This window comes from Myroides albus (genome assembly GCF_009711045.1).
Classification (GTDB): domain Bacteria; phylum Bacteroidota; class Bacteroidia; order Flavobacteriales; family Flavobacteriaceae; genus Flavobacterium; species Flavobacterium album_A.
Map to the genome: position 1 here is coordinate 1 of NZ_WMJX01000002.1, position 228243 is coordinate 228243.

The window sequence follows — 228243 nt, forward strand, 5'->3', positions numbered from 1 at the left end:
AATTTAAGCTTCCATCATCAAATCAGGTAATTGATCATTCAATTTCACATTAATAAATAATTTTAATTAAAAACACAGAAAGCATTGTAAAATTAACCTAAATAAATATATTAATACATAAAAAATACACTTAAATAACAAATATTAAAAAACTTAGAAAGGAAGTTCAGATTAACATCTTTGTTCTATGAAGGAATACAATAAGTTTTAAAGAATAATGCTATCAGAATACTTAGCAGAGCATTCAAATAGATTAATCTCACTATCCCTATGCTCTTTGCTAATATTAACTTCAACTAAGTTAGCAAGTCCACTATTTGATAGTATAACAAAAGAGTAAAGTCAATCTTTCTGCTATCATATTCTTCACTTTTATTAATCGTATCTACTTATTACACTAATAATACACATAAAAAACACTCAATAACTAACTATTAATCAACACCTAAAGAAATAATGTGTTTTTTCATCAAAAAAACATCATTTAAAAGTTGTGTGCTAAAATATTACATTCTATATTTGCACTCGCAATACAGAACAACTATTGTAGTCTACATCAAGACGCTCGGGTGGTGGAAGTGGTAGACACGCTGGACTTAAAATCCAGTGGGTAGTAATGCCCGTGCGGGTTCAAGTCCCGCTCCGAGTACTAAAGACCTAAACGACGAATCGTTTAGGTCTTTTTTTTTACCTTAAAAGATAAGCACAGAGTATCCCTAATAAAAAAAAATGATCACTAAGCTACAAACGACTAACCAGTGTAGTTTGATATAAGTACTTACATTTGCCTGATCATTTCCTTCTCTATTATCCCTAAGTTTTTGTAATTGACTCATAGATTCTAAATTCTTCAGCACCTCCATGTCTCTTTCTTGTATACAAAGCACAAAAGATTCTATTTCTTCCCTCTCCTGATTTAGAAATTGCTGTAATGGTCTAATAGGAAACTCATATAATACAGCTACTAAATCAACAATGACAATACCAGGCCTTTTCGTTTTTCCAAGTATAAAGTTCTGAACTGGCTTCAACTTGGATAAGTCAAAACTATCAAATTGTCGATCTATTGATCTTGATTCTTCTAAACCAAAGAAAGTACTTATAATTTTCTGATCTAATCTAACATTACTTCCCTTATAAACTCTCTTTGAAAGTTCTTTAATCCGCTTTGGTGAGGGCGAAAGATAATAATCTTCCTTTCCTTCTTTAATCTTTGTCTGTATATAAAATTGTACTGCTTCAATATAAGCCTGTGAAGTATTCTCTTTCATTTATGTGGAATTATTAGAATTATCGGAATAATTGGAATGACACTTCTCTACTTCTGTATTACTAAGGGTTCTTTGTTGCGAAACATGAGCAATGCAGTATGTGAAAACCATAAATGAAATAAGAAAGGGCTTATTCATTTATCCTTCTCATACTTCCCTTCATTTCTCAGAGTACTAATAAAAACACTTTAATACACATTAGAATATGGTACGCAAAACATATCGAATTTTAATACTGCTAAACCTCAGCTTACTAACATTAGTAAGTTGCGAGAAAAGCGAAATAGAGGAAGGTATTCCAACACAAAATCTAAACAAACAAAATAACTCAGAAAATTCCGATGAGCCTTACGGGTTTCCTCCTCAAAGTCAAAAATCACCTTTGGGAATTGATATCGATACAGACGAAGCTCCTGAGAAAGATTGGGGATTACCGCCGATTAAACCACCAACAAGACCTAAGTCAATTGGAACCGATATCGATACAGAAGAAGCTCCTGAGAAAGATTGGGGATTACCGCCGATTAAACCACCAACAAGACCTAAGTCAATTGGAACCGATATCGATACAGAAGAAGCTCCTGAGAAAGATTGGGGATTACCGCCGATTAAACCACCAACAAGACCAAAATCAATTGGAACCGATATCGATACGGAAGAAGCTCCCGAGAAAGATTGGGGATTACCGCCGATTAAACCACCGACAAGACCTACAAAATAGACATTGTAAGTCACACTAGTTTTGAGCTTTTATCAATGCTAATTTATCTGTAAATTCGAAGAATGAAATTAAAGCGCTACTTTTCATCTTCGAATTTACTCTTATATGCTATATTGTGTATAGCATTATGCCTTAGTTGCTCGAAAAAAGACAATCCAAATCTGGAAGAATCTAATCTCTTAGGCCGACAATATACAGCACAAGCTGACAGTCTCTTTGATTTGGGTGCCTTGGAAAAAGCATTTGAGTTATATCTTCTATCCAATCAAGAACTCAGGGAGATAAATGATCATGAAATGATTACTTACAACAATCTCAAGATTGCCACTATCTATCTAACAATTGGAGATGCTAATAGCGCACAAGAAACCATTGCGAAGGAACTTTACTATATCAAAGAAGATGACACAAGCTTACAGATATACTCCAATTTAGTTCTGTCTTTGAGTTATACGGAACTCCTTGATTTTGAAAATGCCATTGAATATGCAAAAAAATCACTTGCGATAAGTAATGATAAAGAACATCAGATCATCACCAAAAACAATATAGGCTATTTACTCATCGAGAATAAACAATATAAAGAAGCTGAAGAAATCCTTTCCCAAGTTTTACAGGAATATAAAGACAGTATTAACCCTACTGATTTAGCCAAAATATACAATAACTTAGGGAAGGCAAAGTACAGAATTAACAAAGCAAGTGGTAGAGATGAATTGTCCTACGCGCTTAAACTAAGAGAAAAAGAAAATGACAAATACGAACTTGTAAGTAGTTATATCGCTCTGAGTGAGTACTACAGCGACAAAGATGCCAATAACGCATTAAACTACGCTAAAATGGCTTATGAACATATAGAAGACATAAGTAGCAAGAAAGAAAAACTAACTATTCTCGAGATCCTCATAAACAATAGCGCTATAAATCACCCTATATACAAAAAAAGTGTAACCGATTATATCGCACTCTCTAATCAATTTCACGTTGAAACACAGTTATCGAAAAATCAATTTGCAAAAATTAGATACGACTACGACAAACACGCCAAAGAAAACAGCAAGCTGAAATACAATTTACAAGTCAAAAACACAACCATAACCAAGCAACACAATACAGTATTAGTACTTGTCTGCGTACTCTTGCTAATCCTCCTTGTTGTAACCATTGTCTATTCTAAAATAAAAAAGAAACACATAGTAGAAAAAGGTAAACAAGTTTATAAAACAGAGAGTAGGATTGCCAAAAAAGTCCACGATGAATTAGCTAATGATATTTTCAACACGTTGATTTACACACAAAACTTTAATCTACAAGACCCTGAAAAAAAAGAACACCTAATTAAAGATTTAGACGCGATTTACAAAAAGTCGAGAAACATAGCTACTCAATTGAACTCTATCGATACCGAAGTCAACTTCACTCAGACGCTGACAAACTTATTCAATGAATACACAAGTGAAAAGACTAAAATCATCATCACAGGGATAGACAATATTGACTTCAGTATGCTGGTAAAAATTCAAAAAATCACCATTTACAGAATCTTACAGGAACTTCTTGTCAATATGACAAAACACAGCATGGCTACACTTGTTGTATTCAAGTTTACAAAAGAAGCAAATGGAATCTCAATATACTATAAAGATAACGGCATAGGACTTATCTACGAAGATATTAAAAAGAAGAATGGAATTTCCAATATGGAATCCCGCATAGAAAATATAAAAGGATATATTATTTTTGACAGAGAAAATGAGATTGGCACAAAACTTTCAATCTACATACCCTATAGATATGTTTAAAAAGATATTAGTAGTAGAAGATTATGACAGTATAAATGTAGGTATTGTTACAGCACTTTCTGAGAAGTACAGTGCCGAAATATACAATACCAAATATTGTGATGACGCTTGGTTGAAAATTCAAAATGCGCACTTAAATTCATCTCCCTTTGATTTGATCATTACTGACTTGTCCTTTGAACAAGATTATCGCGAACAAAAATTAGAAGGAGGTATTGACTTAATTGAGGTAATCAAGGCCAATTATCCTGATACCAAAATAATTGTTTATTCAATAGAGAACAGATACATAGAGATAAACACTTTAATAGAAAAGTTAAAGATTGACGCTTATATCAGCAAAGGTCGCAACAGTATCAATGAACTCCATCACGCTATTGAACACATACAATCAACCCCAAACTGTTATCTATCACCAGATATAGAGGACATAACTACTACTTCAACTGCTTTGATACTTTCTGACGAAGATCTGGAGATTATCAGTTTACTATCCAAGGGCTATACACAGCAAGAAATCAGTGCAGTTTTTAAATCCAAATCAAAAACGATCAGTAGTACAAGTAGTATAGAAAAGAGAATTGGAAAATTAAAACTCTCTTTTGAGGCGAAAAACACAATACACCTTGTCAGTATTGCAAAAGACTTAGGACTCATTTAATTCTAATTTAACAAGAAAAAAACATCCCAATTATGGTTTTCCGTACCATAGTTAATTTGAGTTGTCATAATTTAGCATTGAAAACAAATAGCTTTATTTAAAATATGTTCAAATTGAGACAAGTTGTTATTGTATGTTTAATTCTAATCTTTAGTATGCTGTGTGTCAAAATAACTTGGAATTTTATCGATGAAAAAAAACAGCAAAGAACAACAGCTGATCAAGAAATAAGCCTACTTCTATCAGAATACGAGAACAACATACACAACTACGTCAAAGTGTACAAAAAAGCTCTGAATGGCGATAGAACAAGCCTTAAGAAGTATTCTTCATTCATGTTGAAAAATGCTGAAATAGAGCAAAGGTTAAATCACTTATTCCTTCAAACAGAGAATGGCGATTACCACAAGAATCAATTTAAAAAACTTCAAAACAAGTTTTTGAATCCTAACTAATATTATATTACCAAAAAAGCGATAGATTAATCTATCGCTTTTTACATTTTATCCTTATACAGAAGCTTGAAGTTTCTGTAGTAAATTCTTATTTAATGCTTGTTCAGTATACTCTCGATCAACATGTAGTTCTTCAACGTGATCCTGACTTGGCAATTCATACATAGCATCTGTCAAAATAGCTTCACATAAAGACCTAAGACCACGAGCCCCTAATTTATATTCCAATGCTTTATCCACAATGTAATCCAAGGCATCCTCTGAAATTGAAAATTTAATATGATCCATTTCAAACAACTTCTCATATTGCTTTATCAGTGCATTCTTAGGTTCAGTCAAGATTGATCTCAAAGTTTCTCTATCCAAAGGATCCATATAAGTCAATACAGGTAATCGTCCGATAATCTCCGGAATCAAACCGTAATCTTTAATATCTTTTGGTACTATGTATTGCATTAGGTTTGTCTTATCTACCTTTTCATTCTCTTTCGTAGCGTTATATCCAACAGCTTGGAAATTTAAACGTTTAGAAATAATGCGTTCAATACCGTCAAAAGCACCACCAGCAACAAACAGAATATTCTTTGTATTAACTTCAATAAACTTTTGGTTAGGGTGTTTACGACCACCTTCTGGCGGAACATTCACAACACTTCCCTCTAAGAGTTTAAGCAAAGCTTGTTGCACTCCTTCTCCTGATACATCACGTGTAATAGAAGGGTTATCACTCTTACGAGCAATCTTATCGATCTCATCAATAAAAATAATCCCTCTTTCAGCGCGATCAACATCATAATCTGCTGCCTGCAACAACTTAGTCAAGATACCTTCTACATCCTCTCCTACGTATCCTGCCTCAGTTAGAACTGTTGCATCAACAATAGCCAAAGGAACATTCAACATACGAGCGATTGTCTTTGCCACTAACGTTTTACCAGTACCAGTTTGCCCTACCATTAAGACATTACTCTTCTCGATTTCAACATCACCTTCTTCACTATTCGCTTCTTGCAAAAGGCGTTTATAGTGATTATAGACTGCAACGGACATTACTTTTTTAGTTTGATCTTGTCCAATCACATATTCATCTAAAAAAGCTCGAATCTCTTTTGGTTTTTTTAGTAATAAATCTTTAGCTAAACTTTCCAGCTCCTTCGCTTCTCCATCCTCCTCAACAATTCCGAATGCCTGCTCAACACATCTATCACAGATATGAGCATCTATACCAGCAATAAGAATATTCGTTTCTGACTCAGGGCGCCCACAGAAAGAACATCTCATTTCTTCTTTCGCCATATATAATTTATTCTCTAATTAATACCTCATCAATCATTCCATACTCTTTTGCCTCTTGAGCGATCATCCAATAGTCTCTATCACTATCGTGGTGAACTTTCTCCATAGACTGTCCAGAATGTTTTGAAATGATTTGATACAGTTCATCTTTTAACTTCATAATCTCTCTTGCTGTAATCTCGATATCAGATGCCTGACCTTGAGCTCCACCTAATGGTTGGTGAATCATCACACGAGAATGTGGTAAAGCAGAACGCTTACCTGCAGCTCCAGCACATAACAATACTGCTCCCATTGATGCAGCCATTCCTGTACAGATAGTTGCTACATCTGGTTTAATGAATTGCATAGTATCATAGATACCTAAACCTGCATACACTCCTCCTCCAGGAGAGTTTACATAAATACTAATATCTTTCTCATTATCCACACTCTCCAAGAACAATAATTGCGCTTGAATAATATTTGCTACATAATCGTCAATAGCTGTACCTAAAAAGATAACTCTATCCATCATTAAACGAGAGAATACATCCATTGAAGCTACATTCATTTGACGCTCTTCAATAATGTATGGAGTCATACTACTAACGATTTTGTCATAGTACATACTATTTATACCGTGATGCTTAGTTGCATACTTTTGAAACTCTTTTCCGTAATCCATTTTTATTTACTTTTTTAGTATTAAAAAATAAGCGTCTCTCCTTTCGGGAAGACGCTCAAATATACTTATTTTTTTTCGGAAATTATTCTCCGTACATTTCCTTTACGAAATCTTTATAAGAAACTTCTTTTTCTTTAGCATTTACTTTTTCAGTAAACAATGCTAACATTTTATCGTTCATTACTTGCTCAGAAATACGTCTTACTTCTTCTTGGTTAGACATAACTCTTGCTACGATATCTTCAACTGTTTTATCATCTGGTTCAGCTTGTCCAAATTGAGCTAACTGATCTTTGATTAACTTAACAGTGAAAGCTTTAATTTCTTCGAAGTCTAATTGTAAATCATATTGTGACATCACTTTTCCTTCGATCAATTGGTAACGTAAACCTTTTTCAGATTTAGCATACTCCTCAGCTGCTTGTTCTGCAGTCATTGGAGTTTCACCAGCTGATTGTAACCACTTAGTTAAAAACGCTGCTGGTAAATCAAATGAAGTACTTTCTAATAAGTGCTCATAAACATCATTTACAAACTTTTGGTCAGCTTGTCCTGCAAATTGTTTCTCAGCATCTTCTTTGATTTTTTCTTTCAATTGCTCAACTGAAGTTACAACTCCTTCACCGAATAATTTATCAAATAATTCTTGATTTAATTCAGCTAATTCAGTTTCGTTGATTTCTTTAATTGTAAATACAACATCTACTTCTAAACCGTGAACTTTATCGTGGTCAACTGCTAAGTACTCCATAAGTTTGTGATCGTCATCGAACAATCCTTTTGTACTAACAGTTACTTGGTCACCTACTTTCTTGTTTAAGAATTTCTTTTGGTTTGTTTTAGTTCTAAAAGCAGAAACTGCAATCTTAACTTCATTGTTGATTCCCTCCTCCTCATTTGTGAAAGTACCAACCATTTCTGAAGTTTCCTCTACTGTCTCTTTAGAAATTAGTTTACCGTATTGTTTTTGAATATATTCAACTTGCTCATCTAACATAGCGTCATCAGCAACAACTTTGAATTTATTAATTTTGTTTTTTCCTTCTAAATCTACAGTGAATTCAGGAGTTAATCCTAATTCAAAATCAAATTTTAATACATCTGCATCCCAGTCAAAAGTTTCATCTGCCACTGGAAGTGGGTTTCCTAAAATATCGATTTTCTCTTCTACAAGATAATTATTCAATTTGTCTTGCAAAATTTTGTTTACTTCTTCAAACATTACCGCTTTACCGTATTGTTTAACGATTAAACTCATTGGCACTGCTCCTTTTCTAAATCCAGGAATACTAGCGTTCTTTTTGTAGTTAGATAAAACCTTATCTACATTACCTTGATAATCTTCTTTTGCAAGCTCAATAGTTACGATTGCATTAAGAGCATCTACATTATTTCTTGTAATATTCATTTTTTGATGTATTTACATAATAAATTTGGGTTGCAAAAATAAATTATTTTTACAACCCATCCAAGTTTTTAAGTAATTGTATTTCAATCAATAATTTTTTTACTGCCTTTGTAGGCGATCATCTTGCTGTTTACCATTAACTATGGATTGGCAAAATGTCAACACGATACTAAATAATAAGGCGTACCAAAAATTGTCAACAGTAAATTCCTTGACAAAGTATGCTGTTAATTGAATTATTACTGCATTGATCACAAGTAGGAATAATCCCAGTGTCACAATCGTTGCTGGCAGTGTCATGAAAACTAATATGGGTTTTAAAAATGCATTTAACAACCCCATTGCAACAGCTACCCATAGGGCAGTTGTCCATCCATCAACACTTACTCCTGGTAATAACCAACATAAAAACATGACTAAAGCCGTCGTAATTAATAATCTAATGATAAAATTCATACCTTTTTTCTTGTAAAAGTAATAAATTATTAATTATTAGGCAATAAAGTAGGTCCAGGATAAACTGCAGGATTCACCAAAGGAATCTTTGCATCGTAATGTCTGTTAATCACTCTCAAAATTTCGGCTGCTATGAAAGCATATCCTCTTTGATTTAAGTGGACACCGTCAAGTGAAAACATCACCGTATTCAAATTCCCCATACCTTTAAAGTAATCTGCCGTGTAGATTTGGCCATCTTCTACTCTCAATCCCGATACTGCTTTATTCAATATATCGTTCATATCTGCCACAGCTAACCCCTTCTCTGCTGCAATTTGCTTAATAATTAAGTTAAACTGTGTGGTAGCGTTTTTCACTTTTTCTTGTTCAACAGAATTTAACACGAACTCATCTCCAATTGGGAAAGTAACCCCTTTTTTCAACATCGCATCAATTGTTGCGTTTCCAGTAGATTGAGCTAATGAAGCTCCAATCTCTGCTTTACTTGTCAACAACATCAAATCTTTAGCCGTAGCGTGTCTTGCTTGACCAAAAGAAACAGCTATTAACTTAATCTGAGCCGGTTCTAATTTGATAGGAAAAAGTCCTGCATCTACTGCTTGTTTAATTCCCATTTCTAACAAAGCGGACATATCAGCTAAGCTTTTATCTTGAATCAACAATGGATTAGCTGCTTCTTTTGAAATCATCTGTAATCTATCTCCTTGTCCTCCTTTTGCCAGTATTTGTTTCAACATGCCTATTAGACCATTCAATTGATCTATTTTATCAACTCCAATTAACTCAGGTGTTAAAGGATTATAAGGAACTGTAGTGAAATAAGGTATCGCTGTTACATCTGGAATAGTAGCTACCACCCCTTTTGCTCCATTAGCTGTAAGAGCATTGGTAATTTTACCATACACATCTTGGAACACGCCCACATGTGTAATATCATTTGCTCCATAATCACCAGGATTTAAACCACCTTTCTCATTCTGATCCACTCCTTCACCTCCCGAAGTTGCATATGAAAGTACGTCATTTGCTCCAATCCAATTACTAAAGAACGTAGGACTTAAAGACAGTGCATCTTCCAATACAGTAACATTTTCTGATGTTGCTGTTCTAACAAAATAAGGATTTGCTTTTCCTAAAGCTAAATTAGCTGGATTACCATACCCTGCAGAAAGTAAGTGGAATGTTTTAGCTCCCGGAACACCTGCATTGTGATATGCTTTCTTCTGTTGTTCTGTTGCCTCTAAAGTCGATTGTCCTTTAATGTTTTCAGGTCCTCCTGTAGACATATTAATGATCATCTTGGTCTTAAACCCAGGGTTAACCGCACCTCCAAATAACAAGCCTCCTACATCGTTAATGTCTTTGTCAAAAGAAGGTTGTGTAAACTGCCCTCCTCCAACAACTTCAAACTGTCTCGCTAAAATAGAAGGAAACGAATTGGCCTGTCCTGAACGGTAAACCGTACCATCCATAAAACCGGCAGTCAATGAATTCCCAACTGCTACATAAGTAGAGAAATCTGCATTACCTGGATAGTATGTACCTGAATCTATTTTATCGCTAATCTCTGGTTTACAACTCGCTAATAAAGCTAAAGCTGGCAACACTAATAAATATCTTTTTTTCATGATTGTCTTCTTTTAAAGTTAAAAACTATAGCTTACACCGATACCTCCACTTGTCACAGCACTTCTATATGTTCCTCCAAACGAAACATTTTGTCCATCTTCTTGGAAATAGTCATAAGAATTATTAGTATCACTAAAGTGTAAATAACTAAACACTAAGTCTATTCCTAAACCATTTTTAAACTTATAAGTTAAACCTCCAGTATATGCACGTGAATCGTTACGCGGTGTTTCTGGTGCAAAGTATCCATCTTGAACAGGGCTTTCATCGTAGTACCATCCTGCTCTTAAAGACAACTGATCATTTACAGTATACTGTGCTCCTAAACGGTATGTACTTGAATCCTTATAATTACGAGGGTTAACTGATGTTCCCAATGGGCTATTTACGAAATCAATTACTAATGCATCGTAAATTTTCCAGAATGTACGGTTGTAATCAAATGCAAACAACCACTTATTCCACTCATAAGATACCCCAACACTAAACTCTGCTGGTAATGGCATTTGCGCTTTAATTCTTCCATTTTGGAACATACCTTCACCAAATCCAGGTACATCGTAGAACTTAGCTTTACCATCACTCTCTTTCATAATGATTTTTGAGCGGTAGTTCATCCCCACTCTTAAATGGTCGTCAAAGTTGAACATATATCCTGCAGTCCATCCCCAAGCTGTAACATTCTTAGCTTCAATAGTTACATCCGTTTTGTTGCCATGCTCGTCAACCATACTTCTCGAGATATTCTTATTGAAAGTTACCCCTCCATTTACAAAGATAGGTCCCCCTCCAAAACTAAAGCGATCACTTACTTTAATTGCTACAGTAGGTTGAAAGTAAAAAGCCTTTAAATCAATATTGTTTACCAAATGAGCTCCTTGCCAATCTCTATCCCAATCAACAGCACTTCCATAAGGCGAATAGATTGCCAATCCTACTGTTAACCAATCGGTAGCCTTATAAGTACCATAAGCATAGATAGGAGTTCCTACATTTCGAGTTTCATTCTCCCAACCGTATGTTTCATTTTGGAATTTTGTATCTGCTACCAATACATTCATTCCAGCCGAAAAATTCCATTTATCTTTTAAGTAAACTGTTGCAGCAGGGTTAAAAAACACTGACTCTGCACCGTTTACCACAGCTACTCCTGTATGTCCCATCGCAAGCTGTTTGTTACCTTGCATTGCTACTCTATAACCTCCAGCAAATGCTGAATAAGATATTAAAGATAACAGGGATAATGATATAAACTTTTTAACCATAATCTAATATTGTTTACAATTCGTCTAATTTCAAATATAGATAGATATTATAATTTTACAAATTTTTAAGCCTTATTTTAACATTAGTAAAAAATAAAATAAATTTTATTCAAATAAAACCAACAACACATAACTATAATTACTATTAATTTAACATATAGTAGAAATAATAATAAAACATAACGTTATAATTAATTCTAAAAAAACAATACTTCTTTGCTGTAAATTAAGTTTTAACCTCTCTGGATTTACATATAATAAGTATATATACTTCTAAGATCAGCATTTGGGGAGTTCTCAAATGCTCCAAACGCAAAAAACAACTTCATTTTACCCCAATTTTCTAAACCAACGTTTCCCTTAGCTATTCGCTCTAAAAACACCTCCGTTTATGTGAGAAGCGACAACTAACTTGACCTTCAGAAGTACGTGCCATACATTGATACAAATATGATTACATATTGATCGCATAGTGGTCGCATATTATTCTGCAGAAAGTATGCGACCACTATGCGATCATATACCGACCACAAGCCGACCACCCCCTATTTAGCCCCTGTCGTCCTAATATAACTGTACAGTTATTGTTTATCATCCTATCAATAATCACCCCCTGCTTCTCCTTCATCCGATTGCAAGATTATAAACCATTTCTACACATTACTTATACTTTAGTACTTGTACGAAGCAATTGTACTTCCTGAACACTGACTCAAAAAGTGCCTAAGTAGAAAAAGAAATAACAAGAGAATCCGAAACACACAAAAAAAAGTAGAACTATCCCAAAGAACAGTTCTACTTAAATTCCAACAAACAGATTAATTATTTCCACTTAGCCAAAGGGGTGATGCCACTTTGAACACAATCCCCTAACTTGACGTTAACTATGGTATCAATGGGTAACAGGAGATCCACTCGAGAACCAAACTTAATAAATCCTAACTCTTCACTTTGTGTAGCTACTCCGCCCACATGGAGATAGTTAACAATACGCTTAGCTAAAGCACCTGCAATTTGCTTGGCTAAAACTTCCTGCCCATTCTTGTGCTTTAACACAACAGTATGCCTTTCATTCAAAAGGGAAGATTTAGGATGCCACGCCACAAGGTGTTTCCCTGGGTGATATTGACTATACACAACTTCACCAGTTATTGGATTTCTATTGACATGTACGTTCAATACACTCATAAAAACAGAAATCTGCAAGCGCTTTTCCGTAAAGTACTCGTCTGGCTCTACTTCTTCTATGACGACCACCTTTCCATCACAAGGAGCCAAAATCAAATTGTCATCTTCTGCTAATACCCTTGAAGGGATTCTAAAAAAGTAAACCACTAAAGACATGGCCACCAAGGTCATCAAAAGAATTGCGTATTGCAATATCCACCAACTACTGGGTAGACATAAGAACAATAGTGAATTAACAGCTATAAATATGCATACCGAAAGCGATATAGATCCCGTTCCCTCTTTGTGTATTCTCATTTTTGTCAAACTTTTAAAAAATGTTAAACCCTTTGCCAAAACGGCAAATCGATACTTGGTACCCCTAATTCACATTAGAAAAAACATCAATTATGAAGTAACTAAAACAGAAGTCATTTCTAAATCCCTAAAGATCACTTTGTGCCATGCGCAATGAATCGCACAGAGAATTGAGGTTCTGACTGGATTCGAACCAATCTACTGATTATTGCGTAATCAGGCCTAACCACTCAGCCACAGAACCTTTTTGTACACTGCAAACATATAGCCTTATTCTACGACTATCATGGTACAGTTTTTCTATTTCATACTAGTCCAACAAACCCTCACAAAAGCAAAGGAGGCTAATTCTATGCATAGAATTAGCCTCCTTATATACTGAACAGTTTTTACTACTGTAAAAACTTACTTACAATCTCGTAAAACATATCCGGATTCTCAGCATGTAACCAATGTCCAACTCCAGGAATAGTTTCGATAACAGCTTGTGGAAAATACGTCTGAATATCTTCGAAATCCCTTTCTTGAATATACTTAGAATTTCCCCCTCTTATAAAAAGAGTTTTACCTTCATAGACACCTTCTCCTGTTAATCCTTCACCCACCACTTCAGGCTTCTCAGCGAAAACATTCAAATTAAATCGAAAATCCAATTGCCCAGGTTCTTTCCAATACAAACCTTTCATTAAAAACATACGAGTACCTACATCTTTAATGCGTTCTGAAATTATCGCATCGACATCTTGTCGACTTGGTTTAACGCTAAAATCTACTGCTTGCAACGCTTCGATGATGTCTTGATGATGCGGAGGATAAGCGCGGGGAGCAATATCTGCAACAATCAATTTTTCAACACGGGAAGGGTACTTCATAGCAAACTTCATCGCTAATTTACCGCCCATTGAGTGGCCTAACACAATTGCATCACACATATTATAATGATCCATATAACGAGTAATATCCTCTATCATATAGTCATAAGACCAATCCGCAGAGTGAAAACTTCTACCGTGATTGCGCAAATCCAATAGGTGAACTTCATATCCTTGTTCAACCATTTGCTTTCCAAATGTCTTCCAATTATCAGAAGTCCCAAAATATCCGTGGATAACTAACAAAGGGATTCCACCTTCTCCTTCAATATTTGAATATAAAATATCCGTCATTACTGTAATTTTCTAATATACATATTTACTACATTCTCCAATCCCAAATATAGTGATTCAGAAATTAAGGCATGTCCAATAGATACTTCTAACAAATTAGGTATATTATTTTTAAAGAACTCGATATTGTCTAAACTCAAGTCATGACCTGCATTTATCCCCAGTCCTAATTCACTTGCCAATTCTGCTGCTTTAGTATAAGGAATAATCGCTTTTTCATTTCCCAGACCATATTGCGTAGCAAATTCTTCAGTATAAAGCTCGATGCGATCTGTTCCTACTACTTTTGCCCCTTCAATCATTTCTAATACAGGGTCGACAAAAATAGAAGTGCGGATTCCTTGTAATCTACATTCAGTTATCACATCCTGTAAAAAACTCTTATGCTTAACAGTATCCCAACCTGCGTTAGAGGTAAGAGCGTCAACTGCATCGGGAACTAAAGTTACTTGAGTAGGCTTGCACTCGAAAACTAACTTCATGAAGTTATCCATAGGATTACCTTCAATATTAAATTCAGTATAAACCACATTCACTAAATCGCGAGCATCCTGATATCTAATATGTCGCTCATCGGGACGTGGGTGAATAGTCACCCCTTCCGCTCCAAACTTTTGAACGTCTTTAGCTACTTGTAATAAATTAGGTACATCGCCTCCACGCGAATTACGCAAAGTCGCTATTTTATTAATATTTACAGATAATTTAGTCATACTTATAAAATTAAAACGCAAAAATACAAAGTATAATCTACGCCTATTGATTAAATTTGATTATTTTGCACTGAATAATTCAAGTCACCCTATATGTTTTCACTACAAAGAGAAATAGTAACTGCTATCCCTTACTTCACTTCGTCGTCGACGGTAAGTGAATGTCTATTGTATTTAGAAAACAAAGGATATTCGCATCTTCCTATTGTAGATGAAAATCACTTCTTTTTAGGCAACCTCTTGACAGAGGACCTTGAAAACACAGATGAAGCTACTGCTCTTAGGGAAATGCTATATGACTTAGAACACTTTTATTTAACAGACCAACCTACGCCTTCTATCTTTGAGGCACTAAATTTGCTTAGTCTAAACGATGCAAATATCATTCCCTATCTAACAGAAGAAGGTCAGTTACTTGGCATTATTTGCAAAGAACCTTTATCTGCCGTTTGGAATGATTCCATTTTCTTACAAGAACACGGAGAGCATATTGTTGTGTCTAAAGCAACGAATACATTTAGCTTATCAGCAGTAAGTCAAATCGTAGAAAGTAACAATGCTAAACTTTTTGGCGTAATTTTGCTGAACAGCAATGACAGCAATACTAACATCCTAATAAAGACTAACAATATCAATACAAATGCGATATTGGATGACTTTAGAAGACATGGATACGAAATTGAAAGTAACCACAATGATGATTTGTATCGCAATGAGCTAAGAGATCGATCTGACTATTTTAATAAATACATGAATATATAATGAAGTTTGCAATTTATGGACAAACTAGTAAACCTATAGTACAAAACATCATACTAAGGTTATTAAAAGTTTTTCAAGATTATGAGCATGAAATCATATTTGAAGAACAATTTTACAATTTGCTAAAACACAATAATATTTTGTCAAAAGAGTATGATGTGTTTGGCAAAAATGCAGAACTGTCGACCGACGTGAATTTTTTCATTAGTATCGGTGGAGATGGTACAATGCTGAGAGCCGCAAACTTTATTAAAGACAAAAATATTCCGGTTGTAGGGATAAATGCGGGGAGACTTGGTTTCTTGGCCAATGTGCAACAGGATGACATAGAAGAATTGCTGCCTAATGTCTTTACGAATAACTTCAAACTTTCAAAGCGATCGTTGGTTAGTTTTAGATGCAACCCACCAAAGAATAACGATTTTGAAATCCAGTATGCTTTAAACGAAATTACGGTATCGAGAAAGAATACCACTTCGATGATTACAGTAGATACCTACTTAGACGATGAGTTTTTAGCCTCTTATTGGGCTGACGGTTTGATTATTGCGACACCTTCAGGCTCGACAGGTTACTCACTTAGCTGTGGAGGGCCAATCATTGAACCCGAAACAAATTGTTTTGTTATTACCCCTCTTGCGCCACACAACCTAAACGTAAGACCATTAGTTATTAGAGACAATTTAGAGATAAAGCTAAAAGTAAGCAGTCGTGAGAAGAAGTTTTTACTTTCGCTTGATACTACGACAAAAACAGTGACCAACGAAACAGAAGTAATCATCTCAAAAGCGCCTTTTACAATGGATTTAGTAGAATTCCCTTCACAGAGTTTTATTAAAACACTCCGCAATAAATTACTTTGGGGAGAAGATAAAAGGAATTAGAGTATAATTTTTTACAACATTGAACGTTTACAAATGAATAGTTCAGTTTTAATTAAAGCATAATATCACAAAAAAGGTTTAATTAAAACTCTATATTACTATATTTGTAGCTTATTTTAACAAAATGAATAGACTTTTAATTTCCTTATTATTGCTATTGACTGCGAACATTGCCAGTGCACAGATACACGAAGTCGGTGTAGGTATTGGAGGAGCCAATTATGTAGGAGATGTAGGTTCTACTCAAATTATAAATCCCACAGACTTTTCGTTTCATGCCTATTACAGATGGAATCGCAGCCCAAGACATTCGTATAGAGTAAGTTTTTTACAGACGAAGATCAGCGGTAACGATGCCAAGTCGGACATGGGAAATAGAAAGCAAAGGGGTTATAGTTTTAAAAATGACATACAGCAACTATCAGTAGGAATCGAATTCAACTTTTTTGAATTTGATTTACACGAGGAAAAATTTGCTCTTACCCCTTTTCTTTATTTAGGAGTTTCAGGTATTCGATATGACGACTTGTATTACAAGGCTTTTGAACAACCTATAGAAGAAGACATTAGATTAGATAAGGTAGATTTAGTAAGAGGCAAGAAGAAAAACTCGTTTGCAATTCCTTTTGGTGGAGGTATTAAAATAAGAGCTACACCTCAGCTAAATATTACAGCTGAAGTACTGGCTAATTACACAAATACAGATAATCTGGATGGAAGTCATCCTAAAGGTGATCGTAGAGAGTATTATAGTTTTGGTAAAAATGGAAACGATTGGTTTTTTTACAGCGGTATATCGATAAGTTATACATTTGGAAAGAACCCATGTTATTGCGCAGATTAAATAGATGAATTGGAAAGAACAAATTGACGTAAACAAGCTACCTCAGCATTTAGCAATCATCATGGATGGAAATGGGCGTTGGGCAAAGCAAAAAGGTTTTTTAAGAACAATAGGGCATGAAAATGGCATAAAGTCTGTGCGAACAACTATTACTGCTTGTGCAGAACTTGGAATAAAAAACCTAACCTTATACGCTTTTTCAACTGAAAATTGGAATAGACCTAAATTTGAAGTTGATAAATTAATGGAAATATTGGTAAAGTCTCTAAAAAAAGAACTACCTACCTTCATGAGTAATGGTATAGCACTAAATGCTATTGGCAACTTGGAATTACTTCCAGATAAAGTACAAAAAAATTTAAAAGAGGTAATCGACCAGACAAGAGAAAATAACAAAATGACCTTGACCTTAGCCTTGAGTTACGGTTCAAGAGCAGAATTAGTTGAGGCTATTAAAAAAATTTCTTTTAAAGTTAAAAATAACTTAATTTCGGAGGCTGATATAGATGAAACAATTATAAATGAGCATCTTTACACGAACGATTTACCTGATGTAGACCTTCTAATTAGGACGAGTGGCGAGCAGAGAATCAGTAATTTTTTACTTTGGCAAATAGCTTATGCTGAATTGTATTTTACTGATGTACTATGGCCTGACTTCTCTGAAGAAGAATTATCAAAAGCCCTTCTGACTTTTCAAAAAAGAGAAAGAAGATTTGGAAAAACTAGTGAACAAATTAAATAAAAAACGAATATAATGTTTCAAAAAGGAACCTCTCTTTTTGCACTGTTTATTGCTGGACTTCTATATGCAAACGCACAAGCACAAGACGGTATAAACATTCCTACTTACGACGCTCCCAAAAATTACACTTTAGGAGATATAAAAGTTACTGGAAAATACAATTATAACCCACAAACAGTTATAACTTTTACTGGACTGAGTAAAGGACAAAAAATAACAGTACCTGGAGAAGAAATATCTGACGCTTTAAAAAAGCTATGGAACTTAGGTTTCTTTACAGATATCAACATTTATGAAACATCTGTCGTAAATGATACTATTAATTTGGAATTAAGTTTAAACGAGTTACCTCGTTTGAATAGCGTAAAGATTAAAGGCTATAAAAAGTCGAAATCTGAAGCCCTTATTAAAGAAGCCAAACTAACGAAAGGTAAAATTGTTAATGAAAACTTTTTGTCTACAACAAAATACTTCTTATTGAATAAATACAAGAAGGATGGTTTTTACAACACGAAAGTTACCCTTAATACAATACCAACAGACTCTACTAATAGAAGAGTTGATCTTGTTATTGGTGTAGATAAAGGAAAGAAAGTTCGTATCTCAGCTATCAACTTTGAAGGGAATGAGAAATTAACAGACAAAAAGCTTAAAAAAGCAATGAAGGACACAAAACAACGTAGTCCTTTTAACCCATTGCGAATATTTAAGCCTTCAAAATTCATCGCTGCTAAATATGAAGATGACTTAGGTAAATTAGTAGATAAATATAAAGAAAGTGGTTACCGTGATGCACGTGTGATTATGGATTCTACAAACTATGACCCTAAGACGAATAGAATTGCTATTGACATTAAAGTTGAAGAAGGGAACAAATATTACTTCGGTGATATTCGATTCCTTGGTAATACTGTTTATAAAAGTTCTGACTTAAGAAATTTATTAGGTATCGATAAAGGAGATGTGTACAACGGTGTCTTATTAGATAAGCGTGTTGCTGATAAAACAAATCCTGATGCGAATGACTTAACTAACTTATATCAAAATACCGGTTATTTATTCTCTCAAATTACTCCAGTAGAAGTAAAAACAGCGAATGATACTATTGATTTTGAATTGAGAATTATGGAAGGTCCGATTGCTAAGTTCAACAACATAACAATGTCAGGAAACCACAATACTCATGATCACGTAATCCAACGTGATTTGCGTACTCGCCCAGGAGAAACTTGGAGCAAAGCTTTAGTGATGGAAACGATCCGTAAGCTGGCTTCATTACAAATATTTGACCCGCAAGCAATCGTACCAGATATTCAAAATGCAGATCCTAATGCAGGAACAGTTGATGTAAACTGGGTTGTTGCAGAAAAAGGATCAAGTCAAGTTGAGCTTCAAGGAGGATATGGTGGTGGAGGTTTCATCGGAACCTTAGGTCTTTCGTTTAATAACTTCTCATTGAGAAATATCTTTAAGAAAGAAGCATATAAACCATTCCCAATGGGAGATGGTCAGTCACTTGCCTTGCGTTTACAAGGAAGTAGCTACTATCAAACCTATAGTTTGAGCTTTACAGAGCCTTGGTTTGGAGGAAGAAAACCAGTGAGTTTCTTCGGTACTGTAGCTTATAGTACACAAAACCTATATGACTACTACAACCGTCGTACAGACCGCAGTAGAGGATTCAATATTACAACATTGTCATTTGGGGTTGCAAAACAGCTAAATGTACCTGATGATTATTTTGTATTATCTCATACTTTGAGTTTCCAATACTATGATATGAATAACTATAACACTGGGTTATTTACATTTGGTGATGGTTCTTCGCGAAACTTGTCTTACCAAATTGAATTAAGACGTGATAACCGTGGTATGGACCCTATTTTCCCAACTTTTGGTTCTTTATTCAGCATTAGTGGTAAATTTACTCCACCTTATTCGCTATTCAATAAAGTAGACTATACGAAGTTGAAAGATCAACAAGACTACAAACTTAAAACAAAAGCTGGAGCAATCGACCCTTCAACAGGTATGCCTATGCCAGAAGGAACTTATATCAACAGTAGTGGTCAACCAGTGTACGACTGGAGAGATGCTGCTGCAGATCAAAGTAAAGTTGACCAAAAACGCTTTAACTGGTTAGAGTATTATAAAATCAAATTCAAAGGAGATTGGTACACAACTGTCTACGACAAGTTAGTATTGAGAACTGTAGGAGAATTTGGTTATATGGGAGCTTATAACGACAATAGAGGAATTGTTCCATTTGAGCGTTTCTACGTTGGAGGTGATGGATTGGCAAACTTCTCTTTAGATGGTAGAGAGGTAATTCAATTAAGAGGTTACCAAAATCAAACACTTACGCCATTAAATGAAAGAGGAGAACAAATTGGAGGTACTATTTACAACAAATTCACGTTAGAATTAAGATACCCAATTACATTAAAACCGAGTGCATCGGTATATGTATTGTCATTTGCTGAAGCAGGTAACTCTTATGATACATTCAAAAATTATAAGCCATTTGAGTTAAAACGTTCAGCTGGATTAGGTGTTCGCGTTTTCATGCCGATGTTTGGTCTATTGGGAATCGACTTCGGATATGGATTTGATCCAGTACCTGGACAAACACAAAAAAGTGGATGGCAAACACACTTTATCCTTGGACAATCATTTTAATGTAGTTCAAAATAAAATTGAATTGACATGAGACTTGTATTAGCTTCTATAATTTGTATATTTACATCTATATCTATTTTTGCTCAGGGAGGAAGTGCCCGTATAGCTTACATAGATATGGAGTATATCTTGGGACAAACACCAGAATATATAGATGCTACTTCTGCCTTGGATGAAAGAGCAGCACAGTGGAAAAGTGAAGCCGATAAAAAACAGGCAGAAATACAAACGCTAAAAGATAATCTTGCGACAGAACGCATACTTTTAACAAGGGAATTAATTGAAGAAAAAGAGGAGGAAATCTCAATTCTTGAACAAGAATTATACGAGTACCAACAAAAGAGATTTGGAACTAAAGGAGATTTGATAACACAGAAAGTAATGTTATCTAAACCAATTCAAGATCAAGTTTTTGCCATAGTTGAAGATATTACTGAAGCGAGAAAATTTGACTACGTTCTTGACAAAAATACGGAATCGACAATGGTACTTGCTACCAAAAGACACGACATTAGTGATTTAGTCCTAAAGCGAATGGCTACTGCAAGGCGCAAACAAAATATGACTAAAAAACAAGTCAAAGAAGTCGAAAAAGAAGAAAAGCTCGAAGACGAAATGGCTTTGCGTCAAACAAGACGCGAAGAACAACAACGAAGAAAAGCGGAGGCAGACAGACTACTTAGACAAGAGGAGAAAAAGAAAAAACAGGAAGAACAAAACGATCCTAACTTCTTAAGAAAAGAAGCTATTCGTCGCCAACAAGAAGAAAGAGAGAAAGAAAGACAAGCTAAACTTGAACAAAAACAACAAGAAAAGCTTGAACGCATTGAAGCACAAAAAGCAATCATCGCACAAAAGCAACTCGAAATGGAGAAACAACGCGAAGAAGCTCAAATTGCTAAAGAAAAAGCTCTCGAAGAACGCAAAAAACAAATTGAAGAACAAAAAGCTGAACTTCAACGTCAAAAAGAAGAACGAGATGAGCTAATCAAAATGGAACAACAAAGTCGAAGAGAAGCTGCACAAGAAAACAGCAAATCGAAAGAAACTGTTGATATTCAAAAACTCCGAGAGGAAAGACGATTAGAACAAGAGCGAAAAATAGAAGAAGCAAGACAGAAAAAAGAAGAACAGAGAAAAAAACGCCAAGCTGAAATAGAAGAAATTAAAAAACAGCAGGAAGAAAATAGACAACGAAGAATAAAAGAACAAGAAGAAAAAAGGCTTCAAATTCAACAAGAAATTGAAAATAAAAAACAAGAAGCCAAAAAATAAGAACATTAATTATAGAAAATAAATCAAAAAAATCGAGTAACATGAGAAAAATGAAATCTTTATTAATTGCAGCAGCAATGTTTTTTGGAGTAAGTTCAACTGCTGTAATGGCTCAATCTAAAGTAGCTCATATCGACGTTCAAGCTTTAATGAGTGAATTACCAGCAATGAAAAGTGCAGATGCTGAATTGAAAAAAATGGGAGAAGGATTTGAAGCTAATTTCAAATCATTGATTACTGAATACCAAACTAAAGTTCAAAAATATCAAGCTGAAGCTGCAACTGCAGGAGAAATTGAAAATGAAAAAAGAGCTAAAGAAGTTGGTGAGATGGAGCAAAAAATCCAAGAATTTCAAAATTCTGCTTCTCAACAATTAGAGCAAAAGAGAATGCAACTATTACAACCTATCATGGAGAAAGCACAAGCTGCAATCAAAAAAGTAGCTAAAGCTAAAGGATTTGACTACGTAATGGACGCAACTGTTGGTGGAGGATTATTAGTAGCTGATGGACCAAGTTTATTAGATGACGTTAAAAAAGAATTAGGAGTTAAATAATTTATTCCTTTCAAAACTTATATTAAACCACTCTTTTTTTAGAGTGGTTTTTTTATTTTTGTATATGCAAAAGAATAACCCAATAGGCTTATTTGATTCCGGAATTGGCGGAACAACAATTTGGCGTGAAGTAAAACAACTTATGCCATATGAAGATACTATATTCATAGGTGATCAACTCAATGCTCCTTATGGAATAAAGAGCAAAGATGAAATAGTTCAACTTTCCTTAAAAAATGTCGAATACTTGATCAATCAAAATTGCAAGTTGATCATTGTGGCTTGTAATACTGCAACCACTAATGCAGTTGCAGAAATTAGATCAATGTTTACTATTCCAATTATAGGCATTGAACCAGCTATAAAGCCGGCCACTTCTTTAACAAAAACATCTACAATAGGTATTTTAGCAACGAAAGGGACGATTACAAGCGATTTCTTTGCTTCTAAAATAAAACTATACCCTAATATAAAAATAATAGAGCAAATAGGCTATAATCTCGTTAACCTAATTGAGTCGGGGAAAACGAATACGGAGGAAATGAGAATGTTATTAAAAGAGTACTTATATCCAATGGTGGAGCAAGGAATGGATACCTTGGTTTTGGGATGTACACATTATCCTTATTTAAAACCTCTTATTCAAGATATAATAGGGGAAGATATATTGATCATAGATTCTGGTAAAGCAGTTGCTAAACACACGCAGAAGGTGCTTGAACAGCATAATCTATTAACTGACAAAACAACAGATGGATATAGTAAGTTCTATACTAATATCGAGCCAACTATATTACAGTCTTTCTTAGCGGATCCGCACATAGCCGAATACAAAGATTTCTAAAAGCTAAGAACAATAGTCAAGTAGTTTACTTAGCTCAACCCAAAATACGCGATAGACAATAAACGAAAGATAATTATACAAAGTAGGTCTGAACAAGTGATACAAGCATACAATAGTATGATATTAGAGCTACTAAAAGAGCTATAATGTAGAGTTACTTTACAATATTTGGGCTAACGCGGATTTTGGACTCAACTATACATACCTATTCTTCTTCCTTATACCAACTTGAATACATAACATAGTTATTAGCAATGCGCTCTACTTCACCAGCGAAATCTGACGCACTAATATCTTTTACTTTCTTTGCTGGTACACCAGCGTATATTGCACCAGATTCCACAACCGTATTCTGAGTTACAACAGCTCCTGCAGCAATAATCGTATTGCTATGGACTACGCAATTATCCATTACTATTGCGCCCATACCTACCAATACGTTATCGTGTATAACACAACCGTGCACCATGGCATTGTGTCCTACAGAGACATTGTTGCCAATAACCGTTGGGTGCTTTTGAAAAGTACAGTGAACAATCGCGCCATCTTGTATGTTGACCTTGTTCCCTATCGTAATAGAGTTAACATCTCCGCGAATCACCGCATTAAACCAAACACTACACTGAGTGCCAAAGGTAACATCTCCCACAATAGTAGCATTCTCAGCAACAAAACAATCCTCTGGAATGCGAGGAGCTTTTCCGCGTACAGCTTTTATAATCATAATTATACCAAATAAAAAATCCCGATAAATATCGGGATTTTTTATTTAATCTTTCACTGTAGGACAGTTACAATCTAAACTAACTCTTTTTGGAAATAAGTTAATCCCAATTGTAAACTGGTGAAACCCACTATTTGTAAACTTAACATCGCCTGTTGGTTGTGAGTAAGCGTATGAAAAAGATAGATTCTTATAATTTCCCCCAATTAATGGAGTAAAATACTGAAGTCTTTGCGTTTTGATTTGTCCCTGTTTTTCATAATCAGCCCCATTAAAATTCGTACGGTAAGAAACTCCAGCCCAAATACGACCAAACTCAAATTGTCTGTACACTTTCATATTGATGTCCATCGCTATCTCTTCTAACTCCTCCGTATATTGAATCAAGGTAGAAGGTTCGTATATCCAACCTTCTCCATACTTCGTATTTCCAAAAGCATAGCCTGCTCCTAATAAATACTTGCGCAAATTATTACTCTCTGCATCTGAATACAGATTTGACTTGCTCGTAATGGCATTTTTCACGGTCAGCATTGAGAAGAAATTCTTATAGTGATAAGCTGCTCCCACATCCATTGTAAAGTAAGAGTCTTTAATACTTGAGGTTCCATCAATATTAGGATCAAAACCACCAAACTCACTTTCATCTAAAGATGTTCTCGCAAACCCCGCACTTAAACCAAAAGATAATTGGTGTAAATCATAACGCGACTCACTAAAAGTAATATGGTAAGCATAAGTCCCCTTGAATCCTGTTTGAGAATGATAACCATTCTTATCATTAAAAAATACAGCTCCAATAGCAGATTGATCATTAAGACGAGTACTTGCATTCAATGTCATTAATTTAGGAGCATCGTCTACTCCACTCCATTGTTGTCTTGTAGACATTCTCACCTGTAGGCTATTTTTGATTCCTGCCATTGCAGGGTGTAAAAGATAATAGTTATCAGCCAAATATTCTGAATAAACTGACATACCTTCTTGTGCAGAACCTAATTGAGATACTAATAATATAATAACCAGGTAACTTTTTCTAAATATCTTCTTCATAACAAATTATCTTTTTAAAGAGAAATGCCCTTTATAACTAACTTTTTGACCATCTCCATCTTTGCCTGGAGTATCATTTGTAAATTCAACTGTAAACCAATAATCTGTTGAAGGCATAGGTTTACCATTAAATGTACCATCCCAACCTTCACCTTGAGCACTCATTTGTTTTAGTAATTTTCCATAACGATCAAAAATAGCAATCCTTGCTTCAGGGTGTCCTTTTAAACCAGGAATATTCCAAACATCATTATATCCATCTCCATTAGGAGTAAAATACTTTGGATAACCAAAAACAGAAAAATCTACAAAAGCCATACAACCAGAAGCAACATCGCTAACCCAAGCTGTATGATTGCCAATAGGCACATTCATAAATCTGTTGTTCATTTGGAATCCTCCTCTATCAATTGCATACTCATAATTTCCAGAAAGTCCTCCTTTTGATCCGATCACGACATCAGCATTTCCAAACTCATCAATATCCAATGAGTTTACCATACCAGTAGCATCAGCATTCTCAACAAATACCTCTATCAAATCCTTAATAATCCACGATCTACCAACCGTACAAGATTCAGTGTTTGGATAAGGCTCGTTCTTGAAACTAACACTAACAGTATACTCTCCTGCTTCTACAGCCTCGTAAGTTAATTTCTCACCAACTTGAAGCGTTTTCCAAGAAGCGTTATTATTTGAGTCATACACTTTTTTCATCCATACTAAAGACAAAGGTCTTCCTTTTAAATCTTTTGAAGTAACACCCAATACAATAGGCGTAATAGTGCCTGTTTGAGAATCAGCACATAATTGTAGTGTTGCATCCTCTGGATAATACTCTACCACAGGCGTAGTTCCCAAACTAGCATAAAAAGAACTGTAATTCTCAGCCAATGGACAGTCAAATTCTTTCTGCATTGCTACTCGAGCATAAATAAGATCAGATTTTTCTCCCATACCTATAGGGTAGTTGCGAACTAAACTCTCATCCATGCGAATATCGTTCTTAGCATCTTCTTCTGTCTTATAATAGTACACTGTCAACTTTGCTCCTTCAGGATTTAAACTTGGACCAAACTGATCTGTTCTTAATTTACCGATATAGAAACTATCGTTATTTCTAAGATCTACGGTATACGAATTTGTTGTTCCCGTATCAATCTGACAATATCTTGCTGTTCTGTCTGTACTGTGTTCCGTTTTTAATTTACTATATCCAATAGAAGCATAGAAAGAAGCAGTGTTAAAACTTTGGGTTGTTAAATCTGTAATTCTTGTCCATATCTGTCTTGCTTCATTAATTTTAACTTCCAATTCAACACCTACAATCTTATTCTGATTGTTCTCTGCATCTTCTTTAGAATTAAAAAAGTCTATAGTAAATTTATCCGTTGGATCAAAACCTTCTTCGTTAGCCTCTTCCTCTGTTACTATCGTTCTTCCATCAGCAATAATAATAGTTTGCTCTGTTAGAGATAAACGAAAAGAAGTGACATTGTTATCACAATAAGACACATTATCTAATGCAGGTATATAAGGTTTCTCCGTTACTTTAAGCGTTACTTTCTTACCTGATACAACACAGTTTTTTCTCGTTAATTTACTTTCTACACGAGTGTAAACAACACTGCCATCAGCAGCTTCAAATTCTTCGGGCTTTGGTATAGAATTTACTCCACCTTTTGCATCAGATTCTGTTAGGTGAAAGCTTATAGAATAGAAGTCAACCTCATCGTTCTCTGGAATGATTTGAGACTTAGCCGAGTTCAAATCAAAAATACCAAAGCGCTTCCCATCCTTATCTTCTTTACTTTGGTTCGCAGTTAAACTTGCATCATTGGGATTCAATGCAAAAGACTCAGCAAAAAGTGTAAAAGTTCTCGACGCAACGTCATTTGTTCCAAATAATTTAATTTGAGCAGTAACAACAGTCTTATCAGCTGCTTCATAATTATTCAATGGACCTACTAATTTAGAACCATTAACAGAAAGCTCAACCTCTTTTTGACCATAATACAAATCGTTACTTGCATTTGAAAGATCAAAAGTTCCTTTACCATCAACAGCACAAGTGTACATATCAGGTAACTTTACTAAACGGTGTTCTAAATTACATCCTTGATCTTTGATAGACAAAATAAATTCTTCCACATGAGCATCTCCTTCACCTGTTACAGGAAAAACACGCAAATACAATGTCTTGTCATGAGCTGCAGGATTCGCTATCTCTAATTTATCATTTGCAATAGCACCTGTTCCACTCTCAGCAGAATCACGTGTTTCGTGAAAGCTATATTTGTACCCACGAGGAACTATAGCATTTCCAGTAGCATCAACTTCGCTACCTGTGGCTTTATCTTTTAGTGCCTCACCTAAATAGATAACCATTTTATTAGAAACAATCTTATTGTTTGCATCTAACCCAGGCACGCACTGTTCTATATTAAATGGTTTCCCAAACTTAACTTCAGGATTTGGTTGCTCTTGCTCATCTGCAAGGGTAGCAATACTTTCTTTACTTACATAATCAATAGAATTTGTTCTTCCTTGTACACTCTCTGTAGTGATGAAAACGGAAAGAACAAAAAATAAAAGCCAGAACCTTTTGCTCATTTTACTGCTATATTAAAATTATTACTGCTTACTTATTTGTTAATTATATGTTTAAATAATCTATATTCGTGACACTTAGTAATATTCTTTGTTAATTTTGAAAAAACTAAAATAATATGTCAAAAATACAAATTCAAAATACGTCAAACCCTACAATTATAAAATTTGTTTTACCAGATTTCATTACGAAGGGCGAAAACTTCGAATTCAAGAACATAGATGAGACTGCAAATTCTCCTCTTGCACGCGAATTATTCTATCTTCCTTTTGTTAAAACGGTTTATATCTCAAATAATTTTATCGCTATTGAAAAATTTTCAATAGTTGAATGGGATGATGTGAAAGAAACCGTGGCTGATCAAATAGACTTATTCCTTGCTAAAGGTAAGAAAATACTAATTGAATCTAAAAAAGAAATAAAAAAGCAACCAATTACAATATATGCTGAATCAACACCAAATCCTTCAGTAATTAAGTTCGTTGCCAATAAATTATTAACAAAAAAACACGTTGAATATAAAAATATAGATGAAGCAACATCTTCACCGCTTGCAAAAGAATTATTTAAACAATCTTTTGTAAAAGAAGTATTCATCGATGAGAACTATATTTCAATCTCTAAATTCGATGCTTATGATTGGAATGAGTTCATCAATCCGACAAGAGGATTCATAAAAGAGTTCTTAGAAAACGGCAACTTAGCTGTTGAAGAAGCTCTTTTAAATGATGTTAAAGCACTCGAAGCTGAAGCTGATAAACACTTTGATTCCCTGGATGAAAAATCACAGCGCATTGTAAATATTTTAGAGGAGAATGTTAAGCCTGCAGTACAAGCTGATGGAGGTAATATTGCTTTTCAAAAATACGATCAAGAAACCAATACAGTACACGTTGTATTACAAGGTGCTTGTAGTGGTTGTCCTTCTTCTACTTTTACACTTAAAAATGGAATTGAAGGAATGCTAAGACATATGCTTAATGACGAAGCTATTATAGTGGAAGCTTATAATGGTTAATGATAAATAAAGTAAATATGGAAAGGGATTATGTAAAACATAATCCCTTTTTTTATCCTCAAAATTAAACCCTGATTAGGCAATAGACATATAAACGAAAAGGAATTATACTAAATAACTCTGATTTAGTAAATTAAACTTACCATAGTATGGTTTTAGAACTAATGAAAGAAAGATCAAGTAGAACTGCTTTGTAGTATTTGACTATTGTGGAGACAGGATTATACATAAAAAAAAGAGGTTGTTTAAACAACCTCCCTTTCACTTTAATTAATATAAAGATTAACTCATTCTAATGAATGATTTCCTCTTAACATCCACATCAAAATTCTTAAACAATTCTAATAATCCAATCGTAGCTTTAATTAAATCATCTGATTCAAATAAAATCGAAAAATACAATTTACTGTTTTTAGCACTTGTTTCCGTTGTACGAATACGAATGATTTGTTTTTGAATTAACTTATCTACTGACGAGATTAACTCTTCTTTATCATTAAGTATATCTTCAATTTCAGAAAATCTCTCTTCAGTGAATAGCACAATTATTTTGTCAAATAATACCTGTAATTTTTGATCAATCAGTTTTAAATCTCTAATCTGATTAAACTTCAATTTCTTGTGATTATTATCTACGTGTGTGTAGCTATTTTGTGCAATAAAGCTAACTGCTTTTATCATTTCTTGTAAATAACCTAAAGTCACTACGTAAAACTTACTTGCTCCAACCGAAGTATCATCTAAGTTCTTAATAAAGAAATAAACATTACCTCTCAGATTATCTACTTCCTTCTCTAATTTCTTTAATTTCTTTTTACTCTTCTTTAATTCAGTAATATCTTGTAGAGCGATTGAATCAATAACAGTTGTATAAAGTTCATTTACACGAGTTAATACATTTGCAATTTGAGTAGAACTCTCTGATGCAACACCTTGAATATTTACGATATCTACTCTATTCAATTGAGAGTTTTGCAACTCTTTTTCTTTCTCTTTTTTCTGGTGAATTTTATTACTTCTATAAAGTAATATACCAACTAAAATTAACATTCCTACTAAAGCATATATCTCTCCTATACGCAAAATATAAGCTGTAATAAAAGCTGCAACAAAAGCTACAATAGCCGTTACAAACCATCCACCAATTACATTAAACACTCCAGCTACTCTATATACAGCCGAATCTCTATCCCAAGCTCTATCGGCAAAAGATGTACCCATCGCAACCATAAAAGTAACATACGTTGTTGAAAGTGGTAACTTCATAGAAGTACCTATAGAAATCAATATACTCGCAACCATCAAATTCACAGAAGCACGGACCATATCAAATGCAGGCTCATCCTTTGCTGCTCGCTTAACTATAACTGAAGGCTTTTCAAATCGCTTATCTAACTTTAATTGAAGTGATTTTGGAAGCACATAGTCAATAGCTGCTCCTATCAAAACCGTTCCTCTAACAATTGTTCTAGACAATATATTAGAATCAAACTTTTCTTCAGATGTACCTGTATCTTGTCTTGCCAAGTTCATCTCTGTTTCAATCACAGCTTTAGCTTTTTTAGATGTCCAAAGTGTTATAACCATAATTGCACCTGCAATTAACAAAAAGTAGAATGGAGCGACTACACTTTCTTCTGCTAAAACTCCCATCATAAATGATTCAGGAGCTTGTCCTGATGCCTGGAAAAAGCCAAATGATTGAAATGCTGCAATAGGCACACCGATAAAGTTTACTAAGTCATTACCCGCGAATGCTAAGGCTAAAGCAAAAGTTCCAATAACGATAATCACTCTAAGTATATGTACCTTGAATACACTTACAAGTAATTGAGAAATAAAAGTCCAAACGACAAAACTAATTAAGACAATTGTCATCTGATTCTCGTTAATCCAAGTGCTTGTTTCTTTTGTTAAGAAACTTGCCCCTTTTAATCCCTTAATTAAAATAAAGAAAGTAATCGCAGTAATTGCAATACCACCAAATATTCCTCCATACGTCTTTAATTTCTTGTCAATATCAAAAGTAAAAACTAAACGAGAAAGATACTGCACAACCGTACCTATGGTAAAAGAAAGTATTACAGACATTAGAATACCTACGACAATTTCGGTAGCCTTTGCCGTATTAATATACTCAGGAAGTGTATCCCATCCATCTCCGCTGTTTACGATCTTAATTACACCTAAACACACCGCAGCTCCTAATAATTCAAAAACAATCGAAACTGTTGTAGAAGTAGGAAGACCTAATGAGTTAAAAACATCCAATAACAAAACATCCGTAATCATTACGGCGAGGAAGATGATCATGACATCATTAAAAGAAAACATCTTGGGTACAAAGATTCCACTACGGGCTATCTCCATCATCCCACTTGAAAATAGTGCTCCTACTAAAATACCTAAGGAAGCAACTATCATAATCGTTTTAAAAGTAACAGCTTTAGAACCAATAGCTGAGTTCAAAAAATTCACAGCATCGTTACTAACCCCTACAGTAATATCAATAATAGCTAAAACTGCTAAAGCAATAAGCATTACAATAAAAATCTGTTCCATTAATCTTAATATTTAATTATAGTGAGTCGCAAAGGTTTATATAAATCTGAAAACCTATGTTAAGTCAATGTTATGATTTATTGTAAAATTGAAACAATTACTTATATTTTATATTGATTTCAAACATACTAACGCCTTTAAAAACAAGAATAAGAAGGTAATCAACTCATATATGCTCTTAAAAAGATTACTTTTCTCATATAGGATATTGTCACGTGAGAAAATCATTATGCTCAATTCTAAATAATAACCTTAATTTTACTTAATCAATACAATATAAAAATGAACAAACTCTACCTTGAATCAAGCCCATACTTACTACAACATGCTACTAATCCCGTTTATTGGCTACCTTACAATCACGATAGCCTACAAAAGGCTAAAGATGAAAATAAACTCGTTATAATAAGTATTGGGTATTCTACCTGTCACTGGTGTCATGTCATGGAGCACGAGAGTTTTGAGAATGAAGATGTTGCTACCATCATGAATGATCACTATATTTCCATAAAAATTGATAGAGAAGAATTGCCTGACATTGATGCTTTTTATATGAAAGCTGTGCAATTGATGACGCAACAAGGAGGATGGCCACTGAATGTGGTTTGTTTGCCTGATGGAAGACCTATTTGGGGAGGTACATACTTCACAAAAGAAAAATGGTCTGATTCACTTTTACAATTAAATGATCTCTACAGAGACAAACCTCAAACAGTATTGGAATATGCTGAACAGTTGCATACGGGAATTTCTCTTTTGAGCTCTGCCCCCACCTTTGATAATCAATCAAGATTTAATTTCGATGGTTTACTACACAATTGGAAAAAGAGTTTTGACTTAGAATTTGGAGGGTATAATCGAGCTCCTAAGTTCATGATGCCAACAAACTTACTTTTTCTTCAAAAATATGGAATACTAAAACAAGACAAGGATCTAATTGACTATATCGACTTAACCTTAACTAAAATAGCTTGGGGTGGAATATTCGATGTTGTGGAGGGTGGTTTTTCGAGATACTCTGTTGATTATAAATGGCATATCCCACACTTTGAAAAAATGCTTTATGACAATGCACAATTATTACAAGTTTATGCAGATGCCTATAAGAGAACTCATAATGTATTATACAAAGAAACAATACAGAAAACGATATCTTTCATAGAAAACAATTGGAGAGATAGCCAAGGAGGGTATTATTCTGCCTACGATGCAGATAGCCTTGACCAAGAAGGAAAGCTACAAGAGGGAGCGTACTATGTTTGGACTAAAGAAGAATTGCAAACAATTATCACTGAACGCTTCGATGTATTTTCTACTATTTACAATATTAATAATTTTGGCTATTGGGAAAACAACAATTATGTCTTCATCCAAACTCAGCACTTATCAGATATAGCAAATGAGTTCAAGCTTTCTCTTGACGAAATACAAGCCCTAAAAACGAAATGGGAATCAGACTTATTATCAGCAAGAAACAAAAGAGAACTACCTCGTATTGATAACAAAATTCTTATTGCTTGGAACGCGATGTATATCGTGGGGTTATTAGACTGTTATACAGCGTTGAATGAGGATTCATACTTAACTGAAGCAATTGGCATTTTCAATTATATTCAAAGCAATTTAATTAATCAAGAAACAGAACGACTATACCATTCCTCTATTAATGGTCAAAAGTCAATTGAAGCCTATGTAGATGATTATGCATTTTTCATTCAAGCTTGCCTTAATTTATTCGAGAATACGGCTAACCAAGAATATTTACGCATAGCAAAGAACAGTTTAGACTATTGCTTAGATACTTTCTATGATCAAGCAAATGGCTTTTTCTTCTTGAATAATGAAAGACAGGAATTTATTACACCTATTTTTGAAACTGAAGACAATGTCATTCCTTCATCTAATGCAATCATGTGTATGAACCTACTAAAACTTGGTGTTTTATTTGAAAACATGCACTATACTACAATTGCAAAGAGAATGAATCAAGTAATGCTATCACAGATTGACTATCCTTCAGCCTATTCTCATTGGTTGCTTTCTAACTTGTATATTGAAAACCCACAAGAACTCACTATTGTTTCTGAACAAGCTTTAGACTTAACCAAACAATTAAATCAAAAGCCAATTGCGAAAACCTTTATATTTCCAATTAATTCAACCACTACTATTCCCTATTTAAACAAAGGCAATAATCAAAAAGCACATTCTTTATATTATTTTTGTACAGGGTTAACGTGTTTAGCTCCAGAAGAAGATAATCGTTTCTTAGATAAATACACATTATAGTCATGGATAAACTTGATACTTTACTGAGTACCTATATAGAGAAAATATTTGTTTTTGTACCAGAAGTTGTCACCTCTCTTATTATACTTGCAATAGGTATGTTTGCAATTAAATCACTAAAAAAAATTGCAAATAAATTATTTCTCGAAAAAAGAATTGACCCAACCTTTGCCAGTTTTTTAATTGATGTTCTCATTTGGAGTTTGCGCATTCTTTTGTTTGTAATCATAGCTTCCAAACTTGGTATACAGACAAGTTCTTTTGTAGCTATTGTAGGTGCTATGAGTTTGGCTATTGGATTGAGCTTACAAGGATCTTTAAGCAACTTTGCAGGAGGTGTACTCATTATTCTGTTCAAGCCTTTTAGAATTGGCGACATAATTGAAGCTCAAGGGGAAACAGGAAAGGTATTGACAATCCATATTTTCTCTACGCAAATCCAAACTTACCAAAACAACATTGTGTACATACCCAATGGAGTTTTATCTAATGGGAAAATTAAGAATATATCTCAAAATAATTTGAGAAGATTAGAAGTTCCTGTGCAAACTTCTTTAGTAAAGAATACCGTTGAATTTATGTCATTACTACAAGCAAAATTAGAGCAGAATGACTCAATACTCAATCAACCTAAACCGAGAATACTAATTAAAGAGCTACTAGATACTAAGATTACTTATACAGTACAAGCTTGGGTTGAACACGATAATTACAACCAGGTATTTTCTTATATCTTACTTGAATCAAAAAAAATAAGTGATGCTTTATAAGCATCACTTATTTTTTTTTGTTGCCATTACAAAATCTTTCAAATAGAAAGGTTCAAAGTAGGCTACATCAACAAAATCTTTATTTACATACTTTTGATAACTAACCTCTACCATTTCTCTTGCTGAAGGGTAAATTATATCATCTAAAAACACGAAGTTATCTTTCGTTAAAACGGATTTGCACTTCGAAGCTCCATCTCCTATAAAATACACTTTGTCGTACTGATACAGGCTCTCAAAAGAATTTTCATCTACTACTACCGCCTCAATAGGGGTTAATTGATTGTACTCTTTATCGAATACACAAGAAAAGACTTCCATTCTCCTTGCATCAATCATAGGGACAATAACTCCCGATTCTTTTACTACACTTCTCGCTAAAACCTCTAAGGTATCAATGGCAATCATCGGAATACTCAACCCATAACAAAGGCCCTTTACGGATGAAACACCTATTCGCAAGCCCGTATAAGAACCTGGCCCTTGACTAATCGCAATTGCTGCAAGGTCCTTCAAACTCTTATTGCATTGCTTTAATACTCCTTCAATAAAAACGTGAAGTTTCTCTGCATGTGAAAAGTTTTCTTCCGCAATTTCAACTAACTTTTCTATTTTTCCATCAACTGATAAAGAAACTGAACAATTCTTAGTTGCAGTTTCAATATTTAAAATTGTAATCATTCTACTCAACTTTAATCTTATCTCCATGTTGTAACGTACGGCTTACCAAAGAATAGGGTCCAGTGATAACTTCATCCCCTTTCTCAAGCCCTGCTACAATCTCTATATTTTTATCATCTTGAATGCCTGTTTTTACAAATCTAAGTTTTGCAACTCCCTTCTGATTTACAAATACCGCTTCTTTCATTAATTCCTTATCATAAACCTTTTTACTGGTTTCTGAGTTCCTCACAGTATCTGTTGGGCTACGCATTATAACAGCACTGATAGGAACACCATAAATACCGTTTTTAACATTGGTAATAATATCAACAGCAGCAGTCATTCCAGGTCTAAAAGGGGAATAATTTTCAATTCTCGAATCTATCAGATCCTTATAAGACTCCTCCAAAATCTGAATCTTCACTTTGAAAGTAGTGACTTGATCTGCTGATAAAGTTTGATTTGATGCAGAATTAGAGATACTCGTTACAATTCCCCTAAACTCTTTCTTCAAATACGCATCAACATTAATTCTTGTTTCATCTCCCTCCTTTATCTTGACGATATCATTTTCATTAATATTAACTTCAACTTCCATTCTGCTTAAATTTGCCACACGCATTAGTTCTGTACCAGCCATTTGTTGGGTTCCCAAAACTCGTTCACCTAATTCTACATCTATGCGCGATATCGTACCATAAGTAGGTGAATAAATACTTGTTCGCAAAAGATTTCTCTGTGCTTCAGTCACAGCAGCTTTTGCACTTTCCACATTGTAAAAAGCTGAATTTTGTGTTGCTTTAGCTACTTCATAAGTTGACACAACCTTATCCCATTCAGAACCTGAAATCACCCCTTTCTTATAAAGTGTTTTATAGCGATTATAACTTGCTTGAGCTTCAGTTAACTGAGCTTCAGCTTGTGATAAACCCGCCACGCTGGTAGCCAATATAGCCTTATTTCTATCTACAATAGATTCATATAAATCAGGGTTAATCTCAACAAGTAAATCACCTTTCTTGACAACTTGCCCTTCTTTAACGGGCAAATTTATGATTTCTCCCGATACTTCTGAAGAAAGTTTAATCTCAATTTCTGGCTGGATCTTTCCTGTACCAGAAACTGTTTCTACAATATCTGTTTTATCAAGCTCTATAGTGGTTACAATACTTTCACTTTCCTTCTGTCCAAATACTCCTGAAGCGAAGCCAATTATAACTAAGGCTACTACTGCGATAATAATTAATAAGTACTTCTTTTTCATAAACTCTTAATTTGAAAATAGTGGAATGCCAAAATAATACTCTAATATTCTGGTTTTAAAAATATAGTCATACTTTGACTTTAACATATTGGACTGAGCCGTAACAAACAAAGTTTGATTTTGATTTAATTCAAAAATATTAATTAGACCTACTGAATATCTTTCTTTGGCATACTCAAGTGACTTCTCACGTGATTCAAGTGTCAATACACTCGCCTCATAATTCTTTAATGCATTCTTAGTATCAGTATAAGCTCGAAAAACTTGTTGTTCTAATTCCAAAATAGCCACCTCTTTTTCATTTTCTACTTGCTCTTTTGCTAATCTACTTAATCGAAGGTTATTTCTGACTTTAAATCCATTAAAAACAGGTATACTGATAGAAACACCGAATACAGAATTTTTATTATTAGACAGTTGATCAAAAAAAGCTTCAGGTCCGCCAATCACAGATTGATATTTGGGACTTGAAACGGCCTGATTTGTTTGATTTACAAATCCTATAGGTGTTGATTCTCCTGTTGCTCTTTGTCCTATTACTCTATCAGCATAAGTCGCACTTGAATTAAAATTATAAAAACCAGAAATTGTAGGATGATAGGCGGATCTTGCAATTTTCACATTTCTATCAGCAATATCCAAATTGGCTTCTGCAATTTTTATATTCATTAAAGCATCAAACGCCCTTTCAATTATTTCATCTGGAGTATAAGCTAATATCTCATCGTTCTCAACTTCGTAATTACTATCACTTACCTCAAAAGTTGAATAAGATTCCAATTGCAAAAGCTGTGCTAAACTAAGCTTAGCCATCACCAATTCATTCTCTGACAAAATTAACCTCTGTGTTGAAGTTGCTACTGTCGCCTTTGCTTCTAATAGATCTCCAGCAGGCACAACACCAGCATCTACCAAATCTTTTGTACGCTCCTCTTGACTAAAATCGTATTCAAGTTGATTTGAATTTGTCTTGACCAATTCTTTATTGAAAATAATTTGCAAATAAGAATTAATAACTTGTAAGGCTATATTCTCTTTCATCTGTTGAGATTTATACTCAGAAGCTAAAAAATCTATCCTAGCCTTAACCATTTTATGATGATTAGCTAACCCCTTGTAAATATCCACGTTTACATTCAGCCCCAATGAAGTTGATTGAAGTGTCTGAGAGCTAAGGTTATTGGTGATTAAATCAGGTTGATCTGCAATTGTCCATCGATGTTGTCCGGAAACATCTAATGCGGGTAAAAAATCCCCCAAAGCCAATTGCCTTCTCAAGTAAGCAGCTTCCTTCTCTAATTCATACTGCTTCACTTGTATATTATTCTTTATAGCATAATCTATACATTCCTCAAGCGTCCAAGTCTTTTCCTGACTATACACCAATAAAGAACTCATAAAAAAAGTAACGAAGACCAGAAAATTACAATAATAATTCTTCATTCGCGATATATAATAAAATTAATGCTTTGTTATATTGTTAACATAAAGAAATAAAAAAAACCGCTAATAACAGCGGCTTTCTAAACTTATTTTGTAGATTTTTTACTTTTATATACGCGATAACTTAAATAAAGAGCTAATGGAACTAATAAGTATGGGAATATCATAAGATACACAATACCATCATTAACAGCCTCAGCTTTTACTCCTCCATCTTCTGTTTCTAATACAGCACGACACATTGCACATTGAGCTACCGAGTCATGAATACTTAGTATAAAAAACAAAAAAAATAAAACTAATCTTTTCATATAAACCACTTTTGCTTTACTAATTAACATAATACGGAGAAATCATTAAGTAAACAATTACACCTGTTACTGCTACATATAACCACATAGGATATGTTATACGCGCCAATTTTTTATGTCTTTCATAAGCACCAGCAATTCCACGAACAAAAGTTACCAATACAAATGGGATAATAATAATAGATAATAAAATATGCGTGATCAAAATAAAGAAGTATACATAGCGTATAAAACCTTCTCCTCCATAACTAGTTTCAATCGAAGTCATGTGATAAGCTACATACATTGCTAAAAAAGCAACACTACAACAAATACACAACTTAATTAAGCGCTCGTGTAATTTGACATTCTTCTTTTTCTTAATAGCATATACTGCTATTACTAATAAAACTGCTGTTATACCATTTATCGTAGCATATATAGGTGGCAAAAAGCTCAAAGGCTTTACATCATAACCTAACTTTTGTAAGTTAACACCAAATAAAATAGCGACAACAACAGGAATTGCAATTGATAAAATCCATATCCACTTATTGTACTTTTGCTCTATACTATTTTTACTTCCTTCCATTACTCATCTAATAATAACTTAATATCTTCTTTTAACCATTCTACAGCTTCATCGTCTGTTCCATCATAATATAAAATAGGATTACCATGCTCATCTTTACGACAACGGATATTGCCCTCTTTATCAATTAATGCAAACAAACCAGAATGTTCAAAACCACCAGCTGCCTCTGGATTAACTCCAGTATATAAATTGAACTTCTTAGCTAAATCGTAAATATACTTACCATCTCCAGTCATCATGTACCAGTAAGGGTTCTTTACACCTAACTCCGTTGCATGACGTTTTAGAGCTTCTGGAGTATCATTTACAGGATCAATGCTTATTGAGGCAATACCAAAATTCATATTCCCATAAAAAGCATTCTGCAATTTGACCATATTCATATTCATAATAGGACAAATAGTCGGACAATTAGCAAAGAAAAACTCCACGACATAAACTTTCCCTTTATAATTGTCACTCGTGATAGTCTTACCATCTTGGTTAGTCAATTCAAAATGGGGCGCAGTACCCATATACATTAAGTCTGCTTTCTCAAACTTCTTAATTACTTTTGGCACTACCCAGATACCAAAAATTAAGACAATAAAAGAAATCCAGATATAAGATTTATCTCTCATGTTAGTCGGCTTTATTTATACGTTTATATTGTTTTAATGCTAAGCGATATTCAGCTAAAAGAACTTTTACATCATCCATCATATCATTGTGCAGTTCTGCAGCACTAATTGTAGAATATCCTTCTTTATACTCAAACTTCCCTCCCTTACTCTTTCCTTTACGACCACGTAAATTCCTATCTTTATCAATTAGGTAAACATTTGTACTTGCTAAATCATCATCCAGTTTCCCCACTGTTCCTAAAGAATTAAAAAAAGTTTTCAAGTCCTCTGGTTCTACAAACAAATAGTTCCAGTTAGACATATCTGAAATGGGACTCAATTCGTCAACGACTTGTTGTGCTTGTTCCTCACTTCCAATAGGCAATACCATCACCAATTGAAAATCGTCAAACTCACGATATTTATTGTATATCTTTTGATTCAAATTAAAAGCATCGCCTCTATCCTTAAAAAGGTGCGCACCAGGAAACCCTAACACAGTAATTTTCCCTTCCAATGTAGGTTGGCCCCCTAAAAAGCTTTCACCTTTTGGAAATTCATTTACGCCTTCACTTATTACAGGTAAGCGCTCAAATTGATTTACACCTGTAGCAAAAAATAAATATGCACAAATTGGCATAACAAACAGTAAAACAAGTATTATGTATTTTTTCATCTCTATAGGTTAATTACACTATGTAACGTACAAAAATAGAAAAAGGCGGTTAATAAACCGCCTTTTCAAAATATAATATGTTATTAAAAAATCCACTTGTATTGTGAGTTATGAAAAACGTCATATACATAGTTTCCTTCAATTAATACCAAAGTAATTAAATATACACATAAAAATCCTAGAACTCCTGCTACTGACCATCTAAATGATGATTTCTCTTGTTCTAAGTGCATAAATGACCACATAATATAGTAAGCTTTCCAAATTGTTAAAATAATAAAGATATAATTTAACAAGCTTAATCCAAAGATGTGTACGTGGTGTAATGAATCTGGTTTAAAAATACCTAAAACTACCTCTACAATTGTAATTAGTGATAAGATAAAAAATACTTTCCAGATCTTTTTTGTATTTGATTGATGTGCTCCTTCTGCTGCCATAATGAAATGTTTTTAAAAAAATTAAACTAAGTAGAAGAATGTAAATACGAATACCCATACTAAGTCAACAAAGTGCCAGTATAGACCACCTTTTTCTACCATCTCGTAAGAACCTCTTCTTTGATATGTTCCTAATAAAACATTAAAGAAGATAACAACGTTAATTAAAATCCCTGTAAAAACGTGGAATCCGTGGAAACCAGTAATAAAGAAAAAGAAATCTCCGAATGTCTTATGACCATACTCATTGCGAATTAGGTTTGCACCTTCCACCACAATAGTAGCATCGTTAATTCTTTCAACAGACTGCTCTCTTGTAAGAACCTCTTTGTATCTACGACCTGTCTCAGCATTCTCAAGTGTTTTTTGAGTTCTGATCTTAATGTCAGGATTCGCTAATAAACCTGCTTTAATCTCCTCGATTGAGTAAGTTGGCGCACTTGGTCCTTTTAAAAACCACGTTCCTTTACCTCTAGTCAAAGTAGCTTCATCTCTATTTGCATCAACAATAGCAAAATCAGATAGAGCGATTTGTTTAGCTTCCTCTCCTTCTCCTTTTACAAAGTGAAGAATAGAACCTCCTCTTGTTTCAACAGCTCCATAAGTCCCTGTAATGAAGTTTTTCCACTCCCAAGCTTGAGATCCTAAGAAAACCAATCCTCCTAGAATAGTTAAAAACATATACGTTGCAACTTTCCCTTTCTTCATTTGATGTCCTGCATCTACTGCTAACACCATAGTAACTGAAGAGAAAATTAAAATAAATGTCATCAATGCAACATAGTACATTGGCGCATGAACTCCATGTAAAAAAGGAAAGTGATTAAATACCTCGTCAGCAATTGGCCAAGTATCCATGAACTTGTAGCGAGTAAATCCATATCCTACAAGGAATCCACAAAATGTTAATGAATCTGATAATATGAAATACCACATCATCATTTTACCGTAGCTTACTTTTAGAGGCTCATTTCCTCCGCCCCATGTGTTTTCTTTAGTAGCTGCTGTAGTAACTGTCGCTCCCATAAAAAGTTGTTAGTTATAAAGTTCTCAAATTTAATTTAATTTTTTTATTTATAGAATGTAAAAAACAAAAACAAATAAATCCATAGCACATCTAAAAAGTGCCAGAACCACGCACACAACTCTATTCCTATGTGTTGCTGTGCATTATACTTTTGTTTAAAATGATTATAAATTACCACCAATAAGGATAAAATACCTCCTATCAAATGGACAATGTGCACAATTACGATCACATATAAAAACGACGTTGTAATTGTACTCTCACTTCCTGTAAAGAAATAACCATTATCTATAACCTGCCCAAACCCTTTGAACTGCAAAAAAACGAATAACAAACCTAATATCAAAGTAATAAGCAAATAACTTGTTGCTTTACTTCTTTGTTCTGATTTTACAGCTCTATATGCTAAGTGAAATGTTATACTACTAATCAATATAACTATTGTACTATATAGAAATGAATCTGGCAAAACAAAATCTGTTAACCAGTCTGGTCTTGTTTCACTTACCACATAAGCACTTGTTAGTCCTGCAAAAACCATTGCAATACTTCCTAACCCAAACAGCATCATAACCTTTAATGCTTTACCTTTTCTTTCGTAGTGTTCTTGAGAAGTCATTTCCATTGTTATCTTAAAATTTTATCTAGTACATAAATAATTTGAATCAATGATATGTAAGTCACACTTACTAACATCAATGATCTTGCAGCCTTATCCGTTTTTTGTCTATACAATCTAATGGCTGCACTTAACATCCATAATCCCGCTATTAAAACAAGCCCCGCTGATATTGGAGACAAATACAATCTACCTGTCATTCCTGTTACAGGGAAAATAGATGCAATTATCAACCATACAGTATACAAGATTGTCTGCATTGCTGTCTTAGAGTCCCTTTTACCTGTAGGTAGCATAGAGAATCCACCCTTTTGATAATCATCATACAAAAACCAACCGATAGCCCAAAAATGAGGAAATTGCCAAAAAAACTGAATCATAAATAATGTTCCAGCTTCAATGCCAAAGTTATTGGTTGCAGCAACCCATCCAAGCATAAAAGGTATTGCACCTGGAAAAGCTCCTACAAATACAGATAAAGGAGTAATAGTTTTTAAAGGGGTATATACACTTGTATATAAAAAAATTGAGATTGCACCAAACATAGCAGTTTTAGGGTTAATTGCATATAAAATACCAATTCCCAAAAGTGTTAAGACACTTGCTAAGATAAATGCTGCTGTTGGTTTTACTCGTCCTGAAGCAATTGGACGATTCATAGTGCGTTTCATTTTGGCATCTAATTCACGCTCAATAATTTGATTGTAAACATTAGATGCACCTACCATACAATAGCCACCAATGGCTAAAGCTAAAAGCACCCAAAGATCAATACTTTTTAAATTCGGAACTGCTATCAAATAACCTGCTAATGTAGAAAACACTACACTTAAAGCAAGTCCCATTTTTGTCATTTCTTTAAATTCCTTAAGTACTGAAATTGATGTACTCTTTTCAGAAGTTATATTCAAAGCTGTTTTCATTTGTTTTTAATGAGTTGCAAATATAAATCAATTTTTATAACAAACCCTAAAAACAACCATTTCAGCTTTGAATATAACCATTCTTTAAGAAATTAGTAGCTATCTACTTTTCCACTTCCATCAACAATTGTTTTTGCTGCTGAAGTTCCCAGACGCGTAATTCCTAAATTTATCATTTCAATTGCAGATTCTCTATCGCGGATTCCTCCTGAAGCTTTTACTGCAAGTGGTCCGGCATTTTCAACCATTAACACAAGTGCTGGCATAGTAGCTCCATTTGGTTTACCTCCTTCAGTTTTATAGAACCCTGTAGAAGATTTTACAAATACTCTTCCGTAATCTTTCTCGTCAAATTTGCTCATTACAACATTTTTAATCAATGTAGTAAGTTGCACAATTTCTGAATCTTTTAATGCTGCAGTTTCAAGAATCCATTTTACAGTTCTAGCTGCTTTTAGCCCATAAGCAGTACACTCTTCAACTTCTTTCTTTACTTGCTCTACATTTCCTTTTTGGAAAGCAGTATAATCAACAACATAATCCAACTCATCAACTCCATCAGCAACAGCTTGTTTAGCCTCTTTCAATTTAGCTTCCAAACCTCTGTTTCCTTCAGGAAAGTCAATTACTGTTCCAATCAAAACTTTTGATTTAGCATCATCAACCATTTTACGACCAACTTTCACTTGCTCTGGACGTATCATAGCTAACTTGAACTTTTCATCAATAGCCTCTTGGATCAAATCCACTACGATTTTGTTATTTTCGGCTTCACTTACTCCAGCTTGAGCAGCTGTTTTCAAATAAGTAGAATCCATGAATTCTCTTAAATCTCTCATAATATAATTATTTAAAATTAAAAAAGCCCCTATAAAGGGGCTTTCAATATTTTACTATTTCTTAATTGTTGTGTTGCAAAGTATCAAACCAGTAATACTTCCTAAACAATTTGCAAAAAAATCAGCCCATTCAGCACTGCGACTTTTAGTACAATACAATTGTAATAATTCTACTGTTCCTCCTATCACAATAACTAATGTAAAGATAACAAATGTTAAAGAAATTCGCGAGATCTTTAACCAACTTTTTGCAAAATAATTATACCATAATACTGAAAATACCAAATAAAATACAAAATGTGCAATTTTGTCCTTAAAGGGTATATCTAATACTGATACTTTGGGAATTGAACTTCCTTCACTTAGGCAAGCTATTAAAACTAATACTGTCCAAATAACTCCTAACCAGAAAAAAAATTTACGCCCCAATTAATTCTTTGTATGCTTCTGCTGAAAGTAAATCAGCTAATTCAGACTCATTCGTGAATTGAACTTTTATCATCCATCCTGCTCCATAAGGATCAGTATTTACTAACTCAGGTTCTGTTTCTAAACCTTCATTAAATTCAATAATCTCACCTGTCAATGGCAAAAACAAATCTGAAACCGTTTTTACTGCTTCTACAGTTCCAAACACTTCTTCTCTATCTAAGGTTTGGTCAACTGTTTCTACTTCAACGTAAACGATATCTCCTAATTCCTTTTGTGCGAAATCAGTAATTCCAATTGTAGCAACGTTTCCTTCGATAGCTACCCACTCGTGATCTTTTGTGTACTTTAAATTAGCTGGTATGTTCATTTTAATTTAGTTTTTAGCAAATGTATAATATTATTACTATAAAGCCATCCTCACACAAGAAATTTTCAATCTTCTTTCCTTGTTGTTACTATATATGCACGAATATAACCTTTTTTGTTAATACAGCAAATCACAATAAAACCTTCATTCTTATTCATTGCACTTTCTCTATTTACTCCATTGTGTTTTCACACCAATTTCACTGCAAAGAATACGCTATCTCTCAAATATAATTTTTAGCTACCCTAAAGCGAATAAGAACTTATCATAAGCGCTTAATTTCCAAAATTGTATCGCATTGTAAAACCTGCTCTAATATTAGTAATTGGATACATAGTAGACATGATCGCTTTAGAGAAAGAATGATCATAAAAGAAAATAGCAGTTAAGTTTTTACTCAACATATAATCCGCAGTAATTCTCAATGACCACATATCCTGTCCTCCTCCCACTTGTTCACTGTCAAAATCTAAATAACGAACCAAGGTTTCACGCTTACTCAACGTTAGATCTGCCTTAATATTGATGTCACTTGAAATTCTTCCTCCCATACCATTGTTGGCATACATCGAATTAAAGCCGACATCTTTTATGCGATAACCAAGACCTAATACAAAGTCATTTCCATTGGTTTCAGTCAACGAATTATTATCTAAACTCAGTGAAAGCATTCGGTCTTTTCGCACTTCTGCAAGAATGCGTATATATGATTTTGTCTCCATATCAAATCTCACCAGTGGATTGAATTGTTCATACAAAGTTGCATTACTTACAACGTACTTAGAAGGTATATTCGCTCCTTCAAATTCACTTGGATTATTTTGATATTTGTAATAGTCAAAATTAGATGTATATGACCCCAATGTATATGCTGCTCGATACCCGTGATGAACAGAGAACTTCCTGAAGTGATTCTTTATAAAACCTAACTTCATAAACCCAGTATAGCGCAGTGTCCAGTTCGGCAATGGAATATCCTTAAAAATACTCGTTGATGAACTACTTGCACTCTTACCTGTATAGGCTGCATAAAATGATGGAATTAACACAGCTTGGCTGTTTGAGCTATATCCCTTTGGAAAACCTTTTTCATCCAAATTCGCTATATTACTAATATCAATACCATTCGCAACAGCTAACTTATTAGCAACTATAATTCGATTGTTTCTCATTTGCTCAAAACTATCAGCATTTGAAAATGCCGTACCAATCATCATCGTGGAAATTGTAAAATTCCCATAACTATAAGGTGCTTGCTGCATATAATTTCCATCTTCGACTGCAAATTGCTCTGTGTAATTATCAGATTTCATTCTATTGGCAGTTATATCAATAACTAAATCTGAAATAGGTCGAAGTGAAGCTGTTATATTTAATGTCTTATTACTTACCTGACTAAAAGGTTGATTCATATTTGGAAATTCACTCAAATAACCATTCTTTGCAGCCTCATAACGAACATCTGCTTGACTTCCAAAAACAAATCCTAAAGTTGGTTTAGAAGAACCAAAGAATCCAACTCCTGGCATAAATCCAGGTAAAGTTGTTCCACTGTTCTCTGCATAGTTAACTTGTATATTCTTAACTGATGTCAAAATATCAGTAAACACACTAACTGTTTTACCAAATACCCCAGCACCCTTTTCTTCCTTATTGACTTGTTGTACCACTTTTTGGCCAGGTACGATAGCTGCTTTCTTAGCTTTAGTTGCATTCTTACTCTTACCTGATTTACCTCCTATACCCAAATAACTATAAAGCGTTTCCATGCTAAGAGTAGTATTCAAAGCCTGCGTACGCGCATTCTGTATTGTATTACCAAGACTATATGTTACTCCTTCAAGCTCCACTTCTGAAAAAGCTTCTGAAGCACGTTGCCAGTTATAACTACCAGTATAAGTATAACTTGATCTAATAAACGACAAGAATGGAATCTTATTTAAAGGCAATTCGTAAGTTAAATTGATCTGTTGTGTAAATTGATTTGGCTCGCCAACATTAAAGTAATCATCCCAAATTGTGTTGCTATTGTCAACTATTCCTGTAGTACTATCATAGTAATTGCGAACCACATTATTACTTCCTCCTATATAAGTCAACCTTAAAGAGCGAGTTAAATCAAAATTAAATCCATAATTATAATTAAAGAAATAATTTCTTCTATACAATGGATCAAGTCCTATCCCTTCAACATCCAACAATCTAAACTGCTGACGATTATACTGACGAAGTACATTTGTACTAAAAGAGATATTAGAAGGTATCAAGTTAAAATTGAAATCTTTAATAATCTGCAAGTAAGTATTGTTTAAGAAACCAACATTCTTAAAAGGTTCTATCGATTTAGGTTGAAATGAATAAGCATAATCTACAGAAGTTCTAACTTGTTGTTCTAAACTTGATTCAATTTCATAATCGTGATGCTTAACCTCATTATATGAGTGTGAGAACGTAAGGTTTTCTACATCGTATATACGGGATTTTTTCTCAGGATTTCGCATCTTACTAACCCCAATAAAGTTTATACTCTTTCTCTTCGTATAATCCATTGCCCTTTTTTCAATTTCTTCAGCTTCGGCAGAAGATTTTGCATTTGACTTAACCAAACTAAGCTTTAAGTCTAAGTTATTAGGATCGTACTCTGGAGTTATAAATTCCTCACTAATAGCATAGTTAAAAGGCAAAACAATCCCCCATTTTTTTGGAAACAAATGTCCGAGATTAACATTTGTCACAATACTATATGACTTGTAATCTTCCTTACTTCTCTGTTGTGGACCTTGTTCGATACCTCCAAAACCAATAGTTGATCTCATACCAGTAGCTGATACGGTTGCAAAATCTGCAAAATTAGCATCTACAGTTGCAGTTGCCGCCCATCCACCTTTATTGTCCATATCTGATAAACGAAGCTCATCAAACCAAAATTCACCTTGAATAGAACTATGTGCTCCTTTATTTCTTACCCCTATCATCATCATACGTACCTTAGCAAAATTGGGATTTCCTTTAATACCAATCAAAACATCATCTCTTTCACCCCCTAATTCAGCTTCAGTTTTATATACGAAAGCAGAATTTAACTGATTGTTTTGACGTGAATCAGTCATCTTTAGCACTTTAATTTTTGTCAATAAATCAAGTGCTAAATCCAATTCATTCTCTTTTGGCCATATTTGATCAGGTAGTGTTTCTCCAAAATTAGTCACCTTTAGTGGGATTTCAATTTGGTAATAGTTGTCAACTAAATCATTACCAATTCGCACGAATGCAACAGCCTCATCATCTTTCAAAACAGCAGTTCCTCCATTTTCAATTCCCTCTGCGTGTATAAACATTTTTAATCGCTTGTACTGACGCATGTCAACATTGAAGTTTTTATACACAGCCCTTGCATCACCAGGTGCCAAACCAGCAGTATTACTTTGCAAGTCTTTCGAGTAGATTTTCATTGCTAAAGACTGCTCATTTTGATTAATCAATGTATTGTTCATATACATCTGCTCTTGGCGAACCCCAGGAGGAATAACGTAAGGAATTGGCTTACGTGAATAATTGTCTTGAATATTTACTGAAGTTACATCAAAAGCAGCCTTTGTACTTTCCTTTTCTTCTTCATATTCACTTCCTTCTTTATTAAAGTCAGAATAATCTCTATCCGATTTTCTCCAATCAGAACGAATTAAATCTAAACTTCCAAAACGCAAAGTTATCTGATCTCTGAAGCCAGTAACGAACATACGCATAAAGCGTATTGAACGCATATCTATTTCGAAAGGTGTACTTTGCTCTGAATCCTTATTCTTTTGTCCTTTACTTTTCTTATTGATACCATCTATATTCTCACCATTGTTATCAATTGGCACCTTAAATTGAATCCAGCGCACTGGTGCTACTGACCCATCTGCCAACTGCGTAGTAGTTTCCCTAACATCTACAACATATTTATCTTTAACTGTCATATTAGGCTTAATCTCAATTCCATATTGAAAGTAAGCATCAATAGTATTCATTGTATTATCCCCATCAACATCCTCTGCATCTGGTTGATTATTTCCCGCACGACTTCCACCTGCTGGACTATTTCCTTCCACTCCATTATAATCTCTATACCTTTCCAAGATTCCACCTTCTGCATCTAAATAGTGAACAAAATTATCTGCTGCTGGATCAGCTAAATGGGCAAAATCAGGGAACCATATTTTTTCCTCCTCATCACTTAATCCATCCAAACCAACGTCTTGCATCCTTCTATTATCAGCATTCGTATCAAATGCATAAATCAAAGAAGGTGCTGCTGGTACTTTCCCCCATGCAGTATTGATTATACTATTTTCACTCAGACTTGAAGTTGGCAATCCATTTTCATATTGCTTATATCCATCTCTAAGAATATCTTCTGAAATCAATCCAAAGTTTAACTTCAATTCACCAATATTTCCTTGATTTGCTACGCCATTTGCTCCTCCTACATAAGGATCCATTAACCAAAATTCCAATGCTTCAATATTAGCCTGCTCAAAATTCGAAGTACTTAAACTTCTCATAATCCCCGCCCAATTCTTCTCTGGTGTATTTGACAAACGAGAAGCTTTAAAGTCTGGATTGAAGTTATATATCCCTCTCTCTTTTGGATAATAAGTTAAATCTAGTGTAGTGATAACCCTACTTTCTCCATAAGCAATATCTTTGTTGGGAAACAACTCCTCACTGTATACACGACGTGTAACATTTGAAGACAAATCATACTCAGTCACACCATTGGGTCTTGATCCAACATAAAAAGCTGGATCAATCGTATACCATGATAATTTTGCTCTTCTATAACCATCTTCTAAACGTCCTACTCTTCCCTTGCTATTATTGCCTTCTAAATAGCTTGGTATCCTATTGTCATCGCTATCTTTAAAATAAAAACCTTTTGGTACACTTGCTAACTTCCACGCATGAGGACTTTTGACGTCAATTGTAGATTGAGTTCCCTCAAAATCATCAACATAAGAAGTAGCTTCACCATTCATTTGATCCAATTTAGAAGAACCTGGTTGCAAATAAGCAAATTCACCTCTAAATGAAATTCGAGATTCTGCGTCTGTATCTATATTGGGAAGTTTATTGACTAAACGAGTAAAGAAAGGTACTTCAGTAGAATATTGAGCGTTAAAACCCCATATTGTATTATTCACAGCTTCTTCTCCATAACTTGATTTATGAGTCATAGGTCGTTCAGACAGACGCAAATAAGTACCTCCTACGATGAAGTCTTTACTAAATTTGTGTTCAACGTTAAATCCGAAAAATCGCTTTGTCTGTTGACCAAACATAGTGTTATTTTCAACAGAAACATCAATAGGAGTATTAGAGGCTAATAGAGCTTGATCTAAAATCATCACTCGTCCTCTATTGTAATCAACAGTATAATCAGCACCTTCAATTAAAACTCGTCCACCTGCTTTCACTACAACGGATCCTGGTGCAACGTTAAATGCTCCAATAGGAATTCCCTCTCCCATTGTACTTGAATACTTACCTTTTAATTGAAACTTATTCTTCTGACTTTGACTGCGGATAGCTGAGGCTTTTGTCCCTGTATATAATTCTCTAAAGACATACTTCTCTTGATTCTTATTATAAGAAGTCTTGACATCATAATCCGAATTATCAAGAGGTCCACTCTTTAGTTGATTAAATAAATGTTCTCCAAAAGGCTCTACTGTTGTAAAAATAATACGCCCATTTACAGCATCGATTGTTATACCATCAAATGTATTTCGACCATACTGATTGTAATTACTATTGCCATAGCCACCGCTATTTCCATAACCTCCATTATTGCCGAAACCACCGTTATTACCAAAGCCACCGTTATTACCAAAGCCTCCATTATTACCAAAACCATTGTTATTACCATAACCACCGTTTCCTTGGTTATTGTAACTATTATTTCCCATATTAGCATTGGGATTATTGGGGTCATAGACATTTTGCATACTTCCATTAGCAAGAAAGTCAAAGAATCCATCTCCTCCTGCTTGTGGGTCATTCGTATAATTCAATCTATCAAGATTAAAAACCTTCAGTAAAGGTGTTTTTTCAACTCCTTCTGGTAAAGGTTTTCCATCGACAGAACTAATATAATTTAATGGACTTGGGTCTGTATATAAAATATTAAATCTAAATCTATCTTGGGTAATATATGAAGCATTAGGTATTTGATAGATATTCTTCATCATCAAACGCCAAAGTGGAACATTAGTCAGAGTAATACTACTCTTCAACATCTTAACGACTAAATTCTGAGAAAGAGGTACATTGTCTGTTTCCTCACCAGTATTAGGTGTATTAGGTTGATTAATGTTATTTGAATTACTTTGGTTTCCTGAATCCGTTCCAAACTCACCCACCTGGTACACTTTGTCCCCAACTGTATACTGAAAAGCAACAGCTAATACTTCATCATTTGACAAACGCTGATTCAAAGAAATATATCCAAGTTGTGGGTGATATGTATACTCAGAGCTGTTTAATTTCCTTGCACTTTCCACTTTGACAAAATCACGTCCTTCTTGCACTTGTGTATTAATACCCGAACTACCTGATGATCCAAAGCGAATACTACTATCTAAATAATAATTGGATTGACCAATTTTCTTAGGGTCATATAAGTTGTTTGCATTATCTGGATAAGCATTTGCTGCTGAATTAACAAAGAAATTAGCATCTTGAGAAGACACATATCGATTATCGCCAAACTTACTCTTACCTTCTCCCAAATCCTGAATTGCGACAAGATTTCTTGCATTGTTATTAGTTTGTCCTAATCTACTATAACGATTCGTTACCCAAACCTCTACACGAGTAATGCGTATTCTACTGTTGATATAAGGATACTTACTCAAAGCTTGGTCGTAATTATCTCTAAAGTATTGAGATAAAAAGAAGTGTCTATCCTCATCATAATCAATTGCAAACAACTCAAAATCTTCTAACGTTCCTCCTCCATCAGCACGGACAGAAGTTGTCTGCGACTTTTGCTCAGAAAAAACTCCAGTAATTGTCGTGCGACCGAATTGCAATTCAGTTTTAACACCAAAAAGACTTTGAGCTCCCCTGATAAGAGAACCTGTGATTGGCATACTAACATTACCTACTTCTACTTTTCGAACAATATCATCTTCATCAGGTTCAAATGACAATTTCATTAAATTCTGAAAGTCAAAAGTAGCTTGTGTATCGTAATTGGCATTAACACTTAATCTTGTACCTACTTTACCTTGCAATCCCATACTAATACGTTGATCAAAATCAAACATCATGTTTTTTCGATTGCGAGCAGACATCACGGGGTTGTCTTGCTTAGTAAACCTCACCCCCATATCAAACTCAACAGAACCTGAAGGTCTAACATCTATAGTATTGGAACCGAAAATACCGACAAACAGTTTTGAATTCACATAATAACGCGGCAACATATCACGCTGTTCTTCTTCATTCTCTAATCGTCCGTGCATAGCGTTAAACTTCTGCTGAAAATACTTTCTAATTTCACTTTTCAACACAAGGTCTTCATACTCTTTTCGAGTCAATATAAGAGGTAGATTAACATTAAATTCCCCAACAGTTCGCGTAAAATAGTAGCGGTCGTTACTTGGATTATAAGAATACGATTCTCTTATAATATTGGGATCAGGAATAATAAAATTACCAAAATCATACTTAGGTTGCAAAGAGTCTACCTCTTGTTCCAACCAACTTAGATCTTCAGTTTCTTCAGGCAATAGTTCTTCTTGTCCAAAACCTGTAACAGTTCCAGATACAAATATTAAAAACATTAAAATAATATGTTTTACTAAAAGACTATTCCCCCTCAAGACCTATAAATTTTTTAAAGCTTGTTTTATTATCACTTCAACTGTAGCATCAGGATTGGCTTTTACAATCTTGTCTACTACTTTTTCTGCTGATTTGCGAACAAAGCCTAATACCTCTAAAGCAGATAACGCTTCATCTGCATTTGTATTGTTAATTATAGGCAAAACTTCATCAATATTATATAGTTTTACAACTTTCTCTTGTAAATCTAAAATAACTCTTTGTGCTGTTTTAGTACCAATACCTTTTACTGATTGTATAGTTTTAGAATCTCCTGAAGCTATCGCTTGTAGTAATTCTTTAGGAGAAATTGAAGATAAGATATTTCTTGCAGTATTCCCACCAATACCAGATACCGAAATCAAAAGCTTAAATAATTCGCGTTCAATTTTATCGATAAAACCGAATAAAGTATGGGCATCTTCCTTAATTTGTAGAAAGGTATATAAACGAAGTTTTTCAGATGATCCTATCTGAGAAAAAGTTTGCAGGGAAATATGGATTAAATATCCTACTCCCCCGCAATCTATTACTACCTCTGTAGGTGTTTTTTCAACCAATCTTCCTTCAATATGTGCTATCATTTTTCTTAGTTATTTTAACTTCAAAAATAGTAATTAAATAAGCTAATTACTAATAGAAAAAATGATAGAAATTCAGAAGATTAATTTATTATTTCTTTTTTCTATTTTCTCTTACTTGCGCATCCACAACTGCCACAGCAGTCATGTTCACCATTTCATCAACGCTTGCACCAAGTTGGAAAACGTGAACAGCTTTATCTAATCCCAAAATTATTGGTCCTATTGATGTAGCTTTGTTCAATTCTTTCAACATTTTATACGTGATATTCGCTGAATCCAAATTAGGGAATATTAGTGTATTTACTTTCTTATCAACAAGTTTTGAAAAAGGAAACTTCTTTTTCAACATCTCGTCATTCAAAGCAAAGTCAATCTGTATTTCACCATCTACTACCATATCTGGATATTGCTCATGTAACATGGCAACAGCCTCCTTCATTTTACTCGGAGATTCTTGTTCTGCAGAACCAAAGTTAGCATAAGATAACATTGCAATAACAGGATCCATTCCAAACATTCTCACTGTCTTTTCAGTCATCACAGCAATTTTTGCAATATCTGCTGCAGAAGGATTTGGATTAATAGCAGTATCAGCCAAGAACATAGGGCCTCTCTTAGTCAACATCAGATTTGTTGTTGCAACTTTAGATACGCCTTGTGCTTTAGGGATTAACTCTAGAATAGGTTTCACTACAGATGGATAACTTCGAGAATATCCAGTTAACATAGCATCAGCCTCTCCCTCATTAACCATCATAGAAGCAAAGTAATTTCTCTCACGCATTAATTTCTCTGCGTCATAAAGAGTAATTCCCTTTCTTTTTCTTGTCGCCCAATAAGCTTCAGCAAACTGTAATCTTCTGTCTTTTTGATCATCCGATTTTGGATCAATAATCTCAACGTCAGCATGAAATTCTATCTCCTTCTTCAGCTCCAAAATGATTTCCTTATCTCCTAATAAAATTGGATTAGTCATCCCTTCTTCATAAGCGATTTGAGCTGCCTTCAACACGTCCAAGTGATCAGCTTCAGCATAAACAACACTTTTCGGTTCCGTTTTTGCACGATTAATAAGCATTCGAACTAACTTATTATCGTTCCCCATACGCATTTGAAGTTCTTGACAATACTTCTCCCAATCCACTTCTTGTTGTGGAGCTACGCCACTTTCTATTGCTGCCTTAGCTACTGCTGGTGGCACAACTGAAATCAAACGTGGATCAAAAGGCTTAGGAATAATATACTCACGACCAAAGCTTAGTTTAGTTTCTCCATAAGCTATATTTACTTGCTCTGGAACAGGTTCTTTTGCAAGTTTAGCTAAAGCTACTACAGCAGCCATCTTCATCTCCTCATTAATCTTAGTGGCTCTAACGTCTAATGCTCCTCTAAAAATATAAGGGAACCCTAAAACGTTATTAACTTGATTAGGATAATCAGATCTTCCTGTAGCCATGATGACATCTTTGCGTGTATCAACCGCTAAATTGTAATCAATTTCTGGTTTTGGATTAGCCATTGCAAAAACAATAGGGTTCTCAGACATTGACAACAACATCTCTGGCTTAAGAACATCTGCTGTTGATAAACCGATGAATACATCAGTTCCCTTCATTGCATCTGCTAAAGAAATATCTGTATCAACAGCAAACTCTCTCTGTAAATCAGAAATTCGTGTATCGTCTTTCTTCAATACTCCTTTACTGTTAAACATCTTGATATTCTCCTGTTTAACACCAAATGCTACATATAATTTTGCACAAGCTATAGCTGCAGATCCAGCACCCGAAACAACCATTGTAACATCTTCCATCTTTTTACCTGCTAACTCAACAGCATTTAGTAATGCAGCAGCTGAAATAATTGCTGTACCATGCTGATCATCGTGCATAACAGGAATATTCAACTCCTCTTTCAATCGTCTCTCAATTTCGAATGATTCAGGAGCCTTAATATCTTCAAGGTTAATCCCTCCAAAAGTTGGTGCAATATTTTTTACTGTTTCGATAAATTTCTCAACATCCGTTGTATCAACTTCAATGTCAAACACGTCAATATCTGAAAAAATCTTGAATAACAGACCTTTACCTTCCATTACAGGTTTAGATGCTTCTGGACCAATGTCACCTAAGCCTAATACTGCTGTCCCGTTTGAGATAACAGCAACCAAATTACCTTTGGCTGTATATTTGTAAACATTGTTTACATCTTTTGCAATTTCTAAACATGGTTCTGCTACTCCAGGAGAGTAAGCTAAAGATAAATCTCTTTGAGAAGAGTATTTTTTGGTAGGAACAACTTGTATCTTTCCTGGCACTGGCTCAGCGTGATACTTCAATGCTTCCCTACGTAAACTATCTTTGTTCATAAATTTCGTTTTAGGTTCTGAGCAAAGGTAGTCTTTTTGTAGTATAATTAAAATATAAGGAAATCAATCCCCTAAAAAATCAATATTTCGCAACAAACCAGCATATTTAGTTCTTTTTATTGCAGATTTCTTAAATATTTCATTAAATGTTTCCTCAGTCAATTCTTTCCATTCTTGTTTTGAATAGCTAATTAACTTTCTATTAGCAATGAAACGCTCCTCTTTATGAGGTATAGCAAACCGATTCCAAGGACAAACGTCTTGACAAACATCACATCCAAACATCCAATTATCAAGTTTACCACTAAATTCATCCGGTATACTATCTTTTAACTCTATCGTTAAATACGAAATACACTTACTTCCATTAACAATATGAGCGCTTTCTATAGCCCCTGTAGGACAAGCGTCTATACACTTAGTACAATGGCCACAATGATCGGTTGTGATACCGTCTACTTCTAAATCTAAATCAATAATCAATTCTGCAATAAAGAAAAAAGAACCAGACTTTTTAGTAATCAAATTATTATTCTTACCAACCCAACCTAAGCCACTTTTGGCTGCCCAGGCTTTATCTAACACAGGCGCAGAATCGACAAAAACTCTACCACCTACATCACCAATCTCAGTTTGAATGAAATATAGAAGTTCTTTGAGCTTATCTTTTATTACATAATGGTAGTCTTCTCCGTAAGCATATTTTGAAATCTTAAAAGTAGATGATGCTTGTCTTTCTTCAGGATAGTAATTAAGAGTTAAAGAGACTACACTCTTAGCACCTTCAACTAACAACCTTGGATCAAGTCGCTTGTCAAAGTTATTCTCCATGTAATACATGCTACCATGCATTTGCTGATTCAACCAATTTTCAAGTCGTGGAGCCTCCTCCTCTAAAAAATCAGCTTTTGATATACCACAAGAAGAAAAACCCAATCTTAACGCTTCAGTTTTAATCAAATTGGCATACTTAGCCTTATTATCAATCATAGTACCTATTCAAATAAACCACCTTGTTTAAATTGACGTGTGCGATTCAAGTGTTCGTAAGCTTTATCTGTAGCTTCACGACCACGAGGAGTTCTAATTATAAACCCTTCTTGAATCAAATAAGGTTCATAAACCTCCTCTATCGTTTCTCCATTCTCTGATACAGCAGTTGCAAGTGTAGATAAGCCCACAGGCCCTCCTTTGAATTTATCGATAATCGTCAGTAGGATTTTATTATCCATCTCATCTAAACCAAAAGAATCTACATTCAAAGCATTCAAGGCATACTGAGCGATAGCTAAATCTATACTACCATTTCCCTTGATCTGTGCAAAATCACGAACTCTGCGAAGTAAGGCATTAGCGATACGAGGTGTTCCTCGACTGCGTCCAGCAATTTCTATAGCTGCTTCTAAATCTATAGGTACTCCTAAAATTTCAGCACTGCGTACAATAATAGTGGAAAGCAATTCCTTGTTATAATACTGAAGCCTACATTGTATCCCAAATCGAGCACGCATAGGAGAAGTTAACAGACCCGAACGAGTTGTAGCTCCTACAAGTGTAAAAGGATTCAAATTAATTTGAACCGTACGGGCATTTGGCCCAGATTCAATCATAATATCAATCTTGAAATCCTCCATAGCTGAATACAGATATTCCTCCACAATAGGACTTAAACGGTGAATTTCATCGATAAATAGTACATCGCGTTCTTCCAAATTAGTTAGAAGCCCAGCTAAATCTCCAGGTTTATCCAAAACGGGTCCAGACGTAATCTTAATACCCACATCAAGTTCATTAGCCAAAATATTAGCTAATGTAGTTTTTCCCAATCCTGGAGGACCATGAAAGAGAGTGTGATCTAAAGCCTCATCGCGAAGATTTGCTGCCTTCACGAAGATCTTTAAATTCTCCAAAACCTGTTCTTGACCAGCAAAATCATCAAAAGAAAGTGGACGTAACTTTCTTTCGATATCATTTTCATCAGAAGAATAATTCCTATTTGTAGGATCTAAATTTGCATTCATAAAGCAAAGATAATTTAAAAAAAATCATTCAAAAAAATAACAATTACAAAAAGAGAAACAACGTAGATTACCCAATAAAAAAAGAAAGGGCACCTATTCAGGTACCCTTTCTTCATATATAGAAAAATTCTATTAGTGATTTAATTGTTCCTCACCTTCCATATAAGGCATGTTTTGAGGAGCGTAATCTTCTGGTAATCCAGGTTTACTATAGTCATAAGGCCATCTGTAAACTACTGGTAACTCACCTGGCCAGTTTCCGTGAATATGTTCAACTGGAGTAGTCCATTCAAGTGTATTACCTCTCCATGGGTTTTGAGTTGCTTTCTTACCGTAGAAAATACTAACGAAGAAGTTCCATAAAAACACCAATTGGAAAGCTGAACCTACTAATGCAAATACCGTAATTAAAACGTTAACATCATAGAACTCATCAAACAATGGGAACGCAGTGTTAGAATAATAACGACGTGGTAAACCAGCTAAACCGATAAAGTGCATTGGGAAGAATACTCCGTAAGCACATACTGCTGTAACCCAGAAGTGAATATAACCAAGGTTTTTATTCATCATTCTACCGAACATTTTAGGGAACCAGTGGTAGATACCTGCAAACATTCCGTAAAGAGCAGAAATACCCATTACTAAGTGGAAGTGAGCAATTACGAAATAAGTATCGTGAACGTTGATATCTAATGTAGAGTCTCCTAAGATAATTCCTGTTAAACCTCCTGTAATAAATGTAGAAACGAAACCAATACAGAACAACATAGAAGGGTTCATTTGAATGTTACCACTCCAAATTGTCGTAATATAGTTAAATGCTTTTACAGCAGAAGGAATTGCAATTAATAAGGTTGTAAAAGTAAATACAGAACCTAAGAAAGGATTCATTCCCGACACGAACATATGGTGTCCCCATACAATCGTAGAAAGAAACGCAATACCTAAAATAGAAGCAATCATCGCACGGTATCCGAAGATAGGTTTACGAGCATTACAAGCAATTACTTCAGAAGTAATACCCATTGCAGGTAAAATAACGATGTAAACTTCAGGGTGTCCTAAGAACCAGAACAAGTGTTCGTATAATACAGGAGACCCACCTTGGTAATGTAATACCTCACCAGCTAAATAAATGTCTGATAAGAAGAAAGAAGTACCAAAACTTCTATCGAATAACAACAATAATGCTGCTGATAATAACACAGGGAAAGATACAATACCAATAATTGCAGTAACAAATAATGCCCATACAGTCAAAGGTAATCTTGTCATACTCATACCTTTTGTTCTTAAGTTAATTACTGTAGCTACATAATTTAAAGATCCCATTAAAGAAGAAGCAATAAAAATAGCCATAGAAACTAACCATAATGTCATCCCCATTCCAGAACCTGGAATAGCTTGTGGTAAAGCACTTAAAGGAGGATAAACTGTCCATCCTGAAGATGCTGGTCCTCCTTCTACAAATAAAGATATAACCATCAATACTGCAGAAATGAAGAATAACCAATAAGATAACATATTTAAAAATCCTGAAGCCATATCTCTAGCTCCAATCTGCAATGGAATAAGTAAGTTTGAGAATGTACCACTTAAACCTGCAGTTAAAACGAAGAATACCATAATAGTACCGTGCATTGTAACAAGCGCTAAGTATGCATCGTTTTTCATAACTCCATCAGGAGCCATTTTGTCACCTAATAACCATTTGAATAATGTAAAAGATTCTTCTGGCCATGCAATCTGCATTCTAAATAAAAGTGACATCGCAATACCAATGATTCCCATAACAATACCTGTAATCAGGTATTGTTTGGCAATCATCTTGTGATCTAAACTAAATACATATTTAGTAAAGAAGTTTCCTTTATCGTGATGATCGTGTGAGTGATCAAGATTTATTTCGTGTCCTACTGCTGACATAGTATAAATTAGTTTTAATACGTGAGTTTTACCTTACAACTGAGCAACAGCTTCAGATGCTTCTTCAACCTTCTCTTCTACTACTGGCACATTAGTCCCCTTTTCAGCGGCAACTTGCTCTTTTAAAGTAGGAAGTTCACTTAACCAAGATTCAAATTCTTCAGGAGTTTCAACTACAACTTTCATTTGCATGTTATAGTGAGATGCTCCACAGATTTTGTTACATAATAACAAATAGTCGAATGTATAAGGATCCAAAGCCTCATGACCGTTTGCAATTAATTCTTGACTTCTATCCGCTCTGATATTATTGATGTTGTTAACTTTCTTTATCATAGCATCACGCGATCTCATATCTTCTGTAGTGATAGTAGGAGTAAATGCAAACTGAGTAACCATACCTGGCACACAGTTCATTTGTGCTCTAAAGTGAGGGAAATAAGCAGAGTGTAAAACGTCTTGTGAACGGAATTTCATAACTACTTTCTTTCCTAATGGCAAGTGTAATTCTTTTGCCATTTTATCATCTGCAGCATTTGGATCTGACATATCTACTCCAACAACGTTGATACCTTCAATAAAGCGAACATTGGCTTTACCTAAAGTATTGTCTGTTCCAGAGTAACGAACATCCCAACCAAATTGCTTAGCGTAAACTTCTACGACTAAAACGTCTTCTTTTTCATCCACGAACATGATGTCGTTCCAAGCAAATAATCCGTACAAAATCAACCCTGATAAAGTAATTACTGGGATGATAGTCCATATTGCTTCTAACTTATCATTATCTGAAAAGTAAAGTGCTTTTCTTCCTTTTACACCTCTACCTTTAAATGCAAAGTAGTGAAGTAAAAATTGAGTAAAAATCTGTACGACAAAAATAAGTCCCATAGAAATCCACATCAAGAAATCCACCTTCTCTCCATGCTCTGATGCAGCATCGCTCATCAAAGGAAAACTACCATATTCTACTAAGCAAAAGATAGTAAAAACGTAAATAAATCCTAAGAAAGCGAAAGTCAAATAACCATTAACGTTATTATCCTTGTCATTTGCGATTTCTGAACTTATATCGTTAGGTTTAGATCCAACTTGCGTTAAATCGAATATCTTAGTCAATTGCCAAATAGCAATCCCTAACAATACAATTACAGCTATTATTAATAAACTTGTCATTTGTTTATTTTTAAATATTAATAATGGAAATGTTTACTTTCTTCAATTAATGGATTATTCTTAGCTAATAAAGGAGCTTTAGCAATCTCACTAAATCCAACAAGGATAAACAATCCAATGAAGAATAATAGTGATCCAATTTCTGCTGCACCAATAAACCAAGAACCTCCAACTGTACCAGGAGCTATCATTAAATAGAAGTCAATATAGTGACCAATAATAATACATACTCCTGCCATTACCACAATCCATGTTAAACGTTTGAAATCTGTATTGATTAACAATAATAATGGCAATACAAAATTCAATACTAACATACCAAAGAATGGCAAGTTAAACTCTTGTATTCTAAAGATGAAGTAAGTTACCTCCTCTGGAATATTTGAGTACCATTGTAACATAAATTGAGAGAACCAAAGATAAGTCCAGAAAATACTTAATCCAAACATAAATTTAGCTAAATCGTGGATATGGCTAGTATTAACAAAATCCATATATCCTTTACTCTTAAGGTATAAAGTTACAAAAGCGATAGTTGTAATTGCTGTTACAAAGAAACTTGCAAAAACATACCATCCAAATAAAGTACTATACCAGTGAGTATCAATAGACATAATCCAATCCCATGAAGCCATAGATTCCGTTACAATAAAGAAAGCTAAGAAACCAGCAGACGCTTTAAACATCTTTTTGTGGTAAACTAAGTCTCCTGATGCATCTAAAGCTAAAGACTGCTTACGCATATAAATGCGGTATAAGTTCCAACCTCCTAAAAAGATTATCGCTCTAATAATAAAAAATGGTGCATTTAAATAACCTTCTTTACCTTTGATAATAGCATCCGCTTCTACTACATCTTTATCAGCCCAAATAAATAAGTGATTACCACCTATTCCGTAAACCGAAAGTAACAATAGTATGAAAAAGATAATTGATCCAGGCAAAATATAAGCTGACAGTCCTTCCATCACTCTAAAAAGTACTGGCGACCATCCTGCAGATGCAGCGTAATTAATTCCATGGAAAACCAAGATACCCACAGAAACAAGCATTACGAAAATACATCCTACATATAATGCAGTCCAAGGTTTGTTTTTAAGCTGACCATAAACGTGCTCAGCATGATGATCAAAATGTGCATCAGACACAGCGTGATCAGCAGCAGATACATGGTGCTCACCATGACCGTCGTGAGCTTGCTCAATTAGATTCGCTTTTACTTCAGCAAGATCTTTTGGTGCTTTAATGAAGCCATATATAATCCCTGCTACTCCAATAAGCATTAGCACGAATGCAAAAGTCTTCAATTTTTTTGAAAATGTGTACATATCTAAACTTTCAAATAAGTTTTACAATTTATTATTCTGATTTCAATTTTAAAACGTAATCTGTAACTAACCAACGCTCTTGTTGAGATAATTGATTAGAGTGAGATCCCATAGAATTCAAACCATAAGTAATTACGTGATAAATTCCTCCTTCTGTAAGCTCACGATCTTTGTAGTTCGGAACTCCTAAGAATTTTTCCTTTTTCACCAAATTACCATTTCCATCTCCTTTTGCACCATGACAAACAGAGCAGTAAATTGTATATAATTCTTTACCTTTCTCTAAGTTCTTATCAGCCTCCGCTAAAGGAGACTTCAAATTAACTTTTGCCAAACTCAACCCTTCTGGTGTATCTGGGTAAGCTTCCGGTTCATATCCTCTTGGGATTGAACCTTCAGCAGGTAATTGTCCTTCTTTACCATTTTTGAATACCGTAGTAGGTACCTCTGAATATGTCTCATATGCTACTGATTCGTACATATTTGGCATAAACTGATAATTAGGACGCTCTTTATTAAAACAAGAAGTAGTCAATACTGATACTCCTACTAAAGCTACTATTTTATATATCGTATTCATTCTACAATTACTTTTCAATTACTTTAACTTCAACTGCTCCAGTTTTTTTGAAGAACTCAATAGCAGAATCTTCATCTCCTTTTAAAGCAACTTCCATTAAAAAGTGATCATCCGTTGTTCTTACATCTGGATTTTCAGCCTCTTTAAAAGGCCATAATTTACTTCTCATAAAGAAAGTAAGTACCATTAAGTGAGCTGAAAATAATACAGTCATCTCAAACATAATTGGAACGAAAGCTGGCATATTTTGAATAAAACTCATACTCGGTTTTCCTCCAATATCTTGTGGCCAATCAATAATCATAATGTAATACATCATAAATGTACCGAAAGCTAAACCAACTAATCCGTACAAGAAAGCACAAATAGCAATTCTCGTTGGCTTTAACCCCATTGCTTTGTCAAGACCATGCACTGGGAAAGGAGTGTATATTTCTTCGATATGATGTTCAGCTGCTTTTGTTTCTTTTACTGCATCTAACAATACATCATCATCATTGTATATTGCGTAAATTACTTTATTACTCATAGCGAATTAATGATTTAAAGATTGATGATTTTCTTTGCTGTCTCTCTCCTTTTTGTAGTACTCTCCTGAAGATTTCAAGATAGTCTTCACCTCTGCCTGTGCAATTACAGGGAAACTTCTTGAATACAACAAGAACAATACAAAGAAGAAACCAATAGTTCCAATATAAATACCTGCATCAACAAAAGTTGGCTGGAACATTGTCCAAGATGAAGGTAAATAATCTCTGTGTAATGAAGTAACGATAATTACGAAACGCTCAAACCACATCCCAACGTTTACAACTAAAGAGATAATAAACGAAGCCATAATGTTAGTTCTAATTTTCTTAAACCACATTACCTGTGGTGAAACAACGTTACAAGTCATCATTAAGAAATATGACCACCAGTAAGGTCCTGTTGCACGGTTTAAGAATGCGTATTGCTCATATTCTACTCCAGAATACCATGCTACCCATAACTCAGTGATATAAGCAACCCCTACAATAGATCCTGTGATCATTACAATAATGTTCATCAACTCTATATGTTGAATTGTAATATACGCTTCTAAGTTAGATACTTTTCTCATAATGATCAACAAGGTAGTAACCATCGCGAATCCAGAGAAAATTGCACCAGCAACGAAGTATGGAGGTAGAATAGTCGTATGCCATCCAGGAATAACTGAAGTAGCAAAGTCAAAAGATACAATCGTGTGTACAGAAAGTACAAGAGGAGTAGCTAAACCAGCTAAAACTAATGATACTTCCTCAAAACGCTGCCAGTCTTTTGCACGACCTGACCAACCAAATGATAAAATTGAATATACTCTTTTTGTAAATGGCGTTATAGCTCTATCACGTAACATTGCAAAGTCAGGTAGTAAACCAGTCCACCAGAAAACTAATGATACTGATAAATACGTAGAGATCGCAAATACGTCCCATAATAATGGCGAGTTAAAGTTAACCCATAATGATCCGAACTGGTTTGGTAAAGGTAAAACCCAGTATCCTAACCAAGGACGTCCCATGTGAATAATAGGGAAAAGACCAGCCTGAACTACAGAGAAAATTGTCATTGCCTCTGCAGAACGGTTAATTGCCATTCTCCATTTTTGTCTAAATAATAATAATACGGCTGAAATAAGGGTACCAGCGTGACCGATACCTACCCACCAAACGAAATTGGTAATATCCCAAGCCCATCCAACTGTTTTATTTAATCCCCAAGTACCAATACCTGTACCTATTGTATAAGCCATTGATCCTACTCCCCATAGAAACGCTAACAAAGCGATAGTGAATACTCTCCACCATAGTTTATTAGCTCTCCCTTCTACAGGTCTAGCCACATCCACAGTTATATCATGGTAAGTTTTCTCACCAATAACTAAAGGTTTTCTAATGGGTGCTTCGTAATGTGACGACATAATCCTTTATATGTTTCTTTAATTAATAATTCAAGTTAATTACACGTTTCTAACTTTCACGTGATACACAACATTTGGTTTCGTACCAATGTGCTCTAATAAGTGGTATGAACGATCTGATTCTACTAATTCTACAATATCAGAATCCTTATCATTGACATCTCCAAATACCATAGCTCCGCTTGAACAAGCAGCCGAACATGCAGTCTCAAATTCATTTGGACGTACTGCTCTACCTTCGTTCTTAGCTTTTAAGATTGTAGCTTGAGTCATTTGAATACACAATGAACATTTCTCCATTACCCCTCTTGAACGAACTACTACGTCTGGATTCAATACCATACGACCTAAATCGTCATTCATATTGAAATCAAACTCATTATTCTGAGAATATAAGAACCAGTTGAAACGTCTTACTTTATAAGGACAGTTGTTTGCACAATATCTTGTACCTACACAACGGTTATAAGCCATGTGGTTTTGTCCTTGACGACCATGAGATGTTGCTGCTACTGGACACACAGTCTCACATGGAGCGTGATTACAGTGTTGACACATCACAGGTTGGAATGCTACTTGTGGGTTATCTGCTGGATTTTCTAAATCATAGAAAGCACTGCGATACTCACTTAATCCTTTAGCATCTTTTTTCTTTTGAACATCTCCATCAAATGTATCTTCTGATGAATAGTATCTATCAATACGCAACCAGTGCATATCTCTACTTCTTCTAACTTCAGATTTACCTACTACTGGTACGTTATTCTCTGCGTGACATGCAATAACACAAGCCCCACATCCTGTACAAGCGTTTAAGTCAATAGATAAATTAAAATGATGTCCTACTGTACGGTCAAACGATTCCCAAATATCAATAGTACGCGCTTTCACATTTTGGTGATCGTAGCTTACCATTGGGAATACATTCCACTCTTCTGTATTTGCATTGAAAACATCAGCAGTAGTTTCTTTAATGATGTCATTTCTACTCATTAAAGTATTGTGTAACTGAACACAAGCAAATTCATGCATTCCATTACCTTTAGCTACGCTTACTGTCTGTACTTTATTAGCATTGAAATACAATTTGTATGCATTCACCCCAACTTGCATATCTTTCTTAAGAGCCTCTTTTCTTCCATATCCGAAAGCAAGACCAATAGTTCCAGGAGCTTGACCAGGTTGAATTAATGCAGGTACGTTTTCTAATGTAACACCATTTACAGTTAACGTAATATAGCTACCATCTAAACCACCATTAGCAACATGTTTATTCACGATTCCTAACGCTTCTGCATCTACACGAGCTACAGTTGCATAGTTATCCCAAGAAGCACGGCTAATTGGATCTGGGAACTCTTGTAACCAAGGGTTATTTGCTTGTTGCCCATCTCCCATACCTGTTTTAGTATAGAATACTAATTCAAAGTCACCTTCTTTCTTAGCTTTAGCAACTGCATTAGCAGCAGAAGTAAAGTCAGCGTTAGCAGATACTTTGTTTAAATCTCCGAAAGTAGCAAATCCATCGTGAACAATTTTATTCCAAGTTTTGTTTGAAATAGTAGCTTGTCCAACAGATTTTACGTAATCGTAATAAGGAGTATTATTATTTGTCCACAACAATAATGCGTCTTGGAATTGACGAGTATCGAATAAAGGACGGATAGTTGGCTGAGTAACTGAGTAGTGACCTTTTTTGATCACAACATCACCCCAAGACTCTAAGTAATGTGGAGCAGCTGCAGCAATAGTTGAAACTAATGCAGTTTCGTCTTCTTTCATAGAGAAATCTACAGACAAATCAACATTTTTCAAAGCCTCAGCAAATGCCTCTCCATTAGCTAAAGAATAAACAGGGTTAACGTTAGACATAATTAAAGTATGAACTTTACCAGCAGTCATGTCTTTTATCAACTGAGCTACTGCTGCGTCATTACCTTGTCTAACAAATTTAGTTTGCTCTGGTAAGAAAGCCTTAGATCCTAAAGCTTCATTAATAGCAAACACAAGTAGTTGTGCATTTACATCGTCGATTCCACTTACAAGAACACCATTACTTCCAGCAGCTTTCAATTGTTGAGCAGCTTTCTTAATAGCTTCATCATAAGCAGTACCGTTAGTACTTACATTAGCACCTACTACTATATTGTAAATTTTAACCAAAGCAGCCTTTAAGTCTGCAGAGTTTAAAGGAAGTCTAACGTCAGCGTTAGCTCCACTTAAAGACATATTAGATTCAAGTTGAATGTGCTTAGACATTACTTTTCTCTCATCTGTATTTCTCTTTGGAATACGTTTTTGCGCATAAGCAGAATCATACCCTCCACCTTGCCAGTCACCTAAGAAATCAGCATCTACCGAAACAATCACATCAGCTTGACTAAAGTCATAATCAGCTAACCCTCTCGTTCCATAAGCTTTCTCGTAAGCGTCTAAAGCAGAAGATGAAGATACTGCATCGTATACAACATGCTTAGCAGTTGGATAAGCCGCAACAAACTCTCCTATTAATTTATCAGTAGAAGGACTTGCCATTGTATTAGTCAACAACACAATATTCCCTCCTTTTGATTTAGCATCTTCTAAACTAGCTTTAACTTTTACATCTACATCATCCCAAGTAGTATCTTTTCCAGACACTTTAGGTTGTTTAAGACGTAAACTATCATACATCGTTAATACAGATGCATTCACACGAGCATTAGCTCCTGAATATGCACCAGCTAATTTATTGTTATCAATCTTGATTGGACGACCTTCACGAGTTTTAACTAAAACGTTCACGAAATCAAATCCATCAGCAACCGTAGTAGCATAGTAATCAGCCACACCAGGAACAATCTCATCCGGCTGTACAACGTACGGAATAGATTTTACTACAGGCCCTTCACAAGCAGCTAAAGTAGCAGCCGCAGTAGAGAAACCTACATATTTCAAAAAGTCTCGACGAGTTGTAGAAGACGAAGACAATTTGTCTTTATCACCAAGGAATTCATCTGTAGGAATCTCCTCAACAAACTCATTATCTCTTAGCGTCTCAACAATAGAACTATTTTCGTTCAGCTCTTCAACACTTTTCCAGTATTTTTTGTTTGATGCCATTGTATATATATATTAGCTTCTTTATTCTTTATTAATAATTAATAGTGACATTTACCACATTCTAATCCACCCATATCAGCAACAGTCAACTTCTCTTTGTTGTACTTACCTGCTAACTCTTTGTGAATTTTAGCGTAATACTCATTATTCTCTAACTTAACATCTGTTTTTCTATGACAATCAATACACCATCCCATAGTTAATGGAGAGTGTTGTCTCATGATTTCCATTTCTTCAACTGGACCGTGACAAGTTTGACACTCTAATCCAGCAACATTTACGTGTTGAGAGTGATTGTAATAAGCAAAGTCAGGAAGGTTGTGAATACGTACCCATTTAACTGGCTTCTCTTTTCCAGTGTATTTTTGAGCATCAGCATCCCATCCTACAGCGTCATATAATTTTTGAATCTCTCCTGTATAAAACTCTGGAGTGTATTTTCCATAGTCTTTTCCAGCTTCACCTGTAAACTCAGAAATATTCTTATGACAGTTCATACAAACATTCAATGAAGGAATACCTGAAGTCTTACTTGAACGCGCAGCTGAGTGACAGTATTTACAATCAATACCATTATCTCCTGCGTGTATTTTGTGAGAGAAGTGAATTGGCTGAACAGGTTCATACCCTTTATCAACACCAATTTGCATCATATATCCAAAAGCAAAATAAGAACCAACTAAAACCATTACAATAACTGAAACGATTACTAAAAATTGATTTTTTACAAATGCTTTCCATATAGAAGTGCGTTGTATAATTTCATGCTCAAATCCATTAGTTTCAATTACTTTCTTAAGTACCTTACGTACAGAGAAAAGCATTGTTACTAACATCAATAAAACAACAACAAGCGCTCCTAATACTACAATATTAGAAACAGCATCAGCTTTACTCGCCCCACCTTGTGATGAAGCTCCGCTATCTGTTACTACTGGAGCCGCTGCCTTTTCCTCTGAAGTATAGGCAAGAATATTATCAATGTCTTCATCTGATAACTCAGGGAAGTCATTCATAGGCACGCTATTCCACTCCTCAAATAATTTAACAGCTGTAGCGTCCCCTGATTTAATCAAAGACGAACTACTTTTAATCCATTTATGTAGCCACTCTACATCTCCGTCGTGACGTTCCACTACTCCACGAAGAGCTGGTCCAGTAGATTTTGCATCTAACTTGTGACATGCAGCACACTTAGAATTGAACAATTCCTTACCTTTTGCTGCATCCTGAGCAAATGAAATTGTCGTAAACGATAGCATTAACGCTAAACAAAAGAATAAAATCTTTGAAAACGAATTATGGTTACCCACTTTTTTCATAGTTATAAAATGATTTTCAACTAAATTTGGTCTTTTTTAACAGCCAATTAGACCGCTATCTTATACACCTTATTTACAAACTCCGACAAAAATACAATTTATGAATTACTCTAAAAACCTTTACAGCCCTTTAAACATAATTTATACGCGTTCTAAATAGAGTATATCAAACAACTTTTGCAGATTAATTGTATTTTTGTACCAAATACATTTCATTATGAGAATTTTAAGAGTTTTTTTTGCAATTGGTATTACAGTTTTAAGCATTTCTGAAATTGGTGCTCAAAACAAAAATGTTGTAGTAAACGAACCCACTAAAGTCACAGAGTTAGTGGAATACAAGAAAAAACACAACAATAACATTTCTACCAATGACAAGTTCAGATTGCAAATATTTTATGGCAAAGGTTCTGAGGCTAAACAAGCACTTGCTTCCTTTAGAAGTTTGCATCCAGAGATCGATGCTACTATCACTTATAGCACTCCTTCTTATAAAGTAATGGCAGGTAATTTTAAAACGAGAATTGAAGCTGAAAGAAATCTAAAAATTGTCAAGAAAAGTTTTCCAAACACTTTGCTTATTAGACCAGGAAGATAAAAAAAAACGAGCATTTAAAAATGCTCGTTTTTTATTTTATCATTACCCAACAAGATTGATAATCTTTCCAGGGACTATAATTACTTTTTTAGGCTCTCTACCTTGAAGTTGAGCTTGAGTACGTTCATCAGACATCACAATTTCCTTGATTTGATCTTCATTCAGATCTAATGGCAACTCAATTTTAAATCTCATCTTACCATTAAAAGAAACAGGATACTCTTTAGAACTTTCTACTAAATACTCTTGCTTAAACTCTGGAAAATCAGCTAAAGCAACTGAAGTGCTATTTCCTAACATTGACCATAACTCCTCAGCAATATGAGGTGCATAAGGAGAAATCACAATTGCCAAAGGCTCTAAAATCGCTCTATGATGACACTTCTGTTGAGATAATTCATTTACGCAAATCATAAATTGAGACACCGAAGTATTGAAAGAGAAATTCTCAATATCCTCAATAACTTTCTTTATCGTCTTGTGAAGAGATTTATACATTTCCGCTGTAGGCTCTTGATCTGTAATAACAACACCATTGTCATCCGCATACAATCTCCACAGTTTTTTCAAGAATCCAGCCACTCCAGAAATACCAGCAGTATTCCAAGGCTTCGCTTGCTCCAATGGTCCTAAAAACATCTCATACAAACGCAGAGTATCAGCTCCATATTCTTCACAAATATCATCCGGATTCACAACGTTGAAATAGGATTTAGACATTTTCTCAACCTCATGCCCAACAATATACTTACCATTGCCATTCAACACAAACTCAGCATTAGCATAATCAGGTCTCCAAGCTTTAAAAGCCTCCGTATCCAATTCGGACGAAGCATTAACTAAGCCTACGTATGCATACAACTTTTGTACTTTCTCACCTTGAATCATATCCTTAGAAACAAATGTATTTGTTCCCTCAATGCGGTAAACAAAGGCAGATGTTCCCAAAATCATACCTTGATTAATCAATTTTTGAAAAGGTTCTTCTGTAGGAGCATAATTCAAGTCTTTCAAAAACTTATTCCAAAAACGACTGTATAACAAGTGTCCCGTTGCATGTTCACTTCCTCCTATATATAAATCGACATTTTGCCAATAATCCAATGCCTCTTTTGATGCAAAAACTTCTTCATTTGTCGGATCCATATAACGCATCCAATACCAAGAAGAACCAGCCCATCCAGGCATAGTGTTTAACTCTAAAGCAAAAACAGTTTTTTCGTCAATCAAGCTATTGTCAACAATCACATTATTAACAGTATCCCAAGCCCAAACAGATGCATTCCCCAAAGGCGGTTGCCCATCTTCTGTCGGCAAATACTTCTCTACCTCAGGCAAGACAATTGGAAAATATTTGCTATCGATCATCTTCGGTAGTCCATTTACATAATAAACAGGAAATGGTTCTCCCCAATATCTTTGACGAGAAAAGACAGCATCTCTCAATCTATAATTCGTTTTTCCGTATCCCTGACCTAAAGCTTCTAAACGCTCAATTACTTTAGCAGTAGCAGCTTTATAGTCTAATCCATTTAAAAAATCTGAATTTTCTAATACGAAACCATCCTTCTCAGCAAACGCTTCTTCACTGATATCTTTATCAAAAATATTCTTAATCTCTATTCCAAAGTGTTTTGCAAATGCATAATCACGAGTGTCTCCAGCGGGAACAGCCATTACAGCACCTGTTCCATATCCTGCTAACACATAATCCCCAATCCATATTTCGATTGGTTCTTTCGTAAAAGGATGCTGAGCATAAGCCCCAGTAAACACTCCCGAAATCGTCTTAACATCCGCCATACGATCGCGTTCACTTCGCTTCGAAGTAGCTTCAATATACGCCTCAACAGCAGCTTTTTGCTCTGGGGTCGTAATTTTCAGAACCAAATCATGTTCTGGAGCTAATGTCATAAAACTAACACCAAAAATTGTATCAGGACGAGTAGTAAAAACTTCAATAGTGTGATCTGCATCTTTAACATTAAAAGTAACTGATGCACCAACAGACTTACCAATCCAATTTCTTTGACTTTCTTTTAAGCTTTCTGTCCAATCAATCTGATCAAGCCCCTCTAATAAACGCTCTGCATAAGCAGAAATACGCATACTCCACTGCTTCATTTTCTTGCGAACAACCGGATGCCCTCCTCTTTCAGAAAGACCATCTTTAATCTCGTCATTAGCCAAAACTGTACCTAAAGCTGGACACCAGTTTACTTCTGTCTCAGCAAGATAAGTCATTCTATATTTTAGCAACATTGCCTCTTGTTCTTCACTTGAAAAAGAACTCCATTCTGCTGCAGTAAAAAACGGAATATGATCATCGCAAACTGCTTTAACAGTCTTATTCCCCTCTTTCTCAAACATAGCGATTAAAGTATCTATTGACTCCGCTTTATTTGATTCACAGTTATACCACGAATTAAAAAGTTGCACAAAAATCCATTGTGTATGTTTATAAAAGTCAGGATTAGAAGTGCGAACTTCACGACTCCAGTCAAAAGAAAAACCAATGCGATCTAATTGCTCTCTATATCTTGAAATATTCTCTTCTGTAGTAATTGAAGGGTGTTGCCCTGTCTGAATAGCATATTGCTCTGCAGGTAAACCAAAACTATCATATCCCTGTGGGTGGAGGACATTAAACCCTCTTTGGCGTTTGTAACGCGCAAAAATATCAGATGCAATATATCCCAGGGGATGCCCTACGTGTAATCCAGCCCCAGAAGGGTAAGGAAACATATCTAATACGTAATACTTGGGTTTATCCGATTTATTATCGGTTTTAAATGTTTGGTTCTCTTTCCAAAATTTTTGCCATTTAGCTTCAATTTCGTTCGGATTATACTTCATACTATTCAGTTAATAAGTAAGTTTTACAATGGTGCTTAGTCCAACAATCGACATAATCAAGCACATATTAGGCAAAAATAAACTATATTTATAACAATTAGAAAACTTTAATCGTTATTATCTAATAAAAACGTTTTTGTTTGTTATTTTTACCCCCTTAAAGAAAAGATTATGACTAACCATTATGAAAAATACCAAAAGAGGAAACTTATTTCGTCTTATTTTTCAGTTATATTCAGCATTGCCCTTGTCCTATTCTTATTAGGAACACTGAGTTTGTTTGTAATAAACTCGCGAAAAATCTCTGATAATTTTAGAGAGACAATACCGATGACTGTCTTTTTCCACAAAGACGCAAATGAATATAACACCGATACCTTCAGTAAGAAACTGAGTAAAGCACCTTATGTCAAAGACTTTGTATTTGTTTCCAAAGCAGATGCAGCGAAACAACATCAGGAAGAACTTGGTGAAAACTTTATCGAATTTCTTGGTTTTAATCCATTGCAAGATTCTTTTGACCTACATCTAAAAGGAGAATATGTCATTAATGATAGTATTGCCAAAATCGAAAAAGAACTAATGCAGAGTAAGGGAGTAAAAGAAATTGCTTATGACAAACAATTGGTAGATATGGTAAATGACAATTTGGACCGCATTACCAAATGGGTACTTGTTATCACTGCAGTGCTTACCTTGATATCAATGCTGTTAATCAACAGTTCATTGCGCTTATTAATCTTTTCAAGTCGCTTTACGATTAAAACAATGCAAATGGTAGGTGCAACAAAAAGCTTCATCAGAAGACCCTTTATATTTCACAGTATCCGATTGGGAATTATCGGTAGTGTCATTGCAATCATAGCAATTACTGCTCTGACTTTCTATGCCGATTCAAAATTTCCAGATGTAGGCATTGATCCTACTAAAAACTATTTACCTTTAGTAGTAGTTTCGCTTGGTTTACTTTTACTTGGATTGATTATTACAAGTATCAGTACTTTCTTTGCAACTCAGCGTTATTTAAATTTAAAATCAGATGAACTATATTAAGCAATAATATATGAACACAAAAGATAGTCCTTCAAACAAAAAGTTTTTATTTGCGAAAAGCAATTATGTCTATATGCTAATAAGCTTAGCTATTATCGCGCTCAGTTTTATTCTAATGGCTGGAGCTACAAATGATGATCCTAATCAATTCAACGAAGCTATCTATAGTTTTCGAAGAATACACTTAGCTCCTACCGTATTTTTCGTTGGAATAGGAGTAGCGATATACTCTATTTTTAAACGCTAATAAATAAACAAATAACATAATTAATGGATTTAATACAAGCTATCCTTCTTGCAATCGTAGAAGGACTAACCGAATATTTACCAGTTTCTTCAACAGCTCACATGATATTTGTAAGCTCTTATTACGGAATACAAGAAGATGATTTTGTAAAACTATTTCAAACTGCTATCCAGTTTGGTGCCATATTAGCAGTAGTAGCCTTATATTGGAGAAAGTTCTTTGACTTTACAAAGTTAAATTTTTACAAAAAATTAGTATTGGCTGTAATTCCCGCTTTAATCTTAGGAAAGCTATTCGACGAAGCAATTGACAAAGTGTTAGGTGCTACAATATACATTGCCATCATGTTAATTGTCGGTGGAGTAGTATTGATTTTTATTGATAAATACTTCAAAAATCCAAAAACGCTAAAGGAAGAAGATATTACAGTAAAACAAGCTATAACAATCGGTTTTTGGCAATGTCTTGCGATGATGCCTGGAACCAGCCGATCAGCTGCCTCAATCATTGGTGGAATGCAACAAGGACTATCTCGTCAAGTAGCAGCTGAATTTTCATTTTTTCTTGCCGTTCCAACGATGGCTGCTGTAACAGTTTATTCTATTGTACTGAAGAAATATGAATCTGGGAAAATCGGATACGAAATCCTTTTAGAAAATCCAGACAACATGAAACTTTTTTTAATAGGTAATGTAATAGCTTTTTTTGTATCTATTATAGCTATTAAATTCTTTATTGGAATAATAAAAAAATACGGTTTCAAACCTTGGGGATACTATAGAATTATAGCGGGAGCTATATTATTATTATACTTTGGATACTTTAAATAATTATGATAAACTATTCGGCTGAGGCCTTTCAACAAGGTCAGATTCTCTTGATAGACAAACCTCTTCATTGGTCGTCATTTCAAGCAGTCAACAAAATAAAATGGCTCTTAAAAAAAGAGCTTGGACTAAAAAAGATTAAAGTAGGACACGCTGGAACTTTAGATCCATTAGCCTCTGGACTTCTAATCATCTGCACAGGTAAATCCACAAAACAAATCAGTGAGTTACAAGGACAAATCAAAGAATACACAGGTACTATCCAAGTTGGAGCGACCACACCATCCTATGATTTGGAAACAGAAATTGATCAGACTTATCCTATAGAACATATCACTGAAAATCTATTGGAAGAAGTAAGATTACAATTTATAGGTAATTTAGAGCAACGTCCTCCAATCTTCTCTGCAATCAAAAAAGACGGTAAACGATTGTATGAACACGCTCGAAAAGGAGAAGAAGTAGAAATCAATACAAGGCCTATTACAATATATGGGTGTGAGTTTACTCAGGTATCCCTACCTAACATCGATTTTAAAGTAACTTGTTCCAAGGGAACCTATATTCGATCATTAGCTTATGACATAGGATTAGCCCTAAAATCTGGAGGTCACTTAACTTCACTACGCAGAACTAAAATAGGTGACTATACAATAGAGAATGCGTTATCCTTAGAAGAATTTGAAACGAACATAAAAGCACAAGCTTCGACAGAAGAAGCCTAAAATTTAAATACCACCCATCCCTTCAGATGTGGTGGTATTTTTTTACTTGTTATCGATTAGCCAAAGACATTAAACAACAATGATTAAAAAGGCATTTATATCCACTAATGGCTAATAATAAAACCAAAATGAAAATCTCACCTATTACATTGAAATAGAATCTCAATAGTATTAATGGAAAAGAGTGAAAATTCACACTCTTTACCTATGTAGAAAGAAACATTTACAAAAAAGCTATCAGGGGCTTACAAAAACAAATGATGCTTACCTAAACCCAAAGTAGCAAGACCATGAATGAGAGAGCCATCTTCAAAACAAATAAGGTTTAATACTATAATAACCACAGTAAATGCAATTGCAAACCATGTAAGGAACATAACCATAACTTCGGACAATTGCGCTGCTTTAAATACTCTCTCATATAACCTTTTCACTACATCGTAAGTTTATATATAACTAATTGATAGATCTTTTCTACATTCAAAGCTGGTAAAGGCCATAAAAAGACAATAGCACAATAGCTAAAAGAAAGAATACCAAACATAAGCGAAAGTACTTAACTCAACTATCCAAACTACATAGTGGTAAATTTCGTTTCGTACTGAATGCTTTTGTATTGGTTATACACAACTAAATCAGTACTAATTTGCAGGTACTTTCTTCGGGGTTTCTTGCGGTATGTTAGGGGTTTTCTTCGGAAAACACGTCTTTTTGCGAGCAAAACCCCTAACATACCGCAAGAAACCCCCAAGGAACTCCTAACAAATCCCCTATTATATTAAATATTCAATAGACTCATATGTAGTTCAAAATTTTCACAACCAATAAAAAGGGTATTACTCCTTTGCTTAATCCTCCAAAAGAACAAATAAGAGCGTTCGCTGCCGAATACAATTAGACAGTTAGATACACTACAAAAAAACAAGAAATAGCAATAGATAAAACATTTATTGATTTAAGGATAGTGAAAAATCATCACTATACCTCGTTACTACCGTTCTAAAGGCTTTAAAAATTTACCTCCAGTAAATCACCCAATATTTAAGACATACAAGTAGATCCACTGTTATAGAACCAATAAACAATAAAAAAGATAAGATATAAAAGTGTTAGGAAACAAGAAAGCATACCTTTCTAAGATAGTATTAGCTACAAGCTTATTCTCCAATTTTAGATAGCAATTACTATTCATAAGAAACACTGATGCAATTTAAAGTTTATCTCAAACTGATTTTCTGATATGCAGGTTAGCGCATTAATAATAAGAAATATTTGTTTCCATTAATATCAATAGCCTCAAATCCACCATCAATAGATTCTTTAACATCTACAAAAATCTTCTCCTCAGAATTGACATAAATATAACCTGCAGCATTCTCCCCCCTAAATACAATCTCCCCTTTGTACTTTTCTCCCTTTTTTCCAAATGCTTCCACTTTGACAAGCTTTTCACTTTCATTGCTTTCACTGTCAGTTTTTAAATCTATATGGTAATTTTGCTCCTTTGCTTCCAAAGCACCAATTTTGTTTGGGCTTTTCTCTTTACAAGATACAACTCCATAACAAAATCCAGTCATTATAGACATCCACAATGCTATGCGATACCTGTTTAAACTAAACATTGATTCCATTTTTCATTCTAAGTTTTTTATAAATGTACAATGAGTCAAATAAAAACGATAAGAATAAATAGTTAAGCAAGCTATTTTGTGAGTAAACGCAAAGCGAACACTGCTATTTTAATATTTAATTAAGAAACGATACGTTAAAATACGAATGGTTTAAAAAGGAAATTGAATAAAAATTCTCAGAAAACTATAACACCCCTAATCGTTAAACACCTCAAGTGCTATAAACGCACACGCTTCTGCATCAGCCAAAGCATTGTGGTGATTTTTCAAGTTATATCCAACGTAAGAAGAAACCGTATTCAATTTGTGATTAGGCAATTCAGGGAACATCTTCTTTGCTTTTCTATATGTACAATAAAACGGGTTGTTAGGTATGGGTAAATTATAGGCTGCTAAAACAGCTTTAAAACACCCCTCGTCAAAAACACTATTATGTGCAACTAAAGGCAGGTCGCCAATAATAGCATTCATCTCTTGCCAAATGTCAGGAAAAAAAAGAGCAGATGCTGTATCTTCAGAGGTCAATCCGTGAACCTGCGTATTCCAATAACTATAAAAATCAGGAATAGGTTTTATCAGACTATAATAACTATCTGTAATGACGTGATTCTCTACAACTACTAATCCTACGCTACAAACACTACTTCTATGTTGGTTAGCAGTTTCAAAATCAATGGCTACAAAACTTTCCATATCTCAACTTTTCGATTGGCTAAATTAATGATAATCTCTCAATCTGTTTCACTTAAGAACAAATAACTCAAACAAATCCTAATCTGCTTAGAACAGAAAAAACTTGAAAAGACTACTGAAACTATTTCACCTAAATGCTACTATTTTTACATACTAACACCCCACTCTCCCCATGTTCTCTCTCTACAACTACAAAATAGACTCTTCGTACTTTTCTATATCTAAACACGCTCTACTCAACCAAAATACAGAAAAGAAGAAACTTAAATTGATTTTAAAAAATTGTTCAAACTAACAGATAATTGTACTTTAGCACAACTACTATTTTTTGATAAAATGAAGAAACTATTTTTACTATTTACATTAGTGCCTTTTTTGAGTTTTGCACAGAAAACAGAATTAAAAGAAGGAGATCTAATCTTTCAAAACCTAAATTGTGGACCATTATGCGATGCAATAAACGAAGTAACTTTTGGGTATAATGACAACAATTTCAACCATATTGGAATGGTTATTAATCACGAAGGCAAACTACAAGTTATTGAAGCTACTCATCCAGAGGTATGTATCACCCCATTAGATGAGTTCCTGGATAAGTCACCCAATCCAAGTCATTTAGGTAGAATAAACAAGAAATACCGCAAACTAATAGAAAAAGCGAAGGAGTTTTCTCTACAACAAGTAGGAGTTCCATATGATGAGAATTACTTACTCGATAACGGAAAATATTATTGTTCCGAATTATTGTACGATGCCTTTAAATATGCTAATAATGGCAAATCATTCTTTTATTTATTTGCCATGACTTATAAGTCAAAACACACAGAAGAATTCTTTCCAGTATGGGTTGAGTATTTCGAAAATCTGAATCAACCGATACCAGAAGGTTTACCTGGGCTAAATCCTGCAGGTATGTCATACTTTCAACATTTAACAATGCTGGGAGCAATAGAAAGGTAAATCGAACATCACTTTTCAAATATCACTAACTCCGTTAGACAAAAATAAATCTCGTCCTATTTTGATTGAATAATCAAAATAGGACGAGAACATTTTTATACAATTCGTACTGTCTCTAATAAAATTCAAAAAGAAACGAACTCCATTGATCTACTTCGGTCATGAGCGTTAAACTGAATATCTCCATCCCTCTTTCAATCCACTCAAACAGGAGGTCTTTACACATAAAGTCAATTTATCTTTAGAATAAGGCAATATCACGAAGCTAATACCTTACTACAAGATACCTATTTGCTAACTACTGCTTTGCTTTTCTTTCAATCAATAAAACTAAAGTAAATACAGCTCAGAAACACAAAAACAACATTCGAAATCACGAGATAAAATGAGGAGAGACAAAAGGAGTACTCGAGCATATAAACACTGATATTATCAAGACAACCAAGAGACAGAGACTTCTAAAAGAACGAATACTTAAGTAGATAAAACACATTAAAAAAAGCTCCTTCGTTAGTAAGAAAGAGCTTTATTATATTCTCAGGAATTAGATAGATTTCATCAGTGCTATAATTTCACTTTCAACCTCTTTACCTTTATCTTTTGTGTACCATTTTTGCAGTTCGATTTTTCCTTGTTCATCAACTGTCCCGTGAGCCGCTTTGTAGTCTTCTACAAGTTTTTGAGCTAAAACAGGACGTGGTCCCCAATCAGCTACAACTTGCATCGTTTCCTTATCAACAATAATCAATTTTGGAATAGCTCTACCTCCATTAGTTAAAAACTGATCCATCAAATCAAGGTTCTTGTCGCGGAACACAAGCTTTAGATCAATGCGGTCAGATGATTCAGCCATTTTATTAATCATGGGTACGATTTGCGCTGCATCACCACACCAAGATTCAGAGATAACCAACCACAAGTAATCTTTTTTCAATTGTTGCAAATAAGCAGCAGCTTCTTCTCCGACTTTTAAAGTTTTATCTAATCTATTCAAGCGCGTTTCATTCAATTGAGCATAGCTCAAATAACTCTCATCAATCTCTAAAGCAGCAATATTATTTGCCAAAGCTTCGCTAACGAAAGTTCTAAATTCACTGTAAGTAAAACTTTTATCAAGCGTTTTCAGGTCTATCTGTATCATTTTGTGTAAATTTATTCTTTGTTATTTCAAAGATACATCTTTTTTAAGCAAAACACTTTAACAATACAAAGGACTATGAGTAAGAAAACTATAGGATTAGTTTTATCTGGAGGCGGCTACAAAGGACTCGCTCATGCAGGAGCATTAGAGTTTTTAGAGGAACAGAACATAAAGCCTACATCACTTGCAGGCACAAGTGCAGGATCAATAGTTTCCTGTTTGTATTCGTATGGAATGCCACCAAGAGAAATATTAGATTTTTTTAAGTCTGTCAATTTATTCAATTGGCAACATTTCACCTTAAAAAAAGCAGGCTTGATCGATGTAAACGCATTTGATAAATATCTAAACAAAGTCTTTAGTGATAAAACTTTGGGGGAACTAACTATTCCAGTGTATATTACAGCAACAGATATTTCAAAAGGCACTTTACATATTTTTGATAATAATACAAAAGTAGCTGATGCTATTTTAGCTTCAAGTGCCTTCCCCGGAATATTCTCTCCCTACGAAATAGGGGATAAAATATATAGTGATGGTGGTATTGTAAACAATTTCCCTATCAATATAATGAAACAAGTAACCGATTTTGTTATAGGTATAAATGTTACACCAATCCAAGAAGTTCCACAAGACCAATTGAGTTCTATACGCGCTGTCACCCTTCGTGCCTATGAATTAATGACAGCTATGAGCAATATTCATCAGAGTAAGAAGTGCGACTGGTTGATTGAACCTCAAGAGTTAATAAACTATTCTACTTTTGAACGAAATCGTCAAAAAATGGATAAAATATACAACATTGGGTATGAAGCCGCTAAGGAATCCTATCAAAGGAATCAAGATAAATTACAAAAAGCTATTTTATAGAAGTATATAATCTTTATATTTGCAAAACTTTAAAAATAATCTTTCGATGAAATACAAAAGAATTCTACTAAAATTAAGTGGAGAAGCTCTAATGGGAGATCAACAATATGGTATTGATCCAAAAAAATTAGCAGAATATGCTGCTGAAATTAAAAAAGTTCACGACTTAGGTGTTGAAATCGCGATTGTTATAGGCGGAGGAAATATTTTTAGAGGAGTTGCTGGAGCAAATGTTGGAATGGACCGTGTACAAGGTGACTACATGGGAATGCTTGCGACAATAATCAACGGACTTGCTTTACAAGGAGCATTAGAAGCTGCTGGTATGTTAACAAGATTGCAAACTGCCTTAAAAATCGAAGCTGTAGCTGAGCCTTATATCAAAAGAAGAGCAGTGAGACACTTGGAAAAAGGAAGAATTATCATCTTCGGAGCTGGAACTGGTAACCCTTATTTCACAACTGACACTGCTGCAGTACTTAGAGGGGTGGAAATTAACGCTGACGTAATCTTAAAGGGTACAAGAGTAGACGGAGTTTACACGGCAGATCCGGAAAAAGACCCTTCAGCTATTAAATTTGAAAAAATCACTTTCAGTGATGTACTGACAAAAGGATTAAACGTAATGGATACAACGGCATTTACACTAAGTAGAGAAAATGAGTTGCCAATCGTTGTATTCGACATGAATAAAGAAGATAATTTATTAAAAGTTTGTCAAGGGAACGATACAGTTGGAACAACTGTGTCTGTGAACATAAATTAACCTATAATTATGACAGAAGAAATCAACTTAATAATTGACTCTGCAAAAGAGTCTATGGAGAACACTGTAGCTCACTTAGAGAAATCATTATTAAATATTCGTGCTGGAAAAGCTTCTCCTCAAATGTTAGGAGCTGTGTTTGTAGATTACTACGGTTCTCAAACTCCGCTATCACAGGTGGCAAATATCAATGCTCCTGATGCGCGTACATTAACTGTTACTCCTTGGGAAAAAAACATGTTACAACCTATTGAAAAAGCAATTATGATTGCAAACTTAGGATTGAATCCAATGAATAATGGAGATAACATCATTATTAACATCCCTGCGTTAACAGAAGAAAGACGTAAAGACTTAGCGAAACAAGCTAAATCTGAAGCTGATGATGCTAAAATAGGTATCAGAAATGCTCGTAAAGATGCTAATAATGACATCAAGAAAGAAGAAAAAAACGGAACTTCAGAAGATATGTGTAAAGACGCTGAAGAAAGAGTTCAAAAATTAACTGACGCATTCGTTAAAAAAATAGATGATATATTGGCTGTTAAAGAAGCTGAAATCATGAAAGTTTAAAAAAAATCCGCAGGTTTGCGGATTTTTTTATTTCTACTTCTTCGATAAGTTGTAGAGTATAAACTTCTAAAGAATTATTCTTATAATCAATTTTTAAAAAATCCACAGCACTGTGGATTTTTTTTATACTCATCGCTAAAACATAATATTTATCATACGCTAATTCAATATGTTTCACTAACTTACAAGAATTAAATCACAAAAAACAGTAAGTATTATGACTACAAGAACCTTTACACCAGAAGAATTACAAAAATCTAATCCCGTATTTGGTCAGTTTTCCTTTGACAATCACGAACAAATTGTTTTTTGCCACGACAAAGATTCAGGACTAAAAGCTATTATCGGTATCCACAATACCAATTTAGGACCTGCCTTAGGTGGAACGAGAATATGGAACTATCAATCAGAATGGGAAGCTTTAAACGACGTACTTCGTTTATCCAGGGGAATGACCTATAAATCGGCAATATCAGGTTTAGATTTAGGAGGTGGTAAAGCAGTAATCATAGGAGATTCGAAAAAAGATAAGACTCCAGAGATGATTAAGGCTTTTGCTAAATATGTAGATTCACTAAGTGGTCGATATATAACAGCAGAAGATGTAGGTTCTACTACAGCTGACATGGATTTAATACACTCAATTACCCCACACGTAACGGGAATTTCAAAAGAGCTTGGTGGATCTGGTAACCCTTCACCTGTCACTGCCTATGGAGTCTTCATGGGGTTAAAGGCTGCGGCAAATTTCAAATGGGGTACCGATGACCTTAACGGCAAGAAAGTATTTGTACAAGGTATAGGTAATGTAGGCGAAACACTTGTAAAACACCTTACTGAAAATGGAGCTATCGTAACGATAACAGACATAAATAAAGAACGCGTAGAATACGTTTCTCAAAAATACAACACAAAGGTTTTCACAGGAGCTGATTTGTTTCTTGAAGATATGGATATATATTCACCTTGTGCTTTAGGAGCGACAATAAATGATGATTCTATTCACAAACTAAAAGCTCAAGTAATTGCTGGAGCAGCTAATAATCAATTGGCAGTAGAGCAAGTTCACGGCAAAATACTACAAGACAAAGGAATCGTATATGCACCAGACTTCTTAATCAACGCTGGAGGAATAATAAATGTTTTTGGGGAAATAGTTCACTATGGACAAGATGAAGCGTTAAAACGCACCGAAAACATCTACAACACAACGTTAGAAGTATTAAACGATGCTAAAAATAAAAAAATAACAACCCTTCAGGCAGCAATGCAAAAAGCAGAAGAACGCATTTACAAAAAAAGATAACACAGTGTACTCACTAAGTCAAATGAAAAGTCAGCAGGTAATAGAGCTGACTTTTTTTGTGAGGATAGAACTTTTAACTGAATCTAATCGAAAACAAAAAAAAGCGATACAATTTAATATGGGTATATGACAATTATCTTCTATTATAGATAGAAAATTACTAAATTTGCGAGTATTTTGTTTTTTAAAAACAGACATACAGATTATTAAAATTATATTTCATCATGAAACATACGAAAATCGTCGATCTTCTAACAGGTAAAAACCTACTGCATGAAGTTAAAGCTAAGGGATGGGTAAAAACCTTTAGAAACAATCAGTTTATTGCATTAAATGATGGTTCTACAATCAACAACATTCAATGTGTAGTAGATTTAGACAAATTTCCAGCAGAGTTACTTAAAAAAGTAAATACAGGTGCTGCTATTTCTGTTACTGGTACATTAATCGAAAGCAAAGGAGCTGGACAGAACGTGGAAATTCAAGTAAATAAATTAAAAGTTTACGGCGAGGCGAATCCAGAAGAATACCCTATTCAACCTAAAAAACACTCTTTAGAGTTCTTACGTGAAAATGCGCATTTGAGAATCAGAACAAATATGTTCGGAGCAATTATGCGTGTTCGAAGTACTTTATCTTATGCAGTACACAAATACTTTCAAGATAATGGTTTCTTTTATTTCAATGCGCCAATCATTACAGGTTCGGATGCAGAGGGAGCTGGAGAAATGTTCAGAGTTACTTCTTTAGATTTTGACAACGTACCGAGAACTGAAGAAGGAAAAGTGAACTTCAAAGAAGACTTCTTCGGGAAATCAACTAACCTAACTGTATCTGGTCAATTAGAAGCAGAAACTTATGCTATGGCTTTAGGTTCTGTGTACACATTTGGTCCTACATTTAGAGCTGAAAATTCAAATACTTCTCGTCACTTGGCAGAGTTCTGGATGATCGAGCCTGAAGTAGCTTTTAATGACTTAGACGACAATATGGATCTTGCAGAAGATTTCATTAAATACGTTGTGAGATATACCTTAGAAAAATGTCATGATGATTTAGTATTCTTAGATAAGCGTTTACAAGACGAAGAAAAGAACAAACCACAGGCAGAGAGAAGTGATATGTCTTTATTAGAGAAGCTAAACTTTGTATTGGAAAACAATTTCAAACGCGTTAGCTATACAGAGGCAGTAGATATATTGAGAAACTCTAAGCCTAATAAAAATAAAAAATTCAAATACATCATCGATGGTTGGGGAGCTGACTTGCAAAGTGAACACGAGCGTTACTTAGTAGAAAAGCACTTCAAATGTCCTGTAATTTTGTTTGATTATCCAGCTGAAATCAAAGCATTCTACATGAGAATGAATGAGGATGGTAAAACAGTAAGAGCAATGGATATTTTATTCCCGGGAATTGGTGAGATTGTAGGAGGTTCACAAAGAGAGGAAAGATATGATGTGCTTGTTGATAAAATAAAATCAATGGGTATTGATGAAGAAGAATTATGGTGGTACTTAGATACTCGCAAATTCGGAACAGCTCCTCACAGTGGATTTGGTCTTGGTTTTGAAAGACTTGTGCTTTTTGTGACAGGTATGACCAATATTAGAGACGTAATTCCATTCCCAAGAACTCCACAAAGCGCAGAGTTTTAAGGGTCTTGATACTTATTAATAATGTTTACTTTATCACATTTTTTTATTATTTTTGATAAATAATTATTTGTAATAAAGTAAACATTTTTTTATTCGCACAATTATTAAACAAAATGCTTAAACAAAGTCTTCAATTAAAGTTATCGCAAAAATTATCACCTCAACAAATACAGTTGATGAAGCTAATTCAATTGCCTACTTTGGCCTTCGAACAAAGGTTGAAAGAAGAGTTAATTGAAAATCCAGCCCTCGAAAGTGGTAAAGAAAACGAATCTACGCATGAAGAAGATAACTATGCGGATGAATATGATGATTTTGACAATGACAGAATAGAGACTGAGGATATTAATATTGACGAGTATTTAAGTGATGATGAGACACCTGAATACAAATTACAAGCTAACAACTACAGTAAAGATGATGAAGACTATGAAGCACCTATCATTGCTTTTGACAGTTTTCACCAAGATTTATTAAACCAATTGAACACTTTCATCTTAACAGATGAAAACAGAGCTATTGCTGAATTTCTTGTAGGTAGTATCGACGATATGGGATATATACGCAGAGAAATACAGGATGTAGTCGATGACTTAGCTTTTACTCAAGGTATCTATACAGATGAAGCAACAGTTGAGAAAATCTTAACTATTGTACATGAATTAGAGCCATCTGGTGTAGGTGCCAGAAATTTACAAGAATGTCTACTGCTTCAGCTAAGACATAAAACACCTACAGATGCAATAGAATTAGCAAAAGACATCATAGAAAATCAATTCGACTCTTTTACTAAAAAACATTACGATAAGCTACTTCAAAAATACGGAGTGACCAAAGATCAACTTCGAAATGCCATAGACGAAATTGAAAAGTTAAATCCAAAACCAGGAAGTGCCTATGTTGGAAATAGCCGCATAGTAGAGCACATCACCCCTGACTTTACCATTAAAATAGTGGATGGAGAATTAGAACTATCTCTCAATGGTCGTAATGCACCTGAATTACACGTTTCTAAGGATTACCAAGAGATGTTGCAATCTTACAAAGAGTCTTCTAAAAACAACAACGCTCAAAAAGATGCGGTTCAGTTTATCAAACAAAAGTTAGATGGAGCTAAATGGTTTATTGATGCTATTAAACAGCGTCAAGAAACACTTTATGTAACCATGCGCGCTATTGTGGACTACCAGGAAGAATATTTTATGACTGGTGATGAGACTAAGTTAAAACCAATGATCCTTAAAGATATTGCTGATGTAATTGGCTTAGACATATCTACTGTATCAAGAGTGGCAAATAGCAAATATGTGGATACGCCTTACGGTACGCATTTAATCAAAAACTTTTTTTCGGAAGCTATGGTTAATGATCAAGGAGAAGAAGTATCTACTATTGAAATCAAAAAAATACTCCAAAACATCATTAATGATGAGGAAAAGAGCAAACCTTATCCTGATGATAAATTAGCTGAATTATTAAAAGAAAAGGGCTATCCTATTGCAAGGAGAACAGTTGCTAAATATAGAGAGCAATTAGATATTCCTGTGGCGAGAATGCGCAAACGCATTTAATTTTTCTATTTAGTGAAGCTACACTTTGTTTTAAGGTAATAACAATATGGAAAAAACTCTTAAAATATTATCTTATCTATTTCACCCTATAGTAATTCCCCTATTTACGGTATTGCTTTATTTTTACTTTACAAGTGACTTTTTTAATAGTACAGAAATACTCATTATATCCATTCAAGTGGGTATTATCACTATACTCTTACCTATTACAATTTACCTGTTGTTACATTCCCTAAAGCTGATTAGTTCAACAGTTATGCTGAATAACCCAAGAGAGAGACTTCTTCCTTTCTTTGTCAATATCATCTTGTTAATCAGCCTAAAAGATTACATCTTAATGGAGAATAGTGCGTACGAACTTAAGCTTTACTTTTGGGGATTGATATGCACCTATACTCTTTTACTTCTCTTTCTTTTTGTCAAACAGAAATGCAGTACTCATATGGCGTTATTCTCATCGATGATTACCTTTACTGTTTACTTATTAGTTCAATATCAAATACAAGGGCATATACTACTTATAGCAATGGTAATGCTATTAGGAGGAATTGGAAGTGCGAGATTATACCTAAAAGCACACACTTCGTTAGAGGTTATTTTAGGAACAATAATTGGAATACTACCTCAATTTTTCTTTATATACAACGCTAAGATATTTACTTTATAAAATGTAAAACATTAGCCCTACATTCAACATCTTCAAACGTTGAGAGTCATTAGCAATCATATCTTTTTTATAGATATTGTTCAATCCGTAGTACACGTAGAAATTCCACGTATTAAATCCAAGTGAAGCATAAACACCATAGAGCCATTTATTCAAATTATCGTCATTTCGATAATACCTTGTATATTCACTCGTCTTAGTTTTAAAGCGGTCACTGAAACGATAACTGGCTTTGAATCCTAAATACACACGCCAAAACTTATGGCTATCAGGAGTTGAATTTCTCCAGCGAAATTCTATAGGAAAATCAATAGAGTGAATTGATAAAGCACTTTGTTTATAACTGTCCAAGATGACATAATCTAAATTCTCATTTAAACCAAAACTACTTCTCAAGTTTAAATAAGAGTAACCTATCCCAGGAGCAATTGCTACAGTGCGACTTTTATTAATTGGAAAATCGCGCAAAAATCCACCATTTACACCAATAGAAAATGAATAAGGTGAATAACCTGCGGGTTTATCTTGCATCAAAGTATGAGTCACACCAAAATAAAACTGATCTTCTCTGTACTTATAATCAACTTCCTTAATCACTGAAGTCAAACTGTCCGTCGCTACGAATTCTTCTCCTTCTATCTGACCGAATGAAATAGAAATGATATGAAAGAACAATACAGTAAAAAAGATTTTTTTATTCATAGCTACTATTTTAGAATGTGTATACTAAACCTACACCAAGGGTTTGTTTAAACTGTGCCTTAGGTCCTTCTGTCACCTGCTCTCCGTTGCGTTCCACTTTTGTTTTTACGTTATCGTCATAAATTAAATAGGTACCAACATTGGCACGTACGTAATCATTTACTTTGAGGTCTAATTTTAACTCCCAAGAAACATAGATATTACCAAAGTTATTCAAATAATCGCTATACAGTGTAAGCTTGTGATCTAAAAGTATGTTCTTAAACACTTCTTTCTTCCATTCATTACTCAATAAAAAACCCAATTCGGCATTATACTTTTTTCCTTTTCTCAAAATATTACCCAAGTCATCTTTTTCTGCTTTAGTTACCCCAAAAGCTCCTTGGTTAGCTAAAGTCTGATCGGCTACAAAAGTAGCTTTATAAGTCAATGGCGAAATATAGAACTTCATTCTGCTTTTCGGCAATACATATTCACCCCCAACCCCTACAAACAAATAAGCTGGTGCAAACCAACGTGAGATTGGATCATCTGTATTAGGATAATTAAAACCATCCGTAAACTGTGTTTTAAAGTTTAATTTAGCAACGTAATACCAATCCGATATATTTGATTTTCTATAACCAAAAGAAGAATTGATATCCAAAACGTCGTCTGTCTTGCGAAGTTCGCGTTCAGACTGTTTATTGACACCATATCTTACACTTAAAGTATTATCCCAAACTAATCGTCCTTTTATATACTTGCGTTGAAAATCTCCTTTTAGAATCCCTGAAATAGAATTATCCCCACCCGAACTCCAATTCACAAAGGCAATTTGGTTCAGGTCTAATCCAAGCTTATTGCTCTTTTCCCAATAACCGATTATCTCATCGTTAATAGGCAAAACGTGTAAATCGATTTTTGGATTATAGTTCAATTGAATTTCAGAAAACTTGGGTTTACTCGCTTTCACATAGACTTCTGGTTTAAAAAAAGGCAAGTTATAATTACCGCTTCCTCGTGTATAATTGATACTGTTGTAACTGTAATCTTTAGGAGGTATATATCCCATGAGAGGGTTAAAAGGATTTTCTTGAACTATAACTGTATCTCGTTGAACATCTTCCACCTTGGCAACCTGCGCCACTGGTCTATCAGTACCAATCAAATTACCTTGTGCATATCCCCCAACAGAAATGCTAAAGAAAAAACAAATACTACCTAAAACTTTTGTAAACCTTTTCAAAACTTATTCCTTTATAATTCTAATTATCGATTCTATATCTATACCGCATTCTTCATATTGCTGCTGAACAGTAGCATGCTCGACAAACTGATCGTGAACACCTAAACTTTCAACAGACACACATGAATAATTCTTACTTACAAATTGACTTATCAAACTTCCAAACCCTCCAGAGACAGAAGCATCTTCGATAGTGACAATTCGCTCATACTGCTGACATATTCTATGCAATTCCACCTCGTTCAATGGTTTGACAAAGGTAAAATGACAATGACCCCATGCACTATTCTGCACCTGGTTAAATGCACTAATCACGTGATTACCGATTGTACCAGTAGACAGAATGACAAATTTATTTCCTTTTTGCAATTCACGAACATTTCCAATGCTTATTTTTGAAAAAGATTGTCTCCAATCTTCCCTTAGTACTCCTCTACCGCGAGGATAGCGTATAGCCCAAGGTAACTCAGTTTCCAATTGAGCAGTATACAACAAATTGCGCAATTCAACTTCATTCAAAGGAGCAGCAATAATCAGATTGGGAATACATGATAAATAAGCTAAATCAAATACTCCCTGATGAGTAGCTCCATCCTCCCCCACTAAACCAGCTCTGTCAATACAAAAAACAACTGGCAACTTCTGTAGAGCAACATCGTGAATAATCTGATCATAAGCTCTCTGCAAAAAGGTAGAATAAATAGCGCAAAAAGGCAGTAAACCTTGAGTAGCCATTCCCGCAGCTAATGTTACGGCATGTTGTTCGGCTATTCCTACATCGAAAGCACGTTCTGGAAAGGCATCCATCAAAAAGCCCATTGAGCTTCCTGTAGGCATAGCAGGCGTAATACCAACAATATTTGGATTTGCCTTAGCCAACTCTACTAAAGTATGCCCAAAGACATCCTGATACTTAGCTGGAAATTGCTCTGTCTTTTCTTTTAGTAATTCACCTGTCTGACTATTAAACTTACCAGGAGCATGGTACTTCACTTGGTTTTCCTCTGCTTGTTTAAGTCCTTTTCCCTTTGTTGTAATCAAATGCAGAAACTTAGGTCCCTTTCTCTTTTTAAGTTGTTCTAATTTTTTAATCAGATCCTGCAAATTATGTCCATCTAAAGGTCCGTCATACTTAAAGTGAAGAGATTTGATCATATTGTTAACACGGGGATTCTTCCCTTGCTTAACTGAGGCTAAATAATCCTTTAAAGCGCCAACACTTGGGTCAATACCAATGGCATTGTCATTGAGAATAACAAGCATATTTGTATCGGAAACTCCGGCGTGATTTAGTCCTTCGAAAGCCATACCAGCCGCTATCGATGCATCGCCAATAACAGCGATATGTTGCTTCTTAGTATTACCCTGCAACTTAGAAGCAATTGCCATCCCAAGAATAGCTGATATAGAAGTTGATGAGTGACCAACACCAAAAGCATCATAAACACTCTCATCTCTCTTTGGAAAACCACTTATTCCACCTTTCTGTCTATTGGAATAAAAGTCTTTAAACCTTCCAGTAAGCAGCTTATGTCCGTAAGCCTGATGTCCCACATCCCATACAAGTTGATCACTTGGAGTATCAAAAACATAGTGCAATGCTATGGACAGTTCCACCATACCCAGACTTGCACCTAAATGCCCTTCTTTGGTAGCCACAACTTCAATTATAAAACGTCGAAGTTCACGAGCTAATTCTTCTAACTCACCAATAGTAAGTTTCTTGAGGTCCTTTGGGTTTTGTATCTGATTTAGTATAGTGTAAGACATTCTTTTTAACAAATAAAAAACAAAATTACAATTTTGTTTTTACTTTTGATTCTTTAATATGTTAAGACCACAATGACTGATATACTTTCTGATGAATACTTCATGCAAATTGCAATCAATGAAGCAAAAGAAGCTGCTCTAAAAGGCGAAATACCTGTTGGGGCAATCATAGTAGCCAATAATCAAATTATTGCAAAGAGCCACAATCTGACAGAATTACTACACGATGTCACTGCCCATGCAGAAATACAAGCTATTTCATCAGCAGCTAATTTTTTAAACGCTAAGTACCTAAAGAACTGTACTTTATTCGTAACTTTAGAACCTTGCCAAATGTGTGCAGGAGCTCTTTATTGGAGTCAAATTTCTAAAATTGTATGTGGCGCGGAAGATGAGAAACGAGGCTATCGAGCAATGGGCGGTAAAATACACCCTAAAACGACTATTAAATTTGGTGTACTACAAAAAGAATGTAGTAACTTAATGATTGAATTTTTTAATAAAAAAAGAACATAATAAAATTGCTTAATATGAAAATGAAAAAACTACTCATACTCATGTTTAGTTTCTGTTTTATCTTTTTACAATCTTGTAAAAAAGACGTAAACAGTGATTTGACATTGTCAAATCCTAAACTATTCACAGAGTATATCGCGTCTTTCACGACTGGTGTTGTATCTACCAAGGCACCTATTGACATAGGTCTTACTAAAAATATAGGTGACTGGGAGGCAAATCAAGAAGTAGATTCAAAACTCTTTACGATCACTCCAGCAGTGAAGGGTAAACTTATCTATTTGCCAACAAATGTATTGCGATTTGAACCAACTGAACGATTAAAACAGGATCAAAAATACGCAGTGAGTTTAAAATTGGGAGAAATAGTAAAATTGGAAGATAAACTTTCTGAATTTAATTTCCAATTTAACACCATACCTTTAACATTCAACGTAGAATTCAATGATTTACAATCAGTTGACACGGATAATTTTATCGTTAACGGTGTTCTTTCTTCAAGCGACTGGGTGACTACTGAACAAGCAAAAAAGGTTATTACAGCGAAGCTTAAAAACAACGAGAAAGTAGAACTACAATTAACAAGTGAAGCTAAAAGTGAAGCTAAAGAATTTCCCTTTATCGCAAAGAAAATTACCGCTCAAGATCAAAGCACTGAATTAGTATTAAGTATAAACGGAAAATCACTGAATACAAATCAAAATACTGATTTTACTTTTAGTATCCCACCAAATCATGCTTTTTACCCTTTTTTCATTAAAACATTTCCAAACGATGATCAATCAGTTTGGATTAATTTCTCTAAACCTTTAAGGAAAAATCAGTCTTTTGAGGGTTTAATTTCACTTTCGGATAACAATAGTAAATTGACATATACCACTGACGGTAATGTTTTGAAAGTATATGTAGACAAACCTATAAAAAATGAAGTTACTTTAACTGTACATCGTGGAATTAGAGGATTAGACGGAACGTCAAACATCACATCAGATTTAGAACATTACTTCACTGTAAATTTTGGTATACTTAGTCCCCAAATCGAATTATTGAGTAACGGTACTATACTTCCAAGTTCACAGAATTTAAAGATAAATTTCCAAGCTACAACACTGAATGCTGTGGATGTAAAGGTATATCGAATCTTCGAAAACAATATCTTGCAATTCTTACAAGACAATAGCTTAAATGGTTCTTATAATTTACACAATGTTGCTTCACCTATAGCTGAAACAACAATAAAACTGACCAATGCTAATCCAAAAGCATTACTCAATTGGAATACTTATGCACTTGACTTAGCCTCTATCATTACTCCAGAGCCTGGAGCTATCTACAGAGTTGAACTTAGTATGAAGAAAGTGTATTCTTTATATACCTGTGGAGAGGAATCAACCGAGGATAATAGCGATAGTAATGAACAATATGCAACAGACTATAGTGACGAATATGACGAATATGATGATTATGAATACTATTATTACAATTGGTCTGAAAGAGATAATCCATGTGATCCAGCTTACTACTATTATCAAGGAAAAAAAGCAATTAACGTACTTGCAAGTGATTTAGGAGTAATTATCAAAGGGGGAACTAATAATGTATATTCAGCAATAGTAACTGATTTAATATCAACAGAACCTATCGGTGCTGCAACAGTTGAGTTTTACACCTACCAACAACAGCTAATAGCATCATCTAAGACGGATTCTTATGGTCTATTAAGCATTAACTTAGAAAAACAAAAACCTTCATTTGCTATTGTACGTCACGAAAAAAACACTACGTACGTAAAAATTGAAGAAAACAATGCATTAGCTATTAGCAACTTTGATGTTGATGGTACAAAGCTAAATAACGGAATCAATGGTTATCTATACACAGAAAGAGGAGTATGGAGACCTGGTGACGACATCTTTATCAGCTTTATATTAGATGATACAGCAAATCCGTTGCCATCACAACATCCTATCAAATTAACTTTTAGTGATCCTTATGGAAAGCTTGTAGATCAAATAATTCGCAAGAAAAACAATACTAATCACTATGTATTCCAATTAAAAACCTCAGCTGAAGCACCTACAGGAAATTGGTCAGCTAACCTGAGTGTTGGTGGTGTGAAGTTCTATAAAAGAATCAAGATTGAAACAATTAAGCCAAACCGCTTAAAAATAAAAAACAATGTAGAAGGTAAAGTGTTGTCAAGTACAACAAGTAAACGCGTTGATTTCAATGTTCAATGGCTGCAAGGTACTACTGCTAAAAACCTAAAAGCAAATGTTACAATGAAGTTGATCAAGCAGCCTACTGCCTTCAAGAAATTCAAAAATTACACTTTTGAAAACAATCTCTATTCTGACTATTCACAAGATAACACAGTTTTTAATGGAAGTACAGACTATGATGGTAATTTCTCCTTCTACCTCGATTCAGATTATTCTTTCAAAAATGCAGGTTTACTAAAAGCAATATTCGTAACTAAAGTATTTGAGAACGGAGGAGATATGTCTACTGACGTTTCTACTGCTACGTATTCACCATTTTCTTCTTATGTTGGTATTCTTTCACCAGATCCAAATAAATATGGATACTATGAAACAGATCAGAAGTTAAAATTTAGCTTCGTTAAGTTAAACGATCAAGAAGAAACACTACAAGGAAGAATTAAAATAGATATCTACAAAAACAGTGGATCTTGGTGGTGGAGCAGAGGTAATAATGGATATTCAGATTACAGTACATCAAGTTATTATTCACTTTACCTATCAGAAACAATTGAAACGAATAGCAATGGTCTTGGTGAATACACTCTAACGATTCCAGAGCAAGATTGGGGTACTTATGAAGTAGTTGCAACAGACCTTTCTAGTGGGCATATTTCTGCAACCACTATTTATGTAGATTGGCCATACTACTCTACAAGAGCTAAAGGTAGTCAGGCTAAAGAAGCAACTATGTTATCTATTGCTACGGATAAGAAAGAGTATTCTGTTGGTGAGAAAGTAAAACTATCTTTCCCTTCAAGTGAAAACGGTAGAGCTTTAGTATCGATTGAAAATGGAACAAATGTCGTTGAAACACATTGGGTAAAAACAACTAAGGGCGAAACAAACTTTGAGTTTACTGCTACAGCTAATATGGCTCCTAATATTTATATAAATATATCGTCAATTCAGCCACACGCTAACACCCTTAACAATTCACCTATTCGCTTATATGGTATTGTCCCTATAGACGTTTACGATAAAAAGACAAAGCTTGAGCCAATCATCACTATGCCTGATAGATTGCAGCCAGAAGCGGATTTCAGCATTCAAGTAAAAGAAAAGTCTGGACAAAAAATGACTTATACTATCGCTGTGGTAGAAGAAGGATTATTAGATTTAACGAGATTTAAAACTCCTAACCCATGGGATAACTTCTACTCAAAAACAGCTTTAGGAGTGCGTACATGGGACATCTACAATGATGTAATTGGAGCCTATGGTGGATCAATTAATCAAATTTTCAGTATAGGAGGGGATGAAGATCTGGGTGCAGGAGAAGTGAAAAAAGCGAATAGGTTCAAACCTGTCGTGATACACGAAGGTCCTTTTATACTTGAAGCTGGAAAAACGGCTAACCACAAACTAAAAATGCCTAAATATATCGGTTCTGTTAGGACTATGATAGTAGCTGCCAATGCAAATACAAAAGCTTATGGTAATGTTGAAAAAACAGTAAAAGTGAATAACCCTCTTATGATTTTGGGTTCTTTACCTCGAAGAGCTGTACCTGGTGAAAAAGTAACTTTACCTGTTACCGTATTTGCAATGGAAAAACAGATTAAAGATGTGAAAGTAACTGTTAAAACAGACGACAAGTTTAAATTGTTAACAGAAAGCTCTCAAAATATAACATTCAGCAGTCCTGGTGATCAAATTGTATATTTTGATTTAGAAGTATTGCAAAAAACAGGTGTATCTAAAATTCTTATAGAAGCTACTTCTGGAAAAGAAAAGGCTAACTACGAAGTAGAATTAGATGTTCTAAATCCAAATCCAATTGCAACACAAAACCATACCATTACAATTCATCCAAACCAAACAGAGAAAATAAACTGGGAAAATTTTGGTGTAAGCGGAACTAATACTGCAGTTTTAGAACTGTCAAATTTCCCTGGCATCAACTTAACATCTCGATTGAAATTCCTTATTAACTACCCTCACGGATGTAGTGAACAGATTACTTCAGGTGTATTCCCGCAGTTGTTCTTAGAAGACTTTACGGAGTTAAACGACTCTAAAAAGAAATCGATTCAAAACAACGTTAATGCAGGTATTGTAAAATTAGCTGAACGCCAAATGTCCAATGGAGGATTCCGCTATTGGAGTTCTTCAACATACGCAGATGATTGGGCTACTTCTTATGTTGGTCACTTCTTCTTAGAAGCTGAAAAAAGAGGATATGTCTTACCTGTCGGAAGTAAAGCGAACTGGATTTCATATCAACAAAATGAAGCGAGAAATTGGAGACATCAACCAAACTACAACAACGATGTTGCTCAATCATATCGCCTTTATACTTTAGCATTAGCTGGAGCTCCAGAATTAGCATCCATGAACAGGTTAAGAGAAACTGCTAATATTTCACAAATTGCTAAACTACGATTAGCAGCAGCCTATGCTTTAGTAGGGCAAAAAGAAATTGCTACAAAACTCGCTACAGAAGGCAGCTTAGATAATAGAGATAACAATTACTTTTACTATGGGTCTTATGAAAGAAATATGGCTATGGCCTTGGAAACGCTAATCTTGACAAACTCCGATGCTACAAGGACATATGAACTTGCTACAGAATTGGCACACAAACTTGGTTCAGATACTTGGATGAGTACGCAAACCACTGCCTATGGATTAAATGCTATTTCACAATACACAAAAAAATTAGCTAAATCTAATGGTATAAAAGCTACATACTCACTAAATGGACAATCTGCTACTGTTAACGACAAGAATAACTTCTTTAATAAAGACCTAACTTCATTAAAAACAAATAATGAATTGTCGCTAACAAACACAAGCAATGGCGTTTTATATGTAAAAGTTGCTACAAGTGGTATACTTCCTATTGGAAAAGAATTGGTAGATGAGAGTAAGTTAAGTATCAAAACTACATTCACTGATACAAAAGGTATGACAATAGATCCAACCACACTAAATCAAGGAACTGAGTTTATAGCTTATATAACGATTACAAACAACGACATAAAATCAGTGGATAATATAGCACTTACACACATTGTACCTTCTGGATGGGAAATTGTCAATCTACGTTACACTGAAGCAGGTGATTCCGACAATCAAGTAAGTCATACAGATATAAGAGATGATAGATCTATGTTCTATTTCTACCTCAGCGGAAAGAGTAGTAAAGTTCTAAAAGTCAATCTGAATGCCTCTTATTTAGGTAAATACTATATGCCAGGTGTGCATGCAAATGCAATGTACGATAACTCATATCGTTCTCGCACAGCTGGTAAATGGATAGAAGTAGTTAAATAATTATTCTAATATTTTTATACTTTATACAGGGAGCTTATACTCCCTGTATTTATTTGTGTTTATATGAGCAAAAACAAATTCTATAAAATATCTACGTGGAGTACTAAGAAAAAAGTAAAAGTTTCCATTGTTCTGCTTTTGCTAATAATCTATTATTTCAGTTTGCCCAGACAGTTGTTTGACAAGCCCTACTCGACTGTTATTGAAAGTCAAGAAGGAAAGTTAATAGGAGCCCAAATAGCCACTGATGGACAGTGGAGATTCCCAGAAACTGATACTATTCCGTACAAGTTTAAAATGTGTATTACGCACTATGAAGATGAGTACTTCAATTATCATTGGGGTATCAACCCTGTATCAACAGTAAAAGCACTTATAACAAACTTGAAAGCAAAACGCGTCATAAGAGGAGGAAGTACTTTAACTCAGCAAACAATCAGACTTGCACGAGATGGACAAAAGAGAAGTTATGCCGAAAAGTTAATTGAAGCCATACAAGCCACGCGATTGGAGTTTAGATACAGCAAGGACAAAATTCTTGCTCTCTACGCATCTCATGCCCCTTTTGGAGGGAATGTGGTAGGATTAGATGTTGCTGCTTGGAGGTACTTTGGAAACACACCAGACCAACTTTCTTGGGCAGAATCAGCGACTTTAGCAGTTTTGCCGAATGCTCCGAGATTAATTTACCCAGGCAAGAATCAAGATATACTATTGCGAAAAAGAAATGCTTTACTTAAAAAAATCTATGACAATAAAATCATAGACAAGACCACCTATGAGCTGGCCTTAATAGAACAACTACCTCAAAAGCCTCATGATCTACCACAAATTGCACCGCATCTTTTGCAATTAGTTACTAAAACTAAGAAAGAAAAACTGACTAAAACAACGATCAACTACGACATTCAAGTAAGGGCTAATGAAATTATTGCGAGCTATTATCACAATTATAAACAATCTGAAATACACAATATCGCAGCAATCATTATTGATGTAGACACACGTCAAATAGTCTCCTATATTGGTAATTCTCCTACTACCTTTCAAAACAAGAAAGACGTAGATATCATTAGAGCACAAAGAAGTACAGGAAGTATACTTAAGCCTTTCTTATCAGGAGCAATGTTAGATGAAGCTGAAATATTACCCAAAATGCTCATCCAAGATATCCCAATCGTCATATCAGGTTATAAGCCAAAAAATTATAGCAACACATACGAAGGAGGTGTACCTGCCGATCAAGCATTATTCAGATCATTGAATATTCCCTTTGTGCTAATGTTACAGAAATACAGCGTTTACAAATTTCACGACCAATTGCAGTCTTTCGGTTTCAAAAGTATAAACAAACACCCTAATCACTATGGGCTATCTCTCATACTTGGAGGTGCAGAAAGCAGTCTTTGGGAAATAACCCGAGCATACGCGGGTATGGCCTCAACATTAAACTACTTCAACAGTCACCAGGGTAAATATAGAGAAAATGAGATTCAAGAACTTCAATGGGATAAAGACGAAATGAAACTCGACTTTGGAAAAGAAAGAAAAGAATCAGCTACAATAGGCGCAGGAGCTATTTACAGCACTTTTAAAGCATTAACTCTCGTTAATAGACCCGAAGGTGATGAAGCGTGGAAACATTACGACTCTGCCGTTAAAGTTGCTTGGAAAACCGGAACAAGTTTTGGAGGAAGAGATGCTTGGGCAGTGGGTCTGAATAAAAAATACATCGTAGGTGTATGGGTTGGTAATGCTACAGGGGAAGGAAGGCCATCTATCAGTGGAGTGAGAATGGCAGGGCCCATTCTTTTCGACCTATTCAAGTTACTTCCTAAGGCGACTTGGTTTGACACACCTCTGGATGATTTAGAAGAAGAAGATGTCTGTGAGATTTCCGGTTATACAGCAGGTCCAAATTGCAAGGCTATAAAACAACTCATTCCCTATCGAGAGAAGAAGGTAGAAATATGCCCGTACCACACATTGCTACACCTTGATGTTACAGAGCAATATCAAGTGAATAGCCAATGTGAACTAATCACAAATATCGTGAGTAAACCGTGGTTTGTATTACCGCCAATTATGTCATATTATTATAAGAATTACCATAGTGATTACAAAGACCCTCCTCCTTTTAGAGAGGACTGTGATCAAAGCGGTGAAAAGAACACAATTGAATTTATTTATCCAAAACACGGAGATGTAATTTATCTAACAAAGAACTTCCTATCAGAGTTACAGCCTCTAATAGCTAAAGCTGCTGTAAACACAACTGACAGAAATATCTATTGGTACTTAAATGAAGAATACATAGGTTCAACAACAATCTTTCACGAGATGCCTATCCAAACCACTCCAGGAAAACATTACTTGACTATAGTCAATTCTTTAGGGGCGAGCAAGACTATTGAAATTGAAATAGCTCTTAGCTCTGATAACTAAATTCACAATAGACTTCAACAGTTTAACAGAATAAAAAAAACCTGCTAACTCATTAGCAGGTTTTTATTTATTCTGATAGATTGTTACCTTTATCATCAAAGAAATGGTATTCTAAATACGTGTAAGCGTCGCGTGGGACAATCTTTACCCACTTTTTCATTTCCATCCACCACTTAAAGCGAATAGATGGAAAACCATTTTTCAAATACGCAGCCACGAATGGATGAGTATTCAAGATAATCTTAGTTGATTTATCTCTTAAAACAATGCTTTCCAAGTCAGCCTTGATTTTATCGATAACAAGGATAGGAGCTTCAATTTCCCCATGTTCATTAGGGTCTTCTTCTCTTGTTTCGATACTTACTTCAGGTCTAACCCTTTGCCTTGTAATCTGAATTAAACCAAATTTACTCGGCGGCAAGATTTTGTGTTTGGCCTTGTCATCACTCATTTCCTCTTTTAAGAAATCATATAATGTCTTTCTATTCTCTGGGTTCCCCATATCAATAAAATCCACTACGATAATTCCACCCATATCTCGTAATCTCAATTGTCTTGCAATTTCTGCAGCGGCAATCAAATTCACTTCAAGAGCAGTATCTTCTTGAGATTGAGCTTTGTTAGACCTATTTCCACTATTGACATCAATCACGTGAAGTGCCTCAGTATGCTCTATAATTAAGTAAGCTCCCTTACTCATAGAAACAGTCTTACCAAAAGAAGTTTTGATTTGACGTTCAATACTGTATTTTTCAAAAATAGGTACCTCTCTTGACTGATAGTGTTTCACTATGGAAACTTTAGAAGGAGCAATCTCTTGCAAATAGTCCTTCGTGTGAAAGTACATATCCTCATCATCTGTAATAATACCCGTAAAAGTATCATTAAATACATCTCTCAGTATAGAAGATGCTTTATTCACTTCTCCTAACACTTTAGAAGGATGATGAGCTGTAGTTAACTTTTTGCACATGGCATTCCACTTGTCCATTAAATTTTCTAAATCTCTTTCGATATCAGAAACGGACATACCTTCAGCAACTGTGCGTACTATAACTCCAAAGCCTTTTGGCTTTATTGTAAGTACCATTTTCTTTAATCGTTCCTTTTCTTCCTTAGATTCGATCTTTTGAGAGATCGACACTCTATTAGAAAAGGGAACCAGAACAACATATCGCCCTGCGATTGACAACTCAGAACTAATGCGTGGTCCTTTTGTCGAGATAGGTTCTTTAACAATCTGAACCAACAAAGATTGATTAGCACTTAACACATCAGTGATAACACCGTCCTTATCAATCTCCTCTTCAAAAGGAATATTCTTTAAAGAAAATTCTTTTAATTTACCTCCGCTTACAAGTTTAGTAAATTTCAACAGAGTCTTGAGATTTGGTCCCAAATCGTGGTAATGCAAAAACGCATCTTTCTCAAATCCCACATGAACAAAAGCGGCATTTAATCCAGCCACTGGTTTTCTGATCTTAGCAATAAAAATATCGCCAACTTGAAATCCAGTATCTTCTGTTTGTTCACGTTCTCTGTGTAATTCTATAAGTTTTCCATCTTTTAATAAGGCAAAATCTACTGTATCAGAATTCGACCTAATAATTAGCTCTTTATTCATACTGTACATTTATATCCATACTCATTCATTAACAGTTTATTCAAACCAAAAGGAGTTTGTATAGATGGATTAAACAACAATAGTAGGTATATAACCCGAAAGACCTACCCCTCCAAGAGATAAGTCTTTTTTGTTTTTTCTTTCAGTAAAAGAAAAAAGTAGTTTTAAACTACTTTTTCTTTTTGTGACGGTTAGCTCTCGCTCTTTTTTTACGTTTGTGAGTCGCTACCTTATGTCTTTTTCTTTTTTTACCACTTGGCATAATGTGTGTAATTTAGAGATTAATAAATTATTTTACTTTAACTTCTGTGTTTGACTTAACGCCTTCTACAAACACCTTAGCAGGTTTGAACGCTGGGATGTTATGAGCAGGAATTCTAATTGTAGTGTTTTTAGAAATGTTTCTTCCTGTTTTCTCAGCTCTTGTTTTGATGATAAAACTTCCAAAACCTCTTAGATACACGTTTTCACCTGTCTCTAACGACGCCTTTACTTCATCCATAAAAGATTCAACTGTCGCCTGTACGTCACCTTTCTCAAGCCCTAATTTCTCTGAAATTTTAGCTACAATGTCTGCTTTCGTCATTTTTAGATATAAATTATTTTGTTGTTGTCCGAAATTTTTAGAGTGTGCAAATATATTAATTTATAATCCAATAATTCAACCTTAATCGATTAAAATTTAATTATATAAAGTTTTAAGTTTGCATTTAAGACTTTTTAAAATGCTTTTCCATAACAAACTCATTACTTGGTATTTACAAAATAAACGCCATTTACCATGGCGAGAAACAAAGAACCCTTACGCAATTTGGCTATCAGAAATTATTCTTCAACAAACACGAGTTGCTCAAGGATTACCCTATTTTGAGGCTTTTTTGACCAACTATCCAACGGTACAAGATCTTGCCAACGCCCATGAAGACGAAGTTATGAGATTATGGCAAGGTTTAGGTTACTATAGCCGTGCTCGAAATCTTCATTTTACAGCAAAAACAATAACACATGAACTCAATGGCGTATTCCCAAACAACTACAAAGACCTACTCAAGCTTAAAGGAGTCGGTGAATACACCGCTGCAGCTATTGCGTCTATTGCATACGGAGAAATCGTACCTGTAGTCGACGGGAATGTCTTTCGAGTACTATCGCGAATTTATGGTATAACCTCAGATATATCGACGGCTACAACCAAAAAAGAGTTTCAAGCCAAAGCACAAGAACTAATCTCTCATGAACAACCTGCGACCTTTAATCAAGCCATCATGGATTTTGGTGCCATACAATGTACACCTAAATCACCTCAATGCCCACAATGCCCTTTTATTCAAGATTGCGTTGCCTACAATACCAATCAAGTTGACAAATTACCTGTAAAACTTGCAAAGACAAAAGTAAAGAAAAGATACTTAGATTTCTTAATATTCGTTGATAATGACCAGAATACATATATCCAACAGAGGACAAAAAAAGATATATGGCAAAAACTGTATCAGTTTCCATTAATCGATCGCTTTGAACAAAATGATATCAACGTACAACAAATACTCACAGAAGACTTCAAAAATCAGCCTGTCAAAGACATTGTACAACTAAATACTGATTATGTTATTCACATTCTGTCACACCAAAAACTACACATACACTTTTGGATGATAAAATGTGAAAAATTAGCACGAAACGAAAATTATGAAATAGTATCATGGAACCAATTAAATAAATTTGGTTTTCCAATCGTAATTCATAACTTCATTAACTCTATAAACACAAAGTAAAATAGCCATAATATGAACGGTACATTAAACAAAGTTATTTTAATTGGCCACCTTGGAGACGATGTAAAAATACATTATTTCGAAAATGGCAATTGTATAGGTAGATTCCCTTTGGCTACAAATGAGGTTTACATCAATAAAACAACAAATGAGAAGATCACTTCAACAGAATGGCACAATATTGTAGTTCGAAATAAAGCTGCAGAAGTATGCGAAAAATACCTATCAAAAGGAGATCGAATCTATATAGAAGGTCGCATTAGAACAAGGCAGTGGACTTCAGATGATGGAACATCTAAACAAACAGTAGAGATTATGGCTACTGAATTTACTTTTTTAGATGTAAAGAGAAATGCAGATCACAAAGACAATCAATCTGCGTTTGATCAACAGAAAAAAGAAGACGTCAATAACTTCGTTATACCTAAAGAAAATAATGATGACGATTTGCCGTTCTAAATACAAAATGATTTATTAATGCAAAAGATACGAACCTTACTATTTACAATACTCTTATTTACAAGTGGTTTACTCCTTTCTTGTAAAAATGAATCATTACCTAAACCAAAAGCATTCTTAGCCTTAGAATATCCAGTACAAGAGTACTCGACATTTGAGAGTCAAACCAAATCATTCTCGTTTGACAAAAACAAGATTGCCTCCGTCAAAGAAGTAAAAGCAGATGCTATTGAGATTCACTATCCGCAAATGAAAGCTACGATTTACTTAAATTACAAGAGGATAGACAAGAATTTAGACAAGCTATTTAAAGATGCTCAAAAACTTACTTATGAGCACTTTATCAAAGCGGATGACATCATTGAACAACCCTATATCAATCCTAATGACAAAGTATACGGGATGTTCTATTCACTTCAAGGTGATGCCGCTACTAATGTACAATTCTATGTAACAGATAGCGTTAAAAACTTTCTGACAGCATCTCTTTATTTTTACGCAACTCCAAACTATGACTCTATCTATCCAGCTAAAGAGTATATAAGAAGTGATATGCAACACATTATAGAAACGCTAAAGTGGAGAAAAGATGAAATCACAGACTTTACAATCAAATGTGGTCCTAACGAAATAAATATGTAAAACAAAGGAATGATTAAGATACAATCATTCCTTTGTCTTTTTCTACTATAACTCACCTAATCAATAATACAGCCTATATTCAATCTTCTACACACTCCTGCTCAATTATACTATACCCTGCACGTTAGAGCCCCTAATACCGCCAAAAGCACCTTTACGGCATCACCCTTCTCTGATAACACTTCTACTTACTCCACTATCCTTTTACTGTCGAACTACACTTTCGCTCATACTTCTTTGGCAGTATTAAGAACTGAAATCAGCAAACAATCTATCCATAGCTCAAAGCCAAACAACAACAAAACCGACATATCTGCATAATTACCTGTATATCAAAAGGGTTAAACAACGGCTCATAACTATTTTTGTGTACAAACAATTCACAACATACAAGACAAGATCAATGATCGAAGGACAACCAATTCTTCCCTTACCACATAATCAACTCCACGATTCTCCTACTCCACCCAATCTAAGGTTGAAAATGAGTTAAACAAGTTCGCTACTATACAACAAACAAATCAAAGTGTAATACAGCAAAATGACAATTGCAACAATGAGATTGGACGAGCTTAAAAGAAGATAACAGTGTGAATAATGAGTGCTCAAAAAAATTCCTTAGTAAAGCAAACAAGGTGACTTCATACAAGAAGTGAAAATAGATAATAACCTTATGTGATCAATTGATCAGCATTCGTCCATTCTAAAAGACTGTCCCATTCCTGTCTATGAACGAAATCACCAAAATGAAAGATAAAGTTGACGAATTTTAAAAAGCGAATTAACAAGTTTTATACGAGGGGTTAGCTTGCACTTTCTTGGGGTTTGGTAGCACTTTTCTATGGGTTTCCTTGCCCAGAGCGTGCTTTTGTCGAAGAAAGGTGCAAGAAACCCCCAAGCAATGCCCTTGCATCTCACTACAAAGCGGTAGGTAAATCACTAATAGGTAAGTGGAAATCGCAAGCTGCTGGCTGCAATCGAATCCAGATCAAATAGGATTAACTCAAGAATGACTTCCAACTCAAATAACTTCAATCTCAAAAGTAAAACACAATTAGACCCAATCTGTAAATTTATTGCTGACCGTTTTATATCAATTCAAGACCACATAAAACAAAAAAAAACGAAAGCACCTTGTACCTTCGTTTTTACCCATTATGAATAAAATACACAACTTAGTCGTGTAAATCTATACGCTAATTATTTTATGCTACCTACATTCATATTCTCAACTTTGTAGATACCGTTTGCTATCTTCTCAACAGTAGCTATCAAAGATTCAACATTCTGTTTTGCATCGTCAAACTCAACCGTAGCTGTTTTAGTCTCAAAATCAACTTTTGCTACTTTAACACCATTTAATCCAGCTAATTTTCCTTCAATTAATTTAGCACATCCAATCTCACAAGTCATTCCTTCAACTTGAAAAGTAGCTGTTTCAACAGTACCTGTAACTTCTTTAGCATCATTTGAAATTGTTTCTATCTCTGCTTTATTCTCAACTCCCTTGTCTGCTTTTTTGTCATTACAACTCATAAAAACAAATCCTCCAATCAAAGCAATTACTGCTAACTTATAAAATCTCATACCGTAATTATTCTTTATATTAATCTAAACACAAAGGTACAAAAAAAGCAACCATAAAATGATTGCTTTTTTATTCTAATGATGTAGATAATCAATTATTTGAAATCCGCATCAGATACTCCTTCGTTAACTTTCAATTCCGTAACCTTCACTTCCATTTCCATTCCTACATTGATAACTTGAGTGAATGGAAATTTAACTCCTTTCACTTCCTTGTAGTCTTTGTAAGTAGTAATTTCTTGCATAGATTGCTCTCCAAAAGATTTTGTTGCTATGGTTGACACCTTTAATCCTGAAGCTAAATCGTAATAATACACCGTGTCGCCATCCTGAACACCTATAGCATCTTTCCCATCAATACTCTCTACTCCTACCAATGAAACAGACTTCCCTTTCTTCCACTCTAACTCAGGAAAAAGAACAGCCTCATCTCTCAATTTCTTCAACTCTTCACCTTCCATTTCCATCTTTTGTCCTTGTGCAATTACATACCCCCCTTTAGGAGTTAAAATCTGTTTGCCTACAACAGGTCCACCACTGATCTTTTGTTCACTGTACAAATAACCATCCTTTAACTTAAGAGTAACTTCCAAGTTCATACCTTGAACAGCTGCACTACTCTTCATCAAGATAGATTTCACTGCATTGACTTGCTTTTCACCACCAATAGCTGCAATATATTTATCTACAGTTGACTCCACAGTAACTCCTGCAGGAATAGCTTTTTCAAAAACAGGTTTATCAATTAAATCACCAAACGTATTGTAATAATTAACTGGCAGTCCTAAGTTCTCTAATCCCTTAGCTACATCTGCACCTTTCCCTACAATAACAATTCTTTGATTGTCTTTCAAGAAATACTTCTTTGCTACGCGCTGTACATCTTCAGCTGTCACAGCATTTACATTCTTAATATAGTTTTCGTAGAAATCCTTCGGCAGCTTGTGCAATTCTTTATTAAGAGCAAACCTTGCAACTGTCTCTGGTTTTTGAATACTCATGACAAAACTACCTACATATTTAGCTTTAGCATTCTTTAATTCCTCCGGCTTAACTAATGTGGTGCGCATTAAATCAATTTCTTTGATAAACTCAGTTACAGCACTATCCGTCACAACATTTCGAACAGATGCAGTTGCTTTAAATTTACCAGGGTACTTACGACTTGTCGATACCATAGAATAAGCTCCGTATGTCCATCCATGTGCTTCACGCAAGTTTAAGAAAAGACGTCCTTCTCCCCCTCCTCCAAGTATTTGACTTGCAATCAGAGCAGCAAAAAAGTCTTTGTCATTCATCTTTAATTCAACCTCATTTACCAAAGCAATCTCAGATTGAACAGCATTAGGCATATCGATAAAGTCAATTTGTGTTTTAGCTACATTACCCTTCACAGTATTACTTTGATAAGTAGCATTCGACTTTTTCCATTTGCCAAACAATTTGGTTACTAACTTTTCAGTCGATTTGTAATCCACATCACCAACAACAACTAAATAAGCATTATTAGGATTGAAGTGTTTCACATAATATTCTTGTACATCCTTTAATGTCACAGATTCAATTGTCTGTAAAGTTTCAAACTCCCCTGCTGCATTATCCTTTCCATATAGCAAAGCATCTTCTAATTTTGCAGCAACTTCAGTCACACTTTTTTCATTGATCTTAAGAGCTTCGATTGCTTGAGCTTTAGTTTTGTCAAACTCCTCTTGGGTAAAAACGGAATTCAAAGCTCCTTCAGCCATAAGTTCTAATACTTCAGCATTATACTTGGATAAACCACTTGCATAAGCCCCGCTACTGCTAAAGCGTATAGATGCACCTAAAAAATCAATTTCTTCATTGAAAACATCTTTCTTTTTATTCTTTGTTTCTGTCCCCATCATCCCAGACACTAACGAAGAAACCCCTGCTTTATCCCCTTCGAAAACCAAAGGGTTATCAATTGTCAAAGTATAAGAAACTTGAGGTAATTTATTGTTCTTTACAATCAAAACCTTAAGCCCATTCTTTAACACAAAAGAAGTTGGTTCGCTAATATTTATTGTTGGAGCTGGTCCAGGAGCAGGTTGTTTTCTATCTTGTGCAACTCCCTGAACTACTGTTAAAGCAAGAGCAAGAGAAGCTGCATATATATATACTTTTTTCATTAGAATCTATTATTTAGTTGTTAGCATTTTTTTCAGGAATATAATCTAAAATAAGGCGTTGATTTGTGTTCAAATACTTCTTAGCAACCTCTCTTATTTCCTCTCTCGTAATACTGCGATAAATATCGATATTAGTATTGATCAAGTTTACATCTCCATAAAGTTTATAATATGTCGCAAGATTATCAGCTAAATCTTCAATATCAGAATTTGAATCAACATATCTCTTTTCAAAGATGTTTTGTAGTTTTTGATAATCTTTTTCTGAAATCAACTCAGTCTGCAACTTCACAATCTCCTCATCGATTTCCTTTACAAGATCTTGAAGTGTAAAGCCTTGCATTGGCAATCCATAAATAAAATAAATACCATAATCCTCTTGACTAAAACTAAAAGAAGCTAACTCCAAAGCCATTTTCTTTTCATCAACAATTTTTTTGTATAATCGAGAGCTCTTTCCTCCAGATAGAACAGCCGAAATCATATCCAAAACTCTTGCATCGCGAGTTTTCATTGAAGGTGTACGATACGCTTGAACTAACATTGGTATCTGAATATTCGGATCTTGATACTCCGCTCTAATTTCAGTAGTGATTGGATCTTCCTTCTCAAAATTCCTAACAACCTCTTTTCCTCTTGGTATCACACCAAAATACTGTTGTATCCAAGCCTTAGCTTGATCAATCTCAATGTCACCAGCAACAACTAATACAGCATTATTAGGCACATAATACTTATGGTTAAAATCTAAAAACTCATCTAAAGTAGCCGCATCCAGGTGCTCCATAGATCCAATAGTCTCCCAGCGATAAGGGTGCTTTTTAAACAAGTTTTTCTTTACCTGACCGAACAATTGCCCGTAAGGTTGATTATCCATACGCAATCTTTTTTCTTCCTTCACAACTTCATTTTGCGTATTCACCCCTACTTGGTTAATTACAGGGTGTAACAAACGCTCTGACTCCATCCATAGTCCTAATTCTAAGTTATTTGAAGGGAAAACTTCGTAATAATATGTCTTATCATCAGAAGTATAAGCGTTATTTTGTCCTCCGTTAGCTGTAACAATCTTGAACCAATCACCACGTTCAATATTTTTTGTCCCTTCAAAAAGCAAATGCTCAAAAAAGTGAGCAAAACCAGTTCTTTCAGGATTCTCATCTTTTGCTCCAACGTGATACAATACAGAAGTAACAACGACTGGTGCAGATTTGTCTTGATGTAGAATAACGTGTAGTCCATTGTCTAAAGTGTACTCTTCAAACTCAACTTTTTGAGCAGAAGCATTAACTCCTAATAGCAATGCACTAAAAATCAATAAGGATTTTTTCATTATATAATATTTTTGAAATTAGGTTATCTAATAAGATATGTCGTCATCTTGCAAAGAATGTTACAACTAAAATGAAATTTATTTATAGGAATACTCTTTTTACTCTATTGTTAAGAGTGTAATAAACAAGGACATAGATCATGTCAACCTACCATCACACTTGAAGTTACTAACGTGTACTACAAATGACAATGCTATTTACTGCTATCTTTTCCTACACTGTCTACAATCGCTATTATTCTAAAACAGCACTACAGCTTAGTTTTCAAAACAAAGTAGAAAGCAAGCAGAAACTTATATAAACTCAATAAAAAACATAACAATCTCACAACCATTGAAATATAATTTCACAATAAAGGTAAATATCTATAAAATATACTTTTATAAATAAAAAATTAGATTTATATTTGCACCCTTAATAAACATCTTAATTTTATTGTTATGTACGCAATCGTAGAGATAGCAGGGCAACAATTCAAAGTGAGCAAAGACCAAAAAGTGTACGTTCACCGTTTAGCATCTGAAGAAGGAACAACTGTTACTTTTGACAAAGTTCTTTTAATTGATGATAACAACAACATCACTTTAGGCGCCCCAGCTATAGAAGGTGCTTCTGTTGAAGCTAAAGTTTTACAACACCTTAAAGGTGACAAAGTAATCGTTTTCAAAAAGAAAAGAAGAAAAGGTTACAAAAAGAAAAACGGTCACAGACAAGCTTTAACTCAAATTGTAATTGAGGGAATCAATGCAAGTGGAGCTAAAAAGAAAGCAACAAAAAAAACAGCTGAAGCAGCTGAGTAATTAACAAACAAAATTTAAAACGTCATGGCACACAAAAAAGGTGTAGGTAGTTCTAAGAACGGTAGAGAATCAGAATCGAAACGTTTAGGCGTTAAGATTTACGGTGGTCAAGCAGCTATCGCTGGAAACATCATCGTTAGACAAAGAGGTTCTAAGCACAATGCTGGTGAAAACGTTTACATGGGTAAAGATCACACTTTACACGCGAAAATTGACGGTGTTGTTAAATTCCAAAAGAAAAAAGACAACAAGTCATACGTTTCAGTACTTCCATTTGAAGCTTAAGAATCAGAGATCTGTTTAACAGATAACAAAATAAAAAAAGGCACTTAATTAAGTGCCTTTTTTTTATGCCTTTCCTCACCAACTCAGCTCCATCAATTGAATGAGTATTAAATATTTAAGGCTAAATCAATCCTTTCGACATTATTTCGACATTACTCAAACTAAGTCAAAGATTCTACTTTACATTATCCAGCCAGATCTACCATATTTATAGCTAACAAAATCACTTATTTAGAAATATTAAAAATAAGTTTGTGTATTAAATAATATTATTTATTTTTGGTCTAAATAATATTAAGCAATAATTATAAAATGAAACTTACCAAACTATTCTCTGGAGTCGCTATACTGGCGTTCCTATTTACAAGCTGTTCAAGTGATGACAATAATGAACCTATCAGACCTGACAACAAAGATCAAATTGCTTTAGGTAGCATTTTACCTATCGAGGGGACTTACGTTTTTCCACACACTCCAACAATGCCATTGCCTTTTAAATTTGAATCAAATAAGATAACTATCATATTTGAAGATAAATCAAATCAGACAACTGCAGAGGATGTTTACGACGTACTATCAGTATATAAAAACACAAGTAAAGACGAAATCATTAAAGCAGTGACTAAGTCAAAATCTACGCAAGAATACAAGACCTTCTTCTTTAAAGATCAAAAAGAAGAAAGTGTTCTGATACATATGGACTACAGTTTCCCAACACAAGATGAAGCAATCAAATCTGCATATCCAACGGAAACTAAAACAACCACTAAAACTATTACAGCAGATAATCCGCATGGTAATATGAAATTTGGTTGGTTAAAGTTAGAAAAAGAAGAAGATAAAGTTCAGAATATGGATAAACTAAAAGGAGTTTATGGTTCTGAAATTATCATGAAAGGAGGAAATCCAACCGCTCAATATGTTTTTAAAATAAATAGTGATGAAGACGCTTTCCTTTTCAGAGCTAATATGGGCAAAGGTTTTGGTGATTCTGCATCTTTTATTCTAAAAAAAGTAGCAACAGATGAAGCTAAAGGCCAATTGATATATGAAGTAACAGGCTCAACAGGTTATTACGAAGGAAGAACTGGACAGTATCTAACAATCTACGTTAAAGACATATCAGCAGATGGAGCAAAAGCAACATTTGCCATTGCTACTAAAGACGGAAGTAATTCTGTAGCTAGTAGCAAAGGTGATGTCATAGGTAAGACTATAGAAGAAGCTAAAGCTATCAAAGCTCCTGAAGCCAGTCAAGTTTGGGAAAATGATATGATGAACTACGCTCACAAGTGGATGCCTACAACAAGAGAATAATTACATTCTAAATAGATATTTTAAGCAATAAAAAAGGAGTTATAGTATAATGCATACTATAACTCCTTTTTTTATTCCAAGAGATTACTCAACTTTTAATGAATGATACAATTCTAAAGCTTTTCCATCAGTCAACATCGAAACAAAATGGCATACACTCATTAATCGTTCGTATAAACTATCAGTTTCTAAATGATACTTCTCAGGTAGTAACTTCAGCACTAAAGTATCGTAATGCGTTTCATCATGGTGGTAATGATTATTAACAGCTGTGGTAAAACTATCCAATAAGCTATGTATTACCTTATAGCCAATTATTTCCTTTTCAACAACTTCCTTACTTTGATAAACATTATTAACACTAATATTAATGATATCTTTCATTTGAGCAATGTAGGCACATTTATCAGTTAAAGCGTGAGGAAACTCCCCTTTTAAGATACTCTCTTCATTCTCAATAAATACCCTTGTTACATCCTGAATCAAACTTCCAATAGCCAAAGCGCGTAAATAACTAACGCGATCTTCCTTAGAAGTTAACTGTGAATAAGTATCACGGTTAATGCTCCTCTCGACTATTTTAATCAAAAACTCTAAAGCGTGTTCTTCAGGAATCCAACCTAAATTAATTCCGTCTTCGAAGTCTATTATAGTGTAACAAATATCATCTGCAGCTTCCACTAAATAAGCCAGAGGGTGTCTATGATATCTCAATGACTTTTTATCTTTAGAGATAAGTCCTAACTCATCCACAACATCAATAAAAGCAGCTTTATCACCTTGAAAGAAGCCATATTTTTTATCCGATATATCAAGAGTCGGTTTCTTTGGCAAACTCTCCTTAGGATACTTCATAAAGGCCCCAAGAGTAGCATAAGATATACGCAATCCTCCAACAACACCAGGTCGTGATTTAGTCAATACAGTAAAACCATTAGCATTTCCTTCAAAATCCACAAAATCTTGCCATTCTAAAGCTGACAAATGCTTTTTGAACTGCTGTCCTTTACCATTAACAAAAAAGTCGCCAATAGCTTTTTCGCCTGAATGACCAAAAGGTGGATTACCTATATCGTGTGCTAAAGCCGCTGCTGCAACTATAGCTCCGAAATCATTTACTGTGTAACCATACTCTTGAGCCAAATAAGAATACTTGCTCAATAGCTTTTCTCCAACATTTCGACCTAATGAACGCCCAACGACAGATACTTCAAGGCTATGGGTCAAGCGCGTATGTACGAAGTCAGTTTTTGAAAGAGGAATTACTTGAGTCTTATCCTGTAAACTGCGAAATGCAGAAGAAAAAATAATGCGATCGTAATCAACCTCAAAGCCAATACGAGTTTCACTCTCATCTAAGCGGTGTCTAACAAATGTATCTCCGTGCTTTTTTAGAGATAACAGTTTTTCCCATTTCATCATATGCAATGATTAAAATTATATTTCTATAGCTCTAAAGCTAATTGACTATTAATAATATTGTCTTTTACAGTTCTAAAGATATGGTTCTTCGCTTCTGCATAAGAAATGTCATAGATTCTTTCAATTTTAGCGTATTCTTCTGGATAAACAGCCAACATCTTATCGTAATAAGCATCTAATGCATCCTTGTTAGGAGAGGTATATTCCAATTGAAGCTCAAATCGACGTCTTAAAGCCTCATCTATCATGTGTATTTGATTTGTTGCAGCCATAAGAATAGACTTAGCAGGAAGGTTGTCTATTAATTGCAAAATAGCATTAACCACGCGTTTCATCTCGCTGTTATCTTTGTTGTCGTAATCTCTAATCTGACCGAGAGAATCAAACTCATCAAAGAAAAGTACCGAACTTTCATATTGTACTTCTTTAAACAAGCTCTCTATATTCTTTGCCGTTTCACCAAGTTTAGAAGAAACAATAGTCGCTAAATTAACAATAATAAGTTTCTTATCTAAATGTTTAGCAATAGCTTTTGCAGTCATGGTCTTACCACACCCCGTCTTTCCGTATAATAATATTTTATTACTGACAGGTAGATTATACTTCATAAGTATTTCTCGGTATTTATACTCTTTCAAAAACTGCTCTAACTCAATCTTCACGTTATCATTGAACATGACGTCATCCAAAGAAATTTTGCTGCGATCTAAATAATATAAAGAACTCATATACTAAAAAAATTGTGTGTTGTTAATGAACAAATATACCCTTAATAATAATCAGATTCCCCAACCAGAATATAAAAAAAGTAAACTATTCCAACAAATTTATAACACAATGACACTATACAAAGAAGAATCAAATCACAACAAAAAGATCACATTAGCATATAGAAAAAAAAGAGGGTACAGTTTACACTGTACCCTCGTAATTATATTGCGTCTTGATACGCTTTCTTATTTCTCATCACCTACAAGAAAAAACTTCATTGATTTCATAGGGTAAGCTGTTCTACTTTTACCACTTGGGTTAGCAATTACAGTCTTGATACTTACTAAATCTCCTATTTTAAAGCTAGCCTCTGTATACTGATAATCTAACAAATATGGCCCACAAAAATAATTTCCTTCTGAATCTTTCTCAATAACACCTTGGTAAATACCTTTTTTAGTTTCTTTAGACATAATAAAATCAATTAAAGCAACAAAGGTACAATACTTATCAAGACATTAGTATATTCCCTTAAAACTATTTACTGTCCTATCAGATCACCTCAAATAGTCGAAACTATGATCAACTACGAACCACACATTTCACAATCATCTTCGTTGTTCGAAGCCATTCTTGCTTTGTGAATCATTTCTTGATACTCCTCAATGGAAATTTGTTCCACATCTTGAGCTGTATTTGGAGTTGTTTTCTTCTCGTTATTCAAAGTAAACTTAATTGCATCTACCGCAGACTTGGTACGCAAGTAATACATACCAGTCTTTAACCCGGCTTTCCAAGCGTAAAAATGCATAGAAGTCAACTTCGCGTAATTAGCTCCTTCCATAAATAGGTTCAATGATTGGGATTGATCAATGAAATACCCTCTATCTCTTGACATATCGATAATGTCCTTCATACTCATTTCCCATACAGTTTTATAAAGGTCCCTAATGTCTTTTGGAATAAACTCTATATGCTGAATTGATCCATTAGCACGCATTATTTCTTGTTTCAAATCTTCATTCCACAAACCAAGGTCTACAAGGTCTTTTAATAAATGTTTATTCACAACAATAAACTCCCCTGACAAAACACGTCTTGTGTAGATATTAGAAGTATAAGGTTCAAATGCTTCATTATTCCCCAATATCTGAGAAGTAGAAGCGGTAGGCATTGGCGCTAATAACAAAGAGTTTCTAACTCCATGTTCCATGACTTGCTTTCTCAAACTTGACCAATCCCATCTTCCACTCAATTGACTATCATCTATACCCCATAAATTAAACTGAAACTCACCTTGTGATATAGGCGATCCTTCAAATGTAGAATAGGCACCTTCTTCTTTTGCCAATTCCATAGATGCAGTAACAGCTGCAAAGTAAATAGTTTCAAAGATCTCTTGATTCAATTGCTTCGCTTCCTGACAAGTAAAAGGAAGTCGCAATAAAATAAAGGCATCTGCAAGCCCCTGAACACCAAGACCTACAGGTCTATGTCGCATATTCGAGTTTCTCGCTTCTTCAACTGGGTAGTAATTGCGATCAATTACTCTATTTAGATTTCGAGTAATTCGCTTCGTTACATCAAATAAGAATTGGTGGTTAAACTGTCCCTTTTCAACAAACATTGGCAAAGCAATAGATGCTAAATTACATACAGCCACTTCATCAGGAGAAGTATACTCCATGATCTCAGTACACAAATTAGATGATCTAATTACCCCTAAATTCTTTTGGTTTGATTTTTTATTTGCCGCGTCTTTATACAAGATATACGGAGTTCCTGTTTCTATTTGTGCTTCAAGAATAGCTTCCCATAATTCGCGCGCTTTGATTCGACGACGACCTTTACCCTGATTCTCGTACTTAGTATACAACTCATCAAACTCATCGCCATATACATCGTAAAGTCCAGGACATTCATTAGGACACATCAGAGTCCAATGCCCATCTGTCTCAACGCGCTTCATAAATAAGTCATTCATCCACAAAGCCAAAAATAAATCACGAGCACGCATTTCTTCTTTACCGTGATTTTTTCTCAATTCGATAAAATCAAAAACATCAGCATGCCATGGTTCTATATAAATAGCAAAACTACCTTTTCGCTTACCTCCTCCTTGATCTACATATCTTGCAGTATCGTTAAATACTCTTAGCATTGGTACAATTCCATTAGATGTACCATTAGTACCGCGTATATAAGATCCAGTTGCTCTAATATTGTGAATTGACAATCCTATACCACCAGCAGATTGAGAAATCTTAGCAGTTTGTTTTAATGTATCATAAATCCCTTCAATGCTGTCATCCTTCATAGTCAACAAAAAACAAGAAGACATTTGTGGCTTAGGAGTTCCTGAATTAAAAAGCGTTGGAGTAGCATGCGTAAAAAACTTCTTCGACATCAATTCATAAGTTTCTATTGCCGCATCTAAGTCATTCAAGTGAATACCTACAGCAACACGCATAAGCATATGTTGTGGACGTTCCACTATCTTGCCATCTAATTTTAATAAATAAGAGCGCTCAAGTGTTTTGAATCCAAAATAATCGTAATTAAAATCTCTTTGGTAAATAATAGCTGAATCCAATCTATCAGCATTCGCTTTGATCACTGCATATACATCATCAGCAATTAAAGGAGCCTCTAAATTAGTTCTCGGGTTCACATAGGTGTACAAATCATCTACAACTTCAGAAAACACCTTCTTAGTGTTTTTATGCAGATTTGAAACTGCGATTCTTGCTGCTAACAAAGCATAATCAGGATGCGAAACGGTCATAGATGCAGCTGTCTCAGCAGCCAGATTATCTAATTCTGATGTATTTACACCTTCGTACAACCCCTCTATCACGCGCATAGCGACCTTAACAGGGTCGACTAATTCACTTAACTCATAGCACAAGATTCTAATTCTGTCAGTAATCTTGTCAAAACTAACAGGCTCTTTTCTGCCATCTCTTTTTATAACGTACATAAACTTCTTACTTACTAATTAAAAATCTGCATCAAAACTAATTGTATTTCCACCTTCTTCTTTCGAAATAACACCTGCTTTTTGATATTCCGAAACCCTCTTTTCAAAGAAGTTTGTTTTGCCTTGTAGAGAAATCATATCCATGAAATCAAAGGGATTGCTTACATTGTACTCTTTTGAACAACCAAGCTCTACAAGTAACCTATCAGTAACGAACTCAAGATACTGTGTCATTAAAACAGCATTCATACCAATTAAACTAACTGGTAAAGATTCCGTAATAAACTCTCTTTCTATATTAAGAGCGTCAACTAAAATCTCTCTAATTCTCTCCTTAGGTACTTTATTAATTAAATGATGATTATGTAAATGCACAGCGAAATCACAATGAACTCCCTCATCTCTCGAGATTAGTTCATTCGAAAACGTTAGTCCAGGCATTAACCCGCGTTTCTTCAACCAGAAGATTGAGCAAAAAGCTCCAGAAAAGAATATCCCTTCAACTGCTGCAAAAGCAATTAAACGCTCTGCGAAAGAATCAGATTCAATCCATTTTAAAGCCCATTCGGCTTTTTTCATAATTGCAGGAAAAACTTCTATAGCTCTAAAAAGCTTATCTTTTTCTTCCTCATTTTTCACATAAGTATCAATTAACAAAGAATAAGTTTCACTGTGAATATTCTCCATCATAATCTGAAAGCCGTAAAAAAACTTAGCTTCCGGATACTGTACTTCATTGACAAAATTCTCTGCTAAGTTCTCATTAACAATACCATCAGAGGCAGCAAAGAAAGCAAGAATGTGCTTTATAAAATAGCGTTCATCTTCATTTAACTTATTATTCCAATCTGCCAAATCTTGCTGAAGGTCAATCTCCTCCGCAGTCCAAAAACTGGCTTCCATTTTCTTATACCAGTCCCAAATGTCATGGTGTTTTATTGGAAAAATAACAAATCTATTCTTATTTTCTGTTAAAATTGGTTCTTGAATTGCCATAGTAAATTGATTAATTTATTTGTTTATTAAACTAAAAAGAGAATGCCATATCTACAAAGATTAGAATTTTTAACTCTAATAGAAAGAGAAATTCCCCCCAACTTATTCACAAATCAAAGAAGTTATTAACAAACACTAAGAATCAACAACTTACATAAAACACTAATTTACAAAGAGATATACGGTATACCAAACTATAAAAACAGTGTTAAAAGACACAGAGCTACCATACTAAGCTCGTGTCAGTCCCAGCCATTAACTGAAGTCAATCCTATATCGCGCAACTCAATTTAGTCCATAAAAAAAGCGACAATCGTTAACCGATTGTCGCTCTATATAATTACCTATAAGATACTATAATTCTAAAGCTTTCTTAGGATTGTTATCCATTAACAATTCAACAGGATTTTCTAAAGCCTCTTTAATTGCAACTAAGAAACCAACAGACTCACGTCCATCAATAATTCTATGGTCATAAGAAAGAGCCACAAACATCATTGGGTGAATCTCAACTCTACCTTCAACAGCGATTGGACGCTCAATAATATTGTGCATTCCTAAAATAGCCGATTGAGGAGGGTTAATAATTGGAGTTGATAACATTGATCCGAATACACCACCATTAGTAATAGTGAATGTTCCTCCTGTCATCTCATCCACTGTGATTTGTCCATCACGAGCTCTTAAAGCTAAACGCTTAATTTCAGATTCAATTCCGCGGAAAGACAATAATTCAGCATTTCTAACTACTGGTACCATTAATCCTTTTGGTCCTGATACAGCAATTGAAATATCAGCAAAATCAAATTTAATTTGATCTTGACCATCAATCATAGAATTTACATCAGGATACATTTCTAAAGCACGTGTAACCGCTTTAGTGAAGAACGACATAAAACCAAGACCTACACCGTGTTTAGCTTTGAAAGCGTCTTTGTATTCGCTTCTTAACTTGTTCACGTTAGTCAAATTAACCTCGTTGAATGTAGTTAACATAGCAGTCGTATTCTTAGCCTCTACTAAACGCTCAGCAACTTTACGACGCAACATAGACATTTTCTTACGCTCTTCACCTCTTGGTCCACCTGTAGGAGTACCCATAGAAGCTTTTGCGTTTAAAGCGTCCTCTTTTGTTATTCTACCATCTTTACCAGTACCTGATACAGTTGTAGGGTTGATGTTTTTTTCCTCTAAAATTTTCTTAGCCGCAGGAGAAGCACTTCCTGTTGCATAAGTAGCAGCTGCCGCTACTGGAGCTGGCTCTGCTTTTGGTGCCTCTGCTTTTGGAGCTTCAGCTACAGGTTTTGCCTCTGTAGAAGCGCCTCCTGCAGGTTTTGCAGCACTCATATCAATTAGACAAACTACTTGTCCTACAGCAACAGCTTCACCTTCTTCAGCTTTCAAAGTGATGATACCACTTTCTTCTGCAGGTAACTCTAAAGTTGCTTTATCTGAATCTACTTCAGCAATAGCTTGGTCCTTTTCAACGTAATCTCCATCTTTTACTAACCAAGTAGCGATCTCAACTTCTGTAATTGATTCACCTGGCGAAGGAACTTTCATTTCTAAGATGCTCATCTGTATGTTTTTTATTTAATATTGTTATGTAAAAATACTGTTTTATTATAAATTTTTATCAAAAACCTTTGCTATGGCATAAGCATATCGTTTTTTAGAACGAACAGAGCTTCCAGATGCTGGAGCACTATATGCTTTAGTACCTGCGTAACGTAAAGGTTTTTCGTGGAAATGCATTAACATATGACTGTATGCTCCCATGTTCTTAGGCTCCTCTTGTGCCCAAACATAATCCTCTACATTAGTATACTTAGCAAGAATCTCTTTGATTTGCTCAATTGGCAATGGGAACAATTGTTCGATACGAACAAATGCAATATCATCTCTACCTAATTCTTCGCGTTTTGCTACTAAATCATAGTAGAATTTACCACTACAAAATACCAATGATTTAACTTTAGAAACATCAGCTTTTGGATCATCAATAACGTATTGGAATTTACCTTCAGTAAAATCTTTGATCGACGATACAGCCTCTGGATGTCTTAATAAACTCTTTGGCGACATGACAATTAATGGTTTTCTAAAATTAGTAACCATTTGTCTTCTCATTAAGTGGAAAAAGTTTGCAGGAGTAGTAACGTTAGCTACAAACATATTATCCTCAGCACACAACTGTAAATAACGTTCTAAACGAGCTGATGAGTGTTCTGCACCTTGGTTCTCATAACCATGCGGCAACAACATAACCAAACCATTCTGATTAGTCCATTTATCTTCTGCAGCAGATATATATTGATCCATCATAATTTGACCACCATTCGAAAAGTCTCCAAATTGAGCTTCCCAAATAGTCAAAGTATTAGGATTAGTCAAAGCATAACCATATTCGAATCCAAGAACAGCATATTCAGACAACAATGAGTTAAAGATTCTCATTTCTCCTTTTTGCTCTTTCAAATGATTCAACAAAATGATAGATTCCTCTGTATCTTCTGTTTTAACAACTGCGTGACGGTGTGAGAAAGTTCCTCTTTCAACGTCTTGTCCAGACATACGCACATCATAACCTTGAGTCAATAAAGAACCATAAGCTAATAGTTCACCCATAGCCCAATCTAATTGATCCTTCTCAAAGAACATCGCCTTTCTATCTCCGATAAGACGCTTCACTTTGTTGATAAACTTCTTATCCTCAGGCAATTCAGTGATAACTTCTGCAATCTGAGTTAAAACTTCCTTAGAAACCTTCGTATCGTAATCTGCCAACATCTTATCAACTTCAGCAATCTCAAAACCTTTCCAGTTTTCGTGCATGAACGTTCTGATCTTAGCATACTCATCTTTACGTGAAGTTTCTAAATCAACCTCAAGAGCATCTTTATATTGTTGCTCTAAAGACTTAACGAAAGTTTCATCAACAATCTTATCTTCTAATAATCTTGCGTTATAAATATTTCTTGCATTTGGGTGCTTAGAAATTAATTTATATAAAATAGGCTGTGTAAACTTAGGCTCATCACCTTCGTTATGTCCATATTTTCTATAACCAACTAAATCAATGAACACGTCAGTTCCAAAAGTCATACGATAATCTAAAGCAAATAAGAAAGCTCTTACTGCAGCTTCAGTATCATCAGCATTTACGTGGAGAACTGGACTTGCAGTTACTTTAGCAATATCTGTAGAATAAGTTGACGAACGACCATCTGTATAATTTGTTGTAAAACCAACTTGGTTATTCAAAACTACGTGAATTGTACCTTCTGTTTTATAACCTCTAAGTTTGGCCATTTGTACAATTTCGTAAACAATACCTTGTCCAGAAATAGCAGCATCACCGTGAAGTGCGATAGGTAATACTTTTGAAGGACTATCAGTATAAACAGTATCTTGTTTTGCTCTTGCAATACCCTCGATAACAGCTCCAACAGTTTCTAAGTGTGAAGGGTTAGGAGTTAAGTTTATCAACAAGTCTTTTCCAGATCTTGTTTTTCTCGCAGAGCTAAGACCTAAGTGGTACTTAACGTCTCCGTCAAAACCTTCAACAGTATCGTAATCTTTACCGTCAAACTCAGAGAAAATTTCTTGAGCAGGTTTCTTAAAAACGTTAGCTAACACATTCAGACGTCCTCTGTGAGCCATCCCTACAACAACTTCTTCTACTCCTCTATTTGCAGCAGAGTCAAGTAAGAAATCCATTGCTGGTATCGCTGCCTCAAGTCCCTCTAAAGAGAAACGTTTTTGACCAACGTATTTAGTATTCAAGAAGTTCTCAAAAGAAACAGCTTCAATCAATTTGTGAAGTATCTCTTTTTTCTCTTCGCTATTAAATTTAGCTTCTGGTGCTTCATAGTGATTTTGAATCCAAGACACTATCTTTTCGTCAGTGATATACTTGTATTCAATACCTAAAGTTGAACAGTAAACTTTTTCTAATTGAGCAATAATCTGCCCCAATGTCGAAGTTGGAAGTTGTATTGTTTTAGCAGCCTCAAAACTAATATTCAAATCTGCTTGAGAAAGACCAAACTTCTCTAAACTTAAATCTGGATGCTCTACTTTTCTGTCTCTTAATGGGTTTGTCTTAGTCATTAAGTGCCCATAAGTTCTGTAAGCGTCAATTAAACGCAATACAGCAAACTCTTTTTGAAGTTGCTCTATTTGTCCAGAGTTGCCCACATTAGCAGTATTACTTGTCGCTGTCGAAGTATACGCTTGTGACAATTGTTCTACTGGCCCGTCACTATACTCGTTTGCAAAGTCAAATCCTTGAAAGAAAGCTCTCCAACTTGGCTCAATACCATCTGGGTTTTCTAAATATTGATCATACAACTCTGCAAAAAATGCAGTGTGAGCCGCATTTAAAAAGGAATATCTATCCATAATTTCGTCTAAAGACCTTTTGTTTAAATATTATAAATACAAAAATACAACTCTTTATGACAATTGTATAAACTTTTACTTATTTTTATACTATTATATAGTAACTAGTACCAATATGAAAAGATTTAACATCAGAATATTGTCGTTTTTTTTGACGATATCATTTTTTTTAACTTGCAGTTTTTCCATTCTTGCACAAGAAAAGAGAAATGATACGAAAAATTATGATTTTACTAAAAATTGGAAATTCGGTGGAGGTCTTGGTTTAGGCTTCGGAAGCGGATATACAGACATCATGATTGCACCAAGTGCAATCTATCAATTCACACCTTATGTAAGTGCAGGTATTGGATTGCAAGGTAGTTACATTAAAAGTAAAGATAGAGGATACTACTACAATGCCATTAAAGAATACGACTCTTGGATATATGGTGGTAGTTTAATTGTATTGTCTAACCCTATACCTCAACTACAACTTTCTGCAGAATTAGAGCAGTTAAGAGTTAACAATTCATATACATATAAAGATTTAACGAAGCGCGATGACAACTTTTGGAACACTGCTCTTTTCCTTGGTATTGGTTATGTCAATGGCCCAGTTACAATAGGAATTAGATATAATGTCTTATACAGAGAGAAAGACATGGTTTACGGAAGTGGATTTATGCCTTTTGTGAGAATGTATTTTTAATAGAAAAGCCTATCGAGAAAAAGTTTAATCTCCATAGGCTTATTTTTTATTTGCTTTAGCTAAAGCTCAACTATTCTTGAAAGCTTTTTCTAATATAGACTTTTTGAAACTCTCTCTTAATAATAAGATAAGCGACGCGTTCAATGTATTCATCAATGTCCACGTTTTTAATTGCTTTAATATCTCTTTCAGAAACGTCTATTCGATATAATAGACTCGAAAATCGAGAAACATTCGTCGAATGAATGATGCGATGTAATTGCCCGATAACTTGACTAACTAACTCGGACGGTGTCTCTACAGAAAAGACAATATCAGTATTCACAGTTGTTTGGAAGTCTTTCTGAATTTGCAATACTAAATCTTTTAAAAAACTCTGTTGAACTAAATGTTCGTCAAGATACTTTACTGAATCCCACATTTCTATATATTAAAAATAGCAGTCTTTGCGCCTCTGACTTTAAACTCTTCTATTCATTAACTCATTGCTAAACACTCGTAACTGTTCTTTTTTACTTTCTGGAATATCCATTTGCTCTAACAATTGTAGTGCAACTTCAGTGTATTCTTCAATTAGCTTTTGCGAATCAGTCGCAGAATTAGTCTCTACAAAAAGTTCCTTTACTCGATTGATTTTAGCTTGCTTATCACTGCAGTTAGTAGTTGAGAAGAATGACATCAACTCCTTCTGTTGTTCAGCATTTCCGTTGATCAAAGCTTTTAAATAAAGGTATGTTTTCTTATTTTCTAAGATATCTCCCCCTATTGTTTTACCAAAGGTAGCTTCATCACCAAAAGCGTCTAAATAATCATCTTGTAATTGGAATGCTATTCCGAGGTTCAAACCAAAGTCGTAAATTTTATTGGCATTCTCCTCCGAAGTTTCCGCAACAATCGCTCCCATCTTTAAAGCAGCCCCTACTAATACAGCTGTCTTAAATTTGATCATTTGTATGTACTCCGGAATGGCAACATCATTTCTATTCTCAAAACAAATATCCCATTGTTGTCCTTCACATACTTCAATAGCTGTTTTGCTAAACAATTTGGCTAAATCGCGAAAAATCACAGGTTCGTAATTCTCAAAGTACTGATAAGCAAGGATCAACATTGCATCACCTGATAAAATAGCTGTATTGACATTCCACTTCTCGTGCACTGTTTGATGTCCTCTTCTCAAAGAAGCATCATCCATAATATCGTCATGCATCAACGAAAAGTTGTGAAAAAGCTCAATCGCTGTTGCTGCGTGAATAGCCTTTTTGGGATCAATACCAAAAACATCAGCAGCCATAAGAGTTAGAACTGGGCGAATCTGCTTTCCACCTAATGATAAAATATATGAAATAGGTTCGTATAATTCTTTTGGAGTACCTGACAATGAAATTGAATCAATAAACTCTGAAATTTGCTCTTTGTACTTTACTATTGATTGCATTTTTTTAAATTTTTCGTAAAAATACGTGTTTTTTTTAAAGTTGATCAAATCCCTTACCCTTTTTAAAAACATCATTCACACAGCAGATTTTCAATTAAGTATTTGCAAATAGCAAAAAGTACATAATTGCTAACTCTACTGACATTTATTTACCTACTTACCACCTATTGCAGTAAAAAAAACAGAAAAAGCAAATTCAATCTTAAGCAACAAATGACAGCAATACTTTATCAATTCAAAACCTTTGTGAAGGTGAGCTGTTCTTCTTTTTTATTAAATACAATAGTCTTAATCATCACACCTGCGATTGGTTCGCTAAAAACGAGATTATCTATCCTTCTTTGTTCAAGTATATGCCCTGTTTCATTCATTACTTCTTCTCTGATAGACATTGTATTAATTGATACATTAGAAACAATATGCCCGTCTTCGGCAACACCCTCTACCTCAATCTCGAAATTCGCTGAATAAGGATAATTAATAACAGCCGTCTTATCGTCAATTGCCACTAAGCGAATATCCCCAACTTCAGTATTTACCTTCGTTCTATCTTCAACTAAAATATAGGTTTTATAATCTTTCAGCTTAAAGCGAAAAGAAAGTGATACTGAACTCAAAAGCCTTCTATCCATCACTCCAAAGACAAAATAACCCTTTTTCTGTTTATGGAACACCTCTTTTTCTATTCCCCGCAAAGGCAATCTTCCCAAGTCTTCTACTCTAACAACATTATACTTATCACGCAACGAATTTACAGTAATCACCTTGCTATTACTATCCAATGTTGTACCATCAATAAACGCAACACTATTTATCAAAAATTGAGGATCAAAAATTTCCGTTTGACTCAAGGATTCATCGAGGCTAACTAAACTAAACTGCCCAGTAAAATCACACTCGACCGCCATCGTAGTACACTCATTCAGAACATCACTAATACGATCACTCAAGTTATCACCTGAAGACATACTTTCAACAACAGCATCGTTGAGCTCTTTATAAATGGCTTTTTGTCCAAAACAACTTACTCCAATAAAAAAGAAAACAAACCCCTTAATAAACCTTTTTGCCATAGCATTTATCGAATTAACTCCGTTTACAATTCTACACTAAGCGATATCAAACAACTTTCAACTCCACATAGCACACAACATTTCTTCCTCTCATCAATACATCACCAACTAAATCAACTAATAAGAAACAAGTTATTGCAATCGCAAGAATCTTCCTTACAACTATCCTACCTATAATTCCAGATGTTAACAACCATACTCAACAACGCTTAAAAAGCCAATAACGAATAACTAAAAAACACCTTAAATTATAATATATAAATATAATTATATTATTTTAACAATTAAGCATCACGCAAGACAATAGATTAAGATATTAATACTACCTGTTTTGGTATTCATTACCCTACCGAGAAAACCTCCTTCACTCACAACAAATGACCTATTCAATACCCACTGGCTATTGGCTCTACACCACTTCATACACTACTTGAAAATAAATGGTACAATCAAGTATACAGAAATTCTATTCTGAATGGCATAGCCCTGAGCTCTAAGTCATTCCCTACTAAAAAAGCCATCGCCCTACAATCGCTTAACAGACCAACCTCATCTCTACTTACTTTACTATCCACAAAAGCGAAGTATTTACTCCTCTACCCTATAAGTATAACCGCAGTGCTTTCATCTTGATCGTAGTTTGATCCCATAGTGGTCGCATAATTTTACCTATAAAGTATGCGACCACTATGCGATCACTATGCGACCACAAGCCGACCACCCCCTAAAATCTCAAAGCGAAAACATTGATTTCTAAGCCATTATAACAATTCATTTACTACACATCAACATCCTATTTACAATCCACCTAAAGCACTCCCTGCTTTACCCTTAAAAACTTTACAAACAAAAAAGTTTCCTGTAAAAAAATCACGCATCCCTTTAAAAACAAAGGATTACAAAAAACAAGAAACGAACAAACAAGTTAAAGTTTCCTTAAATAGATAGGAAACTTTTTTTACACAAAAGTTTCCTACTTATCTTTGACTACTCAAAAAATTAAAAGTAATGGAACAACAAATATTAGAAAAAGCAACACAAATGTTTTTGACACAAGGATTCAAAACTGTGACAATGGATGATATAGCAACTGAGTTGGGAATATCAAAAAAAACGATCTATCAACACTATTCATCCAAACCTGAACTAATAGAAAAAAGCCTAACGAACATTAACCACAAGTTTCTGCAACAACTTGAGTCAACACTAAAATTGGATCAAGAAGCTATACCTGAAATTGTAGCCGCACACAAAGACATCAATGATATTTTTTTAGTTGATTCATCAGGTTGTTTTTATCAATTAACGAAGTACTATCCAAAACTTGCACAGAAGCAGAAAGTCTTTCACGAAAAGAAATACGTTAAATTGATAGAGAAAAACTTAGAAAAAGGTATCAAAGAAGGAGTTTACCGCTCAGACATTGACATTGATTTTGTAGCGAGATTCCACATTGCTTCTTTAGTGGCAATCGAAGACTTAGACTATTTCCCGGAATCCGAATACACCCATTCAGAAGTACATGCACTGCACTTAGAATACCACATAAAAAGTATTGCTACTGAAAAAGGGCTAAAAATATTCAACAAACTATTTAAAGAACTCTAATATCACACCAATAATATGTATAGATACATACTTACTCTACTCCTATCGAGCTTAACTATTCCTCTTTGTGCACAGACAAAAGAGTTAAGTTTAAAAAATGCTATACAATACGCCTTAGAACATAAAGCAGAGTCAAAGATAGCTTCATTGGAAATTGAAAACAGTCAATATCAAATCGAAGAAGTTAGAGCGAATGCACTACCACACCTCAATGTAGAGGCCAATGTAGCAAATAACCCTTTAATACAAGAAATGCCATTGTCCTTAGGTGGTCAAACACAAATGATTCCCTTTAATTTAAAATGGAATTCACAAGCATCTGCCACTGTGACACAAGTCTTGTTTAACCAAGCAGTATTCATGGGATTAAAAGCGGCTCGTACAGCAAAGGAATTTTACATTATCAATAGAGAGTTATCTGATGAAGATATAATCGAAAAAGTTGCAACAACTTATTATCAAGTATTTCAATCAAAAGAACTTCAATCTACATTAGAAACAACAATTGCAAGTACTACAAGAATTAAAGACATCATTGAAGATCTACATAAAAATGGCCTCGCAACTAAAATAGACTTAGATCGAACTAAAGTTGCTCTTAGCAACCTAAAATCACAAAGACAGCAAGTAGTCAATGCGATCGAACTACAACAAAATGCACTTAAGTTCTTTATGGGCATGGAATTGAGCTCACCGATTAGCTTAGCAGAGGATACTTTTCAGATTGATGAATCAGTCCTTCTTGTAGAGCCAAATGTCGAAAAGAGAACTGAACTTCAACTATTAGAAAAGCAAAAAGACTTGCTTCATTATAAAAAGAAAGCAACAATAGCAGATTATTATCCGTCCTTAGCTGCATTTGGTACAATGAGTTATCAAGGTTTGGGGGACAAATTTGTTTGGGGAGGAAAGCCGACAGACGGGGTTTACTGGACAAGTAATGCAGTCATAGGAATAAGCCTAAAAATCCCAGTGTTTAATGGATTTGAGACACGCTCTAAAGTAAGACAAGTAGAGGTTGAACTGAAAAAAATAGACGTTCAATTAGAAGATACAAGACAAGCGTTAGATCTCTCTTTTAAGAATGCGCAAAAATCAATGGAAAACGCTTTGATAACCATTAATATTCAAAAAGACAATGTCTCTTTAGCCAAAAGTATATTAGACAATATCCAAAATAATTACAAACAAGGATTAGCATCCCTTACTGACCTTCTAAATGCCGAAAATGCATTCACAGAAGCTGAGAACAATTATACAAATTCCCTATTAGAATATAAACTTGCAGAAGTACAGTTAATTAAAGCAAAAGGAGAATTAAAAAGTCTGATCGATTAAAAACTACAACGTAACATTCAAATGAAAAAAATAATAATATCCTTAGTCACTATCACCATCATTGGAGGTATTGTATATATATTGAACACAAATAAAACTAAAAACGATCAAGAGACAGCAATCGTTTCACAAAAGAGTGCTACTATATCCGTTCGAGCAGAAAAAGCACAGACAAAGAAGATTGATGCAAACTACAAGGCTAATGGAAACTTTGTCCCTGAACAGGAAGTCATGGTTTCGGCAGAAACTCCAGGTCGCATCATGAAAATATTAGTAGAAGAAGGAAGTAGAGTAAAAAAAGGTCAAACATTAGCGATAGTCAATGCTGATCAAATAAATATCCAATTGCAAAATGCTGAGTCTGCATATGCCACAGCAAAAGCAGATGCTGCGAGATTCGAGAGTGCATTTACAACAGGAGGAGTGACACAGCAGCAATTAGATCAAATACGACTTGTATTAAAAAATGCAGAAGCTAACTTAAACTCTGCAAAAATAACAGCTAATGACGCTAATGTAAAGGCTCCCATAGATGGCATTATAAATAAGAAACACATTGAACAAGGTACTTTTGTAGGTCCAGGTGCTCCGCTATTTGAGCTGGTAAACGTAAACAAACTAAAATTGCGTGTAAATGTTGATGAGAGCCATGTAGCAAATCTAACGGAAGGCGATAATATCAAAGTCAAAGCAAGTGTATTGCCAAATGATACCTTTTATGGTAAAATTAGTTTCATTGCGCCTAAAGCAGATGCTGCCTTGAACTTCCCAGTTGACTTAATTATAGAAAACAATAAAAACGCCAAACTTAGAGCTGGTATGTATGGTTCTGCTTACTTTCAAGCAGACCAAGACACCAATACCCCTATTTTATTGGTACCGAGAAACGCTTTTGTAGGAAGTGTGAGTTCAAACCTAATCTACGTAGTACAAGACGAGAAAGCTGTAGGTAAAAAAGTTGTTTCGGGTAGAAACTTCGGAGACTTCGTTGAAGTATTAGAAGGAATACAAGAAGGTGATCTTGTGATAACGTCAGGTCAAATCAACTTAGTAGATAACAGTCCTGTATCAATCATTAATTAACATCCTAAAAAGAGGATAAAGTATGAAATTAGCAGAAATATCGATAAAACGCCCCAGCATAATAATAGTAATGTTTATTGCTCTATTATTAGGAGGTATATTCAGTTATAAGAACCTAAGTTATGAGTTAATTCCCAAATTCGAGGTTAATGTCATTACAGTTGCAACAGTTTACCCTGGTGCATCACCTTCTGAAATTGAAAATACAGTAACGAAAAAAATAGAAGATGCGGTAGCCTCATTAGAGAACGTAAAAAAAGTTGAGGCAATGTCTTTTGAGAGTTTATCCACGATAATGATCTACTTAAATGCTGAAGCCAATGTAGACTTATCTCTAAACGATGCGCAGCGAAAAATAAACGCAATCTTAAAAGATCTACCCAAAGATGTAGATCCGCCTTCACTACAGAAGTACTCTTTAAGTGATTTACCCATTATGGCATTAAGTGTAACGAGTAAATTAAACGAAAAAGAATTATACGATTTATTAGATAAAAAGATCCAACCTATCTTTTCACGTATCAATGGTGTAGCCAAAGTTGAACTAATAGGAGGAGAAGAAAGACAAATACAAGTACTTTTGGACCCCAAGAAGATTGAAGGTTATGGGTTAAGTGTACCAGCAGTACAACAGATGGTATTAGGGTCTAACCTTGACTTCCCTACTGGAAATGTCAAATCCCAAGATAAACAAACGCTAATTCGCTTGGCTGGAAAATACAAAGATGTCCAAGAAATGCGAAACTTAGTGATAGCTTCACAAGGAGGAATAGATATTAGACTTCAAGACGTTGCGGATGTACAGGATGGTGTAAAAGAGATCGAAAAAATAGCTCGATTCAACCAACAGTCCACTATCCTAATGCAAATCATCAAGCAGTCGGACGCTAATGCAGTAACTATCAGTGAGCTAACAAGAGAGACAATCGATGAAGTTCAAAAGAACTATAGCGACCAGGATCTAAAATTTAAAGTCGCAAATGATACTTCCGAATTTACTTTAGAAGCAGCAGATGGAGTGATGTTTGATTTATTCCTTGCCATTGTTTTAGTAGCTTTTGTAATGCTATTCTTCTTGCACAGTTTACGAAATGCTGTCATAGTAATGATTGCTATTCCCCTTTCGTTAATTGCGACCTTCATCGGATTGTATTTATTCGGATATTCCCTCAACCTACTGAGTTTATTAGCACTGTCCTTGGTAGTAGGAATATTAGTTGACGATGCAATTGTGGTAATTGAAAATATCCACCGCCATATGGAAATGGGTAAAAACAAAGTAAGAGCATCTTATGACGGAGCTAAGGAGATTGGATTTACGGTCACTGCCATAACACTTGTTATTGTAGTTGTATTCTTACCTATTGCCATGTCTTCAGGTCTTGTACCAAACATTATTAAGCAGTTCTGTGTAACAGTAATTATAGCGACAATGCTATCCTTATTGGTTTCGTTTACAATTGTTCCATGGCTATTCTCAAGATATGGTAAAATCGAAATCATCAAGCCAACAACAATATTTGGTAAGGTAATTCACTATTTCGAGAAGGGATTAAACTCCTTTACACATGCGATATCAGATTTATTAGTTTGGTCGCTAAAATCATTCAAGAATACAATAATAGTGATGATTGTCGTAGGAATTTCTTTCTTTACAGCGATCGCCCTAATTCCAATGGGATATATTGGATTCGAATTTTTGCCAAAAACAGATAAAGGAGAATTCCTTGTACAGTTAGAATTAGACAAAGATGCTTCGGTACAACAAACAAATAAGGTTACACAAGAAGTAGAGGAATACTTGCGCACCAAGCCAGAGATAGTAGATATGATCACCACTGTAGGGCAATCGTCTGAAGGATACGGTGGTATTCAAGCGACAAAGTATAAATCCGAAATTCAAGTTATCCTTACAGATAAAAAACTCCGTAAAGAAAACTCATTTATATATGCTGCCAAGCTTAAAAACGAACTTGTACCCTTGGTTGTAAATGCAAAAGTGAAAACAGTACCTATTGGAATTATTGGTGCCGAAGAAGCTCCAATCTCCTTAACCGTAACTGGCCCAACGCTGAATGAAGCAATGGACTTTGCGATTCAAGCAAAAGAACTCTTGGAAACAGTACCTGGAGCTATGGAGGTAAAATTAACTGCTGAAACAGGTAGTCCTGAAATCAACGTACAAGTAGACAGAGATAAAATGGCAGCCTTAGGTTTAGATATGTATACTGTTGGTATGACTATGCAAACGGCATTTAATGGAAATACAGACGGTAAGTTTAGAGCTGGAGAATACGAATATGACATAAATATCAGATTTCAAGACTATGCAAGAACAACAATTGATGACGTAAAGGAGATTTCATTTACGAATCAAATGGGTCAACATATTAAACTCAGCCAATTTGCAGACATTAATTATAGTTCGGGGCCGTCTGTGTTAGAGCGCAGGGATAAAACACCTTCTGTGACAATTAAATCACAAACGATCGGTCGTGATCCAGGCCAAATTGCAGATGAATGGACGGCTCAATTTGACCAATTAGAGAAGAAAGCAGGAGTAAATTATCAATGGTCAGGTACAATGGAAGATCAACAAGAAGGTTTCGGAACATTGGGAATTGCCTTATTGGCAGCCATCATCTTAGTTTACTTGGTAATGGTCGCTTTATATGATAGCTTTTCTAAGCCCTTTATAGTAATCTTCTCTGTTCCATTATCTTTTATTGGCGCTTTATTAGCGATGGCTCTTACTAATATTTCATTGAATATATTTACCATATTGGGAATTATTATGTTGATTGGACTTGTATGTAAAAATGCGATTCTATTAGTAGACTTTGCAAACCAAAAGGTAAAAGCTGGTGACAGTGTACACGATGCCTTGATAGCAGCAAACCACGCGCGTTTAAGACCTATTTTAATGACGACAATTGCCATGGTTATAGGTATGATTCCAATTGCTATGGCAAAAGGAGCGGGTGCCGAAATGAACAACGGTTTAGCTGTAGTAATTATAGGAGGATTACTATCATCACTTTTATTAACACTTGTGATTGTACCCATAGTTTACTCCCTATTTGATAAGATTAGTAATTTCTTTGGTAAAAAAGAAATTGTTGACTACAACTCTTTAATGACAGAAGACTTTGAATTCAATGAAGACTTCGTTGATGAATTTGCTTCGAAAAACAAATAATCAGTTTACCTTGATGGTTAAAGTGAAGACATACCTAAAAAGTATGTCTTCACTTCTTTATTAATCTATGTTAACTACTATTCATTAGAGAACTCATAAATTTACCATCCATTAAACAAAAGTCACCGTGCCAAGATCTCATATACAAGTATACTCACATAAAGATATCATTAAACGCTACGAGAATGTTTTAACCGATAAACGTTTAGCTGTCTTAGACATTGGGCCAAAATACAAACAGTACTTTATTGTAAACAAACCATATCAATTCAATACATTCGGCCTTATTTTAGTTACCGCTGGTCAATGTGAAATTACCATTAATTTGGAGCCCCGTGTCATCAAAAAAGACGACCTATTAGTAGTTCTCTCCAATCAGTTTTTTGAAATTAAAGAATTTTCTAAAGAATTTGCGGTAAAAACAACCTTCATAGATTCAGATCTATTTTTAGAAGCAGGTTTTCACCTTAAAGCTGATACATTGGTCCAATTTCTCTCTTCTGAGTATCCTAAAGTTATCTCACTTGATCGAGCTTGCTTAAGAGAAGTTAACTACCACCTACACAAACTAAAGAAACTGGGGTACCTTAGTGATAACTTATTTGCAAAAAATCTTGTACTACATCACTTTTCAATACTGATGTATGAAATTGGAAATTTTTATGGCAAATCGATACTTGAAAGAAATAAACCAAAACCCATACGAAAAGAAGAAATAACAAAGCAATTCATCTACTTAGTCGCAACACATTTCAAAAAAGAACGCAGTGTACAATTTTATGCAGATCAATTGTATATCAGTAGAAAACACCTAACAAAGGTAATTGTAGAAGTTTTAAATAAAACGCCTAAACAATTCATATCTGATACCATTATTTTGGAAGCAAAAGTACTCTTAAGAAATCCCAAAACAACAATCACTGAAATCGTATCAGAGTTGAATTTTACAGATGTTGCGATGTTCAGTAAATTCTTTAAAACGCATACGAAGATAGCCCCTTCTAAATTCAAAAATTTATCATAATTTTATAGAAGCACTTGGTATAAAAACGTCTTTTTTACAAATTTAAACGTTTAATTATCTACTTAAAAAACAGAAAAAAGATAGACCTTTGAGGAGAAAAAGTCAACCCAAATTTGACTTCTTTTTATTGTTATTTGAAATAAAGATGCTATAAAAATGAACAACAATATTACTCACAAACACACATATGCTTCTATCACGGCAATTGGAGGTTATGTTCCTACAAACAAACGCACCAATGCTGATTTAGAAAAAATATCCGATACAACGGATGAATGGATTACCAAAAGAACAGGAATAAAAGAAAGAAGAATATTAGATCAAGGTTTAGCTACTTCTGATATGGCAGTAAAAGCCATCGAAGATCTCTTGACAAACTACAAAAAGGATAAGAGTAAAATAGACGCACTAATTGTTGCCACCTCAACACCAGATATGCCAATGCCTTCAACAGCTAATATTATTTGTGGAAAACTTGGCATTGAGAACGTTTGGGCCTTCGATATGAATGCTGCTTGCTCAGGTTTCTTATTTGCTTTAGACATGGGAGCATCTCTTATCGAAACTGGAAGGTACAAAAACGTCTTAGTTGTAGGAGCCGATAAAATAAGTGCCTATGTAGACATAAAAGACAGAAACACCAATATTTTATTTGGCGATGGAGCTGGCGTGGTATGGTTAGAACCTAATTCGACTTCAGGAATCCAAGATGCTTTATTGTTAAGTAATGGACTTGGAAAAGAATACTTAAACATCGAAGGTGGAGGATCTCTCTATCCATTTAATATAGATGGATTTGACACTAACAAAACCTATCTAAAACAAGATGGTAAAGTTGTATTCAAAAATGCAGTAAAAGGAATGTCTGAGGTTTGTATGGATTTACTTCATCGAAACAATCTATCAGTAGATAATATTTCATGGTTAGTTCCACATCAGGCTAATAAAAGAATTATAGATGCTGTTGGAAAAGAGATTAACCTCGAAGAATACAAAGCCTTACACAATATTGCTTATTACGGAAATACAATCGCAGCAACAATTCCACTTTGTATCTGGGAAAACAGAGATAAAATACAAAAAGGAGATACTCTGTTACTAACTGCATTTGGAGCAGGCTTCTCTTGGGGAGCGAGCTTACTAACATGGACTATATAAAAAAGAGGGTGATATCACCCTCTTTTTTATTCCCTATTTACTGTTTTACATATATTCTTTTGGAATATCAATACCTTTTTCTACAAGATAACTTACTAAATCACTGTGTTTTCTCTCTAAATCCCTTGTACAGTCACAAGAAATAGGACACACCGAATATGGGGAAATCTCCAGAATTACGGCAATTTCATTTAACACTTCTGTCTTTAGCTTAGTCTTTCCACTTTCTATGTCAGAATATGCTTTTTGTGAAATACCCAATTTCATAGCAACATACTCTTGAGAGAAACCTAAACTCTTTCTTCTACTCTTAATTTTGTCTGTTTCCATACTTCCTTAAACTAAAAAATACTAATTTTTCCTATTACTTTTACTTCTACAAAAATAAGACATTTCTCCCAACATTCAATACCAAAAAATAAATATATTACAACATTTAAACGCACTATTTATCAAAATAGCACAAAGCTTCTTAATAGTTCTTTTAATAATTACTAAAAAAGGTTAGTAAACACAATATTTTCAACTTAAAAAAACAAATATGAATAAGGAAAGTACAAAATTCATTCTACTGACATAGTTTAACCTTCATTCATAGATTACTTCCACTAAAAATAAAATAACCCTACGTCTACAATTCCACTTAACCGCATCCCAAAGCACAATCACCGCAGCTTATAATAAACTTCTCTCATTCATTGCAATAATTGTGACCATTCTGCAAAGAAATGCATATAAACAATCACATAAAGATAACCCTATACTGATGCTATTCTAAAATAGAATACCCTACTAAAACAGCACACGACAGTCGTGAATTATAATAAATAAACTACCTAATAAGTTGGAAGTAAAAAAGTTATTCAAAATAATTAAGTTCATTTAAATACCTTTTTGTGTAACAACGGATCAAGGTGAATTTTTCTCTCAAACGATAACTGCTTAGCTAAACTCACTGTATAAGCATGTCCATTTCCGCAAAAAAACTGTTCGAAAATGAACAAAACACAAAACAAACAAAAACATAAAACACTATAATCCAATTAATTAACAAACAAATAAAAAGCGGCATACTAATCGTATAGACTAACTGTATTAAACGAATAGACAAATATGAAATCTACACTACTATTGGCCACTGCTTTATTTTTCACAGCAAATATAAATGCTCAAAACTCAATTAAGGGAAACCTACAAACAAAGAGTAACAAAGCGATTGACTTTGCAGAAATATATCTATTAGATTCAAATGGAGCCTTAATCAACCAAACCTATACAACTGAAAATGGCCTTTTTAGCATTGAAGATGTAAAAGATCGAACTTACACTATTCAGATTTACAGCAATGGCTTAAAACAGTATGAAAACACTTTGGAAGTAGATCATTCGATCGACTTAGGTACTATAGTCATCGAGAATGACACCCAATTAGAGGAAATTGTCATAAAATCTCCTACGAGGATTTACGAAAAAAAACTTGACCGAACAGTATTCAATATTGAAAATTCAGTGCACGCCACTAACAATGATGCTGTCGATTTACTAAAAATAACACCTGGTCTTAAAGTAGACACTCAATCCATAAGTCTAATAGGAAAGAGCAGTGTACGTGTCATGATAAATGATAAGCTTGTACAGCTTACAGGTGAAGAATTAATGCAATACTTAAAAAGTATCCCCTCTGACAACATCAAAAAAATAGAAGTAATCACAACACCACCCGCAAAATATGATGCAGAAGGAAACAGTGGATTAATCAATATTGTGCTAAAAGAAAATCAACCCAATGCGTGGAACAATCAAATAAGTACTGGGGTATTTACTGGTCATAAAGCAACGTATAGATTCAGTGACGTATTTAGCTATAATCAAGGAAAAATCTCCTTTAAAGCCAATATTAGTGGCTCAAAAGGAATGTCACAAGTCATAGAAAACTCAACAGTGTTTTATGCGAACGAAACTTGGAACGGAAAGTCAAGACGCTTTAACAACAACGATAGATTATCGGGTAACTTCCAATTTGATTATCAGATCAGTGAAAAGACATCAATAGGAGTTCAATATATGGGGAGCATTGGCAATCCTAAGTTTGATGATAATGGTCAAATTATTGTTGATAACCATGTGCATAACTATATTCAAAACATCTATACAAACGCTAAAAACACAGGAGATATCAACAATCAATCTGCAAATCTACACCTAATACACAACATTGATACTGTGGGTACTAAACTAACTATGGATGTAGATTACTTCAACTACAACAATTATAAAAACAGGGTTTTCAACACAAAAACACAGGGTGTTAATAACTCTCCTGATAATATGTTCATAGCTTCGACAAGTGGAGATCAAATCATTGACAACTTCAGCGCAAAGATAGATATGGAACAACCGCTAAAATGGTTTAAACTATCATATGGAGTAAAAGCGAGCTTTGTAACCACAAGAAACAAATCCGATTTCTTTGACCTTTCTTCAGGCATAGCTATTGAAGATCACAATCAAAAAGACAATTTCAAATATCAAGAAAATACACAAGCCGCATACTTCAGTGCTTCTAAAGAATTTAATGACAAGCTATCTATGCAAGTAGGTATGCGAGTAGAAAACACACAAACTACAGGTACTTCAAAAGTGTACAATACAGAGAATAAAAAAGATTACACGAAACTATTTCCAACCCTTTACCTTACTTATAACTTAAATGACAATAACTCATTCTCTATTAACTACAATAGACGTATATACCGACCTGCATTCTGGGAATTAAACCCATTCAAATGGTATATCACTCAATATAGCGTTGCTGGAGGGAACCCAAAAATAACTCCCGCTTTCACAGATAATATTGAGTTAAGTCATATCTATAAAGGAAAGCTAACAACATCGATATCATATAGCAAAACAAAAGATAGATTCTCACAATACCCTATGGTAGAAGAATCGACAAATATGCAGATATACATAAGAGAAAATATAATCGACTCTGAAGGATTTAATGCGAATATCAATTACTCTTTTAATACAATCCCATGGTTACAATCTCAAATAGGGGGATACTTCTTCTATTCGACATCTAAGCTACTAAAGGATGTAAACTTAGATGTAAGAGATGGTGGTGGAATGTATTTTACAGCTAATAATACAGTATATCTAAATTCAGATAAAACTCTTAATGCTCAAGTGGATTATTGGTATCAACCTAAAATCAGAGAAAATATGTGGGCAATCAACCCTTCTCACGCCTTGAGTTTAGGCCTAAAATATGCCATGATGAACAAAAAACTTAATCTATCTATATATGCCAACGACATTTTTAATACGAGTACGCAAAAAGTTTCGACTAAAACAAATGGGATCAATCAGTCTTATAAGAACAACTATGATAATAGATACGTCAATATAGGTATTAGTTATTCCTTTGGAAATAGTAAAATCAAAGTTACAGATCACCAAGGGGGAAATACTGATGAGAAAAGTAGAAAATAGAAAGTAAAGTGTAATAAAAACTTTTGCTTAATGATGTCAATAACTTTGTAGATAACTAAGGATATAACAAGCATAAAAACACTCATAACAGACAATAACCACCTTATTTATCAACAATTAAAAAAATAAAATAATTCAATATAAACCAATTAATCACTAACTTATCATTATAAAAAACATACTTAACACACCTATTTCGAATTAACCATTAAGTTATAAACAAATAAAATAAGTACTGTTGATAAGTTTAATAATAACTGTTGATAAGTATAAAATAATATAAACAAAGAATACTAAATAGCCGATTCCTTTACAAACACCTTTATAGCGATCACCAAAAAAATAAACTATGAAAAAATTAATAATAATTTTCCTTTCCTTGTTCTGCTACACCTCAATATGGGCACAAAATTCAATTAAAGGTAGAGTCTTACAACAAGATCATACTCCACTTGACTATGCGGAGGTACAACTAATTCAGAATGATGATAAGCTAATAAAACAGTCTTTTTCATCCGAAACAGGAACCTTTTCTTTAGAAAATATCGCAAAAGGAAAATACATCCTGAAAGTACTCTATTTAGGTGAAGTACTCAATAGTCAACCAATTGATTTAAACCAAGACCTTGTGTTGAAAGACATTCTTATTGAAAGCAATAAACAATTAGAGGAGATTGTACTGAAGTCAGAGAAAAAATTAATAGAACGCAAAGTTGATCGATTGGTTTTCAATACAGCAAATAGTATCTCTTCTCAAGGGATGGACGCAATAGAAACCTTAGCAAATACTCCAATGATAAAAGTGCAAAATGACAAAATATCTATTGTAGGTAAAAGCAGTGTTACCATAATGATAAATGAAAAGATTGTTCATTTAAGCGGAGAGGCCTTAGCTAATTACTTAAAGACATTGCGATCAGATGATATAGAAAAAATAGAAGTAATAACTACTCCTCCAGCCAAATATGAGGCCTCAGGAAATAGTGGACTAATTAATATTGTTTTAAAGAAAAACAGACGACAAGGTCTATATGGGTCAATAGGCAGTAGTTTTTCCTATAACAACAAGAGAAATATTGGAGCGAATGGAAATATTAACTATCAAAAAAACAAGTGGAACTTATCGTTAAAAGCCAACAATTACGATGGGCGAAATAAAAATAAAAATGGCTATAGTTATACAGGTGTTACTAATGGATTAGAAAACAATGGAGAGTTAACGGGCAAGTACAAACAAAAAAGCGTTGACTTTACAGTAAACTATCAAGTTACAGACTTAGCATTAATAGGTGCATCGTATAATTATACCTCATCGAAAAATGATTATACTAAGTACTCACAAATAGAATACTTCACTGTACCCCGAGTAATGAATGACTCAGTGTTAACTTCGTTAAATTACACAGATAACCCAACCTCATATCATACTCTAAATGTATTCTATGACCAAAAACTGGATACACTCGGAAACAAATTAGCTTTCGGAGTGAACTACTTTAACAACTCACCTGATAATACAAATTACATTAATGATTACAATGCTACCAACGCCATACTAAATCAACTGATAAACCAAAGCGCACTAAACTACAATGTTTGGAGTGCTAATATAGATTTAAACTATGACCTCAAATGGATCAATCTCGAAACTGGTGCTAAATACACAAACTTTGACAACAAATCAAAAGTGTATTTCTATACCTTCGAAAATGAACAAAAGGTTTATGACCCTACAAAAAGTAATAAATTCAATTATAGTGAAGATAACTATGCCGCATATCTAAGTTTAAGCAAGAAACTGAGTGATAAGTGGGAAGTAAAAGCTGGAATGAGATTTGAACAAACTAAAATTGAAGGCAAACTACAAAATGACAATAGCCAGTTTACCAAATCTTATAACAAATGGTTTCCTACCGCTTACCTAACGTACACACCAAGTGATGACCATGCCTTGAGTTTTAACTACTCTAAGCGAATCAATAGACCCAATTCAAGTATCTTAAACCCATTTAAATACTATGGAAATACCTATTCTTATACAACAGGTAACCCGAATTTGGCCCCCTCATTTACAGACAACTATGAACTAAGCTATATCTTCAATGGTGCTCTATCATTAACTTTAAACTACTATCATGTATCTAACTCCTTTGATGTATTAAGCGTATTTGAAAATGGATACTTTACAGAGTCATGGTACAATATGTTAAATAGTGACAACTATGGATTTGATATTTCTTACAGCAATAAAATACTACCGTGGTGGGAAACTAACACAGGGGCTGACTATTATTTTTCTTCTCCATATTATTCTAAAGATTCAACACTAAAAGGAATGCAGGGTTCAACATTTGCCTACTACTCCCAAAACACATTCAATATAAACGAGGCAAAAACAGTCAAAGTATTTCTAAACTGGTATCATATGCTACCAAACAAAGAAGACAATTCAAGATATAATGCTTATAAAACTTTGTCTACGGGAATGAAACTAAACCTATTAGATAAAAAACTAAACCTTAATCTAACTCTATCGGATATATTCAATACAGGTAAGAGCTCTGGAACAATGTATTATACAGATAACACACAAACCTTTTACAATGAGTGGAGTTCACGTAGAGTTTCCATTAGTGCAACTTATAACTTTGGAAACAATAAGAATAAAAAGGTAATTCAAGAAGCAAACTTCGAAGATAAAAGTAGAAGTCAATAGTGCATCTATAAAATTAGTTAGTAAAAATAGGGGAAGCTCTTTTGAGTATTCCCCTATCTTTTATACCCATATATTTTCATCTACTAAAGGCTCATTATCTAATTTATTAGATAAGCTATTAACCCTTGCAGACAACAACTTACTTCTTCCCATAACAGTTCGGGTAAAAATTATTCTATTCTCCCCTACAAGTTCTGACCACTTTTGCGAAAAGTAAGATACCATCTCTTTTCTTACACCTAAACAAGTAGGAACAGCGTGATAATCCCTAAAATTCCCCTTTAAAGCTAGAAACGTTCTTCGCTCTATCACATAGCGGGGATTCTCAATAGGGCTAAATAATTCCTGTATACAGTCACTAAACAAATTCCCTTCTAAAACGGTACCTCCTTCTAAACTGCAAGAAACCCCTCCATTACTACTCTTCTTAACTACTATATCTAACTCTGAAAAAGGAGTTAGAATCAACTTATATCGCTCCAATGTTAAAGTTACTGCTTTAGCAATGGCAGCAATATCATCACCAATATCTACATACTTCCTTGCTAACGAACTATAGCGTTTTCTCTTTTCTCTAATTTTTAGGAAATAAGCAAACACAATGACTTCTAAAGCGAAGTACAACAAATGATACAAGGAAAGTTGAAATAAATAATACTGAAGTGCAAAAGCAATACAATTGACTAATGTACCTAATATTAAAACCCGATAAGAATACTTTAGATGAGCTAATGTTTTATTAGTATAAAAAACTCGAGCATCCTCACTATTTTCAAATACTACTGAATTTACTTGCAATGAACTATTGTACACAGCAAAGGGTATTCCTATAGCATGAACCAATCTTTGTCCTTTTTGAGTAGCGGAGAGCCAACGATTCATTAGATTACTCCTATCTGATGCTACCGTATAGGTAAAGCTATTCTGCTCCTTAATATCGTCTTCTGTAAGTAAGGAGTGAGATAGACCTAATCGAGCTGTTCCGTTTGAAATAAAAACATCGTCAATACATTCGTGGTTAGATACCCCTACAAAACTCTTAAATCGTCTAATTAGCGTTTTCCTATCACTCCCGCCGTCTTCAAGGTCAGCATTGAAAGTAACTAAATGCCAAATATTTGCTGTCTTTAAAGGATTATCTCTCTGCGCTCTAATTGCACGCCCTCTCATTTGATTTGAGGAAACATAAGAACCTACAAAACTTGCCAAGATCAAACTATTTATAGCTGGGGCATCCCACCCTTCGCCTAAAAGAGACTTAGTTCCAATTAAAACTTCAATCTCTCCTTCTTCAAAAAGACGGGTAATAATACTAATGATATCGTTTTTTATACGATCTACAAGACTTACTTCTACATAACTACCATCATACATCAATGGTTTGAGCATTACCTCATCTACCTTGCGAATATGAAGTAGTTCTGTAAACCTGTTTTTAGCAGATAATGGCATGATAATCAAAGATCCAGTAAGTACACCAAGGCGATTTGTAGAAGAAACTCTTCGTCTAATTTGTTCAAAAATTGGAACAACCCCTAATTTCTGATGTACCACATCGTTTACTTCACTACTCACATGATATTCTTTTCGAATAAAATCACTTAAGATAACCATGCGTAAATCTGCCCCCAAGCAATCTTTCTCAAACTCAACGATATCAACAATGCTATTGAGCTTATTTACACTTGAACTCAACAGTGTATTCTCCTTTAAACTATTGGTGAAACGGATTAACTTATTACTCATTGCACCATAACGTCTAAGTCGATTTAGCATATGCTCTACTTTTTCCTCATATTCCTCCACTGTATATCGCTCATCTTCCACAAAAAAAGGCTTTGATTTAAAGCAGTAAAATTCCAATAACTTCTGCATCCAATCATAATTCAAAGTAGGTACTTTAGCCGTTCTATTACCTAAGACCAACAAATGTTCATCATTTATCTCACTGCGAAACTGATGCACATAGATAACGCAGGCCATATAAAACTCTAAATTATCATATATCCAATACAAGTACTCCTTGGGGCTCTGCATAAATGACAAACCCTCTATATCCTCTAATAAAGTAATATCACTCTTTAGCTTTTCATATATCTCATTTATCCTTGCTCGATTATCTAATATCGTTTTACTTTCTTCTCTTTTGGGAATATTAAAATAAATAAAATCTTGATGAGGACATAAATCACCAGCTAAAACAAGTTCTGGAACAAATATCTCTTCATCAATAGGTCCATTGAGTTCACAATATCTGGACCATTCACTTATTGTTACATCATAAGGCGGGGTAGCTGTTAAACCGACAACAGTTGGTTTTATCTCCTGGACGACATAATTAAGTGCTTTCCACCATTCATTCTTTAAATGGTGTGCTTCATCTACTATTAACGTCTTTACTTCCAATTGCTTTAAAAGTGCAACAATTCTTGATGCATCGCGTTTGCTAACTTTAACTTCTTCAATATTGTCTATAGCTAAGTCTTCTGAACTTTCTTCCATTCTACTAAAGGAGGCAAACAGTCCTTGATAGGTAGATACAGTAACAAATTTAGGATCGAATAAACTATACGAAATCCAATCTGGTACTTGATCTGTATTTAAAAACAACTCACAGAATCTATCAACCCATTGATTTCGAATAGCAACTGTCGGAGCTAATATTAATGTTGGACGATTCAATCGAAGCATCACCTCTAACCCTAATACTGTTTTTCCAGAGCCAGGAGGTGCTACCACATGAAGTTTATTATCAGTTAAGTGTTTTTGTAAATTATCCAATACTCTTTGTTGATAACTACGCCAAGGGTACTTAAACTGAATTTCTGCAGGAAACCTTTTCAAAATATATCTTATCTAATTAAGCCGTAAGCCTTAATTTATTCTTCAAACTAAAGTAATAAAAAAAGCAAATTGAAATAATAACAATTATTCCAATTTGCTTCAACAAAAAACTATGATAGTTTTACTACCTTTTATAATTCAGCATTTCGCCCTTCAATTTTATTTGTAGCTTGTAGTTGTTTTAAATTGTCTAAAGTTACATAGGCGATTTGAGTTAGTGCTTCGTCTGTAAAGAATGCTTGGTGAGCTGTTACCAATACATTTGGAAAAGAAGTTAACAATTGCAATCTCTCATCTTCAAGGATTGTTCCTGATAAATCTCTAAAGAATACATTTTCTTCTTGCTCGTAAACATCGATACCCAATGCTCCAATCTTTTTAGCTCGCAACCCTTGAATAGTTGCTCGCGTATCAATTAACTTACCTCTACTTGTATTAATCAATATAACTCCCTCTTTCATTTTCTCAATAGACTCTGGATTAATAACGTGCATTGTTTCAGGAGTCAAAGGACAGTGAAGTGAAATAATATCAGACTTAGCAAATATTTCATCTAACTCAACATATCTAATTCCCTCTGCTTTTAATTTATCATTAGGATACAAATCATATGCAAGTACTTCTGTTCCCAGCGCTTTCATCATTCGACAGAACACTGCACCAATATTACCAGTACCGATAACACCTACAGTCTTCTTGTAAATATTAGTACCTAAAAGTCCATTTAAAGAAAAGTTTTGCTCACGTACACGGTTATAAGCCTTGTGAATTTTTCTATTCAATGTAAACAACATTGCTAATGTATGCTCAGCTACTGCTTCTGGTGAATATGCAGGAACTCTACATACCTTAATACCAAATTTATGTGCTGTTTCTAAATCCACATTATTAAAACCCGCACAACGCAAAGCAATATACTTTACCTTTTTCTCGCTAAGTTTTTCTATTACTGCGGCATCTACCTTGTCATTTACAAAAACACAAACAGTGTCAACATCCTCAGTTATTAAATTCACAGTTTGATCATCTAATCCGATATCAAAATACTCCAATTCAAAATTAAAGTCTTTATTACATTTGTTGAAAAAAGTAATGTCATAAGGTTGTGAAGAAAAAAATGCAATTTTCATAGCCTAATCCTTTAAGTATTAATATTTATAAATTAAATCAATAATACACCAAACATAAAAATTCATATTCAGTGCTCCCTTTTTATTGCTTCATAAAGTTACTTAATATAATTCACATAATACTTTGATATTTTTATATTTTTCACATTAATTATACTCAAATACTCTATCTATGCAAATTTATGCCCCTCTTATAAAACATTTGTTAACTAAAAGGACATTTGTCTTAAAACAAAAGCAATTTCACCTTTTTAAAGCTGGATAATTTCAGAAATTCCACATACTCTTTTCACAAATAAAAAAGAGTAGAAATAAGCTTTCTCTCTCTAATTGTCAACTGATAAATACCAGACTTAATCACTGATAATTTCTACGGCTTTTAAATAGTTCTTCCAATATTTTTTCATTATTTTGTGCTTCCCATTTTCTATGTAAAACAAGCTTTTTCAATACGCAACAATGATCGCAAAAATTCAACTCAAACTTAATAATGATGTTCTTCTGACTGTTATCAAAATGATAAAACAAACAGACGACTATGTCGTTGAGAATGTTACAGATGCACTTCTTATAAGTGTAAAAGAAGACCTAATAACTAAGTTAGAGGACAAGGCAAAAAATATTCAGAAGCAAGTTTCGATACTGGATCACAACAAAAAACATTCATTAGTTTTAAAGTATCACGAAGCCTACTCTCTATATAAATTAGTAGAATCAGTAGAAGAAAAAGGAATCTTTAACGATAGTCCACACATAAAAAAAATAAAAAAGCTCATCAATGAGCTTCATAGTAAGGTCGACATCTTTGCCAAAGAAGATGATTTTAATGAAGAGGAAGAAGAAACTATAGACTTACATATCAATAGCCACCAACAAGCGAAAAATGTAATATTCCCAGAGTTATTTACTTTTAATGATGTTGTGACTAATACTGAGGAAAACTCTCAAAAGAAATTCAAACCTACAAAAGAAAAAACATCATCAGATTTAGCTACTGAAATAACAGATATACAAGAAGATTGTGAACCCGACCAAGATAGAAGCTCAGATCATTTCTTACCAGAAATTGATATACAATCCAATGTAATACAGTTTAGACTCGATGGCTCTTATGATGAAATTACTCCAACAAGAGAAGTAGAACACAGCAATAGTGAGGATGATGTTGTTACTAAAGAAGAAGACATAAAAGTTGATGTTGATCAAACGATTGTCAATACAGTTGAAGAAACAACGATTGTTTCAATTAATAATGATAACAGCAATCATACTGATCCAAAATCGATTGCGTATCAAGAGTCGTTAGACGATGACAACAATCTTATTTTAGAACTCACTGTCGATTCAGATACAAATAGTTGCACGAATAAGGAATCTATTTCTAAAAGTGAATTAGATCCATTCTCTGCCTATTTTGACATTCAAAAGAAAGGATTGAGTAATGAGAAACGAGATGATTTAAAGGCAGCTGTTGAAATACCAACAATAAATTTGCAGCATGAGGCAAATCAATCAGACGAGAGCGAATTAGATCTGCAGATTGAAGTCTTTAACACATCACAAGACAGTCTAAATGATAGTGAAGGTGAAAACACAACAAAACCCGAAAGAAAAAAGAAAGAGAAAAAGAACAACTCTACTTCTTCTGAAGGACAGATAAGCTTATTTTAAAATAGAAAAAAGAGGATATATCCTCTTTTTTCTATTCTACATATTTATTAACTAAAAGACGTTCAAACTCATCCCTTTGCCAATTGTTTTCGTTTCTTATGTCAAATTTATCTGCCAGTTCGAATGCTTTATTTTTGTAAAACTCGTGTAGAACAGCGAAGTCGTAATTGTCATCTTCACGGTACACTGAGAGTCTTGGAGATAAACTTAACTTACCTTTACCGCCATCTCTAAAGATCACTGCAGCAAACTTGCTAAAGTAAAACAGTGAGAAATCTTCTATTTCTTCACCCCATGAACTTAACTCTTCATAAAGTTCAAGATATCCTTCTTTACCATAAATATAAAGGAGGTACATATACATGGCTTTGGTAGTTGTTATACTATTTGTTTTATACAAACCATCGTGATCATACAGCTCTATACCCTTTTCTAAGTGTTCTAATGCATTCTCATGATCATTTATTTTAGAATAGTAAAAAGCAATTTCTAAATACGCACAAAATGCCGTGATATTGTGTTTATCTCTAACAAAGAAGAACTCTCTTATCTCAGACAAAGCTTCGTCTATACGATCTAATGCTAATAGGTTCCCTATTTTAATCTCCTTTTCCCATACAATATTACTTCCGCCACTCAGAGAGTCAATTACTTCGCCTTTACCTAATTCCAAAAACTCTAAAGACTTTTCAAAGTCCTTAGTTCTAATATAAAATAAAACAAGTAAATGATAATATGACCTTAAACTAAAACTAGCCTTAATGAGTTTATTTTTATAATCCTCTGCTATATCGAGCATTTGTTGTTTACTAATTGAGGCATTTGCCGTACAGGAAGTAAACATCATATTGTAAAACCACAAGAAATCCTCGTCGTCGAAATAACCAGGGTTAGCATCATACACCTCTAACAACCACGAAAAAGCAGGAAAACTCTCTTGACATTCAAAAAGATCTGCTTCCTCATTCATCAATCGCAATCGCAAATCAAATCCCCAATCAATATCTTGATGAGCATCTGCTATCTGAATAGCTTGCTTTAAGATTTTAATCCCTGCTCGAATATCATCTACCTGTTTTCGCTGTAATAAGAGTTTCTGAATCTCTAAATTGTGATTTATCCCCATAGCTTAAAAAAATTGTATTTCTTTTATATCGTTATCGTATAGTAATACTTAATTACTTTCAAAAAGTCGAACTGTTTCATTGACGAAATTACAGTTGCCATTTCGCTCATCAAATTGTTTTGCATACCCTATTGTTCGCTCTTTAAAGATACTTAACATTTCAGACAAATCATAAATCCCATCCTCTTTATAATAAGGTAAATAAGTTGGAAAATTAAAACTTCTTATCCCCCCGTCTTTAAGTAAACAAATAGCGTATTTCAAGAAAAAGAAACTGTAAAAATCATCTGCCTCATGCTCCCAGATACATACTTGTTCAAAATGTTCCCAACACGATTCATGACCGTATTGATGCAATAAATACATATACAATATCTTCGCTCTTATGTAGGTAATACAATCATGAGCATTAAACTCAGGTAAATTAGCCTTAGCTAACTCAAAGTATTTATCCTTTCTATCGTCATTTATTCTATAAAATTCGAAAGCAAATACACAATACGCTTCAAAAGCTGTATTAATATACGAAAAGCGATTATTAAATAAATCCTGAGCAACGATTAAGGCAGCATCATAATCTTCTAACCCCAAATAGTTATATGCTTCAAGAGATAGTTCAAATGGCATATTATCCGAAAGGTCATCTAAAGGCGACTCTTTTATGAGGTCTATCACCTCGCGTGCTTCAACAAATTTTCTAAGCTGCTGAAGCCCTAAAGCTTTCAAATGATGATAACTCCTTAAGCTAAAGCCATTCCTTACTAATCTCTTTTTAAAATCCTCAGTAATATGCTCAAGAACCTCTTTTGAAAGACTTGCAATACCGTATGAAGTAGCTGCTAACCACTTATACTCTCCCATGATCTCTTTTTCATCAAAAGGACTATCGCTTTGGTCTACTTTTTCTAAGATCCAGACAAAAGCAGGATAACTCAATTTTGAACTTGGCGTAAAATTCTCTGTGTTAATCAATAACAACCTCGTCTCAAATCCCCAAACTGAATCATTGTGCTTATCTGCGATGCCAATTGCAGTATTCAGTAATTTTAATCTATCCTTTGGATTGGGTAGATCTTGACTTTCTAATAAAAGTTTGTGTATCTCTAAAATATAATTTCCCATTCAACTATACCTAATAATAGCTAAAGCAACATATTGTTTTTCTTATCGAAAAAACAAATTTAAATACTGCTTTTAAATATACGAAAGTACTTTACTAATGCCGTACTTCTCCAAAATTTCAATACAAAAAAACGAAAAGATAAATCTTTTCGTTTTTTTCTTTATTGTAATATTTCATCAACTTCTTTGCGGTAAACACCTTTTAAGTCATTGCGTCGATCAAACTGATCTGCATAGCTATAAGCTATTTGCTTAAAATGAGTGTACAAATCGAACAAGTCATATATACCGTCACTGCGATAATATGGCAACTGAGATGATAGAGTCAATGCTTGAGTTCCTCCATCTTTCAACATTGAAGCCATATATTTAGAGAAATTATACACGTGAATATCTTCTGCTCCAATCTGCCATTCACAAACGCGACTAAAGAACTCCCAAGTATCAGGATGCTTCTTTTCGTACATATAGCATATCAATTGAGACATAGAGTACCCAACTGAACTGTCATAAGAATCATGAGCGTAATATTCTTCTAATGCCTTATCAAAATACAATTCAGCTCTTTCATCTCCAATCTTATTCAACTTATAAGCAAAGTGACAAAATGTTTGAAAAGGCATTGAATAACAAGTTAATTTCTTACTGATTAAGTCTTTAGCCTTCACCAATGATTCTTCTACCCTGCCCGTATCCATAAGTACCTCTACTTTTGTATCTAACTCACAAGCTGGGCAATTAGTCATATCATCTATTACCTCTCCATCTGCTAAGTCAATATACTCTTGTGCTTTCGCATAATCTCTCAAATGTAAATAATAGCCTGTCATTACATTGTAGTAAGCTCGTAAGCTATATCCATTCTTGACTAATCTACTCTTTAGATCTTCTCCTATCTGCATGATCTGTTCTGTAGAAATAGATGCATTTCGGTAAGCAGAACAAAACATCCATTTATACTCCCACAAGAAATCAGACTCATCAAAATAATCAGCATTGGTATCACTTGCATTTAAAATCCATGCAAAAGCAGGGAAACTCTCCTCGCATTTGGATGTATTTCTCTCTTTGCGAATAAGGTCTAAACGCAAATCAAAACCCCAATCAATATCATTGTGCTGATCCGCCAATTGTATCGCTTCTTTTAACGCTACAACCTTATCGCTAAACTTTTCCATTTGTTCTACTTTAAGTAGAATCTTTTGTATTTCTAAGTTGTAATTCATTACTTATATTTTATAATCGCGCTCTAATAGCAACTCTTTATACTCATTTGTAGCAAAGTCACTATCATTGCGTTGATCAAATTTTTCCCCAAGATCTTTAGCTATTGCTTCATAGTATGTCGAAACATGCTTCAAGTCATAAATATCACTCGACTGATAAAAAGCTAACTTAGATGACAAAGCCAACCTCTGCTCTCCCCCATCATAGAACATCACAGCTACGTGTCTACTTAGCATAAACAATAAATCATCTTCTGCACCGATTTCCCACTCAGCAATCTTTTCATACATTGTCAAATAATATGAATCTCCTAACAAAAACATAGCATAAGTATATCTAACCATACTATACAACATAGAGCTATTGACCTCTCTTAGTTTCTCATATGACTCCTTAGCTTTATTCAAATAAACTATCGCACGTTCATCCTTTGCACGAGCCATCGTATAAGCCATCGCACAATAAGTTTCAAAGGGCAGTGCAAAAGCGGATAGCTTCTTTATTTCCATTTGATCCATAACAGCTACTGCTTCATCAAATCGCTGCATTAAACACAAATGCTCTATGCGATAATCATATTCGCTTGCTTCAGTATTCTCCTCATCGTATGGCTCTAACATCCCCTTGTTGATATAAGATTCGCTCATCTCATAATCTCCAAGATTATGCGCATACTCAGCCATCGTAAAATAATATCCTCGCTTTGATAAATTATTTCGATCTAATCTGCGATACAAGTCATCGCCTATTGTCATTACTTGCTCTTTACTCAAAGAAGAATTACTATAAGCTGAACAAAGCATCCATTGATATTCTAACATAAAATCAGCTTCATCAAACTGATCGGGATACTGATCACAAACGTTTAATATCCAGGCAAAGGCCGATATACTTTCACTACAAGAAGAAGTTGCTCTCTCCTCGTGAATGAGATCATATCTCAAATCGACTCCCCATTCTAAATCCTGGTGTTTATCCGCAATTTGAATGGCTTGCTTTATCAAAGCCATGCAATACTCTGCATCACTAAAATGCTCGTCAATAGCTAATAGTATTTTCTGTATTTCTAAACGATACACTAATCTCTAAAATTTAGGTAAAAAACTTGACATCCCTAAAATCATAAACTGATATAAAGCATCATTAAACGTATCCATTTCGCGCTTGTTAATAGTATAGCCACCTAACATCAAAGATTGTACATACAACACATTTATCAACGCTTCAAATAATTCCTTATCATCGATAACCATCACTTTTTCAATCAACTCATTCTGCTGGTTAAAACACAAAGTAGGAATCACTTCCTCCTGCTTTTTAAAGTGTTTCAACGTCGATGCAAAAGGATTTGAAGAAGTGGACAAACTCTGAATGTTTTTACTTGACAATGCATCTTCATTAGCAATGTAAATCGCTGTAGTGTCTTTTGGCTCAAAGCGCTTTACTTCAGCTTTACAATAGTGCTTTTTCAATATTGCATTAGCACGAGTCACAAACTCATCAATTGTATCGTCTTTAACTATAGCAGCTTCAAACTCTTGTAAGATATCATTGGGAGCAATCTTCTCAATGCTTAAATCTGGCCTTTGACGTTTAATCTTATCTATTAAATCCGTCTCATAACTATACGCTGCATTAATAACTAATTTTTTCTGTGAACCAGCAATACGGCGTATTTGTCTATAATCATCCAAAGAAGGAGTATAGTAAATATTCTTATACGATTCTTTGATTAACCCAAATGACATCATTCCCTGATTTGTTTCAAAAGGCAAGTAGTCTTCAAACAAATTCATAATTTCAGTATCTGAGGCTGCTAATGATTTAATGAACATATGGTGAATCGTAATAATCTGTTCCAACACTTCGATATTTGTTAACGAAAGTGTCTTTAGGTAATTCTTAAAGCAGTCGCTGAGTTCTTTCTTCGTTTCTTGTAGAACTGTATTATTCATCAAAGATTCACGAGATGCAGTAGGTTGCAATGCATTCGAGTTAATAATACAACGTACAAATGACGTCCACTCAGGAAGTAAATTAGTAGCTTGATCACATAAATACATTCGCTTCAAGAATATCTTGTGCTCTTTAGTAGCTGTTGTATTAACTTTATTCGGAATAATGAAAGCGACTCCTTGTAATTCCCCTGCCTCTGATTCTAATCTAAATACATCTAAAAATCGAGTCTTAAACACTTCCTTTCCGTATGCCAATAGATCTTCTTTTGTACTTTCTGGATCTAACCAAACGGGATTACCATTTAAAAGTTGCTCTGTTTCTCCATTTTCAATGAGATTTACCGCAATAGGCAAAGCACTACCATAGAACAAGATATTCTCTTTTACGTCCTCTTTTCTAAACAGAGTTCTCCAAGATCTCTTTGCCTTTAGAATAACTTTTGTTCCTACCTCAGGCAGTAAATCTATTATCTCTACTTCATAAGTTCCATCTGCTCGACCAGTCCATCTAACAGATTCTTCCTTATAGAGTGAGCGTGTTTCCACAACGATTGCCTCACTTACAACCAAGCAAGACAACAATCCGATACCAAACTTTCCAATTAAATCCTTGTCAGCTAAATCACCTCTTTTGGAACTTTGACCAATAACTGATAAGAATTGATGAACATCATCTTGGGTCAACCCAATACCATTATCTTGAAAAGTCATTTGGTCACCGTCAAAAGTAACGTCTATTCTACCTTGAAAAGAAGAATCTATGCCCTTACGCATCGTAACGGCATCCATTCCATTTTGTAATAATTCTCTGATAAAAACCGTTGGAGAGCTATAAATATGCTCTGACAACAGTTCTATCATTCCTTTCATATTTACCTGAAACTGGTATTGTTTCTGATTCTCATCCATTATCTTCTGCGTTTACGTGGACCTCCTATAATTTTTTGTGCATCTTCATTTCCATTTTCAGCTGCCTTACTATACCACTCCATAGCCAAATCATCACTTTGTTCGACTCCATCTCCTTTTAAATAGCAGTTTCCAAGTTCATATTGTGCATAGTCATTATCAGCCTCTGCTGCTTGAATTAAGTAACTCACGCCATACTCTTGATCTACCTCTGCTCCATCTCCTTTTACTAACATAATTCCAATATAACCAGCCGCATCCATATTTCCACGATCTGCTACTTGTTTAAGGTAATGAAATGCTTCAACTCTATCTTTATCAGTACCAATACCGAAATAATAGGCTTGACCTAATCGATAAATAGCTGAATCATATCCTCGTTCTGCTGCCATTTTATAGCAATTGAAAGCCATTTTCTCATCTTTCTCTGTACCAATACCAAATTGATAACAAATACCTAATCCTTCTGAGATATACCCTCTTTCTTCTGCAACTTTATAAAATTCGAAAGCAGGATCATAAGCTTCTCCTTCTTCATAACCATATAAGTAGTAATCTCCCATAGTTAACATTGCCAAAGGAGAACCATTGTCAACGGCAGCCATTAACCACTTCTTCCCTTCTGCAAGATTTACATCCATGCCATATCCATAAGTGTAATAACAACCTAATTTATACTGTGCATAGCCAATACCTGCTTCTGCCGCAGCTGTCATATATTCAATTGCTTTTTCTGGATTAGCTTCTTTTCCACATGTTCCTTCTTCATAAGCTAAAGCCATATCAACGTTCGAATCCATAAAGCCTAACTCTAAAGCCTTTTCAAACAGTTCAAATGCTTTTGCGTGATCTTCCTCTCCTCCAATACCATATCTATAGCAACGTCCCAAATGGTATACTGACTCTGCTACTGGATTATCTCCATCTGCTGCAATCGCATAATACTCTCTTGCTTTTTCTGGATAAGCTTCTCCTAAATAACCATCTTCATAAATCAATCCCAAACGCATTGCTGCATAAATGTATCCATTGTCTAACGCTTCTAAGTACAGTTTTTCTGCCTCTGCTGCATTTGCCTCAGTTCCCTCTCCGTTAGTTAACATCATCGCTAACTCTACGCGACAATAGTCTGATCCAAATTCTTCTACACCACGACGGTAATGAGCTAATGCTTTTTCTGGATAAGCTTCTCCTGTGTACCCGTAGCGGTTATAACGACCAGCCATTTCAATACCAGATAAATTACCGCGCTCTGCTGCTAACTCATATAAATACAATGCTTTCTCGTAATCAGATTCTTCTTCAAACTCGGCATTTTGATATCCAAGACCTAATCGATAAGGAGCATAGTCATTCCCTTTTTCCATTGCTAATTCTAACAATCTCTTTCCTTCTTCTACATTGCGCTCAACTTGATCGTAATCTAATAACACATAAGCTTTCTCTGCCAATGCTTTGACAAAGTCTTCTGATATAGCTCTATCTAAATAAGAGATACCCTTTTCAATATCTTTATAGTCATTGTGATATAAATACAACATTGCCAATTCTAATAAAGCCTCTGGTGAGTTGTATTTTGCAGCAAACTCAAGTTGTGGAATAGCTTTCTCAAAATCATTATCTCCTCCATTAACAGGATATAAGTAGTAATACCCTTGAATAAAACCAGCATAGATTACACCATAATCAAAAGCTGTTGCTAAATACTGACGACCTTGTTCTTCTGTTTGACCGTGTTCTGCAAAGCGACCATTCACAGTTAACAACCCCATTAAGTAGTTACAAAAAGGACTGTCATTAGCTATTCCTTCAGATAACGTATCCATCGCCTTCTTATCTTCACCCTCTCTTAGGTAATAATCAGCCAATACATACATCGCTTTTTTCTTGCCATTAATCAACTCATCATTCTTCTGAATCACTGCCCACATTTCCTCAGCCGACTCACTTGCTCTACTCTCTAAGTTCAACAAGAATATCTTAGACAAATCAGATCCTGTTTTATCGACAATCTCCTTAATCAGACGATACCCTTCTTCTTTATTTTCTTCATAACCGAAAAGTCCATAGTACTTACAGTTACCCATATATATTTGGCAATAGTCATCTCCCGCTGCAGTTCCTTTATCAAGCAATTCTTTACAGAACTCAGTATCCTTAAATCCATAACGACCTCTTTCAAACAGCTCATATTGGTATCCGTATGCACGAGCATACCCCTTATCTATAAATAATCGATTTAATTCCTTTACATCATCAAACCACAAAGCGTAATCTGCATCATTCAAACGCATTGCACTGTGAATACAATTTGACTCTTCAAATAACTGATCGTATAATCTAACGATTGTGTCGTTATCCTTACCGATCTGTTCTGCCAACATACACACTGCGTGTGCCTTATACCAAGTATGTGGGTCACTATAGTCATTCTTATTAATAAATTCTTCTGCATGTTCTGTCAACGACATTGAATCATTTGCAATCTGGCTCACGTAATTTAAGTACTCTACGTTAAATGTTCCCATAAACTTTTCTCTTTTTACAATACTATTTTTTAAAAATATTCCTTTCACAAATGTAGGCAAATGACATTGAATAAACTTATACGAAACAAGCAACATCGAAATAACACAACACTTTTATTTTGCGATAACTATCAAAAAAACTGTGAAATAGGTAAAATTTAATTAACTAATCTAATTGCTAAAAATACAAAAAATCCAAGACATGATTATCTAATTAAAAATAAGATAATTCGAACACAGCTAAAAAAAGTAAATAAAAACGCACTTTTGATAAAAAATGCCATAAAGAAAATAGAAAATAACTAAAGGTTAAAAGCTAACTCCTTGTTATTTTGGAATATTCAGATAATCTCGATTCACTCGAGCAGAAGCTATATAAGAAGCCACATATCCCAACACTGCGATTGATACAAAGACAATCAAAACATTCATCAAATCAAATTCGACAGGATACGCCAAACCTTCTCTGATAAGAATAAGAGAAAACTGCTCTTGCAACAAGACCAGTAAAGCGCCAAATAATATCCCAACTATACTACCAATTATAGTAATAATCAAACCTTGATACAAGAAAATACTCTTGAGATTTCTCTGTTCTACTCCAAGGTTAAACAACGTGCGAATATTCGGCTGTTTTTCTAAAATAATCATAATCAAGGCTCCTATCAAAGTAAACAAAGCCATAATAACAACTAAGACAAAAATAAGATAAACTACAAAGTTCTCTGTATTCAACATACGATAAAGACCGTCGTTTAATTGGATCTTATTTTTAACTACAACACTGTCTCCAAAAACTTGATTCACCAAAGCTAAACCTTGTTTCTCAGAAACACCTGCTGCTAATTTCAATTCTATATTGGTTATTTCCCCATGGGGAATACTCAAAACTTTTCGGACTTCATCAATCTCGGCAAAAATATATTTATCGTCGAGCTCCTCATTAGCTACATAGTAAACTCCAACAGGGTAAAAACCCTTTTTGACAAACCCCTCCTCAGGGCTTTCAATAACACCTTCTCCCGGTTTAATAGCTACCGCTTCGAAAGGATGTTCATTGTCGAACAATCCCAAAGTAAGCATACGAGCAATTCCTAATCCAACAACACATTCATTGGTGTCGTATTCAAACCAATTGCCATACTCTACTTTTTCGTCATAATCACTCACATAACTATAATCAGAGTCAACTCCCTTCACATAAGCAACAACCTGTTTTTCTTTAAAGGTAAACAGCAATCGATCTTCAATCACTCTACTTACCCCTTGAAACAATCCTGACTCCCAAAGCGTTTGAATTTGAGCATCTTCAGCCAAGAAACTCTTTCCTTTGGTTGAAAACACTTTTAGGTCCGGATCTAAGTCATTGACAAATGAAAGCGAAAAAGTACGCAACCCACTAAACACAGACAATACGACAAACATAGCGATAGCGCTCACTATTATACCTGCAGAAGCAATAGCAGTTATAACATTGATCGCTTTATTCTTACTTTTACTAAAAGCGTATCGCTTGGCTATGTAGTAGGAGAAATTCAATTACTTTTTCTTTCTTTTTACTAATAATTCTGGATTGCCGATTGGATTCTCATCGCCTTTTAGCGCTTTGTCGATTTGATCGATATACTCTAAACTATCGTCTATGTAAAAGTTCAAATCTGGCACTTTGCGCAATTGATGTCTTACTCGTTGAGCTAATTCATGCTTAATCAAAGGAGAGTTCGATTGAATTGCCTTTAACAACTCAGGTCCCTTCTCGGCAGGAAATATACTCAAATATACTTTAGCTATAGATAAATCACTTGTAATATTCACTTTAGAAACTGAGATTATCAAATTTGTAATCCCGTTCTTGCGCACTTCTCCTTGCAAAATATCTACGATATCATTTTGCAAAAGTGCTCCCATTTTTTTCTGTCTATTCGTTTCCATAGTGCAAAAATACAATTTTTTAAATAGCAATCTTTGTTATATTTGTATATCAACCAAATTAAAAGAATGAAAAAAATTGAACACATTGGAATTGCAGTCAAAGATCTGCAAGACTCCAATATACTTTTCTCGAAATTACTGAATACCATGCCTTACAAACAAGAGACTGTAGAAAGTGAAGGAGTGACTACTTCTTTTTTTCAAACAGGCCCAAATAAAATAGAGCTACTTGAAGCTACAAACCCAGACAGCCCTATAGCGAAATTCATTGAGAAAAAAGGAGAGGGAATACATCACATCGCTTTCGAAGTAGATAATATTGAAGAAGAAATTATTCGTCTAAAAGCCGAGGGGTTCACGGTTTTAAACGAAACTCCCAAAAAAGGTGCTGACAATAAGCTAGTTGCTTTTCTTCATCCTAAATCAAGCAATGGCGTCCTAATTGAACTCTGCCAAGAAATTAGATAATTTTAATCTTTTCACTTGCATAAACCAATAAAACGCAGTAATATTGCACCCGTTAAACATGTTTTGACACTGGTCTAATAGCTCAGTTGGTTAGAGCACCTGACTCATAATCAGGTGGTCCCTGGTTCGAGCCCAGGTTAGACCACAATTACAATCTTAGGTCACACGACCGGTCCTATAACTCAGCTGGTTAGAGTAGCTGACTCATAATCAGCAAGTCCCTGGTTCGAGCCCAGGTGGGACCACAAAAAAAAGCATCTATTCTCCAATAGGTGCTTTTTTTATATCAACTAATTGTTTTACTTAACCATAAAACAATGCGAAGTAGCAGTTAAGTATCCCTAATCTAATAATCACGTAAATTTTCTCCTTCGTAACTTTCTTCTTTATCTATAAGCTCACCCTTTCCATTATAGTACAATTTGATGTTATACATATTATTCAGCGTACGCGGATAGTACTTATCCCCATTGCTCTCTTGCCTAATAACAGTTTCTGAAGTATAGAATAACTTTCTATCTGTGTCAACCTTATAAATAAAAGTTCGCTTATCTTTATTGAAAACAACTGTCTTTACACAGCCAACAGAAATAGAGACATCTTGGGACTGACCTTCTCTGCGAATTATCTCATAGAGTACTCCATCTCTATTGGGATCAAGGACAAGCCAGGTAGCAGTCCCTTGTATCAACATCAAACACTCCTTGTGCTCATCAAATAGAAAATTTAACTTCTTCCCAGAGAGAACCATAAAAATAGAGCGAAACCTCCAAGCATTCATCCGCATCCCAATTTTATAAAACAATATGGCTTTCCAACACTAATAACAATAGTGCTTTCGTTGGACTTTCTTGCGCTTTTCTTGGGGTATCCTTCGAGTTTTACCCCCAAAAAGGCCTGTTTCAGCAAGGAAACCCCTAGAAAACCCGAAGAAACCCCAAAGGAACTCCAAAGAAACCACCGCTAACATCGCATAGATATTTCTCTAAATAAAAAATCTTTAAACTAAATCATATACCGATTTACGATAGAAACAGGTTTTCTATCCGGACGTAAACACCCTTAATCACGTCAGCTCCAAAGCAAAAATGAAGTTTGCCCTCCTACTATTATAGACAAGTACTATTGAAATATTGTGCAAAGTATACCGCTGGGATGAAACTAAGGCAAAAATAACTATGCCCCATAGAGCTAAGATCTTCCACTCCAGATCTATTCTAAACCTTTGACATAGATCCAAAACAATTGTACTGGCTTTCAAATCTCATAATCGAGAACTAAATCAGCATGAGGAAATTAAAACAGGAAAAGCTACGCTAAAGAGAAATCGACTTTACTCATACTTGTCTCGACCGTTAATCATACGGGACACGATACCGCGCTCATATGTGAACTCCGCAATAAGAATACCCAAAAAGTGTAAGACTAAAAAGCCGACAAAATAGTAAATAGAAGCTTTGTGAAGGCTCTTAATTAACGTAACGTACTTGGTAATACCAAACTCCAACATCAATCCCGTTACCAAAGAACCAAATATACAGAGATAGAAAACGATATAAACAAAGCGTTGAAAGCGAACCTTTGGAGTGATATTATTGCTAAATGGATTCTGAAATTGAATAATAGTAAAAACACCTGCCAATATACGTACAACAAAAAGCCCTAAAAGAGTATATCCAAAATAGATATGCCATATCCACATCGGCTCGCGTATCTCTCTGGCCAGATTAACCACTTCTCCTTTGCTCATCTCAATGTGGTTACTCGCAGCATAACTTGTTATGATCTCACTCATGTTTGCTTTATTCAACCAAGTCATACGCAATACAATAGTCAACAATAGCAAGAGCATTGTGATAGCAATCAACCAGTGAATTAATCTGTAAAAACTACTGTATACTTTCTTTCCCATTACAACGGCGATTTAATAAATTAATTTTCTATATAAAGTTAAAAAATATAGTATTAATTTAGCAATTAACAAAATTACAAATATATAATGTATAATCACTATGTTTTTTAACTATTGTGCGGCACAATAAAATAGCTTCTTAATCGTTATTGTTGATACAGGAGTAAAACACCTTACTAGGGAGGACAGCCATTTGCATTTGCCCCCTTAGAAAAAGAATCAAAAGCAAATTGACTTACCATTATTTATTATAAATTTGTAGTATTAAAATAAAAAGGTAAAAGAAATTTTTTAAAAAAATTGGAATGAAAAAAATCTTAGTATTATTTCTAATAGTTTCTACAATAACAACAACTTCTTTTGCTCAAAGCAAATCGAAAAAGCAAGAAGAGGAGTCTGCTAAAAAAGTGGAATATGTAGATATCAAATTAATTCTTGAAAATCAAGAAACATTAAAGCTGACACCTCAACAGGCTACTGCTTTCAAAATCAAAAACGAATATATTAAAAGAGATCTACAAAAATTGAACTCCAAAAAATCGATGTCTGATATTGAAAGAAATATGCATGAAAGAGAATTAAAAGCTTCATATCTAACTTTTATAAACAGAAACCTGAATCAAGAGCAAATTGACCAATGGGCTATTTTGAAAAAAGATTTAACTGTTGTTGAGGAAGAAAAAGACTTGAAAACTGTTCTAAAAAAATTAGATCAAGACTACAAACTTGAAACAAAAGAAATCTACAGAGTGTACAAACACGATCGCAAATTATATTACGCTCAAAGAAATATAGCTAAAAAAGCGTATGAAACTAAAAAGCGTAACTTAATAGAATACTACGAAAACAAAGAAAAAGGTATTGATGAGGATCAAGAAGAAATCTTAACATTAGAGGAGATTGCTAACTTGTATAAAGAATACGATGATTACTACGGAAAACAAGAAGGTCGTAGTGCATTGGATTATTTAGACATCAAAGAGGAATATCAAGAAGAAGAAGAATATGACGAATACGGAAACTTGATTAAACCGGAGCAAAGTACAACTACAGAAGAAGAATATGATGAATACGGTAATCTTATCAATTAAGATACCAGTTTAAGATATCAATCGCAAGGAAAAAAGGAGGCTAATTAGCCTCCTTTTTTTGGTTATATTCAATACTGTTAAAGTACTATTTAGCTAAAAATGTCCGTTTAATACAAAAAAGCAAGTATATTAATCATGTACATTATTGTTTTTTTACCGAACTTTGCCAAAAAAGAATAACTATGTCTTATATTAATAAAGTTTTAAGCGGTAAATGTCCAAACTGCGGTAAAGAGAAATTATTTCACGACAAGGGAAATCCAATTACATTTCGCATGCCTAAAATGACTAAAGAATGCGGTTCTTGTGGATATAACTTCCACAGAGAAACAGGTTTTTACTTTGGAGCGATGTATGTAAGTTATGCATTAACTGTTGCAGAAATGGTTACAGTAATGGTTCTTCGTTTACTTTTAAATGAGTTATTTGGCACTAACATATCTATGCTTCAAGCATTTATAGCAATCGTCGTTGTAGTCTTTGTTTTATGGACTTTCAACTACCGAGTGGCAAGGATTATGTGGCTAAATATGTTTTATAAAAAAGATGAAGAATAGTGTAGGTTTATTCGAAAACATTTATTTATATTTGCACCACGAAACACAGAAACGGGTGTAGTTCAAGGGTAGAATAGCGGTCTCCAAAACCGTTGATGGGGGTTCGAATCCCTCCACCCGTGCATCAAATAAAAAACTCCTTAATTTGCATTAAGGAGTTTTTTTTATTCATATCGTTTCTGAAATTCTTTTGGAGTACAATCCGCTCTCTTTTTAAATACTTTTGAGAAATAAGAATAATCCTCATAACCTAAATCAAGTGCAATTTCATTAAAGCTCTTTCCTGTATACATCAGCATACGCTTGGCTTCCAAAATAACGCGATCTAAGATAATATCGGTTGTAGTTTGATTAACCAGAGTCTTGCAAATGCGATTAAGGTGCTTTTGAGTCATATTTAGCTTATTTGCATACACCGCTGCTGACTTTTCTATCATAAAAAACTTCTCTAACAACCCCTCGAAAGCCTGAAAGTGATTGTAATAAGACGAACTATACTGCACCTTAAAAGATTGATCAGTCAATAACATTCTATTGGTCTCGATGTAAAAAAGAGAAACAATATTCAATAAGACCTGGTTTTTCTTCCACAGATCACCTTCTACTTCTTGAACCATCTTCTTAAACAGATGCTCTATCTCCTCCCTCTCCTGCCCAGAAATATAAAACCCATTAGGAGAAAATACAGAGCGGAACACAGGATACTCGCGTATCGACTCCCGAACGTAATACAAGTCAAAAAACTCTTGGGTGTGAAAGAATATATACCCATCGATATCCTCTGACAACACCCAGCTATGTGTCTGCCCAGGCGCTACCATGAACACACTTCCTGGTACCACATCATAAGTATTAAAGTCAATTTCGTGCTTACCTGAACCTTTAGTAAAAATCATACACACGTAAAAATTGTGTTTGTGGGGCTTCTCTACATGGGCGTGATTTGTCTTTAAGTGATTGGGAATTGTATTGGCATAAAAGTCGTTCCTAACTTGATCATGAGTCAAATCCCCCATCTGTAACACAGTGATATTAGTCATTTGAAGTGGTATTAAATTAAAAAGTGGTCACTACTGTATCATATTCAAATTCACTGCGACTTAAACTTTGTCACAGCTACGATCAAATACAATACGAGCTAAAGTGAATCCCCCTACAGTTATACTTCGACTGTAACGCAATTCAGCACACAAATTAACCTATAATCTTAACTTATGGAATAACTTTAATCATATTTTAGCATATACCTCCCAAAAACCAGCAGGTTAATTCAGATCTTACAAACCCCATTCTACAACAGAGTTATCGTTAGTTCTAAAAAGAAGAAAAAGCAATTATGCCCTAAACATCCTTCGCGATTAAAGCTGAACAACTAATTTCTTGTAATCACACCTCTTGTGAAACGTACTCAGTCATTGAGAATCGCTCAACACAAACAAGGATCAAATCTACAAATACTCCAATCGAACAACATACACAAGCAGGGTACTCACAATCCCAAATAAACACATAGCAGAGTACAAATCATGCCAAACTTAAAGAAATCAATTTCACAACACCTTTCTGTTTTTATCAAACTTTACTATCTTTAACCCTAAATCAAATCTCGATGAAAAAGACATATAAATTAGCTGCTCTATTAACAATTGTAATCACATTTGTTTCTTGTACAAATAGTCAACAACAAAATGCTAACAACTTAGCGACATTAGACAAAAAATCATCTCGTGAAGTATCGCTAAAATCAACTGTTGTAGGCGATAGTATCTATCACATTACTTCGCAGAAGGTATGGGCTAATGGTCAGTTAATCATTGAGAAAACAGATACAATCAAAACAGTAAAAGAAGTACCTGGTTGGAATGGAGAAGCTCCAACTACATTAGAGAAAGCACCAATATACGTAACAGTTGAATAAATGATGAAAAGAAAAAGTAGTAAAGCAGTCAGCTTAGTTTTAATCACAGCAGCTTTAGCTTCTTGTTCTAAAGTAGAAGAACAAAAAGGAGATGTTCAACGTGTTTATATGCGTGCTGATAGTTCAGCTCCTTATACTGAGGTAACTGAACAATATGAAAATCAACGTAGCCATGGAGGTGGAATGGGGAGCGCCTTACTTTGGTATATGGCATTTCGTCCAATGATGGGAGGCGGTGGCCTTGGTTATACAAGTCCAGGCTTACACCAACAATCCAATGTTGGAACAAATACTGCAAAAGCAAATGCTGTAAAAAAGACACAAACGACAAGAGGAGGCTTTGGAAATACATCTAAAGTTAAATCCAGTGGTGCAACATCTTAATGAACTTAAATGAAAATTAAATATTTAACGACTGACCGTGATTGGCAAAAGAGATTAGAGGATAATGGCTTTGGCTTTCACACAGACGATAACAACATTCCTTATTGGATTGAAGAATATTATTACAGTATATCTGAAGATTTTGCCAATCAAATATTTGAGGCTACCGCAGACTTGTGGACCATGTGCCTTGAAGCAGTAGAATATGTAATCAGCCATAAGTTATACGATCATTTTCAAATTCCACTTTTCATGCAAGAGCACATTGAGAAAAGTTGGGAAAATGATGTTCCGAGCTTATATGGCCGTTTTGACTTTGCCTACGACAAGGAGACAAATCGATTAAAAGTATTGGAGTTTAATGCAGATACACCTACTTCCCTTTTCGAAACAGGTGTTATCCAATGGCAGTGGATGCAACACTACTTTGGAAATAGAGTAGATCAATTTAATTCTGTACACGACCAATTAATACAAACGTGGAAAGACCTTAAACCATACTTAAAAGGAAACACCCTCCACTTTAGTTGTATAAAAGAACACTTAGAAGATCTTACAAATGTAGAGTATCTAAGAGATTGTGCCATACAAGCAGGTATTAATACCAAGCTGATATTCGTAGAAGACATCGGATGGGATGGAGAAACTTTTACAGACTTAGAGGATGAAGTAATTACTGATATTTTCAAACTTTATCCTTGGGAGTGGTTAATCTATGAGCAATTTGCCTTACATATTCCAAATGATATGGCTGAAGCAAACTGGATTGAGCCTTCGTGGAAAATGCTGTTGTCGAATAAGGCTATAATGCCTATTCTATGGAAGCTATATCCGAATCACCCCCTTTTATTGGAGGCTTACTTTGACGAGCCAAATGGTATGTTAGATTATGTAAAAAAACCGCTATTGTCAAGAGAAGGTGCAAATGTTACCCTCTATCAAAATGGAAAGATTACAGAGGCTACACCAGGTGAATATGGTGAGGAAGGATACATCTGCCAAGCATTAGCAAAACTACATCGAGAAAATACAGGATACTCTATCATCGGAAGCTGGATCATCGGACAAGAACCATGTGGCATCACCTTTAGAGAGAGTAATCGACTAATTACAACAGACAAAAGTAGGTTTATCCCTCATATCATAGAATAATTTATTAAAGCTGATAACAACGATATCAGCTTTTTTTATCAACCCAAATGTTTCTTGACGAAACACATACTTACTAATCCATAAACCATGACATCAGAATTTATTTACGACAAGACTTATGAGAATGTAGTCTTTAATCCTCACGATATTTCCTTCAAAGAGTTTGAAAACTGTCAATTTATCAATTGCGATTTTACGCAATGTTCTTTCCTTGCTACTATATTTATGGATTGCAACTTTAGACATTGCAATTTTAAAGATGCGCAAATAGGTCATATTGGCTTCAGAACTTGTCATTTTTTCAATACCAATTTTACAAGGGTAAACTTTTCCATGATGGATCAAACGATCTTTGACTTTACCTTTACAGATTGCAATTTAGAGTTCACGCAATTCTATGGTCTTAAACTAAAGAATCAGATGTTTACCAACTGTAGTATGATTAGTGTTGATTTTTCAGATGCTGATTTGACTATGGCTATGTTTGACAATTGCAATTTATATCGCGCTGTCTTCCACAAAGCAAACGCTGAACGCGCAGATTTCTACACAAGTTACAATTACGATATTGACCCACAGTTTACCAAAATCAAAAAAGCAATTTTCTCTAAAGATGGTTTGGCAGGTTTATTGATAAAATACCAATTAGTACTAAAATAATAGAATATCTCTATTATTTCTATTACTTTAGTTATCAGTAAATACCAATAAGTTCATGAGAGTAATAAAAAAATCATATAAGTATCTCCTAATTGTCGCCATTTTATTCGTTTTATACGCAGTAGGACAGAACTATGTGAACCATTTTATTCACACTGAACTTCCAAAGATAATCACCGAAAAGAACAATACTCCCTATAACCTAAAGTACGGCAAAGTAGAATACTCACTTGCACTTCGAAAACTTACGATTAAAGACATTGAGCTAACACCTCATCAAATTTTAAAAGACAAGCAAGCAACGCGTATTGAAGGAAATATATCCTCTATTTTCATACAGGGAGTAGAAATCTGGACGCTGCTGAAACAGCACAATTTAATAGCTAATCGCATCGAACTTGATCGGCCTTATATCACCGTATGGAAAAGCGAAAGTGACAGTATACAAGAGAATCAATCTACTAAACTAACTGCAGGTATAGATATTTCTAAAATCAAAGTAAACCATGCTGATGTAGTTATCAAAAGTCTTAAAGGTGGACATATCATCAATCAAATCTACAATTTTTCGAGTAAAGTAGAAGGTGTACATTTTGGACAAGAAACGAAAGACAAACCTATCCCCTTTACCTATACCTCTTATAGCATGAGTAGTGACTCTGTATACAATCGACTAAATGACAGACACAGTTTAACTATCGGTAAAGTAAATATCACTACAACGGACATTCAAGCAGATAGTATCCGCATTAAGCCCTTGCAAAAGAGTCACGAACATATTGACGCGATTAACGAAAACATCCTCTTGTTAAAAATACCAACGCTACACTTATCCAAAGTCGATTGGGGATATAAGAACATGGATGAGTTCTATGTCACTATAGACGAAATCAACACTAAATCAGCAAAGTTTGGGCTACTTAATAAAAAGCAAAAAACGGACAAAAAAGAGCAAACAGAATTAGAAACAGCCCTACCCAAGCTCGTCCCTTTTGATCTAAGTATAAACAAAATTGCAATAGAGGACTTTGCATTTAACTCTTTGGATGCTTGGAAATCTGAACACACGAATATAAAAATTAAGAGCATTGTCAACAAAGTAAACGATACATTGCATATCGGTTCAATAGCAGTCGATAATGCTGAAGTAACACATATACCACAACGTAAATTAATCACTCCAAAAGCAAAGGGAAAAAAGATCTTAGATATAGTCAAAATAGATTCTCTGACCGTTAGCAATACAAACTTTGTAATAAAAGAAAACAACAACAAACAAAATAAACTATCTGTAGATAGTGTTAGTGCGGTTATTAAAGACATCTATATCACTCCGCTAACAGCTGTTAACAAATTGCCATTTGCCTATGGAGAAACGCAGTTCAAAACACGTAAAGTAAATTTTGACTCTGGTAAGTATTACCAAATAGAAATGGATAATATAGCCATTTCCAATCATACGATGTCCTTTAATAACTTTGTGATGAACCCTAAAATGTCTCGCAAGCAAATGGTCAAAACATTCAAGTACGCCGATGATATTTTCAGGTTAAAAGCGAAAGAAATTTCTTTGACAGACTACGAATGGGGATTTGACGAGAAAGGAGTTGTTTTTTTTAATACAAAACTCTTGCAGTTAGACCAACTAAATGCAAACATCTATAGAGATAAAATACCTCCTCATAACATGAGTAATAAGTCGATGTTTAGCAAAAAGCTACGCGACATCAACTTTGGGTTAAGAATAGATGAAGTACGCATAAGAAAATCGCATTTGGTATATGAAGAAAGCGATGCTAAAGCAGTAGCACCGGGTAAAATTACACTTGGTAATTTCACTGCAAATATTAAGAACTTAGCCAGTGGATACAACAAGAAAAAACTACCACTAACAACTATATCCGTAGATGCCAACTTTATGAATGCAGCACCTCTACATGTAGATTGGTCATTTAATATTCTGAATAGAGCTGATAAATTTAATATTAAGGGAACTGTAAAAAATTTCCCTGCTACTGCGATGCAGCCCTTCCTACAACCTTATGTCAAAGCCTCCACAGATGGAAAACTTGAACTTGTGCAGTTTAATTTCTCAGGAGATGCCAAAGTCGCTACAGGTACATTCGGTATGAAATACCAAAACTTAAGAGTAACTATTTACCGTAAAGATGGCAAAGCAAAGAAAAAAGTACTCTCTGCATTAGGTAACCTAATCATTCGCGATAACTCTAAAGGAGAGCTAAAAACGGTAAATATCAAAAAGGTTCAAAAAGTTGAAGAAAAGTCTTTCTTTAACTACCTTTGGTTATGTATTCTACAAGGTTTAAAGCAAACCATATTATAACCACTAAAAAAGACTATTATGAAAACAGCCTTCATTACTGGTGCTACTTCTGGCATAGGAAAAGCAACAGCTATTGCATTAGCTAACAATTACAGACTAATATTGTGCGGAAGAAGATCAGATAAATTAGAGGAATTGAAAAGAGAACTTTCTTCTCAAACAGAAGTTCAAACACTGACTTTCGACGTTAGCGATAAGCGACAAGTAAATGAGGCAATCCAATCTTTGCCAAAAGAATGGCAAAAGATCGATGTTTTAATCAATAATGCAGGGAATGCACATGGCCTATCGACTTTCCAAGATGCTGAACTCGATGACCTGGAAGCGATGATTGACATTAATGTCAAAGGTCTTATTTACGTAACGAAAGCAATTCTCCCTTTAATGCTATTGGGACAAAGTGGACACATCATCAACCTATCCTCTATTGCTGGTAAAGAAACCTATCAAAATGGGACTGTGTATTGTGCTTCTAAATCAGCTGTAGAATCTATTTCGAAAGGTCTGCGTTTAGACTTAGTCAATACCGGCATTAAAGTTACGAATGTTGCCCCTGGAGCTGTTGAAACAGAGTTTTCTCTCATTCGATTTAAAGGAGATAAAGATAGAGCCTCAAAAGTTTACGAAGGATATACTCCCCTTTTGGCAGAAGACATTGCCCATGCAATCGCCTACGCAGTTAATGCGCCAGAGCACGTTCAAATAGCAGATATGACTATATTTCCAAAAGCACAAGCTGGACCAACTGTATTTAATAAAAAGTAAAAAAAATACTGGGAAATCACATAACTTTACAGCAATAAAACTCACTGTAATTCAATTTTTATAGAATGAAAAAAATAATAGCCATAGGACTTTTTATAGGGCTATATTGCAATGTTAGTTGGGCTGAAACAATTCATGCACAATTAGATATTAAATCGGAAATAACAGTAAAAGTAGATACTGTTTTTATTGATTTAAAGAATGATCCTGATTTTAAATTCAAAAATAACTTACGTTGGTTTCAAGATTCCGACTTAGCTCTTTTTGGCATAAAGAAAAAGACTGGAGAACTATTTATGGAGCCGATGTTCTCACAAATTGAATCATTTGTAGATAATCTATCTATTGTCACCTTTGATGACCTTCAAGGTGCTATAAATAATAAAGGAGAAATAATTATTCCCTTTCAATATGAAGAATTACAAACAAGCAGTGAAGGGATGATTGCTTTCTATGAAAATGGCTTATGGGGCTTTTTCAACACATTAGGTGAAGTGGTTATAGAGCCATCTTTTGAATACGTCGGAAGTTTTTCTGATGGTCTGGTCTTGGCATCCAAAGACAATTTGTTTGGATACATCAACAAAAAAGGCAAAATCGCCATTCCATTTCAATACGATTACGCAAGTAATTTTGAAGATGGACAAGCACAGGTAGAAGTGAGATTTCAATCGTTTATTATCAATAAAAAAGGAGTAAAAATAGCGGATTGATGGGTATAAAAAAACGGGAACTTACTATTCCCGTTTTTTTATAGCCCTGGTCTATTAAAGCCCATTAAACTTGACTCCTACTGAAAACCATCTACCTGGCATAGGGACAGCTCCTGCTTCAATATAAGTGGTATCAAATATATTTTGTGCATCTAAGTAAAAGCTGTAATTCTTTACATTGTAATTTAGTCGAATATCATTAATCCAATAGCTCTTATAACTAATGCGTTCACTGTAGCGATTTACCAATGTCGCACTAAAGTTTTTATAACTGTAATTAACTGAAGCTACAAATTGGTTGCGCAAACTCTCAATAGCGTACTTAGATAACTTTTCACTATCCTTGTTCTCAACTTTTGGATCTAAATAGGTGTAGGACATCCCTATATTCCATTTAGAAACTCCTTTACCGATAAGATAGTTTGCTCTAGTATTAAATCCTTTTGTCTTATTCTTCATTGCATTATATGGCTGATAAGGATTTGAAACATCTACTCTCACCCAGTCAATAAAGTCGTTGATATCTCGGTAGAAAGCAAATGCTTCAACACTCAACCTATTCTTTTGAAACTTACCTCCTAACTCAATCTGATAAGCTTTTTCTGGTTCTAAATCAGGATTTCCAATATTACCCGGTCTTTGATCTAAATACAAATCCGTAAAGCTCGGTATTCTACTTGCTGTACCTGCATTAAACAAAGCTTTCCAATTCTCGTTGATAGTATAACTTGCATCTACACCTGGAAAGAATTCCCAACCATACTTCGTATTGTAATTGACATAAGCTCCTACATTGATGTCTAAACGATCAAAAAACTCTCGTTGTAATTCCGCATACATTCCATAATTTGTCTTACTGTGATCGCCAATATTCGTAGAGTTTATCTCTTCATATCTCATCTCTCCTCCAAATGAAATCTTAGCGAAATCAGCAAGATATTCCCCTCGTAGATTAGATGTTATTGCATGCGAGTAATGTCTACTTCTCGCTACATCTAAATTATGTCTAAAATACTGATAATCATCAAAATTATAGCGATAAGCCACACTTGGCATAAGTGTAAAACGATCACTCAAATAATGTCTTGAACTAATATTAAACATTGTCGTTGATACAATTTCTTTTGACTCTTTATCACCTGGGGCAGCATAAAAACCATTAGCTCCAAAAGAGCTTCTCGCATATCCTCCTAACACCATTATACTGTTATTCTCGTTAGGTACAAAGTTACCTTGATAAAAGGCTTTGTTATTGTGATAAGCAGTATTGTAGCGATAGCCATTTCCCGAATCATGACTACCAAACAACATATGGTTGCTCTTCTCTTTCAGCAAAGTACCGCCTACTTGAACTCCTCTCCCATTAAAAACCTCACCGTGATCATCCTCTTTGTCCTTCTTAAAGTTTGTACCGCCATATACATGAGCAAATAAACCATCTTTCTTTGGGTTCTTAGTTACGATATTAACTACTCCTGTCAAGCTATTGATACCATACAAGCGAGCAGATGGTCCACGCACAATCTCGATGCGTTCAATCGCCTCTAAAGGTATAGGTATATTTAAGCTATTGTGTCCTGTTTGTGGATCAGAAATTTTTTGTCCATTTAACAACAATACATTTTGTTCGAAACTACCTCCGTCTATGCTCAAATCCGCTTGAGTACCAAATGGACCACGTTGACGAATATCAACCCCAGCACTATAACTTAATAGCTCATTGACAGAAGAAACAGGAAGTTGTTTAATTTCCTCTTGACCTATAATGGTAATATTCCTATTCTTTAAGGTACTTGGCAGCTGAAGGCGCTGATTATAAATAACTATTTCCTCAATCTTTGTAGAATCGTCTATTCTATCTTCTCTTTCTTGTACTTGTGCATTTGCAGCCAAATAACTAAATACAATCACCGAAGTAATTAGAAATCTTTTCATTTTGTATTTATTTCAATCGTTAGTTTATCCTGTTGATCTTCACAATGAATCACAGTGCAAACTTACAGGGAGAACAGCTAAAGCGAATAGTCCGGTTTTTAATTTTAGCATAGTCCACTTTGTATCCCTAAAATTCTAATAATGTAAACAAACGGATAACCCTCATGGCGAAAATTGCTAAACTGCACAATTTCAGACTATAATAAAATAAATCATTTAAAATTAAAAATTATTACTAATTTTAGTATTATTTTCTTAAAATGAAAAACTTATACTATCTAATACCCTTGCTGATTTTCTATACTGCGTGCAAGAAACCAGTGGCTCAGCAAATGCAAATTGTCTACAACGACAGCATTAAAGTTCAACCTTTAGACTATAAGGCTGCTATTGTTATGGACAGTATTATCCTATCTAAACAGAGCGAAAATGTGCAGTCGTTTTATGCACTAAATGACAATAAATCAGCTTGGTTTGACAAAGACAACAGAGCTCAGTTAATTCAGATTATAAATGATAATTACAAAGAAGGTATCATTCAGAATAAGAACTTGCAAATTGATAGCTTGAAATACTATCATGCGAATTACGCTGACTTAGATGATCAAGCAAAAACAAGAGCGGATATTCTTTTCAGTAAGAGCTTTGTTTTGAATGCCAATAATTTCTTCAATGGCGTACTGAACCCAAAGCGCCTATCTAAAGATTGGGATTTAGATCGAAAAGAGTTAAATGCTGAGGCCACTATGCTACTCGCTCTTGACAATAGAGCTATTGTTACAACCTTTGATAGTCTGCGCCCTGTACATAAAGAATATACTTATCTGAAACAAAAGTTGGAAGATTTGTATCATTTACAAAAAGATACTTTGCACCCTATCACCCAAAACGTGAATGTCAATGATACAGTACAGGGAATAGAAACAATCAAGAAACACTTGTCATTTCTGTCTTTATATGCAGACTCTTTGAAAATAGACAACGTATACGATCAAGGTTTAGAAACTACTGTAAAGCAGCTTCAAACAGCTAAGAAATTGCCAGTTTCGAACAAGCTTGATGTAAATCTTATTAAGGCCATTGACAATGAAGAAAATAGAATAAAAGAAAAGCTAATCGTAAACCTTGAAAGATGGCGTTGGTTTCCAAGAACTTTTGGTGATCATTATATCTTGGTAAATATAGCTGGGTTTAATTTGGTTACTGTTTCTAATAAGGACACAATAAAAGAACATAAAGTAATTGTGGGAACTACAGCGCGTAAAACACCAATTCTTACCTCCACATTGACTAATATCTCAATGAACCCAACTTGGACAGTGCCACCAACTATTTTAAAAAATGATATGGCACCCAAAGCAGCCACAGACTCAACTTATTTTGGCAAAAGAAACTTTACAATCTACGATAAATCAACAGGAAAAGCAGTAGATCCAAAAGAGTGGAATGCGGACAAATACGGTTCATATCGATATGTGCAAAAAGGAGGTCCAGGAAATACATTGGGCCGCATCAAGTTTATGTTCAATAACAATCATGCCGTATATTTACACGATACGCCAAATCACGCTTATTTTAACCGAGAAAATAGAAATATGAGTTCAGGTTGCGTTCGAGTACAAGACCCATTTGATTTGGCCGAATTTATATTTCAAGTACAAGAGAATGATATATCAAAAGAAAAAGTAGACGAAATCATAAAATCGCACAAAACGACTAACTTTAAAGTATCGGAAATACCAGTTCATGTACATCAATTGTATTGGACAATACAAGTGGATAAGAAAGGAAATATTAAAGAGTACAGAGATGTATACAACTTTGACTCTGATTTATATAAAAAATTACAATAGCCCAATAAAAAAGCAGTTCACGATGAACTGCTTTTTATATATAAACGTTTTACACTAAAAAACTAAACTATTCTTGACTTTACTTGATAGTCTTTATTAGGATGGTAAATAAAAAGACATGATTTACCTTTAATTAACTCTATCAAAGTATCATTCACTTCTACTGGAACTGCAGGGCAACCATAACTTCTACCCAATTTTCCTTGCGCTCTTACAAGGTCTTCAGAAGCATAGTCTGCTCCGTGAACAACAATTGCTCTTGCTCTTGCATTGTCATTAATCCCTCTTTCTACTCCATCCAATCGCAATGAAAACCCATTGCGACCTGTATATGTTTCACCTGTTTTGTAGAACCCTAAACTACTCATATGTGAATTTATTCGGTTAGAAAAAGCAGTAGCATATTCATCACCCGTCTTTTTGCCATGTGCAACGTACGACTGTAGAACAACCTCATTCGAATCCATATCAATAACCCATAAGCGCTGTTGTGAGGAAGATAAACTAAAATCGACGATTGTCAACTTAGTGTTTAATATTTCACCATTCTCAACCATCTTATAATAGCCGCGCAAAGCCGTACTAAAAACCTTTAAAGAAGGAGCTTCATATGAATTTAAAGTAAGGGAGTTATACGTTGAAGTTGCCAAACTTTCAAAACTATCCTCACTTTTGATCTCTTCTAATTCTCTTGTATTCGCAACATCAACTTCATTCACTAAGTTAATTGTCTCTACATTTGTCCAATTTCTCTCATAATTTGTACGACCAGCTCCAACAATAGAAAACGTCAATACAAATAAAGCAATAAACTTTGTTCTCATTAATTCATTATTCTTTTTTAGGGTTAAAATTTTTATAGAAACGTAAATTTATAAAATATCTTTTAAACTTTCCTACAATTTTATAAATGTGTTACTAAATAACTACTACTAAAACGCAACACTTCCAACTATATTTCAACAACTTAGAAAATATCGGGCCATTTTTGGTTAATAAAAATAGAATTAAGCAATATCAGTTACAGATTCGAAAAAAATAAAAGTCTAACAGAATTAAGGAGGAAACAATCTACTAATTTGATAACTATACGTAACTTTGTATAACACAATGAAGTTATAATTAAATTTTAAGGCTATGAATAAAAAAGTAATCTTAATGATTTTGGATGGATGGGGACAAACACAAGATCCAAAAGTATCTGCTATAGAATTTGCTAAAACACCTTTTATAGATTCATTATACACAAAATATCCTAATACATTCGTTCTTACTGATGGACTAAATGTGGGACTACCAAAAGGGCAAATGGGGAACTCTGAAGTAGGACACATGAACTTAGGAGCTGGGCGAATTGTTTACCAAGACCTTGTAAAAATCAACATGGCAGTAGAAAACAATGAAATTGCCAAAGAACCAGAATTAGTTAAAGCATTTGAATATGCTAAGAAAAATAATAAGAAAGTTCACTTTTTAGGACTGCTTTCTGATGGTGGAGTACACTCGCATGAACAACATCTTTACGGTCTAGTAAATGCCGCTTCAGATGCTGGAGTAAAAGATGTATTTGTACACGCTTTTACAGATGGACGTGACGTAGATCCAAAATCAGGTGTAAAACACGTAACAAACTTAGAGAAGAACCTTGAGGGAACCTCTGGTAAACTTGCTTCAATCATAGGCCGTTATTATGCAATGGATAGAGATAAACGATGGGAAAGAGTTGCCTTAGCTTATCACCTTATCGTAAACGGTCAGGGAGAACATTCAACAAATGCTATTGAAAGCATAAAAGCAAGTTATGCAAATGACATTACAGATGAGTTTATAAAACCAATTGTAATGGTAGATCAAAACGATAAACCGATTGGCAATGTGGAAGCAGACGACGTAGTTATCTTCTTTAACTTCCGTACAGATAGAGGTCGTGAGTTATCTCAAGTATTATCTCAAGTAGATCATCCTGAGCACGACATGAAAAAACTGCCATTGTACTTTGTTACTTTAACTAATTATGATGATACCTTTAAAAATGTAAAAGTGGTTTACGACAAAGAAAACCTTCACAATACATTAGGAGAAATCCTTGAAAAACACGGTAAAAAGCAGATTCGTATCGCTGAAACAGAGAAATACCCACACGTAACATTCTTCTTCTCTGGTGGTAGAGAGTTGCCTTTTGAGGGAGAGCAACGTATCCTATGTCCTTCTCCTAAAGTTGCAACATATGACCTCAAACCAGAAATGAGTGCTTTTGATTTAAAAGATGCACTTGTACCAGAACTTAAAAAAGGAGAGGTTGACTTTGTTTGTTTGAACTTTGCCAATGGAGATATGGTTGGACATACTGGCGTAATGTCTGCTGCTATTAAAGCTTGTGAGGCTGTTGATAAATGTGTTGAAGAGGTTGTTACAACAGCAGTTGACAATGATTACACTGTGATTATATTAGCAGACCACGGAAATTGTGAGGTTATGATTAACCCAGATGGAACTCCTAATACAGCACACACAACTAATCCTGTTCCTATTATCATAGTTGATAAAGACATTAAAGAAGTAAAAGACGGTGTTCTTGGTGACTTAGCCCCTACTATTTTAAAATTAATGGGCGTACCTCAACCAAAAGAAATGACAAGACATTCTTTGGTATAAAAGATTACAACATACGAAAAAGACCATGCAATAACTTGCATGGTCTTTTTACTTATATACATCAAAAAATTGACTAATTTACTTACCCTGTAACATTCTCTTTTTCATTTTACTAAAGAACTCAGGTGTGATTCCCAAATAAGAAGCAATTTGCTTTTGAGGAAGACAGAATTTAATAGTAGGAAAACGCTCACAGAAACGCTCGTATCGAACTTCAGCAGATAAAGACATATTATCCATTAAGCGCTGTTGATTAGCTACTAAAGAACGCTCTATCAATATGCGAAAATAACGTTCCATTTTGGGAACACGATCAAAAAGCGATAATTGGTGATCTCTTGTCAAGGTCATTACGATAGCATCTTCTACGACTTCAATATAGGACTGGCCAGGCTCTTGAGATAAGAAGCTATACATATCTGCCATCCACCAACCTGTTGTTGCAAAACTCATCGTATGCTCAACTGTTTGATCATCCATACAGTAATTTCGCAAAATCCCCGAAATCACAAATGATGAATTAATGCAAACTTCTCCAGCATTTAGCAGTTTTGTTTTGGCGGGATATCTTGTTATGGTAAAAGATTCTAAAACTATTTGCTCTTCCTCCTTTGTTAGTTTAACATGATTGGCAATGCTCTTTAATAATAAATCCACAACTTATAAATTTTACTTCTCTAAAAATAAAAAATAAATACTATATACATATAAGAAAAGCCCCACTTTAGTGAGGCTTTAACATAAAGATTATATCTCTTTGTTATTTTAGAGCTTCTTTAATTCGTCTAAAAGCTTCTTTCAATTGATCTTCACTTGTTGCATAAGACATACGTATACAGTTTGGATTACCAAAAGCTTCACCTGTTACAGTGGCAACGTTTGCCTTTTCTAATAAGTACATAGAAAGGTCGTCGGCATTATTTATCTTAACGCCATGCAATGTTTTCCCAAAAAACGAAGAAACATCTGGGAACACATAAAAAGCTCCCTCAGGTACGTTAATTTTAACTCCTGGTATTTCGTTTAATAGTCCAACTACTAAATCTCTTCTTTTCTTAAAAGCACTTACCATATCCTTCAGAACACTTGGATCAGCCTCCACAGCAGTTATAGTAGCACGTTGAGCAATACTATTAGCTCCAGAAGTAACTTGACCTTGCATTTTAGTACATGCTTTAGCAATAAATTCAGGTGCTCCAATATATCCTATGCGGTATCCAGTCATTGCAAATGCCTTTGCAATACCATTCACTGTAATTGTACGCTCAATTAAGTTACCAATAGTACCAATACTACAGTGTGATCCAGTAAAGTTAATGTGCTCGTAAATCTCATCAGATAAGATAAAAATATTCGGATACTTATCTAAAACTTTAGCAAGTGCTTCGAACTCCTCTTTACTATACACAGAACCACTTGGATTACAAGGAGAACAAAACCAGATCATCTTTGTCTTAGGTGTAATAGCTTGTTCTAATTGATCAGGTGTGATCTTAAAATCGCTCTCGATTGATGTTGGAACTTCCACTGGAATACCTCCAGCCATTTTCACTATCTCTGCATAACTTACCCAATACGGTGCAGGAATAACGACTTCCTCTCCTGGGTTGATCATCACATGAGCTACATTATATAATGATTGCTTAGCTCCAGTTGACACAACAATTTGATTCGGAGCATACGTTAAGTTATTATCTCTTTTAAACTTTTTGCTGATAGCTTCTCTTAACTCAAGATATCCATCTACCGGGGGATATTTACTGTAGTTGTCTTTAATTGCTTGTATTGCTGCTTCTTTAATAAATTCAGGAGCATTAAAATCAGGTTCACCAAGGCTTAAACTAATCACGTCTATCCCTTGTGCTTTTAACTCACGAGCTTTAGCTGCCATAGCCAAAGTCTGAGATGTTGTTAGATTATTAATTCTATCAGATAAAAATTTACTATTCATATCTCTACTATTGTTTTTCGATATTCAATATACCAAAGGTAATTATAATAACTCATAAATAGTTTAACTCAGCTAATTTTACCAATAAAAAGCCTATTTTTGCCAAAAATATAGTCATGGAAGAAATTTTAAAATATTTCCCTAATCTTACTCCCGAGCAAATCGAACAGTTTGAAAAGTTAGAAGAAGTCTATACGGACTGGAATGCTAAAATCAATGTCATCTCAAGAAAAGATATACACGAATTGTATACCAAACATATCTTACATTCTTTAGGAATTGCCAAAGTAATGGAGTTTAAACCAGGGGCTTCTATTTTAGATGTAGGTACTGGTGGAGGATTTCCTGGAATACCTTTAGCTATCTTATATCCAGAAACTAATTTTTACTTAATCGACATCATTGCTAAGAAAATACGCGTTGTCAATGAAGTGGTAAAAGCACTTGGTCTTCAAAATGTAAAAGCTGAACAGAAAAGAGCTGAAAATATTGACGAAAAGTTTGACTTCATTGTCAGTAGAGCTGTTACAAATATGCCTGATTTTGTAAGTTGGATAAGACACAAAACCAAAAAAGAAAACATACACGAATTTGATAATGGTATCTTATACCTAAAAGGAGGGGACTTAACAGAGGAACTCCAAAACTTCCCTAAAGCAGTGCAATTTGACTTAAAGAATATTTTTGACAACGAATTCTTTGATACAAAAAAAGTAGTTTATCTACCTCTTAAATATAAAGGATAATAAAAAACCGATCATCTGATCGGTTTTTTTAATGTCTAAAATAGAGAATAGAACAATAAGTAATACTTGTTCTCTTTGAGTCAGCAAGTACCTCGCATAAAATGCCATACCTTACCTCAATCAAATAATTAAGCCTTTGGAGCTTTTACAAATAGCAGACAGGTATTCGTCGGTCTGTGCAACAAATGGTTTGCAACACTTCCCAAGAAGATCTCCTTAATACCAGTAGATCCCTTCACTCCTAAGATCATCAAATCTGCTTTCTTTCTTCTTGCGTACTGAATAAGTGAGGCTGATATATTTTTGTCCTCTGCAGGCACAATCTCAATATCAGAATAGTTTGCATACTTCTTATTCCATTTATCTTGTTTCTCCTTTATATCTTCTCTCGTTGCCTTCTCCCATTCTTTTTCAGTCATCGTAGGATAGAATCCCCAATAAAACTTAGAAACGTGTACTGCTGAATGCACAATCTTTTGTCCTTTAGAATTATTCTTGAAGCGATCTGCCCACCCCATAATCAATGATGTATAACGCGAAAAGTCAATAGCATCAATAATAGTAGTTACAGGCGTTTGATATGTCTCTGGCACAAGAAGCGTTGCTGCAGGAATAATGCGCACCAACTTATCTGCTAATCCACCATTCCCTTCTAACTCTTGCTTATTACCCAACACCAACAAATCAAAAGGATGCTTCTTGGTGATATTCATAAAAGCTACTTCCGAATAACTTTCACAGTGAACTTGTACTTCATATTCATAAGTCGCACTTGTACTTCCTATCATGCGTTTCACTTTCTCTGCAATACGAGTTTTAAGTAACTCTATTCTTTCTGGTTGCACAAGTTCTTTTGGCAACTCTCCTAATTTTAAATTGTGTATAAACGTAATTTTCTCAATATTCAAAATATGATCTAAAACACCCATATAGTCAATCAAGTGCTGATCCATTTCTGACAAGTCGATTCCGACCAAAATATGTAAAGCTTTATCTGTCGTCATAATTAGTTATTTTGTTGTTCATCTAATAAGTCAGAGATAATATCCTTATAACTCTTTTCTTGTTTAGATTTTAATTTCTTATCTCTCTTATTCATCTCCTCTTTTAAACCTTTCTGTAAACTATAACACATCACTATCAAAATTACAGCAAAAGGTAATCCCGTAATAATAACAGCAGTTTGTAAGGCATCTAATCCTCCACCCCATAGTAGGACAATCGCTATGAATCCTTGAGCAAAAGACCAGAATACTCTTTGCCATACAGGTGATTTTCCATAGCTACCTGAAGTAATATTATCTACTACTAAAGAACCTGAATCTGAAGATGTAATGAAAAAAGAGAATATTAGAATAATTGCTATAATTGACAAAAACTTAGTCATTGGGAAATTCTCTAAAAACACAAACAAAGCAGTAGAGATATCTTCCTTAACAGCAGTAACCATAGTTAAATCTCCCGACAATATAGTATCTAAAGCACTTCCTCCAAAAACGTTCATCCACAATAGCGTAATCAACCCTGGCACAATTAAGACACCGAGAATAAACTCTTTAATTGTACGCCCTTTTGAGATTCTAGCAATAAAACTACCTACGAATGGAGACCAAGCAATCCACCATGCCCAATAAAATATGGTCCATGAATTCTGCCAACCTGATCCTTGATAAGTGTCATTCCAAGTACTAATGTCAATAAAATTAGCCAAATATGCTCCTGTATTTTGTACATATCCTTTCAGAATAAACAAAGTAGGCCCCAAAATGAAAATCAATAGCATAAAACCTGATGCTATATACATATTGGCGTTACTCAACAATTTAACCCCCTTATCCAATCCAGAGAATACGGATATAGTAGCAATACCAATTACTCCGATGATAATAATAGCTTGGATACCTGGCGTGATTTCCCATCCGTACAAATAGCTAAGACCAGCTGAGATCTGTGTTACACCTAAACCTAAAGAAGTAGACAATCCAAAAACAGTAGCTAAAGCCGATAAGATATCAATAATATGTCCCCACCAACCGTGTATCTTTTCTCCCCAGAAAGGATAAAATAAAGAACGGAAAGTCATTGGAAGTTTTCTATTGAAACCAAAAAAAGCTAATGCAAGACCCACCATTGCATAAATAGCCCAAGCGTGCAATCCCCAGTGAAGCCCCGTAAATTCCATAGCTTGAGTTGCAGCTTCAATATCACCATCAACTGCTCTTGGTGGATTAAAGAAATGGGAAACAGGCTCTGCAATACTAAAGAACATAATTCCAATTCCCATACCTGTACTAAATAGCATAGCAAACCACGAAGGACGACTAAACTCTGGTTCAGCCTCATCTCCTCCAAGGCGAATACTTCCAAACTTACTAAAGGCTAAATACAGCGCGAAAATCAAAATTATATTTACAGTGATTACAAAAAACCATCCGAAATTCTCGGTAACAGCTAATTGAGCCACGTGAAACCATCCACCTACCTTATTTGGAAAAATCAAACAAACCGCTATTAGAGATATAATCAATAAAATAGAGGTTATAAATACAGGTGGATTAATGACTAATTGTTTATTGTCAATTAATTTTTTAAACATGAGTTATACTATTTTTAATTAATAATTATAACCCAGTACTTTAAAATAAAAAGGATCATTTTTCAGTATTCGAAAAATAATAAAAGCAAAATAGATGATATATTTTTACTCAGTCGTTTAATAAGTGGTTATGGTTTAATAGTCTCTTAAAAAACGATCCTAATAAAAAGGGACTTTTCTCTATTGTCGAAAAAAGATAAAAGCAAAATAGTTAGTGTATTCTTACTTAAGTAGTATAATAACAATAATTATACATTCCCAATAAAAAGCACTGAATTGAATCTAAGTGTTAATAAAAAAAGGCGGTTAGCAACAGTTGCAACCGCCTTTTATATATTATATTATCCTAAGAAAGGATATTTATAATCAGTTGCAGGAACAAAAGTTTCCTTAATTGTTCTTGGAGAAACCCAACGTAATAAGTTCAATACTGAACCAGCTTTATCGTTAGTTCCTGAAGCTCTTGCTCCACCAAAAGGTTGTTGACCAACCACAGCTCCAGTTGGTTTATCGTTAATGTAGAAGTTACCAGCAGAGTTTACTAATGCTTCAGTAGCCTCAACGATTGCATAACGGCATTTAGAGAAAATTGCTCCTGTTAATGCGTAAGCAGAAGTTTCGTCTACTAATTTCAATGTTTCTGTCCATTTAGCATCTTCATACACATAGATAGTTAATACAGGTCCGAATAATTCAGTCTGCATTGTATCGTACTTAGGATTTGAAGTCAAAATTACAGTTGGTTCAATGAAATAACCAACCGATTTGTCATATTTACCACCTAAGATTACTTCAGCATCACTTGCCGCTTTTGCTTGGTCTATTGCTTTTGCTAACTTATCAAAAGAGCTTTCAGAGATAACTGAAGAAACATAATTTGTTGGATCTTCTGGTGATCCCATTTTAATAGTAGCTAAATCAGCTGCCATAAAATCTTTTACTTTATCCCATAATGAAGCAGGAATGTAAGCTCTTGATGCAGCAGAACACTTTTGTCCTTGGTATTCAAAAGCACCTCTTGTAAGAGCAACAGCTACTTCTTTTGGACAAGCAGATGGATGCGCTAAAACGTAATCCTTTCCTCCTGTTTCTCCTACGATACGAGGGTATGTTTTATAGTTATTGATATTTTGACCAATTTTATTCCACATACTGTTAAACACACCTGTTGATCCAGTAAAGTGAATACCAGCAAAATCAGGGCTTGCTAACAAAGTATCAGTAATCATAGCTGAGTCTCCATAAACAACATTGATTACACCATCAGGTAAACCAGCTTGTTTGAATACCTCAACAATTACTCTTGCAGAGTAAATTTGAGTAGCAGAAGGTTTCCATACAACTACGTTCCCCATCATTGCAACTGAAGACGGTAAGTTACCCGAAATTGCAGTAAAGTTAAATGGTGTAATTGCATAAACAAATCCCTCTAATGGTCTGTGCTCTAATCTATTCCAAACACCATCTGTTGAAGTTGGTTGTTCAGCATAGATCTGAGTCATATATTCTACATTGAATCTCAAGAAGTCAATAAACTCACATGCAGAGTCAATTTCAGCTTGATGTAATGTTTTCGCTTGAGCGATCATTGTAGCAGCATTAATCTTAGCACGGTAAGGACCTGCTAATAATTCAGCAGCTTTTAAGAAAATCGAAGCTCGGTGCTCCCATGGCATAGCAGCCCATTTCTTCTTTGCTTCTAAAGCTGTAGCAATAGCTTTTTCTACTAATGCTTTATCTGCTTGGTGATAAACACCTAATTTATGTTTGTGATCAAAAGGAGGAAATAAATCTTTTGTATTTCCAGTTCTGATTTCTTCTCCACCAATATATAATGGGATATCAACTTGAGAATTGTATTGCTCTTTAAAAGAGTTCAACGTCAACTCTCTCTCTGTAGTTCCAGGAGCGTATGATTTTACAGGCTCATTTACAGCTTTTGGAACATTATAGATTCCTTTTGGCATATTTGTTATGTTTAAGTAGTTTATTAAAAATTGAATGATTACAAATATAAATAAAAATAAAGGAAGATATTTCGCTTATCTCCTTTAAAAGCAACAGTATTTAGTTCATACTGAATGGTGCTATTAATTGAAAACGCGGAATTAAAACTTTAAATGTAGAATTATCCAATAAGTTATTTACGGTATAATTTCCCTCCATAGTTCCCATAGTAGACTCCAGAACACACCCACTTCGATAGGTATGTGAATCATCAGGATACAATATAGGTTGCTGTCCAACTATCCCTTCTCCTTGCACAAACTCAAATCCGTTAGTAGAGTCAAAAATCTTCCAAAAACGAGAGTCTATCTGTATGATTGCATCAGAGTGATTTTCAATAGTTATTTCATAAGTAAAAGCATAACTAAGCTTCTTTTTTCTATAAAAACTACCTTCATAAGCCGTTTTTATAGATATCTTCACACCTTTGGTTACCTTCGTAATCATAATTATTGCTAATTGATACATCAAAACTAATCATTTTATAGCAGAATCCCCAATTTTTAGAGTTAAAAAGCTTTAAAAGTAAATTATATTAAACATATACGCTTTTTTAATAACAATATCACAATTTTAATCACTGCAAATTATCAGAAAACCATTCGCATTTTGCACATTGTTAGTTTGTAATATCTTGTGCATTGATAAATCCGTAGCCTATTGCACGATCATATAGATCGATACTTCCTCTGTAATACACTATTACTTGGTAAGTATTGGTTGTCAATGCAAAATTACCATCTGCATTCCACTCTGGAGCAACCTTTCGATCAACAGTTGCTGTGTAATTGAAGTTAGTGAACCCTTGCTTAATTAATATCGCCTTCTCATAGACATCTTTCTCCTCATTATACACCAACTTATTACTTGATGTCAACTCGTAATCATTAAACATTCCCGTAACGTAGTAATCGGTATTCTCAGGCATATCTAACTCTGGACTATACGAAAAATAAACCCAGCTATACTCTCCCTCCGTCGAAACCTTCTTATACTGGTTAATCATACGAGGATAAAAGTGACCATTCAAATCGGGAAAATACGTATACACCTTTGCCCTTCTACTCTCATTGATATGCAAATATGTATTATAAATACCATTCGTTACATTTGTCGCTCCAATCATATTGTTCACTTGTCGAATATCGCTGTTGTCGAAATTCAAATACTGATTACCTCCCCAGAACTGTGTTTCCTCATCATATTTGTAAACCAAGTCTGTTCCAATAATATACTGAGGTGCAATATTGTGTAAAAAGCTATCCCATCTGCCATTCTGAAAGATTGCAACTTTAATATTTTTCATGGGGTTCTGATACTCAGCTTCTCCCATAGGGACACTGAACTCCAAGCGCTGTTTCGAATCGTAAAAGTCCAAGTTTCTTGTCCTTTTTACTTGTAAAGACACCTTGGCATTATCCTCATACAAGACAAACTTTCTTCGGATGACAACCTCATTTTGATCGTCGTAAATCTCTAAGGCATAATTACCACTCTTGGTGATCTTATATTGGGAATTAGGCAAAGTCAAACTGTAATGCGTATAATCTTGTAAGGTATTAAACGAGTTTTCATAACTGCGTATACGCTGATTATCCATTCCATCGATATACTCAATCGTCCTCAACTTAGAAGGGGTCCAATCGTAATTATAAGCTTTTACTCTATAATAATAGTTGCTTTCATCTCCGTATAAGTCATCAAATTCTAATGTAAAACTCTCTCCTAATCTAAAATGGGGAAATGTAGATTGATTTCCCCTCATAAACGAAGCCGACTTAATATAATCTACAGTAATATTTTGAGGAACTTGTCCCATGGATACCACCGTAAACAAAGTACACAAGAGAATAGAGATTTTTGAAAGCATGATAATCTATTTAAAACCCTAAGATACTATTTTTTTAAAATAGGACTGATTACTTTTTCGAAATCCAACATACTGTGTAACTTATAATCTACAAAGTCAAATCGCTCATCGTCGTATGGAAGGTTATCTGGAATAGTAATAACAGTCATTCCAGCATTACGACCAGATTGAGATCCCGTAATTGAATCTTCAACAGCAGCGCAATGAATAGGCAAAGAACCTAAATTTGCAGCAGCTTTTAAGTACACATCTGGAGCGGGTTTACCATTAGGTACCTCAAAAGCAGAAACCAATGTTTCAAAGTAACTTCTAATATTAAGTTTATCTACAGCAACATCAATTAACCCCACAGTTGAGTTAGTTGCTAATCCTATCTTGATCCCATTCTGTTTCAAGAATTTCAACGTTTCAACTACGCCTACTTTTGCTTCTCCTTGTTCCTGTATTAACTCCCCCACACGATCAATAACAGCCTTTTCAACCTCCTCAAATGTCTTACCTTCCCATGGGTACATACTATACCATAATTCCGTTACTTCACGAACAGTTTTACCAGTCGTTTGATGTGCAATTTCTTCTTCCCAGACAGCACCAAGTTCAGTAAACACCTCCCTTTCTGCTTGTTGCCAGAATTTCTCAGAGTCAATTAACGTACCATCCATGTCAAATATTACTGTATCTATCATCGTATCTCTTTTTTATTATTCGCAAACGAAGATACTGAAATATCAAAGGAATCGAAAAGACATTGGTCCTAAGCTAACAACTATACATAAGGAGATGATGCAAACTAGTACTATTGAATAAAAAAAGGTTGTAAAATTACCTTTACAATTAGAGGACTTAGACCGTTTTATAACACACTGGAATGATCTCTCCAGCCGCTAAACAATACCTGTCGATTTGCTCAGCAGTTAGCTTATCTGTGTAATATACTTCTTCAACTTGAAAACCTATAGCTCTAAGTTTGTCAAAGTAATCACGCCCATAAACCCTAACGTGATCATACTGTCCAAAAATACGTGTACGCTCTTTTGGGTCTGTAATAGAGTCGTCTTGAAAAGTCACTTCACGTGATAAGTCTTGAGGTATTTGAAAAATCCCCATACCACCAGGTTTTAAAATGCGATATAATTCTTGCATCGCCTTAGTATCATCAGGTATATGTTCTAATACATGATTACAAAGGATGACATCAAAACTATCATCTTCAAAGGGAAGATTACATATATCAGCCTTTACATCGGCCAAAGGAGATTCTAAATCAGTTGTAGTATACGACAGATTAGCCTGTTTCTTAAATCTTTTGTAGAAAGCTTGCTCAGGAGCAAAATGAAGTACAGTTTTTGAAGCAGTAAAAAAATCTGTTTCACTCTTTAAATAAAGCCATAAAAGGCGGTGTCTTTCTAAAGAAAGTGTACTTGGAGAAAGTACGTTATGACGTTGTGTAGCATAACCATAAGGCAAAAACGAACGAAAGCTTTTACCATCTATTGGGTCAGTATAACGACTGCCTTTAAGATATAAAGCCAAAACAGGGCGAACAATATAACTCAGCCGAATTAAAATCGGCCGAGGTACAATGTTCAATATCGTTTTGAATAATTTCTTCATAAAAGAATTAAGGAGAATTAAAGCACTAAAGGTTTAGCTCTAAACTCATCCTCTTCGTTACTCACAATACCCAATGCTTGATAGATATACTGGAAAGTAGATAACAATTCAGGCTTTCCATTAACCATAGCTACATCGTGTTCAAAATGCGCAGAAGGCTTTCCATCACGAGTAACGATAGTCCAGCCATCGTTTAATTGCTTGATGTTGCGAGTACCTAAATTAATCATAGGTTCAATTGCAACTACTTGTCCTTCGATAAATTTCTTCCCTCTACCAGGCTTACCGTAGTTTGGCATTTCAGGATCTTCGTGCATTTTTCTACCCAGTCCGTGACCTACTAACTCGCGAACAACAGTATATCCTTCAGCCTCGCAATATCTTTGAATAGCACTACCTACATCTTCCACGCGATTTCCAATTCGGAACTCACGAATACCCACGTATAGAGATTCTTTTGTGATTTGTAATAACTTCTTTACTTCTGGTGCAACTTCACCAACTTCAAATGTATATGCATGATCTCCATAAAAACCATTCATAACAGTACCACAGTCAATAGAAACGATATCCCCTTCTACAATAGGTTTATCGGTAGGTAATCCGTGTACGATTTGTTCATTTACACTTGTCAAAATAGAAGATGGACAACCATAAAGTCCTTTAAATCCAGGCACAGCACCGTGATCTCTAATAAATTCTTCCGCTTTTCTATCTAATTCTAAAGTCGTTACTCCTGGCTTTAGTTCCGTTGCGAGCATCCCTAATGTTTTTGAAACTAATAGGGCACTTTGTCTCATCAACTCAATTTCTTCTGGAGTTTTTGGAATAATCATACCTTGTATTTTTTTAGTGTTACAAAATTACGTTTTTAGATTCAATGAAAAAAATGAATAGATATAGTTTTTGCTTTGGCTATCAAAAGCAAAAGCGTAATTTAGTCCAGCTAATCTATTAACCGCTACAACAGTATTAACATTATTAAAACACTACAATGAAACACCTGACAGCAGTAGAAGCAGCCAAATTGATAAAATCAAATGACCGAATATACTTACACTCGGTAGCCTCTACTCCCAATCACTTAATAGATGCAATTGTTGCGAGAGCTGACGAGTTAAAAAACGTTGAATTTTCTCATATACACACGCTGGGATCAGCACCATATGCTGACCCCAAATACAAAGAGAGCTTTAAGGTAAATTCCTTTTTCATTGGTGGAAATGTAAGACATACAATCAAAGCAGGCAATGGCAGTTATACACCAGTGTTTTTGAGTGAACTACCAAAGCTATTTAGAAGTGGATTAGTTCCTTTAGATGTCGTACTCCTTCAAGTATCAACGCCTGATGCTAATGGTTTTTGTTCATTAGGACCATCAGTTGTAGCTGAACCTGCAGCAATAGAAACAGCTAAGTTAGTTATTGCACAAGTAAACAACTACTTACCGCGTACTTTTGGTGATGCTACTTTACACCTATCTCAAATTGACGTTTTAGTACATCATGACACCCCTATTCTTACAGAGTATAGTTCAACTATTAGTGACGCTGAAGATAAGATAGGCAGTTTTATCGCTGAAATGATTGACGACGGCAGTACATTACAAATGGGAATTGGCTCAATTCCCGAAGCAGTTTTACTTAAACTTAGAAATCACAAACACTTAGGACTACATACCGAAATGTTTGCTGATGGAGTGATTGACCTCATTGAGGCAGGAGCACTTGATTGTTCTAAACAAGTAACAACGAATCGAAAAGCGACTTCTACTTTCTGTGTTGGTACAGAACGCTTATATAAGTATATTGACAATAATCCTTTCTTTGAATTAAGAGAATCTTGCTATACCAATGATCCTTTTGTCATTAGACAAAACCCTAAAGTAGTTGCCATTAATTCTGCTGTAGAAATTGACCTTACTGGTCAAATAGTTGCTGACTCTATTGGACACCGATTATACTCAGGTGTGGGCGGTCAAGTAGACTTTATGCGTGGAGCCACAATGAGCGAGGGAGGTAAAGCTATTATCGCTCTATCCGCTACAACTAAGAAAGGTGAAAATAAAATTGTTCCCACTCTTAAACCTGGCGCTGGTGTAGTCACGTCAAGAGCACACGCACAATTTATTGTAACAGAATATGGAGTTGCAGATCTCCGAGGAAAGACTATTGACCAAAGGGTACATGCTTTAGCCAATATTGCTCATCCTGACTTTAGAGATGATATTATTAAAGAATATTACAGTTTAACAAGATAATTTAAAAAGAGTAACTTAGAAAGTTACTCTTTTTTATTTCTTCTCGGATGACTACCTCCTTCTTAACCTATATTAAGTTGGTATGAGGGAACATATCTTAACTTTGTAAGTGAATTTAAAAGGGTAAAATTATGAACAACAAACTTATATTTAGAGCTGACAGTAGAGGATATGCTAACCACGGTTGGCTAAAATCATATCATACTTTTAGCTTCGCAAATTACCAAAACAACGAGAGAATACACTTTGGTGTTCTTCGAGTTTTAAATGACGATTATGTAGCTCCTGGAATGGGATTTGGAACACATCCACATGAGAATATGGAAATCATTTCTATTCCGCTAAATGGCAGTCTATCACATAAAGACAGCATGGGAAACGGCACTATTATAAACACAGGAGAAATTCAAGTGATGAGTGCAGGAACAGGTATTAATCACAGTGAGTTTAATCCAGATGAAACTAACGCCTCACAATTCCTACAAATCTGGCTATTTCCAAATAAACTAAATGTAAAACCACGTTACGATCAACTTAAGCTAAACAAAGAGGATCGAGCAAATCAATGGGATCAAATACTATCGCCTAACCCAGACGACAAAGGGGTTTGGATTCACCAGAATGCTTGGTTTCATCTCACTGATTTAGATCAAGACAGAGAACTACGTTACGAATTAAAAGACAAATCAAATGGCATATTCCTATTTGTATTAGAAGGCGAAATAAGCATAGAAGAAGATGTTCTACACAGACGAGATGCGATTGGTTTTGACGAAAAGGAATCTTTCTCTATCAAAGCAAGTAAAAATAGTCAAGTCTTATTAATGGAAGTACCTATGGAACTTCCTGCGTACTTACAATAAATAAACACTTTCAATCTAAATATTAAAGTGAATAGACAGGCGTCTGTTCACTTTTTTTATGAGTGAAAATCAATTGATATTTCACAACAGGAGTAACACTTAACTTACTAACCCAAAAAACGGAGTTTGAACCCAGATTCATTAGTCAAATACTACAAAGCAATTCTAATTCATATCTCTTGTATTAGTTCTAAAACCTTACTATGGTAGGCTCTACTCACTAATTCAAAGTTATTTTGTACAATTACTTTTCGTTTGCCTAATCTGGGTTCAACAAAGAGTAACACCGATAATCTCTGATACTCGTTCACGGAATATCATTACAGTTAAAATAAAAAAAGCTCGCCTTTACAAGCGAGCTTTTATATATCACAAAAACGATTAAGAATTAGCCATTCTTAAGGTTTCTAACTTCTTCTTCTGTAAGGAATCTCCATTTACCTCTTGGCAAATTCCACTTTGTCAAAGGACCATACATCACGCGATCAAGTTTAATCACATTGTAATCTAAACTTTCGAAAATTGCGCGAACCAACTTTACGTTAGATGCTTTCAATTTAATTCCAATCTCAGTTTTAGGCTGGTCTGCTACATAAGCAACCTCCTCAACGAATACACGTCTTTCGTCAATGTAAACACCTTTTTGTATCTTTTCTAAGTCTTCGTACTTCAAGTTCTTATCAATAGTTACTTGATACATTTTAGAAGAACGCTGCTCAGGAGAATTAAGCTTCTGAATAAGAGCTGTATCGTTTGTAAACAACATTAATCCAAGTGTTGACTTATCCATACGTCCTACAGGTACAATTGGATAATTTGCAGCTCCTTTTACTAATGACAATACATTCTCAGGGCTTACAACTTCCTCGTTAATTGTAGAGAATCCCTTAGGCTTATTCAACAACACATATACTCTTTTTTCAGGGGTAATAACAGTACCGTCAAAGTTAACAACATCATTAGGCTTCACTTTATAACCTAATTCCGTAACCACTTCACCATTTACCTTTACATTTCCCGAAACGATATAGATATCAGCTTCACGTCTTGAACAAACACCTGAATTACCGATATACTTATTTAAACGAATCTCATCAGACTCTTTTACTTGTTTTATAACTTTAGGTTTTTTGTCAAATGGCTTATTCGATTTCCCATACAACTTCTTTCCATCACTGCTACCACCTTGCTTGAAGGTCTTCTTCTTATCGGTATTACCACCACCACTACGAGTAGATTTATTATTATTTCTCGAATTTGACTTACCGTTATTCATATTAAATTATTTTTGCAAAGATAGTTAAACTAATTCTCTATTAAAGAATGTTTCTAAAAATAGGGTGCAAACTTACAAAGTTTCTTCTAATAGTATCTTACCACTAACTAAAACATCAGGTTTAATTAACATGATTGAAAATACACCTAACAAGATTAACAATTTCAAACTAATGTGAAGTTTGTGATATTCGGATACTGAATTGGCCTTCCAAAGCATGATCAAAAACACGATTAATACCGTACAGCTTAAATAGAAATAGTAGTTCATATATCCTATATCCAAATAGCTAACCAAAACGTAAATCGGAATAAAAGCGATTAAAACTAACACACTAACCACCTGCTTAGCCACACTTTCACCAAATCGAACAGGTATCGTTTGGTAATCGTTTGCAAAATCACCTTTAATATTTTCCATATCTTTTAGCAACTCTCGTATTAAAATAAGAATATACAAAAAGAACGCATGAATAAATATTCCAATATAATAAGATTGAAAGTACATTAATATACCAAAAAAAGGCAACATAGCTAATAAAGAAGCAGTCAAATTACCTACTAAGGGGTACTTCTTCAACTTATGAGAATAAAACCACAGTAAGAAAATATATACCGCAAAGAAAATAGAAGCGTGAATAGAAACGGGTATCAGCAATAAAACAGAAATAAAGTTAAGAGCAAAATAAACTCTTAATTTAGTAGCTTGACTAACAAGGCGATCTAACATAGATTTTATTGGCCTGTTAATCAAATCTTTCTCTGCATCGTAAAAATTATTGATAATATACCCACCGGCAATTGCCAACGAAGACGCGAAAATAATCAGAAAGAGTCTCCAATCTAAAATAACATCTAATGCTCTTTTTTCAGGAGCAAAAATAAAGATTGATGCAAGATATTGCGCAATAACAATAATCAAAATGTTATAACCTCTCACAACAGAGAACAAGCTGAATATTTTAGCTAAGAGTATTTTATTTTTCCTAGATAACATTAAGTGAATTGCCTGTTTATTTCGCGATTGCGAAAGGTTAGAACTTTTATTTTATTTCTTTAGAATTGATAAACTACTTCCAATTCATATTCTTTCAATGATTCTTTTGCTTTTTCGATATCAGGAGTAAATCCAAGGATATATCCCCCTCCACCTGATCCACAAAGTTTTAAATAATAATCATTTGTTTCAATTCCCTTTTGCCATACTTGATGAAACTTCTCAGGAATCATAGGTTTAAAATGATTAAAGACAACAGCAGAAAGTTGTTTGGTATTTGAAAAAAGGTTTTTAAAATCACCTTTTAAGAAACTCTCAACACATTCGTCCGTATGTTTAATGAACTGCTCTTTTAATACGTTTCTAAAACCTTGATCTTTTAGCTTTTCCATAAAGATAGTAATCATCGGAGCTGTCTCGCCTACAATACCGCTATCTATTAAAAACACAGCCCCCTTACCATCAACACTTTGAGAAGGGATACCAGTAGGCTCAATATTGTCTTTTGAATTAATCAAGATTGGTAAACTCAGATAACTATTCAAAGGATCTAAACCAGAACTTGTTCCATGAAAAAAAGCTTCCATCTTACCGAATATTCCTTTAAGGATCAACAACTTGTCCTTAGTCAAATTTTCAAGAACTGTAATCTTATCCTTTGCGTACTGATCGTAAATTGCCGCAACCAAAGCCCCACTACTTCCTACTCCATATCCTTGAGGAATACTGGAATCGAAATACAAACCTCTATTAATATCTACTAAAAGAGCATCAATGTCAAACTGTACTAATGTCGGTTCAGCTTCTTGTAAATCCTTTAAATACAAAGCGAAGTTCTTTAAACTTGCATTTGACTTTAAAGCAAATCCTTCCAGATTATCTTCAACCTTCAAAGCTCCATTATAAAAATTATAAGGAATAGACAATCCCTTTGAATCTTTTATAATTCCATATTCACCGAACAGAAGAATTTTTGAATAAAATAAAGGTCCTTTCATAGTTACTTTACGATTTTTTTTTCAATGCAAAAATAAGCAATATTATACACTTAGTTATTTTTTCAATTGGATTTTTATAAATATCTATTCTTAAAGCCATAAACACAATGTCTACAGCCGTTTTGACAGCAATACCCTTTCATTAAATGATACAGTTCTGTAAATACAAAATACCCGTTTTCGATATAATAATGTACTCCTTCAATCATCTCACTTCGCCTTTTGGGAAAATCTTTTCCTTTTGCTTGAGCAACTAAATCATTGATATTTTCAAGACAGGTATTACACAAACACTTGTGATAGGTCTGTTTCAAAAAAAGACGTGTATCATTGCTCACCTCAACCTTACTGCAATCACAATCAGCAATCTGATCAACTTTACATTCTATCTCCTGTTTACAATGTGTACACACTTTATTTACAATCATACTTACCTCATTGTTGCAAAGTTATGAAACTGAACACCTCCAGTACCATAAACGGTTATACTATATGTTGAACGTTGTCCTGTAGGACGTTCCATTTCAACATTGATTACATTTTCTCCTTTTTTTAGAGGAATACGCGTATAATTTACTTTTGCTGGCAAAGTTTGCCAGTTTCTGGTATCTGCTTTCTCTGAAAACATATTAAACAACTGTACTCCGAATCCAATACCTTCCAGAACTGCATTTGCCTCTCCGTCTTTTCCATTGGATTTTGCTGCTGCTTTCAATGCGTATTCAGCTGCTTTTTTAACTGCCATACGCGTTAAAATATCACCTAATTCTTTTCCTGCTCTTTCTTTTAAAGTCATTACAGCTAAAGCATCAATATCTTCAACCAATTCAAAAGAATAGTTGTAGTCATTCGATTTCGCTAAGGCCTTAAAATAAGGTGGCTGTTGCACAATATACTTTGGATAGGCAATATTCAAACTGTGAACATCATTCAATGTAGTCCCTCCAGAAATATTTAAACTAACAGGAATCATAATTCCAAGAGCATTTGTAAAAAACAGTCCTCCCTTTTCACCTTTTACAAGAGTGAAAACGATATTCTCTTCCGTTTTTATAGGAGCCATACCATTTTCCCAAAAAATAACTAAATCTCCTCCTTCACTTTCCTCTTTAGGATTATACTTTAAGTTGAATTCCTTTTGATAAGCATTTAATTCGCCAGTAAACCCAAGATTATAAGCCATGCGCAATAAATCCATCTTTAAAGCTCTTGGCGTACTCACACCGTAATAAGAACCTTGAGCAGATTTAAAAACTTCCACTGCATTGCGATAAGCAATAAATGCATCATTGTAATTTTTTGCATGTTCGTAAATCAACCCCTGAAGAATTAGCGAAAAAGCATCTTTCGAATAGCGAGTAGTCTTGTCTTTATACTTATCTCCTTGAGCGTAATTTTGCAGAGAAATTCTTCTTGCTTCAACGACAGCTTCTTGAGTTTCTCCTAAAAACAAATAATTCAATGCCTTGTAATAATGCAACATAAAAATCTCAAACTCCTCACTTTTATAACTTTGAGACATTGAATTTAAGAATAAGCCGACAGCAACATCTCCGACACTTTTAACCGCATCCTCAACCAATAAATCCGCTTCGTTCAGATAATTATTACTCTTAGCATACTCTCCTTGAAGGTGGGCTAACCTACCTTTCTCCATAAGATATAAAAGCTTGTTTCGATCTTTCTTTACTAAGGCATTCTTATCTAATGACTTTTCAGCCTCAACGTAATCACCTGCACCTACCTTCTTATAGTAATCAGTTATTCTATCGTGATATGATGCACATCCAAACACGAAGAACATCAGCGCAAAAAGCACTGATGTTCTTTGTAATATACTTATGGTTCTATTTAAAACCATGAATGTCTATTTATTAACGTTTTACATATTTAGCGATTTTCTTATCTCCTACCCAAACCACTTCATTTGTTTGAATATTAGTTAACTCTAAATTAACTTGATAATAAACCACTTTTTGTTTTTTGTGAGAATCAACTATTGAGTTAATTGAACCTTGCAACATAAAGTCTGCACCTTGTTCAAGTCCAAATTTTTTCATTGAAGATACTGATGCATTTGTTTGTTGATCAGCTCTCTCTCCTCTAAGTTCCTCGCGTTTTTTACCACCTTGTACTAAACGTACTCTTTGTGACTGAATAAACGCTTGCTCTACATCCTTTACAAAAGTTTCAGCTTCAATATGCTCGTGACTTTTATTGTAAACCATACCAACAATCACTACAGGTCTTTTCCCTTCGTTCTCATCTTGATAATTATAAATCCAAGGCCCTTCTAATACTTGTTTTGTCATTTGTTGCGCAACTTCTCTCGAATCAGAGTTATTCCATCTTCCACTAATATCAATAGTTTCATCAGTACTTACTCTTGTTACTTGACGTCCACAAGACGAGATAAACAATCCTGACACTGCTAAGATTGCTGCTAATGCAATACGTTTCATCTGCATAATTTTCTTATTTTATTTTTCGTTTAGCTATTTATTTTAAATTGAGAAGAACCAGTTACCTGTTTTAAAACCAATACTTGGTCTTAACCAGTTCCAATTCCATCCGCTATTGTATCCATTATAGTACCCACCATAACTATTACCATAGTAATCAGAGTAATAGTGATTTCTACCATACTTAGCTCGTGCCATTCGCTCCTCGTGTTTCCACAATTTACGTTGCGCTTTTCGCTCTTGCTTAGCCTCATACCAATCGTATGCCTTATATGTATCCTGAACCGTAGTACTCAAAGTTGTAGTCAATGAGTCTTTAATTGCAACATATTTATACATACTATTTCTATAGTTTGGGTTCTGATCTTCAACTAATTCTTGACCATAAGATACTTGTCCAATCAAGACAGTACCTAACACTATTCCGAATATTTTCACCAAATTTTTCATAACCAAAATTTTTTAGTTTATAATATAGGCAATAAATATACCATTACATAAAGATACAAAATTATTTTATTTGTTCTGCGCCAAAACCAATTTCATCTACAATAAATTGCTGGTTTTGACATAAAAGAGCCAATTCTTGTCTAATAAAAGTCATCACAAAATCTTTATCTTCTTTTGGAAACAAAACGTGGACATTTGCCCCAGCATCTAAAGTAAAGCACACAGGTATTGCCGTTTTTTCTCTGAAAGCCCATATTTTCTCAATGATCTGAAGTGTGTTTGGCTTCATTAAAATAAAATAAGGCATAGAGGTCATCATCATCGCATGAAGTGTTAAAGCTTCACTTTCTACTAACGACACAAAGCCATTAATATTACCCTCTATCAAAATCTTTTTCAACTCACTCAAATTAACATGAGCTTGTTCAAATCGCTTTTCTGCATAAGGATGATTATTCATCAAATTGTGACCAACTGTACTCGATACCTTTTTCTCTCCTTTGTCAACTAATAAAATTACATCGCAAAAGGATTTGAACTTAGGATGTACTTCATAGGGAAAATCTACCCCATACAAGTTAGAACTACCTGACACTTCTGCTTGTTCACCCCATACAACGATACTTCCTGAAATACTTCTACAAGCACTTCCTGAACCCAATCGCGCCAAAAAAGACGCCTTTTGATCAAAATATGCAGTTGTCATAGTGGGATTCAACGCTTTCTCTAATGACATCACGTTCACAGCCAATGCAGCCATACCTGATGCAGATGACGCTATCCCCGAACTGTGCGGAAAGGTATTTTTCGTATCAATTGCGAAATGGTAATCCTCTATATAAGGGCAATACTTCACTATACGCTCAAAGAACTTCTGCACTTTGGGCTTAAAGTCCTCTTTGGGCTTACCTTCAAATAGCAAATCAAAGCTTATCCCCTTCTCAGATTTCACTCTATAGTCAAGAGATGTAATCGTCTTACACTCAGATAGCGTAAAGCTCAAAGAAGGATTGGCAGGTATCTGATCTCCTATCTTTCCCCAGTATTTGACCAATGCGATATTACTCGGTGCACTCCATGTAAAAGTCCCCTGTAGTGCAGTCGACTTATCTACTTCTTGATTAAAAATAAAATCTTCTATATTCATTTCTTCTTAATTTCTATCTTGACAAAAATACTATCTTTTCTTGATTGTCCCCCTATTCCAAACAAAGTAATCGCTTTTGTGAAACTGTATTTGCTCATAATCGCTATTAACTGCCAATTTTATTCTCCTAACACATCCCTATTTTCTTCGTAAAACCCATCTAATATTGAAATTACACCTGTAAAGCTCAACATCACATCTCTATTAGAGAGCAACTCTTACCTAAAATACTATCTTAAATAAAACTTCGACTCAGTTCATTCTTTGACAAGAAACACTAATAAACTTTCTTTAGCTGGAAACTATACTTCTAACAAAAGTAAAAAGAGAGCGAAAACAAAAATTCGCTTCTTTCTATTCGTATCTCCGATGTATCGTTCATGTATCAACAAGCCATTGCTCTCTATGGCATTCTCATGGGCGTGCTAAAGGAGTATTGAAACAAATAGATACAAGTGTAACTAATACCAGAGTTTTAATCACCAAAAAAAGAATCAAACCTGGTGTAAGAAACACACAAAACAAGGTGAAATCATTTCAAGCCAGCAGTTTATTACTTCCACATCTCTATTGACTCCCTACCGATGATTTTGTTCCAATGTGTTTGGGTATTGCTTCGGGTTTTCTTGCACCTTTCTTGCACCTTTCTTCGAGAAAAGTGCCCTCTAGGCAAGAAAACCCCAAGAAAAGCGCAAGGAATCCCGAAGATAGTGCAAGCGAGACCCTCTAATAAGGCATTCAAATCTGCTTTTTTTAATTTGTCAACTTGATCATCATTTTCGATGATTTCATTAATAGATCAGCTAAAACTCACTCCTTAGAATAAACAAACACCAATAAATTAATCTCTTAAAGACTACAATCTTTTTTCTGTTCTTCTATTGAACACACATTAAAAATTTTAAAATCCACGCTATAAACAAAACAAATCCTGTTGCAAACAAAGTAGAAAAAGCGTTCTTTTCGATACAGAAAGTACTTTTATAGATAGTCAAAAGAAAAAAACAGTTTACTTCAATCTGGTAAACGAGCATTTTATCTTTTAAAATAAGTTCTGTTTTCTATGATTCAAATATAAAATCGCTTTAATCTCCAACTTGCACATCAAATAGACACCAGATGACTGAGCAACAAGACTAAAGGCATAAAAAATGAACCACCAATTTTTGCATCTGTGATAACTCTAAACAAAAACCCTCTATTACAAGCTAACAGCGTTGCAATAGAGGGTCTCTAATTAGAATAGAGCAAATAACTAAATGCTGTATTTCTATATTTTTATAAGTAATGTATGCTTCTCTTTTTTACCAAATAGGTATAGTTGCAGATTAACTTGTCTTACCTCGTAAAAATAATAATCCCCAATACAATCCAATGATATAAAACAAGATACCAAAACAAACCTTTACTTGGTTCAGCCATTTCCTTGATAAAGTCAACAACCTTAATTTTCACTATATCCCGTATATCAATATTGGGATCATTGAAAGGAATATCGTCAATACTCAACTTTTCAAAGCCGTAAACAAGCAATCCTCTTACCCATTTATTCTCAGTCTCGTTTTTGACCGCGTCAACTGCTTTAACTTGTACCAGCGAGAAGTCTACACCCTTCTGAAACATATTCCTTTTTTCTTCCTCACCAATACCGCCAAATGCCTTGTTCAAAACTTTGTCCAGCACTGGATAAAGTGCAGTCTCTGCCTTGTCATTGACAATTTTGTTTGCAACTTTTTGCATAGCGTATTTACCAGAAATGCTAAATAAGACAAAACCACTTGCAATAATCAACAATAACAAAAGGGTTTGAAGTGGATACAGTTTAAATAAACTAACTAAGAAAAAATCAGACTCTACCTTTTGAGAGGTATATTTTGACGCATTAATTAGCAATAAAAACCCTGCTGAAAAAGTCACTACCAAACTACAAAGCCCTAATAGCACTAACTTAAAGAAACTAACACCTCCTAACATAGAGAGGGTAGCCGCATACTTAATTTTATCTAACATATATTAATTTTTTCATAAAAATAGTTAAAAAAACTAATATTGCATCGATAAAATTATAATACAAAATTCTATTTAAGCTTTTCTCTTATAATCTTCTCCATTCCTTTTCGATACTGAACACTAATATAATGATAGCTCATCGGAGCGCTAAACATAAACATTGGGTTCTCAGGAAAAGCATCTGTTGTTCTAAATAATAAAAAGTAGCTTTTACCACTATATCCAGCATCGAACCACTCATTCAATTTATAGAAATCAGGAACGGATCGCCTTTGTCTAACTACGATTAATACATCGTGTAGTTCTGCCCATTCAAAAGACTGCTTTCTAAATAGACTTTGATACTTAACTCCTTCTTCATCAATAATCACATTCATAAAAAATGCCTTATAAAAAAATACAGCAAACAAAAAGAATAAAAGAACTGAAAGAACTTTCGCAAAACCAATCCCCTGCAATAAAAAGTAAATGCCCATTCCGAGAAATGGTCCTATACTAATAATCAACAATACTATTCTACTTGGGAAATTATAATAATTATACTTCATCTGATTCTCCATTTTTATTTGCAATAGTTAAGGCAGCTATATAAGAAGTAGTCCAAGCATTTTGGAAATTAAAACCTCCTGTTATAGCGTCAATATTCATAACTTCTCCAGCAAAATATAAATTATCCTGTATTCTGCTCTCCATTGTTTTGAAATTTATTTCTTTTAAGTCAATTCCACCAGCAGTAACAAACTCATCTTTAAAGGTACTCTTACCGTTTACTTGGTACTCAGCCTCAGTAAGTGCTGCTGATAATACTTGCAGATGTTTATTGTTTAGATCAGCCCACTTTGCATCCTCAGCAATATCACAAGATAAAACAATTCGCTCCCACAACCTATTTGACAAATCATACAGCCCACGCTTAATGACATTCTTCTTGGACTGTTCCTTGCGAACCTCTTGTAGATCTTCAAAGATAGATTCTCTACTGTGTTGAGGAACCCAATTCACAGTAATACAAAACTGATACTTTTTATCTGCTAAAATGCGAGCACCCCAAGCAGACAATCTCAAAACTGCAGGGCCACTCATTCCCCAGTGTGTAATTAATAAGGGACCACTTGCTTCAAGCTTAGTACCTTTTACTTTTACTTCAGCAGGCACAGCTATCCCCATTAAATCTTTAATGCGTTTATCCTTGACATTAAAAGTAAACAAAGAAGGTACAGGCTCGACAATGCTATGCCCTTGCTCTTGCATCAAGCCCCAAATCTTTGGATTGCTACCTGTAGTAATTACTAAATGACAACATTCATATCCTCCTTTGGATGTATCGAGTTTCCAAGTGTCCTCTTTCTTAAAGAAACTCTGAACACTCACTCCTGTAATAATATCAATTTTCAAGCGCTTAGCTTCACCTAAAAAACAGTTAATAATCGTTTCTGAAGAATCAGTATCGGGAAACATTCTTCCATCTTCTTCAATTTTTAAGTTCACTCCACGCTCAGCAAACCAGCTAATAGTATCACCTGAACAAAACTGATGAAAAGGTCCTAATAGTTCTTTTTCACCTCTGGGATAAAACTGCACTAATTCTCTTGGATCAAAACATGCATGTGTTACATTACATCGTCCTCCACCAGATATTCTCACTTTTGACAATACTTCTTTGCCTCTCTCAAGAATTGCGATACGCAATTTCTTGTTTTGTTCTGCAAGATTAATGGCAGTAAAAAATCCTGCTGCTCCACCTCCGACTAAAATCACATCGTATTTCATCAATTGTCAATTTTAACTATTCGCATTTTTAATATGCTTCAAAATAATTTATCTTTACTGCACAAAGATACTTACTTACGATCGCATCCTTATCATCGTTAAATTAAGAATATGAAAAAACTACCCTTTTTAGCTTTAATTGTTTTATTCTCAATGTGTAAATCGGCATCACATGTTAAAGCTCCTAACAAAGACCTAACAATCGAAGAACGCATCGAAGAAATTAAGACCGAAGATCGATTACCAGACGAAAAAGATGTTATCGATTTACCAGATTATGCACAAGTCCGAGATGACTTCCGCTCTGTAACTGAGAAAACAAAAGAGAACTATCTAAAGGGAATGAGAGCTACAGAAGATAAATATTCTGTCATAATTCTAACTCAAGGATTCAAAGGAGAGGATATCACGATTAAGAATGAGAACAAAACATTTTTAAAATCGATGATAATGAGTGATTTATCTACGGGTATAGCCAAATCAATAAGAATAGAAAACACAAAAGATATTCTCGTAAAAGATAGCTATACAAAAGGAGAGGTTACCATAGAAACAGATCATGCTAAAATGTTTAAGTTCATCTATATCATGAAGAACAATTCAAACAAAGAAGTCCCTTTCAAGGTGACATTTAGCAATACGCTTAGACCTGTCAGATAATAGCCTAAAGCTCAATATAACAAATCAGCGACTCCAAAAAGAGTCGCTGATTTTGTATATAACGAATAGGAATCTTCCTTTATATTTCTACTTTTTCTTTACCCCAGGAGACAACAACTATTCCATCAGAATAATTGGGACAGATATAGTTTTCCTCCGTTAAATGAATATTGCCAAAGCGATAGTTAAACACCAAATCCTCAAATGTAATTTCTTTTATATCCCATTCTTTGTGATGTATTTCATATCTAAACAATTCCTCATTTTCATAAATATACAGACAATAACGCTCTGTCAACCATAATTGTAAGGCGGTCTTCTCCACAACTGGTTTTCCCACGATAAACTTAGCTTTGAGAAAGAACTTCTTCTCCTCGTTTAAAGATAAGTATTGTCCTTTACTTCTTTTCATTTTTGCTTTTTCGTACGGTAATCCAGATAGTAAACGAGAAACAAAAGCTGACAATCGCTTACCTGCTTCTATATTTAAGAAATAAACACCAGCTTTGTCACCATGCTTGACATAAGTTCTCACATTCAATTCATCAAAGTCCGAAATAAACCCCACTGAAGGGAGTTGGCGAGGGCGAATATTCTCCATAGTAAAAGGTACTATAGAGATATAGTACTTACCGTTAAAATCATCTAAAGTAAGGCAATCGGGTACCAATTCCCTAAGATCTTCAAAAGGGACTTCAAAGTGCAAAAAGAGCAATCTATTCCACTCTTGATAGTAAACCCACTTATCTTCTGGTAGCGGCCAGGGTCTATGGTCAGTATTTTGCAGTACATCTTCAATCTTATTCATAGCTAAATTTTACATTAAAGGTAAGCATAAATAAATCAATATCAACTAATAACCATTGCAAGACAAGTGATAAAAAACGACAAGCCCCTCGGAAAAACCAAGGGGCTTGTTATACTATATAGACTATAGACAAACTATTATCGTACGTCTTGCATAAGTTTTTTCATAAGTGGAGAAAGAGCAATAAGCAATATCCCGGCGATTACAGCATAAAGTCCTAACTCCTTGTAACCATCCGTATATGCGATTAAAGCTTCGTAATTAGATACATTCTCTGTATCAGAAGTAGACATTGCTGCACCAATGATACCAGCCATATACTGACCATAAGCACTTGCTAAGAACCACATCCCCATCATCATCCCCTGTAGATTAGCAGTAGACAATTTAGTCATAATCGAAAGACCAATAGGTGACAAACACAACTCCCCAAGTGTAATGATTAATAAAGCAAAAGTAAAGAAATCTAAAGATGTCATACCTTGTAAATCAGCAAATAATCTCGTCGCAAATAAAGCGTAATAACCTGCTCCTAAAAGCACGAAACCAAGACCAAACTTCACTACTGTATTCGGCTCAATTCCCTTCTTCGCTAACCATATCCACAATAAACCTAAAATCGGTGCAATGAAAATGATGAAAAAGGCACCACCAGAGTTATTCACACCATTTGGATCTAAATGCATACCCAACAAATCAGAATTAAGATTCTGAGCAGCGAATATACTTAACGATCCACCAGCTTGTTCGTAAATACCAAAAAATAAGATTGAGAAGAAAATAAACACCAAAGCAGCGATAATCTTTTTACGCTCACTATTGGTCAATTTTGTCATCTCATAGATCAAATACAATAATGCTAAAGGCCCTACTGTATACATAAAGTAAGCCGTATACTCAGTATTGTCAATCATGAACACAATTACAGGTACCATAGCAAATGTCAATATATAAGTCCCCACTTCCTTCCATAACGGCATTCTCTTTTCTTGACCATCTTTTGATACCTCTTTTGGCTGAAGTCCAATTGGACCTAAATGTCTTTTGGTAAAGATGAAGTTGATTAAACTGATTAACATTACAAAAGCAGCTAATCCAAATGCAACATTCCAACGATGCGCTTCATCAATATAGCTTGATAAAATATGTCCTTTACCAATAGCAATACACAGATAACCTCCGATAAGAGCCCCTAAGTTAATACCTGCATAAAACAATGAGAAACCAGCATCAGTACGATTATCACCTTTTTTATACAAATACCCTACCATGGTAGAAATATTCGGTTTAAAGAAACCAGTACCAATCACAGTGAAGGCAATACCTTCAAAGAAGAACTTATGAGGATCAATAGCAAGAATTACACTTCCTAAAATCATCATTGCCCCTCCCCAAAAAAGAGATTTTCTAAAGCCCAAGATCTTATCTGCAAAAATACCACCTAAGAAAGTGAATGCATAAACGAATGCTTGAGTAGCACCGTATTGTAAATTGGCTTGTGCTTGTGCAAAGTCTAGTTGGTGTATCATGAAGAAAACCAACATTCCTCTCATACCATAGAAACTAAAACGTTCCCACATTTCTGAGAAGAATAAACTCCAAATTTGCTTGGGATATTTTCCCTCAAAATTTTGGATCTCCTCTAATGTCTGTTGTTGACTCATTTTTATAATTATTTATATTGTGCAATGCACGGAGTTCTTAACGAACACCGTGCATTAGTTTTTTCAATAGTGGATTCACTAACATTACCAATATAGCAGCTGTAGCAGGTATTAAAGTGAATAAGAAGAAGAAGTGACTCAACGAATATTCCTCTTTTATATTTTCAATTTGTCCTCCTAAGATAGCCGCAAACTTTTGAGCAATAGCAAGTGCTAAATACCACATACCAAACATGAATGCAAGCATCTTTCCAGGAACTAATTTAGATACATAAGATAGCCCTACCGGAGAGATAAATAATTCCCCTAAGGTATGGAATAAGTATGTTAATATTAGGAATATAATCGACATTTTTACTCCTTCTGTTGCTCCCATTGAGCCTAATCCTAAAATTAAAAAACCAATAGCTACAAAGATTAACCCTATTCCGTACTTGAAAGCCGCTGATGGATTATACTTAGAATCCCATAATTTAGAAACTGTAGATGCTAATGATATAATGAAAAATGAGTTCAAAATAGAGAACCAAGATACAGTAATCTCAGAAACTTCTTTATTGAATTCTGCATTCAACATATAAATAGCCATCGCCCAAATACCAGCAAAACAAATGAATAAAATGATATTTGACATAGCAATCTTAGTCCAAGTAGCTTTAGCTAACAAGAATAATACCCAAGAGATAATCAGCAATGGAATTACTGTTAAACAAGTATTGATAATATTAAATGCCAATAAAGCTCCTCCTTCTAATGATCTATCCACATAATCTCTCGCAACAAGTACCAATGAGGTAGCTCCTTGCTCAAAACTCATGAAGAAGAACATCAAGAAAAATGCCAATAGAATCACCGCAAACATTCTATCTCTAATCACCTTTCCGTATCGTAAAATACGAGAAATAACCAAATATAAGAAAGTCAATAAAGCAAGGATTGCCATGATATTCTGTCCTCTTAATGTTTCTGTATCTAAGAAAGCAAAAAGGTCAAGTACTCCGTTCTTAGACAAAGGATCATTGAAAGCATATAATAAACCGATTACAGATACAATACCGATTAAGATATAATCTACTAATGTGTAAGGGTTTTTAGTGTCATGATCTTCTTTGATCTGCTCTGATGTTTTCTCTACTGTATTATCTACTTTTTTAAGTTCCCCTAGTTCACCCAACAAAGGTTTCGCTAACCAGAATTGGATTGTACCTAATAACATAAAGATACCTGCTAATCCAAATCCATAATGCCATCCTTCAGTTTCGGCTAAATATCCACATAGCATCATTCCAAAGAAAGCTCCTGAGTTTACACCCATATAGAATATAGTATATGCAGCGTCTTTCTTTTCAGGTAATGCTTTGTACATTTCTCCTAAGATAGAAGGCATATTAGGTTTAAAAAATCCTGTACCAATTACTAAGCAAGCTAGCCCTACGAAAAACCATAGCTTAGATATTCCTTCAGCAGCCATGGATGCATGACCTAAAGTCATGATAATAGCTCCGATTATAACTGCCCAACGTGAGCCTATATACTTATCAGCGATAACTCCACCCAAAATCGGTGTAAGATATAACAACATAGCATAGGTACCATATAGTGCACCAGCTTGTTCTGCTGACCATCCCCATCCTGAGAATGCATCGCCAAAAATAACTTTAGCTGTTAAAAATTGAATTAATAAAACTCTCATTCCATAGAAAGAGAATCGTTCCCACATTTCAGTAAAGAACAGAACGAACAGACCTGCTGGATGCCCAAGTACCTTAGACTTAAAAAGATCTGCGTTTGTAGCTGTTTCTGCTGCCATTTAATAAGTTATTAGTTTGTTTTAAAAATTAAGTACGTGTTATAAAGGTTGTTTTTGGTTGGTGTTATATATATTTTTAAGGTGTACTTCTATTATAAATTATTCAAAATAAAATTAGTCATCTTAGTATATAACTGAAGTCTTGTATTGCCTCCGTATATACCGTGATTTCTATCTGGATAAATTAACCAGTCAAAGTCTTTATTCTTTTGCACCAATGTCTCTATCATTGCCATTGCATTCTGTACATGCACATTATCATCTGCTGTACCATGAATCAAAAGATATTTCCCTTTCAATTTATCCGCATGAGTAAAAGGCGAGTTGTCATCATACCCTTCTGGGTTCTCTTGAGGAGTAGTCATATAACGCTCAGTATAGATACTGTCGTAATATCTCCAATTAATAACAGGAGCAACAGCTATTGCCATTTTGAAGGTATCATTTCCTTTCAAAAGACAATTAGATGACATAAATCCTCCATAACTCCATCCCCATATTCCAATTCTGCTTTCGTCTACATAGCTCTGTTTTCCTAAATATTTTGCAGCACTAATCTGATCCTCTACTTCATACTTACCAAGTTGCAATTGAGTAACCTTCTTAAAGTCAGCTCCTCTAAAGCCCGTACCTCTACCGTCTACTGTAACGACTATGTACCCTTTTTGAGTTAACATTGCATGCCAATAATCATTCGAATCAAACCATTTATCTGCAACCTGTTGAGATCCAGGGCCGCTGTATTGATACATAAATACTGGGTACTGCTTTGTTGGATCAAAATCAGAAGGTTTTAGAATCCAAGCATTTAATTGCACCCCTTCTTCTGTAGGGATCTGAACAAACTCTTTCTTAGGCAAGTTGTAATCAGCAACCTTAGATTCCAACTCACTATTATTGAGAATTTCTTTAATTACTTTACCAGTCTGTGCAGCTTTCAACGAATATCTTGGAGCCTTAACACTTGATGAAAATGTGTTGATAAAGACGTCAAAACTCGGACTAAAGATAGCAGAATGCGTTCCAACTTCACTTGTTAAACGCTTTTTATTTTTGCCATTTAGACTTATAGAGTAAATATCTCTATAGATAGATCCTTGTTCAACAGACTGAAAAAATAATGTTTTATTTTTTGCATCAATACCATAGTAATCCGTTACTTCCCAATCTCCCTTAGTAATCTGATTGATAAGTTTACCTTCTCTGTTATAGTGATATAAATGATTATGCCCATCTCTCTCACTTAGCCAAATAAAGTCATTATTGGGTTGAAAAGACAACGTCTGAACATCTACATAAGCCTTATCTGTTTCATTTAAAATTAGTTGTTTCTCTAATGTTCCTCCATTGACAAAAAACAGTTTCAAATCATTTTGATGACGATTAATAACTTGAACACTTAAGTAGTTATTGTCATTTGTCCACTTGATTCTCGGTATATAAAAATCCGAAAACTCAGTTAAGTCAACCTGAGAGGTCTTACTTGTGTTTAAATCATATATGTGTAAGGATACAATCGCATTATTTTCACCTGCTTTTGGGTACTTAAACTTGTCTTGAGTAGGATATAATCCATTTCCATAGACATCCATTGAGTATTCAGGAACCTCAGTTTCATCAAACTTGACATATGCAATTTTATCTCCGTTCAAACTCCAATCAAACATTCTTACAATACTGAACTCTTCTTCATAAACCCAATCCGAGATACCGTTAATAACGTGATTCTTCAGACCATCAGTTGTAATTTGTGTAGACTTATGACTTGCTATATCATAAATAAACAAGTTATTCTGGTAAGCATAAGCAATCTTCTTTCCATCTTTAGAAAACGTAGGTTCCATGATAGCATGTTCAGCTACTTTTACAAAAGATTTTGTCAGTGTATTATATAAATAAAAATCGGCTAAACTTGATCTGCGATAGATAGCTTGAGAATTTGTACCGATTAAGATTTGTTCTTCTTTATCGTCAAAAACATAACTATCAATAGTTTTAATCTCTTTAAAATCTTGAGTATTAAATATTGTATTCGTCTTTTCAAGTGTACGAAAATCGTATAAATTGATTTCTTGAATTTCTTTAGCAGCTTGCTCAATACGGGAATATTGATTGCTATTTGCCATAGCATTGACTGACTGCATTACTTTTGTACGAAATGTGCCATTCCAAATTTCTTTAAGTTCAATCTGTTTTTGAGCGAACCCAAATTGTGAGGCAATAACACAAAATAATAGGGTAAAGTTAAGGTGTTTCATTATTTATTTAATCGAAAAAACTTCCAATTTTAATGAAAAAATCTGATTTACACCAACTTTTTTTTGGAATTAACCAATAAAAGCTTAATTCTATTGACACACTTTTGACACTAAAACTCACAATAACTTGAACAAATAATATTAATAGTTCTTTTTTTAGTTTTTTAAACGGACTAACTATGCTTTATTGTTAACGCTTAAATAAAAATGGCTAAACTATATAATCTTCATTGCTTTTTACAAAGCTTTAATGCAGATAAAATCAGTTAAATAGCTTAATCGTACTTCTTATTTACGACAATATAATCCTAATGCACATGTAGAAAAGTCAAACAAATCAGAATAAAAATCGTTCAGCTCACTACCTATCAAGGAATTAGAAAAACGCAAATCACCTATATCAAAATACCCAATACACACATTTACAGAATTGACTGGCGAGTTTTTTCCTAACCTTATCAGAATACTTTATCTTTGTCCTTTCAAAATAAGACAATCAAATGGCCAATACTATAAACGGATTCTCCAAATTGAGTAAACACGATAAGATCAAATGGATCTCAAACACCTATTTCAATAATAATCAAGATGTAATAGAAATCATTGAACAATATTGGAATAGTGATCAAGAGTTACAAAAATTACACGATGAGTTTATTGAAAATACGATTACTAACTTCTACCTTCCCTTTGGAGTTGCTCCAAATTTTAAAATAAATGAGAAGTGGTATACCATACCAATGGTGATAGAAGAAAGTTCCGTAGTCGCTGCAGCAGCAAAGGCGGCAAAGTTTTGGTCTGAAAGAGGAGGGTTCAAAACAACTATACTTGGCACAGAAAAAATAGGACAAGTACACTTCATATACAAAGGTCATATTGATCTTTTGACCCAATTCATAAATACAATCCAACACAAATTTTATGAAGATACCGCACCAATTACTCAGAATATGCAAAAAAGAGGGGGCGGAATTAAGAATATTGAGTTACGTGACAAAACAACTGATATAGAGAACTACTATCAATTACATGTTACATTTGAAACAAAAGACAGTATGGGGGCTAACTTCATCAACTCTTGTCTTGAACAGATTGCCAAAACCCTTAAGAATGAGGCAATGCAATATTCAAACTTTTCAGAAAAAGAAAAGGCTATCGATGTAATTATGAGTATTCTGTCAAATTACGTACCTAACTGTGTTGTTCGTGCAGAGGTAAGTTGCCCGATAGAAGACCTAAAAGGAAAAGATATAAAAGATCCTCAACTCTTTGCCGAAAAGTTTGTTCAAGCAGTCCGCATAGCAGAAGTTGAGCCTTATAGAGCAGTCACTCATAACAAAGGTGTTATGAATGGAGTTGATGCAGTTGTATTAGCAACTGGTAATGACTTTAGAGCTATCGAAGCTGGAGTACATGCCTATGCATCGAGAAACGGGCGATACAGTAGTTTATCTCATGCTTCTATTGAAAATGGCCAATTCAAGTTTTGGATAGATTTGCCGTTAGCATTAGGTACAGTTGGAGGTTTGACTTCTTTACACCCAATGGTCAAAGTAGCACTTACTATGCTTCAAAATCCTTCTGCTACTGAATTAATGCAAGTCATCGCTGTTGCAGGATTAGCTCAAAATTTTGCAGCTGTGAAATCATTGACTACTACAGGTATTCAACAAGGTCATATGAAAATGCACTTAATGAATATCCTTAATCAATTTAAAGCTACAGATGCAGAACGCGCAAAAGTAGTTGCTCATTTTGAAAAGAATGTAGTATCACACAGCGCTGTAGTTGAACTATTAGAAAGTCTACGAAAATAATGACTAAGAGGTTTTACAGCAACGGAAAACTCTTGTTATCAGGAGAATATTTAGTTTTAGAAGGAGCTCTTGCCTTTGCCCTACCTACAAAGTTTGGGCAATCGATGATTGTGAAACAAACCAACAAACCTACAATTAAGTGGGTTGGATTAGACATCGATGGGAAAAAGTGGATAGATGAAGAAATAAGCATTACTGACATCAAGTCAAACTCGACTACTACTGATCATTCAACATACTTTGAAACTCTTCTCCAAGTTCTACGTGCTGCTCATAAACAAAACAGTGAGTTACTATCACAAGACAAGATTGGGTTTGAAGTTATTACAGAGTTAACTTTCCCAAGGCTTTGGGGACTAGGTACTTCTTCTACATGGATAAATAATATTGCTCAGTGGTTTAATATTAATCCTTACCAATTGCTCTTTGAATCTTTTGGAGGCAGTGGATATGATATAGCTTGTGCGCAACACAATCAAGGCTTATATTATACGCTTACAGATCCACTTCAACCAACTGTTGAGTTAATAGACTTTAAACCGATATTTGCTGACAATTTATATTTTGTATACCTAAATAAAAAGAAAGATAGCAAAGAAGCTATTGCCCATTTTCATTCCAAAAAGGGCAATCTTACATATGAAATTAATCAAGTTTCTGCTATCAGTAAAGAAATGAGTACGACGCAATCTTTTGTCAAATTCCAAACACTCATTGAAGAACACGAAAACATCATGAGTCGTGTATTAAACACACCTACTGTTAAACAGGAATTATTCAGCGACTTTCCGGGTTCAATAAAAAGCTTAGGAGGATGGGGAGGTGACTTCGTATTAGTTGCCCATGAACAAGACCCAAAGCATTACTTTCAAGAGAAAGGGTATAACACAATAGTTAACTATTGTGATATGATTCTTTAATAGAGAAATTATAGACATAGATTGGTAAAGATTAATTACACTTCTAAAATTTAAAACTTTAATAACAGAAATGGAATTAGACATTTTGTTGTACTTAGGTATTGTAGCTTTTTGTGCTGGTTTTATTGATGCAGTAGCTGGTGGTGGTGGTCTAATTCAAACCCCTTTAGGCTTAGCATTACTACCTCAAATACCAGTATCTACAGTAATTGGAACGTTAAAAATCCCTGCTTTTTCAGGTACGGCAATGGCTGTCAGACTGTATATTAAAAAAACGAAAATTAATTGGCTCTTTTTCGCCTTTCTTGCTTTTCTGTCATTTGGCAGTGCTTTTTTAGGCTCCTATACACTCACTAAGGTCAATAATGACTTTATGAAACCCTTATTATTCGTCATATTAATACTCTTGTGGATCTTCACCTACTTCAAGAAAGACTTTACGCGAAAGGCAATAAGCAATATCACCGATAGACAAAAGTACATCTGGGGAATAATTATATCCCTTGTAGTCGGATTCTACGATGGCTTCATTGGCCCTGCTACAGGTACATTCTTTATTATGGGGTTTATATTCTTAATGGGGTTTGATTTTTTTAAAGCATCTGCTTATGCTAAAATGATAAATTTAGTAACTAACCTTGGAAGTATTTGTTTATTCCTATTAAAGGGTGCAATAGTATGGAAAATAGCTATTCCAATGGCTCTTTGCAATGGATTAGGAGGATATTGTGGAGCTAAAATGGCTATTCTAAAAGGGCAAGTTTGGGTTAGATATGTATTCCTCTTTATTATGTTTATAGCTATTTGCCGTTTTGGCTACGAGGTTTGGTTCAAATAAACAAGAGTTAATAGTATCTATTATCCCTTTATACTAATTAACGGACATGGGGTTAGTTAATGTAAGTAAGAACTAATAGCTTAATTTATTATAGTAATAATTGCAAGATAACTTCAATTAAAAATAAACAAAGCAACTTAGCAATAAAAGATTCACAGAGCATTGTATTGCAAACAAACTTCAATCATACCCCACAAATACTCAAATACCACACTAATCTACACAAAACTAACTTAAGATGCTCATCGCAAATTTATTGAGATTGGAGACTTTTGAAACTTTCCTAAAAGTTGATAAGAAGATAAGTAAGATAGAAAAGACAATAATAGAATAATCGAAACAAGCAAATTAATATCACCACAATTTGGAGGTTCGATACCGACAAATGGCTCTATATTTGATGACAACTATTAGATTCTTGAATTGACTACCGAAACATGTATCCTCGCTAAACGTTTACATCTGCACACAAGAAGTTTGAATCTATTAACTTTTACGATTTTTATTAAAAGTTGTTAGGTAGGCTAAAAGTGATTCTCAATCCTCTTTTTTAATCATACACAAACTAATTACAGGTTGTAAAGAACTGACAAAAATAGAATCTAATATTCTAAATTACATAACAAATAATTTACAAGGATTACACTTATATCATAAAAAAAAGCATAACGACAAAGTCGTTATGCTCAGCTGAAAAGAAAAATTGTTTTGTTGTCTACATCAACCTAATTAAGATGTCTATTCATTCTATCTATTACTTCATCGTAAACAGGTTAGTCTACATTATTCTATGCTTCTGGAAAGTACTATTAGGCTTTATATCACTCTCCTTCTGCTCGTTATTATTAACATTACTATCATTTGCTCTTATACGAATAGTATAACTATAGGTAACTGAAACAAATCTTCAAAAAATCAAAAGTACTAATGTATAAACTCAAGGTACTTTTGAAATAAGCAATACTACTGATAAAGGTAATACTACTATAAGTTTACTCTCCATTTCATCACAGGAATACAATTTAATTATCTTTCATAAGAACACTTGTAACTTGCAACCTATCTTATCAAAATTGAAGACTTCCAAGAGTGTTTTACTCAGTCAAAAACAAAATATCAACTAACGTATCACATCCCTTTTTAAAACGTGTTAAATTTAATAAAATAAACACAACTTAATGCGTTATTTTATTAATTTTTACAAATATTTGCGGTGTTTTAAGTAAATCATGGTACTTTTTCTTTGTTTTTTAATATAAAATAAGTCAGATAAACTTTTAGAAAATTAAAAATGCTAAAAACTGTCACAATAAGTACCTATACCAAATAAAAACAGTAGATTCAATTAAACAAATAAGCAAAGTGTACATAAGAAAAATTATCTAAATAGATTGTCTATAAGGATAAAACACATGTAGAAGTTTTTAGTATATTTGTATATATACAAAAACAAAGTAAATAGCTTTTGCACATTAAAACAGGTAGTAATACAAATGAGCAAATTGGAAGACTACCCAAAAGAGGTTACTACTTATCAGTAACCTCTTCTTTTTTTCTTTTTGTAGCATTAACAGTATAAAAATAAGAAGCTATAATTTCTATTTATCTACTCCTATAAAATACATCCGAAAAAAACCTTAATTTCTCCCATTAATTCATTGTCGTATAAAATATACGACTTAACTTACTCCCCTAAAATTTAAACAGTCTTTAACAATGTCACAGAACAATAAATCATTCGGACAAACTGTAACATCCTTCAATAAAAACTTCTGGATTGCCAGCTTTATGGAACTAATGGAACGTTGGGCATGGTATGGTATCTATACACTGTTAGGTCTTTATTTGGTAGGGTCAACAGATACAGGAGGTCTTGGTTTCGACCATGTACAAAAAGGTAGTATTATGGGAGGTATCGTTGGGATACTATACTTTTTGCCTTTGCTCTTTGGAGTGATAGCTGATCGTATTGGATATAAGATCTCTTTAACAATAGCCTACTTAATCATGATCTCAGGTTACTTCCTATTAGGTCAAGTAAGTGCATATTGGAGTGTATATATGGTATTCCTACTTGTTGCGATTGGTGCTGCTTTCTTTAAACCAGTTGCTTCAGCCATCGTAGCTCGAAACACAGACGAAACTACAGGAACCATGGGATTTGGGATATTCTACATGATGGTTAATATTGGGGGCTTCATAGGACCCGCTATGTCTTCAGGACTTCGTACTACTTATGGTTGGAAAATTATTTTCATTCAAGCAGCAATAGTAATAGGAATCAATTTAATTGTCCTATTGTTATTTTATAAAGAGCCTAAAATAGAAAAGCCAAAAGACTCTATAGGTAAAGCTATCAAAGATTCTATCTTAGGTATATTTGAAGCACTAAAAGATATTCGTTTAGGTATATTACTTGTTTTAATGATCGGTTTTTGGACGATGTTCAACCAGTTATTTAATACGTTGCCAAACTTTATTGAAGATTGGGTAAATTCTGCTGCCTTGAGCAATTGGTTAAATGAAAACATACCCGTATTAGGTAAACTAATGACTCAAGATGGACAAGTTAAGCCAGAGTGGTTTACGAATATTGATTCTTTTATGATTATTGTTTGCCAAGTGAGTATTTCATACTTCGTGACAAAAATGCGTCATATAAACGCTGTGATTAGAGGGGCTGTTATAGCAAGTATAGGTGTTGGGTTAACTTTCTACACTCATAATCCTATTTTTACAATCATAGGAACAATGGTGTTCTCTATCGGAGAAATGATGTCAAGCCCAACCGTTTCATCTTTTATCGCCTTAATCACACCAAAAGGAAAAGAAGGACTATATCAAGGAACATACTTTTTACCTGTTGCAGCAAGTTACTTCGTAACCAGTTTTATATCGGGAGGATTGTATCAATCTTGGTCAGATAAATTGTCTTTATTGAAAAGAGAAATGACTACGCGAAATATTGATATGCCAGAAGTAGTCAGCCATGAAAAATTCATGGAACAAGGTGCAAAAACACTAGATATGACTTTATCTGCCTTCGAAAAACAGTTTAACCTTAAAGCTGATACCGTAGATTGGAATGCAGTAACTGTATCTTTCAAAGAGTTTGCAGCCTCAAAAAATATCGATATTAGTCAAGTACATTTCCCTTTCTCTAAGAATGAATATTTTGCTTTAGCAGAACAAAAGCTAAATCTATCACATTGGGAAATGGCAGATATGTTGTGGAGTACGTATAATCCAAACAAAATATGGTATGTCGTATTTGGAATAGGAATCTTCTCAGTAATAACATTGATTGCTTATGATAGATTGATTATTCGACCAATTGAAAAGAAAAATAGATAAGATAAATGGTAAGAAAAGCGCTTTAAATACTTAAAGCGCTTTTTTTTATTTTTAAATAGATACTCCAAAAAGCATTGATTGATTTGCCACTTGTTCTTACAACTCCTCTATTCCTACTTAAAACTAAAACAAGATAAGTAACGAATCAAAGACATTACAAACACAATGAAGAACAGAAAGTATGGAAACTACTAATACTTTTAAATAAAGCGGTTGTTACAAATGATCCTGAGAAACAAGAAAAAAGTAAATAACGAAGAAAACACAACAAAAAAGACATATAATTACAGTAATTTTTTTTCAATTAAAATATTTATAAGTTTATTTTACTATTTTTAGCCTTTTAGCATTGCCTAAAAGAGGAAACACCAACCTAAACTTATTATATATAATGAAAACAGACACTTCTACGCAACCCAATTTCTTTGACAGTAAAGTATTAGGACATCCTTCTGGATTATTCGTTCTTTTCTTTACAGAAATGTGGGAACGATTCTCCTTCTATGGGATGCGCGTACTACTAATCCAATTCCTAACCATGTCAGTCATAGGACTAAATCCCGGATGGGAAATGAGTATGGTAGATGCTGGAGCTATATTTGCAACTTATGCTATGTTACTTTATATCACACCAATCTTTGGTGGAATATTAGCTGATAAATATATAGGATATCGATGGGCTGTTGTCATAGGCTCTCTTATCATGACATTGGGGCACGCCTCAATGACTTTAGAAACAGAGTTCTTTATGTATCTAGGGCTCGTATTACTTGTAGTCGGTACAGGTTTCTTCAAGCCAAACATGACCTCAATCTTATCCGAAATGTACAAGTCTTTTCCTGAGAAAAAAGATGGAGCATACACCATTTTTTACATGGGGGTAAATGCAGGTGCATTCTTTGGAATGATGTTATGTGGTTACATTGGAGAGCGTATTGGATGGCACTATGGATTTGGACTTGCAGGTATCTTTATGCTTTTAGGAACACTGCAATTCTGGTTTGCTAAGCCTATATTTGGAAACATAGGAGATGTGCCAAACAAGTCGATAGAACTGTCAGAGAGTGATATAAAAAACACACATACAACTATTCATGAAGAGAAAGAAGCAGTAAAGCTGAACCCTTTCACAACTTTAGATTATATACTTATTGTAATTACATCTATCATTGGCTTTCTATATGCTTTTGACGATGCGTTCTATATCGTTGGTAAAATAAAATTGTTTCCTGAGACCATACTGGGATATGACGGAAAGACACTAATTATTATAGCTGGTTTACTGATTTTTCTTTACCTAATTATTTCTCGTATTGTTAGATATACTAAAATCGTAAGAGATAGAATGATTGCTGTAATCATATTTGCATTCTTTACTATTTTCTTTTGGATGTCTTTCGAACAGGGAGCAACTTCGCTTATAGTTTTTGCACGAGATAATACACAAAGGGTACTAATTGGAAACAAGGCCATGCTATTCAATGTCTTTAATCTCCTATTAACAGTAGTACCACTATTGATTATCTCTTGGGTTCTATTTTTACTGGCCAAACAAACAATCAAGAAAGCTTTGATATCAAATATTGTTTTAGCTATTACCTTTATTGGGGTATGGGCTGCAGCAATCTGGATGTTAGGGAGAGATTGGTCTTCTAATGCGTACGAAGTAACTTTCGATGCAATTAAAACAGTAGCTTTAGATAAAGCTGGTGAGCCAAAATTGGATAAACACAATGAAAAAATATATGAGTACACGCCTATTTCACCAGCAAATCAACCAAAAGAAGGGGACGATATTGTAAAACAAACTGCTGTCGTATCTCAATTAGATATATTGGAAAAAGGGAAAAAAGTTGAAATCTATGAGGAATTGGGAAATTTCACAATTCTTAGTGATAAACAAAAAGATAAGCTGACTACTGATTTCAAAACACACAATAAAGCAACGACAATCGTTCAAGCTGAAATTACTGAAATAAAAGATAATCAAGTAGAAATAACTGCTTCGTGGTTCTCAATACTTAACTCTTTCTTTATCATCGCCTTGGCATCCATTGTATCAAAACTATGGGATTCAAGATTTAACCCGCCAGCATCTATTAAATATGGATTAGGATTAATCATTATGGCAATTGGATTTGGTATTCTTGCCTACGGATCTCATGGAATATCTGAAGGTACAAGGGTTTCGATGATGTGGTTAGTATTCGCCTATTTTTTCCATACACTTGGAGAGCTATTCTCTTCTCCTGTTGGCTTATCATACGTTTCAAAGCTCGTACCTGGCCGTATGATTGCATTAATGTTTGGAATGTGGTATCTTGCAATCGCAATTGGAAATAATTTAGCTGCTAAATTAGGAGGGCAAATTGAAAAAATAACTGAAGAATATTCACTATCAGTATTTTTCTTAATCTTTACTGTTGTTCCTATAGTTGCGGGTATCTTAGTTATCGCATTAAACCCATTGCTTAAGAAACTAATGCACGGAGTAAAATAAACATTAATAAAAAAACTCGACAACTCATGAAAAAAATATTCTTATTATTCACTATTTCAATGCTTTCATTTACATTACAAGCACAAGAAATCAAATGGATGACTTTTAACGAAGCAACTGAAGCTCAAAAGAAAAATCCTAAACCGATTTTTATGGATGCCTTTACAGAATGGTGTACACCTTGTAAAATGTTAGATAAAATGACATTTACTGATAGCAAAGTAGTAGAACACATCAATAAGAATTACTATGCTGTTAAGTTTAACGCTGAAGGTAATGAAGAAATAAACCACAAGGGAAATAAATATACTAATCCTGGTTTTGACCCAGAAAGAAAGAACAAGAATGCTACACACGATTTCACAATGTTCTTGAGAATACCAGGATATCCTTCAATGGTTATCTTTGATAGTAAAGGAGAAGTTACCAAAACAATTGTAGGTTACCAGACTCCTGAAAAACTTCTAAATCAGATTTAAAATATTATACTGATAATTCCCAATATCCCTTTTCATAAATATCGTGAAAAGGGATATTGTGTTTTAAACAACTTTTCTTAATCAGCTCTCTCAACCAAGTAGGTGTATTACTACTGATAACGACTTCCAAAAAAGTACATTCAGAAAACAACCGATCGTAATTTACCTTTGCATTTCCAATGACAATCAGATAGTCGTAAGCAATATCATTCAAGTAAAAAGGCGAGTGTTCATGCAGAACTAAAATCTTCCAGTCTAAATAAGGAATAATCTTATTCGTTGTAGCATCGCTAATACCAAACTGATGTATCAATTTACTATTTTGATAAACCACAATCTCAGGTGACTCCCTTCTTGAAGTATAAGGCATCAAAAGACAATCCGTCGCAGTGTTTTTCCTTTCAAGAATAAGTGCATAAATAGACGCATTACACCAAATCAACAAGAAAGCAAAGCTCCATCTGTTCTTTAACTTCCAACACCAATACAGTAATACAATACAACCAAAATAAAGCAATATAGCTAAGCTACTTACCTTGGCCTCCTTAAAAACTAAGAACTCGACTAATTGCAGTTTACTAACTAAACCAAGAAACAAATCTAAAGAAGCATTAAAGACAACATCTAAGAATAGGTAAAACCTCCCTGTAAACACAATACTACATACAACCAAAATGGCAAGTAAAAGGATTACAGTAACAGCAGGAATAGCCAACAGATTTCCAATAAAAAATGCAAAAGTAAATTGTTGAAAATAAAACAACTGCAAGGGTAATAAGCCAATTTGAACCACAATAGACACAAAGGTAATGTCGATAAAATAATTCAACACTTTATACTTGGATCTAAACTTTCTCAAGATAGGTAGCAAAAAGACAATACTCAATACAGCCACATAAGACATCTGAAAACTGACATTGTACAGCAGTAAGGGTTCAAATATTAGACTCAGAACCAAAGCTATACCGATACTGTACTCCAATTTACTATCCCGACTTAAAACAACGCTTAGACTAATCACACTAAACATCAATACTGCTCTATAAACTGGAGGAGAAAATCCAGAGAGAAATACAAAACACCATAACAATAAAGTAATGAGAATAAAACGCCATTTCTTGGATAAAAAGGAAAATATAGCTGCTAAAAGGAAATAGATTATGCCAATGTGCAATCCTGAAATAGCGAGAATATGCATAATACCCAAAGTCTTAAACTGCTCTTTTATATCTGACTCAATTAGGCTCCTATCCCCAAACACAAGTGCTAAAACAAATGATTTAGAATCTATACTTAACGACTGATTTTGAACAACAAGACCAATAGCTCTATCTCTAATACTCCTTATCTTATCACGCCAATGCAGGGATTTCCCAAGATACACCACATCACTAACATATAACTGCGCCTCAATCTGATGAGTGACAAACATATAACGTTTAAAGTCAAAACCATTCTTATTCTTAGGTGGCGAAATCGCTTGAAACTTCGCCTTAGTGTAATAGACCTGTCCCACTTGAAGATAGTTGCTTTCGCTTTGAAAATAGAGCAAGACCTTCTTTTGTAACTCAACGCTATCCTGCTTAACGACAGAAGTAATATACCTTGTATAGTTTGAATTAGAGGAAGGCAAACGCTGTTCAACTACAAAAGTTATAGCAACATACCTATCATCAAAACTGGAAACAGAAAATTCCTTCTCTTGGGAAACATATGACCTTAAATGTACGCAACAAACACCTAAACTAAAAAACAGACAACTGATAAGGAAACCATGTACAAAAGTAACAAGAGAGGAACTGCGAATCTTACAAGAACTCAAACTTGTCAAGCTTATATAAAGCAAAGAGGCAAACAACATTCCTCCCCCAAAAAGGAGGCCTGTACTCTCTGCAAATAAAATCCCCAGACAAAGAAATATACTGTAAAACAAAAAAGAGAATTTCAATACCTTCATAATGAATGTAGTATCAAAATTCTCTCCAAATTATAATAAAGATAGAAAATTTAATTATCTGATAACACGCGATTTATCTGTACAAATCTATTCTTATAATACGTTTCATTAATCGATGAAACAATAACCCCTCTACTGGTTGAGGAATGAATAAACTTGATGTCATTTGGCGTTACCTCAGTGATAATACCAACATGACTAATTCTATTTCCACGTGTTTTGAAAAAGATCAAGTCTCCTTTTTGAGCCTTATTCTTTTTAATTTTTTCTCCCACTTGCGCCAATTCACTTGAAGTGCGAGGAAGATTCAAATCTGTATTGGCAAATGCATTCATCACTAATCCCGAACAATCAATGCCAGAATATGTAGTACCACCAAATCGATATCTTACTCCTTCATAATTAAAAGCAGTATTTAATATAGCATCTGTACCTGCATAGACAGACGAATTATTCATTTCTTCTATAAAGTCATTTAATAATTCATCCAACTGAGATTGTATATCCTCATCTATCTTCTTACTCTCCTCTAAGACTATTGTCTTTCTATCTTGAGGATCTAAGTCATTTAGATCAGACGAAATTCGCATACTTTCAACAGCAAAAGATTGCAGTGAAAAGGTAAATATACATACAGTAGATAAAATCTTAATGCCCATCATAATTTATAGAATATATCGACTAATTCATCTTGTGTTTACTATTTCTAATAATTTCCTCTGCTACATGATCACTTGCACCAGTTCCACCTAATTTATCAATCAATTGATCGTACTTGTGCAATAATTGTGTTCTATACTCTCCTCCTACAATTTTCTTAAACTCCTCTTCTATTCGGTTAGAATTACAATCACTCTGAATTAATTCCACAACCACATCATCATCCATAATGAGATTCACAAGAGAGATATAACGTAAAGTTATTATTCTTTTTGCAATTTCATATGAAATCTGGTTTCCTTTATACAAAACAACTTGTGGAACACGGAACAAAGCAGTTTCTAAAGTAGCAGTTCCTGAAGTTACCAAAGCAGCATGTGCAACATTAAGCAGCGCATACGTTTCATTAAAGATAAAAGAAATATTCTTATCTTGTATAAATCGTTCATAAAAAGTGGGCTCTTGTCCAGGAGCACCTGCTATTACAAATTGATATTCCGGATACTTGTGAATCACAGAAAGCATCTCACCCAGTAACCTACTAATCTCTTGTTTTCTACTACCTGGCAAAAGTGCAATAATTGGCCTATCATCCAACTTGTGTTTTGCTCTAAAGTCTTCATGCTCTTTCTCTCTATACTGACCAATAGCATCAATCAATGGATGTCCCACAAAAGTAACTGGAAACTGATGTTTCTTTTCATAGAAATCTTTCTCAAATGGAAGGATTACATACATAAAATCAACATCTCTTTTGATTGCCTTAATACGACTCTCTTTCCATGCCCAGATTTGAGGTGAAATATAATAATGAGTTGGAATCTTAATTTCCTTAGCCCATTTTGCTATACGCATATTAAAACCAGGATAATCAATAAAAATCAACACATCTGGTTTAAAACGTTGAATGTCCTTCTTACAAAAAGAAATATTATTCAATATTGTACGCAGATTTTGAACCACTTCGATGAACCCCATAAAAGCCAAATCCTTATAATGCTTTACAAGTTTTCCTCCTACACTCTCCATTAAATCTCCACCCCAAAAGCGAATTTCAGCTTGCGGATCTTTCTTGTAAATAGATTTCATCAAGTTGGAACCATGTAGATCACCTGATGCTTCTCCTGCTATAATATAATATTTCATCTATATAAAAAATGTAATCAAGGTTATAAAAAAGACTGCTAAAATACACCCTCTTGCGTAAAAATCGCGACGCTTGGTAATAAAAAAAGTAAATAAAGCCAAATTGAATAGACTTCCTATAGCAGTAATACGACCAAGTAACTTTGTTCTATAAATAAAACTAAAATCATTCACCAAGTCAAAATGGGTAAACAGTCTTAGGTATACTTCTGAACCAATTACAGTTACAATTAATCCTGCTACAAAACCAATTAATATTCCTTTTAGCCTATAATCCATTACAAATCCCAAGTATTAATTCGATTTATTGTATGATGCGCAGTCATATCAAAATGTACAGGGACCAAAGAAACATAGCCATGCTCTAAAGCCCATTCATCAGTATCCTCGCCTTTGTCTTGATTAACGAACTCCCCTTTTAACCAATAGTACTCTTTCCCATGAGGGCTAATACGCTTATCAAAATTCTCAACCCAAGTAGCTTTTGCTTGACGACATACTTTAATTCCTTTTATCTCATCAAACTTCAACTTTGGAAAATTCACATTGAACACTACATCTGTTGGAACTCCTTTCTTAAGTGCCTCCAAAGTGATCTTCTTGATAAATGGTTTTATTTGTTCAAAATCAGCATTCCAACTAAAATCCAATAATGAAAATCCTATAGCCGGTATACCACTCATCCCTGCTTCAAGTGCTGCACTCATCGTACCAGAGTAGATAACATTTATTGACGAATTTGAACCGTGATTAATTCCAGAAACACATAGATCTGGTTTGCGATCTAATATTTGACCTAAAGCTATCTTTACACAATCTACAGGAGTCCCTGAGCAAGCATATTCTTTTTCAATATCACTATCAATATTTACTTTTTCTAAAGTCAGAGTATTATTGATTGTAACGGCATGTCCCATACCAGATTGCGCACTATCGGGAGCCACAACTACCACATCCCCAATCTCTTTCATTACAGAAATTAACGCTCTTATTCCAGGAGCAGTAATTCCATCGTCATTTGTTACTAAAATCAAGGGTTTTTGCATCATTTCATTTTTTTATTTACATTCGCTAATGTAGTAAATATTAGCCAAATTACAGGCGTTTCATATTCTGTCAAACCATTAAAAAAAGTGAATTATCAGTACTAATTTTCCATTTTAACAAATTATTATCGGGAGACAAGTCCGTATCTTTACTTTTTTAACTACTTTAGTTGAAAACTTATTAATGAATACTATTAAGTTATTTATGAAAAAAAATTATAAGGTTATTTTAATCTTACTAGGTGTCTCAGCTCTACTTTGGAGTTTCATGCCAAAAGAGCCTAAAGAAAACCCTGAAAAAGATCAACTTCTATTAGAGTTGGTTACGTATTTATTGGATCGAACTCACTATGATCCACCAAAAATTGACGATAAATTTTCTCAAAAGGTCTATACCGAATACTTAAAGGCATTAGACCCTATGAAACGTTATTTTACTCAAGCGGATATTAAAGAGTTTTCTGAATATGAAATACTTTTAGATGACATGATTCAACTAAAAGATCTTTCCTTTTTTGATTTAACCTATGATCGTATTAACAAAAGAATGTTAGAAGCTAAAGATATTTATACTGAAATATTAGCTACTCCATTTGACTTTGATATTGATGAAACTTTTGATGCAGATTACGATAAGCTTGCTTATGCAAAAGACAGAGAAGAACTTAAATCGCGTTGGGAAAAACAGCTAAAACTTACTGTACTATCTACTTTAACTGATAACCTTAAAATTCAAGAAGGAAAAGATGTCATAGAAGAAGATGGTGACTTAACAGATGAGGAAATAACTACAACACAAAAGAAAGACAAGAAGAAAGAGGATAAACCAGTTGAAAAGAAAACTTTCGAACAACTTGAAGAAGAAGCTAGAGAAAGCACGCTAAAATCTCTCAATGAATTCTTTGATGTAATTAATGATTTAGAGCGAAAAGATTGGCTTTCAATTTACCTTAATTCAATTGTTGAGCGCTACGATCCACATACCTTCTACTTTGCTCCTGAAGACAAAGAGAAATTTGATGCAAGTATGAGTGGAAGTTTTGAAGGAATCGGAGCTGTACTTAGAAAGAAACCTGAAGGTGTTGAGATTAATGAACTTGTACCAGGTGGCCCTGCTGAAAAAAGTAAAAAAATAGAAGTTGGAGACATTATCCTAAAAGTTGCTCAAACGGAAGACGAGGAACCTATTGATATCGTTGGAATGAGATTGGATAACGTTGTAAAATTAATTAAAGGTAAAAAAGGAACTAAGGTCTTCTTGACAATCAAAAAAATTGATGGAACAATTAGCATTATTTCATTAATGCGCGAAAAGATTGAGATTGAAGAAACTTATGCTAAGTCTTCTATAATCGAACTCGATGGAAAAAAATATGGTTTAATTCACCTTCCTAAATTCTATATCGATTTTGAAAACAAAGACAATAGAAATGCATTTACAGATGTACAAAAAGAGATAAAAGAACTAAAATCTCAAGGGATTGAAGGTATTGTGATGGATCTTAGAAACAATGGAGGGGGTTCACTTTCTACTGTTGTGGATATGATGGGCTTGTTTGCAAAAGAAGGCCCTGTAGTTCAAGTAAAATCTTCAAAAGGGAAACAACAAGTATTAGATGACAAAGGAACACAAATCGTTTGGGAAGGACCGCTTGTTGTTTTAGTGAACAACTTCTCTGCTTCTGCCTCTGAAATCTTTGCCGCTGCAATCCAAGATTACAAAAGAGGAATTATCATTGGTAGTAAGCATACTTATGGAAAAGGAACTGTTCAAAATCTTGTTGACTTAAATGAACTATTGAAGAAACAACCTTATGGCGATTTAGGTGCTTTAAAAATCACACTTCAAAAATTCTATAGAATTAACGGAGGTTCTACCCAAAGAGAAGGTGTTTTAAGTGATATCGTTTTACCAGATAGATACTCTTATATCGATATGGGAGAAAGAGATATGGATAATGCTATGCCATGGGACAAAATCGAAAGAGCAGATTACACTGCATACAAAAACGACTTCACTCCTATCATTGAGAAAAGTTACAAGCGTATCAAAACAAATGAACAGTTTGCTTTAATCGATGAAAATGCACAATGGATTAATCAGCGTAAAGACGAAAAAACTTTTGCTTTACAAATTGATAAATACCAAGAAAGACAAAAAGAAATTGAAGAAAAAGCGAAGAAGTTTAAAGCTATTTCTAAATATAAAAACACTTTGAAATTTTCTTCTTTACCAAGTGAAATTAAACGTATCTCGAATGACACTATCTTAAAAGACAAGAGAGATAGATGGCATGAAAGATTACAAGGTGATATATATGTAGAAGAAGGTATTAATATTTTAAAAGACTTAGAAAGCTTTAAAGCTCACCCTGTTAAATAAGGTTTAGATAATAATTTGTAGTTATAAAGACAATGTCTCACAATAACAATTCTTATACAAGATTAGCGCTCCAAAAATTCAAAACGAACTTTTGGGGCGTTTTGTCTTTTTGGTTTATCATTCTTATAAGCGTTATCTCTCTGACGGTATATTTTTATATTCCCGATTACTCAGCTAATGCAAATTCAGGTGATTTAGCACTGCATTCTAAATCTCCTGGCTTTACTGTTGACTATATTCAACTACAAGATAATTATAAGAGATCTTTTCAAGAATATTGGACAGGTCGCAAAGAACCATTAAAACATATTCCAATAGGAGAATACAAAGTTGACAGTGACACACTTTACTACAAACCGTATAGTGCACAACCCGAATTAGAAGATTTCAAATCAATTCCCCTAAACCATTTTTCAAATCCTACCTTATCGGAAATCATAAAGAGTAAAACATATTGGTTAGGGACTGATAATCAAGGAAGGGACTATTTAAGTCGATTACTCATTGGATCGAGAGTGTCATTATCTATTGGCTTTGTCGCTGTACTGATTTCTCTTGTAATTGGTATCTCCTTAGGATCAATTGCGGGATATTATGGGGGAAAAGTAGATGCCCTTATCTTATGGCTAATCAATGTATTCTGGTCAATTCCTACATTACTTCTCGTTATTGCTATTACATTAGCTTTAGGTAAAGGATTCTGGCAAGTATTTATAGCAGTTGGTATGACGATGTGGGTAGAAGTTGCACGTGTTGTACGAGGTCAAGTAATTAGCATCAAAGAGCAACAATATATTACGGCTGCAAGAGCATTAGGGTACAATGATTACAGAATCATAAGCAAACATATTTTACCAAATTGTATGGCTCCTGTTATCGTGATTTCAGCTGCCAATTTTGCTTCAGCTATTTTAATGGAAAGTGGACTGAGTTTCTTAGGTTTAGGGACACAAGTACCAACACCGAGTTGGGGTGCTATGATAAAAGAAAACTACAATTACATTTTACTCGGCAAGCCCTATTTAGCACTTTTACCTGGATTGGCGATGTTCCTATTAGTCATTAGTTTTATGTTGATTGGAAACGCATTGCGAGATGCCTTGGATGTTAAACAATAAAGTAAATCCTACTTACTTAATCAATAATTTTCTGATATCTGCTTTAGTACCATTATATACATTCAAGTCAACTTTACCTTTAATCCCCTTTACAGTGCCATTTTCAGTGAATTGCCAGAATTGCCAATGATCTTTAATTTCTTCTACAAAGAAATTGTAGTTAGCTATCCAAACAGTATATTCAGGGAATGCCTTACTGAGATGAGTATTATAATAATATTCACCTGAATACAAGATTGGTTTTACTTTATAGTGTTTTTCGACTGTGACTAACCATTTTTTCACCCCCTTTATAAGACTATCCATTGGCTGTTCCTTCGGAAAATCTTCAATATCCAGAATAGGAGGTAAATCTCCCTCTACTAATGTGACTGTATTGATAAAGTTTTTTGCCTGTTCTAATGAATTCTCATCTGGTCGATAATAGTGATAAGCTCCTCTTATAAAATGATTGGCACCTGCTCCTTTCCAGTTCTTTTTAAACTTTTTATCCTTACCATCAACTCCCATCGTAGATCGAATAATCGCAAATTCTATTGAAGCTCGTCCAATTACTGAATCGACATCAGCCCAAACTATATCACCTTGATAATGAGAAACATCAAGTCCAATCATTTTTCCCTCATGGCGACTTAACACCTCTGCAGTTCTAAAATCAAATAATGACTTGCTTTCCGCTTCCTTTCTATCTCTACTAAAAAAATAATTAATTCCCTCACTAAACGTAAGTCCAAACCATACTCCTACACCGACAAAGGTCAAAATAATCAAAACCCACTTTATTTGATTAAAAGTAGAATTGCCCTTTTTTACTTTTGGTTTAGGTTTGCGTGTACTCCTTTTGCGAGTCTGACGAGGTAACTTCCTTAAGACATCTTCCCCTTTGACCTTATTGTTACTTCCTTTTGAACTATTCATGGCATAGACATAAAAACGGCGTAAAAGTAATTATAAAAATAGATATAAAATTACTTATCTAACTTTAGAACAGGAACAGGTAAATGAATATTATTCAATTTAAACTTCCGATCTATCTCGAAACGTATGTCACTAGCGATTCGATCATTATCAAAAGCATTATCTATAAAATAATACAAAATAAAGCGGATAGAAGAATCTCCAAATTGATCGATAAACACAATCGGCTTAGGATGCTTCAGAACATCTTTATTATCTTCAACTGCTGAAAGCAATACCGCTTTGACCAATTCAGAATCTGTACCAATATACGACCCCACGTCAATACGGGCACGAATAATTGGGTCCTCGTGCGTCCAATTGTAAACTATATCGTCAATTAACTTGCGATTAGGTATCACGATATCCTTTCGATTACGTGTTTCAACAATGGTACAACGAAGGTTAATTGTCTTAACCCTTGCTACTTGTCCATGAGCTTCAATAACATCTCCCACATTAAGCGTCTTATCTATCAAAATATAAATTCCCGCAATTAAATCTCTAAAAATATCTTGTAATGCAAACCCAAGCCCAACAAACAATGCTGCTGACGTAGTCAAAAACATACTTATATTAATCCCTATCACATTTAATAAGAATAAAAAGATAATCAGGTATATAAAGTAATTGACAAAATTAAATACACTACCCAATCTTGCAGCAACATCTGGCGTAGCCATCTTCATAAAAGTTTTCTTCAATACGCGCAACCCATACTTTGTAATAGTTAAAGTAAAAGCAATGAAAAGTATAGTCCCTATCGTAATCGTTATAGACTTACTCGCGTATAATTCGTACTCTAAAAGTGATGAAAGAAAAGTTTTTAAATCAAACATAATTGTATAAACGGTGAGTTTTACTGAATATAAGACAAACAGATAACCAAAAGTCACACCTATCACTAAATGGTCATAGTTTAAAAATGAAATTTACAAAAAAAGAGCTTAATCTAACTCTCCTATTCTGTAATAATTAAAACTTCACAAGACTCAACTACAACAAATTCAAAACCAGTACTGGTCCTAAAAGAATAGCTCCTCAGAAGTAAATAAAAAAAGCCCCTTCAGTTGAAGAGGCTTTTTTGTGCGGGTAAAAGGACTCGAACCTTCACACCTTGCGGCACCAGATCCTAAGTCTGGCGTGTCTACCAATTTCACCATACCCGCGAAATCTTGTGGAACATCCTGTTCCTTTTTAGACGTGGCAAATATAATAGATTTTTCTGCTTAAAAACAAATCTTAAATAATAAAAAAAGTCATTAATTCTTAAAAGCCTATGTATAAGGGATCAATCTCAAAAGTTGTGTGTGAATTAAAAACT

At 34.4% G+C, this 228243-nt stretch carries 182 protein-coding genes, 6 tRNA genes and 1 pseudogene; 75 read left to right on the top strand and 114 right to left on the bottom strand.

All coding sequences use genetic code 11. From position 1 onward, the window contains the following. Window positions 1-563: 563 nt before the first annotated feature. A tRNA-Leu gene (locus GJV76_RS01335) sits at window positions 564-649 on the top strand. A gap of 67 nt (window positions 650-716) precedes the next feature. Here GJV76_RS01335 and GJV76_RS01340 read toward each other — a convergent pair. Then, the gene (locus tag GJV76_RS01340; protein ID WP_155090853.1) at window positions 717-1271 is read right to left on the bottom strand and encodes a hypothetical protein; all 555 of its coding nucleotides are present in this window, start codon (window positions 1269-1271) and stop codon (window positions 717-719) included. Window positions 1272-1476: 205 nt separating this feature from the next. Here GJV76_RS01340 and GJV76_RS01345 point away from each other — a divergent pair, with 205 nt between their 5' ends. The 4 genes from GJV76_RS01345 (at window position 1477) to GJV76_RS01360 (ending at window position 4910) form a co-directional block, all read left to right on the top strand. Beyond that, window positions 1477-1992: a hypothetical protein gene (locus tag GJV76_RS01345; protein ID WP_155090854.1), complete on the top strand. Its 516-nt coding sequence runs from the start codon at window positions 1477-1479 to the stop codon at window positions 1990-1992. A 62-nt stretch (window positions 1993-2054) separates the two neighbouring features. Next, window positions 2055-3794 (top strand): tetratricopeptide repeat-containing sensor histidine kinase, encoded by a 1740-nt coding sequence (locus GJV76_RS01350; RefSeq protein ID WP_155090855.1) that lies wholly within the window; start codon window positions 2055-2057, stop codon window positions 3792-3794. Beyond that, window positions 3787-4455, top strand: a complete 669-nt coding sequence (locus GJV76_RS01355; RefSeq protein ID WP_155090856.1) for a response regulator — start codon at window positions 3787-3789, stop codon at window positions 4453-4455. Before GJV76_RS01350 ends, GJV76_RS01355 begins: the two co-directional genes overlap by 8 nt. Window positions 4456-4559: 104 nt before the next feature. Continuing rightward, entirely contained in the window at window positions 4560-4910 is a 351-nt protein-coding gene (locus GJV76_RS01360; RefSeq protein ID WP_155090857.1) for a hypothetical protein, read from the top strand. 54 nt (window positions 4911-4964) lie between these two features. On the opposite strand, the gene clpX is transcribed toward GJV76_RS01360, so the two are convergent. From clpX to GJV76_RS01410, 10 genes are all read right to left on the bottom strand, one after another. Then, the gene (gene clpX, locus GJV76_RS01365) at window positions 4965-6206 is read right to left on the bottom strand and encodes an ATP-dependent Clp protease ATP-binding subunit ClpX (protein ID WP_155090858.1); all 1242 of its coding nucleotides are present in this window, start codon (window positions 6204-6206) and stop codon (window positions 4965-4967) included. Between the two features lie 7 nt (window positions 6207-6213). Continuing rightward, window positions 6214-6873, bottom strand: coding sequence for an ATP-dependent Clp endopeptidase proteolytic subunit ClpP (gene clpP, locus GJV76_RS01370; RefSeq protein WP_155090859.1), 660 nt, complete (start codon window positions 6871-6873; stop codon window positions 6214-6216). An 82-nt stretch (window positions 6874-6955) separates the two neighbouring features. Then, window positions 6956-8281, bottom strand: coding sequence for a trigger factor (gene tig, locus GJV76_RS01375; protein WP_155090860.1), 1326 nt, complete (start codon window positions 8279-8281; stop codon window positions 6956-6958). A 99-nt stretch (window positions 8282-8380) separates the two neighbouring features. Next, window positions 8381-8737 (bottom strand): phage holin family protein, encoded by a 357-nt coding sequence (locus GJV76_RS01380; RefSeq protein ID WP_155090861.1) that lies wholly within the window; start codon window positions 8735-8737, stop codon window positions 8381-8383. A 29-nt stretch (window positions 8738-8766) separates the two neighbouring features. Then, complete coding sequence (locus tag GJV76_RS01385; protein WP_155090862.1) at window positions 8767-10368, bottom strand: SGNH/GDSL hydrolase family protein; 1602 nt, start codon at window positions 10366-10368, stop codon at window positions 8767-8769. 18 nt (window positions 10369-10386) lie between these two features. Beyond that, window positions 10387-11634 carry an OmpP1/FadL family transporter gene (locus GJV76_RS01390; RefSeq protein ID WP_155090863.1) on the bottom strand — a complete coding sequence of 416 codons (1248 nt, stop codon included), beginning with the start codon at window positions 11632-11634 and terminating at the stop codon, window positions 10387-10389. A gap of 822 nt (window positions 11635-12456) precedes the next feature. Further along, entirely contained in the window at window positions 12457-13119 is a 663-nt protein-coding gene (locus GJV76_RS01395; RefSeq protein WP_155090864.1) for a phosphatidylserine decarboxylase family protein, read from the bottom strand. 173 nt (window positions 13120-13292) lie between these two features. Further along, a tRNA-OTHER gene (locus GJV76_RS01400) sits at window positions 13293-13363 on the bottom strand. Between the two features lie 148 nt (window positions 13364-13511). Beyond that, window positions 13512-14285 carry an alpha/beta fold hydrolase gene (locus tag GJV76_RS01405; RefSeq protein ID WP_155090865.1) on the bottom strand — a complete coding sequence of 258 codons (774 nt, stop codon included), beginning with the start codon at window positions 14283-14285 and terminating at the stop codon, window positions 13512-13514. Next, window positions 14285-14998, bottom strand: coding sequence for a pyridoxine 5'-phosphate synthase (locus GJV76_RS01410; RefSeq protein ID WP_155090866.1), 714 nt, complete (start codon window positions 14996-14998; stop codon window positions 14285-14287). The genes GJV76_RS01405 and GJV76_RS01410 overlap by 1 nt, the downstream gene beginning before the upstream one ends. Window positions 14999-15091: 93 nt before the next feature. Between GJV76_RS01410 and GJV76_RS01415 the strand changes: the two genes are divergently transcribed. From GJV76_RS01415 to murI, 8 genes are all read left to right on the top strand, one after another. Further along, entirely contained in the window at window positions 15092-15760 is a 669-nt protein-coding gene (locus GJV76_RS01415) for a CBS domain-containing protein (protein WP_155090867.1), read from the top strand. Then, on the top strand, window positions 15760-16644 hold the full coding sequence (locus GJV76_RS01420) for an NAD kinase (protein ID WP_155090868.1): 885 nt from the start codon (window positions 15760-15762) through the stop codon (window positions 16642-16644). Before GJV76_RS01415 ends, GJV76_RS01420 begins: the two co-directional genes overlap by 1 nt. A gap of 124 nt (window positions 16645-16768) precedes the next feature. Beyond that, the gene (porG, locus tag GJV76_RS01425) at window positions 16769-17488 is read left to right on the top strand and encodes a type IX secretion system protein PorG (protein WP_155090869.1); all 720 of its coding nucleotides are present in this window, start codon (window positions 16769-16771) and stop codon (window positions 17486-17488) included. 4 nt (window positions 17489-17492) lie between these two features. Beyond that, a complete protein-coding gene (locus GJV76_RS01430) occupies window positions 17493-18233 on the top strand; it encodes an isoprenyl transferase (RefSeq protein WP_155090870.1) in 741 nt (246 codons plus the stop codon). 12 nt (window positions 18234-18245) lie between these two features. Beyond that, window positions 18246-20912 (top strand): outer membrane protein assembly factor BamA, encoded by a 2667-nt coding sequence (bamA, locus tag GJV76_RS01435; RefSeq protein WP_155090871.1) that lies wholly within the window; start codon window positions 18246-18248, stop codon window positions 20910-20912. A 27-nt stretch (window positions 20913-20939) separates the two neighbouring features. Beyond that, window positions 20940-22187, top strand: a complete 1248-nt coding sequence (locus GJV76_RS01440; protein ID WP_155090872.1) for an OmpH family outer membrane protein — start codon at window positions 20940-20942, stop codon at window positions 22185-22187. Between the two features lie 41 nt (window positions 22188-22228). Beyond that, window positions 22229-22744 (top strand): OmpH family outer membrane protein, encoded by a 516-nt coding sequence (locus GJV76_RS01445; protein ID WP_155090873.1) that lies wholly within the window; start codon window positions 22229-22231, stop codon window positions 22742-22744. Window positions 22745-22808: 64 nt separating this feature from the next. Continuing rightward, window positions 22809-23588 (top strand): glutamate racemase, encoded by a 780-nt coding sequence (gene murI / locus GJV76_RS01450; RefSeq protein WP_155090874.1) that lies wholly within the window; start codon window positions 22809-22811, stop codon window positions 23586-23588. Between the two features lie 205 nt (window positions 23589-23793). Here murI and GJV76_RS01455 read toward each other — a convergent pair whose 3' ends face one another. From GJV76_RS01455 to GJV76_RS01465, 3 genes are read right to left on the bottom strand one after another with little or no spacing between them, the layout of a single operon-like run. Further along, the gene (locus tag GJV76_RS01455) at window positions 23794-24312 is read right to left on the bottom strand and encodes a gamma carbonic anhydrase family protein (RefSeq protein ID WP_155090875.1); all 519 of its coding nucleotides are present in this window, start codon (window positions 24310-24312) and stop codon (window positions 23794-23796) included. Between the two features lie 45 nt (window positions 24313-24357). Next, the gene (locus tag GJV76_RS01460) at window positions 24358-25365 is read right to left on the bottom strand and encodes a PorP/SprF family type IX secretion system membrane protein (protein ID WP_155090876.1); all 1008 of its coding nucleotides are present in this window, start codon (window positions 25363-25365) and stop codon (window positions 24358-24360) included. A 6-nt stretch (window positions 25366-25371) separates the two neighbouring features. Beyond that, complete coding sequence (locus tag GJV76_RS01465) at window positions 25372-27978, bottom strand: T9SS type B sorting domain-containing protein (RefSeq protein ID WP_155090877.1); 2607 nt, start codon at window positions 27976-27978, stop codon at window positions 25372-25374. Between the two features lie 116 nt (window positions 27979-28094). Between GJV76_RS01465 and GJV76_RS01470 the strand changes: the two genes are divergently transcribed. Then, entirely contained in the window at window positions 28095-28994 is a 900-nt protein-coding gene (locus GJV76_RS01470) for a NifU family protein (RefSeq protein ID WP_155090878.1), read from the top strand. A 282-nt stretch (window positions 28995-29276) separates the two neighbouring features. On the opposite strand, the gene GJV76_RS01475 is transcribed toward GJV76_RS01470, so the two are convergent. Further along, a complete protein-coding gene (locus tag GJV76_RS01475; RefSeq protein ID WP_155090879.1) occupies window positions 29277-31556 on the bottom strand; it encodes an inorganic phosphate transporter in 2280 nt (759 codons plus the stop codon). A 282-nt stretch (window positions 31557-31838) separates the two neighbouring features. Here GJV76_RS01475 and GJV76_RS01480 point away from each other — a divergent pair, with 282 nt between their 5' ends. Beyond that, entirely contained in the window at window positions 31839-33845 is a 2007-nt protein-coding gene (locus GJV76_RS01480; protein WP_155090880.1) for a thioredoxin domain-containing protein, read from the top strand. Window positions 33846-33847: 2 nt separating this feature from the next. Continuing rightward, a complete protein-coding gene (locus GJV76_RS01485) occupies window positions 33848-34615 on the top strand; it encodes a mechanosensitive ion channel family protein (RefSeq protein WP_155090881.1) in 768 nt (255 codons plus the stop codon). A 3-nt stretch (window positions 34616-34618) separates the two neighbouring features. Here GJV76_RS01485 and tsaB read toward each other — a convergent pair whose 3' ends face one another. The 27 genes from tsaB to GJV76_RS01620 form a co-directional block, all read right to left on the bottom strand. Further along, complete coding sequence (gene tsaB, locus GJV76_RS01490; protein WP_155090882.1) at window positions 34619-35296, bottom strand: tRNA (adenosine(37)-N6)-threonylcarbamoyltransferase complex dimerization subunit type 1 TsaB; 678 nt, start codon at window positions 35294-35296, stop codon at window positions 34619-34621. A 1-nt stretch (window position 35297) separates the two neighbouring features. After that, window positions 35298-36542: an efflux RND transporter periplasmic adaptor subunit gene (locus GJV76_RS01495; RefSeq protein WP_155090883.1), complete on the bottom strand. Its 1245-nt coding sequence runs from the start codon at window positions 36540-36542 to the stop codon at window positions 35298-35300. A 6-nt stretch (window positions 36543-36548) separates the two neighbouring features. Continuing rightward, on the bottom strand, window positions 36549-37985 hold the full coding sequence (locus tag GJV76_RS01500) for a TolC family protein (protein ID WP_196216210.1): 1437 nt from the start codon (window positions 37983-37985) through the stop codon (window positions 36549-36551). A gap of 86 nt (window positions 37986-38071) precedes the next feature. Continuing rightward, window positions 38072-38296: a hypothetical protein gene (locus GJV76_RS01505; protein ID WP_155090884.1), complete on the bottom strand. Its 225-nt coding sequence runs from the start codon at window positions 38294-38296 to the stop codon at window positions 38072-38074. A gap of 19 nt (window positions 38297-38315) precedes the next feature. After that, window positions 38316-38867, bottom strand: a complete 552-nt coding sequence (locus GJV76_RS01510) for a DUF420 domain-containing protein (protein ID WP_155090885.1) — start codon at window positions 38865-38867, stop codon at window positions 38316-38318. Then, window positions 38867-39490 carry an SCO family protein gene (locus GJV76_RS01515; RefSeq protein WP_155090886.1) on the bottom strand — a complete coding sequence of 208 codons (624 nt, stop codon included), beginning with the start codon at window positions 39488-39490 and terminating at the stop codon, window positions 38867-38869. The genes GJV76_RS01510 and GJV76_RS01515 overlap by 1 nt, the downstream gene beginning before the upstream one ends. A gap of 1 nt (window position 39491) precedes the next feature. Continuing rightward, window positions 39492-40148, bottom strand: coding sequence for a hypothetical protein (locus tag GJV76_RS01520; protein ID WP_230381475.1), 657 nt, complete (start codon window positions 40146-40148; stop codon window positions 39492-39494). Window positions 40149-40231: 83 nt separating this feature from the next. After that, on the bottom strand, window positions 40232-40588 hold the full coding sequence (locus tag GJV76_RS01525; RefSeq protein ID WP_155090887.1) for a cytochrome C oxidase subunit IV family protein: 357 nt from the start codon (window positions 40586-40588) through the stop codon (window positions 40232-40234). 21 nt (window positions 40589-40609) lie between these two features. Then, window positions 40610-41614 (bottom strand): cytochrome c oxidase subunit 3, encoded by a 1005-nt coding sequence (locus tag GJV76_RS01530; protein WP_155090888.1) that lies wholly within the window; start codon window positions 41612-41614, stop codon window positions 40610-40612. Between the two features lie 44 nt (window positions 41615-41658). Then, window positions 41659-42240 carry a cytochrome c oxidase subunit 3 gene (locus tag GJV76_RS01535; RefSeq protein ID WP_155090889.1) on the bottom strand — a complete coding sequence of 194 codons (582 nt, stop codon included), beginning with the start codon at window positions 42238-42240 and terminating at the stop codon, window positions 41659-41661. A gap of 2 nt (window positions 42241-42242) precedes the next feature. Further along, on the bottom strand, window positions 42243-43145 hold the full coding sequence (gene cyoE / locus GJV76_RS01540) for a heme o synthase (RefSeq protein WP_373425580.1): 903 nt from the start codon (window positions 43143-43145) through the stop codon (window positions 42243-42245). Between the two features lie 104 nt (window positions 43146-43249). Continuing rightward, window positions 43250-43996 (bottom strand): deoxyribose-phosphate aldolase, encoded by a 747-nt coding sequence (deoC, locus tag GJV76_RS01545; RefSeq protein WP_155090891.1) that lies wholly within the window; start codon window positions 43994-43996, stop codon window positions 43250-43252. Between the two features lie 54 nt (window positions 43997-44050). Beyond that, window positions 44051-44425 carry a VanZ family protein gene (locus tag GJV76_RS16050; protein WP_155090892.1) on the bottom strand — a complete coding sequence of 125 codons (375 nt, stop codon included), beginning with the start codon at window positions 44423-44425 and terminating at the stop codon, window positions 44051-44053. Beyond that, on the bottom strand, window positions 44415-44795 hold the full coding sequence (gene gcvH / locus GJV76_RS01555) for a glycine cleavage system protein GcvH (RefSeq protein WP_155090893.1): 381 nt from the start codon (window positions 44793-44795) through the stop codon (window positions 44415-44417). The genes GJV76_RS16050 and gcvH overlap by 11 nt, the downstream gene beginning before the upstream one ends. A gap of 275 nt (window positions 44796-45070) precedes the next feature. After that, window positions 45071-52627, bottom strand: a complete 7557-nt coding sequence (sov, locus tag GJV76_RS01560) for a T9SS outer membrane translocon Sov/SprA (RefSeq protein WP_155090894.1) — start codon at window positions 52625-52627, stop codon at window positions 45071-45073. Window positions 52628-52669: 42 nt separating this feature from the next. After that, on the bottom strand, window positions 52670-53251 hold the full coding sequence (gene ruvA / locus GJV76_RS01565) for a Holliday junction branch migration protein RuvA (protein WP_155090895.1): 582 nt from the start codon (window positions 53249-53251) through the stop codon (window positions 52670-52672). A gap of 88 nt (window positions 53252-53339) precedes the next feature. Continuing rightward, window positions 53340-55619: an NADP-dependent malic enzyme gene (locus GJV76_RS01570; protein WP_155090896.1), complete on the bottom strand. Its 2280-nt coding sequence runs from the start codon at window positions 55617-55619 to the stop codon at window positions 53340-53342. Between the two features lie 63 nt (window positions 55620-55682). After that, window positions 55683-56609, bottom strand: a complete 927-nt coding sequence (queG, locus tag GJV76_RS01575; protein ID WP_155090897.1) for a tRNA epoxyqueuosine(34) reductase QueG — start codon at window positions 56607-56609, stop codon at window positions 55683-55685. 5 nt (window positions 56610-56614) lie between these two features. After that, window positions 56615-57640, bottom strand: a complete 1026-nt coding sequence (gene ruvB / locus GJV76_RS01580; RefSeq protein WP_155090898.1) for a Holliday junction branch migration DNA helicase RuvB — start codon at window positions 57638-57640, stop codon at window positions 56615-56617. A 132-nt stretch (window positions 57641-57772) separates the two neighbouring features. Further along, complete coding sequence (locus GJV76_RS01585) at window positions 57773-59569, bottom strand: cytochrome c oxidase subunit I (RefSeq protein ID WP_155090899.1); 1797 nt, start codon at window positions 59567-59569, stop codon at window positions 57773-57775. A gap of 33 nt (window positions 59570-59602) precedes the next feature. After that, entirely contained in the window at window positions 59603-60745 is a 1143-nt protein-coding gene (locus tag GJV76_RS01590; protein ID WP_155090900.1) for a cytochrome c oxidase subunit II, read from the bottom strand. Window positions 60746-60762: 17 nt separating this feature from the next. Then, window positions 60763-62073 (bottom strand): quinol:cytochrome C oxidoreductase, encoded by a 1311-nt coding sequence (locus tag GJV76_RS01595; RefSeq protein ID WP_155090901.1) that lies wholly within the window; start codon window positions 62071-62073, stop codon window positions 60763-60765. Between the two features lie 31 nt (window positions 62074-62104). Beyond that, complete coding sequence (locus GJV76_RS01600) at window positions 62105-62653, bottom strand: c-type cytochrome (RefSeq protein WP_155090902.1); 549 nt, start codon at window positions 62651-62653, stop codon at window positions 62105-62107. Window positions 62654-62660: 7 nt separating this feature from the next. Next, window positions 62661-63182 carry a DUF3341 domain-containing protein gene (locus tag GJV76_RS01605; protein ID WP_155090903.1) on the bottom strand — a complete coding sequence of 174 codons (522 nt, stop codon included), beginning with the start codon at window positions 63180-63182 and terminating at the stop codon, window positions 62661-62663. Between the two features lie 6 nt (window positions 63183-63188). Beyond that, window positions 63189-64598, bottom strand: coding sequence for an NrfD/PsrC family molybdoenzyme membrane anchor subunit (nrfD, locus tag GJV76_RS01610; protein WP_155090904.1), 1410 nt, complete (start codon window positions 64596-64598; stop codon window positions 63189-63191). Between the two features lie 39 nt (window positions 64599-64637). After that, the gene (locus GJV76_RS01615; RefSeq protein WP_155090905.1) at window positions 64638-67700 is read right to left on the bottom strand and encodes a TAT-variant-translocated molybdopterin oxidoreductase; all 3063 of its coding nucleotides are present in this window, start codon (window positions 67698-67700) and stop codon (window positions 64638-64640) included. Between the two features lie 38 nt (window positions 67701-67738). Continuing rightward, entirely contained in the window at window positions 67739-69022 is a 1284-nt protein-coding gene (locus GJV76_RS01620; RefSeq protein WP_155090906.1) for a c-type cytochrome, read from the bottom strand. 217 nt (window positions 69023-69239) lie between these two features. Here GJV76_RS01620 and GJV76_RS01625 point away from each other — a divergent pair, with 217 nt between their 5' ends. Further along, entirely contained in the window at window positions 69240-69620 is a 381-nt protein-coding gene (locus tag GJV76_RS01625; protein ID WP_155090907.1) for an SPOR domain-containing protein, read from the top strand. 42 nt (window positions 69621-69662) lie between these two features. Here GJV76_RS01625 and leuS read toward each other — a convergent pair whose 3' ends face one another. After that, a complete protein-coding gene (gene leuS / locus GJV76_RS01630) occupies window positions 69663-72476 on the bottom strand; it encodes a leucine--tRNA ligase (protein WP_155090908.1) in 2814 nt (937 codons plus the stop codon). Window positions 72477-72647: 171 nt separating this feature from the next. On the opposite strand from leuS, the gene GJV76_RS01635 reads away from it, so the two are divergent. The 4 genes from GJV76_RS01635 to truB are packed head-to-tail and all read left to right on the top strand — an operon-like array spanning window position 72648 to window position 75328. After that, window positions 72648-73529: a cell division protein FtsX gene (locus GJV76_RS01635; RefSeq protein WP_155090909.1), complete on the top strand. Its 882-nt coding sequence runs from the start codon at window positions 72648-72650 to the stop codon at window positions 73527-73529. Window positions 73530-73539: 10 nt separating this feature from the next. Next, on the top strand, window positions 73540-73776 hold the full coding sequence (locus tag GJV76_RS01640; RefSeq protein ID WP_155090910.1) for a DUF3098 domain-containing protein: 237 nt from the start codon (window positions 73540-73542) through the stop codon (window positions 73774-73776). A 23-nt stretch (window positions 73777-73799) separates the two neighbouring features. Next, on the top strand, window positions 73800-74606 hold the full coding sequence (locus GJV76_RS01645; protein ID WP_155090911.1) for an undecaprenyl-diphosphate phosphatase: 807 nt from the start codon (window positions 73800-73802) through the stop codon (window positions 74604-74606). Between the two features lie 2 nt (window positions 74607-74608). Next, window positions 74609-75328, top strand: a complete 720-nt coding sequence (truB, locus tag GJV76_RS01650; RefSeq protein ID WP_155090912.1) for a tRNA pseudouridine(55) synthase TruB — start codon at window positions 74609-74611, stop codon at window positions 75326-75328. 1247 nt (window positions 75329-76575) lie between these two features. Here truB and GJV76_RS01655 read toward each other — a convergent pair. Together GJV76_RS01655 and GJV76_RS01660 are read right to left on the bottom strand one after the other, a co-directional pair. Continuing rightward, the gene (locus tag GJV76_RS01655; protein ID WP_155090913.1) at window positions 76576-76959 is read right to left on the bottom strand and encodes a hypothetical protein; all 384 of its coding nucleotides are present in this window, start codon (window positions 76957-76959) and stop codon (window positions 76576-76578) included. Window positions 76960-77154: 195 nt separating this feature from the next. Next, the gene (locus GJV76_RS01660) at window positions 77155-77652 is read right to left on the bottom strand and encodes a 3'-5' exonuclease (protein ID WP_155090914.1); all 498 of its coding nucleotides are present in this window, start codon (window positions 77650-77652) and stop codon (window positions 77155-77157) included. A 336-nt stretch (window positions 77653-77988) separates the two neighbouring features. Here GJV76_RS01660 and GJV76_RS01665 point away from each other — a divergent pair, with 336 nt between their 5' ends. Continuing rightward, entirely contained in the window at window positions 77989-78612 is a 624-nt protein-coding gene (locus GJV76_RS01665) for a YiiX/YebB-like N1pC/P60 family cysteine hydrolase (RefSeq protein ID WP_155090915.1), read from the top strand. 544 nt (window positions 78613-79156) lie between these two features. On the opposite strand, the gene GJV76_RS01670 is transcribed toward GJV76_RS01665, so the two are convergent. Beyond that, window positions 79157-79753 carry a thioredoxin family protein gene (locus GJV76_RS01670; protein WP_155090916.1) on the bottom strand — a complete coding sequence of 199 codons (597 nt, stop codon included), beginning with the start codon at window positions 79751-79753 and terminating at the stop codon, window positions 79157-79159. Window positions 79754-79828: 75 nt separating this feature from the next. On the opposite strand from GJV76_RS01670, the gene GJV76_RS01675 reads away from it, so the two are divergent. The 7 genes from GJV76_RS01675 to GJV76_RS01705 all read left to right on the top strand — a co-directional run bounded on the left by GJV76_RS01675 (window position 79829) and on the right by GJV76_RS01705 (window position 87164). Next, window positions 79829-80623 (top strand): patatin-like phospholipase family protein, encoded by a 795-nt coding sequence (locus tag GJV76_RS01675; RefSeq protein ID WP_155090917.1) that lies wholly within the window; start codon window positions 79829-79831, stop codon window positions 80621-80623. A gap of 46 nt (window positions 80624-80669) precedes the next feature. Continuing rightward, window positions 80670-81389 (top strand): UMP kinase, encoded by a 720-nt coding sequence (pyrH, locus tag GJV76_RS01680; RefSeq protein WP_155090918.1) that lies wholly within the window; start codon window positions 80670-80672, stop codon window positions 81387-81389. A 9-nt stretch (window positions 81390-81398) separates the two neighbouring features. Beyond that, window positions 81399-81962, top strand: coding sequence for a ribosome recycling factor (gene frr, locus GJV76_RS01685; protein ID WP_155090919.1), 564 nt, complete (start codon window positions 81399-81401; stop codon window positions 81960-81962). A gap of 217 nt (window positions 81963-82179) precedes the next feature. Continuing rightward, window positions 82180-83268: a Glu/Leu/Phe/Val dehydrogenase dimerization domain-containing protein gene (locus GJV76_RS01690; RefSeq protein ID WP_155090920.1), complete on the top strand. Its 1089-nt coding sequence runs from the start codon at window positions 82180-82182 to the stop codon at window positions 83266-83268. A gap of 224 nt (window positions 83269-83492) precedes the next feature. After that, window positions 83493-84926 carry an asparagine--tRNA ligase gene (asnS, locus tag GJV76_RS01695; RefSeq protein WP_155090921.1) on the top strand — a complete coding sequence of 478 codons (1434 nt, stop codon included), beginning with the start codon at window positions 83493-83495 and terminating at the stop codon, window positions 84924-84926. 113 nt (window positions 84927-85039) lie between these two features. After that, window positions 85040-86497 carry an RNA polymerase factor sigma-54 gene (gene rpoN, locus GJV76_RS01700; RefSeq protein WP_155090922.1) on the top strand — a complete coding sequence of 486 codons (1458 nt, stop codon included), beginning with the start codon at window positions 85040-85042 and terminating at the stop codon, window positions 86495-86497. Between the two features lie 46 nt (window positions 86498-86543). Further along, window positions 86544-87164, top strand: coding sequence for a hypothetical protein (locus GJV76_RS01705; protein ID WP_155090923.1), 621 nt, complete (start codon window positions 86544-86546; stop codon window positions 87162-87164). Here GJV76_RS01705 and GJV76_RS01710 read toward each other — a convergent pair. From GJV76_RS01710 to GJV76_RS01720, 3 genes are read right to left on the bottom strand one after another with little or no spacing between them, the layout of a single operon-like run. Beyond that, window positions 87159-87866, bottom strand: a complete 708-nt coding sequence (locus GJV76_RS01710) for a porin family protein (RefSeq protein ID WP_155090924.1) — start codon at window positions 87864-87866, stop codon at window positions 87159-87161. The genes GJV76_RS01705 and GJV76_RS01710 overlap by 6 nt on opposite strands. Window positions 87867-87876: 10 nt before the next feature. Beyond that, window positions 87877-89094 carry a DUF3078 domain-containing protein gene (locus GJV76_RS01715; RefSeq protein WP_230381476.1) on the bottom strand — a complete coding sequence of 406 codons (1218 nt, stop codon included), beginning with the start codon at window positions 89092-89094 and terminating at the stop codon, window positions 87877-87879. Window positions 89095-89097: 3 nt separating this feature from the next. Continuing rightward, window positions 89098-90864 carry a 1-deoxy-D-xylulose-5-phosphate synthase gene (locus tag GJV76_RS01720; protein ID WP_155090925.1) on the bottom strand — a complete coding sequence of 589 codons (1767 nt, stop codon included), beginning with the start codon at window positions 90862-90864 and terminating at the stop codon, window positions 89098-89100. Window positions 90865-90936: 72 nt separating this feature from the next. On the opposite strand from GJV76_RS01720, the gene GJV76_RS01725 reads away from it, so the two are divergent. The 3 genes from GJV76_RS01725 to pbpC all read left to right on the top strand — a co-directional run bounded on the left by GJV76_RS01725 (window position 90937) and on the right by pbpC (window position 99365). Beyond that, window positions 90937-91380: a nucleoside deaminase gene (locus tag GJV76_RS01725; RefSeq protein ID WP_155090926.1), complete on the top strand. Its 444-nt coding sequence runs from the start codon at window positions 90937-90939 to the stop codon at window positions 91378-91380. Between the two features lie 14 nt (window positions 91381-91394). After that, window positions 91395-96920 (top strand): alpha-2-macroglobulin family protein, encoded by a 5526-nt coding sequence (locus GJV76_RS01730; protein ID WP_155090927.1) that lies wholly within the window; start codon window positions 91395-91397, stop codon window positions 96918-96920. Between the two features lie 63 nt (window positions 96921-96983). After that, window positions 96984-99365, top strand: coding sequence for a penicillin-binding protein 1C (gene pbpC, locus GJV76_RS01735; protein WP_155090928.1), 2382 nt, complete (start codon window positions 96984-96986; stop codon window positions 99363-99365). Between the two features lie 67 nt (window positions 99366-99432). Here the strand turns inward: pbpC and GJV76_RS01740 are convergent, their stop codons facing one another. Then, the gene (locus tag GJV76_RS01740) at window positions 99433-100989 is read right to left on the bottom strand and encodes an Rne/Rng family ribonuclease (protein WP_155090929.1); all 1557 of its coding nucleotides are present in this window, start codon (window positions 100987-100989) and stop codon (window positions 99433-99435) included. A gap of 289 nt (window positions 100990-101278) precedes the next feature. Next, window positions 101279-101575 (bottom strand): HU family DNA-binding protein, encoded by a 297-nt coding sequence (locus GJV76_RS01745; RefSeq protein ID WP_002989807.1) that lies wholly within the window; start codon window positions 101573-101575, stop codon window positions 101279-101281. A 139-nt stretch (window positions 101576-101714) separates the two neighbouring features. On the opposite strand from GJV76_RS01745, the gene mutY reads away from it, so the two are divergent. From mutY to gldD, 3 genes are read left to right on the top strand one after another with little or no spacing between them, the layout of a single operon-like run. Continuing rightward, window positions 101715-102764 carry an A/G-specific adenine glycosylase gene (gene mutY / locus GJV76_RS01750; RefSeq protein WP_155090930.1) on the top strand — a complete coding sequence of 350 codons (1050 nt, stop codon included), beginning with the start codon at window positions 101715-101717 and terminating at the stop codon, window positions 102762-102764. A gap of 12 nt (window positions 102765-102776) precedes the next feature. After that, entirely contained in the window at window positions 102777-103223 is a 447-nt protein-coding gene (locus tag GJV76_RS01755) for a single-stranded DNA-binding protein (protein ID WP_155090931.1), read from the top strand. 18 nt (window positions 103224-103241) lie between these two features. Further along, window positions 103242-103865 carry a gliding motility lipoprotein GldD gene (gldD, locus tag GJV76_RS01760; protein WP_155090932.1) on the top strand — a complete coding sequence of 208 codons (624 nt, stop codon included), beginning with the start codon at window positions 103242-103244 and terminating at the stop codon, window positions 103863-103865. 1200 nt (window positions 103866-105065) lie between these two features. Here gldD and GJV76_RS01765 read toward each other — a convergent pair. The 3 genes from GJV76_RS01765 to GJV76_RS01775 form a co-directional block, all read right to left on the bottom strand. Continuing rightward, on the bottom strand, window positions 105066-105452 hold the full coding sequence (locus tag GJV76_RS01765) for a heavy-metal-associated domain-containing protein (RefSeq protein WP_155090933.1): 387 nt from the start codon (window positions 105450-105452) through the stop codon (window positions 105066-105068). Window positions 105453-105547: 95 nt separating this feature from the next. Next, window positions 105548-107602 (bottom strand): M16 family metallopeptidase, encoded by a 2055-nt coding sequence (locus GJV76_RS01770; RefSeq protein ID WP_155090934.1) that lies wholly within the window; start codon window positions 107600-107602, stop codon window positions 105548-105550. 13 nt (window positions 107603-107615) lie between these two features. After that, a complete protein-coding gene (locus GJV76_RS01775) occupies window positions 107616-108935 on the bottom strand; it encodes a M16 family metallopeptidase (protein WP_155090935.1) in 1320 nt (439 codons plus the stop codon). 441 nt (window positions 108936-109376) lie between these two features. On the opposite strand from GJV76_RS01775, the pseudogene rplU reads away from it, so the two are divergent. From rplU to GJV76_RS01790, 3 genes and pseudogenes are all read left to right on the top strand, one after another. Then, a pseudogene (gene rplU, locus GJV76_RS01780) lies at window positions 109377-109733 on the top strand (50S ribosomal protein L21); the annotation flags it as partial. A 27-nt stretch (window positions 109734-109760) separates the two neighbouring features. Continuing rightward, window positions 109761-110021 (top strand): 50S ribosomal protein L27, encoded by a 261-nt coding sequence (gene rpmA / locus GJV76_RS01785; protein WP_155090937.1) that lies wholly within the window; start codon window positions 109761-109763, stop codon window positions 110019-110021. A gap of 312 nt (window positions 110022-110333) precedes the next feature. Beyond that, window positions 110334-111338, top strand: coding sequence for a hypothetical protein (locus GJV76_RS01790; RefSeq protein WP_155090938.1), 1005 nt, complete (start codon window positions 110334-110336; stop codon window positions 111336-111338). An 84-nt stretch (window positions 111339-111422) separates the two neighbouring features. Here GJV76_RS01790 and dgt read toward each other — a convergent pair whose 3' ends face one another. The 7 genes from dgt to GJV76_RS01825 form a co-directional block, all read right to left on the bottom strand. Then, window positions 111423-112757 (bottom strand): dGTP triphosphohydrolase, encoded by a 1335-nt coding sequence (gene dgt / locus GJV76_RS01795; RefSeq protein WP_196216211.1) that lies wholly within the window; start codon window positions 112755-112757, stop codon window positions 111423-111425. Window positions 112758-112783: 26 nt separating this feature from the next. Further along, window positions 112784-113488: an AAA family ATPase gene (locus GJV76_RS01800; RefSeq protein ID WP_155090940.1), complete on the bottom strand. Its 705-nt coding sequence runs from the start codon at window positions 113486-113488 to the stop codon at window positions 112784-112786. Window positions 113489-113716: 228 nt separating this feature from the next. After that, the gene (locus tag GJV76_RS01805) at window positions 113717-113944 is read right to left on the bottom strand and encodes a hypothetical protein (RefSeq protein WP_155090941.1); all 228 of its coding nucleotides are present in this window, start codon (window positions 113942-113944) and stop codon (window positions 113717-113719) included. 113 nt (window positions 113945-114057) lie between these two features. Next, complete coding sequence (locus GJV76_RS01810) at window positions 114058-116451, bottom strand: ribonucleoside-diphosphate reductase subunit alpha (protein WP_155090942.1); 2394 nt, start codon at window positions 116449-116451, stop codon at window positions 114058-114060. Window positions 116452-116469: 18 nt separating this feature from the next. Beyond that, window positions 116470-117447, bottom strand: a complete 978-nt coding sequence (locus GJV76_RS01815) for a ribonucleotide-diphosphate reductase subunit beta (protein ID WP_155090943.1) — start codon at window positions 117445-117447, stop codon at window positions 116470-116472. Between the two features lie 354 nt (window positions 117448-117801). Further along, window positions 117802-119025: a 2-oxoglutarate dehydrogenase complex dihydrolipoyllysine-residue succinyltransferase gene (gene odhB, locus GJV76_RS01820; RefSeq protein WP_155090944.1), complete on the bottom strand. Its 1224-nt coding sequence runs from the start codon at window positions 119023-119025 to the stop codon at window positions 117802-117804. Window positions 119026-119070: 45 nt separating this feature from the next. Next, window positions 119071-121851, bottom strand: coding sequence for a 2-oxoglutarate dehydrogenase E1 component (locus GJV76_RS01825; RefSeq protein WP_155090945.1), 2781 nt, complete (start codon window positions 121849-121851; stop codon window positions 119071-119073). A gap of 115 nt (window positions 121852-121966) precedes the next feature. On the opposite strand from GJV76_RS01825, the gene GJV76_RS01830 reads away from it, so the two are divergent. Then, complete coding sequence (locus tag GJV76_RS01830) at window positions 121967-122542, top strand: hypothetical protein (RefSeq protein WP_155090946.1); 576 nt, start codon at window positions 121967-121969, stop codon at window positions 122540-122542. A gap of 70 nt (window positions 122543-122612) precedes the next feature. Here the strand turns inward: GJV76_RS01830 and GJV76_RS01835 are convergent, their stop codons facing one another. From GJV76_RS01835 to GJV76_RS16055, 4 genes are all read right to left on the bottom strand, one after another. Continuing rightward, on the bottom strand, window positions 122613-122963 hold the full coding sequence (locus GJV76_RS01835; RefSeq protein ID WP_155090947.1) for a hypothetical protein: 351 nt from the start codon (window positions 122961-122963) through the stop codon (window positions 122613-122615). A gap of 39 nt (window positions 122964-123002) precedes the next feature. Then, window positions 123003-123980: a polyprenyl synthetase family protein gene (locus GJV76_RS01840; RefSeq protein WP_155090948.1), complete on the bottom strand. Its 978-nt coding sequence runs from the start codon at window positions 123978-123980 to the stop codon at window positions 123003-123005. A 230-nt stretch (window positions 123981-124210) separates the two neighbouring features. Continuing rightward, window positions 124211-125053 (bottom strand): hypothetical protein, encoded by an 843-nt coding sequence (locus GJV76_RS01845; protein ID WP_155090949.1) that lies wholly within the window; start codon window positions 125051-125053, stop codon window positions 124211-124213. 449 nt (window positions 125054-125502) lie between these two features. After that, complete coding sequence (locus GJV76_RS16055; protein ID WP_258204035.1) at window positions 125503-125628, bottom strand: hypothetical protein; 126 nt, start codon at window positions 125626-125628, stop codon at window positions 125503-125505. Window positions 125629-126061: 433 nt separating this feature from the next. Here GJV76_RS16055 and GJV76_RS01850 point away from each other — a divergent pair, with 433 nt between their 5' ends. The 6 genes from GJV76_RS01850 (at window position 126062) to GJV76_RS01875 (ending at window position 134463) form a co-directional block, all read left to right on the top strand. Continuing rightward, window positions 126062-126661 carry a TetR/AcrR family transcriptional regulator gene (locus tag GJV76_RS01850; RefSeq protein ID WP_155090950.1) on the top strand — a complete coding sequence of 200 codons (600 nt, stop codon included), beginning with the start codon at window positions 126062-126064 and terminating at the stop codon, window positions 126659-126661. 15 nt (window positions 126662-126676) lie between these two features. Continuing rightward, window positions 126677-127999, top strand: a complete 1323-nt coding sequence (locus GJV76_RS01855) for a TolC family protein (RefSeq protein ID WP_155090951.1) — start codon at window positions 126677-126679, stop codon at window positions 127997-127999. A gap of 21 nt (window positions 128000-128020) precedes the next feature. Continuing rightward, window positions 128021-129082 (top strand): efflux RND transporter periplasmic adaptor subunit, encoded by a 1062-nt coding sequence (locus GJV76_RS01860; RefSeq protein ID WP_155090952.1) that lies wholly within the window; start codon window positions 128021-128023, stop codon window positions 129080-129082. A 22-nt stretch (window positions 129083-129104) separates the two neighbouring features. Next, complete coding sequence (locus GJV76_RS01865; protein WP_155090953.1) at window positions 129105-132281, top strand: efflux RND transporter permease subunit; 3177 nt, start codon at window positions 129105-129107, stop codon at window positions 132279-132281. 127 nt (window positions 132282-132408) lie between these two features. Next, window positions 132409-133305, top strand: coding sequence for a helix-turn-helix domain-containing protein (locus GJV76_RS16110; RefSeq protein ID WP_160339386.1), 897 nt, complete (start codon window positions 132409-132411; stop codon window positions 133303-133305). A 156-nt stretch (window positions 133306-133461) separates the two neighbouring features. Continuing rightward, the gene (locus GJV76_RS01875) at window positions 133462-134463 is read left to right on the top strand and encodes a beta-ketoacyl-ACP synthase III (RefSeq protein WP_155090954.1); all 1002 of its coding nucleotides are present in this window, start codon (window positions 133462-133464) and stop codon (window positions 134461-134463) included. Between the two features lie 45 nt (window positions 134464-134508). Here the strand turns inward: GJV76_RS01875 and GJV76_RS01880 are convergent, their stop codons facing one another. Beyond that, window positions 134509-134793 (bottom strand): helix-turn-helix domain-containing protein, encoded by a 285-nt coding sequence (locus tag GJV76_RS01880; protein ID WP_155090955.1) that lies wholly within the window; start codon window positions 134791-134793, stop codon window positions 134509-134511. A 783-nt stretch (window positions 134794-135576) separates the two neighbouring features. On the opposite strand from GJV76_RS01880, the gene GJV76_RS01885 reads away from it, so the two are divergent. Next, a complete protein-coding gene (locus GJV76_RS01885; protein ID WP_155090956.1) occupies window positions 135577-137958 on the top strand; it encodes an outer membrane beta-barrel family protein in 2382 nt (793 codons plus the stop codon). A 349-nt stretch (window positions 137959-138307) separates the two neighbouring features. Next, entirely contained in the window at window positions 138308-140674 is a 2367-nt protein-coding gene (locus tag GJV76_RS01890) for an outer membrane beta-barrel family protein (protein ID WP_155090957.1), read from the top strand. 60 nt (window positions 140675-140734) lie between these two features. Here GJV76_RS01890 and GJV76_RS01895 read toward each other — a convergent pair whose 3' ends face one another. Together GJV76_RS01895 and GJV76_RS01900 are read right to left on the bottom strand one after the other, a co-directional pair. Continuing rightward, window positions 140735-143518 carry a DEAD/DEAH box helicase family protein gene (locus tag GJV76_RS01895; RefSeq protein ID WP_155090958.1) on the bottom strand — a complete coding sequence of 928 codons (2784 nt, stop codon included), beginning with the start codon at window positions 143516-143518 and terminating at the stop codon, window positions 140735-140737. Window positions 143519-143649: 131 nt separating this feature from the next. Further along, the gene (locus GJV76_RS01900) at window positions 143650-144648 is read right to left on the bottom strand and encodes a 2-hydroxyacid dehydrogenase (RefSeq protein WP_155090959.1); all 999 of its coding nucleotides are present in this window, start codon (window positions 144646-144648) and stop codon (window positions 143650-143652) included. Between the two features lie 459 nt (window positions 144649-145107). Here GJV76_RS01900 and GJV76_RS01905 point away from each other — a divergent pair, with 459 nt between their 5' ends. Next, window positions 145108-146319, top strand: a complete 1212-nt coding sequence (locus GJV76_RS01905) for a hypothetical protein (RefSeq protein ID WP_155090960.1) — start codon at window positions 145108-145110, stop codon at window positions 146317-146319. Between the two features lie 31 nt (window positions 146320-146350). Here the strand turns inward: GJV76_RS01905 and GJV76_RS01910 are convergent, their stop codons facing one another. From GJV76_RS01910 to rbfA, 8 genes are all read right to left on the bottom strand, one after another. Beyond that, on the bottom strand, window positions 146351-147445 hold the full coding sequence (locus GJV76_RS01910; RefSeq protein WP_155090961.1) for a tetratricopeptide repeat protein: 1095 nt from the start codon (window positions 147443-147445) through the stop codon (window positions 146351-146353). A gap of 48 nt (window positions 147446-147493) precedes the next feature. After that, entirely contained in the window at window positions 147494-148567 is a 1074-nt protein-coding gene (locus GJV76_RS01915) for a hypothetical protein (RefSeq protein ID WP_155090962.1), read from the bottom strand. Window positions 148568-148728: 161 nt separating this feature from the next. After that, the gene (locus tag GJV76_RS01920) at window positions 148729-149793 is read right to left on the bottom strand and encodes a hypothetical protein (protein WP_155090963.1); all 1065 of its coding nucleotides are present in this window, start codon (window positions 149791-149793) and stop codon (window positions 148729-148731) included. 3 nt (window positions 149794-149796) lie between these two features. Further along, the gene (locus GJV76_RS01925; protein WP_230381477.1) at window positions 149797-150873 is read right to left on the bottom strand and encodes a hypothetical protein; all 1077 of its coding nucleotides are present in this window, start codon (window positions 150871-150873) and stop codon (window positions 149797-149799) included. 6 nt (window positions 150874-150879) lie between these two features. Beyond that, window positions 150880-152661, bottom strand: a complete 1782-nt coding sequence (locus GJV76_RS01930; RefSeq protein ID WP_155090964.1) for an HSP90 family protein — start codon at window positions 152659-152661, stop codon at window positions 150880-150882. Further along, the gene (locus tag GJV76_RS01935) at window positions 152661-155189 is read right to left on the bottom strand and encodes an SEL1-like repeat protein (RefSeq protein WP_155090965.1); all 2529 of its coding nucleotides are present in this window, start codon (window positions 155187-155189) and stop codon (window positions 152661-152663) included. Before GJV76_RS01935 ends, GJV76_RS01930 begins: the two co-directional genes overlap by 1 nt. Before the next feature lie 327 nt (window positions 155190-155516). Further along, complete coding sequence (locus tag GJV76_RS01940) at window positions 155517-156728, bottom strand: ABC transporter permease (protein WP_155090966.1); 1212 nt, start codon at window positions 156726-156728, stop codon at window positions 155517-155519. Beyond that, window positions 156729-157121, bottom strand: coding sequence for a 30S ribosome-binding factor RbfA (gene rbfA / locus GJV76_RS01945; RefSeq protein WP_155090967.1), 393 nt, complete (start codon window positions 157119-157121; stop codon window positions 156729-156731). 66 nt (window positions 157122-157187) lie between these two features. On the opposite strand from rbfA, the gene mce reads away from it, so the two are divergent. The 3 genes from mce to GJV76_RS01960 all read left to right on the top strand — a co-directional run bounded on the left by mce (window position 157188) and on the right by GJV76_RS01960 (window position 157834). Beyond that, on the top strand, window positions 157188-157589 hold the full coding sequence (gene mce / locus GJV76_RS01950) for a methylmalonyl-CoA epimerase (RefSeq protein ID WP_155090968.1): 402 nt from the start codon (window positions 157188-157190) through the stop codon (window positions 157587-157589). 71 nt (window positions 157590-157660) lie between these two features. After that, window positions 157661-157734 (top strand) — tRNA-Ile (locus GJV76_RS01955). Window positions 157735-157760: 26 nt separating this feature from the next. Next, window positions 157761-157834 (top strand) — tRNA-Ile (locus tag GJV76_RS01960). 101 nt (window positions 157835-157935) lie between these two features. Here the strand turns inward: GJV76_RS01960 and GJV76_RS01965 are convergent. Both GJV76_RS01965 and GJV76_RS01970 read right to left on the bottom strand, forming a co-directional pair. Further along, window positions 157936-158370 (bottom strand): hypothetical protein, encoded by a 435-nt coding sequence (locus tag GJV76_RS01965; RefSeq protein WP_230381478.1) that lies wholly within the window; start codon window positions 158368-158370, stop codon window positions 157936-157938. 552 nt (window positions 158371-158922) lie between these two features. Further along, window positions 158923-159501, bottom strand: a complete 579-nt coding sequence (locus GJV76_RS01970) for a cytochrome b/b6 domain-containing protein (RefSeq protein WP_155090969.1) — start codon at window positions 159499-159501, stop codon at window positions 158923-158925. A gap of 305 nt (window positions 159502-159806) precedes the next feature. Here GJV76_RS01970 and GJV76_RS01975 point away from each other — a divergent pair, with 305 nt between their 5' ends. The 3 genes from GJV76_RS01975 to GJV76_RS01985 all read left to right on the top strand — a co-directional run bounded on the left by GJV76_RS01975 (window position 159807) and on the right by GJV76_RS01985 (window position 161271). Continuing rightward, complete coding sequence (locus GJV76_RS01975; RefSeq protein ID WP_155090970.1) at window positions 159807-160592, top strand: hypothetical protein; 786 nt, start codon at window positions 159807-159809, stop codon at window positions 160590-160592. 182 nt (window positions 160593-160774) lie between these two features. Beyond that, window positions 160775-161149 (top strand): DUF983 domain-containing protein, encoded by a 375-nt coding sequence (locus GJV76_RS01980; RefSeq protein ID WP_155090971.1) that lies wholly within the window; start codon window positions 160775-160777, stop codon window positions 161147-161149. Window positions 161150-161200: 51 nt separating this feature from the next. After that, a tRNA-Trp gene (locus GJV76_RS01985) sits at window positions 161201-161271 on the top strand. A 42-nt stretch (window positions 161272-161313) separates the two neighbouring features. On the opposite strand, the gene GJV76_RS01990 is transcribed toward GJV76_RS01985, so the two are convergent. Beyond that, window positions 161314-162189, bottom strand: coding sequence for an AraC family transcriptional regulator (locus tag GJV76_RS01990; protein ID WP_155090972.1), 876 nt, complete (start codon window positions 162187-162189; stop codon window positions 161314-161316). 569 nt (window positions 162190-162758) lie between these two features. On the opposite strand from GJV76_RS01990, the gene GJV76_RS01995 reads away from it, so the two are divergent. From GJV76_RS01995 to GJV76_RS02025, 7 genes are all read left to right on the top strand, one after another. Further along, window positions 162759-163067 carry a hypothetical protein gene (locus GJV76_RS01995; protein ID WP_155090973.1) on the top strand — a complete coding sequence of 103 codons (309 nt, stop codon included), beginning with the start codon at window positions 162759-162761 and terminating at the stop codon, window positions 163065-163067. 3 nt (window positions 163068-163070) lie between these two features. Beyond that, a complete protein-coding gene (locus GJV76_RS02000; RefSeq protein WP_155091027.1) occupies window positions 163071-163451 on the top strand; it encodes a hypothetical protein in 381 nt (126 codons plus the stop codon). Between the two features lie 9 nt (window positions 163452-163460). After that, complete coding sequence (locus GJV76_RS02005; protein ID WP_155090974.1) at window positions 163461-164603, top strand: glutathionylspermidine synthase family protein; 1143 nt, start codon at window positions 163461-163463, stop codon at window positions 164601-164603. Window positions 164604-164690: 87 nt separating this feature from the next. Further along, complete coding sequence (locus GJV76_RS02010) at window positions 164691-165263, top strand: pentapeptide repeat-containing protein (protein WP_155090975.1); 573 nt, start codon at window positions 164691-164693, stop codon at window positions 165261-165263. Between the two features lie 55 nt (window positions 165264-165318). Then, window positions 165319-167607 (top strand): DUF748 domain-containing protein, encoded by a 2289-nt coding sequence (locus GJV76_RS02015; protein ID WP_155090976.1) that lies wholly within the window; start codon window positions 165319-165321, stop codon window positions 167605-167607. Window positions 167608-167625: 18 nt separating this feature from the next. Beyond that, window positions 167626-168372: an SDR family NAD(P)-dependent oxidoreductase gene (locus GJV76_RS02020; RefSeq protein ID WP_155090977.1), complete on the top strand. Its 747-nt coding sequence runs from the start codon at window positions 167626-167628 to the stop codon at window positions 168370-168372. A 65-nt stretch (window positions 168373-168437) separates the two neighbouring features. Continuing rightward, window positions 168438-169085: a WG repeat-containing protein gene (locus GJV76_RS02025; RefSeq protein WP_155090978.1), complete on the top strand. Its 648-nt coding sequence runs from the start codon at window positions 168438-168440 to the stop codon at window positions 169083-169085. Window positions 169086-169139: 54 nt separating this feature from the next. On the opposite strand, the gene GJV76_RS02030 is transcribed toward GJV76_RS02025, so the two are convergent. Then, window positions 169140-171020 (bottom strand): TonB-dependent receptor plug domain-containing protein, encoded by a 1881-nt coding sequence (locus GJV76_RS02030; RefSeq protein WP_155090979.1) that lies wholly within the window; start codon window positions 171018-171020, stop codon window positions 169140-169142. Window positions 171021-171280: 260 nt separating this feature from the next. On the opposite strand from GJV76_RS02030, the gene GJV76_RS02035 reads away from it, so the two are divergent. After that, complete coding sequence (locus GJV76_RS02035) at window positions 171281-172873, top strand: L,D-transpeptidase family protein (protein WP_155090980.1); 1593 nt, start codon at window positions 171281-171283, stop codon at window positions 172871-172873. Between the two features lie 62 nt (window positions 172874-172935). Here the strand turns inward: GJV76_RS02035 and GJV76_RS02040 are convergent, their stop codons facing one another. After that, on the bottom strand, window positions 172936-173697 hold the full coding sequence (locus tag GJV76_RS02040; protein ID WP_155090981.1) for a murein L,D-transpeptidase catalytic domain family protein: 762 nt from the start codon (window positions 173695-173697) through the stop codon (window positions 172936-172938). 313 nt (window positions 173698-174010) lie between these two features. Between GJV76_RS02040 and gpmI the strand changes: the two genes are divergently transcribed. Further along, window positions 174011-175528, top strand: coding sequence for a 2,3-bisphosphoglycerate-independent phosphoglycerate mutase (gene gpmI / locus GJV76_RS02045; protein ID WP_155090982.1), 1518 nt, complete (start codon window positions 174011-174013; stop codon window positions 175526-175528). Between the two features lie 78 nt (window positions 175529-175606). Here gpmI and GJV76_RS02050 read toward each other — a convergent pair whose 3' ends face one another. Next, window positions 175607-176185 (bottom strand): Crp/Fnr family transcriptional regulator, encoded by a 579-nt coding sequence (locus GJV76_RS02050; protein WP_160339284.1) that lies wholly within the window; start codon window positions 176183-176185, stop codon window positions 175607-175609. 103 nt (window positions 176186-176288) lie between these two features. Further along, complete coding sequence (locus GJV76_RS02055) at window positions 176289-177479, bottom strand: pyridoxal phosphate-dependent aminotransferase (RefSeq protein ID WP_155090983.1); 1191 nt, start codon at window positions 177477-177479, stop codon at window positions 176289-176291. A gap of 116 nt (window positions 177480-177595) precedes the next feature. On the opposite strand from GJV76_RS02055, the gene rsmG reads away from it, so the two are divergent. After that, on the top strand, window positions 177596-178225 hold the full coding sequence (rsmG, locus tag GJV76_RS02060) for a 16S rRNA (guanine(527)-N(7))-methyltransferase RsmG (protein ID WP_155090984.1): 630 nt from the start codon (window positions 177596-177598) through the stop codon (window positions 178223-178225). A 128-nt stretch (window positions 178226-178353) separates the two neighbouring features. Here rsmG and GJV76_RS02065 read toward each other — a convergent pair whose 3' ends face one another. The 8 genes from GJV76_RS02065 to map form a co-directional block, all read right to left on the bottom strand. Next, the gene (locus tag GJV76_RS02065) at window positions 178354-179229 is read right to left on the bottom strand and encodes a universal stress protein (protein ID WP_155090985.1); all 876 of its coding nucleotides are present in this window, start codon (window positions 179227-179229) and stop codon (window positions 178354-178356) included. A gap of 2 nt (window positions 179230-179231) precedes the next feature. After that, complete coding sequence (locus GJV76_RS02070; RefSeq protein ID WP_155090986.1) at window positions 179232-180821, bottom strand: BCCT family transporter; 1590 nt, start codon at window positions 180819-180821, stop codon at window positions 179232-179234. A 341-nt stretch (window positions 180822-181162) separates the two neighbouring features. Continuing rightward, the gene (gene pruA / locus GJV76_RS02075; RefSeq protein WP_155090987.1) at window positions 181163-182788 is read right to left on the bottom strand and encodes an L-glutamate gamma-semialdehyde dehydrogenase; all 1626 of its coding nucleotides are present in this window, start codon (window positions 182786-182788) and stop codon (window positions 181163-181165) included. A gap of 100 nt (window positions 182789-182888) precedes the next feature. Continuing rightward, entirely contained in the window at window positions 182889-183275 is a 387-nt protein-coding gene (apaG, locus tag GJV76_RS02080; protein WP_155090988.1) for a Co2+/Mg2+ efflux protein ApaG, read from the bottom strand. A 172-nt stretch (window positions 183276-183447) separates the two neighbouring features. Continuing rightward, window positions 183448-184698: a type IX secretion system plug protein gene (locus GJV76_RS02085; protein ID WP_155090989.1), complete on the bottom strand. Its 1251-nt coding sequence runs from the start codon at window positions 184696-184698 to the stop codon at window positions 183448-183450. Window positions 184699-184724: 26 nt separating this feature from the next. Then, a complete protein-coding gene (hxpB, locus tag GJV76_RS02090) occupies window positions 184725-185384 on the bottom strand; it encodes a hexitol phosphatase HxpB (RefSeq protein WP_155090990.1) in 660 nt (219 codons plus the stop codon). Between the two features lie 157 nt (window positions 185385-185541). Continuing rightward, window positions 185542-186312 (bottom strand): class I SAM-dependent methyltransferase, encoded by a 771-nt coding sequence (locus tag GJV76_RS02095; RefSeq protein WP_155090991.1) that lies wholly within the window; start codon window positions 186310-186312, stop codon window positions 185542-185544. Between the two features lie 17 nt (window positions 186313-186329). After that, window positions 186330-187148, bottom strand: coding sequence for a type I methionyl aminopeptidase (gene map, locus GJV76_RS02100; protein ID WP_155090992.1), 819 nt, complete (start codon window positions 187146-187148; stop codon window positions 186330-186332). Between the two features lie 158 nt (window positions 187149-187306). On the opposite strand from map, the gene GJV76_RS02105 reads away from it, so the two are divergent. Next, on the top strand, window positions 187307-188572 hold the full coding sequence (locus tag GJV76_RS02105) for an acetyl-CoA hydrolase/transferase family protein (protein ID WP_155090993.1): 1266 nt from the start codon (window positions 187307-187309) through the stop codon (window positions 188570-188572). Window positions 188573-188703: 131 nt separating this feature from the next. After that, on the top strand, window positions 188704-189435 hold the full coding sequence (locus tag GJV76_RS02110) for a pirin family protein (protein WP_155090994.1): 732 nt from the start codon (window positions 188704-188706) through the stop codon (window positions 189433-189435). A 388-nt stretch (window positions 189436-189823) separates the two neighbouring features. Here GJV76_RS02110 and GJV76_RS02115 read toward each other — a convergent pair whose 3' ends face one another. From GJV76_RS02115 to GJV76_RS02165, 11 genes are all read right to left on the bottom strand, one after another. After that, window positions 189824-190711, bottom strand: a complete 888-nt coding sequence (locus GJV76_RS02115; RefSeq protein ID WP_155090995.1) for a pseudouridine synthase — start codon at window positions 190709-190711, stop codon at window positions 189824-189826. A 72-nt stretch (window positions 190712-190783) separates the two neighbouring features. Further along, a complete protein-coding gene (locus tag GJV76_RS02120; RefSeq protein ID WP_155090996.1) occupies window positions 190784-191707 on the bottom strand; it encodes a geranylgeranylglycerol-phosphate geranylgeranyltransferase in 924 nt (307 codons plus the stop codon). A gap of 59 nt (window positions 191708-191766) precedes the next feature. After that, window positions 191767-192705: a mevalonate kinase family protein gene (locus GJV76_RS02125; RefSeq protein WP_155090997.1), complete on the bottom strand. Its 939-nt coding sequence runs from the start codon at window positions 192703-192705 to the stop codon at window positions 191767-191769. Between the two features lie 74 nt (window positions 192706-192779). Further along, window positions 192780-193133: a cysteine-rich CWC family protein gene (locus tag GJV76_RS02130; protein ID WP_155090998.1), complete on the bottom strand. Its 354-nt coding sequence runs from the start codon at window positions 193131-193133 to the stop codon at window positions 192780-192782. Between the two features lie 2 nt (window positions 193134-193135). Beyond that, window positions 193136-194566 carry a COG3014 family protein gene (locus tag GJV76_RS02135; RefSeq protein ID WP_155090999.1) on the bottom strand — a complete coding sequence of 477 codons (1431 nt, stop codon included), beginning with the start codon at window positions 194564-194566 and terminating at the stop codon, window positions 193136-193138. A gap of 13 nt (window positions 194567-194579) precedes the next feature. Next, window positions 194580-195173, bottom strand: a complete 594-nt coding sequence (locus tag GJV76_RS02140; protein ID WP_155091000.1) for a penicillin-binding protein activator LpoB — start codon at window positions 195171-195173, stop codon at window positions 194580-194582. Window positions 195174-195209: 36 nt separating this feature from the next. After that, entirely contained in the window at window positions 195210-195617 is a 408-nt protein-coding gene (locus GJV76_RS02145; RefSeq protein ID WP_155091001.1) for a hypothetical protein, read from the bottom strand. Between the two features lie 61 nt (window positions 195618-195678). Next, the gene (locus tag GJV76_RS02150) at window positions 195679-196764 is read right to left on the bottom strand and encodes a diphosphomevalonate/mevalonate 3,5-bisphosphate decarboxylase family protein (protein ID WP_155091002.1); all 1086 of its coding nucleotides are present in this window, start codon (window positions 196762-196764) and stop codon (window positions 195679-195681) included. 1338 nt (window positions 196765-198102) lie between these two features. Further along, window positions 198103-198774 carry a hypothetical protein gene (locus GJV76_RS15880; RefSeq protein ID WP_230381480.1) on the bottom strand — a complete coding sequence of 224 codons (672 nt, stop codon included), beginning with the start codon at window positions 198772-198774 and terminating at the stop codon, window positions 198103-198105. Window positions 198775-198842: 68 nt separating this feature from the next. After that, a complete protein-coding gene (locus GJV76_RS02160) occupies window positions 198843-199322 on the bottom strand; it encodes a PH domain-containing protein (protein WP_155091003.1) in 480 nt (159 codons plus the stop codon). After that, complete coding sequence (locus GJV76_RS02165; RefSeq protein ID WP_155091004.1) at window positions 199312-200544, bottom strand: BaiN/RdsA family NAD(P)/FAD-dependent oxidoreductase; 1233 nt, start codon at window positions 200542-200544, stop codon at window positions 199312-199314. The genes GJV76_RS02160 and GJV76_RS02165 overlap by 11 nt, the downstream gene beginning before the upstream one ends. A gap of 111 nt (window positions 200545-200655) precedes the next feature. On the opposite strand from GJV76_RS02165, the gene GJV76_RS02170 reads away from it, so the two are divergent. Then, window positions 200656-201204, top strand: a complete 549-nt coding sequence (locus tag GJV76_RS02170; RefSeq protein ID WP_155091005.1) for a hypothetical protein — start codon at window positions 200656-200658, stop codon at window positions 201202-201204. A gap of 79 nt (window positions 201205-201283) precedes the next feature. On the opposite strand, the gene GJV76_RS02175 is transcribed toward GJV76_RS02170, so the two are convergent. The 4 genes from GJV76_RS02175 to GJV76_RS02190 all read right to left on the bottom strand — a co-directional run bounded on the left by GJV76_RS02175 (window position 201284) and on the right by GJV76_RS02190 (window position 207744). Further along, on the bottom strand, window positions 201284-202012 hold the full coding sequence (locus GJV76_RS02175) for a YqjF family protein (protein ID WP_155091006.1): 729 nt from the start codon (window positions 202010-202012) through the stop codon (window positions 201284-201286). Between the two features lie 137 nt (window positions 202013-202149). Next, window positions 202150-203676: a peptide MFS transporter gene (locus tag GJV76_RS02180; RefSeq protein ID WP_155091007.1), complete on the bottom strand. Its 1527-nt coding sequence runs from the start codon at window positions 203674-203676 to the stop codon at window positions 202150-202152. Window positions 203677-203713: 37 nt separating this feature from the next. Then, on the bottom strand, window positions 203714-205486 hold the full coding sequence (locus GJV76_RS02185; RefSeq protein ID WP_155091008.1) for a peptide MFS transporter: 1773 nt from the start codon (window positions 205484-205486) through the stop codon (window positions 203714-203716). 92 nt (window positions 205487-205578) lie between these two features. Further along, window positions 205579-207744, bottom strand: coding sequence for a S9 family peptidase (locus GJV76_RS02190; protein ID WP_155091009.1), 2166 nt, complete (start codon window positions 207742-207744; stop codon window positions 205579-205581). 500 nt (window positions 207745-208244) lie between these two features. Between GJV76_RS02190 and GJV76_RS02195 the strand changes: the two genes are divergently transcribed. The 6 genes from GJV76_RS02195 to GJV76_RS02220 all read left to right on the top strand — a co-directional run bounded on the left by GJV76_RS02195 (window position 208245) and on the right by GJV76_RS02220 (window position 217652). After that, a complete protein-coding gene (locus GJV76_RS02195) occupies window positions 208245-209561 on the top strand; it encodes a hydroxymethylglutaryl-CoA reductase, degradative (RefSeq protein ID WP_155091010.1) in 1317 nt (438 codons plus the stop codon). Continuing rightward, window positions 209561-210481 carry a GYDIA family GHMP kinase gene (locus tag GJV76_RS02200; protein WP_155091011.1) on the top strand — a complete coding sequence of 307 codons (921 nt, stop codon included), beginning with the start codon at window positions 209561-209563 and terminating at the stop codon, window positions 210479-210481. The genes GJV76_RS02195 and GJV76_RS02200 overlap by 1 nt, the downstream gene beginning before the upstream one ends. 70 nt (window positions 210482-210551) lie before the next feature. After that, the gene (locus GJV76_RS02205) at window positions 210552-211319 is read left to right on the top strand and encodes a sulfite exporter TauE/SafE family protein (protein WP_155091012.1); all 768 of its coding nucleotides are present in this window, start codon (window positions 210552-210554) and stop codon (window positions 211317-211319) included. Between the two features lie 1716 nt (window positions 211320-213035). Then, window positions 213036-214673 (top strand): MFS transporter, encoded by a 1638-nt coding sequence (locus tag GJV76_RS02210; protein WP_155091013.1) that lies wholly within the window; start codon window positions 213036-213038, stop codon window positions 214671-214673. A 391-nt stretch (window positions 214674-215064) separates the two neighbouring features. Next, window positions 215065-217173 (top strand): peptide MFS transporter, encoded by a 2109-nt coding sequence (locus GJV76_RS02215; RefSeq protein WP_155091014.1) that lies wholly within the window; start codon window positions 215065-215067, stop codon window positions 217171-217173. Window positions 217174-217199: 26 nt separating this feature from the next. Next, the gene (locus GJV76_RS02220; RefSeq protein WP_155091015.1) at window positions 217200-217652 is read left to right on the top strand and encodes a thioredoxin family protein; all 453 of its coding nucleotides are present in this window, start codon (window positions 217200-217202) and stop codon (window positions 217650-217652) included. Window positions 217653-217656: 4 nt separating this feature from the next. Here GJV76_RS02220 and GJV76_RS02225 read toward each other — a convergent pair whose 3' ends face one another. Genes GJV76_RS02225 through surE form a run of 5 tightly spaced genes read right to left on the bottom strand, consistent with a single transcriptional unit; the run spans window position 217657 to window position 222461 of the window. Then, window positions 217657-219609: a ComEC/Rec2 family competence protein gene (locus GJV76_RS02225; protein WP_155091016.1), complete on the bottom strand. Its 1953-nt coding sequence runs from the start codon at window positions 219607-219609 to the stop codon at window positions 217657-217659. A 50-nt stretch (window positions 219610-219659) separates the two neighbouring features. Beyond that, window positions 219660-220271, bottom strand: a complete 612-nt coding sequence (locus GJV76_RS02230) for a C40 family peptidase (RefSeq protein ID WP_230381481.1) — start codon at window positions 220269-220271, stop codon at window positions 219660-219662. A 19-nt stretch (window positions 220272-220290) separates the two neighbouring features. After that, window positions 220291-221415 carry a lipid-A-disaccharide synthase gene (gene lpxB / locus GJV76_RS02235; RefSeq protein WP_155091017.1) on the bottom strand — a complete coding sequence of 375 codons (1125 nt, stop codon included), beginning with the start codon at window positions 221413-221415 and terminating at the stop codon, window positions 220291-220293. After that, the gene (locus tag GJV76_RS02240; RefSeq protein ID WP_155091018.1) at window positions 221416-221694 is read right to left on the bottom strand and encodes a hypothetical protein; all 279 of its coding nucleotides are present in this window, start codon (window positions 221692-221694) and stop codon (window positions 221416-221418) included. Further along, entirely contained in the window at window positions 221694-222461 is a 768-nt protein-coding gene (surE, locus tag GJV76_RS02245; RefSeq protein WP_196216212.1) for a 5'/3'-nucleotidase SurE, read from the bottom strand. The genes GJV76_RS02240 and surE overlap by 1 nt, the downstream gene beginning before the upstream one ends. Before the next feature lie 184 nt (window positions 222462-222645). Here surE and GJV76_RS02250 point away from each other — a divergent pair, with 184 nt between their 5' ends. Both GJV76_RS02250 and GJV76_RS02255 read left to right on the top strand, forming a co-directional pair. Beyond that, window positions 222646-224844: a carboxy terminal-processing peptidase gene (locus tag GJV76_RS02250; protein WP_155091020.1), complete on the top strand. Its 2199-nt coding sequence runs from the start codon at window positions 222646-222648 to the stop codon at window positions 224842-224844. Window positions 224845-224876: 32 nt separating this feature from the next. Next, window positions 224877-225962 carry an ABC transporter permease gene (locus GJV76_RS02255; protein WP_155091021.1) on the top strand — a complete coding sequence of 362 codons (1086 nt, stop codon included), beginning with the start codon at window positions 224877-224879 and terminating at the stop codon, window positions 225960-225962. A 12-nt stretch (window positions 225963-225974) separates the two neighbouring features. On the opposite strand, the gene GJV76_RS02260 is transcribed toward GJV76_RS02255, so the two are convergent. From GJV76_RS02260 to GJV76_RS02270, 3 genes are all read right to left on the bottom strand, one after another. After that, window positions 225975-226880, bottom strand: coding sequence for a GH25 family lysozyme (locus GJV76_RS02260; RefSeq protein ID WP_155091022.1), 906 nt, complete (start codon window positions 226878-226880; stop codon window positions 225975-225977). Window positions 226881-226930: 50 nt separating this feature from the next. Next, window positions 226931-227758: a mechanosensitive ion channel family protein gene (locus tag GJV76_RS02265; protein ID WP_155091023.1), complete on the bottom strand. Its 828-nt coding sequence runs from the start codon at window positions 227756-227758 to the stop codon at window positions 226931-226933. 248 nt (window positions 227759-228006) lie between these two features. Next, window positions 228007-228088, bottom strand: a tRNA-Leu gene (locus GJV76_RS02270). Window positions 228089-228243: the final 155 nt, after the last annotated feature.

Coding starts and splice junctions, on each gene's coding strand:
- GJV76_RS01915 (WP_155090962.1), bottom strand. CDS start 148,567: ATGGGAAATTATATTTTAGAGATACACAAACTTTTATTAGAAAGTCAA.
- GJV76_RS02010 (WP_155090975.1), top strand. CDS start 164,691: ATGACATCAGAATTTATTTACGACAAGACTTATGAGAATGTAGTCTTT.
- GJV76_RS01645 (WP_155090911.1), top strand. CDS start 73,800: ATGGATTTAATACAAGCTATCCTTCTTGCAATCGTAGAAGGACTAACC.
- GJV76_RS02055 (WP_155090983.1), bottom strand. CDS start 177,479: ATGAATAGTAAATTTTTATCTGATAGAATTAATAATCTAACAACATCT.
- GJV76_RS01485 (WP_155090881.1), top strand. CDS start 33,848: ATGGATAAACTTGATACTTTACTGAGTACCTATATAGAGAAAATATTT.
- GJV76_RS01360 (WP_155090857.1), top strand. CDS start 4,560: ATGTTCAAATTGAGACAAGTTGTTATTGTATGTTTAATTCTAATCTTT.
- GJV76_RS01855 (WP_155090951.1), top strand. CDS start 126,677: ATGTATAGATACATACTTACTCTACTCCTATCGAGCTTAACTATTCCT.
- GJV76_RS02200 (WP_155091011.1), top strand. CDS start 209,561: ATGACTAAGAGGTTTTACAGCAACGGAAAACTCTTGTTATCAGGAGAA.
- GJV76_RS01615 (WP_155090905.1), bottom strand. CDS start 67,700: ATGGCATCAAACAAAAAATACTGGAAAAGTGTTGAAGAGCTGAACGAA.
- GJV76_RS01665 (WP_155090915.1), top strand. CDS start 77,989: ATGAAGAAACTATTTTTACTATTTACATTAGTGCCTTTTTTGAGTTTT.
- GJV76_RS01505 (WP_155090884.1), bottom strand. CDS start 38,296: ATGAAAAGATTAGTTTTATTTTTTTTGTTTTTTATACTAAGTATTCAT.
- GJV76_RS01865 (WP_155090953.1), top strand. CDS start 129,105: ATGAAATTAGCAGAAATATCGATAAAACGCCCCAGCATAATAATAGTA.
- nrfD (WP_155090904.1), bottom strand. CDS start 64,598: ATGTCGTCACATTACGAAGCACCCATTAGAAAACCTTTAGTTATTGGT.
- pbpC (WP_155090928.1), top strand. CDS start 96,984: ATGAGCAAAAACAAATTCTATAAAATATCTACGTGGAGTACTAAGAAA.
- GJV76_RS02225 (WP_155091016.1), bottom strand. CDS start 219,609: ATGAAGGTATTGAAATTCTCTTTTTTGTTTTACAGTATATTTCTTTGT.
- GJV76_RS01340 (WP_155090853.1), bottom strand. CDS start 1,271: ATGAAAGAGAATACTTCACAGGCTTATATTGAAGCAGTACAATTTTAT.
- map (WP_155090992.1), bottom strand. CDS start 187,148: ATGATTATTCCAAAAACTCCAGAAGAAATTGAGTTGATGAGACAAAGT.
- GJV76_RS01470 (WP_155090878.1), top strand. CDS start 28,095: ATGTCAAAAATACAAATTCAAAATACGTCAAACCCTACAATTATAAAA.
- GJV76_RS01740 (WP_155090929.1), bottom strand. CDS start 100,989: ATGAATAAAGAGCTAATTATTAGGTCGAATTCTGATACAGTAGATTTT.
- GJV76_RS01690 (WP_155090920.1), top strand. CDS start 82,180: ATGACTACAAGAACCTTTACACCAGAAGAATTACAAAAATCTAATCCC.
- surE (WP_196216212.1), bottom strand. CDS start 222,461: ATGCAAAAACCCTTGATTTTAGTAACAAATGACGATGGAATTACTGCT.
- ruvA (WP_155090895.1), bottom strand. CDS start 53,251: ATGATAGCACATATTGAAGGAAGATTGGTTGAAAAAACACCTACAGAG.
- GJV76_RS02070 (WP_155090986.1), bottom strand. CDS start 180,821: ATGTTTAAAAAATTAATTGACAATAAACAATTAGTCATTAATCCACCT.
- GJV76_RS01350 (WP_155090855.1), top strand. CDS start 2,055: ATGAAATTAAAGCGCTACTTTTCATCTTCGAATTTACTCTTATATGCT.
- GJV76_RS01990 (WP_155090972.1), bottom strand. CDS start 162,189: ATGACTAATATCACTGTGTTACAGATGGGGGATTTGACTCATGATCAA.
- GJV76_RS01845 (WP_155090949.1), bottom strand. CDS start 125,053: ATGGCAAAAAGGTTTATTAAGGGGTTTGTTTTCTTTTTTATTGGAGTA.
- GJV76_RS01825 (WP_155090945.1), bottom strand. CDS start 121,851: ATGGATAGATATTCCTTTTTAAATGCGGCTCACACTGCATTTTTTGCA.
- frr (WP_155090919.1), top strand. CDS start 81,399: ATGACAGAAGAAATCAACTTAATAATTGACTCTGCAAAAGAGTCTATG.
- GJV76_RS01840 (WP_155090948.1), bottom strand. CDS start 123,980: ATGCAATCAATAGTAAAGTACAAAGAGCAAATTTCAGAGTTTATTGAT.
- ruvB (WP_155090898.1), bottom strand. CDS start 57,640: ATGAATGCAAATTTAGATCCTACAAATAGGAATTATTCTTCTGATGAA.
- GJV76_RS01445 (WP_155090873.1), top strand. CDS start 22,229: ATGAGAAAAATGAAATCTTTATTAATTGCAGCAGCAATGTTTTTTGGA.
- GJV76_RS01395 (WP_155090864.1), bottom strand. CDS start 13,119: ATGAGAATACACAAAGAGGGAACGGGATCTATATCGCTTTCGGTATGC.
- GJV76_RS01745 (WP_002989807.1), bottom strand. CDS start 101,575: ATGACGAAAGCAGACATTGTAGCTAAAATTTCAGAGAAATTAGGGCTT.
- GJV76_RS01345 (WP_155090854.1), top strand. CDS start 1,477: ATGGTACGCAAAACATATCGAATTTTAATACTGCTAAACCTCAGCTTA.
- GJV76_RS02210 (WP_155091013.1), top strand. CDS start 213,036: ATGTCACAGAACAATAAATCATTCGGACAAACTGTAACATCCTTCAAT.
- GJV76_RS01475 (WP_155090879.1), bottom strand. CDS start 31,556: ATGGAACAGATTTTTATTGTAATGCTTATTGCTTTAGCAGTTTTAGCT.
- hxpB (WP_155090990.1), bottom strand. CDS start 185,384: ATGATAGATACAGTAATATTTGACATGGATGGTACGTTAATTGACTCT.
- pruA (WP_155090987.1), bottom strand. CDS start 182,788: ATGCCAAAAGGAATCTATAATGTTCCAAAAGCTGTAAATGAGCCTGTA.
- GJV76_RS02265 (WP_155091023.1), bottom strand. CDS start 227,758: ATGTTTGATTTAAAAACTTTTCTTTCATCACTTTTAGAGTACGAATTA.
- tig (WP_155090860.1), bottom strand. CDS start 8,281: ATGAATATTACAAGAAATAATGTAGATGCTCTTAATGCAATCGTAACT.
- GJV76_RS01655 (WP_155090913.1), bottom strand. CDS start 76,959: ATGGAATCAATGTTTAGTTTAAACAGGTATCGCATAGCATTGTGGATG.
- GJV76_RS01730 (WP_155090927.1), top strand. CDS start 91,395: ATGAAAATGAAAAAACTACTCATACTCATGTTTAGTTTCTGTTTTATC.
- GJV76_RS02125 (WP_155090997.1), bottom strand. CDS start 192,705: ATGAAAGGACCTTTATTTTATTCAAAAATTCTTCTGTTCGGTGAATAT.
- mce (WP_155090968.1), top strand. CDS start 157,188: ATGAAAAAAATTGAACACATTGGAATTGCAGTCAAAGATCTGCAAGAC.
- GJV76_RS01720 (WP_155090925.1), bottom strand. CDS start 90,864: ATGTCTTACACTATACTAAATCAGATACAAAACCCAAAGGACCTCAAG.
- GJV76_RS01775 (WP_155090935.1), bottom strand. CDS start 108,935: ATGAAAAAATCCTTATTGATTTTTAGTGCATTGCTATTAGGAGTTAAT.
- GJV76_RS02215 (WP_155091014.1), top strand. CDS start 215,065: ATGAAAACAGACACTTCTACGCAACCCAATTTCTTTGACAGTAAAGTA.
- GJV76_RS01875 (WP_155090954.1), top strand. CDS start 133,462: ATGAACAACAATATTACTCACAAACACACATATGCTTCTATCACGGCA.
- GJV76_RS01455 (WP_155090875.1), bottom strand. CDS start 24,312: ATGATTATAAAAGCTGTACGCGGAAAAGCTCCTCGCATTCCAGAGGAT.
- GJV76_RS01890 (WP_155090957.1), top strand. CDS start 138,308: ATGAAAAAATTAATAATAATTTTCCTTTCCTTGTTCTGCTACACCTCA.
- GJV76_RS01640 (WP_155090910.1), top strand. CDS start 73,540: ATGAACACAAAAGATAGTCCTTCAAACAAAAAGTTTTTATTTGCGAAA.
- GJV76_RS01600 (WP_155090902.1), bottom strand. CDS start 62,653: ATGAATACGATATATAAAATAGTAGCTTTAGTAGGAGTATCAGTATTG.
- asnS (WP_155090921.1), top strand. CDS start 83,493: ATGAAACATACGAAAATCGTCGATCTTCTAACAGGTAAAAACCTACTG.
- GJV76_RS01860 (WP_155090952.1), top strand. CDS start 128,021: ATGAAAAAAATAATAATATCCTTAGTCACTATCACCATCATTGGAGGT.
- GJV76_RS02005 (WP_155090974.1), top strand. CDS start 163,461: ATGAAAATTAAATATTTAACGACTGACCGTGATTGGCAAAAGAGATTA.
- GJV76_RS01755 (WP_155090931.1), top strand. CDS start 102,777: ATGAACGGTACATTAAACAAAGTTATTTTAATTGGCCACCTTGGAGAC.
- GJV76_RS01905 (WP_155090960.1), top strand. CDS start 145,108: ATGATCGCAAAAATTCAACTCAAACTTAATAATGATGTTCTTCTGACT.
- GJV76_RS02150 (WP_155091002.1), bottom strand. CDS start 196,764: ATGAATATAGAAGATTTTATTTTTAATCAAGAAGTAGATAAGTCGACT.
- GJV76_RS01415 (WP_155090867.1), top strand. CDS start 15,092: ATGTTTTCACTACAAAGAGAAATAGTAACTGCTATCCCTTACTTCACT.
- GJV76_RS02040 (WP_155090981.1), bottom strand. CDS start 173,697: ATGAGAACAAAGTTTATTGCTTTATTTGTATTGACGTTTTCTATTGTT.
- GJV76_RS01595 (WP_155090901.1), bottom strand. CDS start 62,073: ATGTACACATTTTCAAAAAAATTGAAGACTTTTGCATTCGTGCTAATG.
- queG (WP_155090897.1), bottom strand. CDS start 56,609: ATGATTGATAATAAGGCTAAGTATGCCAATTTGATTAAAACTGAAGCG.
- GJV76_RS01670 (WP_155090916.1), bottom strand. CDS start 79,753: ATGATACAGATAGACCTGAAAACGCTTGATAAAAGTTTTACTTACAGT.
- GJV76_RS01495 (WP_155090883.1), bottom strand. CDS start 36,542: ATGAAAAAGAAGTACTTATTAATTATTATCGCAGTAGTAGCCTTAGTT.
- GJV76_RS01770 (WP_155090934.1), bottom strand. CDS start 107,602: ATGAAAAAAGTATATATATATGCAGCTTCTCTTGCTCTTGCTTTAACA.
- odhB (WP_155090944.1), bottom strand. CDS start 119,025: ATGAGCATCTTAGAAATGAAAGTTCCTTCGCCAGGTGAATCAATTACA.
- GJV76_RS01525 (WP_155090887.1), bottom strand. CDS start 40,588: ATGGCAGCAGAAGGAGCACATCAATCAAATACAAAAAAGATCTGGAAA.
- GJV76_RS02185 (WP_155091008.1), bottom strand. CDS start 205,486: ATGGCAGCAGAAACAGCTACAAACGCAGATCTTTTTAAGTCTAAGGTA.
- GJV76_RS02025 (WP_155090978.1), top strand. CDS start 168,438: ATGAAAAAAATAATAGCCATAGGACTTTTTATAGGGCTATATTGCAAT.
- GJV76_RS01935 (WP_155090965.1), bottom strand. CDS start 155,189: ATGGGAACATTTAACGTAGAGTACTTAAATTACGTGAGCCAGATTGCA.
- GJV76_RS01705 (WP_155090923.1), top strand. CDS start 86,544: ATGGAAAAAACTCTTAAAATATTATCTTATCTATTTCACCCTATAGTA.
- porG (WP_155090869.1), top strand. CDS start 16,769: ATGAATAGACTTTTAATTTCCTTATTATTGCTATTGACTGCGAACATT.
- GJV76_RS01460 (WP_155090876.1), bottom strand. CDS start 25,365: ATGAAGAAGATATTTAGAAAAAGTTACCTGGTTATTATATTATTAGTA.
- lpxB (WP_155091017.1), bottom strand. CDS start 221,415: ATGAAATATTATATTATAGCAGGAGAAGCATCAGGTGATCTACATGGT.
- GJV76_RS02165 (WP_155091004.1), bottom strand. CDS start 200,544: ATGAAATACGATGTGATTTTAGTCGGAGGTGGAGCAGCAGGATTTTTT.
- apaG (WP_155090988.1), bottom strand. CDS start 183,275: ATGATTACGAAGGTAACCAAAGGTGTGAAGATATCTATAAAAACGGCT.
- GJV76_RS01830 (WP_155090946.1), top strand. CDS start 121,967: ATGAAAAGATTTAACATCAGAATATTGTCGTTTTTTTTGACGATATCA.
- GJV76_RS02140 (WP_155091000.1), bottom strand. CDS start 195,173: ATGCAGATGAAACGTATTGCATTAGCAGCAATCTTAGCAGTGTCAGGA.
- GJV76_RS02175 (WP_155091006.1), bottom strand. CDS start 202,012: ATGAATAAGATTGAAGATGTACTGCAAAATACTGACCATAGACCCTGG.
- GJV76_RS02195 (WP_155091010.1), top strand. CDS start 208,245: ATGGCCAATACTATAAACGGATTCTCCAAATTGAGTAAACACGATAAG.
- GJV76_RS02130 (WP_155090998.1), bottom strand. CDS start 193,133: ATGATTGTAAATAAAGTGTGTACACATTGTAAACAGGAGATAGAATGT.
- GJV76_RS02255 (WP_155091021.1), top strand. CDS start 224,877: ATGTCTCACAATAACAATTCTTATACAAGATTAGCGCTCCAAAAATTC.
- GJV76_RS02095 (WP_155090991.1), bottom strand. CDS start 186,312: ATGAAGAAATTATTCAAAACGATATTGAACATTGTACCTCGGCCGATT.
- GJV76_RS01765 (WP_155090933.1), bottom strand. CDS start 105,452: ATGAGATTTTATAAGTTAGCAGTAATTGCTTTGATTGGAGGATTTGTT.
- GJV76_RS01500 (WP_196216210.1), bottom strand. CDS start 37,985: ATGAAGAATTATTATTGTAATTTTCTGGTCTTCGTTACTTTTTTTATG.
- dgt (WP_196216211.1), bottom strand. CDS start 112,757: ATGAAATGGGAAAAACTGTTATCTCTAAAAAAGCACGGAGATACATTT.
- rbfA (WP_155090967.1), bottom strand. CDS start 157,121: ATGGAAACGAATAGACAGAAAAAAATGGGAGCACTTTTGCAAAATGAT.
- GJV76_RS02230 (WP_230381481.1), bottom strand. CDS start 220,271: ATGATGGGCATTAAGATTTTATCTACTGTATGTATATTTACCTTTTCA.
- GJV76_RS01885 (WP_155090956.1), top strand. CDS start 135,577: ATGAAATCTACACTACTATTGGCCACTGCTTTATTTTTCACAGCAAAT.
- GJV76_RS02170 (WP_155091005.1), top strand. CDS start 200,656: ATGAAAAAACTACCCTTTTTAGCTTTAATTGTTTTATTCTCAATGTGT.
- murI (WP_155090874.1), top strand. CDS start 22,809: ATGCAAAAGAATAACCCAATAGGCTTATTTGATTCCGGAATTGGCGGA.
- GJV76_RS01850 (WP_155090950.1), top strand. CDS start 126,062: ATGGAACAACAAATATTAGAAAAAGCAACACAAATGTTTTTGACACAA.
- GJV76_RS01995 (WP_155090973.1), top strand. CDS start 162,759: ATGAAAAAGACATATAAATTAGCTGCTCTATTAACAATTGTAATCACA.
- GJV76_RS02250 (WP_155091020.1), top strand. CDS start 222,646: ATGAATACTATTAAGTTATTTATGAAAAAAAATTATAAGGTTATTTTA.
- GJV76_RS02015 (WP_155090976.1), top strand. CDS start 165,319: ATGAGAGTAATAAAAAAATCATATAAGTATCTCCTAATTGTCGCCATT.
- GJV76_RS02030 (WP_155090979.1), bottom strand. CDS start 171,020: ATGAAAAGATTTCTAATTACTTCGGTGATTGTATTTAGTTATTTGGCT.
- GJV76_RS01900 (WP_155090959.1), bottom strand. CDS start 144,648: ATGAAAATTGCATTTTTTTCTTCACAACCTTATGACATTACTTTTTTC.
- GJV76_RS02020 (WP_155090977.1), top strand. CDS start 167,626: ATGAAAACAGCCTTCATTACTGGTGCTACTTCTGGCATAGGAAAAGCA.
- leuS (WP_155090908.1), bottom strand. CDS start 72,476: ATGAAGTATAATCCGAACGAAATTGAAGCTAAATGGCAAAAATTTTGG.
- GJV76_RS01480 (WP_155090880.1), top strand. CDS start 31,839: ATGAACAAACTCTACCTTGAATCAAGCCCATACTTACTACAACATGCT.
- GJV76_RS01605 (WP_155090903.1), bottom strand. CDS start 63,182: ATGAGTAATAAAGTAATTTACGCAATATACAATGATGATGATGTATTG.
- rpoN (WP_155090922.1), top strand. CDS start 85,040: ATGCTTAAACAAAGTCTTCAATTAAAGTTATCGCAAAAATTATCACCT.
- pyrH (WP_155090918.1), top strand. CDS start 80,670: ATGAAATACAAAAGAATTCTACTAAAATTAAGTGGAGAAGCTCTAATG.
- GJV76_RS01380 (WP_155090861.1), bottom strand. CDS start 8,737: ATGAATTTTATCATTAGATTATTAATTACGACGGCTTTAGTCATGTTT.
- GJV76_RS02120 (WP_155090996.1), bottom strand. CDS start 191,707: ATGTTATCTAGGAAAAATAAAATACTCTTAGCTAAAATATTCAGCTTG.
- GJV76_RS01980 (WP_155090971.1), top strand. CDS start 160,775: ATGTCTTATATTAATAAAGTTTTAAGCGGTAAATGTCCAAACTGCGGT.
- GJV76_RS01930 (WP_155090964.1), bottom strand. CDS start 152,661: ATGGATGAGAATCAGAAACAATACCAGTTTCAGGTAAATATGAAAGGA.
- tsaB (WP_155090882.1), bottom strand. CDS start 35,296: ATGATTACAATTTTAAATATTGAAACTGCAACTAAGAATTGTTCAGTT.
- GJV76_RS15880 (WP_230381480.1), bottom strand. CDS start 198,774: ATGTTAGATAAAATTAAGTATGCGGCTACCCTCTCTATGTTAGGAGGT.
- rsmG (WP_155090984.1), top strand. CDS start 177,596: ATGGAAGAAATTTTAAAATATTTCCCTAATCTTACTCCCGAGCAAATC.
- GJV76_RS01530 (WP_155090888.1), bottom strand. CDS start 41,614: ATGGGAGCGACAGTTACTACAGCAGCTACTAAAGAAAACACATGGGGC.
- GJV76_RS01420 (WP_155090868.1), top strand. CDS start 15,760: ATGAAGTTTGCAATTTATGGACAAACTAGTAAACCTATAGTACAAAAC.
- GJV76_RS02145 (WP_155091001.1), bottom strand. CDS start 195,617: ATGAAAAATTTGGTGAAAATATTCGGAATAGTGTTAGGTACTGTCTTG.
- GJV76_RS02180 (WP_155091007.1), bottom strand. CDS start 203,676: ATGAGTCAACAACAGACATTAGAGGAGATCCAAAATTTTGAGGGAAAA.
- GJV76_RS01390 (WP_155090863.1), bottom strand. CDS start 11,634: ATGGTTAAAAAGTTTATATCATTATCCCTGTTATCTTTAATATCTTAT.
- GJV76_RS01635 (WP_155090909.1), top strand. CDS start 72,648: ATGACTAACCATTATGAAAAATACCAAAAGAGGAAACTTATTTCGTCT.
- GJV76_RS01570 (WP_155090896.1), bottom strand. CDS start 55,619: ATGAACAAAGATAGTTTACGTAGGGAAGCATTGAAGTATCACGCTGAG.
- GJV76_RS01805 (WP_155090941.1), bottom strand. CDS start 113,944: ATGTCTAAAGAAACTAAAAAAGGTATTTACCAAGGTGTTATTGAGAAA.
- GJV76_RS01410 (WP_155090866.1), bottom strand. CDS start 14,998: ATGACTAAATTATCTGTAAATATTAATAAAATAGCGACTTTGCGTAAT.
- GJV76_RS01815 (WP_155090943.1), bottom strand. CDS start 117,447: ATGGCAATTCAAGAACCAATTTTAACAGAAAATAAGAATAGATTTGTT.
- GJV76_RS02205 (WP_155091012.1), top strand. CDS start 210,552: ATGGAATTAGACATTTTGTTGTACTTAGGTATTGTAGCTTTTTGTGCT.
- GJV76_RS02110 (WP_155090994.1), top strand. CDS start 188,704: ATGAACAACAAACTTATATTTAGAGCTGACAGTAGAGGATATGCTAAC.
- GJV76_RS01430 (WP_155090870.1), top strand. CDS start 17,493: ATGAATTGGAAAGAACAAATTGACGTAAACAAGCTACCTCAGCATTTA.
- clpP (WP_155090859.1), bottom strand. CDS start 6,873: ATGGATTACGGAAAAGAGTTTCAAAAGTATGCAACTAAGCATCACGGT.
- GJV76_RS02065 (WP_155090985.1), bottom strand. CDS start 179,229: ATGACGACAGATAAAGCTTTACATATTTTGGTCGGAATCGACTTGTCA.
- GJV76_RS01835 (WP_155090947.1), bottom strand. CDS start 122,963: ATGTGGGATTCAGTAAAGTATCTTGACGAACATTTAGTTCAACAGAGT.
- clpX (WP_155090858.1), bottom strand. CDS start 6,206: ATGGCGAAAGAAGAAATGAGATGTTCTTTCTGTGGGCGCCCTGAGTCA.
- GJV76_RS01535 (WP_155090889.1), bottom strand. CDS start 42,240: ATGGAAATGACTTCTCAAGAACACTACGAAAGAAAAGGTAAAGCATTA.
- sov (WP_155090894.1), bottom strand. CDS start 52,627: ATGTTTTTAATATTTGTATCTGGAACTGTTACAGGTTTTGGACAAGAA.
- GJV76_RS01790 (WP_155090938.1), top strand. CDS start 110,334: ATGAAACTTACCAAACTATTCTCTGGAGTCGCTATACTGGCGTTCCTA.
- bamA (WP_155090871.1), top strand. CDS start 18,246: ATGTTTCAAAAAGGAACCTCTCTTTTTGCACTGTTTATTGCTGGACTT.
- GJV76_RS01710 (WP_155090924.1), bottom strand. CDS start 87,866: ATGAATAAAAAAATCTTTTTTACTGTATTGTTCTTTCATATCATTTCT.
- GJV76_RS01970 (WP_155090969.1), bottom strand. CDS start 159,501: ATGGGAAAGAAAGTATACAGTAGTTTTTACAGATTAATTCACTGGTTG.
- GJV76_RS01920 (WP_155090963.1), bottom strand. CDS start 149,793: ATGAATTACAACTTAGAAATACAAAAGATTCTACTTAAAGTAGAACAA.
- GJV76_RS01660 (WP_155090914.1), bottom strand. CDS start 77,652: ATGGAAAGTTTTGTAGCCATTGATTTTGAAACTGCTAACCAACATAGA.
- GJV76_RS01810 (WP_155090942.1), bottom strand. CDS start 116,451: ATGTACGTTATAAAAAGAGATGGCAGAAAAGAGCCTGTTAGTTTTGAC.
- GJV76_RS01355 (WP_155090856.1), top strand. CDS start 3,787: ATGTTTAAAAAGATATTAGTAGTAGAAGATTATGACAGTATAAATGTA.
- GJV76_RS02035 (WP_155090980.1), top strand. CDS start 171,281: ATGAAAAACTTATACTATCTAATACCCTTGCTGATTTTCTATACTGCG.
- GJV76_RS02135 (WP_155090999.1), bottom strand. CDS start 194,566: ATGGTTTTAAATAGAACCATAAGTATATTACAAAGAACATCAGTGCTT.
- GJV76_RS01590 (WP_155090900.1), bottom strand. CDS start 60,745: ATGACAAGTTTATTAATAATAGCTGTAATTGTATTGTTAGGGATTGCT.
- GJV76_RS01510 (WP_155090885.1), bottom strand. CDS start 38,867: ATGGAAGGAAGTAAAAATAGTATAGAGCAAAAGTACAATAAGTGGATA.
- GJV76_RS01725 (WP_155090926.1), top strand. CDS start 90,937: ATGACTGATATACTTTCTGATGAATACTTCATGCAAATTGCAATCAAT.
- deoC (WP_155090891.1), bottom strand. CDS start 43,996: ATGAGAGATTTAAGAGAATTCATGGATTCTACTTATTTGAAAACAGCT.
- GJV76_RS01625 (WP_155090907.1), top strand. CDS start 69,240: ATGAGAATTTTAAGAGTTTTTTTTGCAATTGGTATTACAGTTTTAAGC.
- GJV76_RS02220 (WP_155091015.1), top strand. CDS start 217,200: ATGAAAAAAATATTCTTATTATTCACTATTTCAATGCTTTCATTTACA.
- GJV76_RS02260 (WP_155091022.1), bottom strand. CDS start 226,880: ATGAATAGTTCAAAAGGAAGTAACAATAAGGTCAAAGGGGAAGATGTC.
- rpmA (WP_155090937.1), top strand. CDS start 109,761: ATGGCACACAAAAAAGGTGTAGGTAGTTCTAAGAACGGTAGAGAATCA.
- GJV76_RS02000 (WP_155091027.1), top strand. CDS start 163,071: ATGAAAAGAAAAAGTAGTAAAGCAGTCAGCTTAGTTTTAATCACAGCA.
- GJV76_RS01465 (WP_155090877.1), bottom strand. CDS start 27,978: ATGAGCAAAAGGTTCTGGCTTTTATTTTTTGTTCTTTCCGTTTTCATC.
- GJV76_RS01910 (WP_155090961.1), bottom strand. CDS start 147,445: ATGGGGATAAATCACAATTTAGAGATTCAGAAACTCTTATTACAGCGA.
- GJV76_RS01620 (WP_155090906.1), bottom strand. CDS start 69,022: ATGAAAAAAGTGGGTAACCATAATTCGTTTTCAAAGATTTTATTCTTT.
- GJV76_RS01975 (WP_155090970.1), top strand. CDS start 159,807: ATGAAAAAAATCTTAGTATTATTTCTAATAGTTTCTACAATAACAACA.
- GJV76_RS01675 (WP_155090917.1), top strand. CDS start 79,829: ATGAGTAAGAAAACTATAGGATTAGTTTTATCTGGAGGCGGCTACAAA.
- GJV76_RS01405 (WP_155090865.1), bottom strand. CDS start 14,285: ATGACGGATATTTTATATTCAAATATTGAAGGAGAAGGTGGAATCCCT.
- GJV76_RS01520 (WP_230381475.1), bottom strand. CDS start 40,148: ATGAAAAAATACATAATACTTGTTTTACTGTTTGTTATGCCAATTTGT.
- GJV76_RS01385 (WP_155090862.1), bottom strand. CDS start 10,368: ATGAAAAAAAGATATTTATTAGTGTTGCCAGCTTTAGCTTTATTAGCG.
- GJV76_RS02240 (WP_155091018.1), bottom strand. CDS start 221,694: ATGGATTATAGGCTAAAAGGAATATTAATTGGTTTTGTAGCAGGATTA.
- mutY (WP_155090930.1), top strand. CDS start 101,715: ATGCTTTTCCATAACAAACTCATTACTTGGTATTTACAAAATAAACGC.
- GJV76_RS02105 (WP_155090993.1), top strand. CDS start 187,307: ATGAAACACCTGACAGCAGTAGAAGCAGCCAAATTGATAAAATCAAAT.
- gpmI (WP_155090982.1), top strand. CDS start 174,011: ATGAATAAAAAAGTAATCTTAATGATTTTGGATGGATGGGGACAAACA.
- GJV76_RS01440 (WP_155090872.1), top strand. CDS start 20,940: ATGAGACTTGTATTAGCTTCTATAATTTGTATATTTACATCTATATCT.
- GJV76_RS01965 (WP_230381478.1), bottom strand. CDS start 158,370: ATGAATGCTTGGAGGTTTCGCTCTATTTTTATGGTTCTCTCTGGGAAG.
- GJV76_RS02160 (WP_155091003.1), bottom strand. CDS start 199,322: ATGAAGTATAATTATTATAATTTCCCAAGTAGAATAGTATTGTTGATT.
- GJV76_RS01585 (WP_155090899.1), bottom strand. CDS start 59,569: ATGTCAGCAGTAGGACACGAAATAAATCTTGATCACTCACACGATCAT.
- GJV76_RS02085 (WP_155090989.1), bottom strand. CDS start 184,698: ATGCTTTCAAAAATCTCTATTCTCTTGTGTACTTTGTTTACGGTGGTA.
- truB (WP_155090912.1), top strand. CDS start 74,609: ATGATAAACTATTCGGCTGAGGCCTTTCAACAAGGTCAGATTCTCTTG.
- GJV76_RS02190 (WP_155091009.1), bottom strand. CDS start 207,744: ATGAAACACCTTAACTTTACCCTATTATTTTGTGTTATTGCCTCACAA.
- GJV76_RS01515 (WP_155090886.1), bottom strand. CDS start 39,490: ATGAGAGATAAATCTTATATCTGGATTTCTTTTATTGTCTTAATTTTT.
- gcvH (WP_155090893.1), bottom strand. CDS start 44,795: ATGAACATACCAGCTAATTTAAAGTACACAAAAGATCACGAGTGGGTA.
- GJV76_RS01800 (WP_155090940.1), bottom strand. CDS start 113,488: ATGAGTTCTTTATATTATTTAGATCGCAGCAAAATTTCTTTGGATGAC.
- GJV76_RS02115 (WP_155090995.1), bottom strand. CDS start 190,711: ATGAATAACGGTAAGTCAAATTCGAGAAATAATAATAAATCTACTCGT.
- GJV76_RS01880 (WP_155090955.1), bottom strand. CDS start 134,793: ATGGAAACAGACAAAATTAAGAGTAGAAGAAAGAGTTTAGGTTTCTCT.
- gldD (WP_155090932.1), top strand. CDS start 103,242: ATGCAAAAGATACGAACCTTACTATTTACAATACTCTTATTTACAAGT.